The sequence below is a fragment of the Streptomyces sp. NPDC048506 genome (assembly GCF_040651315.1).
Classification (GTDB): Bacteria; Actinomycetota; Actinomycetes; order Streptomycetales; family Streptomycetaceae; genus Streptomyces.
In genome coordinates, this window is record NZ_JBEZIX010000002.1 from 1 (window position 1) to 211,575 (window position 211,575).

The following is a 211,575-nucleotide window of genomic DNA, read 5'->3' on the forward strand; positions in this document are numbered from 1 at the left end:
GGGGGGGGGCCGCCCCCCCGCGGGGGGGGGGGGGGGGGGGGCCCCCGGGGGGGGGGGGTTGGTGACCTCCAACCCTTTCCCCCCACCCCCCACCGCCCCCCGGTCGAGAGCTCCGCCGGTGCTTACTTCACCTGCGGCTTGCGGATGTTGAGGTGGAGCTCCTTGAGCCGGGCCTCTTCCAGCTCCGTGGGCGCACCCATCATCAGGTCCTGCGCATTGCCGTTCAGCGGGAAGGCGATGGTCTCGCGGATGTTGGGCTCGTCCGCGAGCAGCATGACGATGCGGTCGACGCCGGGGGCGATACCACCGTGCGGCGGGGCGCCGAAGCGGAAGGCGCGCAGCATGCCCGCGAACTGCTGCTCAACGGTCTCGCGGTCGTAGCCGGCGATCTCGAAGGCCTTGATCATGATGTCCGGCTCGTGGTTCCGGATCGCACCGGAGGACAGCTCGACGCCGTTGCAGACGATGTCGTACTGCCAGCCCAGGATGTCCAGCGGGTCCTTCTCCTCCAGGTCCTGCATACCGCCCTGCGGCATGGAGAAGGGGTTGTGGGAGAAGTCGATCTTGCCGGTCTCCTCGTCCCGCTCGTACATCGGGAAGTCGACGATCCAGCAGAAGCGGAAGACGTTCTCCTCGAAGTGGCCGGCCCGCTTGGCGGCCTCGACGCGCACCGCGCCCATGATCTTCGAGACCTCGTCGAACTCGCCCGCGCCGAAGAAGACGGCGTGGCCGGCCTCCAGGCCGAGGCGCTCGGTGAGGACCTTGACGTTCTCCTCGGTGAGGAACTTGGCGATCGGGCCGCTGAGCGAGCCGTCCTCGCCGACCCGCACCCAGGCCAGGCCCTTGGCGCCGTGCTGGACCGCGTAGTCGCCGAGCTGGTCGAAGAACTTGCGCGGCTGGTCCTGCACGGCCGGTACCGGCAGCGCACGGACGTGCTTGCCCGCGAAGGCCTTGAACTCCGAGCCCTCGAAGACATCGGTGATGTCGACCAGTTCCAGCTGGGCGCGCAGGTCCGGCTTGTCGGAGCCGTACTTCAGCATCGCCTCGCGGAACGGGATGCGCAGGAACGGCGAGGTGACGTGGCGACCGCCGCCGAACTCCTCGAAGAGCTCGGTCATCAGCTTCTCGACCGGCTGGAAGACGTCCTCCTGCTCGACGAAGGACATCTCGATGTCGAGCTGGTAGAACTCGCCCGGCGAGCGGTCCGCGCGGGCGTCCTCGTCACGGAAGCACGGGGCGATCTGGAAGTAGCGGTCGAAGCCCGAGATCATCAGCAGCTGCTTGAACTGCTGCGGGGCCTGCGGCAGCGCGTAGAACTTGCCCGGGTGGAGGCGGGACGGCACGACGAAGTCGCGGGCGCCCTCCGGGGACGTGGCGCTGAGGATCGGCGTCGCCATCTCGTTGAAGCCGAGCGCCGTCATCTTCTGCCGGATGGACGCGATGACCGCCGAGCGCAGCATGATGTTGCGGTGCATGCGCTCGCGGCGCAGGTCGAGGAAGCGGTACTCCAGGCGCTTCTCCTCGTTGACGCCGTCGTCGGCGTTGATCGTGAAGGGGATCTGCTGGGCCGCGCCCAGGACCTCGACCTCGGTGGCCTCGATCTCGATCTCGCCGGTGGGCAGCTCCGGGTTGACGTTCTCGGCGCCGCGCGAGACGACCTTGCCGTCGACACGGACGACGGTCTCCTTCGTCAGCTTGTCCAGCACCTCGGCGGCCGGGGTGCCGGGGCGGGCGACGAGCTGCGTGATGCCGTAGTGGTCGCGCAGATCGATGAAGAGGATGCCGCCCAGGTCACGTCGATTGTGCAGCCAGCCGCTGAGGCGGACGTCCGTGCCGACGTCCGCGGCTCGGAGCTCGCCGCAGTTATGGGACCGGTACCGGTGCATCGCTCATCCAAGTCGTCGCGAGTGTCGAGGTGAGGAGTTGTCGGGAAGCGGAGGGAAGGAATCGGAGCTCGGGCGCGGACGCCCGGTCGCTCCCCTCGTGGATCACCCGAAAGGCCACCCCAGGATTGACATAACCGCTCCAGGTTACCGTCCCGACCCCCACGACTTCGTTGACATATACGCATCAGTGCTTCCGCGGCCGGCAACAAGGGGCCCGACTGGGACGATGCTCACGCTCCGCTCGCTGGTCGGCCCCCGTCAAACACACCTAAAGTGATGCAATGCGCACCGAGGACCTCCTGGCCGCCATCGCGACCGGCCTGTGGCGCTGGGACAACGCATCAGGGCGGATCGCCCTCGACGCCGAGGCGGCCCGGCTGCTCGGGCTCCCGGCCGAGCCGGTGGAGCTGACCGAGGCGGCCGTACGCTCCCGTTTTCATCCCGTCGACTTCGCGGAGATCATCGGGATCGTGCAGCTCGCGGTCGCCGAGGAGACGCTGGCCGAGGCCCGGCTGCGCATCGTGGACGAGCGCGGGCGGGTGCAGCGCATCGTCCGCACCCGTTCCCGGCCCCGGATCGTCAACGGCGACTTCGAACTCATCGGCACCCTCCAGGAGGTCCCCGAGCCCCAGCCCGGCATCTCCGCCGCGCACACCCCGATAACGGGGGACTGGCGCCGCTCCCGCGAGGCGTTCCTGCTGGACGCGGGCCGGGCGCTGGCCGAGGCGCGGTCCACGGCCGAGGTGCTGCGGGTGGCGGCGGGGCTGTCCATGCCGGGCTTCATGCCGGACGGTCTGGCGGTCTTCGGGATCGAGGGCGACCGGATCTCGGTGATCGGCCACCACGGCCACCGCCCCGGCGACGAGAAGCCCTTCATCGACATGCCGCTGGAGACCGACTACCCGGCCGCAGAGGTCATCCGCACCGGCCGGGCGATCTACCTGCCCATGCCCGAGCACTACAGCCGCCGCTACCCCACCACCTGGCCGCTGGCCGCCCGCTTCGGCCGTACGTCCTGGGCGTTCCTGCCGCTGGTCAACGCGGGCCGGACGATCGGGGCCTGGATGGCGGGGTTCGCCCAGCCGGTCGCCTTCACCCCCGACGAACGCTCGGTGCTGACCACCGTCGCCCGGATGCTGGCCCAGGCGCTGGCCCGGGCCGGTGTGCAGGAGGAGCAGCAGGAGCTGGCGCTGGGGCTTCAGCGCAGCATGATGCCGACGGTGCAGCCGGACATCCTGGGGATGTCGGTCGCGGCACGCTACGTCCCGACCGGCGGGGGGCTGGAGGTCGGCGGTGACTGGTACGACATGATCCCGCTGCCGTCCGGCCGGATCGCGCTGGTCATCGGGGACGTCCAGGGCCATGACGTACGGGCCGCGGGCCTGATGGGACAGCTGCGGATCGCGTTGCGCGCCTACGCCTCCGAGGGGCACCACCCCGACGCGGTGCTCTCCCGCGCCTCCCGCTTCCTGGCCGGGATCAACGAGACCGAACTCCGCGGGCACGGCGAGGACCAGCGCTTCGCGACCTGCCTGTACATCGAGGTGGACCCGGCGACCGGGCTGCTGGACATCGCGCGGGCCGGCCATCCCGACCCGGCGATCCGGCTGACCGACGGCACGATGCTGGTCCGGCCCACCGCGGGCGGGCTGCCGCTCGGCATCGTCCCGGACACCGACTACCCCACCACCCGGATCGTCCTGGAACCCGGCGAGACGATGCTGGTGTGCACCGACGGGCTGATCGAGACCGGCGGCCACGACCTGGAGACCGGCTGGGCCCGACTGCGGGACATCATCGAGGCGCATGACGTCCGCGAGGGTGACGGGGACCTGGAGCGGCTCGCCGACGCCCTGGTCCAGGCGGTGCACGGGCCGCCCTCGCACCACACCACCGGGCCGCTGGTGGACCGCCGCGAGGACGACATCGCCGTCCTGCTGCTGAGCCGCGACGCCGCCGGCTGCGGGGTGGCCGGCGGCCTGCTGGCCCGGCAGGCCGTGCGGCGCACCGTGCTCGCCGTCGCACAGGCCGAACCGCAGCGGATAGCCGAGGCGCGCGGGCAGATCCGCGATGTGCTGCACGACTGGGCCGACCCGGACCAGGTCGACTCGGCGGTGCTGATGGTCTCCGAGATGGTCACCAATGTGCTGATGCACACCGACGGCGACGCCCTGCTCGTCGCCGAGATCTCCGGTGCGCACGGCGCCCGGCGGATCCGCGTCGACGTCTCGGACAGCAGCGACGAGCTCCCGCACCGCCGCAGCCCCGGCGAGCTGGCGTCCTCGGGGCGCGGCCTGGTGCTGCTGGAACTGCTCGCCGGGGCATGGGGGGTGGACCCGCAGGGGGACGGTAAGTCCACGTGGTTCGAGCTCTACGAGGACGCGGGGGAGGCACCCGCCCCGGTGTCGCCGGTATCCGGTCCGGAGGCGGAGTCCGAGCCCGCGGCGTAGTGCTTGCGCAGCTCGTGCAGTACACCGGTGGCGGCCGCGGTCAGCGGGACGGACAGCAGCATGCCGAGGATTCCGCCGACGCTGGCGCCCGCGGTGATCGCCAGCATCACGGTCGCCGGGTGCATCTGGACCGTGCGGCTCTGGATCATCGGCTGCAACACGTGGCCCTCCAGCACCTGCACCGCGACCACGACGCCGAGCGCCCAGAGCGCGATCACGAAGCCGCGGTCCGCGAACGCCACCAGGATGGCCACCGCGCCCGAGATGAACGCCCCGAGGTAGGGGATATAGGCCCCGACGAAGACCAGCGCGCCCAGCCCCACCGCGCCCGGGACCTGGAGGACCAGCAGTCCGACGGTGATGCAGAGGGCGTCGATCAGCGCGATGAAGGTGGTGCCGCGCATAAAGCCCTCGATGGACTGGAAGCCGCGACGGGCCATCCGTTCCAGCTGGGGTGCGGAGTTGCCGGGCGCCCAGTCGTGCAGGGCGCGTACGGCCTTGCCGGAGTCGCGCAGGAAGAAGAAGGTCAGCAGCAGGGCGAGCACCGAGGCGGCGATGAACTGGCCGACGATGCTGACCCCGGCCAGCACTCCGGAGGCCGCGGTACCGCCGAACTTGGAGACCAGGTTCTTGGCGTTGGACGCGAGGTCGTTCAGCGAGGTGCCGGCCGTGCCGAAGTGCTGGGAGAGGCCGTGGGCGGCCTCCTTGAGCGAGGCGATGATCTGGTCACCGGTGTCGACCAGAGCGCTGACGACGATGTATCCGGCGCCACCCACCACCAGCACGAGGACGGCACAGGTCAGCCCGGCGGCCAGCGAACGGTTGAGCTTCATCGCCACCAGCCGCCGGTAGAGCGGTCCGAGCAGGGCGCTGCCGAGCAGGGCCAGCAGCACGGGGGTGACCGCCGCTCCCAGGAAGACGCACAGCCACACCGCGACCGCCAGCACGGCCGTGACCAGCAGTATCACCACACACCAGGCCGCGGCCCGGCGGGCCTCGACCGGCAGCAACGGCTTGTCGGCCGGCGGCCGTTCACCACCGGCGCCGCGGTGGCCCTGATCGGAGTCGTTTCGCACCCCGACAGTCCACCACGGCGAGTGGTCGGGGTGCCCGGAAGGGGCCGGGGCGGTGTTTCACGTGAAACACCGCCCCTTTGCCTACGAGGAGCGCCGATCCGACGCGGCGTCAGCGCTCGTCGGCCGGGATCGTTCCGAGCCGTCCGGCCTGGAAGTCCTCGAAGGCCTGGGCCAGTTCGGCATGGGTGTTCATCACGAACGGGCCGTAGTGCATCATCGGCTCGCGGATCGGACGGCCGCCCAGCAGCACCACCTCGAAGTTCGGGCTGCGCGACTCCTGGGACTCGTCCGCCCGGATCGTGATCGAGTCTCCGGTCCCGAAGACGACCGCCTGCCCCATACGGAACGGGCGGCCCTCCGCGCCGGCCGAGCCGCGTCCGGCCAGAGCGTAGGCGAGGGCGTTGAAGTCCTGGCGCCAGGGCAGGGTCAGCTCGGCGCCCGGGTTCACGGTCACATGCATCATCGTGATCGGGGTGTGGGTGATGCCCGGTCCACGGTGGCCGTCGAGGTCACCGGCGATCAGGCGCACCAGCGCACCGCCGTCGCCCGAGGTCAGCAGCTTGACCTGGCCGCCGCCGATGTCCTGGTAGCGGGGGGCCATCATCTTGTCGCTCTTCGGCAGGTTCACCCACAGCTGGAGGCCGTGGAAGAGACCGCCGGACATCACCAGCGACTCCGGCGGCGCCTCGATGTGGAGCAGGCCGGAGCCGGCCGTCATCCACTGGGTGTCGCCGTCGTTGATGACACCGCCGCCCCCGTGCGAGTCGCGGTGCACGAACGTGCCGTCGATCAGGTACGTGACGGTCTCGAAGCCGCGGTGCGGGTGCCAGGGCGTGCCCTTGGGCTCGCCGGGCGCGTACTCCACCTCTCCCATCTGGTCCATCATGATGAAGGGGTCGAGGTGCTTGTAGTCGATGCCGGCGAACGCCCGGCGCACCGGGAAGCCCTCGCCCTCGAAACCGCTCGGAGCGGTGGCGACGGCCAGCACGGGACGGGCGTGCGCCGTGGCGGGAGCCGCCACACGTGGCAGGGTCAGCGGGTTCTCTACGGTCACAGCGGGCATCACGGCCTCCTCGGTCGTCGCGCATTCAACTTAGTTGAATGCTGAACAATCCACAAGGCGCTCGGCATTCCCTGACGCATTCCTCCCAGGCCAGGAGGCTCACATGGGTTGGGGTACACGCCGGCGCGGCGACTCCGCACCCGACCCGCCAAGGCTCCTGCGCCGGATCAAGCGGACCGCCGAGTCGACGCCCGCCCGAGCCCCCGGTCACCCCGCTGCGTTCGACGGCCGGAACCCGGGGTATCCAACGGGCGTGATCACACTCGCCACCAGGCGAAACACCGCCCACGTGCGCCACAGGCCGACCGCGCCCAGAGCGGGGTCGACCTGCCGTACGCGTCGGTCAGCCGTACATCCGGCGCATCGCGAAGTCCACCATCTGCTCCACGGCCTTGGCATCGAAGACCATCCGGTGGTCGCCCTCCATGTCGAGGACGAAGCCGTAGCCGGTCGGCAGCAGGTCGAGCACCTCGGCGCCGGTGATCACGAAGTACTTGGACTCCTTGCCCGCGTACCGCCGCAGCTCCTTGAGGGAGGTGAACATCGGGATCACCGGCTGCTGGGTGTTGTGCAGCGCCAGGAAGCCGGGGTTGTCACCGCGCGGGCAGTAGACCTTTGAGGTGGAGAAGATGCCCTGGAAGTCCTCGGCCGACATCGAGCCGGTGGTGAAGGCGCGCACCGCGTCGGCGAGCGAGGGCGGGGACGGCTCGGGATACAGCGGCTGCTCGCCGTAGCCGCCGGGGGCCGGTTGCTGCGGCGGGGGCGGCGGCGCGCCGTACTGCTGCTGCCCGGCACCCGCGTTCTGGTCGTAGCCGTACATGTGCCACAGCGTACTGAGTCGGCGATTCGCCGGGGGACGCTCGTCACAGATGGGCGGAAGGGGTTGATTCTTATTACCCGCGGGTAGCATCATTTAACTACTAGCCGGTATTGCGTCTGAGGTCCCTGCCTTGGGTCCTCTCCCGAACCCCTACGGAGCCGTACCCATGGGCCACTACAAGTCGAATCTCCGCGACATCGAGTTCAACCTCTTCGAGGTGCTGGGCCGCGACACCGTGTACGGCACCGGACCGTTCGCGGAGATGGACGTCGACACCGCCAAGAGCATCCTGTCCGAGATCACCCGGCTGTCCGAGAACGAGCTGGCGGAGTCCTTCGCGGACACCGACCGCAACCCTCCGGTCTTCGACCCGGACACCAACACCGCGCCGATTCCGGACAGCTTCAAGAAGAGCTACCAGGCCTACATGGACGCCGAGTGGTGGCGTCTGGGCATCCCGGAGGAGATCGGCGGCACCACGGCCCCGCGCTCCCTCCTGTGGGGCTTCGCCGAGACCATCCTGGGCGCCAACCCGGCGGTCTGGATGTACGCCTCCGGCCCCGCCTTCGCCGGCGTCCTCTTCGAGGAGGGCACCGAGGAGCAGCACCGCATAGCTCAGCTGATGGTGGACAAGCAGTGGGGCTCCACGATGGTGCTGACCGAGCCGGACGCCGGTTCGGACGTCGGCGCCGGTCGCACGAAGGCCACCCAGCAGGAGGACGGCTCCTGGCACATCGAGGGCGTGAAGCGCTTCATCACCTCCGGTGAGCACGACATGTCCGAGAACATCGTGCACTTCGTCCTCGCCCGCCCCGAGGGTGCCGGTCCGGGCACCAAGGGCCTGTCGCTGTTCGTCGTGCCGAAGTACGACTTCGACTGGGAGACCGGCGAGCTGGGCGAGCGCAACGGCGCCTACGCCACGAACGTCGAGCACAAGATGGGCCTGAAGGCCTCCAACACCTGCGAGATGACCTTCGGCGCCAACCACCCGGCCAAGGGCTGGCTGCTGGGCGAGAAGCACGACGGCATCCGCCAGATGTTCAAGATCATCGAGTTCGCCCGGATGATGGTCGGCACGAAGGCCATCGCCACCCTCTCCACGGGCTACCTCAACGCGCTGGAGTACGCCAAGGAGCGCGTGCAGGGCCCGGACCTGGCGGCCTTCACCGACAAGACCGCGCCGCGCGTCACCATCACCCACCACCCCGACGTGCGCCGCTCGCTGATGACGCAGAAGGCGTACGCCGAGGGCATGCGCGCCCTGGTGCTCTACACCGCCACGGTCCAGGACGAGATCCTCATCAAGGAGGCCGCGGGCGAGGACGCCGGCGCCGCGCACCGTCTGAACGACCTGCTGCTGCCGATCGTCAAGGGCTACGGCTCGGAGAAGTCCTACGAGCAGCTGGCGCAGTCGCTCCAGACCTTCGGCGGCTCCGGCTACCTCCAGGAGTACCCGATCGAGCAGTACATCCGGGACGCCAAGATCGACACCCTCTACGAGGGCACCACCGCGATCCAGGGCCAGGACTACTTCTTCCGGAAGATCGTCCGCGACCAGGGCCAGGCGCTCACCGTGCTGTCCGACGAGATCAAGAAGTTCCTCGCCGACAGCACCGGCGGCGAGGAGCTGGCGCAGGCCCGCGGCGAGCTGGCCAAGGCCGCCGCCGACCTGGAGGCGATCGTCGGCGCCATGCTGACCGACCTCGCGGCCACCGAGCAGGACGTGAAGTCCATCTACAAGGTGGGCCTGAACACCACCCGCCTGCTGCTGGCCTCCGGCGACGTCGTCATCGGCTACCTGCTGCTCAAGGGCGCGGCGGTGGCCGCCGAGAAGCTGGCCAACGCCTCGGCGAAGGACAAGGCGTTCTACACCGGCAAGATCGCCGCGGCGAAGTTCTTCGCGCACAACGTCCTGCCGGGCGTCGCCGTCCAGCGTGGACTGGCGGAGTCCGTCGACCAGTCGCTGATGGAGCTCGACGAGGCCGCGTTCTAAGACCACCGGACCGCGCGCCCGGGGCAGGGTCCGCTGCCCCGGACGCGCGGCGTTCTTAGAGGTCTCTCAGAATGACCGTCCACACTTGCGACGCCCGCCTCCCTTCCCCCGGGGAGGCGGGCTTCGTCATGCCCGATCGAGGCCCCGGTTCACGGCCCATACGGGAGGCGCCTGTTCGCCGACGACCGGAATCCTTCACTCCAGTTCAGTTTTCCGTCTGGAATGCAGAAATCGTGGCCGGAAGGGAGCGCAGTCACCGCGCACGCGCACGGGGAATGCGGGGTCCGGCTCCTTATGCTGAATCCATGACCAACTCCGCCCGCTTCGATCGCGGCCACACCGACGACCTGATGTCCTTCCTCGCCGCCAGTCCGTCGCCCTACCACGCGGTCGCCAATGCTGCGGAGCGGCTGGAGAAAGCCGGCTTCCGACAGGTCGCGGAGGTCGACGCCTGGGACGGCGAGAGCGGCGGCAAGTACGTGCTGCGCGGCGGCGCCATCATCGCCTGGTACGTGCCCGAGGGCGCGGGCGCCGCGACTCCGTTCCGAATTGTCGGGGCTCATACCGACTCTCCCAATCTGCGCGTCAAGCCGATCCCGGACACCGGCACCCGTGGTTGGCGGCAGATCGCCGTGGAGATCTACGGCGGCACCCTGCTCAACACCTGGCTCGACCGGGACCTGGGGCTGAGCGGCCGAGTGACGCTGCGGGGTTCGGCATCCGGAGACTCGGAGAAGAGCCGCGGCGGAGCGGAGCGAAGCAGTACCCACCGGCTGGTCAACGTGGACCGGGCGCTGCTGCGGGTGCCACAACTCGCCGTACACCTCGACCGCGCGGTGAACTCCGAAGGCCTCAAGCTCGACAAACAGCGCCATATGACGCCGATCTGGGGCCTGGGCGAGGTGGCCGAGGGCGATCTGATCGCGTTCGTCGCCGAGGAGATCGGCGTCCCGGCCGCGGACATCAAGGGCTGGGACCTGATGGTGCACAGCATCGAGCCGCCCTCCTACCTGGGCCGTGACCGCGAGCTGGTGGCCGGTCCACGGATGGACAACTTGCTGTCCGTGCACGCCGGTACGGCCGCGCTCACCGCCGCGGCGGCCGCCGGCAGCCGGCTGAACCACATCCCGGTGCTGGCCGCCTTCGACCACGAGGAGAACGGCAGCCAGTCCGACACCGGTGCGGACGGCCCGCTGCTCGGCACGGTGCTGGAGCGCTCGGTCTTCGCGCGCGGCGGCTCGTATGAGGACCGCGCCCGGGCCTTCGCCGGCACCATCTGTCTGTCGTCCGACACCGGGCACGCGGTGCACCCCAACTACAGCGAGCGGCACGACCCGGGGCACCACCCGATGCCCAACGGCGGGCCGATCCTCAAGGTGAACGTCAATCAGCGCTATGCCACGGACGGCAGCGGCCGAGCGGTCTTCGCGGAGGCCTGCGAACGCGCCGGGGTGCCGTGGCAGAGCTTCGTCTCCAACAACTCGATGCCGTGCGGCACCACGATCGGGCCGATCACCGCGGCCCGGCACGGCATCGCGACGGTCGACATCGGCGTGGCGATCCTGTCCATGCACTCGGCGCGCGAACTGTGCGGCGCCGAGGACCCCTACCTGCTGGCGAATGCCCTGACGGCCTTCCTGGAGGGCTGAGTTGGAATTCTCGCTGCTCGGCCCGATCGCCGTGACGACCGGCTCCGGAGAGCTGTCGCTCGGGCCCGCCAAACGGCGCAGTGTGCTGGCGCTGCTGTTGTTGCAGCCCAACACCACCGTTCCACTGGAGCAGTTGATCGACTCGCTGTGGGAGGACGAACCGCCCGAACACGCCCGCACGGTCGTCCAGGGGCATGTCTCACGGCTGCGCGCCACCCTCGCCGAGGGCGGCGCCCAGGCGTACGGCATCGAACTCACCACGCACGGATCGGCCTATCTGCTACGGCTCCCGGAGGAGCTGATCGACGCCCACCGGTTCGGTGAACTGGTGGCGCTGGCGCGCCCCGAGGCGGCGCCGGCCGATGCGGTGCCGCTGCTCCGGGAGGCGCTGGGGCTGTGGCGCGGGCCCGCGCTGACCGGCACGGTCACCAGTCCGCCGTTCGCCGCCGCGGCGCATGCGCTGGAGGAGCGCCGGCTGACGGCCGTGGAGGCGCTGGGACGGGCGCACGGCGCACTCGGCGAGCATGAGCATGCCGCCGCCGTCCTCTACTCCGCGGCCGTCAACCACCCGTTGCGGGAGGGGCTGATCGCCGGGCTGATGCGGGCGCTGTTCCGTACCGGGAGGCAGTCCGACGCGCTGGAGTGGTTCCACCGCACCCGGCGGCTGCTCAACGAGGAGCTGGGCGTCGATCCCGGTGAGCGGCTGCGCGGTGCGTACGAGGAGATCCTCCGGGCGGAGGCGGCCCACGGGGGCCGGCAGGCGGCCCGGCCCGCACGGGGCACGCAGGGGCTGCCGGCCGACGGTCCCGCAGGGGCACCGTCGTTTCACGTGAAACACGCCGGTGGGCAGCCGCCCGTCCAGGGCAGCACCGCCGCAGGCGCACCGGGTGGCACGTCCTCCGTGGCGCCTCCGTCCGCGGGTTCGCCGCACGATGCCCGGCACGGGTCGGGGTCAGGGGCCGGCTCCGGGACCGGTACCGGTCGGGCCGGTGCGGCGCCGCGGCTGTTGCCCAGACCGCCGGCGCGGTTCCTCGGCCGTGAGGACCAACTCGGTGCGCTGACCCGTGCCTTGACGGACCGAGCGTCCGGCGAGAGCCCGCTCGCGGTGGTCGTGGGACCCGCCGGCGTGGGCAAGACCGCCTGTGCCGTCCAGTGGGCGCATCTGCACGCCGGAGCCTTCCCGGACGGTCAGCTCTTCGCCGATCTGCGCGGCTTCGGCGAAGGGGACGAGGCACAGCCGGCCGAGATCCTGCGGGACTTCCTGCTGGCGCTCGGCACCCCGCCGGAGCGGGTGCCGGGCTCGGCGCAGGCCGCCTCGGCGCTGTTCCGTTCACTGGTCGCCGAGCGCCGCCTGCTGGTGGTCCTCGACAATGCCCGGAGTTCGGCGCAGGTACGGCCGCTGCTGCCGGGCGGTCCGCACTGCGCCACGGTCGTCACCAGCCGCAGCCGGCTGGACGGTCTGGTCGCCACCGACTGTGCCCGGCCGGTCGGCCTCCATGCGCTCGGCCACGAGGAGGGCGCGGCGCTGCTCGGCGCCATGCTCGGCCCCGAGCGGGTGGCCGAGGACCCGGCCGCGGCCCGCGAGTTGGTGGACCTCTGCGACGGGCTGCCGCTGGCGCTGCGGGCCGCCGCCGCCCAGCTGACCGCCCGGCCGCGCTGGCGGCTGGCCCGGCTGGCCGCGGCGCTGCGCGACGAACGGCGGCGGCTGGCACTGCTGTCGGCGGAGGACACCGGGATGGCGGCGGCGCTGCGGATGTCCGTCGCACGGCTGTCGGCGGACGACGCACGGCTCCTCAGCGCCCTGGCGAGAAGTGCGGACGGGCACCTCAACGCCTCGGTGGCGGCGGCGCTGGCCGGATACGACCCGGAGCGCACCCAGGACGGTCTGGACCGGCTGGCGGAGATGCACCTGGTGGACGAAGAGGCCACCGATGTCTACACGATCAGCACGCTGACCCAGCTCTTCGCGCGGGACGAGCGCGGGGAGAGCCGCGGCCGCGGCGGGGGCGGTGCACGCGGTGCGCAGGATCGGAGCGGTGCCGATGACGAACCGGAGGGGCGCGGCTGAGCAACGGAGGCACAGCGCAGGACGTTAGGCGCACGTTAGTGGGACGGCAGCGGCGGGCGGCAGTCTGAGGACATACGCAGGATCGACCACCGACCGGGGGAGACCGGAGATGCCGCGCAGCCAGGCCCACACCAGCACCGTACGTACGTCCCGGGGCCTCCGGCGCCGCACGGTGCGGATCGCCGCGGCCGGGCTGACCGCCGTGGCCGCGCTCACCCTCACCGCATGCGGCGGCCAGGACAACCCGCTGCGGACCAGCGCGGCCAAGCCGTACCACCCGGCGCCGCGGCCCGCCGAGGAGCCGGCCGCGGAGCCCGCCGCGGAGCCCGCCGACGGCGCCCCGGCCAGGGGCGGTGCCGCGGGGCTGGGTGGCCCCCGGCCCGACGGCGGCAGCGCGGAGCGGACGTCCGCCACGGACGGCGGCTCCGGCGCCCGGGCCGGCGCGGGTTCCGGAACGCAGCGTGCGGGCCAGAGTGACTCCGTCCGGCACCGCGCATGCGATGCCGCCAGGATCCGTATCGTCGCCCAGCCGCTGAAGGAGCCGGTCAACCATCTGCTGCTGGTGGCCACCAACACCTCCGGTGCCACCTGTGACCTCTACGACGCGCCGAATCTGCGGTTCGACGCGGCGCAGTCCCCGCTCGCGGTGCTGCCGGACAGCAGGCCGCAGGCGGTGGTCACCCTCGCGCCCGGGGAGTCCGGGTACGCCGGCGTGCTGACCTCGTCCGCGGACGGCTCCGGCCGCCATGGCCACCGGGCGACCTCCCTGTCCGTCAGCCTCCCGGGCCGCGACGGCAAGGGAAGCATCGGCGGTTCGGCGCGGGTACCGCTGCCCGGTGGCTCGGTGTACCTCGACGACAGCGCATGGGTGACGTACTGGCAGTCGGATGTGCGCGATGCGACGACGTGGTGAGCCGGCCGACTGAGCCGGAATCCCCCTGAAGCAGGGCGCCCGCACCCCCGCGCGGGCGCCCTTTCGCATGCCCGTTGTCCCGTCATGTCTCACGCAACGGCCCCGCATATCCCGTGCCGTTGATGTCTTCGCAGGTCACACCCGCGTTTCGGGCCGACGCGTCTCATGGGACGCGCTTCCTCCGAGGGGCCTGTGCACCCCGCTCCACGATGGTCCCGTCGCCGCGGCCAGACCACCCGGTGGCCATCCACCGGCCCGCGGCCACCTGGCCGACCGGCCGTCTACGGAGGGGAATCGGCATGTACGAGCACAGCAGCACGCACCCGGCGGACCCCACAACCCCCGCGGACCACCCGGCCGCCCCGGACGGCAACGCGCTGACCCGGCAGTCCCCGTTCCGCAGGACCGTGCTGCGCCGGGTGCTGCCCGCGGTGGCCGCGGCCGGGATCGGCGTCGCCGGGTTCGCCGGGTTCGCCCACGGCAGTGAGGGCGGCCGGGCTGCTGCCGCCACCGCGCTCTCCCGCGACACCGCACCCGGCTCCGCCCTCACCGCTCGTGCCGCCTCCGTACGGCAGGCGGCGGCCGCCGACTTCCCCACCTGGGGCACCCGTTGGGTGGTGCACGCCTCCGCGGACGTCAACTCGCCGGCCGTCGGCCTGATCAACAAGTCGGCGGCGGGACAGGACCGGATCACCGCCGACTACCAGGTCGACACCGGCCACCAGGTGTGCGAGGGCAGCGCCTGCTCGACGTTCATGGCGCACCTCACCGGCCCGGTCACCGGCTTCCTCACCGTGGTCGCGGTGGACATCCCGCAGGACCGGCTGCCGGGCGTACCGGTCCACGGCGGCGGACAGCCGCAGCCTGGCGGCTCCCGTCAGGAGATGCTCGACCGCGCCGCCACCTGGCTGACCGCCGACAACGGTTCCCAGGTCCCGTACAGCCAGGCCAAGGTCTGGAAGGACGGCTACCGCCAGGACTGCTCCGGGTATGCATCGATGGCGCTGGGGCTGCCGACGCCCGGCACCAACACCGTGGGCCTGGCCACCGACCGCAGCATCACCCGACCCGTCTCGCTGGGCGAACTCAAGCCCGGCGACCTGCTGATAGACGCGGCCGGCGACAACAACAACCGGCATGTCGTGATCTTCGAGAAGTGGAACAACGACGCGCACTCCTCGTACACCGCCTACGAGCAGCGCGGGGGCCACGGCACCGACCACCGGACACTGACCTACGGCCTGCCCGGCGGCGACGCCGAGTTCAAGCCCTACCGCCCCGTGAAGTTCGGGGACTGATCCGGTCCGGGACCGCTCCGGTCCGGGACCGCTCCGGTTCAGGGTCGCTCCGGTCCGAGCCTGCTCCGGCCCGGGGTCGGGCCTCCCCATCCGACCCGGCCGGGCGTGGGACCCACCGGAGGACATCGCGTCGTTTCACGTGAAACCTCTGTGGTTTTCCGTGAAACGTCACCAACCGATCCGAGTCCGATGCGGATCGTGTAACGAGGGGCACTTCCGTCACAGGGGAGCGGAAGTGCCCCTCGCGCGCGCATGCCCGCTGTGCTGGAATGCCAGACGTGCCTGGCAATCCGAACCACGCCACCAATCCCCGTCGCAAGCCACTGGCCCCTCTCCCCGTCGAACTCTCCGGTCCGGTACGGGACTTCGCCTCCGCCCTCCGTCGTATGCACGGCGAACTCGGCTACAGCCTCAAGGAGTTGGAGGGCCGACTGCCCGCCAGCCGCTCCTCCCTCTCGCGCTATCTCCGCGGCCAGGGCCTGCCCGATGAACGGCTGCTGGTGCAGTGGTGCAAGCTCTCGTTCACCGGCGAGGACCGGCTGCCCGCCCTCGTCGAGCTGCTGCACCGGGCCAACGAGGCGGCGGACGCCGGAGAGCGGGGCGGTGCGCCGCCGGAGGGCGATGGCGCCGCCGGCTCCGGAAGGCCGGCCGCCGACGGCGCGGACACCGAAGGGGACGCGTTACCGGCCGGCCGGCGCCGACTCCGCCTGGTGCTCGCAGCGCTGGCCACGGCCGCCGTGCTCGCCGGTGCCGCGCTGGCGGTTCCGGCGCTGACCAGCACGGACGGCGGGGCCGACGACGGCGCAGGGGCGACGGCCGTCGCCGGGGCCCAGGGCTCCCCGACCACGTCGCGGGGCACCGGATCCGCCCGGATCACCGTGCACAACGTCGAACGGGACTGCCAGCACCCGCGCACCCAGTACTGTGCGCTCTCGCTGGCCCGCGACCCGTACCGGCCGTACCGGCGCGCCAACGTCGTGGACCATGTCTGGCACGGCGATGTGCTGCACGCGGTGTGCCGGATCGCCGACGGGGTAACGGTCACCGACGAGGTGGGCGGGCACAGCAGCATCTGGTTCCGGATCGAGCAGGGCGGCAAGCAGATGTGGGTCCCTGGAATCCGCATCCGCCCGGAACAGGTTGAAAACACCGCATTGCCCAGTTGCCCCGATTGACCGAAGCCCGATCCGTCCGCCCCTACCGACCTGACCTGCAACGACTCACCGGCCACGGAAGGCCCGACGAACCCGCCCTGGCGCGTCGGACCGCAGTCGATATCGTGGCCGTGCCATGACAGACACACCTCGCTGATCGCAGCGACCCACTGGGGGAACCCATGACCGCACGCCGCTCCCGCCGCTCCGCCGTCTACGCCGCACTGGCTCTCGGCCTGGCCGGCTCGCTCGCGCTGACCGGCTGCAACAGCCACTCCTCGAAGTCGAAGAAGTCCTCCTCCTCGTCGTCCAAGACCAAGAAGCGCAGGATCATCGGTGGCGGTGCGGCCGCGGCGGGTGCGGGTGCGGGAGCGGCCTCGCGCAGGGTGACCGACTGCCGCCCCAGCAGCTACAAGGTCACGTTCTCCCAGCAGACCGGCCCCCAGAGCCATGTGACCGTGAAGTTCAAGAACACCACCAGCAGCGCCTGCCGGGTGTACAACGCCCCGCTGCTGCGCTTCAACAACGCCAAGGACCCGCTGCCGCTGTTCCAGGGCAAGCCCAGCGAGCTGGCCGGCACCCGCAACACCGTGCCCGCCAACGGCTACGTCTACGCGGTCATCCCGACCAACACCGCGGCCACCAAGGGCACCGAGCAGAAGTCGGTGACCGTCGACTTCATGGGCCTCTCGGCGAGCTCCCGCACCTACGGGCCGGCCGTCGTCGACTTCGCCGAGAAGCGGCTGCACATCTCCGTCGGCAAGAGCAAGGTCACCGACTGGTTCACCAGCGTCCACGGGGCCGAGGTGGCGGCCGGCGTCGGGAAGTAACCCACCGCCCCGCCGACCGCCGCCCATCCGGCTCGGCCCGGGCCCGGGCCCGGCATCGGGCCCGGGCGACCGTCGGCTACGCGGCGTCCAGCCCCGCCAGGACTAGCCCCAGCCGGGCCACCCCACCGTCGACGACCTGCACCGGAACGCCCCAGTCCTGCTGGTGGACATGGCAGGCGGGGTACTCGATGTCGGGGGCGTCGTCGCAGGACGCGGCCATCGCCGAGACGTGCAGCACGCCCTCCGTCACACCGTCCGCGAGCACCAGGTCACGTGCGAGGTCCGTACCCGCACCCGCGCCCTCGGCGAGCAGCTCCGGCGGCGTCGCGCTGACCAGCAGCCGCGTCGAAGGGCCGTAACGGGTGTCCAGCTTCTGGCCCGCGGGGGGCTGGAAGACCACGTCCAGCCGCAGCGCGCCCGGAGCCACCTCGGTGGCGGCGCGCTGGGTGCGGTGCGCCACCGACTCGACGCGGACCGCCTCCTCGGGGAGCCGCAGCCGGGTCAGCCGGTGCCGGGCCGACTCCACCACCACGATGTCGTCGTCGACGAGGACCGCGGCGGACGGCTCGCGCAGATCCGTCGCCAGCGTCGTGACCTGGCCGGTCGCGGGGTCGAAGCGGCGCAGCGCGTGGTTGTAGGTGTCCGTGATCGCGACCGAGCCGTCGGGCAGTGCGGTGACGCCCAGCGGGTGCTGAAGCAGCGCCTGGTCCGCGGTGCCGTCGCGGTGTCCGAAGTCGAAGAGACCGGTGCCGACGGCCGTCCGGACGACATATCCGTCCCCGTCTGCGGCGCGTTCCACCCAGCGGACCGCGCTGGTCTCCGAGTCCGCGATCCACAGCCGGTCGCCGGCCGCCGCCAGCCCGGAGGGCTGGGCGAACCAGGCCTCGGCGGCCGGGCCGTCCACCAGGCCCTCATTGGTCGTACCGGCCGCGACCTCGACCGTTCCGGTGGCCGGGTCGTACGTCCACAGCTGGTGCACCCCGGCCATCGCGATCCACAGCCGGTCCTGCCACCAGGCGACATCCCACGGCGAGGAGAGCGCCACCTCCCGGGCCGGTCCGGAGGTCGGTGAGCCCTGCCACCACTGCTTGCCGGTGCCGGCCACCGTCTCCAGCGCGCCGGTCTCCGGGTCGAGGACGCGGATGGTGTGGTTGACGGTGTCCGCGACGGCCACCGTGCCGTCGGGCAGCAGCGCCAGGCCCTGCGGCTCGTTGAACGAGTCCGGCGTCAGCGCGCGCTCGCCGCTGCCGATGCGGCGCAGCACCCGCTCACCGTCCGCCGCCAGCTCCACCAGCTGGTGCCGGGTGGTGTCCGAGACGAGGAAGCTGCCGCCGGGCAGCCGCACCGCCTTGCCGGGGAAGCGCAGATCGGTGGCGACCGGCTCCGGCGGTACGTAGGGACCGTCACCGCGCCGCAAGGTGCCCTTCGCGGTGTGCTCGGTCTCCAGCTCCTCGACGAGCGATGCGAGGGCGTGCGCATGGCCCTCGCCGGCGTGCTGGGCCACCACGTACCCCTCGGGGTCGATGACCACCAGCGTCGGCCAGGCCCGGACCGCGTACTGCTTCCACGTGGCGAGCTCCGGATCGTCCAGGACCGGGTGCTCGACGCCGTACCGCTCGACGGCGTCCACGACCGCTTGGTGGTCGGCCTCGTGCACGAACTTCGGGGAGTGCACGCCGATGATCACGAGGGTGTCGCGGTGCCGCTCCTCCAGCTCCCGCAGTTCGTCCAGGACGTGCAGACAGTTCACACAGCAGAACGTCCAGAAATCCAAGATCAATGTGCGACCTCGGAAGTCGGCGAGCTTCAGATCCTTCCCGCCGGCGTTGATCCATCCTCCCTTGCCGATCAGTTCGGGGGCACGGACACGAACACGGCGGGGCGCAGGCGCGGGGGTGGGCGCCGGGACGGCATCGTTCATGGTTCAAGGGTGCCATTGGCCCATGCACACCGGATCAAGGGCTTACGGCGCGAGTGACCTCCCTGGGGGGAACGAGCCACTCCCTACCTCCGCCCTCGGGAAAAAGGAACGCCATGGCCCGCTTTCGACGCTCGCCCGGCGAGTCGGCGGGATCCTCGTAGTCGCCGATAACATCGCGCAGGATGCCGACGCGGCCTGCCGCGTCCTCTACCCGGTGACCGTCACGGGACTTCGACCGTCATTCCATCACTTCGTCACCTGCTGACTCCGCGCAGCGCCGTCCCTCGTCGCCCAGACGATCCGGCAGCGCTCGTCACCATCGAACCTCACGCCCACCCTCCCTCGCCGGACTTCCACTCGATCGATCGCGAGGCAAAGGCGTTCGCGTCTTCCGGCCGCATCATCGGCTTCCCAAGCGTCACGTAGAAGTGCCGCATCCAGGAGCGGCGAGATGTCAACGGAAGGGGTCGGCATCCGCATGAGATCTGCGCGCAACCCTTCGATCCGGGTACGAAGTCGCCCGGCGAGCCGGTTGTACCGGTCGATAGCGTCCGAGCCGGCGAACTCCCCCCGGACGTACCGGGCCTCCTCCAGGTCCGCCAAGCGGGCCTCCTCGTCCGCGATCTCCGCCTCGATGGCATCCCGTTTCGCGAACACCTCCGGGTCCTCCCTCTGCACCCAGCGATCAGCAATCACGGCGAGCAGCGGGTCCTGAGGCTCCAGGGACGGCAGGCGTGACAGGAACGCCCAGGTCACGTAATCGTCGATGCTCTCCACCCGGGCCGAGACGCCGGAGCATCCTCGCCCCATCCGGTGGCTGGAGCACTGGTACGACGTGCCGGCCTTGCTCATCCGGGCGCCGCAGAGCCCACAGCGCGCTATGCCAGTGAGAAGCGACTTACCCTGCTTGTGGCCGTGCCGCTTCCCCGCCAGAGGGAACGTGCGCGCTTCGAGCTGGCGAAGGATGAGCTCGCGCTCCCCGACCGTGATGATCCCCTCGCCGATGCTCACGGTTTCGAGGGTCCCCGGGTCCCGGTAGGGAGAGACGCGGTTCATGTACTTGCGCGTCCCATCCGCCTGCTCCTCGTACTCGGTCTGCGGCATGAGACCAGCGAAGGCCGGTGAGCGAAGGAGTTGCATGACGCTCGACGAGTTCCATTCGCCTCCGCGGGCCGACTCCACCCCGTGCTCGTTCAGCAGCCGGGCAATGTGGACGAGCGCCTTCCCGGACAGCGCTTCGTCGGCGATCAGGCGGGCGTAGACGGCGGAATCGGGGTCGTGGACGAGCTTCTTCGTCTCCGGGTCCACGAGGAGTCCGTAAGGCGGCTGCCCGCCGATCCACTGCCCCCGCTGGCGCAGGTATCGCTTGGCGCTGCCGACGCGCATCCCGAGGTTGCGTGACTCGTTGCGCGCGAGTTCCGCCAGCATCGCGATGGTGACCCGGGCGCTGTCGTTCTTGGTGTCGAGGCCGTCCATGACGGAGACCAGCCGTCCGCCCACCCGGCCTATGTCGTCCAGTGCCTTGCCGACCTCGCCGATGCCCTTGCGGGACAGACGGTCGAGCTTCCAGACGATCAGAACGCCCACGACGCCGGCTGTGATGGCTGTGATCGCTGCGTCGAACCCCTTGCGGCTGACGTTCTTGTAGCCGGAACGTCCACGGTCGATGTGAACCTTGCGGACGGTCAGTCCGTTGCGCTCCGCCCACGCCCGGCAGTCGGCTTCCTGGCGGTCGATCGCGGTCTTGCCCTCCCGGTCCAGGGACAGACGTAAGTACAGGTCAGCGGTCGTGTGTTGGTGCACATCCCCACGCTAACGGGGAGTTCCCACATTGGTTTACGAAATCCAGAAATCCAGAACGACGATGCGTCCTCGCAGGTCGGAGAGGGTGAGGTCGTTGTCGCCGGTGTTCAGCCAACCGCCCTTGCCGATCAGCTCGGGGGCCCGGACGCGCGCACGTGAAGCCATGTGGACATTCAACGTCACTCCGGTGCCTGCGCATTCCGCAGGGGCACCGGGGAACAGGTCAGCCATGCGGCAATCCCCCGGGGCACGGCCCCCGCACTCCCGGAAGTTCCTCGTCCGCGACCGGATCTTCGGCATCGGTGACGACTACTGGATCGAGGACGAGTACGGACACCACGCCTTCCTGGTGGACGGGAAGGCGCTCCGGCTGCGGGAGACCTTCGAACTGAAGGACCCCGAGCGGCGGGTGCTGATCACCATTCGCAAGAAGATGCTGGCCCTGCGCGACACGATGACGATCGAGCGGGACGACGCACCGCTGGCCACCATCAAGCGCAAGCGGCTCTCGCTGCTGCGCAACCACTACCGGGTGGCGCTGGCCGACGGCTCGGAACTGGACGTCAGCGGCAAGATCCTGGACCGCGAGTTCGCCGTCGAGTACGAGGGCGAACTGCTCGCCGAGATCTCCCGGCGCTGGCTGACCGTGCGCGACACCTATGCGGTCAATGTCGTGCGGGACGACGCGGATCCGGCGCTGTTGATCGCCATCGCGGTGTGCGTCATCCGGCTGGCGGAGCGGGAGCACGGAGTGGGCTGAGCAGCGGGCCCCACGAGGTGGGTCGCAGCCCTCTACGGCCTTGCCATATCGGCCTACGATGGTGCCCCGAAAGCACTGCCGGGGTGCCCGTGCGCAGCGTAACTTAACTGCACAGACAGCAGCCCGCGTACGAACCGTCCGAGGGGTCCCGTGACCGTCCATCCCAGCCTTCAGTCCTCCATCGATGCCTGGACTCACTCCATAGAAGCGATAGCCGAGCTGGTGACTCCCCTCGTCGAAGGCGAGTGGAGCAGGGCGACGTGCCTCCCAGGATGGTCCGTTCGCGATGTGGTCTCCCATGTCATCGGCCTGGAATGCGAAATGCTGGGGGACCCACGGCCGATCCACACGCTGCCGCGCGACCTCTACCACGTACGCAGCGAGTCGGCGCGCCGAATGGAGGTGCAGGTCGACGTCCGGCGGCACCACACGGCCCCGGAGATGCTCAGCGAGCTCGAATACACCGTCATCCGTCGCTCCCGGCAGCTGCGCAACGAGTCCCGTCAGCCCGACGCCATCGTGCGCAGCCCGCTGGGCGAGGAGCGCTCGCTGGAATTCGTCCTCCAGCAGCGGGCGTTCGACGTCTGGGCGCATGAGCAGGACCTGCGTCGAGTGCTGGGCAAGCCCGGCAATCTGGACTCCCCCGGTGCCCATGTGGCCCGTGATCTGCTGGTGAAGGCGCTGCCCGCGGTCGTCGCCAAGCGGGCCCAGGCACCGACCGATTCGGCGGTGGTCTTCGACGTCAGCGGAGCGCTGGAGTTCCTGCGCACGGTCCGCATCGACGCCGAGGGCAATGCCACGATCGACGGCAGCGTCTCGCTCGGCCCGACCGTGACGCTCGCGCTGGACTGGGACGTCTTCCACCAGCTGGCCTGTGGCCGGGTGCGCCCGTCGGCCGTCGCCGAGCAGATCAAGATCGACGGTGACCGTGAGCTGGCCGAGGCGATCCTGGACAACTTCGCGGTCACGCCGTAGCGGAACACCACGGGAGACGGGGCGGGGGCGTCCCGGCAGTGTGTTTCACGTGAAACAGCCCCCGCCTCCTCCTACGCCGGGACGTGTACCGCCTCGACCCGGCTGACGACCAGCCGCTCGCGCTCCCGCTGTGCGGCGCTGCGGCGCAGTCGGAGGATCTGCCCGACTCCGAACGCCTCCAGAACGAAGATCGAGGCCAGCGCGATCCGGTAGTTGTCGCCGGTCTCGTCCAGCAGGACGCCCACGGCCAGCAGGGTCGTCATCGACGCGGTGAAGCCGCCCATGTTGACGATGCCGGAGGCGGTGCCCTGCCGCTCGGGCGGGTTGGCGGGCCGGGCGAAGTCGAAGCCGATCATCGAGGCGGGACCGCAGGCGCCCAGCACCACGCTCAGCACGATCAGCACCCCCATGGGCGCATGAGCGGCCGGCCAGGACAGCACGATCGCCCACATCAGCCCGGTGGCGCCGACGGTGCCCAGGGCCAGCGGCATTCGGGCCGCGTGGTGGCGGGCGATGATCTGGCCGAAGACCAGGCCCACCGCCATGTTGGAGAGCACCACCAGGGTCAGCAGCTCACCGGCCGTGCCGCGGGACAGGCCCTGCGCCTCGACGAGGAACGGCAGGCCCCAGAGCAGCAGGAACACCATCGCGGGGAACTGGGTGGTGAAGTGCACCCACATGCCCAGCCGGGTGCCGGGCTCGCGCCAGGCGTCCGCGATCTGCCGTCGTACGAAGCCGGCGCCGGTGTGCCCGGAGGCCGGGGGCGACGGCGCGAAGCCCTCGGGGTGGTCCTTGAGGAAGAGCAGCAGCACGATCAGCACGACGATGCCGCCGGCCGCACTGGCGGCGAAGGTCGGGGTCCAGCCGAAGGTGTGCAGGAACCGGGCGAGGACGAGGGTGGAGACCAGGTTGCCCGCCATCCCGACCAGCGCCGCGATCTGCGCGATCATGGGGCCGCGACGGGCCGGAAACCAACGGGAACCCAGCCGCAGCACGCTGATGAAGGTCATCGCGTCCCCGCAGCCGAGCAGGGCGCGCGAGCCGAGCGCCGTCGGGTACGACGCGGAGAGCGCGAACCCGAACTGGCCGGCGGTGTAGAGCACCACCCCGAGGGTCAGCACCTTCTTGGCGCCGAGCCGGTCGACCATCAGGCCCACGGGTATCTGCATCCCCGCGTACACCAGCAGTTGGAGGATGGAGAACGTCGACAGGGCCGAGGCGTTGATGTGGAAGCGCTCGGCGGCGTCCAGGCCGGCCACGCCGAGGCTCGTGCGATAGGTGATCGCGACGAAGTAGACCGCGACGCCGATGCCCCAGACCGCCATGGCCCGGCGACCGCCGGGCGGGTCCGGGGGCAGCGGACGGGCGGAGCCGCTGCCTATGCCGGAGCCGCTGGGGCTCTCCGATCCGCCGGTGCCGGCGCTCATCGCACCTCTCCCTGGGCGAGGTTGCGGACCCAGCTGACGTGCCGGTGCACGACGGCGGTCGCGGCGTCCGCGTCCCCCGCCCGCAGCGCGTCGAGGATCTCGGCGTGCTCGGTGATGTTCTTGGCGATCCGGTCCGGGTGGGCGTGCATCACCGCGACGCCCATCCGCAACTGACGGTCGCGCAGCTGCTCGTAGAGCCGGTCCAGGATCTGGTTGCCGGCGCTGCGCACGATGGCGGCGTGGAAGGCGCGGTCGGTCACCGAGACGGCGGCCAGATCGCCCGATGAGGCCTGTTCCCGCATCGTCTCCAGCAGCTCGGCCAGCTCGTCGATCAGCGCCTGACTCGCGGGCACCGCCTTGGCCGCGGCGTGCTTCTCCACCAGCAGCCGGGTCTCGACGACATCGGCGATCTCCTGTGCGGAGACCGGCAGCACCATGGCGCCCTTCTTCGGGTAGAGCTTGATCAGCCCCTCGACCTCCAGCCGCAGCAGCGCCTCGCGCACCGGGGTCCGCGACACCCCCACGGCGTCGGCCAGCTCCCCTTCGGTGAGCAGCATCCCGCCCTCGTAGCGGCGGTCCAGGACGGCGTCCTTGATATGCGCATAGACCCGCTCGGCGGCGGGCGGCTGCTTGGCGGCGGGCTCTCTGGCGGGGGCGGTGGGCGTGGACGCGGAGGGCATGCGCACAGGATAGATACAACAGGTATGCGTGCGTCACCTCATTCCGCGATGCGGACGATCGATGGGGCGTTTGTCCTGGTAGAGGGGCATTAGCGCCCTCGTGGAGACCGTCCGGAGCCCCTGCCTCGCGCGGCTTCGGGGCTCCGGAGCCCCTGCCTCGCGCGGCTTCGGGGCTCCGGGGCCGTGCCGGCAAGCCAGCGTCAGGCGGGCATACGGCCCTGCGCGACCAGTCGGGCCACGACCTGCGCATGGGCGGGGGCGCAGCGCTCGCGCGCCTCCCGGCCGTCGAACCAGGCGTACTCGGCGATCTCCCGGCCCGGGATCGGTGCGATGTCCTGGGGCCCGCCCGTGAAGCAGGTCATGTGGAGCCGGCGGCCGTTCTTGCCGTGGGCGACGGCATGGATGACGAACGCCTCCGACAGCTCCTCGGCCGGCACCGCCAGACCGAGCTCCTCGGAGAGCTCCCGCGACAGCGCCTCGCGCGCCGTCTCCCCGGGTTCGTACTTGCCACCCGGGAGGTAGAACGTGTCGTTCCCCCGCGTCCGCACGCTCAGCAACCGCCCCTCGCGCAGATGCAGCCAGCCCACCGACCGCAGCGGCGCGACCCGCTCCAGCGCGATCAGCGGATGGCCGGTCCGCTCGTCGATCCGGCGCACCCGCTCGGTGAAGCCGAGGTGGGCGTAGAAGCAGCGGGCCCGGTCGTTCGCCTCGAAGACCTCCAGGGTCAGCGCACCGTGCAGCGCGGCGGCGTGCTCCAGCAACTGCCGCCCGATTCCGCCCCCTTGGGCCTCCGGCGCCACGAAGAGCCCGCCCACCTCGGCGCCCGGCCCCTCGTCCGGACCGTCCCCGCTGTGCTCCCCGTGCTCGCCCGGCAGGAGTCCGAGCAGTCCGATGACGGTGCCGTCGCGCTCGGCGACCCAGTTGTCGGCCTGGACGAGGTACACCTCGCGGAGGATCCGGGCCCGCTCGCCCTCGCCCTCGCCCTCGATGAACGGATGCGCCCGGCGCACCGCCCGGGACCACAGATCGATGACAACGTCCTGGTCAGAGGCCCGATAAGGCCGAATGATCATGTCGCGGCTCATTTCGCCGACCGTAAACAGCACGGCCGACAGCGGCAAACCCTTTACGGGCCCGGGCCGGCCTCTGCCGCGAGGGGGGACCTAAGACTGACGTAAGGTCCACCTCAAGTCTGACGGGATTCCGTACCTGGCGCGTACGGATCGGGACCGCATCCCATGGGTGAATGGAGACAGGGGCCGGGAGGCTCCGACATCCAAGGGGAGTTGACCATGCAGTCCAGGACGAACGCCGGCCGCCGTACGCGGAACACCGTCGTACTGGCATTGATCGTCGCCGGCCTGTGGGCGGGCGTCGCACTGACCCGTGGCGCCGCGCACGACGACGAGTCCGGCCCGACCGGGCCGGTGGCGCACTTCAGCCGCGCGGTCGAGCTCATCCGGGGCTGACCTACGCCAGTACGGGCCCCGGACACCTCCGGCTGCCCGCCATGCACTCGGGGCAGGGGGTGTCCCTCCGATTCGGAGGGACACCCCCTCAAACCTTCCGCGGCCCGCCGCGATAGGTACCGAACGACCAGCTGTTGCCCTCCGGATCGCGGGCGCCGAAGCCGCGTGAACCGTAGTCGGTGTCGTTCGGCTCCTCGGTGATCTCCGCGCCGGCCGCCCGTGCCCGGGCGCACAGCGCATCGGGGTGCGCGGTGACGACGTAGCAGCCGAAGGTCCCCGGCCGCAGCGGGCAGTGGTCCCCGTCCTCCTCGGCCTCCTTGACGGAGCCGAGCATGATGCCGCCGCCCTCGGGCCAGCAGAGCTCGGCGTGCTCGACCCGCTCCGCGGTCCCGTAGACGGCGGTCTCCTCGAACCCGAACGCCTCGACGAGGAAGCGGATCAGACCGTGCGCGTCGCTGGCCCGCACCACCGGCCAGACCTGAGGTGCGGGGATCGTGTCGGAGGTGTCCGCGGGCGTGACGGTGTCCTCGGACGTGATGGTGTTCTTGGCCATGAGCGCCGGACCTCCTCGGTCGTACGCGGCCCCCGGTGGACCGCCGGCCTCAGCCTTCCGCCCCGCCCCCCTCGGGGGCTTGGACGTTTCGGAACTCCTCGGCGAGCCACCGACTGGGCGGGCAGCCGGCCAGCGCACGGAACTCCCGGGCGAGGTGCGCCTGGTCGAAGTAGCCGCAGTGGACGGCCAGGTCGGCGAGCAGCGGCGGGGTGCCGGTACCGGCCGCGGCGCCGAGCAGCCGTCGGGCACGGTCGAAACGGATGACGCGGGCGGCGGCCTTGGGCGTCAGACCGGTCTCCTGCCGGAAGCGGGCCGTCAGATGGCGCGCGCTCCAGCCGACGTCGTCCGCGAGCGCCGCCACGGGTACGGCGCCCCGCGACCGGGCCAGCAGCCGCCAGGCGCGGACGACCTCGAGCGCCGGGCCGGCACCACGGCCCGGACCAGTGCCACCCGCCGCCGGTGACAGCCGGCGCAGCAGCTGTGTGTCCAGCAACCGGAACCGCTCCGGCCAGTCGGCGGCCGCCCGCAGCCGCTCGCCGAGCTCGGTGGCCCACCGCCCGAGGACGGCCTCCGCAGGCAGGTCGATGCTCGCCAGCTCCCCGGCCGGCAGCCCCAGCAGAGCACGGGCGCCCAGCGGATGCAGGCCGAGCTGGACACCGGACTGACGGCCCTGGTGTGTGATCAGCGCGGGGCGGGTGTGCAGTCCGCCGATGAGGGTGTCGTAGGCGCCGGGGGCCTGGCCGGGATCGGGGTGACCGGCCAGCGTGAGCGGCTCGTCGAGGGTGAAGATCAGGGTCAGTCGGGGCGAGGGGAGCCCACGGTGTTGCCGCGGCGGGACCCCGGCCTGCCGATATCCGGCGTATGCGCTGACGTACGGACGGAGCGGAGGCGCGGGGGAGGCGAGGGGAGACTCGTCGATGAGCCCGGAAAGGTGGGCGGGACCGGCCATCGACGCTGTTTCACGTGAAACAGCGCCGGCCAGAGGGGTCGTTTCACGTGAAACGACGCACTGGCCCGGCCGGCCCCGCATCCCGGATCATCCCCAGGTGATCAGCCGCTTCGGCCGCTCCAGCACCGCCGCGATGTCCGCGAGCAGCTTGGAGCCCAGTTCGCCGTCGATCAGCCGGTGGTCGAAGGAGAGCGCGAGGGTGGTGACCTGACGCGCCTTCACCTTGCCCTTGTGGACCCACGGCTGGAGCTTGACCGCGCCGAAGGCGAGGATCGCCGACTCCCCCGGATTGAGGATCGGCGTACCGGTGTCGACGCCGAAGACGCCGACGTTGGTGATGGTGACCGTGCCGCCGGTCATCGCCGCGGGGGAGGTCTTGCCCTCCCGCGCGGTGCCGACCAGCTCGCCCAGCTCCGCGGCGAGTTGGGGAAGCGTCTTGGCGCCGGCGTCCTTGATGTTCGGGACAATCAACCCACGCGGAGTGGCCGCCGCGATCCCGAGGTTGATGTAGTCCTTGTAGACGATCTCCTGCTGCGCCTCGTCCCAGGACGCATTGACCTCCGGGTGGCGCTTGATGGCGACCAGGAAGGCCTTGGCGACGAGCAGCAGCGGGTTGACCCGCAGCCCGGCCAGGTCCGGGTCCTGCTTCAGCTCCTGGACGAGCTTCATCGTGCGGGTCACATCGACGGTGATGAACTCCGTGACGTGCGGCGCGGTGAAGGCGCTGGCGACCATCGCCTGGGCGGTGGCCTTCCGTACGCCCTTGACCGGCACCCGCCGCTCGCGGGCGGCGGTGTCGACGACGCCGGCCCCGGCGGGGGCGACCGCCATCGGCACGGGGGCCTCGACCGGTGCGGCCGACACGGGCGCGGCTGCCGGAGCGGCGGCCGCGTGCACGTCCTCCCGGGTGATGATGCCGTCCGGCCCGGTCGGGGCGATCGTCGCCAGGTCGACACCGAGGTCCTTGGCGAGCTTGCGCACCGGCGGCTTGGCCAGCGGCCGACCGGTGGTTCCGGCACGGACGGCGCTCACGGCCGGCGCGACGGGGGCGGCCGGGGCAACGGGCGTCGCCGCGGCCACCGGGGCGGCCAGCGGCGCCGGGGCGGCCCGTCCGTTGAGCTCCGCCTGGAGCGCGGCGCTCACGGGTTCCGGCTGGGCCGGCACGGCGGGCTGCGGCTTGCGGGCCCGGCGCTTGGTCGAGGACGGCGCGGCGCCGTAACCGACCAGCACCGCCTGGCGGCCCTGCGGCTCGGCTTCCTCCTCATCGGCGACGGCGGCCTCCTGCGGAGCGCCGACCGCCGCCGGCGCCTCGGCCGGCCCGGCTCCGGGATCGGTGTCCACGCTGATGATGACGGTGCCGACGTCGACGGTGACGCCCTCGCCGAACTTCAGCTCGTGCACCACCCCGTCGTAGGGGATGGGCAGTTCGACGGCTGCCTTGGCGGTCTCGACCTCACAGACGACCTGGCCGTCGGTGACGGTGTCGCCCGGCTGGACGTACCACTTGAGGATCTCGGCCTCGGTGAGCCCCTCGCCCACGTCGGGCATCTTGAACTCGCGGAAGCGCTGCGCGTTGGCGGTACTTGCAGTCATGGTCACGAACTCTCCTCAAACCCTCAGTACGCCAACGCACGGTCGACGGCGTCGAGCACCCGGTCCAGTCCCGGAAGGTACTCGTCCTCCAGCCGGGAGGGCGGGTACGGGGAGTGGTAGCCGCCGACCCGCAGGACCGGGGCCTCCAGGTGGTAGAAGCACCGTTCGGTGATCCGGGCGGCGATCTCCGCGCCCGCACCGAAGAAGACCGGCGCTTCGTGGACGACGACCAGCCGGCCGGTCTTCTGCACCGACGACTGCACGGTGTCGAAGTCGATCGGGGAGAGTGAGCGGAGGTCGACGACCTCGACCGACTTGCCCTCCTCGGCCGCGACCTTGGCCGCGTCGAGGCAGACCTTCACCATCGGGCCGTAGGCGGCCAGTGTCAGGTCGGAGCCGCTCTGGGTGATCCGGGCCTTGTGCAGCGGGTGCGGGATCGACTCGGTGTCCAGCCGCGACTTGTCGTGGTACCGCCGCTTGGGCTCGAAGTAGATGACCGGGTCGTCGCCGGCGATGGCCTGCTGGAGCATCCAGTAGGCGTCGGAGGAGTTCGAGGGGGTGATCACCTTCAGGCCCGCGACGTGCGTGAAGAGCGCCTCGGGGGACTCGGAGTGGTGCTCGACCGCGCCGATGCCACCGCCGTACGGGATGCGGATGACGACCGGCACCTTGACCTTGCCCAGCGCGCGGGCGTGCATCTTGGCGAGCTGGGTGACGATCTGGTCGTACGCGGGGAAGACGAAGCCGTCGAACTGGATCTCGACGACCGGGCGGTAGCCGCGCAGCGCCAGGCCGATGGCGGTACCGACGATGCCGGACTCGGCCAGCGGGGTGTCGATCACCCGGTCCTCGCCGAAGTCCTTCTGGAGCCCGTCGGTGACGCGGAAGACGCCGCCGAGCTTGCCCACGTCCTCGCCCATGACGAGGACCTTGGGGTCGGCCTCCATGGAGGCGCGGAGCGAGGCGTTGATCGCCTTGGCGATGGTGATCTTCTCGAAGACGGCCATGATCAGTTCCCCTCCGCGACGAGATCGGCGTCGGCGAACGACGCCTGGTACGCGGCGAACTGCACGCGCTCCTCATCGACGAGCGCGTGCCCGTCGGCATAGACATTCTCGAAGATCGCCATGTGGTCCGGGTCGGGCATGGCGCGTACGGCTTCGCGGACCCGCTTGCCCAGGGCCTCGCTCTCCTCGTCGATCGACGCCAGGTACGCGTCGTCGACCAGCCCCTCGGCCAGCAGATACGTCCGCAGCCGCCGGATCGGGTCCTTGGCCTCCCAGGCCACCCGCTCCTCGTCCGCCCGGTACCGCGTCGGGTCGTCGGAGGTGGTGTGCGCGCCCATCCGGTAGGTGAACGCCTCGATGAGCATCGGGCCCTGACCGGTGCGGGCCCGCTCCAGCGCCGCCCTGGTCACGGCCAGACAGGCCAGCACGTCATTGCCGTCGACCCGTACGCCGGGGAATCCGTAGCCGCGGGCGCGCTGGTAGAGCGGCACCCGGGTCTGCTTCTCGGTGGGCTCGGAAATCGCCCACTGGTTGTTCTGGCAGAAGAACACGACCGGAGCGTTGTAGACCGCGGAGAACGTGAAGGATTCCGCGACGTCGCCCTGGCTGGAGGCACCGTCTCCGAAATACGCGATGACCGCGGAATCCGCGCCGTCCTTCTGCACACCCATCGCATAGCCGGTCGCGTGCAGCGTCTGCGAACCGATGACGATGGTGTAGAGGTGGAAGTTGTTGCTGTTGGGGTCCCAACCGCCGTTGTTGACGCCGCGGAACATGCCCAGCAGGTTCGTCGGGTCGACGCCGCGGCACCAGGCCACACCGTGCTCCCGGTAGGTCGGGAAGACGTAGTCGTCATCGCGCAGCGCACGCCCGGAGCCGATCTGGGCCGCCTCCTGGCCCAGCAGCGAGGCCCACAGACCCAGTTCGCCCTGGCGCTGGAGGGTGGTCGCCTCGGCGTCGAACTTCCTCGTCAGCACCATGTCGCGGTAGAGGCCGCGCAGCTCTTCCGGGGACAGGTCGATCGTGTAATCCGGGTGCTCGACCCGCTGCCCCTCGGGGGTCAGCAGCTGTACGAGCTGATCCTGCTCCGCCTGGTCGGGCCGGTCGCCGGTGCGGGTCTTGGCCGGAGACGTCTTCTTCGCCGGCGCCGCCTTCTTGGCGGTGGTGCGCTTGCTGCTGCCGCGGGCGTTCTTCCGCTGCGCAGTGCCTTCCACGGTCACGTGCTGCTCCTCCGTCTGTCCGGCCCCCGGGGTCCGCCGGTGGCCGTATTGCGGCTCACCCGGTATCCGATACGGCGCACGGGGTGTGTGCGAACGCGGCCGGAACCGGGTGGAACAAAGCTCCCGGAACGTGGCCTGCTCATTGCACGTTACCCATTGTCAAAGCCGAAGTGGAAACGGCGCTGACCTGCGATTTTGCTTGGATTTCCAAGTAAATCGCGAAGGCTGGGAACAACTCCTGGTCACAGCGTTGCAGGCCGCCGGGACAACGGCACGTTATATCGGTGACCTGGAGCACGGGAAGAGTCGATGTGTGAGACTGGGGTGGTGCGCGAAGACGGAAAAATCACGGTATTCCTGCTCGACGACCATGAAGTCGTCCGGCGCGGCGTCCACGAAATGCTCACCGTCGAGGAGGACATCGAGGTGGTCGGCGAGGCCGGCACCGCCGCAGATGCCCTGGTCAGGATCCCGGCGACGCGTCCCGACGTGGCGGTGCTCGACGTCCGACTCCCGGATGGCAGCGGCGTCGAGGTCTGCCGGGAGATCCGTTCACAAAACGAGGACATCAAGTGTCTGATGCTCACCTCGTTCGCGGATGACGAGGCCCTTTTCGATGCGATCATGGCCGGTGCGGCCGGATATGTCCTCAAGGCCATTCGGGGCAATGAGCTGCTCTCCGCGGTACGCGATGTGGCGGCCGGCAAGTCACTGCTCGACCCCGTGGCCACCGCCCGCGTCCTGGAGCGGCTGCGCGACGGCAACGCCGCCAAGGGCGACGACCGGCTGGCGAGCCTCACCGACCAGGAGCGCAAGATCCTCGATCTGATCGGCGAGGGGCTGACCAATCGCGCGATCGGCGAGCGGCTCCACCTCGCGGAGAAGACGATCAAGAATTACGTCTCCAGCCTGCTGTCCAAGCTGGGCATGGAGCGGCGCTCCCAGGCCGCCGCATACGTCGCGCGGATGCAGGCCGAGCGGCACTGAGGCCGCGCGGGGCCGGACAGGACGCCGCGCCGGCGAGGGGGGTTCGGGACCATCGTCCCGTTTCCTCGGGCTGCTGGGCCCTACTGGGCACCGGGCAGCCGACGGCAAGGTGGTGCCATGCTCACCGACGACTTCCGTGCCATGGAGCTGCTCGGCCGCACCCCCTACGGGCGGGTCTCGGCCAGTCGGCGGGCGCTGCCCTTCACCACCGTCACCCGGCACCTCGTGCTGGACGACGGGCAGCTGATGCTGCGGCTGCACCGCGGCTACAACTACCACCAGGCCCTGGACGGCAGTGTGGTCGCGTACGAGGCCGACAACGTCAACTGCGGCACCTCCGACACCTGGTCCGTGCAGTTCATCGGCACCGCCCGGGTCGTCACCCCCACCCCCACCGAGCGGGCGCTCTTCGGGCCCACGCCCCGGCTGGCCGACGCAGCCCCCTTCGACCCGGTCTTCCTGCGCATCGAGCCGGAGTTCGTGACCCTGCACCACCTCACGGACGTGCCCGTCCACCACCATGCGCACTCTGCGTGAGGCTCTCCCTCGGACCCACTCCGACGGGTGCATTTGATCTAACATCTGGCGCGTGCTGCGCTCATCTGTAGTCCGGACGGCGGCAACGCCCGACAGAGACACCCTCGGATCCCTGCTCCGCCACTACACCGGCACCGGCACGCCGCTGTCCTGCGAGCCCGTCGCCGAAGGCCTGCTCAACCACGGCTACTTCCTCGCCACCACCCGCGGCCGCTACTTCCTCAAGCACCACCTCGACGGCGACCACGCCGCCATCACCCGCCAGCACCGCGCCACCCGCCGGCTCGCCGCGCTCGGCCTGCCGGTCGCCCCACCAGTCGCCGATGCGGACGGCCGCACCGTGACGGTCCTCGACGGCCGCTGCTACGCCCTGCACCCCTGGGTCGAGGGCCGGCACCTCGGCGGTGCCGCGCTGACCTGCGGCCAGTCCCGCCGGTTGGGCGCCCTGCTCGGGCTGGTGCACACCGCACTTGAGCAGGTCATGGCGGACGAACCACCCCCGCCCAGGCCCCCCTGCGCGGACGCCGGCGCCGACCCCGCGCGGACCTTCGAGATGATCGACGAGCTGCTGGCCCTGGCCCGCCGGGCCCGCCCGCGCACCAGCTTCGACGAGCTCGCCGAACACCGCCTGCTGGAGCGCCGGGCCCTCCTGGAGCGGCAGACCCACCGCCGCCCGGCGCCCGGCGCAGAGCCGGCCGCCGGCTGGGTGCACGGCGACTTCCACCCGCTGAACGTGCTCTACCGCGGCGCGGAACCGACCGCGATCGTCGACTGGGACCGGCTGGGCGTCCAGCCGCGCGCCGAGGAGGCGGTCCGCGCCGCCGCGATCTTCTTCGTGCGCCCCTGCGGCACGCTGGACCTGGCCAAGGTGGCCGCGTACGCGGGCGCCTACCGCAGCGCCTGTGGAGCCGACGCCGACGAGCTGGCCGCGGCCGTCCACCGGGTGTGGTGGGAACGGCTGAACGACTTCTGGATGCTCACCTGGCGCTACCAGCTCGGCGACCGCCGCACCGATCCGCAATTCCCGGCGGCGGCCGCACTGGCCGTGTGGTGGACCCGCGAATACCGCGCCGTACGGGACGCGTTCACCCGCTGAACGCGGGCGGCGGGGGACGGCTCCCTCAGCCGGTCGCACCGAGGGACGTGCCGCTGTCCGCGCCGGCGGTGGTGGTGCCGCCGTCCGTGCCGGCGGTGGCCCCGCCGTCGGTGGTGCCGCCGTCCGTGGTCCCACCGTCGGTCGTGCCACCGTCCGTGGTCCCGCCGTCGGTCGTCCCACCGGTGGTGTCGGTGGGCGGCTCGGTCGTCGGCTCCTCGGTCGTCGGCGGCTCGGTCGTCGGCTCCTGGGTCGTCGGCGACGTGGTCGGCTCCTGCGTCTCCGGCTGGGTGAACGTCCCGCCGTCGCCGCCGCTGCCACCCGGCTGGGTCTCGGGGGTGCTCGGCTCCTCCGACGGCGGCTCGCTCGTCTTGTCGTGCTGCGACGGCGTCGGCGACTGCGTGGCCGGGGTCTGCTGCTTCTTGTTCTGGTCGCCGGTGTTCTGGAGCGCGAAGGCCACCCCCACCGCGATGGCGATCACCGCGAGCGCGGCGATCAGCCAGACCTTGCCGCGGCCGCCCCTGGCGGGCCGCGGCCCACCGTCGAAACCGCCGTCGTCCTCCCGCATGCCGGGCGTCAGGATCGGCTGCGCCGTGGTCTGGCCGGCGTCGGGGTGCGGCAGCGCGGTGGTCGCGGCGGTGCCCATGGACGGGGTGAGACCGCCCTGGTGCACGGCGACCGGGCCGGTGTTCCAGGTACCGGTGTGCCCGCCCTGCTCGTGCAGCATCTGCAACGAGTACTGGACCAGGCCGCGCATCTCCTCCGCGGTCTGGAACCGGTCGTCGGGGTCCTTGGCCAGCGACCGCATGACCAGGCCGTCCAGCTCCGGCGGCACCGCCCCGGCGACGTCGGACGGCGGCACCGGCATGTCCTGAACATGCCGGTAGACGACCGAAAGCGGAGTCTCGCCGGTGAACGGCGGCCGCTGCGTGAGGAGTTCGTACAGCAGGCAGCCGGTGGCGTAGAGGTCGGAGCGGGTGTCGACGGTCTTGCCGAGCGCCTGCTCCGGGGAGAGGTACTGGGGCGTGCCCATGACCATGCCGGTCTGGGTCATGGTCGACTGGGCGCCGTGCAGGGCGCGGGCGATGCCGAAGTCCATGACCTTGACGGCGCCGCTGTTCGTGATGATCACGTTCGCGGGCTTGATGTCGCGGTGGACGATGCCGTGCTGGTGGCTGTAGGCCAGCGCCTCCAGCACTCCGGAGACGATGATCAGCGCCTGGTCCGGCGGCGGGGCGTCGGCGTTGTGCAGCAGGTCACGGATGGTGTGGCCCTCGACCAGCTCCATCACGATGTACGGCACGGTGCTGCCGCCGACCAGGTCCTCGCCCGAGTCGTAGACCGCCACCACCGCGTGGTGGTTCAGCCCGGCCACGGACTGTGCCTCGCGGGTGAAGCGGGCCTTGGACACCGGGTCCTCGGCGAGATCGGCACGCAGCAGCTTCACGGCGACGGTGCGGCCAAGACGCACGTCCTCGGCCGCGAACACCTCCGCCATACCGCCACGGCCCAGTCGTCGCGTGAGCCGGTACCGGCCGTCGCCGACCAACCCGCCATTGCCCCACATCTCCGGTGCATCGGGGATATTGGAGCCGGTGGCCTCAGGATCGGACGGGCCCTGGGGGCTCTGCGTCGGTGCCATCGGTCCTCGCCGTCGAATCGATCCGCTTGAGAGCGGTAAGGTCATCGGTCTTCGCTAGAGCACGCTACAGGTTCGGCGGCACCCGCCGGTCCGTCGTGGACCGGTCATCAAACCCGCCGAATGCCTGATATCGCAAGTTCACCGGGGGTAATCGAGACCGCGGAACGTCTCACCGCCGTGACGGGATCTTGCACATCTGGTCACGGAACGGGCACACAGCTTGACGTGTCCGAGGCCTGGGGCAGACTTGGCTGCGGAATTCCAGATTTTGATCGCTATACGTACGGGTAGTGCGCCGTGCGCTAGGGGGAAGCGGGACGATGAGCCAGGACGGCGCTCAGGGCCAATTCGAGGGCCGTTCGGTCGGCGGAGGACGTTACCAGCTTCGTGATCTTCTCGGCGCCGGTGGCATGGCGTCCGTACACCTCGCGCACGACACCGTGCTCGACCGTGACGTCGCGATCAAGACACTGCACACCGAACTCGGTCGTGAGCAGGCCTTCCGCGAGCGCTTCCGCCGCGAGGCCCAGTCCGTGGCGAAGCTCACGCACACCAATATCGTCTCGGTCTTCGACTCCGGCGAGGACGAGCTCGACGGCGGCATGGTGCCGTACATCGTCATGGAGTACGTCGCGGGCCAGCCGCTCCGCTCCGATCTGGACGCCGACATCGCCCAGCACGGCGCGATGCCGACGGAGAAGGCCCTGAAGATCACCGCCGATGTGCTGGCCGCGCTGGAGGTCAGCCACGAGATGGGCCTGGTCCACCGCGACATCAAGCCCGGCAACGTGATGCTGAACAAGCGCGGCGTCGTCAAGGTCATGGACTTCGGCATCGCCCGCGCCATGCAGTCCGGCGTGACGTCCATGACCCAGACCGGCATGGTCGTCGGCACCCCGCAGTACCTCTCCCCCGAGCAGGCGCTGGGCCGCGGCGTGGACGCCCGCTCGGACCTCTACTCGGTCGGCATCATGCTCTTCGAGCTGCTGACCGGTCAGCTGCCGTTCGACGCGGACTCCCCGCTCGCCATCGCCTACGCGCATGTGCAGGAAGAGCCGCCGGTCCCGTCGAGCATCAACCAGTCGCTGCCGCCCGCCGTGGACGCGCTGGTGGCCCGGGCGCTGAAGAAGAACCCCAACGAGCGCTTCCCCACCGCCGAGGCGATGCGGGACGAGTGCCTGCGGATCGCCGGGTCCGGACAGTCCGGCGCGACGCCGCTGATCATCGGTGAGGGCCCGCGGGCGCGCACCAGCGGCGCCTCGGTGTCCTCCGCGGTGTTCCCCACCGCGTCCGGCACCCCGCAGACCCCGGCCCCGCCGAACGTGCAGCAGCCGTACCAGCCGACGCAGGCCGCAGGGTTCGGGCCGCAGACGCCCCCGCCGCCGACCAACGCCTACCCGACGCCGGTCCCGGGCCCGATTCCCGGCCCGGCTCCGGTGCCGGGCCCGATCCCCGGCCCGACTCCAGTGCCGGGCCCGATCCCCGGCCCGGCGCCGTTCAACAGCGGTGGCTTCCAGGCGCCGCCGGCGTACACCCCGCCCCCGCCGCCGGTGACTGCCTCGATGCCGTCGGCCGGTGGCCCCGGCGGGCGGAAGAACAACACCCCGGTGATCGTGGTCTCGGCGATAGTCGGTGTGATCGTGGTCACCGCGATCGCGATCGGCATCGGGCTGAGCGCCGGCTCCGGCGACGACCCCGGCGGTAACGACACCCCGACGGCGTCGTCCTACTCCACCAGCTACTCCCCGTCGCCCAGCGTCCGGCCCGAGGACAAGACCGCGACCATCCTGAGCTCCGAGTGCACCAACCCGACCAGGAGCTACGCCGACAAGCGCAAGATCCTCATCCCGTCGTTCCGCTTCAAGAACCTGGACTCGGTGAAGAAGTGCATCGAGGCCGCCGGCTGGAAGTACAAGATCGTCGGCCAGGAGGACAGCTCGATCTGGGGCAAGAACACCGTCACTCAGCAGAAGCCGGACGCCATCAGCTGGTGGTACCCGAGCAAGGACGACACCATCGAGCTGACCATCTCGACCGGTCGCAGCGGCTGACGGGCCCGTAGCCCGAACGGAAGGGGCCGGCACGCGGAGTGCGTGCCGGCCCCTTCCACCTGTTCAGCGCGCGGTGCGCCTCCCCAGGGAGTCCTAGAGGTACGGGCCCGAGCGGGCGCCGTGATGGGACGTGCCCTCGTCGCCCTCCAACGGAGCGACACCGGGCGGCAGCGCACGACGCATCTGCTCCAGCTGGGCGCGGGCCGCCATCTGCTGGGCGAACAGCGCGGTCTGGATGCCGTGGAAGAGACCCTCCAGCCAGCCCACCAGCTGGGCCTGGGCGATCCGCAGCTCGGCCTCCGTCGGCACCGATTCATCGGTGAACGGCAGCGACAGCCGCTCCAGCTCCTCGACCAGCTCGGGTGCCAGCCCGTCCTCCAGCTCCTTGACCGAGCTGGCGTGGATCTCCTTGAGCCGGACCCGGCTCGCCTCGTCCAGAGGAGCGGCCTTCACCTCCTCCAGCAACTGCTTGATCATGCTGCCGATACGCATGACCTTGGCCGGCTGTTCGACCATGTCCGTCACGGGCACCTCGCGGGGCTCATCCCCTTCGTTCCCGCCACCGGAGCCGGCGTTGCCGAGCGCCATGCCGTCCGGGCCGACAACCAGGACGTGCGGGTTCTCCTGCGACCGTTCGTTCATCGGCATATCCATGCCGCCATTCTCTCGTACGAGGGGTTATGAACGTTGGTGCCCCCGGGAGAACGTGATCCACCTTTCCCCGGGGATCCGTCGGGCGATGTTTCACGTGAAACAACGGATTCCCGCCGTTTCACATCGAACGGTCGGAATCACCGCACTGTTTCACGTGAAACGGCGTGGGCCGGTGTCGTGTTTCACGTGAAACATCGGACAGGGTCAGTGCCGCCGCAGCCGCAGGCCGAGGAAGGCCAGTCCCAGGCCGGTCAGCGCAAGGCCGGCTCCCATCGGCAGCACCCGCTCGACCGGGGCCGGCGGAGCCTCCATGGCGTACGGGCCCGGCGTCGCGACCGCCTCATCGTCCGTGCTTCCCGGGGTGGGGGAACCCTTCTGCGCAGAGCTCGGCGTCGGAAGCGGCGGCAGCGCCTCGTCGTGGTGCCGGGCGTGCCGCTCCCCGGCAGCGGTGCGGCGCGCGGGAGAAGGGCGTGCCGCGGCGGAGGCAGGGGTCTTGGGACGTGCGGCGGCACGGCGCTTCGGTGACGCGCCGCGGCGGCCGGGCCGAGGGTGGACGCGGTTGACGTCACGCCGATCCGCCCTGGAGTCGCTGGCGTCCCGTAGGCCCGTTCCGCCGTCGCCGGGGTGGGAGGCTGCGTACGGCGGGGATCCGGGGCCGAACGGGTGATGAGGGCGGTGGTGCCAGCGTCCGTGCCCGGGGTGCAGATGCGGCCGGTGCGGGAACCCCGGCAGCCCGTACGGCAGGCCGGGAAACCGGTCCGGCAGCTCGCGGAAGCGCGTCGGGGCCCCGGGGTGACCGGCGTGACCCCGGAACAGTCCGGCCAGCCCCGCGGCCGGCGAGAGGTCGCTCAGGCGATCCTCGGCCCCGAAGTCGTCGGGAACGAAGCCCGCCGGCCCGAGGATTTCGGGCAGCACGATGTCGGGCGGATCGCCGGGGCGGATGAGGTCGGGGGACCGGTCGACCGGTGTGTCCTGCCAGTCCGAGGCCGCCGCGGGGGTGCTCCCCACAGGGACGGGCAGGACGACGGCGGCGACCAACAGACCGGTGGCAATGCGCGAACGGAATCCTGGAGCGACCACAGTGCCCCTCCCGTGCCGAGCCGTCGGGTGACCAGCCCAGCGTCACATGTGATCAGATTCACGGCATCTCGAAGCTGTCGGCCGGGGTATCCGCCGACATGCGGGAGGGGCGGTGCAGACGGCCGCGCAGGGGCCGGGTCAGACCGTCAGCACGACCTTGCCGACGTGCACGCTGGCGTCCACCACACGGTGCGCCTCGGCGGCCTCGGCCATCGGGAGCGTACGGTCCACGATCGGCCGGACCTGACCGTTGGCGATCAGCGGCCAGACGTGCTCCCGCACCGCGGCGACGATCGCCGCCTTCTCGTTCAGCGGGCGGGCCCGCAGCCCGGCCCCGGTGATCGCGGCACGTTTGGCCATCAGGGCGGCGAGGTTCAGCTCCGCCTTCACCCCGCCCTGAAGCCCGATGATCGCCAGCCGTCCGCTGATCGCCAGCGCCTTGACGTTCCGTTGCAGGTACTTCGCGCCGATGATGTCGAGGATGACGTCCGCGCCCGTGCCGTCGGTGGCCTTGCGGATCTCCTGGACGAAGTCCTGCTCGCGGTAGTCGATGAGGATGTCCGCGCCCAGCTCGGCGCAGCGGGCCAGCTTCTCCGAGCCGCCCGCGGTCACCGCGACCCGCGCGCCGACCGCCTTGGCGAGCTGGATCGCCATCGTGCCGATGCCGCTGGCGCCGCCGTGGACCAGCAGCGTCTCGCCGGGCCGCAGGTGCGCGATCATGAACACGTTCGACCAGACCGTGCAGGTCACCTCGGGCAGCGCGGCGGCCGTGACCAGGTCCAGGCCGACCGGCACCGGCAGCACCTGCCCGGCGGGCACCGCGACCTTCTCCGCGTAACCCCCGCCCGCCAACAGCGCGCACACCTCGTCGCCGACGGCCCAGCCGTGCACCCCGGGACCGACCGCGCTGATCCGCCCCGAGCACTCCAGACCGGGGTACGGGGAGGAGCCCGGCGGCGGGTCGTAGAAGCCCTGCCTCTGCAACAGATCGGCGCGGTTCACGGCGCTGGCCGCGACATCGATCAGGACCTCGCCCTCGGCGGGCTGCGGATCGGGGACTTCCGCCCAGACAAGTGCTTCGGGGCCACCGGGCTCCGGGATAGTGATCGCTCGCATGGGCGCGAGGCTACTCGTCGTCCGTGCGCGGAGCGACGGTGCGGGGGCCGCTGACTACGGTCGGGTCGGCCACCCGCCCTTGCATACCGTCGGGTTATTCATCCACTCGGCGCATCGGGGAGACGCTGGTGCCGGGCAGGGTCGACTTCACCGGCTGCCCGCCGGGGAGGTCCGACTCCTCCGCCGTGGTCGCGCGGACGATGGTGATCAGGCGGTCCGTGCTCTGTAGCGGGCTGGCCTCCGGATCGTCATATCCGAGCAGCCGATGGCCGCGCAGCACGGACACGACCAGGTCGTCGGTCTCCCGTACGGAACGGCCGACCTCCGCTTTGACGACCGGCCGCTCCACCAGGTCCAGGCCGCTGCCCTGCTGGATCAGGTCCTCCATCACGGTGCCCGCACTGGGGCTGTGGACGGAGAGGCCCAACAGCCGGCCGGCCGCGCTGGCGGAGGTGATGACGGCGTCGGCGCCGGACTGCCGCAGCAACGGGGCGTTCTCCTCTTCCCGCACCGCGGCGACGATGTTGGCCTTCTTGTTGAGCTGACGGGCGGTCAACGAGACCAGCACCGCGGTGTCATCGCGCTGGGTGGCGATGACGACCTGGCGGGCGCGCTGGATCTCCGCCCGCAGCAGCACATCGCTGCGGGTCGCGTCCCCGACCACACCGGCGAACCCCTCGGCCACCGCGGCGTCGACCACCTTGGAGCTGGGGTCGACGATGACGATGCGCTCGCGCCCCAGCCCGGTCGCCCGGAGGGTCTGGACGGCGGAACGACCCTTGGTCCCGAAGCCGACGATGACGGTGTGGTCGCGCAAGGCTTTTCTCCAGCGTTTCAGTTGAAACTGCTCACGGGTGCGCTCGGTCAGCACTTCCAGTGTGGTGCCGACCAGGATGATCAGGAAAACCACCCGGAGCGGCGTGATGAGCAGGATGTTCAGCAGCCGTGCGCTGTCGCCGTACGGGACGATGTCGCCGTAACCGGTGGTGGAGAGCGTGACCGTCGCGTAGTAGAAGCAGTCGAGGAGGTCGACCCTCCCGTCGGCGTTGTCGTGGTACTCCGCGCGGTCCATCCAGACGATGAAGACCGTCGCGAGCAGCACCAGCAGCGCCATCAACAGCCGCCGGCCGACCTGCCGTAGCGGTGCCTTGGGGGCGCGGCGCGGCAGCATCACCCGGTGGGAGCGGTCCTCGGGCACCTCGCGCGCCGCGGCGTCGTGGGACGGGAGCTTCACCCGGGCCCTCCGGTGGGGTCGTACGACGCCCCGGGAGGGTTCCAGCCCGTCGACGGGCCCGCTGGCCAGCCTGCCGCTCCACCTGCCGGCCAGGGGAGTTCCAGGATTTCGACGTCGGTGCCGGGCTCCGCGCCGCCGGGCGGGATGACCGCGAGTGCATCGGCGGCGGCGATCCCGCGCAGCATGGCGGGGCCGTGGAAGTGCAGCGGTGCCGCCCTCAGGCCGTACCGCTCGTCCTCGCGGTAGGCCACCGGAACGAGCCGGGTGTCCCGCGGATGCCCGTGGACGGCGGCGGCCAGCGGGGTACGGAACGGGGCGGCCGGGCGGCGGGCCGCGAGCGCACGGAGCAGCGGTTCGGCCAGCGTGCACAGGCCGGAGACCGCGGCGAGGGGGTTGCCGGGCAGACCGACGAGGTACCGGCGCGGGGCGAGCCGGGCCAGCAGCATGGGGTGCCCGGGGCGCACCGCCACCCCGTCCACCAGCACCTCCGCGCCCAGGCGGCGCAGGGTGGGGTGCACATGGTCGACCGGCCCCGACGCGGTGCCGCCGGTGGTGATCACCACATCGGCGGTGGACTCCGCGATGGCCGCGTACAACGTGTCGGCGTCGTCGGCGAGATGACGCGGTGCGGGCGCCTCGACGCCCAGCGCGTGCAGCCAGGGGCCGAGCATCGGGCCGAGCGCATCCCGGATCCGGCCCTCCCGGGGCAGCCCATGGTCGAGCAACTCGTCGCCCAGCACGAAGACTTCGGCCCGCGGTCGGGCGTGGACGGACAGCGCGTCGTAACCGGCCGCGGCGGCCAGGCCGAGGACGGCGGGGGTCACCAGGGCACCGGCCGGCAGGAGGTGGTCGCCGCGGCGGCACTCCTGGCCGCGCGGGCGGATGTCCTGGCCGGGCGGCGCCGGCCGCGGTGCGTACAGCTGGCGCCTGCCCTCGCTCCGGGCACGGACCTCCCCGTGCTCGGTACGGAGCACGGCGGTGGCGCCGGCCGGGATGCGCGCACCGGTCGCGATCGGGATCGCATGACCGTCCGGGAGCGCCTCGGTGGGGGCGTGCCCCGCGAGGATGCCGGGGTGCTGAGCGGACTCGGGAGCGTCGGCGGGGTGGTCGAGGTGCCACGGACCGGGGCCGGAGACCGCCCAGCCGTCCATCGCCGAGGTGTCGAACGACGGCAGGTCGGTGAGCGCGGTCAGCGGCGCGGCGAGCGTACGGCCGAGCGCCTCGCCGAGCGTCGCGGTCGCGGGTGGGGGCAGCGGGCCGGCCACGGCACGCTCGGCGATGCGGCGGGCGTGCCGCCAGGGGACGGCAGGGTGGTTGCCCCGGCCCGGGCGCCCCACGGGATCGGCGGGGTGGCAGGGCCCGTCGGCACCGGACGGGGCGCGGTCGGGCCGGGCGCGGTCGTCCGGGGTGGGCGCCCCGGCACCGCGGGCGGCGGGCGGACGGCCGTCGGCGCCTCCACCGGCGGACCGTGCGTGGGCCGTCGCGGCACCGCGGGGGTGGTTGGCCAGCGCGAGCGCATCGGCGAACGGATCGCCCGGATCGCCCGGCGGACCGGCCTCGCTCCGCGTCCCGCCGGACGGCTCCCCGGACGGCTCCCAGGACGGCTCGCGGAGTTCCCGGTCGGTCATTCGGTGGGCTTCGCTTCGCCGCCCGTGGCGCCGCCGGCCCCGGCCGCACCGGTGGACTCCGCGGCCTCCGCGGCCTCCGCGGCCCAGCGGTTGGCCAGCGCGGCGGCCCGGTCGGTCAACTCCTTGACGTCCCGGCCCTGTTGGCCCGCCGCGTAACCGATCAGGAAGGTCGTCAGCGGTGCGGCCGGGCGCGCGACGCCGTGCGCCGCGTCCCGCGCGAGATCGAGAAGCGCCGCCGTATCGACATCGAGCTCGATGCCCAGTTCGGCCTTGACCGCGGTGATCCATTCGTCCAACACGTGTCCATGCTCCCTGATGCGGGCGCGTGCCGCGTTGATGTCTTCCCAGGTGTCGCAGTCGAACGACGCCGTGGACGCGGCGTCCGGGACCCGTTCGAGCTGCAACACGGTCAGCACGGCGCGCAGTGGCAGACCGGTCAGGGTGCCCCGCTCGGCCCGTACTCGTGCCAGCTCGCGGCGCAGCGCGGCGGCCCGATAGGCGGCCACCAACGGCTGGTCCCGCCCCGAGGCGTCCTGGAGCAGCGCGCCGTCACGGGCTGCGGTGTGCGCCGCCGCCTCCAGGAGGCTGCGTACGGTCGCGACGGTCAGGAACGGCAGATCGGCGGAGAGGACGAGCACCGTCGGGGCGGTGGTGTGCCGCAGGCCGGCGTCGAGTGCGGCGAGCGGGCCACCGCCGGGCGGGTCCTCCAGGGCCTGCACGACGGTGCGGGCGGCCGGGCGCCCGGGTCCGACGACGACGGTCGTCGCCGCATCGGGGCAGGCGGCGAGCACCCGGTCCAGGAGGGGGCGGCCGCCGACGGAGAGGGCGGGTTTGTCCGCCCCGCCGAGCCGTCGGGCCGCGCCCCCGGCCAGGACGATGGCGTCGTAGTCGGTGTGCTCGCTCACCCCTTGAGTATCACCGGCGGCGCCGTGCTCACACCGATGCCGTCACCAGCACGGTCGCGCCCGGTGCCGCAGGCGCCGCCCCTTGCGCCGTACCCGCCGTCACAGCCCCCGCAGCAACAGCGCGGGCCGCTCCACACAGTCGGCCACGAACCGCAGGAAGCCGCCGGCGGTACCGCCGTCGCACACCCGGTGGTCGAAGGTGAGCGAGAGCTGGACGACCTGGCGGACGGCCAGTTCTCCTTCGTGTACCCAGGGTTTGGCCGCTATCCGGCCGATGCCGAGCATCGCCGCTTCCGGGTGGTTGATGATCGGCGTGGAGCCGTCGACGCCGAAGACGCCGTAGTTGTTGAGGGTGAAGGTGCCGTGCGTCAGCTCGGCCAGCGACAACCCGCCCGTCCTGGCGGTCGCCGTGAGCCGGGCGATCTCCGCGGACAGCCCCTCGACCGTACGGGCCTGCGCGTCCCGGACGACCGGCACCACCAGGCCGCGGTCGGTCTGCGCCGCGAAGCCCAGATGGACGGCGGGCAGCCGGACGATCTCCTGGGTCCTGGTGTCGACGGTCGCATTGAGCTGGGGGAACCGCGCCAGCGCGGCGGTGGTGATCCGGGCCAGCAGCGCGAGCAGCGACACCTTGGGAGCACCCGGCACATTCATCGCCCTACGGGCGGCGAGGAGTTCGGTGGCGTCGGCATCGACCCAGCAGGTCGCCTCGGGGATCTCCCGGCGGCTCCGGCTGAACTTCTCGGCCGCCGCACCGAGCATCCCCCGGAGCGGGATCCGCTCCTCGCCGGGCATGGCACCGGGCGCTTGGGGCGTGGTGGCACCGGCGGCGGGTCCGGTGAGGGGCGTGGCGCACACGGCCGGCCCGGTGACGGTCGCGGCCCCCACCGCGCCCGTCGCAGCGCCTGTCGCACCGGCACCGGCGGGCTGCCGCTCCCGGCGTGCCTCGATCGCGGCCTCGACGTCCGTGCGGAGGATCAGCCCGTCCCGCCCGGACCCCGTCACCTCCCGCAGGTCCACGCCGTGCTCCCGCGCCAGCCGGCGCACCAACGGCGAGATGACGGCCACCGTACGGTCGGCCGCAGCCGCCACGCGGGCTCCGGCGGACCTGTTCGCCCCGGTGCCTTCGGCCGCTCCCACGGCCGCCGGCCCGGCACCGGTCGGTGCGCCGCCGGCCTCCGGGGCCACCTCCTGCCCGGGCGCTCCCGCCGCGGGGACCGCTCCGCTCCCCGGCCGGATCCGGCGCCGCCGCGCCGCCGCCGCGCTCGTGCCGTACCCGACGAGGACGTTCCCGGACCCGGACTCCGCCGCGTCCGCCCCGTTCGCAGGGCCAGCCGGGGCCCCGGGCGCGGGTGCGCCGGCCGTCGTGTCCGCCCCGGAGCCCGGCCCCGACGTCGGTCCGGCCGCCGTCAGGTCGTCCGGCGCGGCGCCCACCGCGACCGTCACCAAAGGTGTGCCCACGGGGACCTCGGCCCCCTCGTCACCGAACCGGGCGGTCACCACGCCGCCGTACGGGCAGGGCACCTCCACCATCGCCTTGGCGGTCTCGACCTCGACCACCGGCTGGTCGACGGCCACCACCTCACCGACCTCGACCAGCCAGTGCACGATCGTCGCCTCGGTGAGGCCCTCCCCCAGGTCGGGCAGGGTGAACTCGCGGACCACGGCCATCACTCACCACGTCCCTCGGTCCATTCCGACTCCCACTGGAGGCGGGCGACGGTGTCCAGAATCCGGTCCACGCCGGGCAGGTGGTGCCGCTCCAGCATCGGCGGCGGATACGGGATGTCGAAGCCGGCGACGCGCAGCACCGGCGCCTCCAGGTGGTGGAAGCAGCGCTCGGTGATCCGTGCGGCGATCTCCCCTCCGGGACCGCCGAACCCGTTCGACTCGTGCACGATCACGGCCCGGCCGGTGCGCCGCACCGATGCACAGACCGTGTCGTCGTCGAACGGCATCAGGGAACGCAGATCGACCACCTCAAGATCCCAGCCCTCGGCCCGGGCGGCCTCGGCGGCCTCCATGCAGACCGGGAGCGACGGGCCGTAGGTGATCAGCGTGGCGCTGCTGCCGCGGCGCCGGACCTCGGCCCGTCCCAGGGGCGCGACCGCCGTGGGCGCGTCGGGCGACCAGTCGGACTTGGACCAGTAGAGCCGCTTGGGCTCGAGGAAGACGACCGGGTCGTCGGAGGCGATGGCGGCCCTCAGCAGCCCGTACGCGTCCTCGACGGTCGCCGGGGTGACGACCTGGAGTCCCGGGGTGGCGAGGTAGTACGCCTCGGAGGAGTCGCTGTGGTGCTCGACGCCGCCGATCCCGCCCCCGTAGGGGATGCGGATGGTGAGCGGCATCGGCATCGCACCCCGGGTGCGGTTGCGCATCCGGGCGACATGGCTGACCAGCTGCTCGAACGCCGGGTAGGCGAAGGCGTCGAACTGCATCTCGACGACCGGCCGCAGCCCGTACATCGCCATGCCGACGGCGGTGCCCAGGATGCCGGCCTCGGCCAGTGCGGTGTCCGTGCAGCGGTCCTCGCCGAACTCCTTGGCCAGACCGTCGGTGACCCGGAAGACGCCGCCGAGGGTGCCGACGTCCTCGCCCATGACGTGGACGGACGGGTCCTCGGCCATGGCGTCGTGCAGCGCGCGGGTCAGCGCCTGCGCCATCGTGGCGGGCTTGCGCGCGGTCGCCGGAGCGGTGGTCGTCATGGCCTGGCCTCCTCGGCGGGCGCGTCGGTGCCCGCTGCGTCCTCGGTGCCCGCGGTGGCCTCGGCGTCCAGCTCGGCGCGCAACTGCGCTGCCTGGGCCCGCAGTTGGCTGGTCTGCTGGGCGAATACGTGGTCGAACAGCTCCATCGGGTCCAGCTCCGGGTCGGCGTTGAGCCCGTCCCGCAAGTCGGCCGCCAGCCGCTCGGCGCTCTCCCGGGTGGCGGCGACGAATTCGTCGGTCAGCAGCTGTCGCGCCGCCAGCTCGTGCTCCAGCAGGGCTATCGGGTCGTGTGCCCGCCAGCTCTCGACCTCGGCGTCGCTGCGGTAGCGGGTGGCGTCGTCGGCGTTGGTGTGCGCCTCGATGCGATACGTGACGGCTTCGATCAGGGTGGGGCCGCCGCCCCTGCGGGCCCGCTGCACGGCGTCGGTGAGCACCTCGTGCATCGCGGGTGCGTCGTTGCCGTCCACCAGGCGGCCCGGCATGCCGTATCCGACCGCCTTGTGGGCGAGGGACGGCGCGGCGGTCTGCTTGGCCAGCGGAACGGAGATCGCAAAACCGTTGTTCTGGACGAGGAAGACGACCGGTGCCTGCCAGAGCGCCGCGAAGTTCAGCGCCTCGTGGAAGTCGCCCTCGCTGGTGCCGCCGTCGCCCACCATGGCCAGCGCGACCACGTCATCGCCCTTGAGGCGGGCGGCGTGCGCCAGGCCCACCGCGTGCGGCAGCTGGGTGGCGAGCGGCGTGCACAGCGGGGCGATGCGGTGCTCGTGCGGGTCATAGCCGTTGTGCCAGTCGCCGCGCAGCAGGGTCAGTGCCTGTACCGGGTCGAGGCCACGGGCCACGGCGGCCAGGGTGTCGCGGTAGCTGGGGAAGAGCCAGTCACGGTCTTCGAGCGCCATCCCGGCGGCGACCTCGCAGGCCTCCTGCCCGGTGGAGGAGGGGTAGACCGCCAGCCGTCCCTGCCGGGTCAGGGCCGTGGCCTGCGCGTTGTAGCGGCGGCCACGCACCAGCTGGGCGTAGAGCCGGGTCAGCAGTCCGGAGTCGAGCCGGGCCGCGGCGTCCGTCCCCAGGAGGCGGTACGGCGTCGCGTCGGGCAGGAGAGGCGCGGGGTCGACGCGCGGCCGCCATGCGGGCGGCGGGCCGGCCAGACTGCTCGTGTTCCTGCTGCTGCCGGGCTGCTCAAGGACCGTCATGTCGAGCACCTCCTCGGATCGAAGGGGTGGCGCGATGGCGCCTCATGTGGGTGGTGGGCGGACTGGGGGCACCTCCCAGCGGTAGCTGGGGGGAGGATGGGCAGGATCAAAACGGTCGGGGCGGGTGCACCCTTCCCTACCGATTGTTCGGTCGTCGATGCATTTTGGCTACAGGCGGGTCACGCCTGTGGACAAACGGTTCTCCACAGCTTGAGATGAAGACAGGGCGTCCACCAAGGGGAGGCGGGACCATATGCCGGACGAACAGATGGCCCACACCACCAGCGGACGGCCGTCTGCACCACCCGCCCCGACATCGCCGGCCGTACGCCCGCTGGACACCATCGACCGCTCGATCCTGCGGATGCTCCAGACCGACGGCCGGGCCTCGATACGCTCCGTCGCAGAGCGGGTCCACGTCTCGCGGGCCAACGCCTACGCCCGGATCAACCGCCTGATAGACGACGGGGTGATACGCGGCTTCAGCGCCCTCGTCGACCAGGAACGCGCAGGTCAGGGCGCCTCCGCCTACATCACACTGAAGATCGTCCAGAACTCCTGGCGCACCGTCCGCAAACAGCTCACCGCGCTGCCGGGGGCCACCCACATCGCCCTGGTCAGCGGCGACTTCGACGTGCTGCTCCTGGTCCACACCAAGGACAACCGGGAACTGCGGGAACTGGTCCTCACCCGCATCCAGTCGATACCGGAAGTCCTCAGCACCCGCACCCTGCTGGTCTTCGAGGAGACCGATCTGGGGCCCGAGGAGGAGTAGCCCGGGGCCGGGCGGACCTGCCCGCGGCTCGCCCGCCGGGCGACCCGGTCAGCCCTTCCGCAGCCCCGCGAAGGCCGTGCGGACCACGGCCTCGGCGACCTCGTCGCGACTCACCGCGCCACCCCGGCCCGGCCGGTACCACTCCACGATCGAGTTGATCATGCCGAAGAGCAGCCGGGTGGCGAGCCGGATGTCCACGTCGTCCCGGAGGTCGCCGTCGGCGGCGGCCTGCTTGAGCAGATCGGCGACCTCGTGGTCGAACTCCCGGCGGCGCTCCATCGCCCACCGCTCGGTGTCCGTGTTCCCGCGCACCCGCAACAGCAGCGTCACATAGGGGAGTTCGTCCATCAGGACCTCGGCCACACGCCGGGTGACGTGCTCCAGCCGCTCGATCGCCCGCCCCTGGAGGGCGCCGGGCTCCTCCAGTACGCCGAACAGCCCGTCCAGGGCCCGGCTTATGGCACGGTGCAGCAGCTCTTCCTTGCTGCGCACATGGTGGTAGATCGACGACTTGGAGATGCCGGCGGCCTTGGAGAGGTGCTCCATGGAGGTGCCGTCGTAGCCGCGCTCGTTGAACACCTCGACGGCGACCGCGAGCAGCGAATCGGGCGTATAGGTGTCGCGCTTGGCCATGGTCATGATTAGAGCACCAATTCCTCGATGTCCGCACGGCGCCGTAGCGCCCAGGACGGTTCGTAGCGTCCGCCGGCGTGGTGGCGGTGCATCGAATCCAGCAGATCCCGCACCCAGTGGGCACCGAGCCGCTCGATCCACTCCAGGGGGCCGCCGGGGTAGTTCACGCCCAGCCGCATGGCCGTGTCGATGTCCTCGGGGGTCGCCACCCCGCGGGCCGCGGCGTCCACGGCGAAGTCGATGATCATCGCGATCGTACGGGCGACGATCATGCCCGGTACGTCCTCCACCACGCTGACCTGCTTGCCCAGCGCCTGGAACAGCCCGACGGCCTCGGCGACGTCCGCTGCGGAGCAGGTCCGGGAGGCGGCGAGGGCGACGCGGGTGGCGGCCCGGTAGTCGAGCGAGAGGTCGAAGCGGATGCACCTCCCGTAGGCCCGGCCGGTCGCCGGATGGCCGTTGGTCAGCACCAGACACGCGCCACCGGGGAGCCCGATGAAGCCCTCCGACTCCCCTGGCGCGCGGTCACGTGTGACCTTGACGCCCGCCTCCTCCATCAGCTCCCGGAGCACCGCCGCGGGGCCCGGCAGCTGCGCGTGCAGGACGACCTCCTCCGGGGCGGGTCGCGGCTCCTCGGTCTGCGGCGCGGGTTTGCGGGCGCCCTCGGAGTAGTCGAACCATCCGCGCCCCGCCTTGCGGCCGTGCAGTCCGGACTCCACCAGCCGGCGCTGCGCCAGCGAGGGCGTGAACTTCGGGTCCTGGAAGAAGGCCCGCCACACGGATTGCGTGACCGCCTCGTTGACGTCCTGCCCGATGAGGTCGGTCAGTTCGAACGGTCCCATGCGGAAGCCGGTGCCCTCACGGAGCACGGCGTCGATGGTGGCCGGGTCGGCGACCCGCTCCTCGTAGGCGCGCAGCGCTTCGGCGTAGAACGGGCGGGCGATGCGGTTGACGAGGAAGCCGGGGGTGTCGGCGCAGCGCACCGGCTTCTTGCCCCAGGCCGCCGCGGTGTCGTACGCGGTGGTGGCGGCGGCCTCGTCGGTGGCGAAGCCGCTGACCACCTCGACCAGCGGGAGCAGCGGTGCGGGGTTGAAGAAGTGCAGGCCCACGCAGCGGCCGGGGCGGCGCAGCCGGCCGGCGACCGCGGTCACGGACAGCGAGGAGGTGTTGGTGGCCAGCAGGCAGCCGTCCGACACGACGTCCTCCAGGGCCGCGAACAGCTCCTGTTTGGCGGGCAGTTGCTCCAGGATCGCCTCGATGACGAGCGCGGTGTCGGCCAGCTCCGTGAGGGCGGCGGCGGGGGAGAGGCGCTCCCGGGCGGCGTCACGGTCGTCCGCCGAAATCCGGCCCTTTTCCACGAGCCGGTCGAGTCGCTGCACGATCGCCCCGGCCGCCCCTTCCGCGCGCCCGGGGGCGGTGTCGTAGAGCCGCACGCGGTGGCCGGCGACCAGCGCCACCTGCGCGATGCCCTGTCCCATGGTGCCGGTGCCCACCACTGCCACGGTGCTGCTGGTCCTGAGTGCCGTCATGCCAGCTGATCCTTCCCGACCGACTTTTCCACAGGCCGGCCGGGCGCTCTTGCCCCGACCGATCGTTCGGTTACTCTAACTCTGTTGACGTTTCCGCACCCAGCCTTATCCACTCTCCGCCCAGCTCGATGAGGAGTTGGTCATCGATGGCCGCCGAAATGACCGCAGCGCAATTGATCGAGAAGCACCGCCCGACCCTCGATCAGGCGCTGGAAGCGATCCGCACCCGCGCCTACTGGTCCCCGCACCCCGAGCACCCGAAGGCGTACGGCGAGAGCGCCCCAGCCGACGGCCTGGCCGCCTTCGAGGCGCTGCGCAGCAAGCGTTTCGAGCTCGACCAGCCCGGCACGGACCACTGGGTGGGCCAGGAAGTCTCGCCCTACGGACCGGAGTTGGGCATTACCTATCCGCATCCGGACGTCGAGGTGCTGCTGCCGGCGATGCGCGCCTCGATGCCCGTCTGGCGGGACGCCGGCCCCGAGGTGCGCGCGGCGGTGTGCCTGGAGATCCTCTCCCGGATCAGCGCCCGCACCCATGAGTTCGCCCAGGCCGTGATGCACACCAGCGGCCAGGCCTTCATGATGGCGTTCCAGGCGGGCGGGCCGCATGCCCAGGACCGCGGCCTGGAGGCGGTGGCGTACGCCTACGCCGAGCAGGTCCGCACCCCCGGGCAGGCGAGCTGGTCCAAGCCGCAGGGCAAGCGCGATCCCCTGGAGCTGGCCAAGAGCTTCACGGCCGTACCGCGCGGCGTCGCCCTGGTGATCGGCTGCAACACCTTCCCGACCTGGAACGGCTACCCGGGACTGTTCGCGTCCCTGGCCACCGGCAACCCGGTGCTGGTCAAGCCGCATCCGCGGGCCGTGCTGCCGCTGGCGCTCACCGTCAAGGTGGCCCGCGAGGTGCTCGACGACGCCGGCTTCCCCACCGACCTGGTGTGCCTGGCGGTGGACAGGCCGGACGAGGGCCTGGCCAAGACCCTCGCCGTGCGCCCCGAGGTCCGGATCATCGACTACACCGGCTCGACCGCCTTCGGCGACTGGCTGGAGACGCACGCCCGGCAGGCGCAGGTCTACACGGAGAAGGCCGGTGTCAACACCGTCGTCATCGATTCCACCGATGACTACAAGGGCATGCTCAGCAACCTCGCCTTCTCCTTGTCGCTCTACAGCGGCCAGATGTGCACCACCCCGCAGAACCTTCTGATCCCCCGCGAGGGCATCACCACGGACGCCGGACCGAAGTCGTACGACGAGGTCGTCAGCGATCTCGCCGGTGCGGTGAGCGGTCTGCTGGGCGATGACGCACGGGCCAACGCCCTCCTCGGCGCGATCGTCAATCCGCAGGTCAAGGAGCGGATCGAGGCCGCCGCCGGACTGGGCGAGGTGGCGCTGGCCTCCCGCGAAGTGGCCAACCCCGAGTTCCCCGGGGCGACGGTCCGTACGCCGGTGATCGTCAAGCTGGACGGCGCCAAGCCGGACTCCGAGGCGGCGTACCTGTCGGAGTGCTTCGGCCCGGTGTCGTTCGCGGTGGCCGTCGACTCCGCGCGGGACGCGGTGGACTTGCTGCGGCGCACCATCCGAGAGAAGGGCGCCATGACGGTCGGGGCGTACACCACCTCGCCGGAGGTGGAGCAGCTGGTGGAGCAGGCCTGTCTGGAGGAGTGCGCCCAGCTGTCGCTGAACCTGACCGGCGGCGTCTATGTGAACCAGACCGCCGCGTTCTCGGACTTCCACGGCTCCGGCGGCAACCCGGCGGCCAATGCGGTGCTGTGCGACAGCGCGTTCGTGGCGAACCGCTTCCGGACGGTGGAGGTGCGGCGACCGGCATGACGCACGGGCCAGTGGGACCGGGGGTTGCCCCGGTCCCACTGGCCCGAGGCCCCGTCACGGGCCGGACGGTCAGACGGTGCCCGGCCCCTCGATGCGGGCATGGCGGCCGATCCAGGCGTGCATCGCGATGGCGGCCGCGGCGCCCGCGTTGATGGAGCGGGTCGAGCCGAACTGGGCGATCGAGCAGACCATCGAGGCGTGCCGGCGCGCCTCCTCGGTCAGCCCCGGCCCTTCCTGGCCGAACAGCAGCACACAGCGGCGCGGCAGCTCGGTCGTCTCCAGCGGCACGGAGCCGGGGAGATTGTCGATCCCGATGATCGGCAGTGCCTCGGCCGTGGCCCAGGCAGTGAGGTCCGCGGTGTCCGGGTGGTGGCGGACGTGCTGGTAGCGGTCGGTCACCATCGCGCCGCGGCGGTTCCAGCGGCGCTGCCCGACGATGTGGACCTCCTTGGCCAGGAACGCGTTCGCGGTCCGCACGACCGAGCCGATGTTGAAGTCGTGGCCCCAGTTCTCGACGGCCACATGGAAGTCGTGGCGACGGGTGTCGAGGTCGGCGACGATCGCCTCCCGCGTCCAGTAGCGGTAGTGGTCGACGACGTTGCGGCGGTCACCGTGCGCGAGCAGCTCGGGGTCGTAGCGATCGTCCTGGGGCCAGGGCTCGGGATGCGGACCGACGCCGATCTGCGTCCCGTAGCCCTCGTCGTACTGGAGGGGCTCGGCGGGGGCGGTTCTCTCACTGCTCACCCCACGAGCGTATGGCCCCCGCCGCCATGCTCGGTACGGGCGTCCGGCTCGCCGCCCGTCTCCCGGTCCGCCGGGCCCGCGTTGCCGGCGCGCGGAGACAGCCGGGCGCACAGTCCGCAGAGGCGCCCGGAGAGCCAGGTGAGGAAGTTCGTCGGCAGGAAGACCGCGTCCGCGGCGATCATCGCGAGCGAGAAGAACGGCAGCCCCAGCAGGAACGCGATCGACAGGTGCTCGCAGATCATCACGACCAGCAGCACGTTCTTCAGACGCCGGTTGAAGAGCGTGAACGGGAACGCGACCTGGACGATCACCGTGCCGTAGGTGATCAGCATGACCATCACGCCGTTGCCGCCGAGCAGGTGGGACAGCGCGGGCCAGGGGGAGAAGTAGTCCAGGTGCATCGGGTAGAAGACCGCGGTGCCGTCCTGCCAGCGGGTGCCCTGGATCTTGTACCAGCCGGCGGTGGCGTAGATCAGGCACACCTCGACCATGATCACCAGCAGTGCGCCGTTGTGGGCGAGCTTGGCGAGGGTGTCCAGGACGGTGCGCGGCTCCCCGGGGGCGTACCGCTGCACCGCCCACCACAGGCCGTGCGTCAGCCACAGGCCCCACAGGGCGGTGCTCCAGCCGATGTGCGGGAACGGGCCGTTCTCGAACCAGTGGAGACCGTATGCGCCGCTCAGCTGGGCGACGGCCAGCCCGAGGCCGAGCACGGCCCACAGGACGATGCCGGGCAGATCGCGGGCGGCCGGGGCGCCCTCGGCGGACTCGGCGCGCTTGGCGCGGCGTGCGTCGAGCGACCACACCTGCCCGCACCGGGTCAGCACGAGGTACATCGACATCAGGTGGACGACGTTGTCGCCGCCGTCCCCTATGAAGATGCTGCGGTTCTGGAGCGAGATCACGCCGAGCATGAAGAGCACCGACATGGTGCGGGTGCGCCAGCCGACCAGCAGCGCCGCGCTGGCCACGATGGCCATGCCGTAGACGCACTCGAACCAGCCGGGCCCGTTGGACCAGAGCAGCGTGGAGAAGGCATGGTTGCCGTCCAGGAGGCGGCGCGCCATGTCCAGGCTCCAGGGGCCGTCGGGCCCGTAGAGGGTCCGGCGGTGCGGCCATTCGCGCAGCAGGAACAGCAGCCAAGTGGCCGCGAAACCGATCCGGATCACGGCGGTCTGGTAGGGGGCCAGCGCCCGGCCGGTGACGAGTCCGAAGCCGCGGCCCACGGCGCGCTCGATCCGGGTCTCCCGATAGGCATCGACGGGGGGCGTGGCGGGCGCCTGTGACTGCGGGGAGTCCTGGGGCACCTGCGCTTGCTGCGGCACGTCGGTCGGCTCCGTGGTGTGCGGGGGCTGTGATGCCCGCTGCGTCTGCTGTGGCTGCTGCGGCGTCGGTGACGTCACTGGTTCTTCGCCCCCTCAGACAGGTCGCCTGCGGTGACCTGCCACCACGGCATCACGCGGTACACGGGCTTGGTGTTGATCTTCTCGGAGCTCCACGGCGGCGGGCTGATCGCCGTGGTCTGCGAACGCGTCTGGATCTGCTCGACCCGACCGCCGCCCCTGGTCCACTCCTCACCCATGCGGAGCATCACGATCCGCCGGACGTAGCGCTCGGCCAGCTCGCCGCGCGGGCCGATCGACTGGTTCTGCGCATTGCGGGTGGCGAGGAAGAGCTCCCAGCCCCGGCGCAGCTGGTTCTGCTGGGTGTGGCTGGGCACCGGGTTGTGGCGTATGGCCTGGCCGTCGCGGGCGGTCAGATCGGTCCAGCCGGTGGTCCGCGTGGCGCCGTTCGCGGTGCGCACCTGGGCGCGGACCTGGACGGCGATGTTCTGCTGGAGCGGGTTGGGTGCGAACAGCTTCCAGTTCTGTTCGTACTCGGGGTAGACGTAGTCGCTGATCAGGGCGCCCTGCTGTTTGCTGAGCGTGTTCGACGGCGCGACGTGCAGGAACATCATCGCCAGATGGATCGCGACGATCACCGCGCCGGCGCAGGCCGCCACGCCTATGACGATCCGCGAGGGCAGCGAGAGCGCGGCCAGTGGTCGCGTTTCGTCCCCGTATGACTGCATTCCCGCCCCGTTCCCAGATTCCATGCGGTCCACTCCGCTTCGGAACCGTACCTATGCGGCCGCACCGGGCACACCCTCCCCCGCGTTATCCACAGGCTTGACACGCACGGCCCACCCACTCACCATTGAACCGAACGATCGGTCGGTCGGGAGCGAGGGGGCACCACATGACGACGATCGCGCCGGAGGAGACGGCTCAGGAGGCGGCGTTCGACGCCACCGTGGCGGCGGACGAACGCATCGAACCGCGGGACTGGATGCCGGACGCCTACCGCTCGACCCTCGTGCGGCAGATTGCGCAGCACGCCCACTCCGAGATCATCGGCATGCAGCCGGAGGCCAACTGGATCACCCGCGCCCCGTCGCTGCGCCGCAAGGCGATCCTGATGGCGAAGGTCCAGGACGAGGCCGGGCACGGCCTGTACCTCTACAGCGCCGCCGAGACCCTGGGCACCAGCCGCGACGAGCTGCTCGACAAACTGCACTCCGGCCGCCAGAAGTACTCCTCGATCTTCAACTACCCCACCCTGACCTGGGCCGACGTCGGAGCCATCGGCTGGCTGGTGGACGGCGCCGCGATCACGAACCAGGTTCCGCTGTGCCGCTGCTCGTACGGCCCCTACGCCCGCGCGATGGTCCGCATCTGCAAGGAGGAGTCCTTCCACCAGCGCCAGGGCTACGAACTCCTGCTGCACCTCAGCCGCGGTACGCAGGCGCAGCACGACATGGCGCAGGACGCGGTGAACCGCTGGTGGTGGCCGTCGCTGATGATGTTCGGCCCGCCGGACGACGAGTCCTCGCACTCCGCGCAGTCCATGGCCTGGAAGATCAAGCGGCACTCCAACGACGAGCTGCGCCAACGCTTCGTGGACATCTGCGTCCCCCAGGCAGAGGCCCTCGGCCTCACCCTCCCCGACCCGGACCTGGTGTGGAACGAGGACCGCGGCCACTGGGACTTCGGCCCCATCGACTGGGCCGAGTTCCGCGAGGTCCTCAAGGGCAACGGCCCCTGCAACGAACAACGGATCAACCGCCGCCGGACGGCACACGAGGAAGGCGCCTGGGTGCGCGAGGCAGCCGCCGCACACGCGGCCAAGCACGGGAAGGCCGGCCGATGACGACACCACGATCCGCCGAATCCTCCACCACCGAGGCCACGGCCGCCCGGCCCACCGACTGGCCCCTGTGGGAGGTCTTCGTCCGCAGCCGCCGCGGCCTCTCGCACAGCCATGCCGGCAGCCTCCACGCACCGGACGCCGAGATGGCCCTGCGCAACGCCCGCGACCTCTACACCCGCCGCTCGGAGGGCGTCTCCATCTGGGTGGTGCCCTCGGCCCAGATCACCGCCTCCTCACCGGACGAGAAGGACGCCTTCTTCGAACCGGCCGGGGACAAGCCCTACCGCCACCCGACCTTCTACGAGATCCCGGAGGGGGTGCATCACCTTTGATGAACCTCATGGCCACCCCGGCCCTGCCCCTCGGGGACGACGCCCTGGTCCTCTCCCACCGCCTGGGCGAGTGGGCCGGCAACGCCCCGGTCCTGGAGGAAGAGGTCGCACTGGCCAATATCGCGCTGGACCTGCTCGGCCAGGCCAGGGTGCTGCTCTCGCTGGTCGGCGACGAGGACGAGCTGGCGTTCCGGCGCGAGGAGCGGGAGTTCCGCAACCTCCAGCTCGTCGAGCAGCCCAACGGCGACTTCGCCCACACCATCGCCCGCCAGCTGTACTTCTCCACCTACCAGGAGCTGCTGTACGAGCAACTCGCCGCGGGCGAGAGCACATTGGCGCCGCTCGCCGGGAAGGCCGTCAAGGAAGTCGCCTACCACCGCGACCACGCCACGCAGTGGACGCTGCGGCTGGGCGACGGCACCGACGAGAGCCACACCCGGATGCAGCGCGCCCTGGACGCCCTGTGGCGCTTCACCGGCGAGCTGTTCGAGCCGGTGGAAGGGCTGGAGGCGGTGCCGTGGCCGACACTCCGCGACTCCTGGACCACCCGCATCACCAGCACTCTGGACCAAGCCACCCTCACCGTCCCCGAAGGCCCCCAGCACGGTGCCTGGACGGCCGGTGCGGGCCGCCAGGGCCTGCACACCGAACCGTTCGGACGGCTGCTCGCCGAGATGCAGCACCTCCACCGCAGCCACCCGGGAGCGACATGGTGACCACCACGGCCCTCGAAGAGGAACTGCGGGCGCTCGCCGGCTCCGTTCCCGACCCCGAGCTGCCCGTCCTCACCCTCGCCGAACTCGGCGTGCTGCGCGACGTCCGCCTGACGGCCCCCGACCGCGTCGAGGTCCGGCTCACCCCCACGTACACCGGCTGCCCGGCCATCGAGGCGATGGCCGCCGACATAGAGCGCGTACTGCACGACCACGGGATAGCCGAGGTCGAGGTCCACACCGTCCTCAGCCCACCGTGGACCACCGACGCGATCACCGCCGAGGGCCGCCGCAAGCTGGCCGCCTTCGGGATCGCCCCACCACGCCCCACAGGGCCGGCCGGCGGACCGGTCGCCGTCGACCTCACAATCCGCTGCCCGCACTGTGGATCGACCGACACCACCCTGCTCAGCCGGTTCTCCTCCACGGCGTGCAAGGCGCTGCGCCGCTGCGAGTCCTGCCGCGAACCCTTCGACCACTTCAAGGAGTTGTGATGTTCCACCCGCTCCAGGTCCGGGAGATCGAGCGGCTCACGGACGATGCGGTGGCCGTCACCTTCGCGGTCCCGCCCGAGCTGCGTACGACGTTCCGGCACACCCCCGGGCAGCACATCGCACTGCGCAGAACGGTCGACGGCCAGGAGATCCGCCGTACGTACTCCATCTGCACGCCCGCCACCGACGAGCCCGCACTGCGCGTGGGCATCCGCCTGGTCGAGGACGGCGCCTTCTCGACTTACGCGCTCAAGGAGTTGGCGGTCGGCGACACGGTGGAGGTGATGGCCCCGGCCGGCCGGTTCGCCCTCGCTCCGCGCCCCGGCCACTTCGTCGGAATCGTCGGGGGCAGCGGGATCACCCCCGTGCTCTCCATCGCCGGCACACTCCTGGCACAGCAGCCGGACGCCCGGTTCTGCCTCATCCGCAGTGACCGCACCGCGGCGTCGACGATGTTCCTGGAGGAGGTGGCCGACCTCAAGGACCGCTATCCCGAACGCTTCCAGCTCATCCACGCCCTCTCCCGCGAGGAACAGCAGGCCGGTCTGCCCTCCGGCCGCCTGGACGAACCCCGGCTCCGCTCCCTCCTGCCCGCCCTGCTGAAGATCGACGCCATCGACGGCTGGTACCTCTGCGGCCCCTACGGCCTGGTCCAGGGCGCCGAGCGCGCGCTGCGTGCCCTCGGCGTGCCCCGCAGCCATATCCACGAAGAGATCTTCCACGTAGACAACGGCGCCCCGACCACCCCTGCCACCGCCGCGCCCGCACACAGCACCGTCACCGCGACCCTCGACGGTCGCTCCGGCAGCTGGCCGGTCCACGACGGCGAATCCCTGCTGGAAGCGGTGCTCCGCAACCGCGCGGACGCCCCGTACGCCTGCAAGGGCGGCGTCTGCGGCACCTGCCGGGCCTTCCTGGTCTCCGGCGAGATCCGCATGGACCGCAACTTCGCCCTGGAAGCGGACGAGGTCGACGCCGGCTACGTCCTGGCCTGCCAGTCCCACCCGGTCACGGAAGAGGTGGAGCTGGACTTCGACCGCTGAACCAGCCGGCGGCCATCGCCCCGACCACGTCACCCCGACCACACCCCGAACCGCCCGAACCGCCGCGCCTTCCGCCACCGACGCCATTCCCAATTCCTGGAACCTGTTCTACCTTGACGCATCGTCAGATCCAGGCGCCGCGTGGAAGGACAGAGCAGTGGACTTCACCTTCACCGAGGAGCAGCAGGCCGCCGTCGAAGCGGCGAAGGCCGTCTTCTCGGGGGTCGCTCCGGACGGCGTGCCCAGCCCCGCACTCACCCCGGGCGCGGTCGCCGACGACTTCGACCGCGCCCTGTGGCACAAGCTCGCCGACGCCGACCTGCTCAGCCTGTCCATCACCCCCGAGCACGGCGGCGCGGGCCTCGACCCCATCGCGCTCTGCCTCGTCCTGCGCGAGTCGGCCAAGGTGCTGGCACGGGTACCGCTGCTGGAGTCCGGAGCCGCCGCACACACCCTCCAGCACCACGCAGCCGAGGAACTGCGCACGGAGGTGCTGCCCAGGATCGCCACCGGGGAGCTCGTCGTGACCGTCGCCGCCGCCGGCCGCACCGGGCACGAACCAGCCGAACTCGCCGTGGACGCCCACCAGGACGGCGCCCACTGGATCCTCGACGGCACCCAGACCGCCGTCCCCTGGGCCCCCACCGCGGACCGGATCCTGCTACCCGCCCACACTCCCGACGGCCACGCGGTACTCGCCCTCGTTCCCCGCACTCACCCCGGCGTCACCCTCGACGACCAGATCTCCACCAGCGGAGAGCGCCACGCCGAGGTCCGGCTGGACTCCGTACGCCTCAGCACCCGGGAAACGATCACCGACCCCGCCGCCTGGGAGTCGCTGCGCAACCTCCTGGCCACCGGCACCTGCGCGCTCGCCCTGGGCCTCGGCGAACGCGTACTGGCAATGACCAGCGACTACACCAGCAAACGCGAACAGTTCGGCTTCCCCGTGGCCACCTTCCAGGCCGTCGCAGTCCAGGCCGCCGACCGCTTCATCGACCTCCGCGCCATGGAGGCCACGCTCTGGCAGGCGGCCTGGCGGATCACCACCGGCGCGCCCGGCCCGCTGCCACCCGCGGGAGACGTCGCGGTCGCCAAGATCTGGGCCTCCGAGGGAGTGCGCCGCGTCGTCCAGACCGCCCAGCATCTGCACGGCGGCTTCGGCGCCGACACCGACTACTCCCTGCACCGCTACCACGCCTGGGCCAAACAGCTCGAACTCTCCCTCGGCCCCGCAGCCGCACACGAGGCGACACTGGGCGACCTGCTGGCGGCACATGCGCTGGCGTGAGGGAGAGGGGGAGGGGGAGGGTCAGGAGAGAAGTGAGGCGCGGAGGCGAGGCGAAGCGATGCGGGGCGGGGCCGGGCGGGACAGGGAGAGCGGGCGTCCCGCTGCGTGGCGCGTCAAAGGCCGCGATCCCTGGATGATCGCGGCCTTCGGATGTGCGGCGACGCCTGGAAAGGCGCCTGGAAAGGTGATCAGCGACGCCTAGATGATCGCGCCTGCGCCGCCCTTGTCGTCCGAGACCGGACGACCGGCGGCCTCCCAGGCCTGCATGCCACCCGCGACATTCACCGCCTCGATGCCCTGCTGAAGCAGATACTGCGCGACCTGCGCCGAGCGCCCACCGACCCGGCACAGGACATACACCTTGCCGCCCTCGGGCGCCGCCTCGGTCAGCTCCCCGTAGCGGGCGACGAACTCGCTCATCGGGATGTGCAGCGCGCCCTCGGCGTGCCCCGCCTCCCACTCGTCGTTCTCGCGCACGTCCAGGAGGAAGTCCTCGGACGTGAGCGCGTCCACACCGACCGTGGGTACAGAACCAAATTGCATGGCAACGACGCTACCCGACCAGCTGCGCAAGGTGGGCCTCGCGCTCTGCAACATCGGCGAGCAGCTTCTCGGCGATCTCGTCCAACAGCGCATCCGGGTCGTCCGGCGCCATCTTGATCATCGCGCCGATCGCGCTCTCCTCCAGCTCGGCGGCGACGACGGCCAGCAGTTCCTTGCGCGCCGCCAGCCACTCCAGCCGGGCGTACAGCTCCTCACTCTCGGTGAGCCACCGCTCGGCCGGCGCGGGACCAGCCTCCCACTCACTCGCCAGCTCCCGCAGCGCAGCCTCGTCACCCCGGCCGTACGCCGTGTTGACCCGGGCGATGAAGGCGTCCCGCCGCGCCCGCTCCGCGTCGTCCCTGGCCAGGTCCGGGTGGGCCTTGCGCACCAGGTCGCGGTAGACCTTGCGGGCCTCCTCGCTGGGCCGCACCTTCTGTGGAGGCCGCACCGGCTGCTCGGTGAGCATCGCCTGCGCCTCGTCGAACAGCCCGTCCGCGCCCATCCAGCCGTGGAACAGCTCCTCGACCCCCGGCATCGGCAGCACCGACGCGCGCGCTTCCTGCGCCTTGCGGACGTCCTCGGGATCGCCGGTACGCGCCGCCACGGCCTCGGCGATCTGCGCGTCCAGCTCATCCAGCCGCGCGTACATGGGGCCGAGCCGCTGGTGGTGCAGCCGCGAGAAGTTCTCCACCTCAACCCTGAAGGTCTCCACCGCGATCTCGAACTCGATCAGTGCCTGCTCAGCCGCCCGCACCGCCTTCGCCAGCCGCCGGGTCGCCTCGTCCTGAGCCGCCTGCTCCTCCGCCGCGCCATCCGTCTCACCCTCCGCCGCGGCCTGCTCACCGGGCGAACCAGCCGACGGCCCCGCGGCCTGAGCAGCGGACGGACCAGACGACGAGCCGGGCATCGATTCCGCCGCGGGCTCCGCAGAAGGATCAGCCTGCCGACTCTCCGGGCCCCCACCCGGGTGCCCCGAGCCCGCGCCCAGCTGCCCTGAGCCCGCATCCGGGTGCCCCGAGCCCGCGCCCTGGTCGCCCGGACCTGCATCCGGGTCACCCGGGTCCACGCCCCGACCTCCCGAGTTTCCGTCGGGCCCGGCGTCACCGCCGGCCCCGGCACCCTGGCTCCCACCACGGGCGTCATCCGAAGCCTGCGGATCGCCCTGGGCACCCGAAGCACCCGGTACGTCCGTTTCGTGCTGGCCATCCTGCGCGTTCTCTGCGTGCGAGTTCGTCACTCGGTCAGCGTACGGCCATGGGGAGCCTCAGCCTCGGCCACCATCAGGTCCCCCCTCCTGGGGGCTCCCCCCCGCCCCGCCCCACCCACCTCCGCCCACCGCCCCTCACCCACACCCAGCCCCCTCTGCCCGCACGCAGCCCCCCGGCCCCACGCGCCCGGAATGACGAGCTCGCCAGGCCCCAGACCGCAGACCCCTGAAGGCCACCCAGCAGAAGGCCACCCAGCCGTCCGACCGGCCTACCCACCCACCAGGCGACGTGGCGCCCCACGCACCCACCAGACGACCCGGACGATGAGACAACCCGCCGACCACCGACCATCGCCCCGCTGCCCCGCTGCCTCGCTGCCCCACCGAACGATCCGGACCACGGGACACAAGACAGCGGCACAGCGGGCGGCAGGACAGCAGGCGGCAGGGGGTGCCCCACCAAACGACCAGACACCTGTCGCGCCAATTCCCGTTCAGCACTCGTCCAGAGCCCGGACCCACAACTGGCAGCCAGCCAGCCGTCCACCACGCCACCCGGCCCCGCCCCACAACCGGCGCCCCCGGCCACCCGGCCCACAACCACCAGTCACCAACCACCAGGCACCAGGCACCAGGCACCAGGCACAAGCCGCAAGCTCGACCGGGTCGGCGCAGCCCGTCATACCCCCACTTCTGCTGCGATCCGTCCGTTCCTCACCGCGGCCGCCAGCTCCGCGTGGTCCGCCTCCGTGCGGTCCGCGTAGGAGACCGCGAATGTGGCTATGGCCTCGTCCAGTTCCTCGCTCTTGCCGCAGTAACCCGCCACCAGGCGTGGGTCGGCACTGTGGGCGTGGGCCCGGGCCAGGAGGGCTCCCGTCATACGGGCGTAGTCGTCCATCTGGTCTCCGGTCAGCTGCGCCGGGTCCACGCTGCCCTTGCGGTTTCTGAACTGGCGTACCTGGAAGGGGAGTCCGCCGTTTCCGGTGGGTGCACCCCCAACTCCGTCCAGTGCTATGTCCTGCACCGTCGTCCAGCCCAGCAGGATGTCGCTGACGACCTGCATGCGGCGCTGTCCGAGCACCACCCGGCGCCCCTCGTGTGCCACCGACGGCACCGGGAAGCCGGCCTTCTCCACATACGGCGCCAGTGCCGAGCCGCGCGCCTCCTTCACCTGTAGCACCAGCGGCTCGCCCCGGTGGTCCAACAGCAGCACCACATACGACCGCAGGCCCACACTGCCGGTGCCGACGACCCGGAAGGCCACATCGTGTACCGCGTAACGGGCCAGCAGGGGCAACCGATCCTCGGGCAGGGTCTCCAGATACGCGGTCAGGGAGGCGGCCACGGCCGCCGCTTCCGCACCCGATATCCGTCGCAGCACCGGCGGCGCATCCACGAACCGCCGGCCACCGTCCTCCGTCTGCTCCGTCGCCTTCGCCGCGAACCGCGCGCTGGTGTTCTTGCGCGCCTTCGCCGACACCCGCTCCAACGTCCCCAACAGATCCCGGGCATCGGTGTGCGAGACCAGTTCCTCGTCCGCGATGGCGTTCCACGCCTCGGTCACCGGCAGCTTCGCCAGCAGTCGCATCGTGCGCCGATACGCGCCGGCCGCGTCCTGTGCCGCTTTCCGGCAGTCGTCTTCGCTGACGCCCGCCTCTCGGCCGGCCAGCACCATCGAGGTCGCGAGCCGCTTCACGTCCCACTCCCACGGCCCGAAGAGGGTCTCGTCGAAGTCGTTGAGATCGATGACGAGGCCGCCCCGGGCGTCCCCGTAGAGACCGAAGTTGGCGGCGTGCGCGTCCCCGCAGATCTGTGCGCCGATGCCGGTGACCGGGTCGCCCGTCAGGTCGTACGCCATCAGGCCCGCGGATCCGCGGAGGAAGGCGAAGGGGCTCGCGACCATCCGGCCGACCCGTATCGGCGTCAGTTCGGGCAGCCGTCCGGCGTTGGACTCCTCCACCGCCGCGACCGCATCCGGTCGCCCGGCCGCGATCGACAGTGCGGCTTGCTCGGCACGCGGAAGACGCTCCCGCAGCGCCTTCCCCTCGGCCTTGGGCGAGGGCCCCGACGGCCCTTGCGCATCGGCCTTCGCGAACCCTGGTACGTACGGCACGCGCGACATGGCGGGCCACCTCCCCCTTCAGACCTGCATCTGTGGTGCGCCTGTGGTGTGTTCGTTCGTGGTGCCGCGCATCGCTGCGCGCTCACCGGCTGCCGGCCTGCCGAGCGCTTTCGGCCTGCCGACCGGCAATGACGTTACCGATACCTCGTCACAGCCCGCACGGCCTGTGGATAACTCTCCGAACGCGCAACTCCCAGCAACCCACAACGTCCCGTCGCCCCAGCCCCTGCCTGTCCTCTCCACCTCTCCACCTCTCCACCTCTCCAGATCAGATCCAGATTCATAGCCATATCCAGATCCGTAGCCCTGTCCTGGTCTCTGTCCCTGGTCTCTGTCCCTGATCTCTGTCCCTGGTCCTTCGCACTCACCACCCCGCGTCAGACCTGCCGCTACACCCCCACCGCCTCCTCCAACTCTTCCTCCAGCTCTCCTGCCAGCTCTTCCTTCCTCCCCTCAGTCGTCCCCTCAGCCGTCTCCTCATCCACAGATCCCGTCCGCCTCCGCCTCGGCGACGCCATCGCCCCCGCCCAGGACCCTGCCTCCGGCCTCGGCTCCGGCACGGTCGCCGCCACTGCGGCCGCTGCCACCGCAGCGGCGTTGGCTGCCGCCTCCGCCTCCACGATCCGTCGCCGCCGCTCCGCCAACGCCGCCACGCCGACCATCACCAGGCCGGCGACCAGCCACAACGCCAGCGTCCAGAGGTGTCCGGACAGGCCGTAGCCGTCGAAGTAGACGTGGCTACGAGTGCCCTCCACGAAGCCCGCACCGTTCCAGAAGGAGTGCAGGGCCGCGAAGAATCCGCTCTGGAGCTCGGGGCGGAAGATCCCGCCGGAGGACGTGAAGTTGAGCATCACGAAGAGGGCCATCACGCCGAGCGTCGTCCAACGCTTGAGGAAGGTGTGCAGGCCGGTGCCGATCAGCAGGATGCCGGCGGAGTAGAGCCAGGCCATCCCCCACAGGCCCGGCAGGCCGTGGTCGACGAGGTGGAAGACCGGACCGGCGAAGGCCGTGCCGATCAGGCTCACCACGAAAGAGGTGCCGATCGCCAGCGCCGCGCGCAGCCTGAGCGGTAGCACGGCCCCGGCCCCGCCGATCACCGCGACCGAGGCATACGAGCCGATGCTGATCGCGACCAGCAGGAAGAAGATGCCCTGGCCGGTCGGGTCGTCCTCGACCGTGGGTACCACGTCGGTGACCTTCAGCGGGGCGCCCTGCTGCAAGGCGATGGGGGTGAAGACCTTCTGCACGACGGACGCGCTGGTGTCGGAACCGGCCGTCGCCACCAACAGTTCGGGCGCCGGCCGCGCGGAACCGACCCCGGTGTCGCCAGCTCCCCCGGCTCCACCAGCTCGATCAACCCCACCGGCTCCCCCGGCTCCCCCGGCTCCACCAACCCCGGTCGTCTCGCCCGTCTCGGTGCCGGACGTGCCCCGCGCCGTCACTCCGTCCATCTTCGCTGCGTGCGCCTTCGCTGCGTCCGCCCTCGCTCCGTCCGCCCTCGCTGCGTGCGCCTTCGCGTTGATCACATACGCGCCGAAGATGTCCTGGTGCTTGAGCTGTTCGACCGCCGTCGCCCGGTCGCCGACCGTCCGTACCTCCAGGTCGCCGTGCGCCTTGTCGTTGAGGGACTGGGCGAGCAATTGGGCGCTCCGGGTGGATCCGACGACCGCGACGGGCAGGTGGTGCGGCGAGGGGTTCGCGAAAGCACCCAGGTAGGCCAGGCCCATACCGATGCACATCAGGAGCGGGGTGATGAGGTGCGTCAGGACGTGGCGCAGCCCTGCGGAGTGGACCGGACGCGGGGCCGCGTGTCCGGAGCGGTGGCCGCCCTGGCCGCCCTGCTGGCTGCGCTGGCTCGAACTCGTGGGACTCATAGGGCTTGTAGGGCTTGTAGGGCTTGTAGGGCTCACATGACTCATGGGGCAGGCCTTCTCAGCTCGTCGGCTCAGCTGTCGCCGCCCGCTGGCCGGAACCGCAGGGCGGTACTAGTTGGCAAATGCAACTCATGGAACTCAAAGATCTCGCAGATCGCAGATCGCAGAAGAGTTGCTAAATACAACTCTCATTCACGTTGTACTGTACAACTAACTTAACGAAAGGCAAGCCGTGGCCCACCGCGACGACTCCGTCGAGACCATTCAGCAGGAGATGACCGCTTTCGCCCGCCGGGCCCGTGCGACCGCCGCCCGGATGCACCCCGAGCTGTCACTGGTCTCCTACACCCTGCTCGCGCACCTCGACGACCAGCACGGATGCCGCGCCACCGACCTCGCCGCGCACTACCTCCTGGACAAGTCCACGGTCAGCCGACAGATCGCCGCCCTGGAGAAGCTCGGCTTCGTCGAGCGCCGCGTCGACCCGGACGACCACCGCGTCCAGGTGCTGCACCCCACCGAGAAGGGCGCCCAGGTACTCGCCAACGTCACCGCCAGCCGACGCCAGGCCTTCCGCGAACGGCTCGCCGACTGGGACGAGAGCGACCTCGAACGCTTCGCGACATACCTACGGCGCTACAACGCCGCCCAGGAACGACTGGGCTGACCGCCCGATCACTTCCGCCCGGCCACTTCCGCCCGATCACTTCCGCCCGGTCACTTCCGAAAGCGCTCCGGGCACTGCCCGCCATCGGCGAGGTACGTCTCCGCCCAGCGGCCCAGTTCCTTGAGGGCGGGCTCCATCGCCAGACCGGCCTCCGTCAGCCGGTACGCGACGCGCAGTGGTGGGCCCGCGTCCACCTCGCGCAGCAGCAGGCCGGTCGCCGCGAGCTCCATGAGGCGGTCGGAGAGCATGCGCTCGCTGATCCCGGGGATGGCCCGCCGCAGATCGGCGAAGTGCACCGGACCCGGCATCAGGGTGGCGACGATCAGCCCCGTCCAGCGTTTCCCGAACAGCTCGAAGACGCGCGTCATGCCGTCGTCGACCTTCCTGCACGTCGCCTCGCTGTGGTCCGCCATACACCCAGAGTACCGCCCTCCCGTTGGCTACTATAGAAAAGTAAGTCCCTGTGCTATGAATAGTGACGTACGAAATTCAACCATTGGTCGCGCACTGCCCGGCCGCTCAGCGAAGGACCGATCCCCATGGCCACGCTTCTGCTCATCGACTCCTCCCTCTTCCCCGAGGGCGGCTCCGCCTCCCGCTCGGTCACCGCGGCCTTCCGCAAGGCCTGGGAGGAGCAGCACCCCGACGGCACGGTCGTCCACCGCGACCTGGCCGCCGACCCGCTGCCGCACCTGGACGGCGTCGCCGCCTCCGCCGCCTTCTCCGACCCGGCCACCCACACCCCCGAGCAGCAGGCCGCCTTCGCGCTGCGCGTCCGGCTCGCCGAGGAGCTGGAGCAGGCCGACGCGGTCGTCATAGCCGCTCCGATGTACAACTTCACGATCCCCTCGACGCTCAAGGCGTGGCTGGACCAGGTGATCATCATGGGTCGTACGGCCGGTGAGGCACCGTCCGCCAAGGGCACCCCGGTCACGGTCGTCGCCAGCCGCGGCGGTTCCTACGCGCCGGGAACGCCCCGGGAGTCCTTCGAGTACGTCCAGAACTACCTGGAGGCCGTCCTCAACGGCGGTATGGGCCTCGACGTCGACTTCATCGTTCCCGAGCTGACCATGGCCCCCAGCAACCCGGCGATGGCCGAACTCGTCCCGCTGTACGAGACCTCCCGCGAGAAGGCCCACGCGGACGCGGCGGCCAAGGCCAAGGCCCTGGCCGAGCGCCTCTCCGCCTGAAGCGCGGCCGGCGGCCGACCCGCCCGCGGGCACCCACCCGTACGCCACCCGTCCGCCAGCGCCGGCCCGTACGCCATCCGCCCGCGGACTACGGCCGGTACGGCCCACCCGCCCGCAGCCGGGGGCACCGGACCAAACCGCCACCCCCAGCCACCCACGGCTCCACGCCCCGGACCGGCCCCACGCCCCATCACCTCGCGCCGGCCCGGGGCCACCCCCTCACCCGCATCAGCCACCTCCCGCATCACCCCGCTCCCCCCTCACCCGGCTCCCCCTCGCCCCTCACCCCTCACCCCTCCCCGCGCCCAGGCCCCCGCCCCACCGCGACCGTCACCCACGCCCCCACCGCGAGCGCGCCGCCCAGCCACATCACGCCCGCCGCGCCCCAGCCGTCCGCGGCCTGCCCGCCGAGCAGTGCGCCCAGGGCTATCGCCCCGTTGAACACCGCGACGAACAGCGCGGACGCCGCCTCCCGCGCACCGGGTGCGGCCGCCATCAGCCAGGTCTGGGTGCTGACCGACACGCCCCCGTAGGCCAGCCCCCACACGGCCACCAGGACCGCCGCCCCCGGCACCCCCGCACCGCGCCCCACCAGCGGCATCAGCAACACCGCCGCCGCCAGCACCCCGCAGATCACCAGCAGCGCCGTCCGCGGTGTGCGCGCCGCAGCGGCGCCGGCGGCGAAGTTCCCCGCCAGGCCCGCGAGGCCGAAGCCCAGCAACAGCGTGCCGATCTGGTCCGCCTGCGCGCCGGCCACCTGCTCCAGTACGGGCCGCACATACGTGTAGGCCGCGAAATGACCCGTCACCAGGAGCGCCACCAGGACGAGTCCGGTCCGTACCGGTGCGCCGCGCAGCACCCCCAGCACCCCGCCCAGCCGCACCGCGTCGGCGGCCGGCAACGGCGGCAGCAGGACGGCCAGGGCGACCGCCACCGCCCCGCAGACCCCGGTCATCGCCAGGAACGCCGTGCGCCAGCCGCCCAGTTCGCCCAGGAACGTGCCGGCCGGCACTCCCAGGACCGAGGCCGCCGCGACCCCGCTGAAGATCAGGGACGTCGCCGCCGCCACCCGCCTCCCGGGCACCAGGCGCACCGCGAGCCCCGCCGCGATCGCCCACACCCCGCCCATCCCCAGCCCCACCAGCACCCGTGCCGCCAGCAGCACCAGGACGGTGGGCGCACACGCCGCGAGCAGGTTCGCCGCCGCCAGCGTGCCCATCAAGGCGACCAGCACCGCCCGCCGGTCCGTTCGCCCCACCAGCAGCGTCAGCAGCGGTGCCGCCACCGCCGCCACCAGGCCCGTCACCGTCAGGGTCAGCCCGGCCGTACCGTCCGAGACCCGCAACTCCCGCCCGATCGGCGTCAGCAGCCCCACGGGCAGCATCTCGGACGTCACGACCGTGAAGGTCGCCGCGGCGAGCGCCCCCACAGCCGGCCAGCCACCGCCTCGCCTACGCCCCAACTCCCGTGCCGTGACGGCCGGTTCACCCATCATGGCGGTCATTCCGCCCTCGCTGTTCGCCATGCCCCCAGCCAACGCGCGCCCCCACCGGGGAACAACGGCCAACTCCTCAACCTTCCATGAGCAGGACTCATCGATCAGCGGCACCGGCGGCAGTGCGCCCACCGGAGCCCCCGCCCTCCCGAAGGACCCCATGAGCGGCCCGCACCCCACGCCCGCCGGCCCCACCACCACCCCGACCGCCGGCCGCACCACCCCGACCGCCGGCCTCGAAGTGCGCGAGCTGGAGTGCTTCCTGGTGCTGTCCGAGGAACTGCACTTCGGCCGCACCGGTGAGCGGTTGTACGTCTCGCAGAGCCGCGTCAGCCAGCTCCTGCGCTCCCTGGAGTCCCGGATCGGCGCCCGCCTCGTGGAGCGCACCAGCCGCCGCGTCCGCCTCACCCCGCTCGGCGAGGAGTTCCGTACCTCCCTGCGCCCCGCCTACGACGCGCTGCGCGCCACCGTGGAGCGCGCCCGCGACGCCGCCCGGGGCGTCGAGGGGAGGCTGACGATCGGCTTCCAGGGCACCGCCGACGACCGCGTCATGCAGGCCATCGACACCTTCCAGCGCCGTCACCCGGGCTGCGTCGCGAAGATCGTCGAGATCCCGCTCTGCGACCCCTTCGGCGCACTGCGCAGCGGTGCGGTGGACGTCGCGGTCACCCTGCTGCCGATGGCCGAGCCCGACCTCGCCCTCGGCCCGGTCTTCTCCGCCCAGCAGCAGACCCTCGCGCTGTCCGTACGACACCCCTTGGCGGACCGCGCCGCGATCACCGTCGAGGACCTCGCCGCCGTCACCCTGATCTCCCCCGACGGCCCGGCGCCCGCCTATTGGCGCGTGGCCCACGCCCCGCCCGTCACCCCTCAGGGCCGTCCGATAGCCGCTGGCCCCCGGGTCAGCACCCTGCAAGAGGGCCTCACCCTCGCCGCGGCCGACCGCGGCGGCATGCTGCTGTGCCGCCCCACCGCCGAGTACCACGGCCGCCGCGACCTCGTCTTCGTCCCGGTCACCGGGCTGCCGGACTCGGTCCTGGGACTCGTCCACCACACCGCACGGGAGACGGCCCGCGTCCGCGCCTTCCTGACGGCCGTGACGGAGGCCGGGGAGGCGGCCCGGACCACCGCGCCGGCGACCGGTCCCGCGGATGTGAGGTAGGCCTCACACCGCGGCGTACAAAAACCGGATGCACACCGCGAATCCGACATCCGTGACGTACGCAACACTGTGAGGAAGACAACGGGGAGAGAAGAAGAAAGACCCCCGGCTTCCGGATTTCTCCGGAGACCGGGGGTCTCATCTGTGCGCGAGGGGGGAGTTGAACCCCCACGCCCTTTCGGGCACTGGAACCTGAATCCAGCGCGTCTGCCTATTCCGCCACCCGCGCATGGGTGCTGCCGATTGATTCTCTCACGCGATCCGGGTTGTTCCGTCCGGGTCTTGTGCGAGCGCCTTTCGACATGCAGAACATTAGCACGCTGGCATGGGTGGGTTCACACGCCTTTCGCCTGGCCCCTGGCACCCTGGCGCGGTGGCCGCCGTTGCTCGGGCATTCGCCGAGCACCGCCCCGAGGGTCCACACTCGCGGTAGCCGCAACCGGAGCCGGGTCGTCCCGGGCCGGCCGGCAGGACCCGTACTGTGCGGTGTCCGACTCCGGCCCCCCGCACGGTCTGAGCGGTCGGCGGTTGCGGGACACTGTCCTGGGGGCACATCTACGATCGCAGTGCACGAGCAGTGGGCAAGGAGCAAGTAAGCACCGGGCAACCCTGTGAGGGGCGACACTCGTCCTCAAGGCGGGAAAGGGGAACCAGCCGATTTCCCGACGCGTGGATACGATCAGTAAGCAGTATCAGGACGACTCGATCAGGACGACCCCGACGAAGGCTGAGGAAGGAGGTGCCCCGTGGGAGTACTGAAGCGTTTCGAGCAGCGTCTCGAAGGTCTCGTCAACGGCACCTTCGCCAAGGTGTTCAAGTCAGAGGTGCAGCCCGTTGAGATCGCCGGCGCCCTACAGCGCGAGTGCGACAACAACGCCACCATCTGGAACCGCGACCGCACGGTCGTCCCCAACGACTTCATCGTCGAGCTGAGCACCCCGGACTACGACCGGCTGAGCCCGTACAGCGGGCAGCTCGGCGACGAGCTCTCGAGCATGGTCCGCGACTACGCCAAGCAGCAGCGCTACACCTTCATGGGGCCGATCAAGGTCCACCTGGAGAAGGCCGACGACCTCGACACCGGCCTGTACCGCGTCCGCAGCCGCACGCTCGCCTCCAGCAGCTCGCAGGACCACCCCGGCCAGGCCGCGGCCCACCGCGCCTCCGCGGCGCCGCACGGCGGCCGCTCCGGTGGCCACGTGAGCGCGCCCCCCATGCCTTCCTCCCCGCCCCCCGGCGGCGCACAGCCCGTACCCCGTACGGCAGCCCCCGGTGCAGGGCAGCAGCCCTACGCGCAGACCCGGCGCTGGATCGAGATCAACGGCACCCGCCACCAGATCTCGCGTCCCACGCTGGTGCTGGGCCGGAGCACCGACGCCGACGTACGGATCGACGACCCGGGAGTCTCCCGGCGTCACTGCGAGATCCGGGTCGGAACGCCCCCCACGATCCAGGATCTGGGTTCCACCAACGGCATCGTGGTGGACGGGCAGCACACCACTCGCGCTAGTCTCCGCGACGGCTCGCGCATCGTCGTGGGCAGTACCACCATCGTTTACCGGCAAGCCGAAGGGTGAAGCGGGGGCAATGTCAGAGCTGACCCTCACGGTCATGCGGTTGGGTTTCCTCGCCGTACTGTGGCTGTTCGTCATCGTGGCCGTCCAGGTCATCCGCAGCGATCTTTTCGGCACCCGCGTCACACAGCGCGGTGCCGCCCGGCGCGGTGGGCAGGAGGCGCGTTCCCCGCGCCAGGCCGCCGCGCCCCCGCCGCAGCAGCAGCGCCGCCAGGACGGCGGCCGCGGCAACAACCGCCAGCGTCGTGGCGCCCCCACGAAGCTGGTGGTCACCGAAGGCTCACTGACCGGCACCACCGTCGCCCTCCAGGGCCAGACGATCTCGCTGGGCCGTGCGCACGACTCCACGATCGTGCTGGACGACGACTACGCGTCGAGCAGGCATGCCAGGATCTACCCGGACCGTGACGGCCAGTGGATCGTCGAGGACCTCGGTTCCACCAACGGCACGTACCTGGACCGGACCCGACTGACGACCCCGACACCGATCCCGCTGGGAGCCCCGATCCGCATCGGCAAGACCGTCATCGAGCTGCGGAAGTAGTACGACAATGAGCGAGCGGAGCGAGCGAGCCGCGGCGGTCCACTCGGCGGACCCGGGCGTGCTCCCGACCGGAGGGTGGGCAGTGTGGCCAGGCGAGACCGGCTGTACCCCGAGCCGACGGGTGAGGTGCGCATGAGTCTGTCACTGCGCTTCGCCGCCGGATCGCACAAGGGCATGATCCGCGAGGGCAACGAGGACTCCGGCTACGCCGGTCCCCGGCTGCTCGCCATCGCCGACGGCATGGGCGGCCAGGCCGCCGGTGAGGTCGCCTCCTCCGAGGTGATCTCCACGCTCGTCCAGCTCGACGACGACGTTCCGGGCTCGGACATCCTGACGTCGCTCGGCAGCGCCGTGCAGCGCGCCAACGACCAGCTGCGGGTGATGGTCGAGGAGGACCCCCAGCTGGAGGGCATGGGCACGACCCTGACCGCCCTGCTGTGGACCGGGCAGCGGCTCGGCCTCGTCCACGTCGGTGACTCGCGCGCCTATCTGCTGCGCGACGGCGTGCTGACGCAGATCACCCAGGACCACACCTGGGTGCAGCGGCTGGTCGACGAGGGCCGGATCACCGAAGAGGAAGCCACCACCCACCCGCAGCGCTCGCTGCTGATGCGGGCGCTGGGCAGCGGCGACCACGTCGAGCCCGACCTGTCGATCCGCGAGGTGCGGGCCGGCGACCGGTACCTGATCTGCTCGGACGGCCTGTCCGGGGTGGTCAGCCACCAGACGCTGGAGGAGACCCTCGCCAGCTACCACGGGCCGCACGAGACGGTGCAGGAGCTGATCCAGCTCGCGCTGCGCGGCGGCGGGCCCGACAACATCACCTGCATCGTCGCCGACGTGCTGGACGTCGACGGCAACGAGTCGATGGCCGGGCAGCTCAACGACACCCCGGTGATCGTCGGTGCGGTCGCGGAGAACCAGCACCAGCTCAGCGACCCCAGCACGATGCAGACGCCGGCCGCCCGGGCCGCCGAGCTCGGCCGCCCCGGTGGGCAGCCGACCGCCCCCGGTGGCGCGTTCGGCCCGCCCGGAAGCGGTGGCCCGGACGTCGGTGGACCGCCGCAGGGCTCCTTCGGGGCGTTCATGGACGAGGACTTCGTCAAGCCGCAGCGGCGCGGGAAGTGGATCAAGCGATCGCTGTTCATCGCGCTGGCGCTCGGCGTGATCGGCGGTGGCCTGTACGGCGGGTACCGCTGGACGCAGACCCAGTACTTCGTCGGCGCCAACGACGACCACGTCGCGCTCTACCGGGGCATCAGCCAGGACCTCGCGTGGTTCAAGCTCAACGAGGTCGACGAGGACCACCCCGAGATCGAACTCAAGTACCTCCCGTCGTACCAGCAGAAGCAGATCAAGGCGACCATCGCGGCCGACAGCCGTACCGAGGCCGCCGAGCGGGTCACCGCGCTGGGCCAGCAGGCCAACGCCTGCCGCAGCAAGGCGCAGCGGGAGGCCGCCGAGCGCGAGGCGGCGCGTAACAAGGGCAAGGGCCAGGCGGGCACGCCGGCCAAGCCCGGTACGACGACCAAGCCCGGTACGCCCACCACCAAGCCCGGTGCCGCCGACAAGGCGGGTACCTCCGGCGGCGGCGTGGCAGGTACCCTCGCGGCGACCGTGACCCCGACTCCCACACCCACCCCCAGCCAGGCCCCCTCCGAGGAACAGCTGAAGCTGGAAAAGAATTGCAGCACCCAGCAGTGAGGGCGTAGGGGGCCGTACATCTCATGAGCAGTACCACCACCAACACCACCACCATCGGCACCATCGGAGCCCCGAGCCGCCGGAACACCGAGCTTGCGCTGCTCTGCTTCGCGGTGATCATCCCGGTGTTCGCGTACATCAACGTCGGGCTCGCCAAGGAGGAGACCGTCCCCGCCGGCGTGCTCGGCTACACGGCCGGGCTCGGCCTGCTGGCGGGCGTGGCGCACCTCATCGTGCGCAAGTGGGCGCCGTACGCGGATCCGCTGATGCTGCCGATCGCCACCCTGCTGAACGGCCTCGGCCTGGTGTTCATCTGGCGCCTGGACCAGGAGCCGCAGATCAGCACCCCGCAGCTGGGCGGTGCGATGGCACCGGGACAGCTGATGTGGTCGACGCTCGGCGTCGCGCTCTTCCTCGGCGTACTGATCTTCCTCAAGGACCACCGTGTCCTCCAGCGCTACACCTACATCTCGATGGTGGTCGCGCTGGTCCTGCTGATCGCGCCGATCTTCTTCCCGGCCCGTTTCGGCGCGCGCATCTGGATCACGATCCCCGGCGTGGGCTCGCTCCAGCCGGGAGAGTTTGCCAAGATCATCATCGCGATCTTCTTCGCGGGCTACCTGATGGTGAAGCGGGACGCGCTGGCGCTGGCCAGCCGCCGCTTCATGGGCCTGTACCTGCCGCGCGGCCGGGACCTCGGACCCATCCTGGTCATCTGGGCGCTGAGCCTGATGATCCTGGTCTTCGAGACCGACCTGGGTACCTCGCTGCTCTTCTTCGGCCTCTTCGTGATCATGCTGTACGTCGCCACCGAGCGCACCAGCTGGATCGTCTTCGGTCTGCTGCTGAGCGCGGGCGGCGCGGTCGCCGTGGCCACGTTCGAGTCCCATGTGCAGGTGCGTGTCCACAACTGGCTCAACCCGCTGGAGCTCCAGAACGGCGGTGTCACGGAGACCGCGCAGGCGATGTACTCCTTCGGGTCCGGCGGCATCCTCGGGTCCGGTCTGGGGCAGGGCTACTCCCGGCTCATCGGCGGTATCGCCCCCAAGAGCGACTACATCCTCGCCACCGTCGGCGAGGAGATCGGCCTGGCCGGTCTGATGGCGATCCTGATGCTGTACGGCCTGCTCATCGAGCGCGGTATCCGCACGGCGCTGGCCGCCCGCGACCCGTTCGGCAAGCTGCTGTCCGTCGGACTTTCCGGCGCCTTCGCCCTCCAGGTCTTCGTCGTCGCCGGCGGTGTGACGGGCCTGATCCCGCTGACCGGTATGACGATGCCGTTCCTCGCCCAGGGTGGTTCCTCCGTGATCGCCAACTGGGCGCTGGTGGCCATCCTGCTGCGCATCAGCGACACCGCGCGCCGCCCGGCGCCGGCGCCCGCCCCGTCCACCGACGCCGAGATGACCCAGGTGGTCCGCCCGTGAACAAGCCTCTGCGCCGGGTCGCGATCTTCTGCGGCCTGCTCGTCCTCGCCCTGCTCGTCCGCGTCAACTGGGTGCAGTTCGTCGACGGTGACAAGCTCAAGAACGACACGCACAACCGCCGGGTCGCGATCGCGCGCTACAGCACGCCGCGCGGCAACATCATCGTCGACGGCAAGGCGGTCACCGGCTCCACGACCACCGACAGCGGCGACTTCAAGTACAAGCGCACGTACAAGAACGGCAAGATGTGGGCGCCGGTCACCGGCTACGCCTCGCAGGCCTTCGACGCCAACCAGCTGGAGAAGCTCAACGACGGCATCCTCGCCGGCACCGACGACCGGCTCTTCTTCAGCCGCACGGTCGACATGTTCACCGGTGGCAAGCAGAAGGGCGGCAACGTCGTCACCACGCTGGACGCCAAGGCGCAGAAGGCCGCGTTCGACGGCCTGGGCAGCCAGAAGGGCGCGGTCGCCGCGATCAACCCGGAGACCGGTGCGATCCTGGCGCTGGCCAGCACCCCGTCGTACGACCCGTCCACCTTCGCCGGGATGAGCAACAAGGACGCCGAGGCGTACAACGCGCTGCAGAAGAAGAACAACCCCGACGAGCCGATGCTCAACCGGGCGCTGCGCCAGACCTACCCGCCGGGCTCCACGTTCAAGGTCGTCACGGCCTCGGCAGCGCTGGAGAACGGCCTCTACACCGACGTCAACGCCAAGACCAATTCGCCGCTGCCCTACACGCTGCCCGACACCGCGGGCATCGAGCTGAAGAACGAGGGCAACATCCCGTGCGAGAACGCCAGCCTGCGTGAGGCGCTGCGCTGGTCCTGCAACACGGTGTTCGGCAAGATCAGCGCCGACCTCGGCAACAAGAAGATGAAGGCCGAGGCGGAGAAGTTCGGCTTCAACAACGCGAAGATCGACACCCCCGTCCGGGCCGCGGAGAGCATCTTCCCCACGGACAACCGGCCGCAGAACGCGATGGCCGGCATCGGCCAGGCCTCCAACCGCGCCACCCCGCTCCAGATGGCCATGGTCGCCTCGGCGGTCGCCAACGGCGGCAAGCTGATGAAGCCGTACATGGTCGAGCAGCTGGTCGCGCCGAACCTCAACGTCGTCCAGCAGCACACGCCGCAGGAGATGAGCCGGCCGCTCTCGCCGGAGAACGCGCAGAAGATCCAGAGCATCATGGAGACCGTGGTCCAGGAGGGCACGGGAACCAACGCCCAGATCCCGAACGTCACAGTCGGCGGCAAGACCGGTACTGCGCAGCACGGCGAGAACAACAAGGACAACCCGTACGCCTGGTTCATCTCCTACGCGAAGACCGACAAGGGCACCCCCGTCGCGGTCGCCGTCGTCATTGAGGGATCCGACACCCTGCGCGACGACATCGCCGGCGGCAAGCTGGCCGCTCCGATCGCGAAGCGCGTCATGGAGGCGGTACTCGAAGGCGAGAAGTGACTCGGGTCATGCCAATACCGGTCACGTATCAGGTTGCGGCTCCGGCCCGGTCCACTGCGGCGTCCCGGGTACGGTAGGCCGGACAGCACACCGCCGGACCACACACCGGTGCGGTCGGGACTGACGGAGAGGGCTGGAGAAGCTTATGGAAGAGCCGCGTCGCCTCGGCGGCCGGTACGAGCTGGGCTCGGTGCTCGGCCGTGGTGGCATGGCCGAGGTGTACCTCGGCCATGACACCCGCCTGGGTCGCACCGTGGCTGTGAAGACGCTGCGGGTGGACCTCGCCCGTGACCCGTCCTTCCAGGCCCGGTTCCGCCGTGAGGCCCAGTCGGCCGCCTCGCTGAACCATCCGTCGATCGTCGCGGTCTACGACACCGGCGAGGACTACGTCGACGGGGTCTCGATCCCGTACATCGTCATGGAGTACGTGGACGGCTCGACGCTGCGCGAGCTGCTGCACTCCGGGCGGAAGCTGCTGCCCGAGCGCTCGCTGGAGATGACCATCGGCGTCCTCCAGGCACTGGAGTACTCGCACCGGGCCGGCATCGTCCACCGCGACATCAAGCCGGCGAACGTCATGCTGACCCGCACCGGCCAGGTCAAGGTCATGGACTTCGGCATCGCGCGCGCGATGGGCGACGCCGGTATGACCATGACGCAGACCGCCGCGGTCATCGGCACCGCACAGTACCTCTCCCCGGAGCAGGCCAAGGGCGAGCAGGTCGACGCCCGCTCCGACCTGTACTCCACCGGCTGTCTGCTCTACGAGCTGCTCACCGTCCGGCCGCCGTTCGTCGGTGACTCGCCGGTCGCGGTGGCCTACCAGCACGTCCGCGAGGAGCCGCAGAAGCCGAGCAACTTCGACTCCGAGATCACGCCGGAGATGGACGCGATCGTCCTGAAGGCGCTGGTCAAGGACCCGGACTACCGCTACCAGTCGGCCGACGAGATGCGTGCCGACATCGAGGCGGCGCTGGAGGGCCAGCCGGTCGCGGCGACCTCCGCCCTGGGCGCGGTCGGCTACGACCAGGACCAGCCGACCACGATGCTGCGCGCCCAGGACGGTGGCGGCCCGAAGACCTCGATGCTCCCGCCGATGAACGCCGACGACGGGGGCTACGGCTACGAGGAGCGCGCCGACCGGCGGCGGGGTGGCGCCCCGAAGAAGAGCCACACCTCGACGATCCTGCTGGCGCTGGCGGCGGTACTGGTCCTGGTCGGTGCGATCTTCATCGGCAAGGCGATCTCCAGCAACGGCAAGCAGGGCGGCAAGTCGCCGGTCCCCAACCTCACCGGGAAGGGCCTGGCGGAGGCCAAGCAGTTCGGCGTGAACGGCGGCTTCAAGGTCGCCCTGGGCGGCCGCAAGCCCTGTAGCAACGCCAAGAAGGGCCAGATCACCGATCAGGAACCGGCGCCCCCCGCCGAGATCGGCAAGGGCGAGACGGTCACCGTCACGCTCTGCTCGGGGGCGGTCAAGGTCACCGTGCCGGACGTGCAGGGCATCCCGTACGAGGACGCCAAGAAGGAGCTCAACGACAAGGGCTTCACCAACGTCCAGCAGAAGGTGGAGGTCTCCGACCGTACGCCCGGCGTCGTCACCAAGCAGAACCCCGACGCGCAGAGCAAGGCCACCAAGGACGCCCAGATCACGCTGACCGTGGCCCAGGCGGCCCAGAAGAAGACGGTCCCGGACGTCAAGGGCCAGGACGCCAACGCGGCGGAGAAGCAGCTGCGGGACCTGGGCTTCGACGTCGCCAGGACCGAGCAGGAGACGCCCGACCCGAACATGGTCGGCAAGGTCGTCGGGCAGAGCCCCGACGGCAACACCGAGGCCAAGATCGGCTCCACGGTGAACCTCACGGTCGGCAAGGCGGCTGCCCAGAAGCCGGTGCCGGGCGTGATCGGCCAGACGGTCAAGGATGCGAAGAAGGCGCTTCAGCAGGCCGGCTTCAACAACATCCAGTTCGCCGGCGGCAGTTCGCAGGACGACAACGCCCGGGTGGCCAACCAGGACCCGGTGCCGAACTCGCCGTCCGACCCGGCTACCACCACCGTGACGCTCACCACCGTCGGTGGCGGCGGCAACGGGAACGGCGGCGGCTTCATCGGCGGACCGTTCGGAAACTGACGACCGGCGTCCGTGCCTGACGCACAGCGGAGCCCCGGCAGCCCTGGGAGGGCGGCCGGGGCTCCGTCGTGTGCGGGTGTCCCTTGAGGAGCTGTGCGGCGGCTAGCGCAGTTCCTCGGGCGGGGTGCGGTCCGCGTCGACCTTCTCGGTGCGGACCAGTTCGCCCCAGACGATGTAGCGGTAGGTCGAGGTGTAGACCGGGGTGCAGGTCGTGAGGGTGATGTAGCGGCCCGCCTTGTGCTTGCCGGACTCCTTCGGGACCTTGTTCAGGACGTCCACGTTGAACTTCGAGGTCTGCGGCAGCGTCGCGAAGACCTTGTAGACGTACCAGGTGTCCTTGGTCTCGAAGACGATCGGGTCGCCGTCCTTGAGCTTGTCGATGTTGTGGAACTTCGCGCCGTGGCCGTCGCGGTGTGCGGCCAGGGTGAAGTTGCCCTTCTTGTCCTGCGGCAGGGCCGACTTGACCGGCTTGGTGTAGTAGCCGGCCACGCCCTCGTTGAGGACCTCGGTGCTGGTGCCCTTCTTGACCAGCACCTCGCCGTTGTTCATCGCCGGTACGTGCAGGAAGCCGATGCCGTCCTTGGTGTCCAGCTCCCCCGGCCCCTTGGGCCCGCTGCTCGCCCAGTGTTTGCGGACCTGGTCGCCCTGCTTGTGCGCCTCACGGTCGGCGAGGACGTTGGTCCACCACAGCGAGTAGGCGACGAACAGACCCAGGATCAGGCCGGCCGTGATCAGCAGTTCGCCGATGACGCTGACGATGGAGGCGATGGTCCTGCGTACCCGACGCGGCGTGGGTGGCGGCGCGGACCGGTCGCTTTCCTCGTCGGTTCCGGTTGCAGTCACCGCGTAGCACCCCTTTTGTATTCGCTCAGCCGCCGAGCGCTTCCGGTTTGCCCTTGCTCCGCGGCCGCTCGTCGACCATCTTGCCCCAGACGATCATCCGAAAGGTACTGGTGAACTCCGGCGTGCAGGTGGTCAGGGTGATGTAGCGGCCGGGTCCGGTGAACCCCGAGCCGGGCGGTACGGGTCCGATCACGCTGACGTTGCTGGGAGACGTCTGCGGGAGGATGCTCTCCATCTCGTACGTGTAGTACGCGCTCTTGGTCTCGACGACAATCTTGTCGCCCTTGGTCAGCTTGTTGATGTAGCGGAACGGCTCGCCGTGGGTGTTGCGGTGCGCCGCGACCGCGAAGTTGCCCTTCTTGTCCCAGGGCATCGCGGTCTTGACCCCGCTGCTCTTGTCGTAGTGGCCGATCATGCCGTGGTCCAGCACCGAGTGCTTGTCGATGCCTTCCGCGATCGGCGCCTTGACGTCCAGCTTCGGGATGTACATGATCCCGAAGCGCTCGCCGACCGCGAGGTTCTTCTTCTCCCCGCCGCCCTTGTCCCACTCGTGCTGGAGGGTGGTGGCGGCGCCGCCCGCCTCCTCCTCGGCCATCACATTCGTCCACCACAGCTGATAGGTGACGAACAGCAGCATCAGCACGCCGAGGGTGATGAACACCTCGCCCAGCGCACGGCTGGCGATCAGACTGGGGCTCTCCTTGGCGGCGCGTGCGGCCCTCCGAGCCTCCAGCCGGGTCATCGGGGCGGAGGCCGGCTGAGAGGCCGTATCTGCGGCCTCTGCGGCACCGGCCGCACCACCGCGGCGCCCGCGCCTCCCGCCACGCTTGGCGGCCTCCTGAGCGGCCTTACGACGAGCCGCACGGCCTCCGGCCGCCGGAGCTGATCCCGATGCCGCTGTTTCACGTGAAACGGTGACATCCGTTTCGTCGGTTTCACGTGAAACGGTCACCCCGGTTTCGCCGGTTTCACGTGAAACAGCGCCCGGGCCCTGCTTCTCGGCCTGCCGCAGCGCCATGGTCGAGGGGTCGTCAGTCCAGTGCCCGGCCGCGGCGGGACCGGGCGGCGGCTCGGCCGGCGCCACGGACGACGGGGTCGGCGAGGCGGCCGACGAGACCGCGGGCGGCACGGGATACGGGCCACGGGCCGTCGGCCGGGCCGGGGCGGGCCGTTCCGGCTCCTGGTGCGGGCGGAACCAGGGCGAGCCCTGGGACAGCCCTTCGTCGGCCGGCTTGCCCCGCCGCCGCCCGCGGCCCGGTTGGTCGAGCGGGCTGGCCGCCGACCCGTGGCCGGTCCCCGACCCGTCGGACGGACTCGGCGTCGACCGGTCGCGGTGGGCCGACGGCCCCGCCCGGCCCGGCAGGGGATCGTTCAGCGGGTCGCCGAGTTGTCCCACCGCCGCCTCGAACACGTCGGGTTGCCCGTAGGGATCCGGTTGGCCGTACGGCTCCGATGAGCCGTACGGATCCTGCGACCCGTGCGACTGTTGCGGCTCGTACGGGTCGTAGGATCTCCCTTCGCGTTCGGGGCGTAGGGCGGTCACGCGCCGGCCCTGCCGACCACCGGGGCAAGCCCCGTCGAGCGCTCCACAGCTCCCGCGTCGCCGCATTCGACGAGCCAGTTGGCCAGCATCCGGTGTCCCCATTCCGTCAGCACCGACTCGGGGTGGAACTGCACGCCCTCGACCGGCAGTTCACGGTGCCTCAGGCCCATGATGATCCGCCCGCCGGGAACGTCCTCGGCCTCCGTCCAGGAGGTCACGACCAGTTCGTCGGGGACGGTGTCCGGTTCGACGGCCAGGGAGTGGTAGCGGGTGGCCGTGAAGGGCGAGGGCAGGCCGGAGAAGACACCGGCGCCCTCGTGAATGACGGGCGAGGTCTTGCCGTGCAGCAGCTCGGGCGCACGGTCCACCACCCCGCCGTACGCCACCGCCATCGACTGCATGCCCAGGCACACGCCGAAGACCGGGACGCCGGTGTCCGCGCAGTGCCGGACCATGTCGACGCAGACGCCGGCCTGCTCGGGCGTACCGGGGCCGGGCGACAGGAGCACGCCGTCAAAGCCGTCCTGAGCGTGCCGTGGCGCGACCTCGTCGTTGCGCAGCACCTCGCACTCGGCACCCAGCTGGTACAGGTACTGGACGAGGTTGAAGACGAAGCTGTCGTAGTTGTCGACGACGAGAATGCGTGCGGTCATCGGTGGGCTGCCATCCCTTGGTCGACAGTGACGTCATTGAAGGGCAGCAGCGGCTCCGCCCACGGAAAGACGTACTGGAAGAGCACGAAGACGACCGCCAGCACGAGCACCACCGAAATCAGCGCCTTCACCCACGTGTTGCCCGGCAGTTGCCGCCAGATCCAGCTGTACATGCTGTCGCTGTCCCCTTGCCGATGCCGATGACGATGACGATTGCGACACCAGAGTACGGGGCGAGGAAGGGCGGAGGGGGGTCAGCCGGTCAAAGCCGATGGCCTTCCCTGCGCCACGGGTTGGGTGGCATCGAGGTGTGCCCAGGCGATCAACCGGTGGCTGTGGCCCCATTCCGGCTCGCAGGTGGTGAGGGTGAGGTAGCGCCCCGGGCCGTTGAACCCGGACTTCCGCGGTACCGGGTCGATCACGCCGATATCGCCGGGCAGTGTCGCATAGGGGCGGTTGTCGATGCGGTAGGTGAACCAGGTCGTACCGTCGGTCAGCACCACGGCGTCGCCGGGGCGCAGTTGCGGGAAGTCCTTGAACGGATCGCCGTAGGTGCGGCGGTGGCCGGCGACGGCGAAGTTGCCGATCTCGCCGAGGCGCGCGGTGCGGTCGTAGTGCCCGAGGCCGCGCTTGAGGACGTCGGTTCCGGTGCCTTCGAGGACGGGCTTGGACCAGTCCGCCCCGAGCCGCGGGATGTACATGACGGCGAAGGAGGCGCCGGGGGTGTAGCGGCGGGGTGGCGCGGGGGTTGTGGGGCGGTCGCCGGTGGCGGGTGTGGTGCCGGGCGCGGTGACCGGTCCGGTCGACCACTGGCGCTGGAGCTTACCGATCTCGCCGTCCATGGCGCTGTCGGCCTGCACACCGGTCCAGAAGAGGAGATAGCCGACGAAGAGGACGATCAGCGCGCCGATGGTGACGCAGATCTCACTGAGCGCCCGTACGATCCACCGCGCCGTCGTCCGGCCCCGCAGTGACATCGGCCCCGCCCCTCCCCGCGGCCCCGCGGGCTACGGCTTCACAGGCTCTGCGTAGTGGAGATCCACTGTGCCGGAGTAGCCGGGAAGAGTCACCGCCTCGTGCTGGTCGACTTTCCAGCCCAGGCCGTAGGCGTTCACGTACTGCAGATAGTTCTGGATCGCGGGGGAGGCGGTGAGCGCGTTGTTCAGGGCCTCGCGGTCGCCGACGGCGGTGACCTTGTACGGCGGGGAGTAGACCCGGCCCTGGAGGATCAGGGTGTTGCCGACGCAGCGCACCGCGCTGGTGGAGATCAGCCGCTGGTCCATGACCTTGATGCCCTTGGCGCCGCCGTGCCACAGCGCGTTCACCACGGCCTGGAGGTCCTGCTGGTGGATGACCAGGTCGTTGGGCTGCGGCTCGGGCACTCCGGGGATCTTGGCGGTGGCGTTCGGCGGGGCGTCCATCAACGTCACGGTCACGCCCTGACCGGACAGCGGCTTGGTGCCCGCGCTCGCCTCGAGCGCCCTGAGCTTGGCGTCCTCGGCCTGGGAACTGCCGTTGTCGCGCCGTGCGAGGGCGTCGACCTCCTCGCGCAGCGTGGCGTTCCGGTCGTCCTGGGCGCCGTTCTTGTGGCTGCGCTCCTGGATGAGGTCGGAGAGCCGGAGCATCGAGTCGTCCGAGCGCAGATTGGTGCCCCGTGCGGTGTCGAAGCTGAGCCAGAACAGCAGCCCGGCGAGCGCGAAGACCACCAGGGTGAGGAGCCGCGCGGGCCTCAGGCGGGCACGAGTGGGGCGGCCGGAGGAGTCAGCGGAATTGGTCAACGTACCCTTGCTCCTTACGACGCCGCGGAAGCACTACGCTAACGGACGCCCGGGAAAGGAATCCGCTCCCCTCCGCGTCCACAGCCGGCGCACACCTCGCGCCGCCCGGCGCGTGCCCCCGCCCGGCTGGGTCACTGGCCACGCGAGCGACGTCGGGGGTGGGGGAGCAGTACATCGACAGGAGAGTTCCTCGTGCCGAAGTCACGGATCCGCAAGAAGGACGACTTCACGCCGCCGCCGGCGAAGACCACCAACCTGAAGATGAACTCAGGTCGTGGCTGGGTGGCGCCGCTGATGCTGGCGATGTTCCTGATCGGGCTCGTGTGGATCGTGCTGTTCTACGTGTCCGAGGGTGAGCTGCCGATCGCGGCCATGGGCAACTGGAACATCGTCTGCGGCTTCGGCTTCATCGCGGTGGGCTTCGGCGTATCCACGCAGTGGAAGTAGCGCAAGCCCTGCCCAAGACCATCCACACAGTTATCCACAGCCGGGGAAAACTTCAGAAGATCTGTGGATAACCTTCGGGAGGTTGACGCCGGTGTGATGGGCGGCACCCGCTCACGGCGTCCGCCTCCCCCTGTTCTTCCTGGGGAAACGCTGTGCGGAGCGGCCCCGAAGGGCCGCTCCGCACAGCTTGCACAAGATCGGCCACGCACTGTGGACAACGTGACGGTACGGGCTCCTCAGCCCAGCAGCTGAAGGGTCCGTACCCACACCACCGCGCCGATCGCGAGCAGCGCCACCGCACAGGTGGCGATCTGCACCAACGTCCGGCGGTCGCGCGGCGCATGCACCATCCCGAAGGCCACCGCGGCGCCCACCACGAGCCCGCCGACGTGCGCCTGCCAGGCGATGTTCGGCCACAGGAACGTGAAGGCCAGGTTGAGGCCGAGCAGGATCAGCACCGGCTTCATGTCGTAGTTCAGCCGCCGCAGCAGCACCGCAGTGGCACCCAGCAGCCCGAAGATCGCTCCGGACGCGCCCAGCGAGGGCTGGTTCTGCGCGGCGAGAAGGTACGACAGGGCGCTGCCGCCCAGGCCGGAGATCAGGAAGAGCGCGGTGAACCGCAGCCGGCCGAGCGCCGCCTCCAGCGGCGGCCCGAGCCACCACAGCGAGAGCATGTTGAACGCGATGTGCGGAATCTGCTGGTGCAGGAACATCGCGGTCACCAGGCGGTACCACTCGCCCTCGGCGACGCCGACCAGCTGGTATCGGCTCGGGTCGAAGGCCAGACCCAGCAGATCGAGGCGGTCGACCAGCGGGCTGGTCCCGGCGCCGGTCGCCAGCACGGCGACGAATACGGCGGCGTTGATGCCCATCAGGATCTTGGTGACCAGCCGGGGATCGGCGGCGATGGTGCCCCCGGCGATCGTGCGCGGCACCGTCGCCTGCGGCGCGTGGCCGGTGCCGCTGCCGCCGCGTACACAGTCCGGGCACTGGAAGCCGACCGACGCGCTCACCATGCAGTCCGGGCAGATCGGCCGGTCGCAGCGAGTGCAGCGGACGCCGGTCGGGCGGTCGGGGTGGCGGTGGCAGCCGGGCAGGCCGTCCTCGCCCCGCGCGTTCTGCGGCTCCTGCGGGCTGCCTGGCACCTGGTCCATCGTCCCCTCGTCCTCATCCGTCTCCGGGGGTGTGTCACCCACACCGCCCCTGCCGCCCGTAGCCGGCCACCGCCCCTCAACGAGCTTCGCGCCCCTCCCACCCGTCACCCGGCCACCGCCCCACAACGAGCTTCGCGCCCCTCCCACCCGTCACCCGGCCACCGCCCCACAACGAGCTTCGCGCCCCGCCTATTGATGATTACGTCCAGGCGGGGCGCAATGTTCCCCGGGCCGTTCCGGGGCAGGGGAAGCCGCTCAGCGGGTCTCGATGACCACCGACTCGATGACGACGTCGTTCACCGGGCGGTCGGTGCGCGGGTTGGTCTTGGTGCCGGCGATGGTGTCGACGACCTTCTTGCCCGCGTCGGTGGTGACCTCACCGAAGATGGTGTGCTTGCCGGTCAGCCACGCGGTGGGCGAGACGGTGATGAAGAACTGCGAGCCGTTGGTGCCCGGACCGGCGTTGGCCATGGCCAGCAGGTACGGCTTGTTGAAGGCCAGGTCGGGGTGGAACTCGTCCCCGAACTCGTAGCCGGGGCCGCCGGTGCCGTTGCCCAGCGGGTCGCCGCCCTGGATCATGAAGCCGCTGATCACACGGTGGAAGACGGTGCCGTCGTAGAGCCGGTCCGTGGACTTCTTACCGGTCGCCGGGTGGGTCCACTCCCGCTCGCCCTTGGCGAGCTCGACGAAGTTCTTGACCGTCTTCGGTGCATGGTTCGGCAGAAGCCGAATCTCGATGTCGCCCTGGTTCGTCTTCAGGGTGGCGTAGAGCTGCTCAGCCACGATCAACCTTCCATAAGTCTTCACTGACGATCCCCGATCCTCGCATGGACTCCCGCGACCGTCGTCCGGCCACCACCGTCGCCCGGAGCCTTCGCACTGATTTCGGGCGCCCGGAGCGGCAAACCGTGGGATGGTCGTCAGGAAGGCTCCGGAAGTGTCCCCAATGACCCGGATGCCCGCTCGCACATGCCGTACGGACCGTCAGCGGGCATGATCTTCAAACGGGTGGACAGGCGACACAGCCAGACATGGGGGACCCATCCCCCAGACCCCGGACACGCCACCGAGGAGGAGGATCCCGTGACCCGCAAGGACAGCGTGCGCGCCGCGACCGATTCGGCCAAGGACAGCGTGCGGCACGCCGCGGAGGTGGTGGCTCCGTATGCCGGTACGGCCAGGGACACCGCCGTGCACTACGCACACGAGGCGCGTACCCGCATGGCACCGAAGGTGGCCGAGGCCGCCCATCAGGCCCGCGCACAGTACGACACACACCTACAGCCCCGCATCGAGCACGCCCGTGGCGCGCTCCCGCCCAAGGTGGACGCCGCGGCGACCCGCGCCGCGCGCCGTACCCGCCGGGCGGCCCGGCACGCGGCCGAGTACACCGCCCCGCGGCTGGAGCACGCCGTGACCAGCGCACGGGCCGCGGCCGAGCCGGTGGCCGAGGAGGCGCTCGTCCGTGGCGGCGCCGCGCTGGCCGCGCTCCGCGGCCAGGTGACGGCCGCCGAGATCACCAAGCTCCAGAAGAAGCACAGTTGCCGGGCCCGACGCCGCAAGGCCGTCAAGCGGCTCGCGGTGCTGGGCGTCCTGGTCGGCGCGGCGATCGCCGCCTGGAAGTGGTGGGACAAGCAGGCCAACCCGGACTGGCTGGTCGAGCCGCCGGCCCCCACCGAGGTCGGCGAACGCGGCCGGCTGAGCGCGGTGGACGGCAGCGAGGGCGCCGCGCTCGACCCCGATGCGCAGGCCAAGCAGGCCGAGGCGGAGGCCGACGAACGCGGCGGCGGCAGCAGCACGGCCTGACCCCGGGCCCGGACGCATGCGGACAGCCGGGTTGGACAGACAGCGGAGTGGGCCAGGGCCTGTCCGACGGGGCAGGGTCGGCGGACCCGGCCATGACCCGTCGGACAGGCCCTGGGACCGCTGTCCGGCTGTCTGTCCGGCTGTCTGTCCGGCTATCCGTCGCTCTTCGCGGTCAGCGCCGCGCGCTTCTCCTGCTCCGCGAAGACGTAGAGGAGCGCCGGGTGGGTGGCGCCGAAGGCCAGCACAAAGCGGTTGAGCCCCATGAACTGCCCGATTCCCAAGTGGAAGGCCGTCATCGAGCCGAGCCAGGCCTTCGCGGCGGGCTTCGGCAGCACGAAGACCAGCGGGAAGCCGACCTCCACGGCGACCGTCCCCCAGGTCACGAGCTTTCCGACCAGCGGGTACTTGTCCACGAGCTTGAAGATGCGGGGATCCCCGTAGTTCTGCGTACGGATGACTCCGCTGAACGCCTCGCCGCTGAGCCACACCGGGGACACCAGCTTGACCACGCCGGACGCGACGTACGAGATGGTCGTCTCCAGCGCCAGTGCGCGCATGGCCACGTCGCGGGCCTTCTCGCCGTCCTTGAAGGTGGCGGTCGAGGCGAGGACGACGTTGATCACCTGCTGGAGGTGGTCGGCACCGTCGCCGCCGAAGGGGGTGCGCAGCCGTGAGATCGCGCCCGTGGCCGCCAGCACGGCGCTGCCCGCCGCACGGACCCCGCGCTTGTGGCCCCAGACCAGCGTGGCGGCGGAGGCGCCCGCCTGGACTCCGTAGAGGGCGACCGCGGCCTTCTTGGAGCTCAGGGCGCGGGTCAGCTTGGGGAACTTCTTGACGAATGCGGGTCGTGTGCTCTCCAGCTGGGCACTCAGCAGTTCGCCGTCCTCGAACTTATGATGCTGGCTCAGCATTTCAAGTGCGGAGACCAACGTACCCAGCGAAGCCACTCGGCGTGCCGTGACCTCGGGCGGAGCGCTGAGGAACTTCATGGATGAGTGCCCCCTGTGAGTCGAATCCATATGCGTACGGTGGGTATGAGAAGGCGGGGGCACGGTACGCGTACCGGGCATACCGTGCCCCCGCCCTCTTTAGATCATCAGTGGTGCTTCAGATCTGTGATGGTGCTTCAGATCAGTGGTGGACGACGTGCTTGGTGGCAGCGTCCAGCGCCACGGCCGTCGCCGAGGTGGCCGCGAAGCCAATCGGGGTGGCCTCCGGGGTCGCCAGGGCGGCGAGCGGGGTGATCATGGTCGGGGTCGAGTCCGAACCGATGCGGCCCGGCTGCACGTCGACCAGCTCGGTGTTGGCGAATTCAGCCATCATCGACATTTCGCTCCTCATTTCTCTCGGAATTCTCACAGTGAGCTCTCCAGCCATTCGGCGGGAGGGCACGGACTCACGCGGCGCTGGGACTGCCGAGTGAGTTCGCGGCTTCCAGCCGAGAGGATCACTGAGCCCGTCAGGCTGCTATGCGGATCTCAGGGCTCGTCGCCGGACGGGCCGTGCCGTCGTTCTCCAGCGGGATTTCCCTGGAGACGAAGAACGGCTCGATACGCCGGTCCTCCGGGTCGACGAGGAACGAGTTCATCAGCAGGAACTGCGTGTGCGTGGCGCCTTCGGTGTGCGCCAGATGGAGCTGTATGTAACGCGACAACAGCCGGTAACCAGGCGAGACCACCACCGGATCCAGGGCCGATCCGTAGGCCGAGGTCATGCTGCGAATGCCCTGGGCCGCGTCGAACAGGGCCTTGGGGGACCGGTTGCGGGCGTTCCAGGCCAGGGCGTACCAGGGCCGGTCCCGGGTGATCGGGATCTCCTGCCACTCACCGGGCTCGCCGTCGACGAGGTCCCGGTAGAGCAGATGGCTGTCCTTGACACCGGGGTTCGGGCCGAAGAAGCGCCAGTTCGGGGTGGGGATCTGGAGCTTCCCGAACTTCAGGAGGTCGTCGAAGCGCGTCTCGGGCAGCTGTCCGGCGGCCGTCGCGACGAGCCAGGTGGCGAGTGACGCCGTGACGGCGACCGTCTTGACGCGTTCCGTATCCATTTTCACGATCACGCCAGCTCCTTTTCCCGGTTCTCGGCGCCCCCGGCGGCCGGACCGTCCTCGGCGGACTTCCGGCGGACCTTGGCGGACTGCCCCCGTTCCGAGCCGGACTGCTCGGTCGGCGGTTCGCCGGCGATGACCTCCGCCACCTGTGCGGCGTGCGCCTGGATGGAGAGCAGCGACTCGTGGTCGGAGCCGTCGACGATGTGGTGCCGGGACCTCTTCGACAGGGTGGCCAGCTTGGCCTGGACCGCGTGGTGCGCGGCGTTGTCCCCGTGGTTGCTCTCCGCGGTGACCACGGTCAGCGGGCAGTCCAGGACGGTCAGTTCGGGGTAGGTCATCGCGTCCCGGTACTCCTGGAACGCCGTGACCCAGCTGCGGGCGTGCGCCAGGAACGCCGCATGGCTCCGGTTGATCTCCGGGCGGTAGGTCTTGTGCCGGTTGTGTGCGGGCCGGAAGGCCGACAGGCCTGCCACCGCGTACACCCGCTCCATGAGCATCGACTGCGTGGACCAGCGGTCGAGCTCACTGCGGCGGGAGGCCCGCAGATGGGCCACATCGGTGGCGTCGATCATGTACACCGCGGTGACGCCCTCGGCCGCACCGGGATGGAGCGACGCGTAGGCGCCCACCAGGTACCCACCGAGGGAGTGCCCGGCCAGTACCAGCGGCAGATCGGCGGTGTAGGTCTCGCGCAGCTCCTGCAACAGCGCGAAGTGCCGCTCCAGACCGTACTGCCGCGTCGGTGTGCTGAGTCCGTAGCCGGGACGGTTGAACCGCACATATCCCATGTCCGCGGGAAGTGCGTCGCAGATCCAGTCCCAGTATTCGTGGGGCATGCCGAGCCCGTTGTCGAACAGGACGGCGCGCCGGGCGTTAGGGGGAATATGGACGTCGACCTCGATGAGAGTGCCATCGGGCCTCTCATGCATCATGTATCGACGCGCGCGGTCGCGTTTACCTGTGAATCGCATTGCCGCGCCGGCTACCACGCTCGCACCGGCCAAACCAGCGAGACCCACGGCAAACTGGCGTTCCAAAGACGCCATACTGCCCGCCATACTGCCTCCCCCCGTGATTTCAGTGGCTGTTGGCTGAAAACCTAACACCCGGCGCCCGTATAAAGTAATGAGTTAATTGACTCTTCGGGCCAGGCGGGTCTTCCCGTGAGGTTGCTGCGGTACTCGGCCGGTTGCACTCCGTCCATATTTCCGGAGTTCCATGTACAGCTCGCCAATTGTGGCCTTCAGCATGGCGTTTTCTTGGGTCAGTTCAGCAATCCGGGACGCCTCCTCGGAGTCCCTTCCGCTCTCGCCGGCCAGGCCGCTACGAGCCCCCTCAATAAATTGTCGACGCCAGTTCGATACGGATTGCTCGGAGACTCCGGCTTCCCGCGCGGCCTCGGCCGCGGTGAGTTGGCCACTCATCACTCTCACCAGGAGACCGAGTTTCTTGTCTGCCGGCAATATCGGCGGTCGTCCCACGTGCGACCCCCTTCTGTGATCCGCGTTCCTGTGTGCGCTCTCAGGCCTTGACGTAGCAACAGACGAACATGGGCGACTGTTCGTTATAGGGGGTGCCGTCCCAGCGCGACAGATGGGCATCGGGCTCCAGCCCGGCCGCGCGCGCGTAGTCGTCGATGTCTTCCGGGGTGGTCAGCCGGGTGAGTTCGCTCCCCACCCTGGTGGTGCCGTCGGCCTGGTACAGGATGTGCGAGGTGTGCCACAGGTCGCCGTCGAGCAGCGTGGAATGGGTCTGCACACCCGTGCCGGGCTCCGGGTAGGGGACGAAGTACGTGGTGCGCTTTTGCCCCTCGTGAAGTTCCAGGATCGGCGGCTTGTTGTGCGTCTCGATCACCAGCCGGCCGCCGGGGGCGAGCAGGTCGGCCGCGCGCTGGACGGCCTGCTGCTGGTCCTCGCGGGTGTGCAGGAGCGACAGGGTCGCGCAGACGCAGTACACCAGCCCGTAGCGGGAATCCGAGGTGTAGGTGCGGATGTCCCCGTGGACGGGGGTGACATCTCCGCGGTCCTTCAGTTTGACGCGCATCGCGTCCAGCATCTCCGGTGAGGAGTCCACACCGGTCACATGGCCGACACTCTCGGAAAGCGGGATAGCGATCCGCCCCGTGCCGACACCGAGCTCAATGGTTCCCGCCTCAGGAGCGGGATGGAGGGCGAGCAACCCCTTGACTGCGTCCTCGGTGATCCTGTCATCCGGTATCAGCCGGTCGTACCAGCCCTCGAACTGCCGCCCATAGCCGATGTCCTCAACCCCGTTAGTCACCGAACTCCCTCTCTTTGTTCCCCACAGTCGATCCCTAGGGGAACGTCGTGAAGCCGAAGAGCCGGAGCAAAGAAGGGCGTCGCACGCCAACAACTGCACCGTAGAACCGAGGTTCTGCGTGGTTGGTCAGACCAGCAGTTCCTGTCGATCCGGTGGTAACGCCTCAACGAAGTGTGGGGAACTTCAGGTTATGTCGTGTGAGTCCATCATATACACCGAGATGGACTCCAGTGAATATCTGCACCGCCACGAGGAAGCAAAGCTTCGGCGCGCCTGCTTGACGGTCCGACCCTAGCCCGGATTGGCGCGCCGCGTTCCCGCACTCGGCACCCAACGGCACAGTGCGGTACGGGCGTTGTGCACCCCGGGTTTCATCTTGCCTCGCCCGGTCCGCCGCGCACCACCCCGGGACATCCGAAGCGTTGGCCATTGGCCGACGACGGAACAGAAAGGCATGGCCGTCTTACCCGGAGTGTCCGCTCGCGAATGGTGCCGGCTTCGGACCCACGTCGGGTACGTCACATTTCCCGAAACAATGGCGCAGTGCGGAAACAGCGGCCAGATAACCGGACATGCCGTGCACACTGGGCCCCGGAGGGGTCGCCGAGGAGCACAGGAAGACTCCGGGCAGCGGGGTGCGGTAGGGATCGACGCGGGGGACGGGTCGCGCGATGCTCTGATACAGCGTCATCGCGCCGGAACCGATGTCCCCGCCCACGTAGTTGGGGTTGTACGTCTCGTAGGAGGCGGCCGGCACGGAGCGGTGGGCGATGATCGTGTCCCCGAACCCCGGGGCGTAGCGCTCGATGCGCGCGCGCACCAGGTCGTAGGGGTCGGTGGGATCGCCGTTCGGCACATGCGCGTACGCCCACACGGGGCGCTTCCCGGGCAGCGCACGTCCCGGATCGGTCACCGCGGGGTCCACGAGGAGGACGAACGGCTCCCTGGTCCGTATCCGACGTGCGTTCTTCGTCTCCTGGCGGACCATCTCGGCGTGTGTGCCGCCCAGATGCACCGTTCCGGCGCGGCCCACGGCGGGATCGGACCAGGGGATCGGCTCGGAGACCAGGAAGTCGACCTTGGCGGCGCCCGGACCGTAACGGAAGCGCTCCAGGCCGCGCGCGTAGGAGCGGGGCAGTCGGTCGCCCGCCAGGGCCAGGAAGCCCTTGGGGCTGGTGTCGAGCAACACCGCTCGCGCGCTGCGCAGTTGCTCCAGGTCGTCCACGGTGTGCCCGGTGTGGAAGACGCCGCCGTGCGCGGTGATGTCCTGGGCCATCGCCTCCGCGATACGGCCGCTGCCACCGCGCGGCAGCGGCCATCCCGTCCCGTGCGCAAGGTGGCCGAGCAGCATGGCCACCGCGCCGCCCGCGAAGCTCGGCAGCTTGCCGACCGCGTGCGCGGCGACACCGGTGAGCAGGGCCGCCGCCTCCTCGGTCTGGAAGCGTGCCGCCCCGAGCCCGGTGCCGTGGACCGCCACCCGACCGGCCAGCAGCAGGGCGGCGGCAGGGTCCCGCGGCAGACTGCGCTGCCCGGAGAGGATCAGCTCGACGACGGCCTCGCTGTGCTCCAGCAGCGGGCCCATCAGCCGCCGCCAGCGCGGACCGTCGGGGCCCAGGTGCTCGCAGGTGTCCGCCAGCGAGCGGTACGCCAGGGCGGCCCGGCCCCCGTCCAGCGGATGGGCGTAGCTGATCTCGGGGTGCAGCAGCTCGACCCCCCGGGCCTCCAGGTCGAACGCCCGGAAGAACGGGGAGGCGGCGGCCATGGGATGGACCGCGGAGCAGATGTCGTGCACGACGCCGGTGTCGAAGAGCGGCGCGGTGCGCAGCCCTCCGCCGATGGTCTCGGCCGCTTCGTAGAGCTCGACCCTCAGTCCGGCCCGGGCCAGGACCACGCCGGCCGCCAGGCCGTTGGGTCCGGTGCCGACGATGGCCACGTCGGTGGTGCTCACCACTGCTCCTCGATCCTGATGGGCCGAAGCCGCACCGTCTGCTCGTTGAGGCTGCCCCACTGGGGCCAGCCGAGCGCGGACGCCAGCGGACCCGCCTCCGGCTCCCCGCGCACCCAGTCGGTCGCCGTGGCGACCGCGACGGACCCGGCGTTCAGTTGGGAGCCCGCCAGCCGCCGGTACAGCTCGTCGTGCTCCATCAGGTCCCGGTGCACGCCGGTGGCCCGGACCCGGCCGTCCTCCAGCACCACGATCTTCTCGGCGTCGACCACCGTGGAGATGCGGTGGGCGATGGCGACGACCGCGCACTGCCGGGAGATCCGGTGCACCACGTCACGGAAGTCCCGCTCCGAGTCGGAGTCCAGGTTGGAGGTGGCCTCGTCCAGCAGCATCACCGCGGGCTTCTGGAGCAGCGTGCGGGCGATGCACAGGCGCTGGCGCTGTCCGCCGGACAACCCGCTGCCCTGGTCGCCGAGTTCGGTGTCGAGTCCGTGCGGGAGATTGGCGATCACCGAGGTGAGGCCGGCCATCTCCACCGCCTGCCAGATGTCGTCCTCGCTCGCGTGCGGATGGGCGTAGGTCAGGTTCTCCCGGACGGTGCCGCGCATGGTCGCGCTGTCCTGCTGGACGTAGCCGATCAGCCCGCGAACCGTGTCGAGCGGCAGCGTCTCGATGTTCTTCCCGCCGAGCAGGATGCGGCCGCCGTCCGCCGTGTAGAAGCGCTCGATCAGCTGGAACATGCTGGTCTTGCCCGCGCCCGAGGGCCCCACGACCGCCGTCAGCCCGCGCGCCGGCACGGTGAGCGAGACGCCGTGGAGCACCGGCGTCCGGTCCTCCTCCTCGCCCCGCCGGTACCCGAACCGCACGTCGTGGAACTCGACCGCCGGCAGGTGCGGGGCGATCGGCCCGAGAGGCATGGAACTCCGTGCGGGCTCCGCCCCGTTGCACTCCTGGGGCATACGGGCGAGTTCGTCGACCCGCTGGATGGCGGCCCGGCCCTGGATGAACTGGCCTATGCCCATGAAGAACGTCACCAGCGGCGACACCAGCTGGAACAGGTACATGATGAACGTGGTCAGGTCGGCCATCTTCATCTCGCCGCGGGCAACCCACGCCATTCCGGCCCCCACGACGACGGCCAGCGCGCCCTGCGTACCGACGTTCATGGACGGCATGAACAGGGCGTTGTAGCCGTTGACCCGGATACCCGAACGCCGCGCCCGCTCGGCCAACTTGCCGATGTGGACGGTCTCTCGGGACTCGGCGCGGGACGCCTTGACCGTGGGCAGCGCGGCGAGCACACGCTGTACGGCGGTGCCGAACTCGCCGGTGTCGTCCCGGTTCTGCACGGCCACCTGGCGCAGCTTGCGCGCGATGGAGAGCGAGATGAGGCTGGCGACTCCGAGGCAGCCGATGGTGATGAGCATCAGCCGCAGATCGATGAGGAACATCAGCACCACGCCGCCGATCACGGTGGCGCCGCTGACGATCAGCTGAGCGAGGCTCTGCGAGAGGGCGATCTTCACCAGGGAGGTGTCGGTGACCGTGCGGGTGAGGATGTCGCCCTGGGGCCGCTTCCCGAACGCGGTGAGGTCGGCGCGGAGCAGCCGCCCGGTCAGCAGCCGGCGGACGTCGTAGACGATGTTCTCCCCGGCCCGTCCGATGACGTATGCCTGGAGCGAGGAGAGGACCGCACCCGCGCAGAAGAGGCCGACGAGCCAGATGATGGGGGCGGTCAGCGCTTCGCCCTTGCCCGCCGCGTCGATCAGCTGTCCGATGGCCCATGGCTGGGTGAGTGAGGTACCCACCCCCAGCAGGCCCAGCAGCACGCCGGTGACCAGCAGCGAGGTGTGCTGCTTGGTGACGCTCGCGACCGACCCGGCGCCGTTTTGGATCCCCTCTCTCTGGCTCGCGCTGTGCGTGTGACGCGCCATGAGTGCTCCCCCCGTGGTGACGACGGTCACGACGAGTGCGCGCTCTCACGTGCGCAGTCCTGCCTTATGGGAACCGCCGTCAAGGTTGCGAAGCTAACACGCCGTCCGGCATAAAGTTACGAGTAAATTGATCCACCGCTCCGCCCTCTCGGGGCAATTGGCGGGCACACGCGGCCGGCATAAGTTAATTGATGCGGTCCTTACTTGCCGCATTCTCCGCGGGACGCCACGACCGTTCCCGGGACGCTCCCGTACGTGCCCGGACGCTCCCCGGACGTGCTCGGACGTGCCCGGGACGCGTCTCCACCGTGCCGGTGGGCGGCGGTGCCGGCGAGCGGCGTCATAACGGGCGAGAAATGCGCCGAACAATTGCCACAGACATTACTGCTCACTACCCACCGCGCATCTGCGATCACCGAAATGTAATGCAGTGCGATGTGGAGTGCCGTGTGCAATGCCGTGTGCAATGCCTCGACGGCAGCGGCTCTCCCCAGCGGCGGCGAGCGCGTGACGAGCGCGCCGGAATGCGACGCCGTGTGCCGTGTCTCTGCCCGACGGGCCGGCGGCGGTACGTGCGGACCGCAGCGCCGGGGCACCGGCTTCCCCGTCCGGCTTCTCCTGACGGGCGTCTCCCGACCGGCATCTCCCGACCGGCATCTCCCGACCGGCTTCTCCCGTGTCCCGTCTGCCGCCTCCCGGCAGGCGGTACGCCCCGGACCGTACGGTGGGACCCGGTTACCTCGGGACGGCCGCCGTAAACGCGAAAAGGCCCCCTGACCTGCGCATCCGCTGATCAGAGAGCCTTTTGAAGGGTGGAGCCTAGGGGAGTCGAACCCCTGACATCTGCCATGCAAAGACAGCGCTCTACCAACTGAGCTAAGGCCCCTTCGCGGACCAGGGTACCTGGTGTCCCACCGCTTTCCCGACCGGGTATCGCCGCATCCCGTCGCTCTCCGTAGGATGCTCCGCGTGATTCGCGGCAGCGAAGCGACCGGGGAGACTGGGGAGACGGCATGGACGCAGCACAGCAGGAAGCCACCGCGCGGGCCCGGGAGCTACAGCGCAGTTGGTACGGGGAGCCTCTGGGTGCGCTGTTCCGCCGTCTGATCGACGACCTCGGTCTCAACCAGGCCCGTCTCGCCGCCGTGCTCGGCCTGTCCGCCCCGATGCTCTCCCAGCTGATGAGCGGCCAGCGCGCGAAGATAGGCAACCCGGCCGTGGTGCAGCGGGTCCAGGCGCTGCAAGAGCTGGCCGGTCAGGTCTCGGACGGCAGCATCAGCGCCGCCGAGGCCACCGACCGCATGGAGGAGATCAAGAAGACGGCGGGCGGCTCGGTGCTCAACAACACCACGCAGCAGACCTCGTCGACGGGGGCGACCACGGTGCGGCGCGTGGTCCGTGAGATCCAGTCGCTGCTGCGATCGGTCTCCGACGCCGGGGACATCATCGATGCGGCGAACACCCTCGCCCCCACTCACCCCGAACTGGCAGAGTTCCTCCGGGTCTACGGCGCCGGCCGTACCGCGGACGCGGTCGCCCACTACGAGGCGCACCAGAACTAGCGCTACGGCCGGACCACTGGGGACGTTGCGAGTTCAGAAGGCGGACGAGGCGCAATGGGTGAGATCTTCGCCGGTCGTTACGAGCTGATCGACCCGATCGGGCGGGGCGGTGTGGGGGCCGTCTGGCGCGCCTGGGACCAGCGTCGCCGCCGCTATGTGGCGGCCAAGGTGTTGCAGCAGAGCGATGCGCACACTCTGCTGCGCTTCGTCCGCGAACAGGCCCTGCGGATCGACCACCCGCATGTGCTGGCCCCGGCGAGCTGGGCGGCCGACGACGACAAGGTGCTGTTCACCATGGATCTGGTGAACGGTGGCTCGCTGGCCCATCTGATAGGCGACTACGGCCCCCTGCCGCCCCGGTTCGTCTGCACGCTGCTGGACCAGCTGCTGGCGGGGCTGACCGCGGTGCACGCGGAGGGGGTGGTGCACCGCGACATCAAGCCGGCGAACATCCTGCTGGAGTCCACCGGCACCGGCCGGCCGCACCTGCGGCTGTCGGACTTCGGCATCGCGATGCGCAAGGGCGAGCCGCGGCTCACCGAGGCCAACTACGTGGTGGGGACGCCCGGTTACTTCGCTCCGGAGCAGATGCTCGGCGCCGAACCGGACTTTCCCGCGGACCTGTTCGCGGCCGGTCTGGTGGCGCTCTATCTGCTCACCGGCAACAAGCCGGACGGCGAGGCGTTGATCGGGCACTTCGCCGACCACGGCATCCCGAACGCGCCCGAGGGCGTGCCGGAGCCGCTGTGGCAGGTGTTGGCGTCCCTGGTGCACCCGAACCCGGACTGCCGGTTCAAGACGGCCACAGGGGCGCGCAAGGCGGTGCTGTCGGCGGTCGAGATGCTGCCCGACTCGACGATCGAAGAAGAGGTCGTCGAGGTCTTCGACCACATCGGCCCGCTGCCGGCCGGGTACGGACCGGACGGGCCGCTGACGGCCGTTGAGCCCGCCGAGCCTCCGACGTCCGGGACGGCGGCGGGCACCGGCCACGGCTCGATGTCGGACACCGGCAGCTTCCACCTCGCGCCTCCCGGACCGAACACCCCACCGACCCCGACGCCCACACCGACCCCCACGCCGACTCCCACGCCGACTCCCACGCCGCCCCCCGCACCGATGTCCGCACCGATGCCCGCACCGACGCCCCCGGTGACTCCCGCGCCGGTGCCGGGGCACACCCCGCCCCCTCCGCCGGTGCCCGCGTACGAGCCGACGGCCGCCGTCCGCCCCGAGACCTCCGCGACCCGCCCCTACACGGCGGGCCCGCACCCGGTCCCCGGACAGCCGCCGGTCGGTGTCCCGGCCCGGGCCGCCGCGCCGCCCGCCGCTTACCGGAAACCGGGACCGCCCCCGAAGGTCGCGGTCCCGGTGCTGATCGTGGCGCTGCTCTGTATCGCGGTCGGTGTCTGGGCGCTGCTCTGGGCCTGACGCTCCGCCGCTATCAGCCCCTAGGCGGTCCGAACTGCCGCTGCGGCGCGCCCTGTTGGCCCGATTGGGTCGGCTGGCCCGGTTGGGTCGGCTGGGTCGGTTGGGTCGGCTGGGTCGGCTGGGTCGGCAGCGCGGACGGGGTGCCCGGCCCGCTGGACGCGGCCGCCGCGGACCGCCGTGCCACCAGCGTCCACGCCCCCAGGCCGATCAGCAGCATCACGCCCGTGCCGATCCCGGCGTAGGCCACCGTCATCAGGGTGCCGCTCCGCTCCGCCTCCTGCGCGGTCTGGCCGTTGCGCGCCATCTCACGGTCCTCGGGCGTCACGGTGAAGGTGCCGGTCGGCTCGGCGTAGCCGGGGCCGGCCTTCGCCGCACCACGGACGTCGACCCGGAGGGTGAGTTCGGTGCCCTTGGGGAAGAACTGCGCCGCGTCGGGGTGCAGGCTGACCTCAAGGTAGTACCAGCCGGCGAACCGCATCGCGCCGACCGCGCCCGTCGGGTTGAAGCGGTTGCCGTAGTCGACGGGCGCGGTGAACTGCTGGGCGACGGCCTGCTTCCCGTCGTAGAAGACGAACCTGTCGTCGCCGACCGCGCCGCGGGCCGGGTTGTAGACGCCCAGCCCGAGCGCATCGGCGACGGCTCTCGACGAACCGGCCGCGCCCGAGGAGGAGTTCGGCAGCTCGGCGCTGAGGTTGAGTCGCTGGCCCCAGTCCACCGGGACGCGGTAGAAGCGGCTCTCGCCCGGCCTGATGCGGTCCTTCCACACGCCCGTGGCGACCGAACCCGCGTCATTGAAGCCGGTACCGCCCTTGGCGTTGCGCTTGGTGGTGTCCGTGGGCGGCGCGGGCGTTGCGGTGTTCCAGGTGCCCGCGCCCGGCTGGGCGGGGGTGTTGCCCTTGAGCGGGGGCTCGTCGAGGTAGTCCAGCTCGATCGGCCAGGTGTCGGGCCCGGACGTCACCGACCCTTCCCGTTCGACCACGACGTAGTACGGCCCGGCCTGCTGGCAGTCCGGACGGTCCGCGCCGATGCGCCGGGAGGCGTAGTCGGCGATCGGATACGCCATTCCGCCGCCGCTGAAGGTCGTCGTGGCGTCCGTGCTGCAGGTCCTGCCGTTGCTGTCCTGGACGCTGACGGTGAGCTTGTCCTTGTAGTCCTCGACCTTGGTGCCGGGCTGGGGCGCGGCGACGACCGAGAAGTACGCGCTGTGCCGGGCATCCAGGGTGACCGCATAGTGCTTCTGCTCACCGCGCTTGATGGCGTCGGTGTGCAACCCGGGCGAGAGCGGCGGCGCGTCCACCGTGCTGGGGCTGCCCTTGACCGGTGTGGCGCCGTTCGCCATCCGGTACCCGGGGACGCTGTCGGCCGAAGCCACGCCCACCGTCCCCGGCAGCACCGCCACCGCGGCGAGCACCGCCAGCACGGTGACCGCCCTGCGGCGGTGTTTCACGTGAAACACCGACCGAGGTTTCACGTGAAACACCGACCGAACCACCCTGCGCGTCACCACGAGCCACCCCTCATCGGATCCGCATTCCCTTCGGCAGCAGCCGGCTTCCGGCGGGCCCGTACGTAGGCCAGCCCCAGCCCGACCAGCAGCAGCACGCCCACACCGCCGACGGCCACCCCCGCCACACGTCCGGCGGACCATCCTCCCCCCTCGCCCTGCGCGCCGTCTGCCAAGGGCCCGGATGCGCCGTGCGGGGCGTCGGCCGTGACCGAGCTCGCCGCGGCCTCGGGGCCGGACCGCTCCTTGCCGAGCACCGCTACCCGCAGCACCACACCGATCCGCGGATTCTCCGCGATCTGGGCGGCCTTGGCGCCGAGCGTCACCGCGAGGTAGAAGTCGCCCTTCTCATGTACGGGAATGACGTTGGGGTGCGTCTCATAGCGGTTGGTCCAGGCGACCGGGACCGTTCCCATGCTGAGCGACGCCTGCCGCCCGTCGTAGGGGACCCGCGGGCTGAACAGCCCGGTGCCGTTGCCGACCGGCGTGCGGAACGGCGTATAGACCTGGGTGAGGCCGGAGGACACGGTGGCGCTGTGGCCCTTGACCGTCGGCTCGTTGGCGAACTCCACGTCGTAGCGCAGCTGCTGGCCCCAGCCGACCGGCACCTTGTACCAAAGGGTCTGCGCGGGCAGGATCTTGTCCCGCCAGACGCCCTGATGCAGCGTGCGGGCGTCGTTGAAGCCGGTGCCGCCGATGACGTCCTTGGGAGCGGTGGTGGGCAGGGAGGCGTCCTTGCCGCCCGCGCCGTACTCCGGCTGCGACTGCGCGGGGGTGACGCCCTTCTTCAGCGGCTGTTCCACGTGGAACGTGAGCTCCATCGGCCAGCGCGCGGCGTCCGAGCCACGGGCGGCCTTGCGCGTGACGACCAGCCAGTACCGGCCCGCCTTGTCGCAGGTGCCGGTGCCGCTCTGCGAGGGCACCCGACTGACACCCGAGGTGAGCGGTGTGGCGCCCTCCGACTGCCCGAACATCTCGGTGCTGGACTCGCAGGCGCTGTCCGTGCCGTAGGCGATCCGGGTGTTCAGCGTGTCGAGGAGTCCGACGGTCGCGCCGGACTGCGGCACCGCGGTCGCCGAGAAGTCGGCCGTCGAAGCCGCGTCCAGGTCGACGGCGTAGTAGCGCTCCTCGTTGGGCCCGATGGAGTCCAGGTACTGCCCGGGAGCGATGCCGGGCGCACCGCTCCTGGTGGCCGTGCCGCGGACCTGCTCGCCCTTGAACCGGTAGCCGTCCGCGGAGAGTTGGCCGGCCCGCTGGAGCTGGCGCGCGAGTGCCTTGGCGTCCGGTGCGTCGTAGTACCGGCCGTTGCCGGCCTTGGCGATGCACTCCAACTGGCTGCGCGCCTTGCCGGCCACCTGGAAGCCGACGGCGTCGATGTGCAGGCCGACGCCGGACGTGGCGAGTTGGGCGGCGACCTTGCACGGCGGCGGCGCCTGGCAGTTGTCCTCACCGTCGGAGATCAGCAGGATCGTGCGCTTGCCGATCGCTCCGCCGGTGGACCGGGGGAGGTCGTCGGCCGCCTTGCGCAGGGAGAGCCCGATGGGGGTGTCGCCCTTGGGCGTGACGCCGGCGACGGCGCGCTTGATGCCCGCCCGGTCGAGGGCGCCGACCGGCTGGGCGAGCCGGGTGTCGTCGCACCCCTTGCGCTTGTCGGCGCCGTAGACCCGCAGACCGGTCGGATAGCCGTCGGGCAGTGCATCGACGACCGTTCCCACGGCCTTGCGGGCGGACGCGATGCGCGTGCTGCCGGAGCCGTCGTCCCCGGCCATCGAACCGGAGGAGTCGAGGACCATCACCATGCCGGTGCCGCCGGCGGACGGAGCCCTGGTGGGTGTCGTCGCGGTGGCCTGAAACGGCGCGGCGGTCAGGGCCAGCAACAGCCCACCCAGCAACGCCACCGCCCCCCTGCGTCGTCGGTGTGCCATGCCTTCGATCCCCCTTGTGCCCAGCCGGTCACATCACAGACAGCAACTTTGCCACTGCAATCTATTGGTGTGCTATAGCAAACTCAAGGGGATCATCGTCACGGCCCCACAACGACAATCAGCCACCTCGGCCCGGCCATCGGCGCCTTCTCCGCCCGGCGCCCTGCCCGCCCCCAGACGCACGAAACCCCGACCGCCCAGGGGCAATCGGGGTCCGTACGAACCTGCTGTGCGTTTATGGGTCTCAGACACCCGAACCTGCGGGCACGGAGTCGGTCGCCTCCGTCCACAGATCCTGCTCGGCGCGATCCGCCTGGATCTGGCGGTACACGAGGAGCCCGCCGATGGCGGCCAGTGCGACCAGGAGAAGCTTCTTCACCGCGCGACCTCGTCTTTCGTTGACGTAGGGGACCTATGTCGGCCGATGATACACACCAGCCGATACCGATCAGTTACCTAGCCCGCGGTCGGCAACGCCTCGTCTGCCGCTCCCGCCACAAGCCAACTTCCGTGCCCGTACAACGAATCGGCCCGGCCGGGAAGTTCCCCGGCCGGGCCGATCGCGCGGTGCGGCTACCAGGACTTGAACCTGGGGCCTCTTCCTTATCAGGGAAGCGCTCTAACCGTCTGAGCTATAGCCGCTCGTTCGCTGCAACGAAAGATTAGCGCACTTCAGAGGCGTTCCCAAAATCGGTTCCCGGAGACCGGGGAACGCCCTCCCACCGGCGCCTCACTCGTCCTCGGCGAGAGTGAGTTCCACACCCCCGACGAGGCCCGACGACAGGTTGTAGATGAAGGCGCCGAGCGTGGCCAGCGCGGTCGCCAGCACCACGTCGATCACCGCGATGATCGACGTGAACAGCAGCACCCGCGGCAGCGACAGGAAGGACTGCAGGTCGAAGCCGCTGCCGTCACCGGAGCCGGTGGCCTCGCTGATCGTCCCGCCGACCGTGGAGAAGACGCCCATCGCGTTCATGACCATCCACAGCACCGCGACGGCCACGACCGTGCAGATGCCCAGCGCGATGGAGAGCAGGAAGCTGACCTTCATCACCGACCACGGATCGGCACGCGCCACCCGCAGTCGGGCCTTGCGCGTCCGCGGGGCCGTGCTGGCGCCCGTACGCGGCCTGCGGACCGCCTGTGCGCCGTTCTGCCCGGCGCCGGTGGAGTACGCCTGAGGCGGCTGGTAGGGCTGCTGCTGGGCGCCCTGCGGCGGCTGCTGCTCATCCTGCCCCCGGGGCTGCGGCTGCGGCTGTGGTTGACGGGTATCGGTCACGGGTCCCCCCTGGTGCGCGCCCTCGTCGTGGGGGCCGTTGTCGGAAATGGCAGAGCCACGGGCGCTGTCCGTCACGGTTGCGGGCCCGGACCGGGAGCCGTCACCGGCTCCTGGTCCACCCGCCGTAGCGCCCGTGGCTCCACTCACGACCTGCTCCTTGTGCTACTCCGCCGCGGGCTCGGTCCCCTCGGCCGCAGCGGTCTCGTCGGGCACATCGTCCCCGTCCACCTCTTCGGCCTCGCGACCCGCCTCGGCGTTCCGTGCGATGCCGACGACGGCGTCGCGCTTGCCCAGGTTGATCAGTTGGACGCCCATGGTGTCACGGCCGGTCTCCCGGACCTCATTGACCCGCGTACGGATCACGCCACCGCCGAGCGTGATGGCGAGGATCTCATCGTTCTCCTCGACGACCAAGGCGCCGACCAGCGAACCCCGGTCCTCGACGATCTTGGCGGCCTTGATGCCCAGGCCACCGCGGCCCTGGACACGGTACTCGTCGACCGCGGTGCGCTTGGCGTAGCCGCCGTCCGTGGCGGTGAAGACGTACGTGCCCGCGCGGACCACGTTCATCGAGAGCAGCTCGTCTCCCTCACGGAAGCTCATGCCCTTCACACCGGAGGTGGCCCGGCCCATCGGGCGCAGCGCCTCGTCCGACGCCGTGAAGCGGATCGACTGGGCCTTCCTGCTGATCAGCAGCAGGTCGTCGGTGTCCGACACCAGCTCGGCGCCGATCAGCTCGTCGTCCGTGCCGTCCTCCTGCTCACGCAGGTTGATCGCGATCACACCGCCGGAACGGGGCGAGTCGTAGTCCTTGAGCGGGGTCTTCTTCACCAGGCCGGCCTTGGTGGCGAGCACCAGGTACGGCGCCGCCTCGTAGTCGCGGATCGCCAGGATCTGGGCGATCTGCTCGTCCGGCTGGAAGGCGAGGAGGTTGGCCACGTGCTGGCCGCGCGCGTCGCGTCCCGCGTCGGGGAGTTCGTAGGCCTTGGCGCGGTAGACCCGGCCCTTGTTCGTGAAGAACAGCAGCCAGTGGTGGGTCGTGGAGACGAAGAAGTGGTCGACGATGTCGTCTTCCTTGAGCTTCGTGCCCCGTACGCCCTTGCCGCCGCGCTTCTGCGAGCGGTAGTCGTCGGTCTTGGTCCGCTTCACATAGCCGCCACGGGAGATCGTGACGACGATGTCCTCCTCGGCGATCAGGTCCTCGATGGACATGTCGCCCTCGAAGGGCACCAGCTTGGAGCGCCGGTCGTCGCCGAACTTCTCGACGATCGCGGCGAGTTCCTCGCTGATGATCTGGCGCTGCCGGTCCGGCGAGGCCAGGATCGCGTTGTACTCCTCGATCTTGCGCTGGAGCTCGTCGTGCTCGGCGGTGATCTTCTGGCGCTCCAGGGCGGCCAGCCGGCGCAGCTGCATCTCCAGGATCGCGTTCGCCTGGATCTCGTCGATCTCCAGCAGGCCCATCAGGCCCTCGCGCGCGATCTCGACCGTCTCACTGCGCCGGATCAGCGCGATGACCTCGTCGATGGCGTCCAGCGCCTTGAGCAGACCGCGCAGGATGTGCGCCCGCTCCTCGGCCTTGCGCAGCCGGAACTTCGTCCGGCGGACGATGACCTCGATCTGGTGCGTGACCCAGTTGCGGATGAACGCGTCCAGGGAGAGCGTGCGCGGCACGCCGTCCACCAGGGCGAGCATGTTCGCACCGAAGTTGGTCTGGAGATCGGTGTGCTTGTAGAGGTTGTTGAGGACGACCTTGGCGACCGCGTCCCGCTTGAGGACGATGACCAGGCGCTGGCCGGTGCGCGAGGAGGTCTCGTCGCGGACGTCCGCGATGCCGCCGATCTTGCCGTCCTTGACCAGGTCGGCGATCTTCTGCGCGAGGTTGTCCGGGTTGACCTGGTAGGGCAGCTCGGTGACCACCAGGCACTGGCGGTTCTGGATCTCCTCGACCTCGACCACCGCGCGCATCGTGATCGAGCCGCGGCCGGTGCGGTAGGCCTCCTCGATGCCCTTGCGGCCCACCACCAGCGCGCCGGTGGGGAAGTCCGGGCCCTTGATGCGCTCGATCAGCGCGTCCAGCAGCTCCTCGTGGGTGGCCTCCGGGTGATCCAGCGCCCACTGGGCACCGGCGGCGACCTCGCGCAGGTTGTGCGGCGGGATGTTGGTGGCCATACCGACCGCGATCCCGGCCGAGCCGTTGATCAGCAGGTTCGGGAAGCGCGACGGCAGCACCGTCGGCTCCTGGTTACGGCCGTCGTAGTTGTCCTGGAAGTCGACGGTCTCCTCGTCGATGTCCCGGAGCATCTCCATCGACAGCGGCGCCATCTTGCACTCGGTGTACCGCATGGCCGCGGCCGGGTCGTTGCCCGGGGAGCCGAAGTTGCCGTTGGAGTCGACCAGCGGCATCCGCATCGACCAGTGCTGCGCCAGTCGCACCAGCGCGTCGTAGATCGAGGAGTCGCCGTGCGGGTGGTACGTACCCATGACGTCGCCGACGACGCGGGCGCACTTGTAGAAGCCCTTCTCGGGGCGGTAGCCGCCGTCGTACATCGCGTACAGGACGCGGCGGTGGACGGGCTTGAGGCCGTCCCGGACATCCGGCAGCGCACGCGAGACGATGACGGACATCGCGTAGTCGAGGTAGGAGCGCTGCATCTCCGTTTCGAGCCCGACGGGCTCGACGCGCATCCCGACGCCTTCGATGGTGGCGGGCGCGCCCTCGGCGGTCACGCCGTCCGGGGTCACAGGGGGGTTCTCGTCGGCCATGGTGGTTCAAAGTCCTTTCGAGCTGCGGCGGTTGGAAGGGCCGACAGGGCTCAGATGTCGAGGAAGCGGACGTCCTTGGCGTTGCGCTGGATGAACGAGCGGCGTGCCTCGACGTCCTCACCCATCAGCACCGAGAACAGGTCGTCGGCGCGGGCCGCGTCGTCCAGCGAGACCTGGCCGAGGACGCGGTGGTCGATGTCCATGGTCGTCACCCGCAGCTCCTCGGCGTTCATCTCGCCGAGACCCTTGAACCGCTGGACCGAGTCGTCCTTGATCCGCTTGCCGTTCCGCTTGCCGAGCTCGATCAGCTGGTCCCGCTCCGGGTCGGAGTAGGCGTACTCGAAGTCGTCCCGACCCCACTTGATCTTGTACAGCGGCGGGCGGGAGAGGTAGACGTGGCCGGCCTCGACCAGCGGGCGCATGAAGCGGAAGAGGAACGTCAGCAGCAGGGTGTTGATGTGCTGCCCGTCGACATCGGCGTCCGCCATCAAGATGATCTTGTGGTACCGGAGCTTGGTGATGTCGAAGTCCTCGTGCACGCCCGTGCCGAACGCCGAGATCAGCGCCTGGACCTCGTTGTTCTGGAGGATCTTGTCGACCCGGGCCTTCTCGACGTTGAGGATCTTGCCTCGGATCGGCAGGATCGCCTGGTACTCCGGGTTCCGGCCGGACTTGGCCGAGCCACCGGCGGAGTCACCCTCGACGATGAAGATCTCGCACTTGGTCGGGTCGTTGGACTGGCAGTCGCTCAGCTTGCCCGGCAGCGACGCGGTCTCCAGCAGGCCCTTGCGGCGGGTCAGGTCGCGCGCCTTGCGAGCGGCCACGCGGGCGGTCGCCGCCTGGATGCCCTTGCGGATGATGTCCGCGGCCTCGTTGGGGTTGCGGTCCAGCCAGTCGTTGAGGTGCTCGTGGACCACCTTCTGGACGAAGGTCTTCACCTCGGTGTTGCCGAGCTTGGTCTTGGTCTGGCCCTCGAACTGCGGCTCGGCGAGCTTGACCGAGATGATCGCCGTCAGACCCTCGCGGATGTCCTCGCCCGTGAGGTTGTCGTCCTTCTCGCGGAGCAGCTTCTTGTCGCGCGCGTAGCGGTTGATCAGGCCGGTCAGCGCGGCGCGGAAGCCCTCTTCGTGGGTACCGCCCTCATGGGTGTGGATGATGTTCGCGAAGCTGTAGACACCCTCGCTGTACTGGGTGTTCCACTGCATCGCGAGGTCGACGGAGAGGTTCCGCTCCTTGTCCTCGGCCTCCACCGAGACCACCGTCGGATGCACCAGCTCGCCCTTGCGCGAGTTGAGGTACTTCACGAAGTCGACGATGCCGCCCTCGTAGTGGTACCGCACCGACAGCGGCTTGCCGTCCTCGTCCACGTGGTCCGGGCGCTCGTCCTTGAGCGAGATGGTCAGCCCCTTGTTGAGGAACGCCATCTCCTGGAAGCGCCGGGACAGCGTCTCGAAGCTGTAGGTCGTGGTCTCGAAGATCTCGCCGTCGGCCCAGAAGGTGACCGAGGTGCCGTGCTCGTCGGTCGCCTCGTGCTGGGCCAGCGGGGCGGTGGGCACGCCCTGCTTGTACTCCTGGGTCCAGCGGTAGCCGTCCGTGCAGATCTCGACCGCGACGCGGGTCGACAGGGCGTTCACCACGGACACGCCCACGCCGTGCAGACCACCGGAGACCGCGTAGCCGCCGCCGCCGAACTTGCCGCCGGCGTGCAGGACGGTCAGCACGACCTCGACGGCCGGCTTGTTCTCGGACGGCACGATGCCGACAGGGATGCCGCGGCCGTTGTCGTCGACCCGCACGCCGCCGTCGGGCAGGATCGTCACTTCGATGGTGTCGGCGTAGCCGGCCAGCGCCTCGTCGACCGAGTTGTCGACGACCTCCTGCACGAGGTGGTGCAGGCCGCGCTCGCCCGTCGAGCCGATGTACATGCCGGGCCGCTTGCGCACCGCGTCCAGGCCCTCAAGGACGGTGATCGCGCTGGCGTCGTACGACTTCTCCTCCGAGGAGTCGCCCATGGCGCCGGCCGCAACCCCCTCGTCTTCGATAGAAGCTGTGTTGTTCTCGTTGAGGTCGCCGGAGTCGGCCACGAAGCGCCCTTTCTGGCACAGCACGAGCCAATCCGCACCTGCTGCGATCTCCCCGCGAAGGACAGGTGGGAGCGGCTCGTCGTTCGACTTGTTCCGCGAGTGGGCGGGATTGCTACCAGTCTACCGGTAGCGCTGACACTCATGGGGGTTTGCAGGCGCCTGAGTCGTCATGTGCCGCCCTGAACCGGCATCCACCGACTCCCCATATCCGAGACGGGGCCCCAGGACGCTCACACCGGCACTCAGCGCTTCCGACTGTCAACCGCCGGCTACCGTGACCGGAGTCTCATGCGTCCCAGGCGTTCACCGGTGCCCTACGGGTCATCCGTAGGTGTCCCCGGGCCCCTTGCTGCCGGGCGCGCGGAGCGCTCCGTACCGGCGTGCGGGCCCGCCGGGACCCAGCACCTTGATCAGCTTCACGGTGCCGTGGCCCAGGTCCTCGTTGAGGCGGGCCACCAGGGTCGGGGCCAGCAGCCGCAGCTGCGTCGCCCACGCCGTGGAGTCGCACTGCACCGTGAGCACCCGGGCGTCCTCGTCGTACTTCTGCGGCTCGCAGTGCTGCGCCACCTCGGGCCCGACCAGCTGCGGCCAGCGCCCCATCACCCCGCCGACCGCCGCCGGGGTCTCCCAGCCGCGCTCCGTGATCAGCCGGTTGATCGCGGCGCCCAGCGGCAGCGGGTCGCGGCCGTCCGCCCGGGCGCCCGAGCGCAGTCCGCCGCGCCGGGCCTGCTTCTTCTGCTGGGCGGCCGCGCCCCGGGCGCGCGCCTGTTCCTTGGCCGCCACCAGCGCCTGCCGGGCCAGGTCCACACCGGACAGCTCCGGGGGCTTGGGCCGGTCGGGCCGCTCGTCGCTCACGGGGTCACCTTCTCCACGGTGCCGTCCGACACCGCGTAGCGCGCCCCGGCCAGCACCGCGGGCACGTCGTCGCCGACCGCCGCGGTCACCAGTACCTGCTCGGCCGGGGCCACCAGCTCCGCCAGCCGCTCCCGACGCCGCGCGTCCAGTTCGGCGAAGACGTCGTCGAGGACCAGCACCGGCTCGCCCGTCCGCCGCCCGCTGCCGCTCCCCGTGGCGGCCCCCTCCGGCCCCATCGGGCCCTCGGCGCGCAGCAGGTCGTACGAGGCCAGCCGCAGCGCCAGCGCGTACGACCAGGACTCGCCGTGGCTGGCGTACCCCTTGGCCGGCAGCTGGCCCAGCTTGAGCAGCAGCTCGTCGCGGTGCGGGCCGACCAGCGTGACCCCGCGCTCGATCTCCTGCTTGCGGGCCTCGCCAAGCGATGCCAGCAGCACGCCGTACAGCTCCTCGCGGGTGGTCGCGGCGGCCATCTCCGGGCCGGCCGAACCGCGGTACTCCAGCGTCAACGGGCCACCGCCCGGCGCCAGTTGCTGATACGCCTTGTCCGCGAGCGGCTGGAGCGCGGCGACCAGATCGAGGCGCTGCGCCAACAGCTCGGCGCCCGCGCGGGCCAGGTGCTGGTCCCACACGTCCAACGTCGACAGATCCATCTGGCGCCCGCCGTGCCGCCGCGCCAGCGCCGCGGTCTTCAACAGGGTGTTGCGCTGCTTGAGGACGCGGTCGTAGTCCGCGCGCACCCCGGCCATCCGCGGGGAGCGCGCGGTGATCAGCTCGTCCAGGAACCGCCGGCGCTCACCGGGATCGCCCTTGACCAGCGCCAGATCCTCCGGCGCGAACAGCACCGTCCGCACGATGCCGAGCACGTCACGCGGTCTGACCTGGGAGGACCTGTTGATGCGGGCGCGATTGGCCTTGCCCGGATTCAGCTCCAGCTCGACCAGCTGCTGACGGTCGCCCTCGACGACCGCGGCTCGGACGATCGCGCGCTCGGCGCCCATCCGCACCAGCGGGACGTCCGAGGAGACCCGGTGGCTGCCGAGCGTGGCGAGGTAGCCGACCGCCTCGACGAGGTTGGTCTTGCCCTGTCCGTTGGGGCCCACGAAAGCCGTGACGCCCGGGCCGAGCGGGACCTCGACCCGGGCGTACGAGCGGAAGTCGGCAAGCGACAGATGCGATACGTGCATGACGGTGCGCCGACCTCCCCCGGCTGCTTCCTTGCTGTTACTGCTGCTTACTTCTTGTTCTCGACCGCGTGGCCACCGAACTGGTTGCGCAGCGCGGCGATCATCTTCATCTGCGGGGAGTCGTCCTGGCGGGACGCGAAGCGGGCGAAGAGCGAGGCCGTGATCGCGGGCAGCGGCACGGCGTTGTCGATGGCGGCTTCCACAGTCCACCGGCCCTCGCCGCTGTCCTGTGCATAACCGCGCAGCTTGTCCAGGTGCTCGTCGTCGTCCAGCGCGTTGACCGCCAGGTCGAGCAGCCAGGAGCGGATGACCGTGCCCTCCTGCCAGGAGCGGAAGACCTCGCGCACGTCCGTGACGGAGTCGACCTTCTCCAGCAGCTCCCAGCCCTCGGCGAAGGCCTGCATCATCGCGTACTCGATGCCGTTGTGGACCATCTTCGCGAAGTGGCCGGCGCCGACCTTGCCGGCGTGCACCGAGCCGAACTCGCCCTCGGGCTTGAGGGCGTCGAAGATCGGCTGCACCTTGGCGACGTCGTCCGCCTCGCCGCCGTACATCAGCGCGTAGCCGTTCTCCAGGCCCCAGACGCCGCCGGAGACACCGCAGTCGACGAAGCCGATGCCCTTGGCCTTCAGCTCCTCGGCGTGCTTCTCGTCATCGGTCCAGCGGGAGTTGCCGCCGTCCACGACGATGTCGCCCGGCGAGAGCAGCTCGGCCAGCTCGTCGATCGTGGACTGGGTGGCGGCACCGGCCGGGACCATGACCCAGACCACCCGGGGCCCCTTGAGCTTGGCCACAAGCTCCTGGAGGCTGTCCACATCCGCCAGGTCCGGGTTGCGGTCGTATCCGACGACGGTGTGGCCGGCGCGGCGGATGCGCTCGCGCATGTTGCCGCCCATCTTGCCGAGACCGACGAGACCGAGCTCCATCAGAGACCCTCTTTGCACGTAGTCGTTGCTGGTGTACCCGCGTCCGAGCCTACGCCCGCAGGTCCGTGCACAGCTGTGGGCTCAGCCGCTCATCGGGGGGCCTGTCAGCCGGTCGCCGCAAGGGCTCCGATGAGCGGCCGAAGGCTCGCTCCGCCGCGTCAGCCGGACAGCCGGACGGGCATGATCAGGTACTTGTAGGCGTCGTCCGCCTCGGCGTCCTTGGCCGGCCGACCGCTGAGCAGCGCAGGCTTGGTGGACGTCGTGAAGGACAGCTGCGCCACCGGGGAGTCGATGGCGGACAGGCCCTCCAGGAGGAAGCCGGGGTTGAAGGCGATCGAGATGTCGTCGCCGTCCAGATCCGCGTCCACCCTCTCCACAGCCTGTGCATCGTCGCTGGAGCCGGCCTCCAGGATCAGCACACCCTGCTCGAAGCTCAGCCGGACCGGGGTGTTCCGCTCGGCCACCAGCGCCACACGCTTGACGGCCTCGACGAACGGGGCGGTCTCGATCACGGCGACCGAATTGAACTCGGTCGGGAAGAGCGTGCGGTACTTCGGCAGGTCGCCTTCCAGCAGACGCGTCGTCGTCCGCCGCCCGGCGCCCTCGAAACCGATCAGGCCCTCGCCCTGGCCGGAGCCGGACAGCGCCAGCGTGACGGTGTCACCGCTGCTCAGGGACTTGGCGGTGTCCAGCAGCGTCTTGGCGGGGACCAGCGCGACCGCGGAGGCGTCCGGGCTCTCCGGCTTCCACAGGAACTCACGCACCGCGAAGCGGTAGCGGTCGGTGGAGGCCAGGGTGACGGTGTCGCCCTCGATCTCGATCCGTACGCCGGTGAGCACCGGGAGGGTGTCGTCACGGCCGGCGGCGATGGCCACCTGGGAGACGGCCGAGGCGAAGACCTCGCCGGGGACGGTGCCGGTGGCGGTGGGCATCGTCGGCAGGGACGGGTACTCCTCCACAGGGAGGGTGTGGAGGGTGAAGCGCGAGGAGCCACAGACGACGGTCACCCGTACACCGTCGGTGGAAATCTCCACCGGGCGGTTCGGCAGTGCGCGGCAGATGTCGGCGAGCAGTCGGCCGGAGACGAGGACTGTGCCCTCCTCTTCCACCTCGGCGTCGACCGAGACCCGCGCGGAGACCTCGTAGTCGAAGCCGGAGAGGCTCAGTACGCCGTCCTCGGCCTTCAGGAGCAGGCCCGCGAGGACGGGCACCGGCGGACGGGCCGGGAGGCTCTTGGCCGCCCAGGCCACTGCCTCCGCGAGTACATCGCGCTCCACCCGGATCTTCACCGGAAACCGCCTCCTGCTGTTGCTGGCTCTCGCCCTGCTGGCGTTCTTCGTCGGCTGAGTTGCCGGAGACCAGTCTGACGTACGCCACCGACAGTCGGTGCGGCTCGGGGTCAAGTCGACTCGACCGGTCCCGGACGCTCGGCGGCCAACTTGTGCACAGGCCCCGTTTCCGAACGAGTTCCCCGGTAGATATCCGTGGTCGTAGTAGTAGGGCTTGTGGAAACCGTGGACAACTGCTTCTGCGCAGGTCAACGCGGATTTTTTGTCCACTGCCCCTGTGGGTGGCGGCCGTGGATAAGCCGGTGGTGCTGTGGACCGCCCAAAGTTCTGCACACCCGATGCACAGGGGACGGGTACTTCTCCCCAGTGCCATCCCCAGCTTTACCCACGTTCCCCACAGCCCAACCAACCAACTTGGTGTGACGGCTTTCACTCGGCGCGGTGAGCGCGGGTGTTGCGTTGCCGAACAGTGGACAGGGGTGTGGAGAAGCTGGGGATTGCTGGGGACAACGGCGGCTGGTCTGTGGGTGGCCGGTGGACAAGACATCCACCGCCCTGTGGACGGATCGACTGTCCACACCCTGTGGAAGAAGGTTGATCACAAATCCCCAAGCGGCTGACCTCCACCGATGCTCCGTCAACACACCGACCTGTGGATCCCACAGGGATAACTCTCCCCTCCCCAGGGTGTGGACGGAAGATTCTTGCCCAATCTGTGGAGAGAGGCCGTGACCAGGCACGGAATCGAACACAGCCGGTGCGGCCGGCACCCCTTTGACGTCCCCGCACATCCCCGTACGACGAAGGGCGCCCCGGGAGACGAGTCCCGAAGCGCCCTTCGTCGCCGGCTCGGCGGCCGGCCTCAGCCGTTCTTGATGCGGTTGGTCAGCTCGGTGACCTGGTTGTAGATCGAACGGCGCTCGGCCATCAGCGCGCGGATCTTGCGGTCCGCATGCATCACCGTCGTATGGTCCCGGCCGCCGAACTGTGCGCCGATCTTGGGCAGCGAGAGGTCGGTCAGCTCACGGCACAGGTACATGGCGATCTGCCGGGCGGTCACCAGCACCCTGCTGCGCGAGGAGCCGCAGAGGTCGTCGATGGTGAGCCCGAAGTAGTCGGCGGTGGACGCCATGATCGCGGTCGCGGTGATCTCCGGCGCCGCGTCCTCGCCCCCGGGGATCAGATCCTTCAGCACGATCTCGGTGAGCCCCAGGTCCACTGGCTGCCGATTGAGCGAGGCGAACGCGGTGACCCGGATCAGCGCGCCCTCCAGCTCGCGGATGTTGCGCGAGATCCGGGACGCGATGAACTCCAGCACCTCCGGCGGTGCGTTCAGCTGCTCCTGCACCGCCTTCTTGCGGAGGATCGCGATCCGGGTCTCCAGCTCGGGCGGCTGGACGTCGGTGATCAGACCCCACTCGAAGCGGTTGCGCAGCCGGTCCTCCAGGGTGACCAGCTGCTTGGGCGGCCGGTCCGAGGACAGCACGATCTGCTTGTTCGCGTTGTGCAGCGTATTGAAGGTGTGGAAGAACTCCTCCTGCGTCGACTCCTTGCTCGCCAGGAACTGGATGTCGTCGACCAGCAGGATGTCCATGTCGCGGTAGCGCTTGCGGAACGCGTCCGCCTTGCCGTCGCGGATGGAGTTGATGAACTCGTTGGTGAACTCCTCCGAGCTCACGTACCGCACCCGGGTCCCCGGGTACAGGCTCCGCGCGTAGTGCCCGATCGCATGCAGCAGGTGGGTCTTGCCGAGGCCGGACTCCCCGTAGATGAACAAGGGGTTGTACGCCTTGGCCGGGGCCTCGGCGACGGCCACCGCGGCGGCGTGCGCGAAGCGGTTCGAGGCACCGATGACGAAGGTGTCGAAGAGGTACTTCGGGTTCAGCCGCGCGGTCGGCTCGCCGGGGCCGGTCGCCGGAGCGGGCTGTGCGGCGAGCGGCCCCGGCGCACCGCTGGACGCGGGCAGTACGGCACCGGGACCGGAGCGGCCGTTGCGGCCACTGGGCTGGTGCTCGTGGGGGTCGTGGCGGTGCTGCTCGTACGCCGGGCGCGCACCGTCGGAGTGCTGCGGGGGCCCGCTGCGCTCGTGCGCCTGGGGGCGGTAGTCGCCCTGTGCCGGCTGGTGCTGCGGTCCGCGCGAGGACGGCGAGCCGTAGGGCTCACGCCACTGCTCCCCGGCCGGTTCGCGCTCCAGGAAGCCGCCGAGGTGCTGCTGCTGCCAGCCGTAGTCCTCCCGGGGGCCGGGGCCGCCGACCATCCCGGAGGGCTGCGGCCAGGCGCCGGGCTCGTGCCGGGGACGCTGGTAGTCGGGGTAGGCGGGCCGGACGCCGGGCAGGTCCTCGCCCTGGTGCCCGTAGCCCTGCCGGGTCTCGTGCCGGGGCTCGTAGTCGTAGGCGTCGTGCTGCGGCGACTGGCGCTGCTGATGGAGCGGGGGCTGCTGGGGGGACGGATGCTGCGGCGTGGGGGCTGACGGCGCCGGGGGCTCCTCGGAGGTGTCGTCCACGGTGATCGCGATCCGGATCGGGCGGCCGCACTCATGGCTGAGGGCCTCCCCGATCAACGGTGCCAGTCGGCCTTCGAGCACGCCCTTGGCGAATTCGTTGGGGACGGCGAGCAGCGCGGTGTCGGCGACCAGCGCCAGCGGCTGGGTGCGCTTGAGCCAGTCCTGGTCCTTGGGCTTGAGGCCGTCGGTCTCCGCACGGAGGAGATGGTCGAGCACGCGCGGCCACACTGCGGCAAGATCGGCAGGTACGTCAGCCACAGGGCACGCTCTCTCACAGTCCCACGAATGTGTGATTCTCGGGACGGGCGGGAAGGAAATGGAGTTCAGCCACGGTAGTCAGGGCGGGCCTGGGGATTCAAGTTGTTGTCCACAGGCTGTGCATAGAGTGTCCTGACAAGGCACCGCGGGCACTCCCAACGAGCCGGTTTGACCGGATGGCGTAGCCGCGCGTACCGTGACCAGGTCGAGTTGTCGATGGCTGCTGCCGCCTGCCTCCGATGGGCAAAGATCGCGCTCTGGGCGATCGTCAAGCGGTGCAATCGAGCGTTGCGAGCTACTCGTGGGCGCACGGTGACAGCCAACGACGCCCCACATCTGTCTCACCTTGAGACAACAAGCATTCCTGGAGCCCCCGAGTGAGCAAGCGCACCTTCCAGCCGAACAACCGCCGCCGCGCGAAGACCCACGGCTTCCGTCTGCGCATGCGGACCCGTGCCGGCCGCGCGATCCTCGCGACGCGCCGCAGCAAGGGTCGCGCCCGCCTGTCGGCCTGAGCAGCCTGACCTAGGTCCATGCCGTGCTGCCTACCGAAAATCGGCTGAGGCGGCGCGAGGACTTCGCGACCGCGGTACGCCGGGGACGCAGGGCCGGGCGCCCGCTCCTTGTCGTTCATTGTCGTAGCGGTGCAACGGACCCGCACGCGTCGGGGGAACGTGTTCCCCCGACGCGTGCGGGTTTCGTCGTGAGCAAGGCCATCGGCACCGCGGTTGTGCGCAACAAGGTCAAGCGGAGACTCCGCCACCTCGTGCGCGACCGGCTGGACCGGCTGCCCGCCGGTAGCCTGGTTGTCGTACGGGCCCTGCCCGGTGCGGGTGACGCGGATCACGACCAGCTGGCCCGAGACCTGGACGCCGCCCTGGAGCGGCTGCTGGGAGGGGTGCCGAGAGGCTGCAATCCCCCGGGGGCCACGTCCGTCGGCGGCTACGCCGCGGGCCCCCGGAACCCCGGACGGGACCCGGGAGGGAGCGCACAGTGAAGTACCCGCTGCTGCTTTTGATCAAGATCTACCAGTGGACCATCAGCCCTCTGCTGGGCCCGGTCTGCAAGTACTACCCGTCGTGCTCGCACTATGGCTATACGGCCATCGACAGGCACGGCGCGGTGAAAGGGACTGCGCTGACGGCTTGGCGCATCCTGCGCTGCAACCCGTGGTCGCTCGGTGGCGTCGACCACGTCCCTCCCCGGAAGCGTCCGGTCTGGCATCAGCGGCTGAGGAGCCGTCTGGGCGGGACTGTCGTCCATGAACCCGCCGCCCAGCCCGAGACTCAGCCCAACGCCCAAGGAGCCTGATTCGTGGACACGATCCTCGGTCCCCTCTATACCGCTGTTTCCTGGATCATCGTCCAGTTCCACTCGTTCTACAGCCTGATCTTTGACCCGAACAGTGGCGCGGCGTGGGGTCTGTCCATCGTCTCGCTGGTGGTACTGATCCGTATCTGCCTGATCCCGCTCTTCGTGAAGCAGATCAAGTCGACGCGGAACATGCAGGCGCTCCAGCCGAAGATGAAGGCGATCCAGGAGCGCTACAAGAGCGACAAGCAGCGCCAGTCCGAAGAGATGATGAAGCTCTACAAGGAGACGGGTACCAACCCGTTGTCGAGCTGTCTCCCGATTCTGGCGCAGTCGCCGTTCTTCATCTCCCTGTACCAGGTCCTCAGCCACATCGCGCAGAACAAGACCGTCGGCGTCATCGACCAGACGCTGCTGCAGAGCGCCCAGAAGGCACACATCTTCGGTGCGCCGCTGGCGGCGAAGTTCATGGACAGCGCGGCGAAGATCGAGAGCCTCGGCGCTTCGGTCACCAACGTGCGCGTGGTCACGATCATCATGATCGTCCTGATGTCGGCGTCGCAGTTCTACACGCAGCGCCAGCTGATGACCAAGAACGTCGACCTCACGGTGAAGACGCCGTTCATGCAGCAGCAGAAGATGCTGATGTACGTCTTCCCCATCATGTTCGCCGTCTTCGGCATCAACTTCCCCGTCGGTGTTCTCGTCTACTGGCTGACCACCAACGTGTGGACCATGGGCCAGCAGATGTTCGTCATCCGTCGTAACCCGACCCCGGGCAGCAAGGCCTTCGCGGAGCGCCAGGAGCGGCTGCGGGCCCAGGGCAAGCTCGTCGAGAGCCCGGCCGAGGTCGAGGCGAAGAGGGCCGCCGAGGAGGCGCGCCAGAACCGCCAGCAGCCCAAGCGCCAGACGAAGGCCAAGCGGCAGACCGGCGGCACTGCCCCGGCCGGCGGCGGGCAGCGCACCCGGGCGGGCTCCGGCCAGGGCGCCGCGAAGAAGCCGTCGCTGGAGAAGAAGGACGCGCAGGAGGACAAGGAGAAGGGCGGCGCCTCCGGGTCCCGTACCGCCAAGTCCGGACAGCGCAAGGGCCAGCAGCGCCCCAAGCACCCGTCCAAGAAGTAAGAAGGAGTCCTTTCGTGACGGACACGACCCCTGCCGCCGAGGGCACCGACACCCTGACCCGCTTGGAGCAGGAAGGCGAGATCGCAGCCGACTACCTCGAGGGTCTGCTGGACATCGCCGACCTCGACGGCGACATCGACATGGACGTGGAGGCCGACCGCGCGGCCGTGTCGATCATCAGCGATGCGACCAGCCGTGACCTCCAGAAGCTGGTGGGGCGCGACGGTGAGGTCCTGGAGGCGCTTCAGGAGCTGACCCGGCTGGCCGTGCACCGGGAGACCGGTGACCGCAGCCGTCTGATGCTGGACATCGCCGGTTTCCGGGCGCGTAAGCGTGAGCAGCTGACGAAGATCGGCGCGAAGGCGGCGGAGGAGGCCCGGGGCACCGGTCAGCCGGTGAAGCTGGACCCGATGACGCCGTTCGAGCGCAAGGTCGTCCATGACGCGGTGGCGGCGGCCGGTCTCCGGAGCGAGTCCGAGGGCGAGGAGCCGCAGCGCCGAGTGGTTGTCCTCCCGGCCTGACCGCTCAGCGCTTCCGTATTTTCTTTGGCCCCGTCTGCTCGCAGGCGGGGCCAAAAGTTGTCAGCGATCTGTGTTATTCCGGGTGCGTAGGCCCGGTTCCCGACAGGAAAAGCAGTCCAGAGGAAGGGCGGTTCCCGTGGCGGAGGCAGCAGCGGAGCTCCCTCCCGCGCCGAAGGCGGCGCAGGAGGTATTCGGTGAGCGCTTTCCGGAGGCCGTGCGGTACGGCGAACTGCTCGCCGACGCAGGTGTGAAGCGAGGGCTGATCGGCCCGCGGGAGGTGCCGCGACTGTGGGAGCGGCATCTGCTGAACTGCGCGGTGCTCTCCGAGGTGGTGCCCGAGGGCGTTTCGGTCTGCGATGTCGGGTCGGGGGCCGGGCTGCCCGGTATTCCGCTGGCCCTGGTGCGTCCAGATCTGAAGATCACGCTCCTGGAGCCGCTCCTGAGGAGGACGACCTTCCTGCAAGAGGTCGTCGAACTGCTCGGTCTCGACCACGTCACCGTCGTCCGGGGGCGGGCCGAGGAGGTCATGGGCAAGCTTCCGCAGGTGCATGTGGTGACCGCGCGCGCGGTTGCTCCGCTCGACCGGCTGGCCGGCTGGGGCGTTCCGCTGCTGCGTCCGTACGGCGAGATGCTGGCGCTCAAGGGCGATGCCGCGGAGGAGGAGCTCAAGGGAGCCCGGGCGGCGCTGAGCAAGCTGGGCGTGGTCGAGACCTCGGTGGTGCACGTCGGTGAGGGGATCGTGGATCCGCCGTCGACCGTGGTGCGGGTCGAGGTGGGCGAGAGCCCCGGCGGTGTGCGCTTCGCGGCCAAGCGGGCGAAGGCGGCGCGCGTCAGCCGTGTGTCGAGGGGGCGCCGGCGCTGATGCCCTCATGCCGGAGCAATGCGGACCGGCATGGATGCGAGGGCGTTCCGTTCCGCGAAATAGGGGAACGAGCGAATTCTATAAACCCCATCAAAACGGCACAAGACGGAGTGTCGCGGCTAATTCAGGCGCGGCACTGGCATCGTGTTTCACGTGAAACGTCGTTCTCTGCTGCAAGGGATCATCGGCCGCGGGCGTGCGGCCGCCGCGCCGCGCGACCGTAAGCCCGCAAGGGTCACGGAAGTATCCACAGATGTGGATTCGTCCACAGGAGAACGGACCTCACTGGTTCACGACACCGAAAGCATGGCAGGCTCTGAACATTGCGAGCCAGATGTCGAGGAGAGTGAATCCTTGCGGTCCGACGCCAACATCGCGGGACCGATGACCGATCCGGTCCCCGGTCCCCGTAGCGAGTCGTTCGGGGACGACGTTTCACGTGAAACGCCGCCCCCGATGGACGACACCCCGATCGGTCGTGCAGCTCAGCTGGCGGTAGAGGCACTTGGCCGCGCGGGTGAGGGGCTGCCCCGACCTGAACAGACTCGGGTCATGGTGGTTGCCAACCAGAAGGGCGGGGTCGGTAAGACCACGACCACCGTGAACCTGGCGGCCTCGTTGGCCCTGCATGGGGCCCGGGTGCTGGTGATCGACCTCGATCCCCAGGGCAACGCATCGACCGCGTTGGGGATCGATCACCACTCCGAAGTGCCGTCGATCTATGACGTGCTGGTGGACAGCAAGCCGCTCTCCGACGTCGTGCAGCCGGTCGTGGATGTGGAGGGGCTGTTCTGTGCGCCCGCCACGATCGATCTGGCCGGCGCCGAGATCGAGCTGGTCTCGCTGGTGGCACGTGAAAGCCGGTTGGATCGGGCCATTAAGGCGTACGAGCAGCCGCTGGACTACATCTTCATCGACTGCCCGCCCTCGCTCGGTCTGCTCACCGTCAACGCGCTGGTCGCCGGTGCCGAGGTGCTGATCCCGATTCAGTGCGAGTACTACGCGCTGGAGGGGCTCGGCCAGCTGCTGCGGAACGTCGATCTGGTGCGGGGCCATCTCAACCCCAAGCTCCATGTCTCGACGATCCTGCTCACCATGTACGACGGGCGTACCCGGCTGGCCTCGCAGGTTGCTGACGAGGTACGCAGCCACTTCGGCCACGAGGTGCTCCGTACGAGCATTCCGCGGTCGGTGCGTATCTCCGAGGCGCCCAGCTATGGGCAGACAGTGCTCACCTATGACCCGGGATCCAGTGGCTCGCTTTCCTATCTCGAAGCAGCCCGAGAGATCGCGTTGCGTGGGGTCCCGCAGACCGGGGGCCAGGGCCTCAGCGTCAACTATGAAGCACAGCACAGCATCTCGGAGGGGACTCAGTGAGCGAACGACGTAGAGGCCTGGGCCGTGGGCTCGGTGCGCTGATCCCCGCAGCACCGCAGAGCACGGACCACGTCGGACCCGCGATGGGACAGGGAGCGCCGTCACCGTCGGCCGTACCGGTCCTGACCCCGGAACGGGGAGTAGCGGCCGCCAAGGTGACATCGCTGCCGACGCACGGTGTTTCACGTGAAACAGAGGCGTCGGCCGGGGCCGAGGCAGCAGCGGGCCTGTCGGCGGTGGCGGGCGCGCACTTCGCCGAGGTGCCACTGGATGCGATCACGCCGAACCCGCGCCAGCCCCGTACAGTCTTCGACGAGGACGCTCTGGCGGAGCTGATCGTCTCCATCAAGGAGGTGGGTCTGCTCCAGCCGGTGGTGGTTCGCCAGACCGGACCGGAGACGTACGAACTCATCATGGGCGAGCGCCGCTGGCGGGCGTCCCGTGAGGCCGGACTGGAGAAGATTCCTGCCATCGTCCGGGAAACCGACGATGAGAAGCTGCTCCTCGACGCCCTCTTGGAGAACCTGCACCGGGCGCAGCTCAACCCGCTGGAAGAGGCCGCCGCCTACGACCAGTTGCTGAAGGACTTCAAGTGCACGCATGACGAGCTCGCCGACCGGATCGGTCGCTCGCGTCCGCAGGTCTCCAACACCCTGCGTCTGCTGAATCTCTCGCCGTCGGTGCAGAACCGTCTTGCCGCAGGTGTGCTTTCGGCAGGGCATGCCCGTGCCCTGCTGTCCGTGGAGGACTCGGAGGAGCAGGACCACCTGGCACGCCGCATCGTCGCGGAGGGGCTGTCGGTCCGCACGGTCGAGGAGATCGTGAAGCTGATGGGCTCGAATCCGAAGAGCGCGAGCAAGACGAAGGGGCCCCGTGCGGGGACTCGGGTGTCTCCCGCACTCACCGATCTGGCCACCCGGCTGTCCGACCGGTTCGAGACTCGGGTGAAGGTCGACCTGGGGCAGAAGAAGGGGAAGATCGTTGTCGAGTTCGCCTCGATAGACGATCTGGAGCGCATCCTCGGCACGCTCGCTCCCGGTGAGGGATGCGTCCTGGGCCAGACACTGGCCGAGGAGCAGAAGGACGACGAGTGAGCTGACGCCTTCGGCTCCTGGGCGGGCCGTGTTCCGGAGTCCATACCGGAACACGGCCCGCCCTTTGCTCTTGTGCGGTACCCGTGCCCGTAAAGGGTGGATACGATGCGTTCGGGTATGGCACACATCCACATGGAGACACCTCATAGCGAGGAGAGGGCCATGCGATCGGTGAGCCGCACCGGACTGCTGGCAGTGGGTTTCGGCCTCGCAGCTGTCGGAGGGTTCGTTGGTGGTCTGCTCAGGGAGCAGGCGGTGCTGACGACGCTTCGTGGTGCGGCAGGCGAGAGAAGTGAGGACCTGGCTTTATGGGCCGTCGGCTCGTACCGCTCACGCTGGACAACCTTCCGGATCTCCCCAAGCGCTGCCGCTCCTGCGTCTTCTGGGAGCTCGACCCCGTCAGCGGCGAGGCCGCGGTAAGGGCGGGACGTCCCGAGCTGGAGAAGGAAGCCTGGATCTCGGCGGTACTGCTCGAGTGGGGATCCTGTGGGCGAGTTGTCTATGTCGACGAGGTGCCCGTGGGGTTTGTGATGTACGCCCCGCCGGCCTATGTGCCGCGCTCCACCGCCTTCCCCACCAGTCCGGTGTCGCCGGATGCGGTACAGCTGCTGACGGCATGGCTCATCCCCGGCTATCAAGGACAGGGGCTGGGGCGGGTGATGGTCCAGACGGTGGCCAAGGACCTCATCCAGCGAGGCTTCAAGGCCATTGAGGCATTCGGCGATGCCCGCTGGACCGAGCCGGCATGTGTGTTGCCCGCCGATCATCTCCTCGCCGTGGGCTTCAAGACCGTACGCCCACACCCCCGCTTTCCGCGTCTGCGGCTTGAGCTACGGACCACGATCTCGTGGAAGGAAGACGTGGAGCTGGCGCTCGACCGTCTCTTGGGAGCCGTCCAGAAGGAACCTGCCCTGCGACCGCTGTGAGTCAGGCCGTCCCCCGGCAGCATGTTTCACGTGAAACAGCGAACGGGCCCGACCCTCGATGAGGGCGGGCCCGTTTCACGTGAAACAACGAGAGTGACTCAGGCGAGGAAGTCCGCCAGGTCGCGCTCGATGGCAGCCTTCGGCTTGGCGCCGACGATGGTCTTCACGACCTCGCCGCCCTTGTAGACGTTCATCGTCGGGATCGACATGACGCCGTACTTGGCGGTGGTCGCCGGGTTTTCGTCGGTGTTCAGCTTGGCGATGACGATCTCGTCGTGCTCGGCGGCAATGGCCTCCAGGGACGGGGCGACCTGGCGGCACGGGCCGCACCAGGTGGCCCAGAAGTCCACGAGGACGGGCTTGTCGCTCTTGAGGACGACCTCTTCGAAGTTGTCGTCCGTAACGGTCACCGTGGCGCCGGCCATGGCAATCTCCTTACTGGGTGGGTGGTGGGAAAGCTGGGTGCGGGGGTCAGGCGGAAGCGGTCTTCTCCGGCTCGGCGACCGCCTCACCGTCGGACAGCGCGGCGAGGAACCGCTCGGCGTCAAGGGCGGCGGAGCAGCCCGTGCCGGCCGCGGTGATCGCCTGGCGGTAGGTGTGGTCGACCACATCACCGGCGGCGAAGACACCCGTCAGGTTCGTACGGGTGCTGGGCGCGTCGACCTTGAGGTAGCCCTCGTCGTCGAGGTTCAGCTGGCCCTTGAACAGCTCGGTCCGCGGGTCGTGGCCGATTGCGATGAAGAGGCCGGTGACGGGGAGCTCCGAGGTCTCACCGGTCTTGACGTTGCGCAGCGTCAGACCCGCCAGCTTGTTCTCGCCGTGAATGTCGGCGACCTCGCTGTCCCAGACGAACTTGATCTTCGGGTCGGCGAAGGCGCGGTCCTGCATCGCCTTGCTGGCACGCAGGGCGTCGCGGCGGTGGACGACCGTGACCGACTTGGCGAAGCGGGAGAGGAAAGTGGCCTCCTCCATCGCGGTGTCGCCACCACCGATGACGGCGATGTCCTGGTCCTTGAAGAAGAACCCGTCACAGGTGGCGCACCAGGAGACGCCGCGGCCGGACAGCTCGTCCTCGCGGGGCAGGCCGAGCTTGCGGTGCTGGGAGCCGGTGCTGACGATGACCGCCTTCGCCCGGTGCACATTGCCTGCGGTGTCGGTGACCGTCTTGATCTCGTCGCTGAGGTCGACCGCGACGATGTCGTCCGGTACGAGCTCGGCGCCGAAGCGCTCGGCCTGGGCGCGCATGTTGTCCATCAGGTCCGGCCCCATGATGCCGTCGCGGAAACCGGGGAAGTTCTCCACGTCGGTGGTGTTCATCAGCGCGCCGCCGGCGGTGACGGCACCTTCGAAGACCAGCGGCTTCAGGGACGCGCGGGCGGTGTAGAGCGCTGCGGTGTAGCCCGCGGGCCCGGAGCCGATGATGATCACGTTGCGAACGTCGCTCACGGGTGTCTTCCTTGTCTCTGCCGACTGCTTGCTGGGGCTCTCGGAACTCTCACCCCACCCAACGGATCCTACGGGGCGAGCATTCCCGGAGTGTCACAGCGCACTTCTCGTCGCTCAGTCTCGCTGGTACGAGTGCGACAGCAGCACCTTTCCGGGAACCGGCGGAGTGGCGGAGACGCAGGAGGAAGAGACGACATACGCCGAGACGCGCGTGGCGTCGGCGGGGTCGGGCAGTACGACCAGATAGGCGTCCTTGCCCTGGTAGCGGGTGTGGCTGGACGCCAGCGGAGCCTCCGGGCGCCCTATGCCCTGGCGGACGCATGACGGAACTGTGTCGGCATTACCCCGCAGGGGGGTCTCGGGGGAGCTGCGGGCACCCATGTCCGGCGACCTGTGCGACTTCTTGGACGCAAGCAGGTCGCGGACATGTGATTCAAGGCTGGTAGTGGTGAGGCCGGCTGCACCACCCCGGCTCTTCCCGGTGGTGGAGGTGGCTCGGTCCTGGCTCGCCTGGGTGCCGTCCATGGCCGCGTTCTGGATGAGCAAGCCACCGAAGCTGAGGACCGCCGCTGCCGCTGCCGTGCCGAGCAGAACTCGGGGCCAGCGCCGTGAACGCGGCGAGCGGCCGCCAGGCGCCCCGCGGCCCGGTCCGGTGGCACCACGAGGCCGTCCGGCGGGCCGGCTGGAGGAGTTTCCACGCCCAGGGGGCTCATCATCCGTTTCACGTGAAACCTCGGCATCGGTTTCACGTGAAACAAGGACCGGGACGGTGGCTGTTTCACGTGAAACATCGCCTTCGGATCCAGGAGCGGTAGCGTCCAGCAGCGCCTCCGCCGCGAGGGCGGCATCAATACGCTCGGCCACATCGCTCGGCATCCGCGTCGGGCCGGGGAGCGTGCCCAGCAGCCCTCGGATCTCCTCCAGGGACGCATAGACGTCCTCGCACAGCGCGCAGCGCGCGAGGTGGCCCCGCAGATCCGCGGTGCGGGAGGGAGAGAGCAGCCCGTCGGAGAGCTCGGAGATCTCGGAGACCTCCGGGTGCTCACCCGTGTCGGTCGTCGACGTCACGCTCGCCCACCTCCGCCCTTCACGGCACCAGTGTCCGTCGGTCCTGCCGTCGGTGGGACGGATGTCCCCTGCGCCCGGTTCCTTCCCCCGCCCGTCGGCTTGCTACCCCCGTCGCCCGTGCGCAGATGGGTGACCAAGGGGAGGAGTCGAGCACGGCCGCGTGCGCAGCGGCTCTTCACCGTTCCGGTCGGTACGTCGAGGATCGCGGCGGCCTCCGCGACGGGGTACCCCTGCATATCGACGAGGACGAGTGCGGCTCGCTGTTCCTCGGGAAGAGTGCGCAGCGCGCGGAGGAGCTCACGGTGGAGGTCCTCGCGTTCGGCCGGGGCCGCGGCGGACTCTTCGGGTTCGAGGAGCTGCTCCAGCCGCTCGGTCTCGGCGACGGGCGAGGTGCGCCGGGAGGCGGCCTTACGGGCCCGGTCGAGACAGGCGTTGACCGTGATCCGGTGCAGCCAGGTCGTCACGGCGGACTGGCCGCGAAAGGTGTGGGCCGCGCGATAGGCGGAGACCAGGGCGTCCTGCACGGCGTCGGCGGCTTCCTCGCGATCACCGAGGGTCCGCAGGGCCACCGCCCAGAGCCGGTCGCGATGTCGCCGAACGATCTCCCCGAACGCATCGGGGTCACCTTTCACATGCAAGGCGAGGAGATCGGCGTCGGTTGCTGTCGAAGCCTCGTTGCTGTCGGTGGACACGGGCCCCCCGGCCGTAGCTGCCTGATCTCGGTCCCATTGAAGCCCGCCAGGTCAGGAAAGTAAATGCTGTCGAACGCCGGTGACCAGCGGGGCCCCGGCCAGATATCCGGCCGGGGCCCCGCTGGTCACTGCCTGCTCAGCTCGTGAACGACACCTCTGTGACGCCCTGTTTGTAGCCGGGGCCGCTGAACTCGTCCGTCGGCCCATAGGGCATCGCCGTGAACCATACGACCACGTAGCGCGCGTTGGCCGGCTGCTTCAGCTTGATCTTCGCCGTCGCTCCCGATGTCTGCCCCGAGCCCAGCTTGCGCATGGAGCTCAGCGGCTCGGACGTCGTGAGCGAATCCGCGGCATACAGCGTCACGGTGGTGTACTTGCCGATGTAGTGCAGCCCGATGGACGCGCTGCTTATCTGCTGCTTCGAGCCGAGGTCGTAGATCAGGCCGACGCCCTGCTTGAAGGCCGGATTGAGTTCCGGGCCCTCCTTGAAGCTGAGACTCCGCCAGTAGGTGCTTGGGTCGCCGTCGTGGGTGTTCCGTGCCTGGTCGGGGTGCTGGGGCTTGCCGTCCGGGTAGTACTCCTCGGCATTCACGATCTTGATCGGTTTGCCGCCCGGCTTCTTGGCAGGGCCGCCGGCCGGCTGCGAGTTCCCCGGGTCGTCCTGGTCGTTCTCCCGCTTCAGCAGGGTGTCTGCCAGCTGCCAGCTGCCCAGTCCCAGCGCCGCGATGAGCAGCGCGGAGACGGACCACTTCAGCGCCCGACCGGTGCGGCTCTGGAGCGGGGGCGGAGGCGTCGCAACCGGCTGAGTCCGGCCGGCCGAGCCGTTGTGGCCGGAGTTCTGCCGATAGCTGCCCTGCTGGTACCCCGTGCGCTGGTACGGCGGCGGCGTGGTGAACGCCGTCTCCGGCGGCCGGATGCGTGGCATGGCGGCAACCGCCTTGGCCAGCTCCTCCGGCGTGGTGCAGGGCTGCTCCTGGCGGGACGCCGTGGCGCCGTCGTTGATCAGAGCGCGCATGGCGAGCTCGGAGAGCCCGCGGTGAACACCGGCGCGTACCTGGTCGGGTGCGATCAGCCCGACGCCCTTCGGCAGACCGGTCAGGCCGTGGGCGTCGTTCTCGTACGGCCAGCGCTGGGTGAGTGCGGCGTACAGCAGGGCGCCGATCGCCTCGGTGTCCGTGCGCTGCGGGTGCTCGCAGGTGATGCCGCGCAGCGCCGCCATGACGGCCAGCCCGCGGATGCGGTACTGCCCGGACTCCGTACGCAGCACCGAGCCGGGGGTGATCCGCAGGTGCGACAGGCCCTCGCGGTGCGCGGCGGCCATGGCCTGGGAGACCTGGCTGACGAGCTGGTAGGCGTCGTGCGGCTCCAGAGGGCCGTTGGCGAGCACGGTGGTGAGCTCGGTGGCGTCCGGCAGCCACTCATGGACGACGTAGACGACATCGTTCTCCTCGACGGCGTCGAGGACCTGGACGAACCGGGGGTCGCCGAGCAGCGCCGAGGAACGGGCGGCCGAGAGCACCGGGCGGGCCCGTGGGTGGTCGGCGGGCAGGATATGCACACCGACAGCCCGGCGCAGCTTTTCGTCCACCGCACGCCAGCTGCTGAATCCGTCCAGACGGGTGACGCACTCTTCGAGGCGGTAACGTCTGGCGAGCTTGTGGCCGCTGTGCAGTTCCGGTGGCTGGGCCTCGGTCGCGTCGGCACGCCTCTCGTCAGTGCGTGCGGCGTCCGTTTCCCCGCCGGATACCTTCTCGGCCTTAGCACCGTCGTCCGTGGCCTTACCCGCCTTGGCGGGCAGCGGTTCCTCACCGCTCGTGTCGGCCACGTCGACGGCAGCCGTGCTCCGTTCCGCCACCGTCGTTCCTGCCTCCCCATCCGTTGCAGGCTCAATGAGCCAAGACAATTGTGCCCACAGTCCGCCACTATGCACGACACACGGTGGCAGTCGATGGTTGTGCTCAATCAACGCCCAAGCTTTGACCGGACCATGCCGACCAGGGCGTTCATTTCCTCGATGCGCATTTTGCGTGCCGCGACGTAGAACACGGTCAGCAGTGCGGCGGCGCCGGCGATCAGAGCGGTCAGCGAGCCGAGGAATCCGCTGCCGAGCGTCTGCATGAGGGCGTAGACCACGCCGCCCGAGATGATCGTGGCCGGGAGGCTGGCGCCGGCCAGCCGCGCGTAGGTTCGCACGACATGGGCGGTGTCCAGGTCGCCGTCCATCCGCTTGCCCAGCCGCCGCCAGGCCACGCCGACGCCGATGATGTACGCCAGGCCGTACGAGGCCGCCATGCCGACCACGGCCCAGCGGGCGGGCAGGATCAGGAAGCACAGGCCGGAGGCCGCGGCGTTGACGGCGGCGACGATCACCGTGTTGTAGAAGGGCGTCCGGGTGTCTTCGTACGCGTAGAAGGCGCGCAGGACGACGTACTGCACCGAGAACGGGATCAGGCCCACGCCGAAGGCCATCAGCATGTAGCCCATCGGGATACCGGCGCCGGACGAGCCGTAGACCAGTGTGCACAGCGGGATGCCGAGCGAGAGGAAGCCGAACGAGATCGGGACGATGGCGACCGCGGAGGTACGCAGGCCCTGCGACATGTCGTCCCGGACGGCTCCGGTGTCGCCGTCGTGCGCGGACCGTGCCAGCCGCGGTAGCAGCGCGGCCATCACGGAGACGGTGATGATCGCCTGTGGCATGTTCCAGATCAGCTGGGCGCTGGCGTACGAGATGAAGCCGGTGCCCGGGTGGCCCTGCCGGTCGGCGGTGTTGCCGGCCCAGGTGGAGAGCTGGGTGACGACCAGGACGCCCGCCTGGTTGGCGAGCACGAACAGCACCGTCCACTTGGCGAGCTTGGCGGCCTTGCCCAGGCCGTGGCCGCGCCAGTCGAAGCGCAGCCGGAGCTTGAAGTCGGCGTCGCGCAGGTACGGGATCATCGCCAGGGCCTGGACGACGAGCCCGAGGAGGGTGCCGATGCCCAGGAGGCGGATGCCCTCGTCGGGGATGGTGGTGACGCCGATGTGCGAGGTCTTCGCCGTGCCGTAGACCCAGATGAACAGGCCGAACGTGGCGATCATGACGATGTTGTTGAGGACCGGGGTCCACATCATCGCGCCGAAGCGGCCGCGGGCATTGAGGATCTGCCCCATCACCACGTGCAGACCCATGAAGAAGATCGTGGGCACGCAGTAGCGGGTGAAGGCGACGGCGACCTCGTTGGCCGCCGGGTCACGCGAAATGTCGAACGAGACCAGCTTCACCAGCAGTGGCGCCGCGACCACCGCGAGCACCGTCAGAACACCGAGGACCACGATGACCAGCGTCAGCAGCCGGTTGGCGTAGGCCTCGCCGCCGTCGTCGTCCTCCTTCATCGCGCGCACCAGCTGCGGAACGAAGACCGAGTTCAGACCGCCGCCGATGGTCAGGATGAAGATCATCGTCGGTAGCTGGTAGGCGACCTGCCAGGAGTCACCGAGCACCGCACCGCCGAGCGCGGCGACGATCAGCGCCGAGCGGACGAAGCCCGTGAGACGGGACACCATCGTGCCGGCAGCCATCACCGCACTGGACTTGAGCAGACCGGAGGCACGGCCGCCGGAGGGCTTGCCGGCCGCCGCCACGGGAGCCGGCTCCGGTGCCGGGGCGGCCTGCTGCGGAACAGCATCCGGGACCTGTACCGGCCCGGCCGTGGGCGGCCCGGCGTGCGGTCCGGGGGGCGGCCCGGCCGGGGCCGGCCGCTGGGGATCGTAGGGCTGCTGGTCCCGGTAGAGATGCGCAAAGGCATCGGGCTCCGGGCGGTCGCCGGATGACTCGCTGAACGGGGCGTCGACGCCCACGAACTGCGTCGTCGCCCCGGCATCGCCGGACGAGAGATCGCCGGCCGGCCCCTGCGGCCCCGCCGGTGGGGGTGCGCCCCACTGCTGTGTGGCGGGAGCGTGCGGGCCCGCAGCAGGGTGCTGGTAGAGCGGTTGCGTCGGCTGCCCCGGGGGCGGCGGAGGCGGCGCGGCGCGGTTGTAGGGCGCCTCGGTCACCGGGCCGTGGGCCGTGGGGTCCGGGGCGCGGTGCGGATCGCCGTGGTAGGCGTCCTGGACGAAGGGGTCCTGGTCCGCGGGGAACGGGGGCGTCGGAGGGACCGGCCGCGTGGGGTCGCCATTGGCGCCCCGGCCCCGGTCACCGTCGTACGGCGCATTCATCGCTGCCCCACCTCATCCGTCGCCGGCCATCCGGCCCCGCCATATATCAACGGTCCACTTTCTCACCTGAGCCGGACGGGTCGGAGCTTTCCGAACCGGTGTCCGGCGTGGGGTCACTCGGCTGCTCGGGCGCGTCTCCGTCCGTGCCGTCGCCGTCTCCGTCCGTGTCTGTCGGGCCCTCGGCGTCGTTGCCGTCCGACCCGTCCTCGGCGCGCTGGGCCGCCGCCCGCTTGCGCTGGAGGTAGATCCGCACGCCGGCGAGAACGAGCAACAGCACGCCGCCCGCGATGACGAGCATCACCGTCGCGGTGATCTCCGTGACGTTCACCTGGAACGTCATGGGCTCACCGTAGGGCCTTCCGTCCGCCGTGTAGAGCTGTGCGGTCACCCAAGCGCGACCGTTGGCGTTGGCCGTGGTGTCGAACTTGAACGACTGGCTGTGCCCGCCGTCCACCGTGATCTGCTGTGACTTCCCCACGTCCAGACGGTTGGGCTGGGAGGAGGTCAGCCGCAGCGTCATGTCCTTCACGCCCTGGACCAGGTTGTTCTGCACCGTCACCGGAATCGTGGCGCTGCGCCCGGAGAGCGTGGCCTCCGACTTCTGGATCAGATGGACCTTCTTCGTCAGCCCGTCGAGGTAGCTGCGCACGGAGTGCCGGAACGTCGCGGCACCGGAGGTATCGCCCCGCCACTCCGTCGACATCTCCCGCATCATGGCGTTGCCGAACGGCGTCACCACACGCTCCGGCTGGGCCAGGATCACCCGGAAGTCGTCCAGCGCGGACTGGGTGCCCTGGATCTGCCGGAAGGCGTCGGTGGGCAGTTCCTGCCTGCGCAGCGCGGACGGGTAGGCGGAGCTGCTCGGCACCTGGCGGCTGGCTGCGGGGTCGGGCTTGGCCTTGGCTGCGCCGCTGAGGCTCAGCGACTGGGTCCAGCGCCCGTCCTCCTCCAGCTCCCGCAGTGCGGTGGCCATGGCATGGGCCTGGCTCACCGACGGCATGCGCTGTGGCGCGACGACGACGCTGCGCTGCCGGTCCGGGTCCTGGAGACTGATCATCTGCGTCTGGGCGAGGAACTCCTGCACCGCGTGGGTGGCGTCCGATGCCTTCGACATATCGCCCTCGAAGGCCCGGGAGAGCGGGGCGTCCGCGACGATCGCGGTGTTGCCGCCGCCGATGGGGCGGGCCGCGGTCGGTGTGTAGGACAGCTTGCCGGTGTCCCGCAGGCTGTCGCTCCGGGTGATCACATTGTGCGCCCCGGCCGAGGTGGCGACGTCGACGATGGAGGAGTCGATCGCCCCGTTCACCGGCCATGCGAAGTCGGTACGCGGCTTGACGCCGAGGATGGTGTCGACGGTCTTGTCCGCGAGCTCGGTGGCCGGGCCGAGGTGGCTGAGGGCGCTGGGGACGCCCTTGCCGTGGTGCGCGAGCGAGGCCAGGTCGGGGTCGGCGAAGGGCAGCGCGACGACCTCGTGCGACTTGACGGCCTCTTCGAGTTCGTGCAGCCACTGCTTGGCGACGGCCTGGTTGTTGCCCATCGGGCCGTCCGGGCCGTTCACCCGGTACGACTTGGTCATCGCATCGACGGTGGCGAGCAGGTCGGGGTCGATGACGAAGGTCACCGGCAGGTTCTTGCCGAGCGCGACCATCTGCTGGAGCCGGCCCCCCGGCGCGAGCTCGGCGGCGAGGTCGTCGTTGCGGAAGACCGGTGTCTGCTGGGCGTCGGCGTCGGTCTCGGCGGTGAGATGCGTGGAGGAGATCAGCGGCCACAGGTACGTGAGCTGCGTCTTCTTTTTGGCGTCGGAGGCTTGCCAGGGCAGGAACGTCCGGTCCATGCCGAGGACCTGCTCGTACGACGAGGCCTGTGAGTGCCCTGACAGAGAGACGCCGATCTGATACACACCGTCATCGCCGAGGTCGAGGTCCTTGGCCGGCACGCTGAGGGTGAAGGGGCGGCTGACGCCGGGGTCCAGCTTGTCGATCTTCTCTTGGTGTCCCTCGACCTCAGGGCCGTCCGCCCCGGACAGATAGCCGGTGCGATGCGTCACAGACTCGATGGCGCTGCGGCTGTTGAGCGCATCGCCGCGGTGCATGTCGAGGTGTGCGTCGGTGATCGTGCTGCGGCTGTCGTTGGTCAGGGTGCCGGAGATGGTGACCGTGTCACCCTTGGCGGGAGCGGACGGGGACATGGAGTCGATGGTGACGTCGACTGTGTGGGAGCCGGTCGTGGCCGCCTGGGCGGAGGGGGCGTGCGGGGTCTGGAGCAGCCCCGCGAGCAGGGGGACTCCAGTGAGGAGTGTCACGGTCCTTCGCAGCCATCGACCACGCGGCCGTTCAGTCCCCTGGAACCCTGCCGCCTCGGCCACGCGCTCGTCCGTCCCTCGTCGTCGTCAGTGGTCGTCGGAATGTGCGTCCACGAATGGTAACGAGGCCCGGCGTGCCGGAGTGCCGGGGACTGCTCCACATGATCGCCGGGCGACCGGCCTGTCCCCTTTATTACGTGACGCCTCGCTCGGCGCGGCCACGTACCCTGTTCTGTTGTGCCGAACGCCAACAATGACCTCTCCACCCCGAACGCCGAGCGGACGCCGCAGTCGACGAACGCGCTGAACCATGTGCAGCGACGTGCCGTGAGCGAACTGCTGCGGGTGTCCCCCGTTGCGGATGACCTGGCCCGTCGATTCCAGGAGGCCGGGTTCACGCTTGCCCTGGTCGGCGGCTCGGTCCGGGATGCGCTGCTGGGCCGGCTCGGCAACGACCTGGACTTCACCACGGACGCTCGTCCCGAGGACGTCTTGAAGATCGTCCGGCCGTGGGCGGACGCGGTCTGGGAGGTCGGCATTGCCTTCGGCACGGTCGGCTGCAAGAAGGACTCGTTCGACATCGAGATCACGACCTACCGCTCCGAGGCGTACGACCGCACTTCCCGCAAGCCCGAGGTGTCGTACGGAGACTCCATCGAGGAAGATCTGATCCGTCGGGACTTCACGGTGAACGCCATGGCGGTCCTGCTGCCGCAGAAGGAGTTCGTCGACCCGCACGACGGCCTGGAGGACCTGGCTTCCCAGGTGCTGCGCACGCCCGGGACGCCGGAGGAGTCGTTCTCCGATGACCCGCTGCGGATGATGCGCGCGGCCCGCTTCGCCGCCCAGCTGGACTTCGAGGTCGCCCCCGAGGTCGTTGCCGCGATGAATGCGATGTCGGACCGGATCGAGATCGTCTCCGCCGAGCGCGTACGGGACGAGCTGAACAAGCTGATCCTGGCGCCGAACCCGCGCAAGGGACTGCGCCTGCTGGTCGGGTCCGGTATCGCCGGCCGGATCCTGCCCGAGCTGCCGGCCCTGCGGCTGGAGCGTGATGAGCATCACCGTCACAAGGACGTCTACGAGCACTCGCTGACGGTCCTGGAGCAGGCGATCGACCTCGAAGAGAACGGGCCCGATCTGGTCCTGCGGCTGGCGGCCCTGCTGCACGACATCGGTAAGCCCAAGACGCGGCGCTTCGAGTTGGATGGTCGGGTCTCCTTCCACCACCACGAAGTGGTGGGCGCGAAGATGACCAAGAAGCGGATGACCGCGCTGAAGTACTCCAACGACATGGTCAAGGACGTCTCGCGTCTGGTGGAGCTGCATCTGCGCTTCCACGGCTATGGGACGGGCGAGTGGACGGACTCCGCGGTCCGTCGCTATGTCCGGGACGCCGGCCCACAGCTGGAGCGGCTGCACAAGCTCACACGGTCGGACTGCACCACCCGCAACAAGCGCAAGGCCTCTGCCCTGTCGCGCGCATACGACGGGCTTGAGGAGCGCATCGCACGGCTCCAGGAGCAGGAAGAGCTGGATGCGATCCGTCCGGACCTGGACGGGAACGACATCATGCAGATCCTGGGCATCCGCCCGGGACCCGAGGTCGGCAAGGCATACAAGCAGATGCTGGAGCTCCGGCTGGAGCACGGCCCCATGGGGCGGGACGCGGCTATCGCCGCTCTGAAGGAGTGGTGGGCCTCTCAGGGCTGATGTTTCACGTGAAACGGCGCTCGATGGGCCGGCATGTTTCACGTGAAACGAGCACTCCGTGAGCTTCTCCGTTTCACGTGAAACGGCGTTCGGCGCGGGCGCGATGCCATGTTTCACATGAAACATCGAGTGAAGCCACGAGGGCATGAAGCGAGGGGCGGTGTTTCACGTGAAACACCGCCCCTCGGCATATCCGGAGTGCGTGTGGGTGCGCTACTTCGTGGGGGCGAGGCAGAGCACCATGGCGGTGTCGGCCCGGCGGCGCCGGTGCACCGTCTTGACGTAGGCGTCCTGCCCCGAGCGGCACACGGACGGGTCCGACGAGCCGTTGTGTACCTCGGTCACCTTGTACTGGGCCTCCGAGGTACCGCAATCGACCACGGCCAGGCCATCGTCCAGTGCACTGCTGGACTTCTTCACACAGTCCCCGGCCTCGGCGCTGTCTCCGTCGTCCAGGCTGGTGAGCCAGAAGAACGCGAAGGCGATCAGCGCGAGGACGACTCCCACAGCCCGCAGAATCGCCTTGGGTGAGCGGCTCTTGGCGGGACGCGGCGGAGGTACGGGAGCGCCGCCCTGCATATAGGGCTGCTGCGGCGGCGAGGGGTATCCCTGCTGCGGCTGGCCGTACGGAGCCTGTGGCTGCTGGGGGTAGGCGTACCCGCCCTGGGGCTGTCCGTAGGGCGCCTGCGGTGCCGGCGGCGCCTGCGGGTAGGGGTTCTGGCCGTACGGCGGTTGCCCGTAGGGCTGTTGACCGTACGGCGGCTGTCCGTAGGGATTCTGGCCCTGAGGCGGCGTGGTCATGGATCTCCCCCGATATTGATGTGTACAGGCTCGTGTAGGACGCCCGTAAGGTATCGGGTCCGGGCCTGCTGTGCTGCAAGGACCCGATCATCGCGAGGTGGAGGGCTAGCCGCCCCTAGCCGCGCCCCGCGCGGAACATCGCCGCCGAGACCAACGCATAGAGCGCGGTCACCACGAAGAGCAGCGCGGCGGACCGTCCGTCCGGCGGCAGCATCAGGGCGGCGACCGCGGCGGCACCGACGAAGGCGACGTTGAACAGGACGTCGTAGAGGGCGAAGATCCGGCCGCGGAAGGCATCGTCGACGGACGACTGGACGACGGTGTCGGTCGAGATCTTGGTTCCCTGGGTGCCGAGACCGAGGATGAAGGCGGCCGCGAGCATCGGTCCGGGTTCGAAGAACAGGCCGAGCGACGGCACCAGTACCGCGCCCAGAGCGGCACAGCAGGCGATCCAGCCGAACGGGGTGAGCCGGGCGACCGCCCAGGGCGTGACGACGGCGGCCATGAAGAAGCCCGCTCCTGACACCACGACGGCGATCCCCAGCAGGGCCAGGCCCTCGGACTCGGTGGCCGCCCAGGAGTAGCGGCACAGCATCAGCACCGTGACTGTCAGAGCCCCGTAACAGAAACGGACCACGGTCATCGCGGTCAGCGCCCGAGCCGGGATGCGCCGCTCGGCGAGGTGCCGCAGACCCTCGACGAGGCCGCGCGCAGTGCTCAACAGGGCTTCGCGCACGCGTGGTTGGAGCAGCGTCGGGTCGGGGCCGAGCAGCTGCGGTGCCATGCGCAGGGCGGTCAGTGCCGAGCAGAAGTAGAGGGCCGCGGCGAGCAGCACGACGAACGCATCCACATGCGAGCCGGCCAGCCGGACCGCGAAGGCGAGTGCGCCGCCGGCCGTCGCGGCGAGTGTTCCGGCTGTAGGCGCCAGGGAGTTGGCCATGACCAGCTGTTCTTCACCGTCGACCACGCGCGGGAGCGCGGCCGACAGCCCTGCGAGCACGAAGCGGTTCACTGCGGTCACCGAGAGGGCCGAAGCGTAGAAGAGCCAGTCGGGGACCTTCGACACGATCAGCGCCGCGGTCGCCATGGCCAACAGGGTCCGCAGCAGGTTGCCGTACAGCAGGACCTGACGGCGCCGCCAGCGGTCGAGCAGTACGCCGGCGAACGGGCCGAGGAGCGAGTACGGCAGCAGCAGCACCGCCATGGCGGAGGCGATGGCGGTGGGCGAGGCCTGCTTCTCGGGTGAGAAGACGACGTATGTGGCCAGCGCGACCTGGAACACCCCGTCGGCCGCCTGGGACAGGAGCCGTGCGGCAAGGAGCGAACGGAAGTCGCGTAGCCGGAGTAATACGCGGAGATCGCGCACAGCATGCATGGGGCACAGCCTCACACAGCCCGCAGGCCCCCGGGCGGAATACCCGGGGGCCTGCGGAGGGAGGTTGTGGCGGGCGCGTCAGCGCTCGACCTCGCCCTTGATGAACTTCTCGACGTTGTCCCGTGCCTCGTCGTCGAAGTACTGCACCGGCGGCGACTTCATGAAGTACGAGGAGGCGGAGAGGATCGGGCCACCGATGCCCCGGTCCTTGGCGATCTTCGCGGCGCGCAGCGCGTCGATGATGACGCCCGCAGAGTTCGGGGAGTCCCAGACCTCAAGCTTGTATTCAAGGTTCAGCGGGACGTCACCGAAGGCGCGGCCCTCAAGGCGGACGTATGCCCACTTGCGGTCGTCCAGCCAGGCCACGTAGTCCGAGGGGCCGATGTGGACGTTGTCCTCGCCCAGCTCACGGTCCCGGATCTGGGAGGTGACGGCCTGGGTCTTGGAGATCTTCTTGGACTCCAGGCGCTCCCGCTCCAGCATGTTCTTGAAGTCCATGTTGCCGCCGACGTTCAGCTGCATGGTGCGGTCCAGGATGACGCCCCGGTCCTCGAACAGCTTGGCCATCACGCGGTGCGTGATCGTGGCGCCGACCTGCGACTTGATGTCGTCACCGACGATCGGGACGCCGGCCTCGGTGAACTTGTCCGCCCACTCCTTGGTGCCGGCGATGAAGACCGGAAGGGCGTTGACGAACGCGACCTTGGCATCGATGGCGCACTGGGCGTAGTACTTCGCGGCGTCCTCGGAACCCACGGGGAGGTAGCAGACCAGGACGTCGACCTGCTTGTCCTTGAGGACCTGGACGACGTCGACCGGAGCCTCGGCGGACTCCTCGATGGTCTGTCGGTAGTACTTGCCCAGTCCGTCGAGGGTGTGACCGCGCTGGACCTGCACGCCGGCGTTCGGCACGTCGCAGATCTTGATGGTGTTGTTCTCGCTGGCGCCGATGGCGTCAGCCAGGTCGAGGCCGACCTTCTTGGCGTCGACGTCGAAAGCGGCCACGAACTCGATGTCACGCACGTGGTAGTCGCCGAACTGCACGTGCATGAGGCCGGGCACGCGGCTCTCCGGGTCGGCGTCCTTGTAGTACTCGACGCCTTGTACCAGCGAGGCGGCGCAGTTGCCCACGCCGACGATGGCTACGCGAACCGAACCCATTCCGGTTGCTCCCTGTGATCTCGATGGGGACCTGCGCAGCAGGGCCTCATGTGGTGGTGTCATCGGACGGATCCGGTCGGGTACCACCCCGGTGCCGGGGCAGGCCGCCCGTATCTCCTGACTGGTTCTTCTTGTCCTGCGCTGCGGGACCCGGTGCGCGCTGATCGCGCCCGGCGCGCTCACTCTCGATGAGCTCGTTCAACCAACGGACCTCGCGCTCCACGGACTCCATACCGTGACGCTGAAGTTCGAGGGTGTAGTCGTCCAGCCGCTCGCGGGACCTGGCCAAGGAGGTGCGCATCTTTTCGAGGCGCTCCTCCAGCCGGCTGCGGCGGCCTTCCAGCACGCGCATCCGTACGTCCCGCGACGTCTGGCCGAAGAATGCGAATCGGACGCCGAAGTGCTCGTCCTCCCAGGCATCCGGTCCGGAGTGGGCGAGCAGCTCCTCGAAGTGCTCTTTGCCCGCTGCGGTCAATCGGTAGACGATCTTGGCTCGGCGCCCGGTCAGGGTGGCGGCGGGAACGGGCTCCGAAGCACCGTCCGTTTCCTCGATGAGCCAGCCGTTCGCGACCAGCGCCTTGAGGCAGGGGTAGAGGGTGCCATAGCTGAACGCGCGAAACACCCCGAGCGAGGTGTTGAGCCGTTTCCGCAGCTCATACCCGTGCATCGGGGATTCGCGGAGGAGTCCGAGGACGGCGAATTCGAGGATGCCGGAGCGTCTGCTCATCCTCCGCCTCCTCGGTCCGGTGCGTTCTTTATGTCGTGCTGATGTATCGACTCGATACATCCAGACGATAGAACGGCCACCAGGGGTGGACAAGAGGGGGGGTAGTGAACGGCGTCACATCACCGATTCGTGCGATGCAACCTGACTGATTTGGAGTGAATTTCAACACTGGGCAGGTTTTGGCCGTGCGTAGTCTGTGCGGCATGCAGACTGCCGGGAACCGTGGGTCGATATCAGGCGTCCCCGTCCTCGGTGTAGTGCGGCCCGCGCAGTATGAGCGGCCCGTGCATCGGGGGGACCTGAAGACAACTGCCGCCTTCAGGCGACGAGATAGCGCGCCTGCCCGAGGAGTATCCGTTCCATGAGCGAGCACCGTCGCAAACCGCCACAGCCGCAGGGTGGCGGACGTGCCGCGGCCCGACGCGCCGCACAGCAGCCATCGGGGCGCCGAGCTGCCCCTTCACGTGGCTCCGCCGGCAGCCCCGTCCCCCATGGTGATCCGTCGGGTCAAGGGGCGCGGCCGGGCGGTCGCGCCGAAGCCCGTAGAGCTGCCCAGCGCGGCGGTCGCCAGCGGGGACCGGACACCATGGAACTGGGCTCCGGCTCCGGTGGTCGTGGTGGAGGTCGCCGTGGCGGTGGTGGCGGCGGTGGTGGCCCCGAGGGGGGCCGCGGGCGCGGACGCGGCGGTGGGAAGCCCGCCAAGCGGCGCCTGATCGACTATCCGCGCTCCCACCGCGTCGGATGGCGGCGCTTCGTGCCGTCCTGGAAGCAGGTGGCCAGCATCTGCATCGGATTCGCGGCACTGATCGTGGGCGGTGCGGGCGTGGCGTTGGCCGTGGTGAGCGTGCCCAATGAGAGCGACGCCGCCAAGATGCAGAACAACGTGTATCTCTGGTCCAACGGCAAGGTCATGGCGCGCGACGGTGAGACAAACCGTCAGAACATTGAAATAAACGAAGTGCCGAAGTCGATGCAGAACGCGGCGATCGCCGCGGAGAACGCGTCTTTCTGGAACGACTCGGGTGTGGACCCGATGGGTATCGCGCGTGCCCTGTTCAACATGGCCAAGGGCGGCGAGACGCAGGGTGGATCGACCATCACCCAGCAGTACGTCAAGAACGCGATGCTGAGCCAGCAGCAGACCTTCGATCGCAAGTTCAAGGAGCTCTTCATCGCGATCAAGGTCGGCTGGCAGATGAGCAAGCCGCAGATCCTCCAGGGCTACCTGAACACCAGCTACTACGGCCGTGGTGCTTACGGCATCCAGGCGGCCGCCCAGGCGTACTACGGCAAGGACGCCAAGAAGCTGACCCCGGACGAGGGCGCCTTCCTGGCGACCGTGCTCAAGGGTGCCGACCTGTACGACCCGGCGGGTGGCACCGGCCCGGGCGCGAGCCCTGCGGCGAACACCCAGCGCGCCGAGGCGCGGTGGAGCTGGATCCTCGACCGGGAGGTCGACAACCACCTGATGCCGAAGGCGGAACGGGCCAAGTACAGCAAGTTCCCCAAGCCCATCCGTCCGAAGCCGGTGGCCAGCAAGAGCGGTCAGATCGGCTATCTGATGGACACTGCCAAGAAGTACGTGCTCCGGCATGTGGACATCACCGAGGCCCGGTTCGACAAGGGCGGCTACACGATCCGCACGACCTTCGACGAGAAGAAGACCCGCGAGCTTGAGGCCGCGGTGCAGAAGGTCGACAAGCGGTACATCGATCCGAAGAGGCGCGAAAAGGACAAGTACGTCCAGTTCGGTGGCGCCTCCGTCGTTCCAGGGGACGGCAAGATCGTCGCCTTGTACGGCGGTGAGGGCTACGACAAGGGTCACTTCAGCAATAACGCGGACACCTTCGGTGTGCCGGTCGGCTCGACCTGGAAGCCGTTCGTGCTCGCGGCGGCGATGGACCACGGAACGAGCGCCAGCAACTACCAGCCCATCTCGCCGGACAGCCGGTACAACGGCAACCCCCACCTCAAGGTGAAGAACGCGGATGGCACCTATGTCATGAAGAAGGACAACTCGCCCTTCTATCAGGAGAATGAGAGCAACCGCCACTGGGGGTACATCTCCCTGACCAAGGCCATGGAGCAGTCGGTCAACACCCCGTTCGTGCAGCTCGGCATGGACGTCGGGATGGACAAGGTCCGCGACATGGCGGAGGCCGCGGGCATCTCAAGGGCCAGCTTCGACAAGAACCTCAATCCCTCCTTCGCGCTGGGTACCTCCACACCGAGCGCGATCCGGATGGCGGACGCCTATGCGACGTTCGCCGCCTCGGGGACGAAGGTCGAGCCGTACTCGGTCACCAAGGTGATGTCCGATGGCGTGGATCTGCCGGGCTTCGAGCGACCCAAGCAGGAGACGGCGATGGGATCCAACATCGCCAACAACGTGACCAAGGTGCTGAAGAACGTCATCCAGAACGGCACGGCCAAGGAAGCCAGGCGGCTGGGCATGCCGGCGGCGGGCAAGACCGGCACCACCGACGAGAACAAGTCGGCCTGGTTCGTCGGCTACACCAAGCAGCTCTCGACGGCCATCACGATGTTCCGCGAGGACGCGCAGAACCCGCGTCAGCTGTCCATGAACGGAGTCGGTGGCTTCGACTCGATCCACGGTGGTGCGCTGCCCACCGAGGTCTGGACCGAGTACATGCTCCAGGCGTTGAACGGCGTCACCCCGGTGGACTTCCCGGACGCCCTGCCCATCGGGGAGCGGGTGGACGAGGCCGGTATGCCGTCGCCGACGCCGACTCCCACCCCGTCGGACACCCCGTCGGCGACACCGTCGGAGACGCCCAGCGAGTCCGCCTCCCCGTCGGACACTCCGACGGCGACTCCGTCCAGTACCTGTTCTCCGTGGGACGTCAAGTGCCAGGACACCGGTGGGAACACCAATGGCGGACCGGGTGGTGGCACCACTGACGGCGGTACGACGACGTCTCCTGACCCGACCACCGGCGGGGGCAACAACGGGGGAGGCAACGGCGGCGGCTTCATCGGTGGCCCGAACGGCGGCTGACGACCGCACACTGTTTCACGTGAAACATGCCGCCTGTTTCACGTGAAACATGGAGATACGAAGCCCCTGCCCGGCTTGCCCGGACAGGGGCTTCGCCATGTTCTGTCCCTGGCCGTACGGCAGGATGGGGCCATGACGAGCGTGCGACAGGACGAGCCGGTACGGCCGACGAAGCGGGACGAGGTGGCAGCGGCCGGCAGCGAGCTGATCGGCGGGCCGATCGGCCGGCGCGCACTGCTCGGCACGAACTGGCTGACGCCGGTGCGGGTCGTGGCGCTGGTCGCCCTGGGGATGTTCGCGCTCGGCATGGTGCAGAAGCTGCCCTGCTACAACGGCGGCTGGTTCTTCGGCGCCACGAGCCAGTACACCCACGCCTGTTACTCCGACATCCCGCATCTCTACGCGGGGCGGGGCTTCGCCGACGGGCTGATCCCGTACTTCGACCGGCTGCCCGGCGATATGGAGTACCTGGAGTACCCCGTACTCACCGGTGTCTTCATGGAGGTCGCCTCCTGGATGACCCCGCACAGCGGAGCGATCCAGGACCGTGAGCAGATCTACTGGCTGGTCAATGCCGGCATGCTGATGATCTGCGCCGCCGTCATCGCGGTGTGTGTGACCCGCACCCATCGGCGCCGTCCCTGGGACGGTCTCCTGGTCGCCCTGGCGCCCGCCTTCGCCCTCACCGCCACCATCAACTGGGACCTGCTGGCGATCGCCCTCACCGCCGCGGGAATGCTGATGTGGTCCCGCAGCCGCCCGCTCGCGGCCGGCGCGCTGATCGGGCTGGCGACCGCGGCGAAGCTGTACCCGGTGCTGTTGCTGGGCCCCCTGCTGGTGCTGTGCTGGCGCGCGGGCACCTGGCGGGCGTACGGGAAGGCCGTGGCGGGTGCGGTGGTGTCCTGGCTGGTGGTGAACCTGCCGGTGATGATCACGCACGACGCCACCGGGTTCCACATCCGTGAGGGGTGGGCGAAGTTCTACACCTTCAGCCAGGAGCGGCCCATCGACTTCGGCTCGATCTGGTTGCTGATCTCGCAGCGCACCGGGAACCCCCTGGAGAACGCCAACACCTACGCCACCCTGCTGATGATCCTGGGCTGTGGCGCCATCGGCCTGCTGACCCTCTACGCCCCGCGACGGCCCCGCTTCGCGCAGCTCGCCTTCCTCGTCGTGGCGCTGTTCATCCTCACCAACAAGGTCTACTCACCGCAGTACGTGCTGTGGCTGACGCCGCTCGCCGCGCTGGCCCGGCCCCGTTGGCGGGACTTCCTGATCTGGCAGGCCTGCGAGGTCATGTACTTCCTGGGGATCTGGATGTACCTCGCCTACACCGGCAACGGCGACAAGCACCAGGGCCTGCCGACGGAGGGCTACCAGCTCGCCATCGCCCTGCACCTCCTGGGCACGCTCTACCTGTGCGCCGTGGTCGTACGCGACATCCTGATGCCGGAGCGCGATGTGGTGCGCAAGGACGGTGACGACGACCCGTCGGGTGGTGTCCTGGACCGCAGGCCCGATGTCTTCGTGCTCGGGCGGGCGTACCACCCTCCTCGGCACGCGGTGCAGTTCGAGGGGGCGCCACGGGTGCGCTGGGGCGCCGTACGGGACTGACCGGCAGCGGCGTACATACGCGGGGCCCGGTGCCGCAGCAGAGGTCTGCGGTACCGGGCCCTTGGCGTGTGTCCGAGTGGTGTCCCGGCCGGCTCAGCGGTCCACGAGGCGGTCGAACTGGGTGGTGGTGTGCCGCAGATGCGCCACCAGTTCCTCACCGACCTGTGGCTGCGGCGCGTCCGCCGGGACGAACAGGATCGAGACCTGCATATGCGGCGGCTCCGCGAACCAGCGCTGCTTCCCGGCCCAGACGTACGGCGCGAGGTTGCGGTTGACGGTCGCCAGGCCGGCTCGGGCCACGCCCTTGGCGCGCGGCATCACACCGTGCAGAGCCTTGGGCGACTCCAGGCCGACACCGTGCGAGGTGCCGCCGGCGACCACGACCAGGTACCCGTCGGAGGCCGCCTTCTGCTGGCGGTACCCGAAGCGCTCGCCCTTGGCCACCTGGGTCACGTCGAGCACCGAACCGCGGTACTCGGTGGCGTCGTGGTCGCCCAGCCACAGCCGCGTGCCGATCCGCGCCCGGAACCGGGTCTGCGGGAACTGCTGCTGGAGACGGGCGAGTTCGTCGGCCTTGAGGTGGCTGACGAACATGGTGTGCAGCGGCAGGCGGGCGTTGCGCAGCAGGTCCATCCAGCCGATGACTTCCTCGACCGAGTCGGACCCGTCGGTGCGGTCCAGCGGCAGGTGGATCGCGAAGCCCTCCAGCCGTACGTCCTCGATGGCCGCGGCCAGCTTCGGCAGGTCCTCCGGCTTGACGCCATGGCGCTTCATGCTGCTCATGACCTCGATGACGACCCGGGCGCCGACCAGGCCACCCACGCCCTCGACCGAGGAGACCGAGCGGATGGCCCGGTCGGGCAGCGGCACCGGCTCCTCGCCGTGCCGGAACGGGGTCAGGACGAGCAGGTCACCGCTGAAGAAGTCCTTGATGCGGGCCGCCTCGTAGGTCGTCCCGACCGCGAGGAGGTCGGCGCCGAGACGGGTTGCCTCTTCGGAGAGGCGCTCATGGCCGAAGCCGTAACCGTTTCCTTTGCAGACCGGGACCAGCCCGGGGAACTGCTGGAGAACGCTCTGCTGATGCGCCCGCCAGCGCACGGTGTCGACGTAGAGGGTGAGCGCCATGGCCGGGCCCGGAACCTTTCTCGTGGCTGGGTTTCTCAGGGTGACGAACGGTGCGGTGGAGCGGTCAGCGACGTGCCATGTAGAGGTCGAACGCCTTGTGCAGGAGCTTGTTGAGCGGGAAGTCCCACTCACCGAGGTACTCGGCTGCCTGCCCACCCGTGCCGACCTTGAACTGGATCAGGCCGAAGAGGTGGTCGTTCTCGTCGAGGGAGTCGCTGATGCCGCGGAGGTCGTAGACGCTGGCGCCGAGCGCGTAGGCGTCCTGGAGCATCCGCCACTGCATCGCGTTGGACGGCCGGACCTCGCGGCCGATGTTGTCCGAGGCGCCGTAGGAGTACCAGACGTGCCCACCGACGATCAGCATCGTGGCCGCAGAAAGGTTCACGCCGTTGTGGCGGGCGAAGTAGAGCCGCATGCGGTTGGGGTCCTCGGTGTTGAGGGCCGTCCACATGCGCTGGAAGTAGCTGAGGGGCCGCGGGCGGAAGCGGTCGCGCTCCGCGGTGATCTCGTAGAGGCGCTGCCATTCGGCCAGGTCGTCGTAGCCGCCCTGGACGACCTCGACACCGGCCTTCTCGGCCTTCTTGATGTTGCGGCGCCACAGCTGGTTGAAGCCCTTGTGGATCTCCTCCAGCGCGCGGTCGGCCAGCGGCACCTGGAAGACGTAGCGGGGCTGCACGTCGGCGAAGCCGGCGCCGCCGTCCTCGCCCTGCTGCCAGCCCATGCGGCGCAGCTTGTCCGCAACCTCGAAGGCGCGCGGCTCGATGTGGGTCGCCTCGATGTCCCGCAGGCGCTTGACGTCCGGGTTCTGGATGCCGGCCTTGATCGCCGGGGAGTCCCAGCGGCGGATGATGACCGGCGGGCCCATCTTCACGGTGAAGGCACCCTGCTGCTTCAGATGCGCGAGCATCGGCTGCAGCCAGTCCTCCAGATTTGGCGCGTACCAGTTGATGACCGGGCCCTCGGGAAGGTACGCGAGATAGCGCTTGACCTTGGGCACCTGGCGGTAGAGGACCAGGCCGGCGCCGACGAGCTCACCGCTCGCATCGAACCAGCCCAGGCTCTCCGAACGCCATTCGGCCTTGACGTCCGCCCAGGCCGGGACCTGCATGTGGCTCGCCGCGGGCAGGGTCTGGATGTATGCCAGATGCTGCTCTCGACTGATGGTCCTCAGGGTCAGGCTCATGCGGGGCGCTCCTCGGCAGGTGTGTCCCCATGGTCGGGGCTCCGGCTCTCGCGCCGAAGCCTACTGTGACCGGGGAGCGCCCCGTCTGGGCCATACGGACTGGGCCCCGTATGCCACAGTGCGTGAGCCGGGGTGGCTCAGCCGATGAGGCCGCCGAATGCCACACCGAGGTAGAAGCCGAGGGCCGAGGCCCCGAGGCCGATGATCAACAGGAAGCGTTCGCCTGTCGTCGACGAGATGAACTGGCCCCACAGGCCGGTCCCGATGCCGATCAGGCCGGCCCAGGAACTGAGCACGTGCAGACTGGGAGAGAGCGTGGAGACGACGGCGATCACGCCGAGCACCAAAGTCACCACGGCAAAGGTGTTCTCGACGGGATGGTCCTGGCCGTCGCTGTTGAGAAGCGAGAGCAGTGAGCGCTGGGTCCTAGCTGCCTGTGCCATACGGCACCTCCGATGACAGGGCGGCGCACTGTAACGCCGCTCACACCCGTTGTGTTCCAGATTGGGGGGTACCACGGGCGGATTTCAACCGGAAGGCCTCAGCCAGGTACTGTGTACGGTCTGCGCCCCCTGTCTGTCCGAGACCGGCGGGCCGGGCGCGGAACGCATATGACCCTCCTGCCACGGAACGACCGTGGCCGCTGAGTCCAAAGGAGGTGGGTTCCACATGCGTCACTACGAGGTGATGGTCATCCTCGACCCCGATCTGGAGGAGCGCGCTGTCTCCCCGCTGATCGAGAACTTCCTCTCCGTCGTCCGTGAGGGCAACGGAAAGGTCGAGAAGGTCGACACCTGGGGCCGTCGTCGTCTCTCGTACGAGATCAAGAAGAAGCCCGAGGGCATCTACTCGGTCATCGACCTGCAGGCCGAGCCTGCGGTCGTCAAGGAGCTCGACCGCCAGATGAACCTGAACGAGTCGGTCCTCCGGACCAAGGTCCTCCGTCCCGAGACCCACTGAGCGCGTAAGCGTCCAGCGGTAACCGGGTCCGAGTAGCAGCAACACCAGCAGCCAGCAGCACACCCGCCGAGAGGTTCCCCTAATGGCAGGCGAGACCGTCATCACGGTTGTCGGCAATCTTGTCGACGACCCCGAGCTGCGCTTCACCCCGTCCGGTGCGGCGGTCGCGAAGTTCCGCGTCGCGTCCACTCCCCGCACCTTCGACCGTCAGACCAATGAGTGGAAGGACGGCGAGAGCCTGTTCCTGACCTGCTCGGTGTGGCGTCAGGCGGCCGAGAACGTCGCCGAGTCCCTTACGCGGGGTACCCGCGTGGTCGTCCAGGGCCGCCTCAAGCAGCGGTCGTACGAGGACCGCGAGGGCGTGAAGCGCACGGTCTACGAGCTCGACGTCGAGGAAGTGGGCCCGAGCCTGAAGAACGCCACGGCCAAGATCACCAAGACCAGCGGTCGCGGTGGCCAGGGCGGCGGCTTCGGCGGCGGTCAGCAGGGCGGTGGCCAGGGTGGCGGCGGTTGGGGCGGCGGCCCCGGCGGCGGCCAGCAGGGCGGCGGCGCTCCTGCCGACGACCCGTGGGCGACCGGCGGCCCGGCCGGCGGTGGCCAGGGTGGCGGCGGTGGCTGGGGCGGCGGCTCCGGCGGTGGCTACTCGGACGAGCCGCCCTTCTAGGGCCGGACAGCCGGCTCGGTCCGGCGATGTTTCACGTGAAACATCGCCGTGAAACGGCCGGCGGCCTTGAGGGCGTCAGCACAAACTTCTTGAACTCATTGGAGAGAGACAATGGCGAAGCCGCCTGCTCGCAAGCCTAAGAAGAAGGTTTGCGTGTTCTGCAAGGAGAAGATCTCCTACGTTGACTACAAGGACACGAACCTGCTGCGGAAGTTCATCTCCGACCGCGGCAAGATCCGTGCCCGCCGAGTCACCGGCAACTGCACTCAGCACCAGCGTGACGTCGCCACGGCCGTGAAGAACAGCCGTGAGATGGCGCTGCTGCCCTACACGTCCACCGCGCGATAAGGGAAGGGTGACCGACACATGAAGATCATCCTCACCCACGAGGTCTCCGGCCTCGGCACCGCCGGCGACGTCGTTGACGTCAAGGACGGTTACGCCCGTAACTACCTGGTCCCGCGCGGTTTCGCGATCCGCTGGACCAAGGGTGGCGAGAAGGACGTCGCGCAGATCCGTCGCGGTCGCAAGATCCGCGAGATCGCCACGATCGAGCAGGCCAACGAGGTCAAGTCTCAGATCGAGGGCGTCAACGTGAAGCTGGCCGTCCGTGCCGGCGACGCGGGTCGTCTGTTCGGCTCCGTCACGCAGGCCGACATCGCCTCGGCGATCAAGGCCGCCGGTGGCCCGGACGTGGACAAGCGCCGCATCGAGGTTGCCTCGCCGATCAAGACCCTGGGCGCGCACCAGGTCTCCGTGCGTCTGCACGCCGAGGTCGTTGCGAAGCTGGGCGTCGAGGTCGTCGCCGCCTGATCGCAGGACAACGCCGAAGGGCCGCACTCCCGTCAACGGGGTGCGGCCCTTCGCCGTGTCCGGGTGCCGTGACGGCCCGGGGTCAGTCCTCGTCCTGGGCGTGCTTGTAGAGGTTGGCGACGTCGTCGTCGAAGTACGCGGCGTAGGAGACGTCGTCCTCGTCACCGCCGCCTTCATGGCCACCCAGGACGCCGATGACCGTGCCCGTGTGGCTCTTGGGGTCGTAGTCGGCCAGCCACGGGCTGCCGCTGGTGCCGCCCTCGAAGTCGGTGCACTGGACGCGCATCTGGGTGTCGCTGTACTTCGTGGTGCGGTTCTGGCAGGAGATCGGGGTGTCGCGGCTGGTGGGGTAGCCGGTGATCTTGACCTCGTTGTCGAAGCCACGATCTATCCCGAGGGTGTTGCCACCCAGCACGTCCTGGATGTCCTTGCCGTCCTTCTTGTCGAGGATGAGGAAGGCGACGTCCAGGTCCTCGTCCTGTGACTTGGCCCAGCGGTCGTCGACGATCACCTTCTTGACCTTCCACAGGCCGGTGGGCTCGTCGCCGTCGCGGTAGTCGGGCGCGAAGACGAGGTCGTTCACCGTGGAACCGGCCTCGGCGTCGTAGGCGCAGTGGGCCGCCGTGATCAGCATGTTGCGGCCCGGGCTCTGCACCACGCTCGCGGTGCAGAAGTGGTCGCCGTGGTCGTCCTTCTCGAAGACCGCACCGACCCGGGCGTTCTGCTCGGTCCGGCGCGGGGTGTAGGCATTGCCGTCGTCGGCCGGAGCCGTCGCGGAGGGGTCCTGGTCCTGCGGGGCCTGGCCCGGCTCGCCGGACTTGCCGAAGCTGCTGCGGCCGCTGCTGCCGAGATACGTATCGGAGTCCTCCGCGGCGTAGCCGACCACGGCAGCGGCCATCAGGACGACGAACGTCAGGGGCAGCACGGACTTCATGGCAAGCGGGCGCACACGGTCATTATCGACGTGCTACCTGTGTTGTGGGAGAGAGTTCAGCGGGAGGCTCCGGTCACAATCCACCGGTCCGAGCTGCTCCGCAGCCACAGGGTCAGCATCCGCACGGTCATCATCAGGGCCATGGCCCACCACAGGGCGACCAGCCCGCCGCCGAAGGCCGGGACGGCCAGCGCGGCCGGTACGAACAGGGCCAGCGTCACGACCATCGCCCAGGCGAGATACGGGCCGTCGCCGGCGCCCATGAGGACCCCGTCGAGGATGAACACGATGCCGGAGACCGGCTGGGTCAGGGCCACGACCAGGAGCGTGGTCAGCAACGGGGCCTTTACGGCGGGGTCGGAGGTGAAGAGCGGAATGAACAGCGGCCGGGCGAGCGCGACCAGCACACCGAGGACCAGGCCCGAGGCGATGCCCCACTGGACCATGCGACGGCAGGCGGCCCTGGCGCCGCCGGTGTCCCCCGCGCCGAGGTAGCGGCCTATGATGGCCTGCCCGGCGATGGCTATCGCATCCAGTGCGAAGGCCAGCAGGGACCACAGCGTCAGCACGATCTGGTGGGCGGCGACCTCGGCGTCGCCGAGCCGGGCGGCGATGGCGGTGGCGATCATCAGAACAGCGCGCAGCGAGAGCGTACGGACCAGCAGCGGGACGCCGGCCTGGGCACAGGCGCGGATCCCCGCCGCATCGGGGCGCAGCGAGGCGCCGTGCCGCCGTGCGCCGCGGATCACCACCGCGAGGTAGGCGGCGGCCATCCCGCACTGGGCGATGACCGTCCCCCAGGCGGAGCCCGCGATGCCCAGGCCGGCGCCGTAGACCAGGCTCGCGTTGAGCGCGGCGTTCACGGAGAAGCCGCCGATGGCGACGTAGAGCGGGGTCCGGGTGTCCTGGAGGCCGCGGAGGACGCCGGTGGCGGCCAGCACGACGAGCATCGCGGGGATACCGAGCGCGCTGATGCGCAGGTAGGTCGTGGCGTACGGGGCGGCGGTGGGGGAGGCGCCGAAGGCTTCGACCAGCCATGGGGCGGTGGGCAGCACGGCGGCGATGACCGCGGCGCCGAGCAGCAGGGCGAGCCAGATGCCGTCCATACCCTGGCGGATGGCGGCCGGGACGTCGCCGGCCCCGACCCTGCGGGCGACCGCTGCGGTGGTGGCGTAGGCGAGGAAGACGAAGACGGAGACGGCGGTGGTCAGCAGGCCGGCGGCGACGCCGAGGCCGGCGAGCTGGGAGGTGCCGAGGTGGCCGATGACGGCGCTGTCGACCATGACGAAGAGCGGTTCCGCGACCAGGGAGCCGAAGGCCGGCAGGGCGAGGGCGATGATCTCGCGGTCGTGGCGGCGGGCGGTACGCCGCAGGGTCGCGGGAGCCTGTGTCATGGCGCTCAATCTAATCTTCCACAGGTAAGAGATGCAATCCGTTTGCAGTCCTTACTTTCCGCTGTGTGGAGTCGCCTCCTCCGCGCTGTTTGTCGCGATCTTGGGTGGCGCGCAAAAGTTTTTCTCCCCCACAGGGTATGGATGAGAAAACCGCAGGTCAGGGCCTTAGGGGTGGGGTGATTGTGTGCTTGTCCACAGAAGTTTCCCCCGTGCCGTGCACAGGATCCGGGGACTTCTCCACAGCTGCGGGGCAGTCATCCACACGGCCTGTGGATAACCAGATTGGCGGACGGTGCCCACGGGCCTACCGTGGTCCGGCGCCCGCCGCCTGTTCCGGCCTCGGACACCGTCCGAACTCGACGCGCCGTAACCGGAGTCGGGCGTCTCGATTGTCAGAGCTGTGCCGTAAGAAAGAACAGCACAGCAAGGTCCGCGCCGCGGACGGGAGGAGGTGCCGGGGTGAGCATTCCCGAGCCCATGGAGGACCCCTGGGCGGACTCCGGTCCCAGCGACCTGCTGCCCGCCGCCCGCTCCCGACGAGGTGACGGAAAGGGCCGCGGCCGCGGAGACCGATCGGAGCGGGACGACGATGACGGCGGCTCCTGGGCCGGCGGCTTCGAGCGGGTTCCCCCGCAGGACCTGGACGCCGAGCAGTCCGTCCTCGGCGGCATGCTGCTGTCGAAGGACGCCATCGCGGACGTCGTCGAGGTCCTCAAGGGCGAGGACTTCTACCGCCCTGCCCATGAGCTGGTCTTCCAGGCGATCCTCGATCTGTACGCCAAGGGCGAGCCGGCCGACCCGATCACCGTTGCCGCAGAGCTGACCAAGCGCGGCGAGATCGGCCGGGTGGGCGGCGCCTCGTATCTGCACACCCTCGTCCAGTCCGTACCGACGGCCGCGAACGCCGAGTACTACGCCGAGATCGTCCATGAGCGCGCCGTGCTCCGCCGGCTGGTCGAGGCCGGCACCCGTATCACGCAGATGGGATACGCCGCGGACGGCGACGTCGACGAGATCGTCAACAAGGCCCAGGCCGAGATCTACGCCGTCACCGAACAGCGCACCAGCGAGGACTACCTCCCGCTCGGCGACATCATGGAGGGCGCCCTCGACGAGATCGAGGCCATCGGCTCGCGCCAGGGCCAGATGACGGGCGTGCCGACCGGCTTCACCGACCTGGATTCCCTGACGAACGGCCTGCACCCGGGCCAGATGATCGTCATCGCGGCCCGTCCCGCCATGGGTAAGTCGACCCTCGCACTGGACTTCGCGCGCGCCTGCTCGATCAAGAGCAATCTGCCCAGCGTGATCTTCTCCCTCGAAATGGGGCGCAACGAGATCGCGATGCGTCTGCTGTCCGCCGAGGCGCGGGTGGCGCTGCACCACATGCGCTCCGGCAGCATGACGGACGAGGACTGGACGCGGCTGGCCCGGCGGATGCCGGACGTCTCCGCCGCACCGCTCTACATCGACGACTCGCCCAACCTGTCGATGATGGAGATCCGCGCGAAGTGCCGCCGGCTCAAGCAGCGCAATGACCTGAAGCTCGTGGTCATCGACTACCTCCAGCTGATGCAGTCCGGCGGCTCCAAGCGCGCCGAGAGCCGTCAGCAGGAGGTGTCGGACATGTCCCGTAACCTCAAGCTGCTGGCGAAGGAGCTGGAGCTCCCGGTCATCGCGCTGTCGCAGCTGAACCGTGGCCCCGAGCAGCGCACGGACAAGAAGCCGATGGTCTCCGACCTGCGTGAATCCGGTTCGATCGAGCAGGACGCCGACATGGTCATCCTGCTGCACCGCGAGGACGCCTACGAGAAGGAGTCGCCGCGCGCCGGTGAGGCCGACCTGATCGTGGCCAAGCACCGTAACGGCCCCACGGCGACGATCACGGTGGCGTTCCAGGGCCACTATTCGCGGTTCGTGGACATGGCGCAGACGTGACCGGTCCGCGGCCCTTCAGTAGGGCCGCGGCCTGATGGGTGGAGACCGCCTTGGAGGCCATGATCGCGCCGGCTGGGCGGCCGGTTTCCTGGGCGTATGCGGCTACGTTCAGCCAGGTTGGAAGAATGCGAGCATTTTCTGGGCGGCGTCCGGCGACGTCAGCAATTCCTGCATGTCCGTGGACATCCGGGCGGCAGCGCTGGTGCGTTCGAACATCTCGCGTTCGTATTCTTTGACGGCGGCGGGAAAGTCGTCCGGGTGCGCGGCCAGCGCGAGACCGAGCAGGGCGCCGTCGAGCAGCGCCATGTTGGCGCCCTCTCCCACCGGCGGCATCAGGTGCGCGGCATCGCCGAGCAGTGTGACGCCTGGCGTCGACGGCCAGGTCAGGCCGACCGGGAGAGTGGTGATCGACCGCGGCACGACCGTGTCGTCGCAGGCCGCGATCAGCGCGGTGAACCGTGAGTCCCAGCCGGGGAGCAGGTCGATCAGCCGCGCCCGGGCGGCGGCCGAGTCGTCGAACGGGATCCCGGTGGTGGCGAACCAGTCCTCGGCGGTGTTGTAGAAGCTGAGGCCGATGCGAACGCGGCCGTCGCCGTTGCGCTGCGCCGCCAGGGATATTCCGTTGCCGAGCACCCAGTAGGTGCCGCGCCCGACCATCGCCGCGAGGTCGGGGTGCGTGCGGTCGATGTCGGGAATGCCGATCTCGACGACGTTCTGGCCGGTATGTACCGGGCGGGCGTCGGTGAGCAGCGCGCGGACCCGGGACTGGGCACCGTCCGCGCCGACCAGCAGGTCATACGTCGCACTGCTGCCGTCGGCGAAGTGCAGCAGGCCGTTGTCGGCGGATGTGAACGCGTGCCCCCAGCGCACCGCGTCTTCGGGGAGGGAGTCCAGCAGCAGGTTGCGCAGATCGGCGCGGTCGACCTCGGGTCGCTCGAGCGGGGCGTCGTCGGGCGTGTCCTCCTGGAGCAGCAGGGTGCCATCCGGCTCGAGAAGACGCATGTCCTGGCCTTCACCACGGGCAATTGCGTAGAACTCGTCGATCAGACCGGCCTCGCGCAGCGCCCGCTGGCCGGAGTGGATGTCGAGCATGCCGCCCTGACCACGCGCACCGCGTGACGATTCGCGTTCATACACGACGGTGTCGATGCCGTTCACGTGCAGCACACGGGCGAGAGCCAGGCCGCCGAGGCCGGCTCCGACGATGGCGATGGTCATGATTGTCTCCCCTTCGATACGCCGTACTGGCCGATACACTGTATCGCCCGATGCGATGTATTGTTAGCGGCATGTTGGTGTGGGAGAGGCCGGAGCCACCGAATCGACCCGTGCCGGCCCCGCTGAACCGAGGGCGGATCGTGCGAGCGGCGGTCCAGTTGGCCGACGCGGACGGCCTGGAGGCGGTGTCGCTGCGCAAGGTCGCCACCGCGCTGGGCGTCGGGCCGATGCGGCTGTACAGCTATATCGCCAGCAAGGAGGAGCTGCTCGACCTGATCGTCGACGCGGTCTACGCCGAGATCCGGCCGGTCGGAGACGGCTGGCGGGAGGTGCTGCGGTCTCTTGCCGAAACCACCCGGCAGGCCGTTCACGAGCACGAATGGCTCGCCGATCTGCTCGGTGGGCGACCGCAGCTCGGGCCGCACGCGCTGGCCAGGGGGGAGGCCGTGGTGGCCGCGCTGGACGGCGTTGATGTGGACGCCATCATGCCGGTGGTCACCGCGGTCGACGCGTATGTGATCGGCGCGGTGCGTCGGGAGATCGCCGAGCGGCGTGCCGAGCGGGCCACCGGGATGGACGAGAAGCGTTGGCAGGCCTCACTCGGGCCCTATCTGGAGCGGACCTTCGCCACCGGTCGATTCCCCGCGCTGGCCACGGTGGTGCGCGATGCCGCCCACCTGGACGCCGACCACACCTTCCGGATCGGTCTCGACTTCCTGCTCGACGGCATCGAAGCCCGCATCTCAAGGTGACGCGCGGCCGAAGGACCGGACGGGTACCGCCGGCTGAGATCAACATGCCACGCGATGACACGCGATGTGAGGCCCTGCACCGCTGAGCGAGCCGCGTCGCGCCGCGCTCTGAGCGGGGCCGTGTCACATTCCGAGGTGGCCGGGTCGTCGTACTGCTGAGACGAACACACCGTCCAGCGAGGAGGAGACCCGGTGGCGCTCGGCGATCGCGCCGTGCCGGCACCCGGGCCACGCTCGGCGGGACCGGCTGCACCACCGGCGTGGAGGCTCCGCTCATGGCGGACCGATGCCGTTCGTGCACCGGGTTCACGGTGACAAGGAGGAGACCGATGAGTGACTTTCAGGCCATCGCGGATCGCGTCGAGATCGAGGCGCTGCGCGGTGAGTTCACCGACGCGGTGATGATGCGCGACTACGACCGTATCGCTTTGCTGTTCACACCGGACGGTGCGCTGCGGATGCCCAACATCCCCGTCGAGCTCGAAGGCCGAGAGGCGATCCGCGCCTGGGGCAGGCGGGTGCCGGATGTGGTGGACTTCCTCGTGCAGAACACGCACCCGGGCATGATCCGGCTTGATGGCGACACCGCGTCCGGCCGTGCGTACATGTCGGAGCTGGGGCGCACCCGCGACGGCCGCGGAGGGCTGAACTACGCCATCTACCATGACCGTTACCAGCGCACCGGCGACGGTTGGAAGTTCGCCGAGCGCGTCTACGAGGTCCGATACGAAGACGCCTCGACGCCGGCCGGCTCGCCGCCCCGCCCGGCCGAGGAGTCGTGACCAGCTCACCGAGGCGGCCGAGTCGGGTGAGTGCACCGGTCATCGAGGACCGGCCGGACGGGGTGCGGCGTCCGGTGGGCCCGGTGGGATGCCGGACCGTGCCGGTCGTTGCGGCACTACAGGCGTAGGGCGCGCATCGGGTGGCACGGTCCCCTTCACTCCGGACTTCTGGGCACCGGGGTGACGCGCTCAGCCCAGCAGCTGCGTCGCCAGCGGTCGGAGCGCGTCCTGCACGGGGCGGAGGGTGGCGACCAGCGCGCCCTGGTCGTCCTGGTCGCGTTCCTGCTCCTTGAACTGACGGTGCGGTGCCTTGTTGGAGCAGCTGATGACCGATCCGATGTGCGTGTGGTCGTGGCGCTGATTGCTCAGCAGGCGGACCCTGGGGAACACCACGATGTTCCGCGAGTACGACGAGCAGTGCTGTCTCTGTCTGAGGGTGTGTCTGCCGTCCTTGCTGGCGTAGACGGTCTCGCTCTCGCGGATGCAGATGGTGCTGCTGCGGTCGTCGTGGCGGCAGCCGTGCGAGGCCGGTGCGGCGTATGCCTGGGGGGCGGCGAGGAAGGCCGCGGCGAGGCCGCCCAGCAGCGCCGAGACGGTTGTGATCTTCCTTCGACTGAACATGTGCTGCGTTCCTTTGTGATCGATGCCCGGGCGCCGGGCCCGGCGGGCCGGCCGGCGCTGAGAAAGCTGATGAAGCCCGAAAGGGGTCCCGGTGCCGAGCCCGTGGCGCGGCACCGGGACCTCTGCCAGTTACCAACCGCCGTTGCAGCCCATGCTCGAACCGACCCCGCCGATGTTGGCGCCGGGAGCCCCCTCGCCGTTGAGCGCGTTGCCCAGCAGGCCGTTGAGGACGCCGACCTGGCCGAGGACGTCGACGTTCAGGTCGTGCGACCGGCACCAGCCCCCGCCCCCACGGCCGGCGGCGGAGGCGGTGCCGGCGCCGAGGAAGCTGACGGTGCCGAGGACGGCGACCACGACGGCGGCCTTGCGAAGCTTGTGCATTTCTCCTCCAGGATGACGGGTGCGATCTGTAACAGATCAACTTCGTACAGTGACTCGGAGGCTAATATGAAAATATGCATCGTGCTCATCGGTGCTGCCATACGGGTAGTCTGCCGGCCGACGCGGACCGCACCGGACGGTGCACACAGCGTCGGTGACGTGCTCCGTTGCCTGCTCAGGCATCAGTTCTCCACTGGGGCAACGGAGTAGAGCCCCACTCGGCGCGGCCAGGCATCTTCTGAGGGTGCGTAAGGTCCCTCTCCCCCGTCCCCGCTCCCGGATGTGACGGGCCATTACGGTTGACGGCCCCTGAGGCGTAGGGGTTTCCTGCTGCGATGTCGACCCTGCGCATCGAACGACCGGATGACGACGCCAAGCTCACCGACTGGCAGTACGTCCACAACCACATCATCCCGACCGACCCGCTGTCGCTCGACGACGTGCGGGAGCGCGTGCAGCGCAACCACTTGGAGGTGGCGTACCTCGGTGAGGTCCTGGTGGGCTGCACGACCGTGCGTCCGCCCACCGACGACACCGCCACCGCGACGGTGATCGCCCGAGTGCTCCCCGCCCACCGACGGCGGGGGTTCGGCGAGGAGCTCTATGGGCGGGGTCTGGACACGGCGTGGGAGCTGGGTGCCAAGGTGATCGAGACGATCGTCCTGGCGTCCAACGTGGACGGGCTGCGGTTCGCGGAGAAGCACGGGTTCGTCGAGTTCGAGCGCTATGTGCTGCCGGGGTCGAGCATCCCCTGGATCACACTGCGACGCTCCTGAGTCGGGACGGCGCGGGCGGGCCGCCGGCCGTCAGGGCGCGACCGTGAGGACGATCTTGCCCGTGGTGCGGTCGGTCTCGCCGAGGGCGTGCGCCTTCGCCGCCTCGTCGAGCGGCAGCACGGTATCGACGGCGACCCGCAGCTTTCCCTCGTCCACCAGCTCGGAGACCGCCCGCAGCCCGGAGTGGTCGGGCTCCACCAGCACGAACACCGCACGGACCTGTGCCTCGCGCGCCTGGGCCGACGGGAATTCGTCGTCGGGAGGCACGATGGAGACCAGCGTGCCTCCCGGGCGCAGCGTGCACAGTGAACGCGCCCAGTAGTCGCCGCCGATGGTGTCGAGGACGACATCGACCTCGCGCACCGCCTCCGCGAAGTCCTGCTGGGTGTAGTCGACGAGTTCATCGGCACCGAGGCCGCGCAGGAACTCGTGCTTGGCCTCCCGAGCGGTGCCGATGACGTACGCGCCGCGGGCCTTGGCGATCTGTACGGCTAGATGGCCGACCCCGCCGGCCGCTGCATGGACCAGCACGCGGGCGCCGGGCTGGATGTCCGCGGTGTCGACCAGCGCCTGCCAGGCGGTCAGCGCCGCCAGCGGTAGCGCGGCGCCCTGGACGTGGTCCAGGCCCGCCGGAAGCGGCGCGAAGTGGCGCGTCGGAGCGGTGACGTACTCGGCGTAGGCGCCGGCGGGGTGCGGGAAGCGCGGCATGCCGAAGACCCGGTCGCCCGGCTCGAAGAGCGTCACCCCGGCGCCGACCGCCTCCACCACACCGGACACGTCGAAGCCCGGGGTGAACGGCGGAGTGGCGCCGTTGACGAGCGTGCCTCGGGCGCGCGTCTTCCAGTCGACGGGATTGACGCCCGCCGCATGCACCCGGACCAGGATCTCGGTCGGGCCGGGCACGGGCCGGTCGGTCGTGATCATTTTCAGGACCTCGGGGCCTCCCGCGGTGTCCTGGCTGATGGCACGCATCTGCGGGACCGGGGTCTGGGACATGGCGACTCCTTCGTACGGAAAGCGGTGGCCGGGCGCCGCACGACCTGCCGGACGGGTGCGTTTCCCGGAATGCCGCCAGCTTTCACTGGCGGGGGAGCGTCTGGCGGTGTCCTGATGGCCAACGTTTGAAAGAATCGGGTCATGCATCACGTCGGTGTCCTCGCGTTGGACGGTGTCATCCCCTTTGAGCTGGGGATCCCCGCCCGGATCTTCGGTGCCGCGCGCAGTGTCGCGGGGGAGCCGCTCTACTCCGTCGTGACGTGCAGTGTGGACGGGCGCCCGGTACGCGCCGAAGCCGACTACGAGATCGCTGTCGCCGAGGACGCCTCCGTGCTCGCCGGCATGGACACCGTCGTCATCCCCCCGTCGCATGCGCTACAGGCGATCCGCGAGGACGGCCACCTCTCCGACGACCTGCGGACGGCGCTGGGCCACGTGCAGCCCGGGACGCGGATGGTGGCCATCTGTACCGGCGCCTTCGCCCTGGCCGCCGCCGGGCTGCTCGATCACCGTCCGGCCACCACGCACTGGCAGGAGGCCGCCCGGTTGCAGCAGCTGTTCACCACCGTCCGGGTCGACCCCAACGTGCTGTTCGTCGACGACGGAGACGTCCTCACCTCCGCCGGAGCTGCCGCCGGAGTGGATCTGTGCGTGCACATCGTGCGCCGGGACCACGGGAGCGCGATCGCCAACGAGGTGGCCCGCTCGTGTGTGGTGCCGCCCTGGCGGGACGGTGGTCAGGCGCAGTTCATCCGGCAGCCCGTTCCCGAGCCGTCGACGGGCGGTACCGCGGCCACCCGGGCCTGGGCGCTGGAGCGCCTCGACGAGCCCCTCAGTCTGGCTTCGCTGGCCACGCACGCTCGTGTCAGCGTGCGGACCCTCACCCGGCGGTTCCGCGACGAGGTCGGTATGAGCCCCGGCCAGTGGCTCGCCGGCCAGCGCATCGAACGCGCCCGCCACCTGCTGGAAACGACGGACTGGTCGATCGACCTCGTCGCCCATCACGCGGGCTTCGGAACCGGGACCTCGCTGCGCCAGCATCTGCACAGCGCGGTGGGGGTGTCACCACAGACCTATCGACGCACCTTCCGCAGCGCGGCAACGGCGCTGACCGCCTGAGGCGGTGCCGCCCGCCGGGTCCGGTCCTGCCGGCGCTGCCCGGCCCGGGCGGCTTTGACCTTCAGCCTGGTTGAAACTCCACAATCGCAGCCATGGACGACAGCGAAGACCTGTTGGGCATCGGTGCGTTCGCGCGGCGGGTGGGCCTGACACCGAGCGCCCTGCGGTTCTACGACGACTGCGGGGTGCTGCGGCCGGCTCGGGTGGACGCCGTGACGGGGTACCGGCGATACGGGGCGGGGCAGACGGCGCGGGCGGTGCGGCTGCGGCGGCTGCGGGAGGCGGGGCTGCCGCTGGTGGATGTCGCGGTCGTGCTGGACGGACCGGCAGATGCGGCGCGCCGCACGCTACAGGCGCATCTGGAGCGGACGCGGCGCGCGGCGGACGAGGCGCGGGCGGTGGTCGCGGGGCTCCTGGGCGAGGTGGCCGGCGACGCGGAGCACCCCGGCAACGGGGCGCGGGCGCGAGTGGGCGGGGCCGAACTCGCCAGTGCGGTACGCCAGGTGGCCCCTGCGGCCGCGACCGGAGCGGCACAGGAGGAGTTTCCGGTGCTGGGCTGCGTCCTGCTCGAACTCGGCGAGGGAGAGGTGCGCTGGGTGGCCACGGATCGCTATCGGTTGGCGGTGCGCGTACTGCGGCCGTCGGAGTTCGACGGTGGGCCACGGCAGGTGCTGATCGCCGCGGATACGGCGCGGAGCCTGGCGGAGTGGGCCGTACGGCAGGACACGGTCGAGGTGGAGTGCCGAGGGGGCGTCGAGGGGGTTCGGCTGCGGAGCGAGGGGGACTGCCGCGAGGCGGTGGGCGGCCTCGCCGACGGTTCCGGGCCGGAGGCGTTTCCGGACTACCGGCTGGTGCTGGAGGGCTTGGAGACCGTTCGCCACCGGATCATCGTCGACCGGGTGGGGCTGCGGGATGCCGTGACCGGGCGGGCGGGGGCGGTGTTGTTGTCGGTCGCTGCGGGCGGCGGGGTGGGTGCTGGCGCCGGTAGTCGGAGCGAGGACGTGGTTTCACGTGAAACAGCGGTCGACGTTTCACGTGAAACAGCGCGTGGTGTTTCACGTGAAACCAGGCTGAGGCCCGCGGCCGACCAGGTGGTGGAGGTGTCGGGGGGAGGGCGAGAACCCGTCCGCCTCCCGGTGATTCGCACGGGGCCGGGGCTGCGCATCAGCTTCGATCCGGCGGTACTTGTGCCCGTGCTGGAGGCCGGAGTGGGGCCCGATGTGTTGCTGGAGATCGCCTCGGTGGACCGGCCCGTGGTGGTCCGCTCCGCCGACCAAGGAAGTTTTACGACGCTGGTGATGCCGGTGCAGAGGGGCGAGGACTGACGACGGATGGCTGACGAGGGGAGCGCACCGGTGGATCCGGAATTGCCTGTGGTGCAGTTGTGCGTGTGGGGCATGCAGGCCGAGGCGGAGGGGCGGGCAGAGCTGGCGCTCGGGCTCTTCCAACAGGCGTGGGACAGGGCGGTCGACGACTACGAGGCATGTATCGCCGCGCACTATCTCGCGCGGCATCAGAACTCGCCCAAGGAGACGCTGCGTTGGAACCAGGAGTGCCTGGACCGGGCCGACCGGGTGGGGGACGAGCGGGTGCAGACCTTCTATCCGTCGCTGTACCTGAACATGGCCCACGCCCACCGCAGTCTCGGCCGGTCCGCCCTGGCGCATGACTACTTCCTGCGCGCCGCGCAGCGGGTGGGCGACGTGCCCGACGGCCCGTACGGCGACTGGAACCGCTTCGCGATTGCGGAGGGCCTGAGGGGCACGGCTCCTGCGGCCGGTGGGACCGTGCCGGATCAAGGGGCAGCGACGACGTGGGCTCTCGACGAGACGGTCGAGGGACGGGTGCGAGAGCTGCTGTCGCGGTGGTGCGCCCGGTCCGAGCTCAAGGCGCTGGGGCTGACCCTCCCGGCCTACCTCGGCTACCTGGGGACGGACGAGGATCGGATGCGGCTGCGGGCCGCGCTGCACATGGTGCATGCGGCCCGCTGGCTTCCTGAGGACGAACAGGCCGAGCTGGGGGCGCTGATCGAGGCGGTGGTGCCGCGCTGACGCGGCGAGGCGCCGGACGGGCGGCCGGGCTGGAACGGCGGGGCAGGAAGGGCGAAGCTGGTCGCCGTCCCTGGACCGGCTGGAGCGGCTGGTTCGGATCTGTCGTTGAGGAGCGCCATGACCATCACCGAGTCCGCGGAGTCGTACGAGGCCGAGGGGAGTGGGACCGGCACGGACGGCCGTGCCCGGGTGCCGCTCGACACCTGCGAGGCGTTCGCGGAGCTGCTGCCCCAGACACGGCGGGCGCTGCTGCGCAGGTTGGCCGTCGGACAGGCCGAGGGGCGGGCGCCCTCGATGGTGGGTGCGGTGGTCCGCGGTGGGCGGGCCGTGTGGACCGGGGCGCGAAGTTCGGTCGAAGGGGAAGTGCCGCACGCCGATGTGCAGTACCGGATCGGGTCGATCACCAAGACCTTCATCGCCGTGATGGTGCTGAGACTCCGGGACGAGGGGTTGCTGCAACTGGCGGACCCGGTCGGCAGACATCTGGAGGACACACCGGTGCCGCATGCGACGGTCGCCCAACTGCTCTCCCACAGCTCAGGGTTGGCGGCGGAGACCCGGGGCCCGTGGTGGGAGCGGACCTCGGGGGAACTGCGGCCGGAGCCCGCCGATCTCTTCGACGCCCGGCCGCAGCGGCTCCCCGCCGGGCGGCGGCACCACTACTCCAACCCCGGCTATGCGCTGCTCGGTGCGCTGGTCGAACGCCTGCGGGGCGGTACGCCGTGGTACGAGGCGCTACGGCGCGAGGTGCTGGCACCGCTGGGCATGGGCCGTACGACGCTGCATCCGCAGATGCCGCACGCGGGTGGCTGGGCGGTGCATCCCTGGGCCGATGCGATGCTGCCCGAACCCGCCCAGGACACCGGGCTGATGGGTCCGGCGGGGCAGTTGTGGTCGACGCTGGAGGACCTGTGCCGGTGGGCGGGGTTCCTGCTGCGGGGCGATGAGCGGGTGTTGAGCGCGACGAGCCTGGCCGAGATGCGGACGCCGGCCGTACCGCCGGAAGCGGGCGGGTGGGATGCGGGGTTCGGGCTGGGGCTTCAGCTGGCACGTCGTGCGGGGCGCACGCTGGTCGGGCACACCGGGTCGATGCCCGGGTTCCTGGCGGCGCTGTGGACCGACACCGAGGAGGACGTGGCCGGCATCGTCCTCGCCAACTGCACGTCGGGGCCGGACGTCCCGGCCGTTGCGGCCGATCTCGCCGGGATCGTGGCCGAGCACGAGCCCCGGATCCCGGAGCCCTGGCGCCCGCTGCCCGGACCGTTGGATCCGGAGCTGCTGGCGCTGACCGGCCCCTGGTACTGGGGCGCGAAACCCCATGTGCTGCGGTTGCGGGCCGAGCGCGGGCTGGAGCTCGCACCCCTGTCACGGTCGGGGCGGGCCTCCCGCTTCCGGGCCGAGGAGGACGGCACCTGGACGGGGTTGGACGGCTATTACGCGGGCGAGACGCTGCGGGTGGTGCGGGACCGGGACGGTGCGGTCAGCCATCTGGACCTCGGCACCTTCGTGTTCACCCGCGGGCCGTACGAGCCGTCGGACCCGGTGCCCGGCGGGGTGGATCCGGAAGGCTGGCGGGTGTGAGACTGCCCGCACCGAGGGGCGCCGGGGCCGTACGGTGCGGGCGAGGTCGACGCACGTACAGTCGGAGCCAGACGTCAGGAGCCGCGTCGAGGCGGCTCGCTACCGCTGGAAGGCCCTGTGACTGCTGTGTCTGACCCGACCGCGAAATCCACCGCCCCGAACCTGCTCGACCTGGCGCCGCTCACCGCGGCCCAGTTCGCGCGGATCGAGGACAAGGTTGCCGCGCTGATGCGCACCCGTTGCGATGTCGTGGCGATGCAGGGCGAGGCGCTGCTGCCGCTGGAGGCCTGCATCCGCTCCGCCGTGCGGCCGGGCAGCACCGCGCTCAACATCATCACCGGCCCGTACGGCGAGACCTTCGGCGGCTGGCTGCGGTCCTGCGGTGCGGAGGTGGTCACCATCAGCGCGCCGTTCACCGGTGCGGTGGACCCGCAGCAGGTGGCGGAGGCGCTGCGGGAGCACCCGCAGATCGACTTCGTCAGCCTGGTGCACGCCGAAGCCGCCACCGGCAACACCAACCCCGTCGCCGAGATCGGCGCCGTGGTGCGCGAGCACGGCGCGCTGCTGATGCTGGACGCGGTCGCTTCGGTGGGCGCCGAGCCGCTGCTCACCGATGAGTGGGGCGTGGACCTGTGCGTCATCGGCGGGCAGAAGGCGATGGCGGGGCCGGCCGGCGTGTCCGTGGCCTCGGTCAGCGCTCGGGCGTGGGAGCGGATCGCCGTCAATGAGCAGGCTCCGCGCCGCTCGTACCTCTCGCTGCTGGACTGGAAGGAGCGCTGGATCGACGGTGGTCGCACCGCGCTGCCGCATGCCCCGGCGCAGCTGGAGATGCTCGCCCTGGAGCAGGCGGTGGACCGTATCGACGCCGAGGGGCTGGACGCGGTCATCACCCGGCACCGGGCGGCGGCCGCGGCGACCCGGGCCGGTGTGCGGGCACTGGGTGGGCTCGCCCCGTACGTTGCGCGTGATCAGGACGCGGCGCCGGCCGCGACGACGCTCCGGGCCCCCGAGGGAGTCGACGCCCGGGAGATCGTGACCGCCGCGCTCACGGTGGACGCAACGGTTCCGGTGCAGGCCGCGGCCGGCACGCTGGCCAAGGAGATGATCCGGGTGAACCACTACGGCCGTGCCGCCGACCGGGCCGTGGTCACGGCGTCGCTGGATGCCCTGGCGGGCGGGCTGCGCGCGTTGGGTGTGGCCGTCGACGCCGAGGGCGCGGCGGTGGCGGCGGGCGCGGCATGGGATGCGGTCGTCGCGCGCTAAGGCGTTCCTGCTGCTTCTGGGGCCGTGTTTCACGTGAAACACGGCCCCAGAACTCTGTGTGCATGAACCGGAGTTGAGGGACCTGCGCGGTGCTGGGCGTCGCAGGCCTACGGAGATCGGGAAGACACCTCCCACGCGCAGTGGCGCGGCCGGCCGCGATCCGGTGCCGCCAGGGAAGTGGTCCGGTGGCGCATCGGGAGCCCCGGAGGCAGGCTGGACGCTGAAGACGCCGTACGTACGCCGAGCGCGGGCTTCAGCGTCGCGGGGCTGGTCACGTCGACGGTTTGTACGTCAGCGCCGGCCGTGTCCAGGGCGCGGGCCCCGGTTCTCGGCCCTCGGTCCTCGGTCCTCGGTCCTCGAGCCTCGTGGCATCGCGGGTGCGCGCGCATACGGTCCGGTGGCCGCCGGCAGCCGGTGGCCACCGCATCGCCCTGTTCGCCCGTTGCGCCGCTCGTAGCCACTCACAAGCCCTCAACGATCATGTTCGGACCCTCCCATAGAATCGGAATGAGCGACCCGGTTGATATTTCCGGAGCGCGCGATCCGGATGTCCATGTGTTTCAGGAGGCCCGACGGTGATGGAGGGCGGTGGTGCGCCCGCGCGTGCGGATGCGCGGCGCAACAGGGCTCTGGTGCTCCAAGCGGCCCGATCCGCTTTCGAGGAACAGGGGTTGGGCGTTCCCCTCGGGGAGATCGCACGCCGTGCCGGGGTCGGGGCGGGGACCGTCTACCGCCATTTCCCTTCCAAGGAAGCCCTGTTCAGGGCCGCGATCGTGGAGCGGATCGAGCTGTTCACCGATACCGCAAGGGACTTGGTCGATGTCGAGGACCCCGGCGGGGTGTTCTTCCGCTTCCTGTCCTCCGTGGTGCGGCTCGCGTCACGGAACAAGGCGTTGTGTGACGCGTTGGAAGCGGCCGGAGCAGGGCGTTTCGAGCCGTCGCCGGGCGTGGGGAAGGACTTCGACGATGCCCTGGAGGCCCTGCTCATCAGGGCCCAACAGGCCGGCGAGGTGCGGAAGGACGTCGGGATAACGGACCTCAGGGCGCTGCTGGTGGGCTGTCTGGCGATGGAACGGGCCGGAAGGGGGCCGGAGTCCGAGGGGGGCGCGGAAGGGCGGATGACGGCGCTGGTGTGCGATGCGCTGCGGACGCGATCGGCCGTAACGAAACTCCCGACCGGTGGCGTAAAGAGTAACGAAACTCGATGTGAGGTGTGCGGCGCGGCGGTCGCGGCGGCGCGCACCGGGCGGCCCGCGCGGTACTGCGGCGGTGCCTGTCGGCAGAAGGCCCACCGGGCGCGCGGGCGCGCACGGCGGGCGGACGCCGGACCCGTCAGAGCATGAGCTTGAAGCCCAGGTGGGAGGCCTCGAACCCGAGGCGCTCGTAGAAGCGGTGGGCATCGACCCGGGTCGCGTCGGAGGTGAGCTGCACCATCTGGCAGCCGAGGGCGCGGGACTCCGCGACCGCCCACTCGACGAGCTGGCTGCCCAGGCCGCTGCCGCGCTCATCGCGGTGGATCCGTACGCCCTCGATGATCGAGCGGACGGCGCCGCGCCGGGACAGACCGGGGATGACCGTGAGCTGGAGGGTGCCGATCGTCCGCCCCTCGCGTACGGCCACGATCAGGTGTTGCTGCGGATCGGCGGCCAGTGCCTCGTACGCGGTCCGATACGGAGCCAGGTCGTCCGGCGTCTCGCGGGCGGCGCCCAACGGGTCGTCGGCCAGCATGGCGACGATGGCGGGCAGGTCGGCTTCGGTGGCGTGGCGTATCTCGATGTCGCTCATGGGCGCGACCCTATGCCGCGCTCTTGGGGAGACGGCGGGCAGACGGCCGGTTTGGACCTACCGCGGCCTGCCCGCCGGCCTCTCCCCCGCCGGTCAGCGTTCTGTCGGTGCGAGCGCTTCGACGGCGGTGACCAGCGGGGCCAGCTCGGGGCGCTGTGCGGCGTCCTGGAGGGCCTCGCACAGCGCACCGTCGTGCGTGGGCCGGGCCTCCACCAGGAGCGCGATTCCCTCGGCCGTGACGTCCGTGTAAATGCCGCGGCGGTCGTCGGGGCACAGGTAGCGCGAGAGCAGTCCGCGGTCTTCGAGCCGGGTGACCAGGCGCGTGGTGGCGCTCTGGCTGAGGACGACGGCGTCCGCGACCTGGTGCATCCGCAGGTGGCCACCCGGGCCGTCGTGCTGCTCGCTGAGCACGTTGAGGACCGAGAACTCACGGACGCTGAGGTCGTGCTGCGCCTGGAGCGCGCGTTCGATGTGCGACTCGATGCGGCCGTGCAGGGCGGAGAGCGCGCACCAGCCCTGGGCGAGCCCGGGCGCGGGTGCCGGCGGGCAGCTGGGCCCGGCCGAGGCCGCCGGCTGTGCGGCCGCGGACCGCTTCTGCGGTTCCCGCTTCTCGCGCGTCTGCTGCGTCATCGAAGACCTCCTCAAGGGGCGCACCAACCAGGATAGGACACCATCGAAATATCCCGCGCTTGCATTTAGTCGGCGTCTGCAATTATTGTGGACGCTCGTAAGCGACGGACGCAATTATCGAAGGGATCCGTCATGCCTCTCGCACTCCTGGCGCTTGCCATCGGTGCCTTCGGGATCGGAACGACCGAGTTCGCGGTCATGGGCCTGCTGCCCGACATGGCAGCCGGCTTCGGCATCTCCATCCCGCTCGCGGGGTACGCGACGACCATCTACGCCCTCGGCGTGGTCGTCGGCGCCCCGCTGATGACGGCCCTCGGTACGCGTTTCACGCGCAAGCAGATGCTGATGCTGCTGATGGGCCTGTTCATCGTGGGCAACCTGCTCACAGGCGTGGCGCCCAACTTCTGGATCATGCTGGCCGGCCGCGTGGTCGCCGCCTTCACGCACGGTGCGTTCTTCGGCATCGGAGCCCTCGTGGCTGCCGATCTGGTCGCGCCACAGAAGCGGGCCACCGCCATCTCGCTGATGTTCAGCGGTCTGACCATCGCCAATGTCGTGGGCGTACCGGCCGGCACGATGCTCAGCCAGCAGTTCGGCTGGCGCACCACGTTCTACGCCATCACCGCGCTCGGTCTGATCGGCCTGCTCGGCATCGTCAAACTGGTCCCGGCGCAGCGGGCGAGGGCGGCGGCCCCGATGGGCAGCGAGCTCGCGGTCTTCCGCAACCCGCAGGTCGGCCTGGCGATGCTGATGACGATCCTCGGCTTCGGCGGTGTCTTCGCCGCCGTCACCTACCTCGCCTCGATGATGACCGAGGTCACCGGCTTCGCGTCGTCCTCCGTCATCTGGCTGACGGCCGTCTTCGGACTCGGCATGGTCATCGGGAACCTGGTCTCCGGCCGTTTCACCGACCGCGCCATGATGCCGATGCTCTATGTGTCGCTGACCGGTCTGGCACTCTCGCTGGCCGCCTTCACCTTCACCGCCCACGACAAGCTCGGCGCGACCATCACCATCGCGCTGATCGGCACCTTCGGATTTGCGACCGTGCCGCCGCTACAGAAGCGGGTGATGGACCAGGCAGCGTCGGCGCCCACCCTCGCCTCGGCCGGGAACATCGCGGCCTTCAACTTCGGCAATGCGCTGGCCGCTTGGCTCGGCGGGATCGTCATCGCCTCCGGCCTCGGCTACACGGCGCCCAACTGGGTCGGTGCGCTGATGACGGTAGCGGCGCTCGCCGTGGCGATATTCGCCTCCGCCCTGGAGCGGCGTCAGAAGGAGCGCGGCTCTGTGGTGGCCGCGGGTGGACCCGTCACCGCCGTCGACGAGCCCGTACCGGCAGTCCAGAACTGACGGATCAGGACTGAAGGACTGACGGACCAGGGCTCAAGGCTGATGGACCAGAGGTCCATGACCTGCACGACACCTGAGTTCCCCTGAGTTCCCTCGCGCCGCTGGCGCGAACAGCACCACAACCCCTGAAGGACACCCCTCATGACCACCACCACCTCCACCCCGACGCCCGCTGCGACCTCCACCGTCACCCCGACTGTCCGCCCCCTCACCACCCGCGACGCCGACGGCCTCATCCAGGGCACCGTGCGGGCCGCCGAAGCCCTCGGTGTGCGCGGCAGCGTCACCGTTCTGGATGCGGGCGGGCAGCTGATCGGCTTCCGGCGGGACGACGAGGCCGTGCTGATCTCGGGGGAGACCAGCACCCGCAAGGCGTACACCGCACTCCAGTTGGACGCGCCGACCGCCGACCTCGTCGACCTCGTACGGCCTGACGGGCTCTTCCACACGCTGCCCACGGCGCTGGACCGGCCGCTGCTGTTCCTCGCGGGCGGTGTGCCGCTCCACCGGGACGGTCGACTGATCGGTGCGGTCGGCTTCGGCGGCGGTGCTCCCGAACAGGACCACCAGATCGTCGCCGCGGCGATAGCGGAGGCGGGGCTCGCCTGACGAAGGCCCGCTGCCGGTTGCGTTCCGTACGCGCTGGCCGAGGTGCTCCCCCGCCCTCTTGGCGAGGTCTTCCTAGCGGACGCCCGCGCCAGGGTCCCGGACGCCCGCGCCAGGGTCCCGGGCGCCCGCGCCGTCGTTCCGGGCGCCCGCGCCGTCCTGGCCGCTCTTTTGCGTCCGGTGTGCGCGGGCCTCGGCCGATTGTGCCTCGCGCAGTCGGCGGCCGCGCCTGGTCAGCCCCCAGGGCTTGAGGACGGAGATCGCGGTGAGGAAGAGGTACGTGGCCGTGGCGACGGAGGGTGCGACGAGGAGATTGATGTCGGGGGCCGGAGCGCCGGTCGCCGCCTCGGCCGCCAGGTCGTCGATGCCCGGACGAAGCGCAAGGACCGACAGGAGCACGGTGACGACCGTCAGCCAGAACTTGGTGTAGACCCAGCGGTGCCTGGCCAGGCCCCATGGGGTCCCGAGCGACAGCACCAGCCCGCTGACCAACGTGACCAGGGCGAGCGGGAGGACCAGCCAGTCGCTGAAGATCTTCATTGCGCGATAGGCGACCGCTGCCATGCCGGGGGAGCCGGTCGTATAGCCGGTGATGCTGAGTGTCAGCAGCCCGAGGGTCAGGCCGAGCCAGCTGACGGAGACGGCGACATGGACGACGAGGAGGGCCCGGCGGACGGGACGGTTGAGCTGCTGCATGGATCCACGGTCGCGGCCGGCGCCGCACCGTACATCTGCCGGCGGGAGTATCCGCGGATACGCGCCCTTGAGTACGGCCCGAACGCCGCGTCTTCCCAGCCATGAGCGCCCCTCTCCCCCTCCCCTCCCTCTCCCCCTCTCCCTCTTCGCCTCCACTCCCGTGTCCCTCTTCGCCCCCCTACCGCCGAGTCCCCTATCGCTGAGTCCCTCTGCCGAGTCCCCTCCCCACCGTGGTCATTTCGGCCTTGATCCGGCGGACGCCCACGGGACGTTGCGAGCACCCCATAGGCTCCGCTTCATGGGCACGCTGCATCTGTTCGACATGGACGGGACCCTGCTCCACGGGTCCGCTGCCGCAGTGGAGATCTCCCGACAGCTCGGGTTGGAGCGGGAGATCGCCGAGCTGGAGCGCGGGTTCGTGGCGGAGGAGCTGACGCCGCTGCAATACGCACAGCGGGCGTGCGACCTGTGGGCCGCCGAGCTGACTGAGTGCCATGTGGCGGCGGCCTTCGACGGTGCGCCCTGGCTGGCAGGAATTCGTGAGGTATGGGCGGATATCCGGGCGCGTGGTGAACGGTGCGCCGTGATATCCCTGTCGCCCTGTTTCTTCGTCGAGCGGCTGCTGGACTGGGGAGCCGACGCCGCGCACGGTTCGCGCTGGCCCGCGGTGCCGATCCGGCGGCCGGTCGAGGCGGCCGGCATCCTCACGTCGGCCGCCAAGCTGCGGGTCGCGGATGAACTCTGTGTGCAGTACGGACTTACCCGGGCCGACTGTGTGGCGTACGGCGACTCCCGGTCGGACACCGAGCTGTTCGCAGCGGTCCCCCGGTCCGTGGCCGTGAATGCTGATCACCACGTCAGTGACCTGGCCTCATATGCGTACTTGGGACGTGATCTGCGCGAGGCATATGAACTGGTCCGTACCGGCCGGTAATTCCGAGCATTCTGCGAGGGAATCACCCGCTGTATCCAGTGAAATTGCCCTCTGTGGGCAGGATCACCGAAATCGGAAGGGTCGCGCGGAGTGTTCCAAGATCAGGTCTTGTGGTTTCAACTACTGCCGGTATGGTCGAGTCCGGCTTGGCGGATGTGAGAGGTTGCGCGGGTCGCGAAGTAGCGGGCAAAGCTCGTCAGCCTAGCGGCGAAGCGGTCCGTGACACCCGGACTTCCGACTGTTTGTCCGTTGTGATGGGCTGGGGTGGCATGCTGCTGACGCGGCATCTGCTCCGCATTGTTGCGGCGGAGTGAGATTTGTCCGCTTTGGGGTATGTTGCCGGGATCGCTTGAGTTGATTAAGAATTCCGGGGCAGGGCGGGGGAATTCCGGGCAGTTCCGATCCACGGAAGTGCGAAGACAACCGTAAGACGTTCGAGGCGAGGCAGACCATGGACGCTCCGACCACCACGTCGGCCGACGGCGGCTCTTCTGGCGGCAGCAGCGGCGATTGGGGTTGGTTCACTCCGCCGGCAAAGAAGTCCTCCGAGGAACAGCAGGAGCGACATGACGTTCAGGGCCGCCAGGATCCGGACGGTCGGACCGAGTCGAGCGACCGGAGTGCGCGCAACGAGCACAGCGAGCGAAGAGGCACCGGCGAGCCGAATGACCAGTACGGACGACGCGAAGCGTATGAACAGGGTGAACGGGGCGAACGGGTCGAATGGCCAGGCCGGGAGCGGATACCCAGCCGGCCGGTCAACCCGATTCGGCCAGTAGGCACCGCGGCTGAGCGTGAGCGCGAGGCGGAGCCGCAGGTTCCGCAGCCCCACCGCGAGACGGACCGCCGGCCCACGGCATCGGCCGAGCAGCCCGCAGCGCCCTCCGGCTATGCCGATCCCTTCTCTCCCTACGTACCGCCGAGCCGTGAGCCCGAGCCCGTACACGAATCGGCACACCCCCTCGGCGCCCCCACCGGCGCATCGCCGACGGCCCCGAACGTGGCTCCGGCCCCGAACATGGGCCCGGCCCCGGCTCCGAACGCGTTCCAGCCCCAGCATCAAGCCCAAGCTCAGCCCCAGCCCCGAGCCCAAGCTCAACCCCAAACCCAAGCTCAGCCCCAAGCTCAGACCCCGCCCCAGGCCCCGACCGCGGCTGCCCCCGCGCCCGCCCCGGCCTCCTCCGTCTTCGCCCCCAAGCCGCCCCCGGCCGCTCCCGCGCCGGAGCCCTCGCTCGAAGCCGTGAAGGCTTCGGCCGCCTCCGCGGCCCCCGCCTCGCCCGACGCGATCCTCATCCGTCGCACGATGGCGGACATCGAGCCGGTGGCCGACAAGGTCACCTCGTACTTCTACGCGCTGCTGTTCGTCCAGCACCCCGATCTGCGGGCGCTCTTCCCCGCCTCGATGGACACCCAGCGTGACCGGCTGTTCAAGGCGCTGCTCACCGCCGCCCAGCACGTCGACGACGCCGACATCCTCACCGCGTACCTCGCGAACCTCGGTCGTGGCCACCGCAAGTACGGCACCCTGCCCGACCATTACCCGGCCGTCGGCGAATGCCTGCTCAACGCGCTCGCACGCTATGCGACGTCGAGTTGGGAGCCGGAGACCGAGGCCGCATGGGTGCGCGCCTACACCGCGATCTCCCAGATCATGATCGACGCGGCGGCCGAGAACGAGGCCGTGGCGCCGGCCTGGTGGCAGGCCGAGGTCGTCTCGCACGAGCTACGGACGCCCGACATCGCCGTGGTCACGGTCCGCCCCGACCAGCCCTACCCGTTCCTCGCCGGGCAGTACACCAGCATCGAGACGCCCTGGTGGCCGCGGGTCTGGCGGCACTACTCCTTCGCCGCCGCGCCGCGTTCGGACGGTCTGCTGTCGTTCCACGTCAAGGCGGTCCCGGCCGGCTGGGTCTCCAACGCCATGGTCCACCGCGCCCGTCCCGGTGACGTCATCAGGCTCGGTGCGCCGGCCGGCTCGATGACCGTCGACCACTCCACCCGCAACGGCCTGCTGTGCGTCGGCGGCGGTACCGGCATCGCGCCCATCAAGGCCCTCGTCGAGGACGTCGCGGAACACGGCGTCCGGCGCCCGGTCGACGTCTTCTACGGCGCCCGCAGCGGCCATGACCTCTACGACCTCGACACCATGCTGCGCCTGGAGCAGTCCCACCCCTGGCTCTCCGTGCGCCCGGTCGTCGCCACCGGACCCACGGCCCGCGGCACGACCACCCTCGAAACCGGGCAACTTCCGGACGCAGTACGGCAACACGGACCGTTCCGCGAGTACGACGCCTATCTTTCCGGGCCGCCCGGGTTGATCCGCAGCGGTGTGGACGCTTTGGTAGGGGTCGGCATCCCGACCGACCGCATACGGCATGACTCCATCGAAGAGCTGGTCGCGGCAGGAGATTGAGGTCTTGGCAGCACAGGGCGAACACGGGCCGACAGGGGAGGGGCAGGACATGCCTCGGCAGGAGCGTCCTGGAAGCGACGGCGAGCACTTGGTGCAGCAGCGCCTCGGCACCACGCAGCGTGCCGACCGGTTCTACGCGGATCAGGTGCTGGACCACCTCAACGCCCGCATGCAGGAGTTCGTGGCCCGTCAGGAGATGTTCTTCCTGGCCACCGCCGACCGGCACGGTGAGTGCGACTCGACGTTCCGGGCCGGCCCGCCCGGGTTCCTCCAGGTGCTCGGGGAACGGACCCTGGCGTACCCGGAGTACCGCGGCAACGGTGTCATGGCGTCCGTCGGCAACATCTCGGAGAACCCGCGCCTGGGCCTCCTGATGATCGACTTCACTCGCGACCGGATCGGTCTGCACGTCAACGGACGGGCGCGGGTCGTGATGGACGAGGAGATGCGGGCCGAACACCCCTACCTGCCGGTCGACCCGATACCGGGCCGGAGGGCCCAGCTGTGGGTCACGGTCGAGGTCGAGGAGGCGTACATCCACTGCGCCAAGCACATTCCGCATCTACAGAAGGTCCCCGCGCAGCAGCGCGGCGCCCGGGCCTGGGGCACGGACGACTTTAAGCGCAAGGGCGGCGACTACTTCGGTGCCGCGGCCGAGGCGGGTGAGCGGCAGCCCTTCCGGCGCACCGAGCGCAAGGACGAGCTCCTGCGGGGCGGGCCGCACGAGCACTCGGAGGACCTGCCGCACCGGACGCCGGCACCGGCCGCCGCCTCCCGGGACCCGCGGTCCGGAGCGGCGTACCGCGCCCGGCCGCGCGACCGGGGTCGGGGGGACGTGGTCGAGGGGCTGAATGCGGAGTTCCTCGACCGGGTGGAGCGGGTGTTGGCGCGCGCCCAGCCGCGCCGGCCCGCAGAGGACGAGCCGGAATTCCGCGGGTGGTTCGACCGGCGCGACGACTGACGCGGACCGTCGTGCGCCGCCGCGATCCGTCTCGCGCTTGCGAGCGCCGTTTCGCGCTGACACGGCGCCCGTCCCGCGCTGACACGGCGCCCGTCCCGCGCTGACACGGCGCCCGTCCCGCGCTGTCGCGCTGCGGTCCGTCCGGCCGCTCGGCCCAGACCGGGGGCCTCAGCCCAGATCGGGGGCGTGCATCGCCCGTACGCCCTCGATGTTGCCGTCCAGGTAGTGCCGCAGGGACAGCGGTACGACCTCGACGGAGGCGATGCCGACGCGGGTAAAGGGCACCCGCACGATCTCGTAGTCCCCGCAGGGCTCGTCGACCTCGGGTCCGTGGCGGCGTGCGGGGTCCATCGAGTCGAGTCGGCAGACGAAGAAGTGCTGCACCTTCACGCCGTCCACCCCGCCGTCGCTGAAGTGCTCGACGGTGTCGACGAAGACCGGTACCACGTCCTTGATCTTCGCGCCCAGCTCTTCGTCCAGCTCACGGTGGAGGGCGTCGATGACGGTGGCGTCCTCGGGCTCGACCCCGCCGCCGGGAGTGATCCAGTACGGGGCTCGGCCCGGTTTGGTGCGCTTGATCAGAACGAGATCCGCGCCGTCGAGCAGGATCGCGCGGGCGGTGCGTTTGACGACTGGCCGTACGGTCATAGTCGACAGATGCCGCACCCAGGCCCTGGTGAAACCCCTGCCCCGTCGTCACCAGTCGACGGCGGAGCGCAGCAGCCACTCGTGCGCCCGGGCGATATGCGGCAGACCGAGCGTGCCGGTCCGTACGGCGAGGAAGTACGTGCGCAGCGGGGGTACCGGCGGGTCGAGCAGGGCGACGACCTCACCGCAGGCCAGCGCGTCGGCGCACAGATAGCGGGGCAGTACGGCGAGCCCCGCACCGGCCGCGACGCAGGTCAGCACCGCCCGCAGGTCGGCCGCGATGATGGCGGCGGAGGCCGCGGGCTTGGCGTCGAAGACCGTGGACCAGTAGCGGGCGATCAGCGGCAGGCTCTCGTGCACCTCGACGAGCGGTACCGGGTCCAGTACGCGGACGCCTCCGGCCTGCACCATCGCCGGGCCGCCCAACTGGGCCGCCCAGCGCGGCGTGGCGATCAGCACGTGTTCCTCGTCGCACAGCGGGGTGGCGGTGAGCAGCCCGCCGCGTGGCCGGGTGGTGGTGACGGTCAGGTCGTGGTGACCGGCGGCCAGGCCGGTCAGGAGGTCGTCCGCGGAGCCGAACGCGGTGCGGAGGGACAGGCCCTGGGCGATCAGCGGGGTCAGCGCGGGGAGTGCGCGCTCGGACAGGAACTCGGGGGGCCCGGCGAGGTGGACGGTGCGGGTGACCGAATCGCGGTCCAGGCCGGCCTCGGTGATCTCGGTGAGCGCGTCCAGGTGGGGCGCCACTTTGTGGGCGAGTTCATCGCCGATCGTGGTGGGGGTGACGCCACGGGCGTAGCGGAGGAAGAGCGGGCGGCCCAACTGCCGTTCCAGCGCCCGGATCTGGCTGGTCACCGCGGGTTGGGAGAGACCGAGTAACGCCGCGGCGCGGGTGAAGGAGCCGGCCCGGTGCACTGTGACGAAGGTGCGCAGCAGAGCCAGATCCATTGCGTACCTCCTGCGCCGCTGGGAAGCCTGGTCGCGGGCCAACTATAAATTTGTCGATAGGGCTGTGTTGCTAGCGTGATTGGACACTGACGCTCAGTCAACTAGCCTTGTTCGAGCGGTTCGTTTCACGTGGAACACATGGTTTCACGTGAAACATGTGGACGAGTGCCACGCGGAACCGCGGCCGGCAGGGTGACGAGGGGGGATACCCTGCCGGCCAGCCGCGCTCAGGAAGTTGCGGCCACGTCCAGTGCGCGGATCACATCCGCGATCAGGTCCTCCGGCTCCTCGACGCCGACCGAGAAGCGGACGAAGCCCTCGGGCACGGCGTCACCGCCCCAGCGGGCGCGCCGCTCGGCGCTGGACCGGACGCCCCCGAAGCTCGTGGCGTCGTCGACGAGGGTGAGAGCGGAGAGGAATCGCTCCGCGAACGCCTTGTCCGGCAGCGTGAAGGACACCACGGAGCCGAAGCGGCCGGGGCGCATCTGCCGGGCGGCGAGTTGGTGGGACGGGTCGGACGGCAGTCCGGGGTGGCGCAGATCCGAGACCTCGGGGCGGTCTGCCAGCGCCGTCGCCAGCGCGAGCGCACCGGCCGACTGCTGGCGGACGCGGAGCGCGAGGGTCGCGAGCGAGCGGTGCGCCAGCCAGCTCTCCATCGGCCCGGGGATCGCGCCCACGGTCTTGCGCCACAGTCGTACGGAGTCGGCCAGCGCGGGATCGCGGGTGGTCGCGTATCCCAGCAGGACATCGCCGTGGCCGGTCAGTGCCTTGGTGCCGCTGGCGACCGAGAAGTCCGCGCCCAGGTCGAGAGGGCGTTGGCCGAGTGGGGTGGCGAGGGTGTTGTCGACGGCGACCAGCGCGCCGCGGCGGTGCGCCGCATCGGCCAGCCGCCGGATGTCGCAGACGTCGAGTCCGGGGTTGGAGGGCGTCTCGATCCACAGCAGCCGGGCGCCGTCCAGCAAGTCGAGCTGTGCATCGCCGGCGGTGGGCGCCGTACGCACCTCGATGCCGTAGCTCTCCAACCGGCTGCGGACGGCCGGCAGGAGCTGGTAGCCGTCGCTGGGCAGGACCACCGCGTCGCCGGAGCGCAGCTGGGAGAAGAGGACGGCGCTGATCGCCGCCATACCGGAGGCGAAGGCGATGGTGTGGGCGCTGTCGTCCGGTGACTCCAGTTCGCCGATGGCCCGTTCCAGAAGGGTCCAGGTGGGGTTGGCGTCCCGGCCGTAGGTGTAGGGGCCGACGGCGTCGCCGGGGAGGTGGAAGTGGGCCGCGAACACCGGCCCGGGGAGGGGCGGCTGGTAGGCGTCGGGCTCCGGAAGCCCGGCTCGTACGACGCGGGTGCCGTCGCCCGTCATGCGCCCTCCTTGCCCTGCGGGTGGTGCGCGGCCCGGGTGCCGTGCCGGTCGTGATCGTGCTCGGGGGCGCGGGCCGGGACCACGGTACGGGCCGTGATCGCGGCGCGGACCGCCGTCAGCAGACCGTCGCAGGCCTCCTCGATCTGCTCCAGGCACTCCTCGAAGTCCTCGAAACCGCCGTAGTACGGATCGGGTACGTCGAGGTCGTCCGCCACGGAGTCGGCCGCGTACGAGCGCAGCAGCCGGACCTTGGCGGCGTCCTGTGCGGTGCGGGCCAGCCGGCGCAGCTCGCGCAGATGACCGGAGTCGAGCGCGATGACCAGGTCGAGGCGGTCGAACCAGGAGGTGCGGAACTGCCGGGCGGTGTGGGCGGAGGGGTAGCCGCCCGCGCGCAGCACGGCGACCGTGCGCGGGTCGGCTCCGTCGCCCTCGTGCCAGCCACCGGTTCCTGCGCTGTCCACGTCGACCAGGCCGTCGAGTCCGTCCTCCGTCAGGCGGGCGCGGAAGACGGACTCCGCCATCGGCGACCGACAGATGTTGCCGGTGCAGACGAAGCAGATGCGGAACGGGTCGGTCAAGGCTCAGTCCTCGTCGGGAAGGATCACATGCATCGCCCACGAGACGATGGAGATGATCACGCCGCCGAGCAGCGCCGTCCAGAAGCCGTTCACATGGAAGGCGAGGTCGGCCCTGCCGGCGAGCCAGGAAGTCAGCAGCAGCATCAGCGCGTTCACGACCAGTGTGATCAGGCCGAGCGTGAGGATGAAGAGGGGGAACGACAGTAGCTTCACCACGGGCTTGACCAGGAAGTTGACCAACCCGAAGATCAGCGCGACGAGAACCAGCGTCAGTACCTTCCGGCCGGTGTTCTCACCGGTCAGCGTGATGTCCTTGAGCAGCCAGATGGCCACGGCAAGCGCCGCGGCGTTGGCGATCGTCTTGACCAGAAAATGCTTCATGGTGAGATCGTCGCAGACGAGTCTGAAACTTCTAGGGGTGCGAACGGCATGAAGGCTTTCCGACTGGATGAACTGGAAGCGGAGCGGGTGGCGAACGAGGGCGCGTACCTCCAGTTCATCAGGGAGCGCAACATGTCGGTCGGGCTGTACGCACTGGACGCCGGCAGCGTCGATCCGCAGCAGCCGCACCGCCAGGACGAGGTGTACTTCGTGGTCAGCGGCCGGGGGGCGATCACGGTGGGGACGGAGACGGAGGCGGTGGCCCGCGGCAGCGTGGTCTATGTGCCGGCCGGGGTGCCGCACAAGTTCCATCACATCAGCGAGGACCTCAGGGTCATGGTGGTCTTCTCTCCTCCTGAGAGCTAAGGGAAGGGCCTGGAACCCGTAGGGGACGGGTCAGGGAATCACCGGGGCTGTGAAGCCCCCACGGCCGTGTTCCGGGCCCTAGCATCGTTGGTGATGGGACAGCCGGAGGCGGCGGGGCGCCAGCGTCGTCCGTGGCCGGTGCCATCGGTGTGACAGAGAGCGCAATGGACAGATAGCGCGGTACAGACACCGACACAGACATCGCGACAGAAAGAAAGCAGGGCAGAGCAGTGGCTGGTAAGGGGATACTCGCAGGGCTTCCGTGGTGGGTCACCTGGGTCGTCGTGCCGATCGTCCTGATCGTGGTCTTCGGAGGAATGATCGCCACCGCGTTCGGCATCCTGATCGGCCTGCTGTTCAAGATCCTGATCGCAGCGGCCCTGATCGCCGGGGTCGTCTACCTCGTCCGCAGGATCAGCGGTTCGTCGTCGTCCTCGTCGAAGAGCGACTGGTAGGCCGAACGCCTGCCCCGACGGTTCCGTCCACTCTCGCGGCCGGGTGCACCTGGCGGGTTAACTCCTCCCGCTTTCGGCCTGCTGCCCGGATCGCCGGAGCTAGAGTGCGGACCGCAGACGTCTTCCGGATGGTGGCGTTTCCGGAAAATCCCGAGCATGCCCTGGGCGGGGTCGGGCGTCATCGCGGGGGCCTGGGAGACGCGCGGTCGCGGGAGTGGGTCCCGCGACCGGGGCCCCGTGCCCCACGGCGAGCGGACCTGGGGATTGGCGTTGGCAATGGCGAATGGCGAATCCGCCTCTCATCCCACCTTGATCGGGTCGGTGCAGCGGGCACTGCGACTGTTGGAGGCGGTGGCCGCGCACGCCGATGGCGCGCCGGCCAAGCAACTCGCCAGAGAAACCGGACTGCCGCTGCCGACGACCTACCACCTGCTGCGGACCCTGACGCACGAGGGCTATCTACAGCGCGAGAACGGTGTCTTCGTCTTCGGTGAGGCGGCCGAGGCCATCGGCCGGGCCGGGGACCGACGCCGGCAGCGGGCCCATGCCTCCGAAGCGCTGGCGGTGGCCGGTCGGAAGCTGGATGCCGCCGTCTACTTCGCCGTCTACCGCGAGGGCGAGGTGGAGATGGTGGCGGTCACCGACGACCCGGAGCGGCCGCCGGTGGAGGAATGGGCCGACTTTCGTACCACCGCGCATGCTCATGCGATCGGGCAGTGTCTGCTCGCGCAGCTTGACGAGGCATCAAGGAAGGAACACCTGTCGCGGTACCCCGTCCAGTCGATAACGCCCTTCTCCATGCGGACCGAGGGCGATCTGCTGCACCGCCTGGACACGGTGCGTCGCGGTCAGGTGGCCGTTGAACGCCAGGAATATGCCCTCGGCACGGTGTGTTCGGCCATTCCCATCCAGGTCGGGGCGGCCGCTGCGACGCTGGGAGTGTCACTTCCCTCCCATGAACTGCATCGATTGCGATCCGTTACGGAACGACTACGGAAAATGGCGGAGACGGCACTAACGACACTCGCCTTCTCTATCAGTATCTGAAAACTCACTCCTTGTGATCTGTCGGCCGGTGGCACACGATGGCGTCCACAGGGCTATGGGGGATGCACCCGGCCATCTCTGATCAAGTGCGGGGCAGTGGTTGATGACCGACACAGTTCAGGCAGAAGTGATCATGAGCTTCGTCGTCTCGGAGGAGCTCGCGTTCCGGATCCCGGTGGAGCTGAACTTCGCCAGCACCGATCCGTACGCCGTCCGGCTCACCTTCGATCTGCCCGGCGATGCGCCCGTTACCTGGGCGTTCGGCCGGGAGTTGCTGCTGGACGGGCTGAGCCGGCCGTCCGGTGAGGGCGATGTGCGGATCGAGCCGGTCTCCTCCGAGCACCTCAGTGATGTCTTCATCAGCCTTCAAGTGGGCGCCGAACGTGCCCTGTTCCGGGTGAGCGCGGCGCCGCTGGTCGCGTTCCTGGACCGTACGGACCGCCTGGTGCCGCTCGGTGAGGAAGAGGTCTGCGACATGCTGGAGGCCGTCCTGGACCAGATCCTCACGGAGGCGCCCGCGGGCTGACCCCGCCGCCCGCCAGGCCGTTGGGTGCGGCGCCGCAACGGGTACGCCGGTCCGTGCCGCGTACCCGTGTGCATCCCGCGCCGTGCGCGGGCCCGTATGCCTCAGCGCTTGCGGCGTCTGCCGTGCCCACCCCGCCGATGCGTCCGGCCGCCCGCCGCGTCCACCAGCGCGCCCGCGCCCGGCTCTGTCTCCGTACCCGTCCCCGTCTCCACGGACGTCCCGGGCGCGCCGTGACTCCTGCGGTCGGCTGAGACGACCAGAGCGGCCAGCAGCGTCGTCAGCGGGACGGAGGCGACCAGGCCGATGCTGCCCACCAAGGTGCGGACGATCTCCTCCGCGACCACCTCGCTCGTGGCGACCGTACCGACGCTGCTCTGTGCGATCGAGAACAGCAACAGCAAAGGCAGTGCGGCGCCCGCATAGGCCAGTACCAGGGTGTTGACCACGGACGCGATGTGATCCCGGCCGATCCGCATTGCCGCGCCGTACAGCGCACGCCAGCCGGCTGAGGGATCGGCCTCCTTCAGCTCCCAGATCGCGGCGGTCTGGGTCACCGTCACATCGTCGAGCACACCCAGCGACCCGATGATGATCCCCGCCAGCAGCAGACCGTGGATCTCGATGTTCGGATAGAGGCTGTGCACCAGGCCGGTGGTGTCGTCCGTATTGCCGGTCAGCAGCGCCCAGTTGATGAACACCGAGCCGAGCAGCCCGATCAGCAGCAGTGACACGAGGGTGCCGAGCACCGCCACCGAGGTACGAGCCGTCAGCCCATGGCACATGTAGAGCGCGATCAGCATGATCGCGCTGCCCCCGACGATCGCCACCACCAGTGGATCGGAGCCTTGCAGGATCGCCGGGAGGATGAACAGCGTCAGCACGACGAAGCTGGCCGCCAGCGCCACCAGCGCGAGGACGCCGCGCAACCGGCCGACGAGCACGACCGCCCCGGCGAAGATCGCCGCCAGTACCCACATCGGGAGGGACCGGTCGACATCGCTGACCGCGTATTGCAGGTCCTTCGGCGCCTTGGGGGAGTACGCCACCACCACGTCCTGCCCGGTCGTATAGCGCCGCAGGGCGTCTGGTGTCACCACGGTTTGGAAGGTGCGCCCGGCGTTCTCCCCCGTGGTGACCTTGATCGTCGCCTGCTGGCAGGGCTTGCCCTTGGCCGCTCCCCCGGCCGGTGGCTGTCCCGTCGGCGACGGTGGCTGGGACTGCTGCTCGGCGTGGACGTCGGCGCAGTTCACCTCGACCACCTTGATGACCCTGGCCTTCTCCGTGGGCTGGTCGAAGCCGACACCGGAGGGCTTGTGGGGCGGCGCGCCGCCCGGCCAGAGCACGACCAGACCGACCGCCACTGCCGCCGCGAACGGGATCAGCACGGCCGCGATCACCTTCCGCAGATGCCGGGAGACCGGCGCGGCCGGGCCGTGGCCGTGCGTATGCGAGTGCGGGGCGGCATGGTGGTGCGACGCGTGGGAGCTCACCGCCAGATCATCCCAAGAACTCATGGGGCCCCCTGTTCACCCCGCTGCATCGGCCGCTACCGTGGTGGCACCTTTGCAATCGCGGGAGCTCGGAGCACCGGGCTGAGAGGGCGCTGACCTCCGTCCCAGCGACGTTTCACGTGAAACGTCGACGGATGGAAGCCGCTGCGTCGACCGCCGAACCTGTTACCGGGTAATGCCGGCGTAGGGAGTTGGGGTCTCCATGACTCTGCAGGATGCACGCACGCCCAAAAACGACGACGATGCCAGCGGCGGCAACGAGCCGCAGATCGGCTGGCACAAGGGCTATGTCTCCGGATCGCGGCCGGATCTTCGGGTCCCGGTCCGGCGGGTGCACCTCACCAACGGCAAGGACGTGACGCTCTACGACACGTCCGGGCCGTACACCGACCCGAATATCGACACCGATGTCCGCCGTGGTCTGGCGCCGCTGCGGGAGAACTGGATCATCGCCCGCGGCGACACCGAGGAGTACGCGGGTCGCCCCATGCGGCCGGAGGACGACGGCCTCAAGCACACCTCCCCGCGCGGCGGGCTGAAGAACCTCGACGCGGTCTTCCCCGGTCGCCCCCGCCAGCCGCGCCGCGGCCGGGACGGCGCCGTCGTCACCCAGCTCGCCTACGCGCGGCGGGGTGAGATCACCGCGGAGATGGAGTACGTCGCGCTCCGCGAGAACGTCACGCCCGAGTTCGTGCGCGAGGAGATCGCCGCCGGACGCGCGGTGCTGCCGGCCAACGTCAACCACCCGGAGATCGAGCCGATGATCATCGGCAAGAACTTCCTGGTGAAGGTGAACGCCAACATCGGTAACTCGGCGGTCACTTCCTCCATCGAGGAGGAGGTGGAGAAGATGACCTGGGCGACCCGCTGGGGCGCCGACACGGTCATGGACCTCTCCACCGGCCGCAACATCCACACCACCCGTGAGTGGGTGCTGCGCAACTCCCCCGTCCCGATCGGCACCGTCCCGCTCTACCAGGCGCTGGAGAAGGTCGACGGCAAGGCCGAGGAGCTGACCTGGGAGATCTACAAGGACACCGTCATCGAGCAGGCCGAACAGGGCGTCGACTACATGACGGTGCACGCCGGTGTGCTCTTGCGGTACGTGCCGCTGACCGCCCGTCGCAAGACCGGCATCGTCTCCCGTGGTGGTTCGATCATGGCCGCCTGGTGCCTTGCGCACCACAAGGAGTCGTTCCTCTACACCCACTTCGAGGAGCTCTGCGAGATCCTCGCCTCCTACGACGTCACCTACTCGCTCGGTGACGGCCTGCGCCCCGGCTCCATCGCGGACGCCAACGACGAGGCACAGTTCGCGGAGCTGAAGACCCTCGGCGAGCTGAACACCATCGCCAAGCGGCACGGCGTACAGACCATGATCGAGGGCCCGGGCCACGTCCCGATGCACAAGATCAAGGAGAACATCGACCTCCAGCAGGAGATCTGCGAAGAGGCCCCGTTCTACACGCTCGGCCCGCTGACCACCGACATCGCACCCGCCTACGACCACATCACCTCCGGTATCGGCGCGGCGATGATCGCCTGGTGGGGCACCGCGATGCTCTGCTACGTGACGCCCAAGGAGCACCTGGGCCTCCCGGACCGCGACGACGTCAAGACCGGTGTCATCACCTACAAGATCGCGGCCCATGCGGCAGACCTGGCAAAGGGCCACCCGGGCGCCCAGGAATGGGACGACGCGCTCTCCGACGCCCGCTTCGAGTTCCGCTGGGAGGACCAGTTCAACCTGGCCCTCGACCCGGACACGGCCCGCGCCTTCCACGACGCGACGCTGCCCGCCGAGCCGGCGAAGACGGCCCACTTCTGCTCGATGTGCGGCCCGAAGTTCTGCTCGATGAAGATCAGCCGAAGCATCACCGAGCAGTTCGGCGGCGATGCGGACGCGACCCCCGAGGAGATCGAGGCGGGGATGCTGGAGAAGTCCAAGGAGTTCGCGGCGGCAGGGAACCGGGTGTACCTGCCGTTGGCGGACTGATCGGTCGACCGCGTGTGTGGTGGGGGCTGATGGTGTCTCCACCACACACTGGTGCCTCCACCACACACTGCCGCGTACAACGGTCCCCTGGGGTGCGCGTGTGCTGAATCCGGCTACTCCGCCGGGTGGTCCGGCCCGCCGTAGTCCGGGCTGGTGAAGTCCGGGCTGGAGTAACGGGGGCGGGTGCGTGCGGAGCCGGTGTCGGGGCTGGTGAATTCGGGGCGGGTGTAGCCGAGGGTGGGGATGCGGCTCTCGGGGGCCGTGGTGCGGCGCGGGACGTAGCGGACCGGGTCGTCGTCCGGGCTGGCGGCCGGGTCGGCCAGCGCCTCGCGGAGGAAGGGCAGCAGCCCGCGTTCCAGGAGGGCGTGCCGCCAGGCCTCGTGCGCGAGGTCCAGTGCCGCGCCCAGCTCCTCGGCTCTGGTGTTCTGCGCGGACGAGCCGTTGCGCAGCGCCGTGACCACCAGGCCGCCCATCGCGACGAGGGCGCCGGCGGCGGTGAGCGCGGCGAAGATCCAGCCCACGCTGATCAGCGGCTCGGCGAGGGACTTGTCGGGGCTGATCGCGCGCAGGGCGTAGCCGATGAGGAGGAAGAGCACGGCGGCGATGCCCGCGAGGACCGGGGCGAGGACGGTGACCATCGCGGCCAGTCCGGCACCGGTGTTTTTGGACTCGCCCGCGGTGGCCGATCCCGGTCCTTCGCCAGTGGTCTCGTCCTCTGTCGGTCCGTTCGCGCCGGTGCCGGACAGCGTGGACGCCGGCGCGCGCAGTTCGGCACGCAACTGCACGAAACGTTGGTATTCGGCCGTGGCGCAGGCGGCGATCGCGGTGGTCGCATTGAGCGCCATCGTGCGCAACTGCTCGGTATTGAGGTGCTTCTCCGCTCCGGCGCTGGGGTCGTCCGAGCGGTATGCGGCGGTACGCAGCGCTTCATCAAGGAGCCGCGCGAATTCCGCGCGGTCCTCGTTCAGCAGGTGCGGAGCGCTGTTCATGTGCATCCCCCGATGCTCCGTAGGGCCGTACGGCCGGCGTTGGCCGGGCGGTGGGCGGAAACGGAGGAGAGCCTGCTACGGATAGACCGATGGTAGAGCGACTCCGGCGCGGGGTGACAGAGAGTTTACGGAAATTGAGTAATGCCACGACCGGATTCCGCCCGTGCCGCCTCCTGTTTCCGACCCGACCGACCACCCGCCGGTCCGCGGTACATCTGCCCAGCGAACGCTCAGTCAGTCAGCGGAAGTTGAACGACCAGCAGCTTTCCGGCCATGGTGATGCCGCCGTCCATGGCGATGGCCAGACCGTCGGCGTAGACGTGCGGACCGTCGACCGTGATGCCGTCGCTCTCGCTGTCCTCCGTGCCCACCTCGCCCAGCAGGTACGGGATCGGGCTGTGCCCGTGGACGACGCGGTCGCCGCCGTACGCGTCCAGGAGCTCGCGCACGGCCTGCGAGCCGGACTCGTCGCGGAAGGCGAACCGCTTGGTGAACTTGCGGAACAGGTCCCAGACTTCGTCGGCGTCGCTGCGGGTGAGGACGTCGTGGACGGTGTCGTTGACGGCCTCGATCGAGTCGCCGTACTCGAGGTAGGCGGTGGTGTCGGAGTGCACGAGCAGGTGCCCGTCCTCCTCCATCACGGCGTCCAGCCGGGCCATCCACTGGAGGTGGTGGTCCTCAAGGCGGTCCATGTCGCTCTTCTGGCCGCCGTTGAGGAGCCAGGCGGCCTGGAAGGACGCGGTGCCGGCGCCGGACTGGACCGGGGTGTCACCGAACCGCTTGGCGCCCAGCAGCAGCAGCTCGTGGTTGCCCATCAGGGCCTTGCAGTAGCCGCCGGCCGCCGCGGCCTGCGCGGAGAGCTGCATGACCAGGTCGATCACGCCGATGCCGTCCGGGCCGCGGTCGGTGAAGTCGCCGAGGAACCAGAGCCGGGCGTTGCCCGCCGCCCAGTCGCCGTCGGCGTCGATCAGGCCCTCGGCGGCCAGCGCCTCGCGCAGCTCGTCGTAGTAGCCGTGCACATCGCCGACGACGAACAGGGGGCCCAGGCCCTCCGGCGCGTGGGAGTCGCTCGCGGCTTCGGGCGCCGGGACGACGGCCGGGTGATCGATGAGGGTGTCCGTACGGACCGGGGTGATGACCGGGAGGTCACGGGCGGTCGGGGTGTAGTCCTCGGCCGGCGGGGCGGCGGGCGGAACCACGGGGGGTGCCACGGGCGGCGGACCGACGGGCAGATGCAGCGGCGGACCGGCAGGCGGGAAGGGGGAACCCGCGGACGTGCCGGAGGGAGTTCCGGGCAACGGAGCGGACTCCGGAGTTTGCCCCGCCATGGTCCACACCATGGGTCCCTCACTGGCCCCCTGAGTCATCGACCCCTCCACCATCGCGCCGCCGTGCACCTATCGGACCCGTGCCTGGTCGACGGCGGTCCGCGGTGTCGTGCGCCCATCATAGGAATGCCGATCGCGGCTTGTGACGCACCCGGGGGTGGTCAATCCGACGGAGCCTGACATTCGCGGCTGATTTCTCCCGAGATCGCCCTGTTTTTTCCTGGCATGCGGGGGCGCCCGGCACCGGCCGGTACGCCCGCTCGTTCGTGTGCGGCTGCACACTCAGTCTCCGGCGGGTCCCCGCGGCGGGCTGACGGTCGTTCTGGGGGACCGTCGCTGAGAAGAGGTCCGCACGATCAGATCGGTCGGTATCACCTGTTCGATGGGCCTCCCGTTGTCGAGTCCCTCGATGGCGTCGATGAGGATCTGGACGACGGCGGTGCCGATGCGGCGGGGCTTGAGCGACAGGGTGGTGATGGGCGGCTCGGTGGTCGCGTAGACGGTGGACTCGCTACAGCAGACCAGCAGCAGGTCCTCCGGCACCCGCAGGCCGTAGCGCCGGGCGGCGGCGAGCAGGTCCGTGCCGTTGGGGTCGAAGAGTCCGTAGACGGCGTCCGGCCGGTCCGGGCGGGCCAGCAGCCGGTCGGCGGCGACGGCGCCCGCGCACGGGTCGTGCGCCGGGTAGGACTCGTACACCGGGTCCTGGCCGACCCGCTCGCACCAGCGCAGATAGGCGGTGGTCGAGAGTCGGGTGTAGGTGTCGGTGGTGGTGCCGGTGAGCAGGCCGATGCGGCGGGCGCCGGCGTCGGCGAGGTGGTCGAGCAGGCTGAGGACGGCGGCCTCGTGGTCGTTGTCGACCCAGCCGGTGACCGGCAGAGCGCCGCCGGGTCGGCCGTCGGAGACGACGGGGATGCCGTGCCGTACGAGTTCGGTGACGACGGGGTCGCCGTCGGCGGGGTCGATGACGACGGTGCCGTCCAGTGCGACGTTGGACCACACGTCGTGGCGCGACGTCGCGGGGAGGATGACGAGCGCGTACCCCCGGGCGAGCGCGGCGGAGGTGGCGGCTCTGGCCATCTCGGCGAAATACGCGAATTCGGTGAAGGTGAAAGGTTCATCCCCGTACGTGGTCACGGTCAGGCCGAGGAGCCCTGACTTGCCGGTACGGAGCGTGCGGGCGGCTGCGGACGGGCGGTAGCCCAGCCGGTCGGCCACCTCGCGGACATGGCTACGGGTGGCATCCGGAAGCCGGCCCTTGCCGTTGAGCGCGTCGGAGACGGTCGTGATCGACACACCGGCTGCGGCGGCCACGTCCCGGATGCCCGCCCGCCCCAGCCGGCGACCGGTCGACCGGCTCACCTGGTGCTTCCCTGCTGCTGTCATGGCGAGCCGATAGTAGGGCTCGGTAGGTCCATTCGCGGGGCTCGACGGACGGCTATGGAAAGGCACGTTTCTGCATGGTGATCAGCCGTCAATTACCTATGAAATAAAGGGCGTTGGCATCTATATTGACCATTCGGAGGGTGATCTACGGCCCTTACCTGTCGATCGCTTCAGGTCTCGAAGAGGTCTCAAGTCACCTTGACGAGGGATGCGCGCCACGGCGCAAGCCACCGGCGCGCGAGTTTTCGGGGAGCGCGCCCCTGTGGGTTGCGCGCGGTGCTCTCCGAGTGGCAGGAGACGGGGGTGCGCGGGGTGCGGCGTCCGTGCTGTGTGCGGCCGGGGCTGCCGCCGAACAGGTCAATCCTCATAAGGTGTGCAGTATTGGAGATGAGCGGGATGGTTCGAGGAGGACCTGCGGTGAGCGAGAAGACCCCGAAACTGCGTGCTGCGCTGGACGGCATCCCCACCTACAAGCCGGGCCGGCCGGCGCCCACCGGTGATGTCGTCACCTACAAATTGTCCTCCAACGAGAACCCCTACCCACCACTGCCCGGCGTCTTGGAGAGCGCGGTGACCGCCGCCGGTTCCTTCAACCGTTACCCGGATCTGGCCTGTACCGGCCTGGTGGCGGAGCTGTCCGAGCGCTTCTCGGTGCCGCTGGAGCACCTGGCGACCGGGACCGGTTCGGTGGGCGTGGCCCAGCAGCTGGTCCAGGCGACGGCCGGGCCGGGCGACGAAGTGATCTACGCGTGGCGGTCGTTCGAGGCGTACCCGATCGTCACCCAGGTCTCCGGTGCCACCTCCGTGCAGGTCCCGTTGACCTCCGGTGAGGTGCACGACCTGGAGGCGATGCTCGCCGCGGTCACCGACCGGACCCGGCTGATCTTCGTCTGCAACCCCAACAACCCCACGGGCACCGTCGTGCACCGTGCGGAGCTGGAGTCCTTCCTCGACCGGGTGCCGGGCGACGTCCTGGTGGTGCTGGACGAGGCGTACCGCGAGTTCATTCGCGACCCCGAGGTGCCGGACGGTATCGACCTGTACCGCGACCGCCCCAATGTCTGCGTGCTGCGCACCTTCTCCAAGGCGTACGGCCTGGCCGGGCTGCGGGTCGGCTTCGCGGTGGCGCACGAGCCGGTGGCCGCGGCGCTGCGCAAGACGGCGGTGCCGTTCGGGGTGAGCCAGCTCGCGCAGGAGGCGGCGGTGGCGTCGCTGCGCAGCGAGGCGGCGCTGCTGGAGCGGGTCGATGCGCTGGTGGCCGAGCGTGCGCGGGTGGTCGAGGGGCTGCTCGGGCAGGGCTGGACGGTCCCCGAGACGCAGGCGAACTTCGTCTGGCTGCGGCTGGGGGACCGGACGACGGACTTTGCGGCGGCCTGCGAGCGGGCCGGGGTGGTCGTGCGGCCGTTCCCCGGCGAGGGGGTACGGGTGACGATCGGCGAGAGCGCGGCGATGGACCTGTTCCTCCAGGCCGCGGAGGAGTTCCGCAAGGCGCTGTAAGCCGTTGCAGGCGCCGTGCGGCGCCTGGAGCCGTGTACTGAGGCCGTGGGTCCACCGACCCGCGGCCTCAGGCCTTTTGTACGTGGATGGGGTCGCCGCTGCGGACGGTGGCCAGTGCGCGCGGGTCGCCGTCGATGCGGCCCAGCACGTTGCAGGGGGAGGCGAGGCGGGGCTCGTCCCCCTCGGACATCGGGGTGGGGCCGTAGGGCAGGGCGAGGGCGTTGCCCGGTGGCCAGAAGGCGACCGTGCCGGGTGCGACGACCTGGCGGGCGTCGGCCTCCAGTGCGGGGGTGAGCCCGGTGTCGAAGTAGACCTCGTCGCCCCAGGTGTGGGCGGTGGAGTCGACCGGCAGTGCGGCGATGAGGGCCGCGGCGGTCGGGGTGTCGTCGAGCGTGGCGGTCAATTGCCCTGCGGGCCATGTGATGCGGATCTTCATGGCGGTAAATTCAACAATATGTTGAAGTTCGGGGGAAGGGGTCGTGCGGAACGGCCATAGGGAGTGAACCCAGGAAACGGGCACCCTGAAGGCCCTGGCGGGCCCGGCGGAATCGTTCACATGCCGTGGATTCGCGCGTGACCGCGGTCACGTACCCCCCAATGCCAAGGTTGCGAAGGCGTAGGAGATAATTGCTTGTGAATGTGAACGCGTTCACAAGCCCGTCCCGGTATGTACCGCTTTATGTGACGCAAAAGGGACATTGCCCTAGGGCAATGGCGACGTAAGGAGAGAAAGGCGTGGAGCTGGCGTTGGCGCCAGAGACACTGGCGCGATGGCAATTCGGCATCACGACCGTCTACCACTTCCTGTTCGTCCCCCTGACGATCTCCCTTGCCGCTCTGGTGGCCGGACTTGAGACCGCATGGGTGCGAACGGGCAAGGAGAAGTACCTCCAGGCCACCAAGTTCTGGGGCAAGCTCTTCCTGATCAACATTGCGATGGGTGTCGTCACCGGCATCGTCCAGGAGTTCCAGTTCGGCATGAACTGGTCCGACTACTCGCGGTTCGTCGGCGACGTCTTCGGCGCCCCGCTGGCCTTCGAAGCGCTCATCGCCTTCTTCTTCGAGTCCACCTTCATCGGTCTGTGGATCTTCGGCTGGGACAAGCTGCCCAAGAAGATCCACTGCTTCTGCATGTGGATGGTCTCGATCGGCACCATGCTCTCGGCGTACTTCATCCTCGCCGCGAACTCCTGGATGCAGCACCCGGTCGGCTACAAGTACAACGCCGCGAACGGGCGGGCCGAGCTCACCGACTTCTGGAAGGTGCTGACCCAGGACACCACCCTGGTGGTGGTGTTCCACACGCTGACCGCGGCTTTCCTGACCGGTGCCGCGTTCATGGTCGGCATCTCCGCGTACCACTTGATGCGCAAGAAGCACATCAAGGTCATGCGGACCTCGCTCCGGCTCGGACTGGTCACCCTCGTCATAGCCGGCATCCTCACCGCGGTCAGCGGTGACACGCTCGGCAAGGTCATGTTCAAGCAGCAGCCGATGAAGATGGCCGCAGCCGAGGCGCTCTGGGACAAGGAGCAGCCGGCGCCGTTCTCGGTCTTCGCCTACGGAGACGTCGACAAGGGCCACAACAAGGTCGCCATCGAGGTGCCCGGCCTGCTCTCCTTCCTCGCCCACAACGACTTCACCTCGCCGGTCCCCGGCATCAACGACGTCAACAAGTCCGAGCAGCAGAAGTTCGGGCCGGGCGACTACCGGCCCAACATCCCGGTCGCCTACTGGGGCTTCCGCTGGATGATCGGCTTCGGCATGTCGTCGTTCGCCATCGGACTCGCCGGACTCTGGCTCACCCGGAAGAAGTTCTGGTTGGCGCCGGGGCTGCGGACGGGGGACGAGGAGCCACCGCACCTCGCGCTCACCAAGAACAAGGTGCTCGGCGCCCGGCTGAGCAAGTGGTACTGGTCCCTGGCCTTCATCACGCTGGGCTTCCCGCTCATCGCGAACTCATGGGGCTGGATCTTCACCGAGATGGGCCGCCAGCCCTGGGTCGTCTACGGCGTGCTGCGCACCTCGGACGCGGTCTCCCCGGGCGTCTCGCAGGGCGAGGTGCTCACCTCGATGATCGTCTTCACCACGCTCTACGCGATCCTCGCCGTGATCGAGGTCAAGCTGCTGGTGAAGTACGTCAAGGCCGGCCCCCAGGAGCTCACCGACTCCGACCTCAACCCGCCCACCAAGATCGGCGGCGACAGTGCCGACGCCGACCGGCCGATGGCCTTCTCGTACTAGGAGGCGACTGTGCAACTCCACGACGTCTGGTTCGTCCTCATCGCCTTCCTCTGGACCGGGTACTTCTTCCTCGAAGGGTTCGACTTCGGGATCGGCGTGCTCACCAAGCTGCTCGCCCGCGACCGGCATGAGAAGCGCGTACTGATCAACACCATCGGCCCGGTCTGGGACGGCAACGAGGTCTGGCTGCTCAGCGCGGGCGGTGCCACCTTCGCGGCCTTCCCCGACTGGTACGCCACCCTGTTCTCCGGCTTCTACCTGCCGCTGCTGCTCGTCCTCGTCTGTCTGATCGTGCGCGGTGTGGCCTTCGAGTACCGCGCCAAGCGGAACGAGGAGAGCTGGCAGCGCAACTGGGAAACGGCGATCTTCTGGACCTCGCTGCTGCCCGCGGTGCTGTGGGGTGTGGCGTTCGGCAACATTGTGCGCGGTGTGCGGATCGATGCGCACAAGGAGTACGTCGGCAGCCTGCTCGACCTGCTCAACCCGTACGCACTCCTCGGCGGGCTGGTCACGCTGGTGCTGTTCACCTTCCACGGTGCGGTGTTCGCCTCGCTCAAGACCGTGGGCGACATCCGGGAACGGGCGCGCAAGACGGCGACCGTCCTCGGGCTGATCACCGCCGTGCTGGTGGTCGGTTTCCTGGGCTGGACGCAGGCCGACAAGGGCGACGGCAGCAGCCTGATCGCCATGATCGTCGCGGTGGTGGGGCTGGTCGCGGCGCTCGGTGCCAACCGGCTCGGGCGCGAGGGCTGGGCGTTCGCCTGCTCGGGGATCGCCATCGCGGCCACGGTCGCGATGCTGTTCCTGACGCTCTTCCCGAACGTCATGCCGTCCACGCTCAACGAGAGCTGGAGCCTCACGGTCAGCAATGCCTCGTCCAGCCCGTACACCCTGAAGATCATGACCTGGTGTGCCGGGATCGCCGCGCCCCTCGTGATGCTCTACCAGGGGTGGACGTACTGGGTGTTCCGCAAGCGCATCGGTACGCAGCACATCGCCGAATCCCACTAGCTGAACCGCCGCCCCTCGGGGCGGCCTCAGCAGGATGGAATGTTTCACGTGAAACCCGTCGACCCGCGTCTGCTCCGTTACGCCCACGCCACCCGCGGCTTCCTGGTCGTGGTGGTGTTGCTCGGGCTGGCCGGAGCGGGCCTGGTCGTCGGCCAGGCGATGCTGATCGCCGAGATCGTGGTCGGTGCCTTCCAGCACGGTCTCGGTCTCGGCGGTCTGGCCACACCGCTGGCGCTGCTCGCCGCGGTCTCCGTGGGGCGCGGTCTGGTCTCCTGGCTCAGCGAACTGGCCGCGCACCGCGCCAGCGCGGCGGTGAAGTCCGAGCTGCGGATGCGGTTGGTCGAACGGGCGGCGCAGCTGGGGCCGGACGTCGGAGCCGCGGCCGACGACCGCGGCCGGGAGTTGCGTACCGGTGAGCTCACCACCCTCGCCACCCGTGGTGTCGACGCCCTGGACGACTACTTCTCCCGCTATCTGCCGCAGTTGGGGCTGGCGGTCGTCGTCCCCGTCGCGGTGCTCGCCCGGATCGTCACCGGCGACTGGATCTCGGCGCTGACGATCGTCCTCACCCTTCCGCTGATCCCGCTCTTCATGGTCCTGATCGGGTGGGCCACCCAGTCGCGGATGGACCGCCAGTGGCGGCTGCTCGCCCGGCTGTCGGGACACTTCCTCGACGTCGTCGAGGGGCTGCCCACCCTCAAGGTCTTCGGTCGGGCCAAGGCCCAGGCCGCCGCCATCCGCACCATCACCAGCGAGTACCGCCGCGCGACCCTGCGCACCCTGCGGATCGCCTTCCTCTCCTCCTTCGCGCTGGAGCTGCTCGCCACCATCTCCGTCGCGCTGGTCGCGGTCGGCATCGGGATGCGGCTGGTGCACGGCGAGCTGGACCTCTACACCGGCCTGATGGTGCTGGTCCTGGCGCCCGAGGCGTATCTGCCGCTGCGGCAGGTGGGCGCGCAGTACCACGCCGCGGCCGAGGGGCTGGCGGCCGCGGAGGAGATCTTCGCGGTGCTGGAGAGGCCGCTCGCCGCGCCCGGCACCGCACCCGCGCCGCAAGGCACCGGGCTGGCCGTCGAGAACCTCGTGGTCCGCCACCCCGGGCGGACCGCGGACTCGCTCCCCGCCACCTCGTTCGAGGTCCGGCCCGGCGAGACGGTGGCGCTGGTCGGGCCCTCCGGCGCCGGGAAGTCCACCCTGCTGAGCGTGCTGCTCGGCTTCACGGCACCGTACGAGGGCAGGGCCCTCGTCGACGGCCGGGACATCGCCTCCCTCGCCCCCGACAGCTGGCGGCGGCGCATCGCCTGGGTCCCGCAGCAGCCGCAGTTGTTCGCCGGCTCCATCGCCGAGAACGTACGGCTGGCGCGGCCCGACGCGGACGACGCCGCGGTGCGCTCCGCGCTGGCCGACGCCGGTGCACTGGACTTCATCGACGCCCTCCCCGACGGTACGGCGACCCCACTCGGCGAATCCGGCGCCGGGCTCTCGGCCGGCCAGCGGCAGCGTTTGGCGCTGGCCCGTGCCTTCCTCGCCGACCGCCCGATCCTGCTGTTGGACGAGCCCACCGCGAACCTGGACGGCGAGACCGAGGAGGCGATCGTCGCCGCGGTCCGCCGGCTCGCGGTCGGTCGTACGGTGCTGCTCGTCGTCCACCGGCCGGCGCTGCTGGCGGTGGCGGACCGGGTGGTGCGGCTGCCGGAGCCGACCGGGGTTCCGGGCCCGGCGACGGTGGCGGATACCGGTGCGGTGGCGGTTTCACGTGAAACCGCCACCGGGGCCTCCGTGCCGCCCATGACGGTCGACGGCGACACCGCTGCGGCTCCCGCCGCCACCGGTGGTTCGGCGCTCGCCCGACTGCGGCGGACGGCTCGGGCCCGTCGCGCGCGGTTCGCGCTGGCGCTGCTGCTCGGGAGCCTTGCGCTGGGCAGCGCGGTGGGTCTGATGGCGACCTCCGGCTGGCTGATCTCGCGGGCCGCGCAGCAGCCGCCGGTGCTGTATCTGATGGTGGCGGTCACCGCGACCAGGGCGTTCGGCATCGGGCGCGCGGTCTTCCGGTACGCCGAGCGGCTGGTCGCCCATGACGCGGTCTTCCGGATGCTCGCCGATGTGCGGGTTGCGGTCTTCCGCCGCCTGGAGCGACTGGCGCCGGCCGGGCTCGTGCAGCGCCGACGCGGCGATCTGCTGTCGCGGCTGGTCGCCGATGTCGATGCGGTGCAGGACTACTTCCTGCGCTGGCTGCTGCCCGTCGGGGCGGCGGTGTTGGTCGGTGCGGGCGCCGTCGGTTTCACCGGCTGGCTGCTGCCGGAGGCCGGTGTGATCCTCGCCGTGGGGCTGCTGCTCGCGGGCGCGGCGGTGCCGGTGCTCTCGGGTGCGCTGGCCCGACGGACGGAGCGTCAACTCGCCCCCGCCCGTGGCCGCCTCGCCACCCGCGTGGTCGATGTGCTCACCGGTACCGCCGAGTTGACGGTGGCCGGTGCCCTGCCCGCCCGTACGGAGTCGGTGCGGCGCGCGGACCGCGAGCTGACCCGGATCGCGGGCCGCTCGGCCGCCGTGGCGGGGACCGGCGCCGGACTCTCGGCGCTGTTGTCCGGGTTGACCGTCGCCGCGGCTGCGCTGGTCGGTGTCCAGGCGGTGCAGGCGGGGCGCCTGGACGGGGTGGCGCTGGCGGTCGTGGTGCTCACCCCGCTCGCCGCGTTCGAGGCGGTGACCGGGCTGCCGCTGGCCGTGCAGTACCGGCAGCGCACCCGGCGCGCCGCCGAGCGGGTCTTCGAGGTGCTCGACGCGCCCGCGCCGGTGCAGGAGCCGACCACGCCCGTGGAACCGCCCGAGGAGCCGTTCCCGCTGGTCGTACGGGATATGACCGCGCGCCACACCGGCCAGGACCGGCCGGCGCTGGACGGCATCGGCTTCACCTTGACGGCCGGCCACCGCCTCGCCGTCGTCGGCTCGTCCGGGGCCGGCAAGTCCACGCTGGCGCAGGTGCTGCTGCGCTTCCTGGACCGGGAGTCGGGGGCGTACACGCTGGGCGGAACGGACGCCCAGGCGATGGACGGCGACGCGGTGCGGCGGCTGGTGGGGCTGTGCGCGCAGGACGCGCACATCTTCGACAGCTCGCTGCGGGAGAACCTCCGGCTCGCCCGCCGGGACCGGTCCGCCGGCCGGGACGGCGCCGATGACCAGGACCTGTGGGAGGCGCTCGGCCGGGCGCGGCTCGCGGACTGGGTGCGGGGGCTGCCCGACGGCCTGGACACCATGGTCGGGGAGCACGGTGCCCGGCTGTCCGGCGGTCAGCGGCAGCGGCTGGCCCTGGCCCGTGCGCTGCTGGCGGACTTCCCGGTGCTCGTCCTGGACGAGCCGGCCGAGCACCTCGACCTGGCCACCGCCGATGCGCTGACCGCCGACCTGCTGGCCGCGACCGAGGGCCGAACCACGGTCCTGATCACGCATCGGCTCAGCGGTCTGGAGGCGGTCGACGAGGTGTTGGTGCTGGAGCGCGGCCGGGCCGTGCAGCGCGGCGGATACGCCGAGCTGGCCGCCGCCGACGGCCCGTTCCGGCGGATGCTGGAGCGGGAGCGGGCGGTGGACGCGGCGTACGGCGAGGCCGGGAGCGTACGGGCCGGGGCCTAGCTAGGGTCTGTCTTCCCGTGCCAGAGCGAAGGGCCGGTCCGTGCCTCGACGGCCCCATAACTGAACTTTCCCTGCAAATGCCCCCTTATTAGGCTCATGGGCATGGACCCCGCCCCCGACCCCATGGACGCCGCCACCGAGGCCACCCGCAGCCTTCAGGGCCTGTCCTCCGAGCTGACCGCCCGGGTGCCGCAGCTGCTGGAGGCGATGCGTACCGTCGGGGCGGGCCTCGATCTGCACATCACCCTCGACCGGATCGTGGAGACCGCCGCCGAGCTCGCGGACGCCCGCTACGCCGCCATCGGGATCATCGACGACGCCCGTGAGGGGCTGTCGGACTTCGTCACGTACGGCGTGACCGCGCAGGAGCACCGGCGGATCGGCGCCCTGCCCGACGGCCACAAGGGCCTGCTCGGTGCACTGATCCACGACCCCCAGCCGATGCGCCTGGCCGACCTCACCCAGGACCCCCGCTCGGCCGGATTCCCGCCGGGGCACCCGCCGATGCGGACGTTCCTGGGGGTGCCGGTCCGCGTCCAGGGGGAGATCTTCGGCAACCTCTACCTGACCGAGAAGCGCGGCGGCGGGGAGTTCAGCGAGGAGGACCTGCACATGGTGCGGGTGCTCGCGACGGAGGCCGGTATCGCCATCGGCAACGCCCGGCTGCACGCCGCGACCCGCCAGCGGGAGCGGTGGATCGACGGTTCGGTGGCGGTGACCACCGAACTCCTCGCCGGCAGCGATGTCGACGAGGCGCTCGCGGTGGTCGCCGAGCAGGCCCGCAAGCTGGCCGATTCGGCGGCCGGCATCGTCCTGCTGCCCGATGACGAGGGCGGGCTGGAGATCGTCGCGGTGTCGGCGGACGACCCCACCGGGATCATGGGGACCCAGATCCCGCCCGACAGCCCGGTGGCCGAACAACTCCTCGCCGGGGAGCCGGTGTTCGTGGACGACTCGGCAACCGACCCGCGGATGGTGACGGCCATCGCGCCCCGCTTCGGGCCGAGCATGATGCTGCCGCTCAAGAGCGGCGGCCGGGTGCTCGGCACGCTGGCCACCCCGCGGTCCCGGGGCGCCCGCCCGTTCACGGCCGCCGAACGGACGCTGGCCACCCAGTTCGCCGCGCAGGCCGCGCTGGCGCTGGTGCTGGCCGACGCCCAGCGCGACCGGGAACGGCTCGCGGTCTACGAGGACCGCGACCGGATCGCCCGTGACCTGCACGATCTCGTCATCCAACGGCTGTTCGCGACCGGCATGATGCTGGAGAGCGCACAGCGCAGGTCGGTCGTCCCTGAGGTGGCGCAGGGCGTCGGCAAGGCCGTCGATGAGCTGGACGTCACCATCCAGGAGATCAGGACGGCGATCTTCGCCCTCCAGCAGGGCCCGGCCGAGGCGCCGTCCGGGCTGCGGACCCGGGTCCTGCGCGAGATCGGCACCGCCGCGGTACCGCTGGGGTTCCAGCCGTCGGCCGGCTTCGTCGGCCCGGTCGACGCCCGGGTCGGTGAGCTGACCGGAAAGAACCTGATCGCCGCGCTGCGCGAGGCGCTGTCGAACGCCTTCCGGCACTCCCGGGCCTCCCGGATCGAGGTCGTGGTCGATGCCACGATCCGCCTGCCGGACGGCACCGACGGCGTCCGGCTGACCGTCGCCGACGACGGCATCGGCATTCCGGACGGCGGCCGCCGCAGCGGTCTGCGCAACCTCGCCAAGCGTGCGGAGTCGCTGGGCGGCTCCAGCACCTACGGCCCGGGGCTGGGCGAGGACGGCGCGGGGACGACGGTGACCTGGGAGGCGCCGCTGTAGGGCCTCGCCGTCCCCGACCCCTCGGGGACGGACCCGTGCGCCCGCCGGCCGGTCAGCGCTGCCGGTCGTCCCGTTCGCCGCCGTACCGCTGGAGGATCTCCTCGATGACGACCGCGACGCCGTCGTCGTTGTTGGAGGCGGTCCGACCCGTGGTGACCGCCAGCACCTCGGGGTGCGCGTTGGCCATGGCGTACGAGGTGCCCGCCCAGGTCAGCATCTCGATGTCGTTGGGCATGTCCCCGAACGCGACGACCTCTTCCGGTGAGATGCCGCGCTCCGCGCAGCAGTGGGCGAGGGTGCCGGCCTTGCTGACCCCGAGGCCGCTGATCTCCAACAACGCGGTGGGACTGGACCGGGTGAAGGACGCGAGGTCGCCGGCGGCCTCCCGGGCCAGCGCCAGGAACGCATCGGGCTCCAGGTCGGGGTGGTGCGCCAGCAGCTTGATGACGGGCTGGTCGGGAAAGGCCGGATCGTCGTCCCCGGTGGGGCCGAGCGGCGGTACGAAGTCCTCGGCCAGCAGCTTCTCCGCCGGTGCGACGACCGCGGCCGGGTCCAGGAGGAGGGGCGGGTACTGCGGCTCGTAATGGATGCCGCTGGTCCGCTCGACGGCGAACGACGTGTCGGGCACGGCGCTGCGCAGGGCCTCCACGACGTCCAGCGCGACGGTCCGGTCCAGGGGGCTGACCTCGACGATCCGGCCGCCGCGGTGCAGGTCGACGACGGCCGCGCCGTTCGCGCAGATCGCCAGGCCGTGACCGTGCACATGGTCGCTGACCACGCCCATCCAGCGGGCCGGGCGCCCGGTGACGAAGAACACCTCGATGCCGGCTCGCTCGGCGGCGGCGAGCGCGGCGATCGTCCGGTCGGAGACCGTCTTGTCGTCGTGCAGCAGCGTGCCGTCGAGGTCGGTGGCGATCAGCCGGGGGGCAACGGCCGCTGCGGGTACCCGGGGTGGCGTGGCGGAGGCATCAGTCACGGGCCCATCTTCCCGTACCGCTGCGCACAGGCGTGCGGCAGGTTGCGCGTATGAGCCGAATCTGTGGGCCGTCCGTGAGGGGACGGGCGCACCGTTCGCGCCATCCGGGCGGCCGTACGCTCGGAGGTATGCGACTGAGCACCGTGATACTCCCTGTCCGCCGCTGGTCCGAAGGAGGGCGGCAGGTGTGGCAGCGCGCCGAGGAGCTGGGTTTCCACGCCGCGTACACCTACGACCACCTCTTGTGGCGGAGCTTCCGCGAGCAGACCTGGTTCGGCGCCCTGCCGACGCTGACCGCGGCCGCGGCGGCGACCTCCCGGATGCGCCTGGGCACCCTCGTCACCTCGCCGAACTTCCGGCACCCGGTCACCCTCGCCAAGGAACTGATCTCGCTCGACGACATCAGCGACGGCCGCGTCACCCTGGGGGTCGGCGCCGGCGGGAACGGCTTCGACGCCACCGCGCTCGGCCAGGAGCCCTGGTCGCCGCGGGAGCGGGCGGACCGCTTCGCCGAGTTCGTGGCGCTGCTGGACCGGCTGCTGACCGAGGACGCCGTCTCGTACCAGGGCACCCACTACTCCGCCGACGAGGCGCGCAACATCCCCGGCTGTGTGCAGCGGCCGCGACTGCCGTTCGCGGTGGCGGCCACCGGGCCGCGCGGGATGAAGCTGGCCGCCCGGTACGGCCAGGCCTGGGTGACCACCGGCGATCCCAAGGTCTCGAACGGGGGCGGCACACCGGACGAGTCGCTGGAGGCGGTCCGCGGGCAGCTCGAGCGGCTCGCCAAGGCCTGCGTCGACCAGGGGCGGGACGCCGCCGACCTACAGAAGATCATGCTGACCGGCTTCACCCCGGACCGCCCGCTGGACTCCGTGGACGCCTTCGTCGACTTCGCCGGACGCCATGGCGAGCTGGGCATCGACGAGCTGGTCATCCACTGGCCGATCGCCGATTCGGTCTTCGAGGCCGATGTCGCGGTCTTCGAGCGGATCGCCACGGAGGGGCTGGCGCAGCTGGGCACCCCGTAGGGCGGCCGCTCGCCGTCGGTGTCCTATGCGGCGGCCCGCCCCGGTCCGACGCACCCGCCGTCCTGGCCTCGGCTTTACCCCGTGTATAGCCACGAAGAGGGAGAATCGGGACAGCGGCGCAGTGTGGCGGGCGCGGCGCGCGGGCGAGACCGGCGCGCGAGCGGGCCGGCGCACTGCGCGAAGTGCGGCGTTTGTGGAGGAGTCATGGCACAGACCCGATTCGCCCCGGACCGCGGGCTGACCTCGCGCATGGTCACGACGATGTTCTTCATCGGATTGCTGTACGTCGTGGTCGTCGGCGTGCTGGTGGTGCTGCTCAAGGGCGCCTGGGTGGTGGTGCTGCTGATCGCCGGGACGCTGTTCGTCGCGCAGTTCTGGTACAGCGACCGGATCGCGGCGTTCAGCATGGGCGCGCGCGAGGTCACGCCGGAGCAGGCGCCCGAACTGCACGGCGCCGTCGACCGGCTCTGTGCGCTGGCCGATATGCCCAAGCCGCGGGTCGCGATCGCCGAGTCGGACGTGCCGAACGCCTTCGCCACCGGGCGTAACCAGAAGAACTCGATGGTGTGCGCGACGACCGGGCTGCTGCGGCGGCTCCAGCCGGAGGAGCTGGAGGGCGTGCTGGCCCACGAGCTCTCGCACGTCGCGCACCGCGATGTGGCGGTGATGACCATCGCGTCGTTCCTCGGCGTCCTGGCCGGGATCATCACCCGGGCCGCCCTGTGGAGCGGCGTCGGGCGCAACAACCGGGACCAGAACGCGGCCATCGCCGTGCTCGTCGTCACCGCCGTCAGCGTGGTCGTCTACGCGATCAGCTTCCTGTTGACCCGGCTGCTGTCCCGCTACCGCGAGCTGTCCGCCGACCGGGCCGCCGCGCTGCTGACCGGCCGTCCCTCGGCGTTGGCCTCGGCGCTGACGAAGGTCACCGGCCAGATCGCGCGGATCCCGACCGAGGACCTGCGCAAGGCTCAGCCGTTCAACGCCTTCTACTTCGCGCCGGCGTTCAACAAGGAGAGCTTCAACCGGCTGCTGTCCTCGCACCCGACGCTGGAGCAGCGGCTGGACCAGCTGGGGCGGATAGCGGCCGAGCTGGGACGGCCGTGAGGAGCGGCCGGTGGCAGGGACGCAGTCCGCAGCGATGACCAAGGAGTAAGCCGCGCATGGGATTTCTGGACGCCATCCTCGGCCGCAGCAAACCGGTCCGCCCCGATCTCGACCAGCTCTTCGCGCTGCCGTCCGCCGCGGTGACGCTCCAGGCCGCGGCCGGGTTCACCCCCACCGGCGTCGGGTCGGTGTGCTTCGCGAGCGTCGAGGGCGGGGCGTTCTCGCGCATCCAGGAGGAGGCGCGGTCCCTGCTGGACGGCTCGGTGGAGTTCACCCAGGACGGGTACGGCTATACGTGGCTGCTCGTCCGGCACGCGCCGGACGACGTGGCGGGCCTGGTCAACGACCTGCACGCGGTCAACACATCCCTGGAGGAGGCGGGGTTCGGCCCGCAGCTGCTGTGCTCGCTGCTCGGTTTCCGCGATGACCGGCAGCGGCCGCTGGCGCTCGTCTACCTCTACAAGCGCGGCACGTTCTACCCCTTCGCGCCGAAGCCGGACGGTGGCGAGCAGCGTGACAACCCGCTCGAACTACAGGTACGGGCGATGCTCGGGGACGATCTGACGGTCGAGCAGGATCTGGCGCGGTGGTTCCCGGTGTGGGGTGCGCCGGGGTTGTGAGCCGGCTGCGGCCCGGCGGCGATCGGCCGAACGGTGTCGGACTCAGCCCGGGAAGCGGAGGAACGCCGCCGGTACCCGGCTGGTGAGCCAGACGCCGTTGGCGCTGACCTGGAAGACGTGGCCGGCCCGGTGCATCGCCGCCGCGTCCACGGTCAGCACCACCGGCTTGCCGCGCCGCGCGCCCACCCGGGTCGCGGTGTCGCGGTCGGGCGAGAGGTGGACGGCGTGCCGCGACATCGGTCGCAGCCCCTCCTCTCGTATGGCGGCCAGGTTGCGGACCACCGTGCCGTGGAAGAGGTGCGGGGGCGGTACGGACGGTGGCAGGTCGAGGTCCACCTGCACGGAGTGGCCCTGGTTGGCGCGGATCCGGCCGCCCTCGATGGCGTAGCGCTGCTTGTCGTTGTCGGCGACCACCGCCGCCAGCTCCGCCCGGGAGAACCGGAAGCCATGGCGCGCGGCGGCCGCGAGGAGCTCTTCGACGGGCACCCAGCCCTGGGCGTCGAGCGAGAGGCCGATTCGCTCCGGGGAATGGCGCAAATGCTTCGCCAGATACTTCGAGATGCGCACGGAGCGCGGGTCGTCCATGCCTCCAGGGTGCCGCGTGGAGGTGCGCGGAGGCACCTGAATTCACGGCCGGGGCGGGCCGGTGTGCGCCGCGCGGGGGTCCGCCCCGACCGGTGCGGTCGCCGGGGGCGTCACTCTCCGTCGCCGCTCCTCTTCTCCCCGGCTTCCGCCTTCTTCTCCGCTTCCGCCGCGCGGTCGGCCTCTTCGCGGTGCTCCACTTCGCGGTCTCCCGCTCCGCGGCCTCCCTCTACGTGGTCGTTCTCCTCGTGGTCACCCTTTTCCTGGTCGTCCCCCGCGCCGCGTCCGGTGTGCTGTCGCCGTGCGAGCTCGCCCGCCTTCTGCGCCTTCGCGCTGGTCACCTCCTCGGCCGCCCAGCGGGCCCACTCCTCGTGGGCCGCCGACATCCGCAGGCCGTACTCCAGTGCGATCCGCCCGTAGACCGAAATCATCTCCTCGTCCCAGTGGGCGGTCTGCTCGATGTGCTCGTACGAGGCGCGGGCCCGGGCGGCGCCCTCGGCCTGCTGGAGCAGGTACGTCTGCGCTTCGAGCGGGGTGATGACGCCGAGGAAGAAGACGCGCAACAGGCCGTCATGGCGGGCGGGGCCGCTCGGGGTGACCTCGGTGAGCCAGTGGCGCAGCTCGGTCAGCCCGTCCTCGGTGATCGCGTACTCCTTGCGGCCGCGGGGGCCGTGGGCGGCGACCTCGACCAGGCCGGCGGTCGTGAGCTTGTTGAGCTCGCCGTACACCTGGCTCTGGGTAGCCGGCCACACGTTCGTGAGCGTCGCATTGAACAGCTTCATCAAGTCGTAGCCACTGGCCGGAGATTCGGCCAGCAGGCCCAGTACAGCGTGTCTCAGGCTCATGGTCACACCCTACCTTCACCTTCCACTATTGACATGTCAGGAGTGGAGCTTCTACATTCGACATGTCGAACTTGGAATGTGCGGGTGCGAGAAGCGCGGCCGCTGGCGATGAGGGGGATTCATGAACTACCTGCGGAGTTTCGTTCCGTGGCTGGTCTTCGCGGGGGTCTCGTCGGTCGGTTGGCAGTGGGGTGCGCTCGCCGCGCTGGTGGTGTCCATCGGGCTGCTCGTCTCCGACCGCGCAGCGGGCCTCTCGGTCGACTACCGCCTGCTGGAGTACGGCACGATCGTGTTCTTTGCGGCCATGAGCGCGCTGGCCTTCGCCCGCCCCGACAGCGGCCTCAAGCTGTACGGCAGCGCCCTTTCGATGGGCTGGCTGGCGCTGATCGCCTGGGTGTCGATCGCCGTGCAGCGGCCCTTCACGATGGGCATCGCCCGGCGGATGGCCCCGCCGGAGGTCTGGAACACCCCCCTCTTCCGTCGCATCAACGTGGTGCTCACGGCGGCCTGGGCGCTGTCCTTCACCCTCACCGCGATAGCGCAGGCGGTCGTCTCGGCCTATGCGCTGAGTGTGACCTACTCGATCCTCATCCAGATCGCCGGCTTCGTTCTTCCCGTCCGCTTCACCTCCTCCTACCCGGAGCGGGCCAGGGCCCGCTTCATGGAGCAGTCCGGTGCGCGGGCCGACATCCAGGAGGCCTGACCTCATGAGCACCACATCCCCGAGCACCGCCACCGAATCCACCGCGCCCGTACCGCACATGGCCGGCAACTTCGCACCGGTCAAGGACGAGCTCACCGCCTACGACCTCCCGGTCACGGGCACGATCCCGCCGGAGCTCACCGGCTGGTTCCTGCGCAACGGCCCCAACCCGCGGGACGCCGCCACTCCGCACTGGTTCTTCGGGGACGGCATGGTGCACGGCCTGCGTCTGGAGGGCGGCAAGGCGGTCTCCTACCGCAACCGCTGGGTCCGTACCGCCACCTTCACCGACGGTGTGCCGGTCCGGGATGCGCAGGGTCGCGTCAATCTCGCCGCGGGCGTGGCCAACACCCATATCGTCCGGCACGCCGGGCGCACCCTCGCACTGGTCGAGTCGTCGTTCCCGTACGAGATCGACTGCCGTCCCGGCCATGAGCTGGAGACCATCGGAGCCCATGACTTCGGCGGCCGGCTGACCACGGCCATGACCGCCCACCCCAAGACCTGTCCCACGACCGGTGAGCTGCACTTCTTCGGCTACGGCGGCGACACCCCGCCGTACCTCACCTATCACCGCGCGGACGCTGCGGGGGAGTTGGTGATCAGCCGCCCCATCGACGTCCCGGCGCACACGATGATGCACGACTTCCATCTGACCGCAGGTCATGTCGTCTTCATGGACCTCCCGCTCGTCTTCGACCGCAGCCACCCCGGTATGCCGTACCGCTGGGATCGGGAGTACGGCGCCCGACTGGGCGTCCTGCGCCGCGACGACCCCTACGGCGAGGTCCGCTGGTTGCCCATAGACCCCTGCTACGTCTTCCATGCGCTCAACGCCTATGACGACGGCGACCAGCGCATCGTCCTGCACGTCTCCCGCTACGCCGACTTCGGCGGCACGACCCCGCCCTGCCTCTGGCGCTGGACGATCGATCTCGCCTCCGGCACGGTCGTCGAAGAGCAACTCGACGACCAGCTCTGTGAGTTCCCGCGGGTGGACGACCGCCTCACCGGCCTTCCGGCCCGCTACGGCCACGGCATGGCCGGCGAACTCCCCGGGACCGGCCACATACCCGGCGCCCTGCTCCGCTACGACCTTCAGACCGGAGCCGTGGTCCGGCACGACTTCGGTCCGGGGCGCACTCCCGGGGAGGCGGTGTTCGCCCCGGCGGACGACCGTCCCGGCGGGCCGGGCTGGCTGATCACCTACGTCTACAACGCCACCACCGACACCAGCGATCTGGTCGTCCTCGACGCCGAGGACATATCCGCCGACCCGGTCGCCACGGTCCGTCTTCCGCAGCGCGTGCCATACGGCTTCCACGGCAACTGGCTTCCGGACCCGACGAGTTGATCAACCTAGGAGTGCCTCCGGGGGTATCGGAGCCGTCGGCCAACTAAGCCCCCGGGGCGTCGGGCGCCGAGCCGTCGGCGCCGGGCCCGCGCGATGCCAGAGCGTCCATCGTGCGGGCCTGCACCTCCCGCTGGGCGGCGGCGGTGATGAACGCCGCCGTGTTCTCGGCGCCCACCAGGGCCTGCACGGCCCGTACCGCCTCGGTCGGGAGCACCACCGCTGCCGAGGGGCCAGTCGCCGAGCCGGTCGCGGTACGAGGGGCCGCGATCGTCTCGGCGGCGGTCGGGAGGACCGGCACGGCCGGGGGGCCGGCGGCGGTCTGCGGCCGGGGGACGCGGCCCACCTCGTCGGCCTGGACACCTGCCCCGGCGGAGGCCCTCCGCTCCTCTACCGGGAGGGCCTCGCTGAGGTGGTGCCGGAGGTAGCGGGTGGCCAAGGTGCGCATGGCGCGTGCCAGTTCCGCGTCGACGGTCTGCTGGGCCAGCGGACGCAGCCGGCGGACGAGCGCGGCGGCCTCCGCTGCCTCGACCTCGCTGGGCGGGTGGTCCAGGAACGGCTGGAAGACGTACTCGGTGGTGAAGTCCAGGAAACGGGCGGCGATGTGCTCCACCTGGCCGCGCAGCTCCCGCAGATGGCTGGAGATCGCCAACAGCGGGACGCCGGCGGAGTGGAGCTCGACGGCGACGGCGAGCTCCTGCGGGCTGGGCACGAGGAACTCGTCGTCCCGGCCGGCGACGCGTTCCAGGACGCCCAGCTCGATGGCCTCGGCGACCGCCGCCTCGTCGGAGGTGCCACCGAAGGCGGCGTCCAGTTCGGCGCGGCTGATCCGGGACGCCTGCTCGTCGCTCCAGGGCCCGTCGATCTCGGCGACCAGGCCGAGGACCCCGCCGAGGTCGCGGCCGGCGTCCCAGGCCTCCAGGAGTTCCTTGATGCTGACCAGGGTGTAACCGCGGTCGAGCAGATCGGCGATCTGGCGCAGCCGGGCCAGATGGGCGTCACCGTAGACGTTGGACCGGCCGCGGCGCTCCGGGCGGGGGAGCAGCCCGCGGTCCTGGTAGGCGCGGATCGTACGGACCGTGGCGCCGCTGAGGTGGGCCAGGTCCTCGATGCGGTATTCGAGGGCGTGGTGTGCGGCCGTGCGGTGTTCGGCGGTCGGCGGCTGCTCGGTCACTGTGGTGCTCCTCACGAGATGGCCGCCGTGCTACGAGACGGCCGCGCGGCCCACCGCACCCGCCGCGGCCCGCGCGGCCGGGGAGGACGCCAGATAGGCGACGGCCGTGCGCAGCGACCCTTCCTGCGAGGGATGGTACGACCGCCGCAGATAGCGCGGTATCGCCGCTCCCAGCTCGCGCCAGGAGGGCAGCAGCCCCTTGCGGACGGCGCGGTTGTGCTCGCGCAACGAGTAGCGGGACGGGGCGGCGAGCTGCGGGTCGTGGCGCAGGAGGTAGATCGCGCCGCAGACCCAGAGATAGGTCAGGACGGGGGCTGTTACGGCCATGCCCAGGAGCCGGCGGGCATAGCGGGCGGGGTCCTCGCCGCTGGTGTGCTGCTCGATGGCGGCGATCAGGGAGAGCCGGAAGCGCAGCCACTCCCGCTGGGGGACCGGGAACCCCATGGGCGGCTTCTCGCCCAGCAGGTACTCGAAGAGGAAGTCGACGTGCCGGGTGTAGCGACTGGTGTCCAGGCCCTTGGTGGGCCAAGTGGTCGAGCACAGAGGCGTGCTGGACGCTGTGGGTGGCCTCCTGGCCCATGAAGCCCTTCACGTCCTTGCGGAGCTGTTCGTCCCGGACGAGCGGGAGGGCCTCCTTGAATACCTTGACGAACCAGCGTTCGCCGGCCGGCAGCAGCAGGTGCAGGACGTTGATGACGTGAGTGGCGGTGGGCTCTTCGGGTATCCAGAGCAGCGGTGTCTCACGCCAGTCGAACGAGACCCGGCGCGGCGCGATCGGGTAGTGCTGCCCGCTCTCGTACTGCCCCTTCTCGTCCGAGGGTTGCTGCTCCTGGGGGTGTGAGGTACTCATGCGCGGCTCCTGACGTGCGCAGTTGTCCTGGTTTCGGAGGGAGGCCCAAACGGCTGGGCCTCCCAGGGCCAGGGCCAATGCCAAGGCCCGTGGCCCGAGGCCAGGCCCCTGGGCTTGCGGCTACAGCTTCGGTTCGATGCGGGCGAGGGCACGCAGGGCGCGCGGGGCGAAGCGGGACAGCAGATGCGCGCCACGGGCCTCGGGTGTGACCGGGACCACCGCCTGGTTGCGCACCACCGCACGCAGGACGGCGTCGGCGACCTTCTCCGGCGGGTAGTTGCGCAGCCCGTACATCCGCGCGGCCTTGGCCTGGCGGCGCTTCTCCTCCTCGGCCGAGACACCGGTGAAACGGGCGGTGGCGGTGATGTTGGTGTTGACCAGCCCGGGACAGATGGCCGAGACGCCGATGCCCCGGCCGGCCAGCTCGGCTCGCAAGCACTCGCTGAGCATCAGGACCGCCGCCTTGGAGGTGCTGTAGGCGGGCAGCATCTTCGACGGCTGAAAGGCGGCGGCCGAGGCGGTGTTGACGATGTGGCCGCCCTGTCCGCGGTCCGCCATCCGCCGGCCGAAGATCCGGCAGCCGTGGATGACGCCCCACAGATTGACGTCCAGGACCTTCTTCCAGTCCTCGGTGCTGGTCTCCAGGAAGGAGCCGGACAGGCCGATGCCCGCGTTGTTCACCAGTACGTCGACGGTGCCGTACTCGGCGTCGACCTTGTCGGCGAGCTTCTCCATCGCCGCCTCGTCCGTGACGTCCACGGCCTCCGCCCAGGCCTGCGGTGCACCGATCAGCCGGGACATGTCGGCGGTCCGTGCCGCGCCCTCGACGTCCCGGTCGACGGCGATGATCCGCGCACCGGCCTCGGCGAAGGCGAATGCCGTCGCCCGGCCGATGCCGCTGGCAGCCCCGGTGACCAGCACCAGTTGTCCGCCGAACCGGTCGGCGTACTGACCGGACGCCGCGACCCGCCTGGCCGGGTCCCCCTCCTCCTTGGCGGTGACGAACTCGGTGATCCAGGAGATGAGTTGGTCGGGGCGGGTGCGGGGCACCCAGTGCTTGGCCGGGAGGGTGCGGCGGACCAGCTGGGGTGCCCACTGCTCCAGGTCGTCGTAGAGCCGCTGGGAGAGGAAGGCGTCACCGGTGGGCGTGATGAGCTGGACCGGGCAGTGCGCATAGGCGTCGGTGCGGGGGCGGCGGAGTCGAGGGAGCACGTTGTCGCGGTAGAGCCAGGCGCCGTGGGCGGCGTCGGTCGGCAGCGAGGCGGTCGGGTAGTCGCCGGCCGGCACCTGCTCCACCCGTTGCAGGATCTTCGGCCACCGCTTGCCGAGCGGGCCCTTCCACGCCAGCTCGGGCAGTGCGGGGGTGTGCAGCAGGTAGACGTACCAGGACTTGGCGCTCTGGCCCAGGAGTTGGGCGGCGCGCCGCGGGGTGGGGCGCACCATCCGCTGCTTGATCCAGTGGCCGAAGTGGTCCAGGGACGGGCCGGACATGGAGGTGAAGGAGGCGATCCGGCCTTCCGTCCGCGGCACGGTGGCGAACTCCCAGGACTGCACCGAGCCCCAGTCGTGGCCCACGAGGTGCACCGGGCGGTCGGGGCTGACGGCATCGGCGACGGCCAGGAAGTCGTCCGTCAGCTTCTCCAGGGTGAAGCCGCCGCGCAGCGGCTGCGGGGCGGTGGAGCGGCCGCAGCCACGGACGTCGTAGAGCACGACGTGGAAGCGTTCGGCCAGACCGCGGGCGACCTCGGACCACACCTCCTTGCTGTCCGGGTAGCCGTGCACCAGCATCACGGTGGGGCGGGTCGGGTCACCGAGTTCCGCGACGCACAGCTCGACGCCACCGGTGCGCACCCAGCGCTCCGTCGCCCCCACCAGGCCCGTACCCAGCCCGGAGCCCTGACCCCGGCCCTGACTCCGCCCCTGACCTCGACCCTGACCTCGACCCTGCCCCCGGTCCGGAACGCGGGCCCCGCTCGCGCTTCGGTCTCCGGCCTTGCCCACGCCCTGCTCCCCGCCCTTGCCCACGCCCTGCTCCTCGCCCCTGCGCACGCCCTGCTCCCGGCCCTCGTCCCGTCCGCCGTCCCGTCCGCGTCCCGTGTTCATGCGGCCTTCTCCTCCTGCCAGCGCCGCACGTGCGGCAGATCGTCGTCCAGCCAAAAGGCGCTCTCCTGCGGGTCCTTGGAGTCCGTGACGACGAGGATCTCCTCGAACTTGGCGCCGGTGCCCCGGAATCCGAGGTGCGGCTCGACCGCCCACAGCCCCGGCTGCGGCGGATGGTCGGAGAAGGTGTACGGGCTCCACAGCGGGGACCAGCCCTCGCGATGGCCGTGCAGCACATCGGAGGCGAGGCCCTTGAGGGCCTGGGTGCCGAACCCGAAGAGGGTCGGGGACCAGCGGCGCTGCCGGACCCGGTCGACCTTGTGCGCGATGACGCCGAAGGGGTAGGCGCGGTGGCGGTTGGCGTACCCCTGCCGCACCATCAGCCGGTCGACGTCCTCGTAGATCTCCCGCAGCGGGCGCCGCTCGCGCACCTCGCGCAGGATCAGCTCGCGGTGCGCTTCGAGGTCGGTGAGCAGTCGGTCGTGCACGGGGTTGAGGCCCAGGCAGCCGGAGTAGCCGATATCGGCGGTGAACCCGTTGTGGACCGGCGCCATGTCGAGGATGAAGGACATCCCCGGTTCCAGCTCGCGGTCGGTGGGGAAGAACTGGAGCGGTATGCGGAAGTCGACGAAGGCGGTGCGGTCGCCGAACCAGGCGAACGGCAGGTGGAACCAGTCCCGCACGCCGCGCTCGCGCAGCCACTCGCGCTGCATCCGCGCCGCCGCGCGCTCGGTGATCCCGGGCTTGAGCTGGGCGGCCACCGCCTCCGCGCAGGCGTAGGCGAGCCGCTGGACCTCCCTGAACCCCCTTAGCTCGGCACTGAGTGCTCCGGCTGCTGCTGAGGTCGCTGAGGTGACTGAGGCCATCGCCAACCGTCCGTCCGTGAGCAGTTCATCGCGGTACGTGCCCGTAACTTGACACTGATGAATGTGACAATGACCGGCGGCTACGTCAAGGGGTGTGCACGCAGCCGAGGGTGTGCAGGCCGCCAAGGGGTGCACGCCGCCAAGGGTGTGCACGTCGGCCGCCCGACCCTGATGCCGGGGCAGCTCGAAGCAGGAGAACCCCTACGGGCCGTAATACCGCAGGGGGAGGCACATCCCATCGTCTGGTCTGACGACCGGTGTGGCGGGCGCCACTACCGTCGATGACGTGACTGTGATCGTGACCGAAAGCCTGAGCAAGCGGTTCCCGCGGGTGACCGCCTTGGACCGGCTCTCCGTTGACATCGCCCCCGGCGTAACGGGCCTGGTGGGTGCGAACGGCGCCGGCAAGTCCACTCTGATCAAGATCCTGCTCGGACTGGCCCCGGCCACCGAGGGGACCGCGCACGTCCTCGGCCTGGACGTGACGAAGGACGGCGGCACCATCCGTGAACGGGTCGGCTACATGCCCGAGCACGACTGCCTGCCGCCCGACGTCTCGGCCACCGAATTCGTCGTGCACATGGCCCGGATGTCCGGCCTGCCGCCGACCGCCGCCCGCGAGCGCACCGCCGACACCCTGCGCCACGTCGGCCTCTACGAGGAGCGCTACCGCCCGATCGGCGGCTACTCGACGGGGATGAAGCAGCGGGTGAAGCTCGCCCAGGCGCTGGTCCACGACCCGCAGCTGGTCTTCCTCGACGAGCCCACCAACGGCCTCGACCCGGCCGGCCGGGACGAGATGCTCGGCCTCATCCGGCGCGTGCACACCGACTTCGGCATCTCGGTCCTGGTCACCTCCCACCTCCTCGGAGAGCTGGAACGCACCTGCGACCACGTCGTCGTCATCGACGGCGGCAAGCTGCTGCGCTCCTCCTCCACGGATGAGTTCACGCAGGTCACGACCTCGTTGGCGGTAGAGGTCACGGACACCGACGCACACCCGGACGGCGCCGAAGCGCTCCGCAGGGCCCTGACCGGTGCCGGTGTCGCGGTGAGCACCGGCACCGCCGGCTCCGAGGGTCTCGCCTCGCCCGGCCATCTGCTCTTCGTCGAGGCGGCCGGTGAGGAGACGTACGACCTGGTGCGGGACACCGTCGCCGGGCTCGGGCTCGGGCTGGTCCGGATGGAACAGCGTCGTCACCGGATCGCCGAGGTCTTCCACGACGAGGACGAGACGCACACCACGCCCGTCACCCCCGCCACCACAGGCGCCCCCGGCGCCGCGTACGCCACCCAGGACGGAGGCGCCCACGATGCCGTCTGAACCCACGACCTCCGTAGCGGCCGCGCCACGCGGCGCCCAAGCCGGGGCGTACATCCACAACATCGGCTACCGCCACTACGACGGCCCCCGCCTGGGCCGCGGCTACGCCCGCCGGTCGCTGTTCTCGCAGAGCCTGCGCGGCGCCTACGGCCTGGGTCGCTCGGCCAAGAGCAAGGTGCTGCCGATGCTGCTCTTCGCGGTGATGTGCCTGCCCGCCGCGATCATGGTCGCGGTGACGGTGTTCACCAAGGCCGGCAGCCTCCCGGTCGGCTACACCCGCTACGCGATCTTCCTCCAGGCCGTCATCGGCCTCTATCTGGCCGCGCAGGCGCCGCAGTCGGTCTCCCGGGACCTGCGCTTCAAGTCCATACCGCTCTACTTCTCCCGCCCCATCGAGCGCGGTGACTACGTGGCGGCGAAGTTCGCGGCCATGGCCAGCGCCCTGTTCATCCTGACCGCGACCCCGCTGCTGATCCTCTACGTCGGGGCGCTGCTGGCGAAGCTGGACTTCCTCGACCAGACCAAGGGCCTGGCGCAGGGCCTGGTCTCCGTGGTGTTGCTGTCGCTGCTGTTCGCCGGGGTGGGCCTGGTCATCTCCGCCCTCACCCCGCGCCGCGGCTTCGGCGTCGCCGCGGTGATCGCCGTACTGACCATTCCCTACGGCGCGGTGAGCGCGGTCCAGGGGATCGCCTTCGTCCAGGGCAGCGAATCCGCCGTCGGCTGGCTGGGGTTGTTCTCCCCCATCACGCTCATCGACGGGGTCCAGTCGACCTTCCTCGGCGGCACCAGCTCCTTCCCGAACGGCCTGGTGCCGTCGACCGGTGCCGGATTCGTCTACCTCCTCGTCACGCTGACGGTCATCGCGGGCAGCTACGCCCTGCTGATGCGGCGGTACCGGAAGGCCGGACTGTGAGCGCCCGCCCGTCGCCCGCCACCACCCCGGCAGGAACCGCTGCGCGCTGCCCCTTCTTGTCGCCGTCGCCCGCCACCACCCCGGCAGGAACCGCTGCGCGCTGCCCCTTCTTGTCGCCGTCGCCCGCCACCACCCCGGCAGGAACCGCTGCGCGCTG

Annotated in this window: 187 protein-coding genes, 3 tRNA genes, 1 pseudogene and 1 riboswitch; of the genes and pseudogenes, 85 read left to right on the forward strand and 106 right to left on the reverse strand. The window is 70.1% G+C overall.

The features are described 5' to 3' along the window. Positions 1 to 122: 122 nt before the first annotated feature. Entirely contained in the window at positions 123 to 1,886 is a 1,764-nt protein-coding gene (gene aspS, locus AB0C96_RS01410; RefSeq protein ID WP_362912458.1) for an aspartate--tRNA ligase, read from the reverse strand. A 281-nt stretch (positions 1,887 to 2,167) separates the two neighbouring features. Here aspS and AB0C96_RS01415 point away from each other — a divergent pair, with 281 nt between their 5' ends. Further along, a complete protein-coding gene (locus AB0C96_RS01415; protein ID WP_362912460.1) occupies positions 2,168 to 4,336 on the forward strand; it encodes a SpoIIE family protein phosphatase in 2,169 nt (722 codons plus the stop codon). On the opposite strand, the gene AB0C96_RS01420 is transcribed toward AB0C96_RS01415, so the two are convergent. The 3 genes from AB0C96_RS01420 to AB0C96_RS01430 form a co-directional block, all read right to left on the reverse strand. Beyond that, positions 4,258 to 5,412: an AI-2E family transporter gene (locus tag AB0C96_RS01420; protein ID WP_362912462.1), complete on the reverse strand. Its 1,155-nt coding sequence runs from the start codon at positions 5,410 to 5,412 to the stop codon at positions 4,258 to 4,260. The two genes, AB0C96_RS01415 and AB0C96_RS01420, sit on opposite strands and share 79 nt — an antisense overlap. A 109-nt stretch (positions 5,413 to 5,521) precedes the next feature. Continuing rightward, on the reverse strand, positions 5,522 to 6,475 hold the full coding sequence (locus tag AB0C96_RS01425) for a pirin family protein (protein ID WP_362912464.1): 954 nt from the start codon (positions 6,473 to 6,475) through the stop codon (positions 5,522 to 5,524). 343 nt (positions 6,476 to 6,818) lie between these two features. Beyond that, positions 6,819 to 7,295 carry an SseB family protein gene (locus AB0C96_RS01430; protein ID WP_043265151.1) on the reverse strand — a complete coding sequence of 159 codons (477 nt, stop codon included), beginning with the start codon at positions 7,293 to 7,295 and terminating at the stop codon, positions 6,819 to 6,821. A 166-nt stretch (positions 7,296 to 7,461) separates the two neighbouring features. Between AB0C96_RS01430 and AB0C96_RS01435 the strand changes: the two genes are divergently transcribed. The 7 genes from AB0C96_RS01435 to AB0C96_RS01465 all read left to right on the forward strand — a co-directional run bounded on the left by AB0C96_RS01435 (position 7,462) and on the right by AB0C96_RS01465 (position 17,200). Beyond that, positions 7,462 to 9,288 (forward strand): acyl-CoA dehydrogenase, encoded by a 1,827-nt coding sequence (locus AB0C96_RS01435; protein ID WP_362912466.1) that lies wholly within the window; start codon positions 7,462 to 7,464, stop codon positions 9,286 to 9,288. Between the two features lie 305 nt (positions 9,289 to 9,593). Further along, on the forward strand, positions 9,594 to 10,937 hold the full coding sequence (locus tag AB0C96_RS01440; RefSeq protein ID WP_362912467.1) for a M18 family aminopeptidase: 1,344 nt from the start codon (positions 9,594 to 9,596) through the stop codon (positions 10,935 to 10,937). Position 10,938: 1 nt separating this feature from the next. After that, on the forward strand, positions 10,939 to 13,005 hold the full coding sequence (locus AB0C96_RS01445) for a BTAD domain-containing putative transcriptional regulator (protein ID WP_362912469.1): 2,067 nt from the start codon (positions 10,939 to 10,941) through the stop codon (positions 13,003 to 13,005). A 109-nt stretch (positions 13,006 to 13,114) separates the two neighbouring features. Continuing rightward, complete coding sequence (locus tag AB0C96_RS01450; RefSeq protein ID WP_362912471.1) at positions 13,115 to 13,918, forward strand: DUF4232 domain-containing protein; 804 nt, start codon at positions 13,115 to 13,117, stop codon at positions 13,916 to 13,918. Positions 13,919 to 14,217: 299 nt separating this feature from the next. Beyond that, entirely contained in the window at positions 14,218 to 15,216 is a 999-nt protein-coding gene (locus AB0C96_RS01455; RefSeq protein WP_362912473.1) for a hypothetical protein, read from the forward strand. 269 nt (positions 15,217 to 15,485) lie between these two features. Further along, on the forward strand, positions 15,486 to 16,391 hold the full coding sequence (locus tag AB0C96_RS01460) for a helix-turn-helix transcriptional regulator (protein WP_362912475.1): 906 nt from the start codon (positions 15,486 to 15,488) through the stop codon (positions 16,389 to 16,391). A 161-nt stretch (positions 16,392 to 16,552) separates the two neighbouring features. Then, positions 16,553 to 17,200 carry a DUF4232 domain-containing protein gene (locus tag AB0C96_RS01465; protein ID WP_362912476.1) on the forward strand — a complete coding sequence of 216 codons (648 nt, stop codon included), beginning with the start codon at positions 16,553 to 16,555 and terminating at the stop codon, positions 17,198 to 17,200. Between the two features lie 76 nt (positions 17,201 to 17,276). Here the strand turns inward: AB0C96_RS01465 and AB0C96_RS01470 are convergent, their stop codons facing one another. From AB0C96_RS01470 to AB0C96_RS01480, 3 genes are all read right to left on the reverse strand, one after another. After that, entirely contained in the window at positions 17,277 to 19,121 is a 1,845-nt protein-coding gene (locus tag AB0C96_RS01470; protein ID WP_362912478.1) for an NHL domain-containing thioredoxin family protein, read from the reverse strand. A gap of 246 nt (positions 19,122 to 19,367) precedes the next feature. Continuing rightward, positions 19,368 to 20,924: a recombinase family protein gene (locus AB0C96_RS01475; RefSeq protein WP_362912480.1), complete on the reverse strand. Its 1,557-nt coding sequence runs from the start codon at positions 20,922 to 20,924 to the stop codon at positions 19,368 to 19,370. Between the two features lie 33 nt (positions 20,925 to 20,957). Then, positions 20,958 to 21,155, reverse strand: a complete 198-nt coding sequence (locus tag AB0C96_RS01480; RefSeq protein WP_362912924.1) for a hypothetical protein — start codon at positions 21,153 to 21,155, stop codon at positions 20,958 to 20,960. Here AB0C96_RS01480 and AB0C96_RS01485 point away from each other — a divergent pair. Together AB0C96_RS01485 and AB0C96_RS01490 are read left to right on the forward strand one after the other, a co-directional pair. After that, on the forward strand, positions 21,154 to 21,684 hold the full coding sequence (locus AB0C96_RS01485) for an LURP-one-related family protein (protein WP_362912482.1): 531 nt from the start codon (positions 21,154 to 21,156) through the stop codon (positions 21,682 to 21,684). The genes AB0C96_RS01480 and AB0C96_RS01485 overlap by 2 nt on opposite strands. 150 nt (positions 21,685 to 21,834) lie before the next feature. After that, on the forward strand, positions 21,835 to 22,659 hold the full coding sequence (locus AB0C96_RS01490; RefSeq protein ID WP_362912484.1) for a maleylpyruvate isomerase family mycothiol-dependent enzyme: 825 nt from the start codon (positions 21,835 to 21,837) through the stop codon (positions 22,657 to 22,659). Positions 22,660 to 22,730: 71 nt separating this feature from the next. Here AB0C96_RS01490 and AB0C96_RS01495 read toward each other — a convergent pair whose 3' ends face one another. From AB0C96_RS01495 to AB0C96_RS01505, 3 genes are all read right to left on the reverse strand, one after another. Continuing rightward, positions 22,731 to 23,984 (reverse strand): MFS transporter, encoded by a 1,254-nt coding sequence (locus tag AB0C96_RS01495; RefSeq protein ID WP_362912907.1) that lies wholly within the window; start codon positions 23,982 to 23,984, stop codon positions 22,731 to 22,733. Positions 23,985 to 24,082: 98 nt separating this feature from the next. Further along, positions 24,083 to 24,766: a GntR family transcriptional regulator gene (locus AB0C96_RS01500; RefSeq protein WP_362912486.1), complete on the reverse strand. Its 684-nt coding sequence runs from the start codon at positions 24,764 to 24,766 to the stop codon at positions 24,083 to 24,085. A gap of 200 nt (positions 24,767 to 24,966) precedes the next feature. Then, positions 24,967 to 25,839, reverse strand: a complete 873-nt coding sequence (locus tag AB0C96_RS01505) for a GNAT family N-acetyltransferase (RefSeq protein WP_362912488.1) — start codon at positions 25,837 to 25,839, stop codon at positions 24,967 to 24,969. Between the two features lie 219 nt (positions 25,840 to 26,058). Between AB0C96_RS01505 and AB0C96_RS01510 the strand changes: the two genes are divergently transcribed. After that, positions 26,059 to 26,235 carry a hypothetical protein gene (locus AB0C96_RS01510; RefSeq protein ID WP_362912490.1) on the forward strand — a complete coding sequence of 59 codons (177 nt, stop codon included), beginning with the start codon at positions 26,059 to 26,061 and terminating at the stop codon, positions 26,233 to 26,235. An 88-nt stretch (positions 26,236 to 26,323) separates the two neighbouring features. On the opposite strand, the gene AB0C96_RS01515 is transcribed toward AB0C96_RS01510, so the two are convergent. The 5 genes from AB0C96_RS01515 to pdhA (AB0C96_RS01535) all read right to left on the reverse strand — a co-directional run bounded on the left by AB0C96_RS01515 (position 26,324) and on the right by pdhA (AB0C96_RS01535) (position 31,557). Further along, positions 26,324 to 26,788 carry a VOC family protein gene (locus tag AB0C96_RS01515; protein ID WP_362912491.1) on the reverse strand — a complete coding sequence of 155 codons (465 nt, stop codon included), beginning with the start codon at positions 26,786 to 26,788 and terminating at the stop codon, positions 26,324 to 26,326. Positions 26,789 to 26,837: 49 nt separating this feature from the next. Then, positions 26,838 to 27,737 (reverse strand): helix-turn-helix domain-containing protein, encoded by a 900-nt coding sequence (locus tag AB0C96_RS01520; protein ID WP_362912493.1) that lies wholly within the window; start codon positions 27,735 to 27,737, stop codon positions 26,838 to 26,840. 87 nt (positions 27,738 to 27,824) lie between these two features. Next, positions 27,825 to 29,330, reverse strand: a complete 1,506-nt coding sequence (locus AB0C96_RS01525; RefSeq protein WP_362912494.1) for a dihydrolipoamide acetyltransferase family protein — start codon at positions 29,328 to 29,330, stop codon at positions 27,825 to 27,827. 23 nt (positions 29,331 to 29,353) lie between these two features. After that, complete coding sequence (locus AB0C96_RS01530; RefSeq protein WP_362912496.1) at positions 29,354 to 30,337, reverse strand: alpha-ketoacid dehydrogenase subunit beta; 984 nt, start codon at positions 30,335 to 30,337, stop codon at positions 29,354 to 29,356. Between the two features lie 2 nt (positions 30,338 to 30,339). After that, positions 30,340 to 31,557 (reverse strand): pyruvate dehydrogenase (acetyl-transferring) E1 component subunit alpha, encoded by a 1,218-nt coding sequence (gene pdhA / locus AB0C96_RS01535; RefSeq protein ID WP_362912498.1) that lies wholly within the window; start codon positions 31,555 to 31,557, stop codon positions 30,340 to 30,342. 327 nt (positions 31,558 to 31,884) lie between these two features. Between pdhA (AB0C96_RS01535) and AB0C96_RS01540 the strand changes: the two genes are divergently transcribed. The 3 genes from AB0C96_RS01540 (at position 31,885) to AB0C96_RS01550 (ending at position 34,177) form a co-directional block, all read left to right on the forward strand. Beyond that, positions 31,885 to 32,544, forward strand: a complete 660-nt coding sequence (locus AB0C96_RS01540; protein WP_362912500.1) for a response regulator transcription factor — start codon at positions 31,885 to 31,887, stop codon at positions 32,542 to 32,544. Positions 32,545 to 32,661: 117 nt separating this feature from the next. Next, positions 32,662 to 33,081, forward strand: coding sequence for a pyridoxamine 5'-phosphate oxidase family protein (locus AB0C96_RS01545; protein ID WP_362912501.1), 420 nt, complete (start codon positions 32,662 to 32,664; stop codon positions 33,079 to 33,081). A gap of 52 nt (positions 33,082 to 33,133) precedes the next feature. Beyond that, positions 33,134 to 34,177 carry a phosphotransferase gene (locus AB0C96_RS01550; protein WP_362912503.1) on the forward strand — a complete coding sequence of 348 codons (1,044 nt, stop codon included), beginning with the start codon at positions 33,134 to 33,136 and terminating at the stop codon, positions 34,175 to 34,177. A gap of 25 nt (positions 34,178 to 34,202) precedes the next feature. On the opposite strand, the gene AB0C96_RS01555 is transcribed toward AB0C96_RS01550, so the two are convergent. After that, positions 34,203 to 35,816 carry a protein kinase gene (locus AB0C96_RS01555; protein ID WP_362912505.1) on the reverse strand — a complete coding sequence of 538 codons (1,614 nt, stop codon included), beginning with the start codon at positions 35,814 to 35,816 and terminating at the stop codon, positions 34,203 to 34,205. Between the two features lie 320 nt (positions 35,817 to 36,136). On the opposite strand from AB0C96_RS01555, the gene AB0C96_RS01560 reads away from it, so the two are divergent. After that, positions 36,137 to 37,867 carry a protein kinase gene (locus tag AB0C96_RS01560; protein WP_362912507.1) on the forward strand — a complete coding sequence of 577 codons (1,731 nt, stop codon included), beginning with the start codon at positions 36,137 to 36,139 and terminating at the stop codon, positions 37,865 to 37,867. A 93-nt stretch (positions 37,868 to 37,960) separates the two neighbouring features. Here AB0C96_RS01560 and AB0C96_RS01565 read toward each other — a convergent pair whose 3' ends face one another. The 9 genes from AB0C96_RS01565 to pdhA (AB0C96_RS01605) all read right to left on the reverse strand — a co-directional run bounded on the left by AB0C96_RS01565 (position 37,961) and on the right by pdhA (AB0C96_RS01605) (position 48,379). Continuing rightward, positions 37,961 to 38,521, reverse strand: coding sequence for a bacterial proteasome activator family protein (locus AB0C96_RS01565; protein ID WP_362912509.1), 561 nt, complete (start codon positions 38,519 to 38,521; stop codon positions 37,961 to 37,963). 204 nt (positions 38,522 to 38,725) lie between these two features. After that, positions 38,726 to 39,601, reverse strand: a complete 876-nt coding sequence (locus AB0C96_RS01570) for a hypothetical protein (protein ID WP_362912511.1) — start codon at positions 39,599 to 39,601, stop codon at positions 38,726 to 38,728. A 138-nt stretch (positions 39,602 to 39,739) separates the two neighbouring features. After that, positions 39,740 to 40,717: an NAD(P)H-quinone oxidoreductase gene (locus AB0C96_RS01575; protein ID WP_362912513.1), complete on the reverse strand. Its 978-nt coding sequence runs from the start codon at positions 40,715 to 40,717 to the stop codon at positions 39,740 to 39,742. A 94-nt stretch (positions 40,718 to 40,811) separates the two neighbouring features. Then, positions 40,812 to 41,951 carry a potassium channel family protein gene (locus AB0C96_RS01580; RefSeq protein ID WP_362912515.1) on the reverse strand — a complete coding sequence of 380 codons (1,140 nt, stop codon included), beginning with the start codon at positions 41,949 to 41,951 and terminating at the stop codon, positions 40,812 to 40,814. Further along, positions 41,948 to 43,579 (reverse strand): molybdopterin-binding protein, encoded by a 1,632-nt coding sequence (locus AB0C96_RS01585; protein ID WP_362912517.1) that lies wholly within the window; start codon positions 43,577 to 43,579, stop codon positions 41,948 to 41,950. The genes AB0C96_RS01580 and AB0C96_RS01585 overlap by 4 nt, the downstream gene beginning before the upstream one ends. Beyond that, positions 43,576 to 44,484 (reverse strand): NTP transferase domain-containing protein, encoded by a 909-nt coding sequence (locus AB0C96_RS01590; RefSeq protein WP_362912519.1) that lies wholly within the window; start codon positions 44,482 to 44,484, stop codon positions 43,576 to 43,578. Before AB0C96_RS01590 ends, AB0C96_RS01585 begins: the two co-directional genes overlap by 4 nt. A gap of 99 nt (positions 44,485 to 44,583) precedes the next feature. Beyond that, complete coding sequence (locus AB0C96_RS01595) at positions 44,584 to 46,155, reverse strand: dihydrolipoamide acetyltransferase family protein (protein ID WP_362912521.1); 1,572 nt, start codon at positions 46,153 to 46,155, stop codon at positions 44,584 to 44,586. Next, positions 46,155 to 47,189, reverse strand: coding sequence for an alpha-ketoacid dehydrogenase subunit beta (locus AB0C96_RS01600; protein ID WP_362912523.1), 1,035 nt, complete (start codon positions 47,187 to 47,189; stop codon positions 46,155 to 46,157). Before AB0C96_RS01600 ends, AB0C96_RS01595 begins: the two co-directional genes overlap by 1 nt. Further along, positions 47,186 to 48,379 (reverse strand): pyruvate dehydrogenase (acetyl-transferring) E1 component subunit alpha, encoded by a 1,194-nt coding sequence (pdhA, locus tag AB0C96_RS01605; RefSeq protein ID WP_362912525.1) that lies wholly within the window; start codon positions 48,377 to 48,379, stop codon positions 47,186 to 47,188. Before pdhA (AB0C96_RS01605) ends, AB0C96_RS01600 begins: the two co-directional genes overlap by 4 nt. Positions 48,380 to 48,632: 253 nt before the next feature. On the opposite strand from pdhA (AB0C96_RS01605), the gene AB0C96_RS01610 reads away from it, so the two are divergent. Further along, positions 48,633 to 49,154: an Lrp/AsnC family transcriptional regulator gene (locus tag AB0C96_RS01610; RefSeq protein ID WP_362912527.1), complete on the forward strand. Its 522-nt coding sequence runs from the start codon at positions 48,633 to 48,635 to the stop codon at positions 49,152 to 49,154. Positions 49,155 to 49,202: 48 nt separating this feature from the next. Here AB0C96_RS01610 and AB0C96_RS01615 read toward each other — a convergent pair whose 3' ends face one another. Further along, on the reverse strand, positions 49,203 to 49,793 hold the full coding sequence (locus AB0C96_RS01615; protein ID WP_362912529.1) for a TetR/AcrR family transcriptional regulator: 591 nt from the start codon (positions 49,791 to 49,793) through the stop codon (positions 49,203 to 49,205). A gap of 2 nt (positions 49,794 to 49,795) precedes the next feature. Continuing rightward, positions 49,796 to 51,316: a 3-hydroxyacyl-CoA dehydrogenase gene (locus tag AB0C96_RS01620; protein WP_362912531.1), complete on the reverse strand. Its 1,521-nt coding sequence runs from the start codon at positions 51,314 to 51,316 to the stop codon at positions 49,796 to 49,798. A gap of 146 nt (positions 51,317 to 51,462) precedes the next feature. On the opposite strand from AB0C96_RS01620, the gene paaN reads away from it, so the two are divergent. Continuing rightward, positions 51,463 to 53,145 carry a phenylacetic acid degradation protein PaaN gene (gene paaN, locus AB0C96_RS01625; RefSeq protein WP_362912533.1) on the forward strand — a complete coding sequence of 561 codons (1,683 nt, stop codon included), beginning with the start codon at positions 51,463 to 51,465 and terminating at the stop codon, positions 53,143 to 53,145. Positions 53,146 to 53,214: 69 nt separating this feature from the next. Here paaN and AB0C96_RS01630 read toward each other — a convergent pair whose 3' ends face one another. From AB0C96_RS01630 to AB0C96_RS01640, 3 genes are all read right to left on the reverse strand, one after another. Beyond that, positions 53,215 to 53,889 carry a TrmH family RNA methyltransferase gene (locus AB0C96_RS01630; protein ID WP_362912535.1) on the reverse strand — a complete coding sequence of 225 codons (675 nt, stop codon included), beginning with the start codon at positions 53,887 to 53,889 and terminating at the stop codon, positions 53,215 to 53,217. Continuing rightward, positions 53,886 to 55,127 carry an HTTM domain-containing protein gene (locus tag AB0C96_RS01635; RefSeq protein WP_362912908.1) on the reverse strand — a complete coding sequence of 414 codons (1,242 nt, stop codon included), beginning with the start codon at positions 55,125 to 55,127 and terminating at the stop codon, positions 53,886 to 53,888. The genes AB0C96_RS01630 and AB0C96_RS01635 overlap by 4 nt, the downstream gene beginning before the upstream one ends. 161 nt (positions 55,128 to 55,288) lie before the next feature. After that, positions 55,289 to 55,960: a DUF5819 family protein gene (locus AB0C96_RS01640; RefSeq protein ID WP_362912537.1), complete on the reverse strand. Its 672-nt coding sequence runs from the start codon at positions 55,958 to 55,960 to the stop codon at positions 55,289 to 55,291. Between the two features lie 167 nt (positions 55,961 to 56,127). On the opposite strand from AB0C96_RS01640, the gene paaA reads away from it, so the two are divergent. The 6 genes from paaA to AB0C96_RS01670 all read left to right on the forward strand — a co-directional run bounded on the left by paaA (position 56,128) and on the right by AB0C96_RS01670 (position 60,951). Next, positions 56,128 to 57,078, forward strand: coding sequence for a 1,2-phenylacetyl-CoA epoxidase subunit PaaA (gene paaA / locus AB0C96_RS01645; RefSeq protein ID WP_362912539.1), 951 nt, complete (start codon positions 56,128 to 56,130; stop codon positions 57,076 to 57,078). Then, a complete protein-coding gene (gene paaB / locus AB0C96_RS01650; protein WP_362912541.1) occupies positions 57,075 to 57,410 on the forward strand; it encodes a 1,2-phenylacetyl-CoA epoxidase subunit PaaB in 336 nt (111 codons plus the stop codon). The genes paaA and paaB overlap by 4 nt, the downstream gene beginning before the upstream one ends. Then, the gene (paaC, locus tag AB0C96_RS01655) at positions 57,410 to 58,126 is read left to right on the forward strand and encodes a 1,2-phenylacetyl-CoA epoxidase subunit PaaC (protein ID WP_362912543.1); all 717 of its coding nucleotides are present in this window, start codon (positions 57,410 to 57,412) and stop codon (positions 58,124 to 58,126) included. The genes paaB and paaC overlap by 1 nt, the downstream gene beginning before the upstream one ends. Further along, positions 58,120 to 58,617 (forward strand): 1,2-phenylacetyl-CoA epoxidase subunit PaaD, encoded by a 498-nt coding sequence (gene paaD, locus AB0C96_RS01660; protein ID WP_362912545.1) that lies wholly within the window; start codon positions 58,120 to 58,122, stop codon positions 58,615 to 58,617. The genes paaC and paaD overlap by 7 nt, the downstream gene beginning before the upstream one ends. Next, positions 58,617 to 59,660 carry a 1,2-phenylacetyl-CoA epoxidase subunit PaaE gene (paaE, locus tag AB0C96_RS01665; protein WP_362912547.1) on the forward strand — a complete coding sequence of 348 codons (1,044 nt, stop codon included), beginning with the start codon at positions 58,617 to 58,619 and terminating at the stop codon, positions 59,658 to 59,660. Before paaD ends, paaE begins: the two co-directional genes overlap by 1 nt. Positions 59,661 to 59,817: 157 nt before the next feature. Further along, positions 59,818 to 60,951: an acyl-CoA dehydrogenase family protein gene (locus AB0C96_RS01670; RefSeq protein ID WP_362912549.1), complete on the forward strand. Its 1,134-nt coding sequence runs from the start codon at positions 59,818 to 59,820 to the stop codon at positions 60,949 to 60,951. Positions 60,952 to 61,149: 198 nt separating this feature from the next. On the opposite strand, the gene AB0C96_RS01675 is transcribed toward AB0C96_RS01670, so the two are convergent. From AB0C96_RS01675 to AB0C96_RS01690, 4 genes are all read right to left on the reverse strand, one after another. Continuing rightward, positions 61,150 to 61,494, reverse strand: a complete 345-nt coding sequence (locus tag AB0C96_RS01675; protein WP_362912551.1) for a rhodanese-like domain-containing protein — start codon at positions 61,492 to 61,494, stop codon at positions 61,150 to 61,152. 10 nt (positions 61,495 to 61,504) lie between these two features. Next, positions 61,505 to 62,401: a hypothetical protein gene (locus tag AB0C96_RS01680; protein ID WP_362912553.1), complete on the reverse strand. Its 897-nt coding sequence runs from the start codon at positions 62,399 to 62,401 to the stop codon at positions 61,505 to 61,507. 979 nt (positions 62,402 to 63,380) lie between these two features. Continuing rightward, the gene (locus AB0C96_RS01685) at positions 63,381 to 64,823 is read right to left on the reverse strand and encodes a DUF2252 domain-containing protein (protein WP_362912555.1); all 1,443 of its coding nucleotides are present in this window, start codon (positions 64,821 to 64,823) and stop codon (positions 63,381 to 63,383) included. 389 nt (positions 64,824 to 65,212) lie between these two features. Then, positions 65,213 to 66,697 (reverse strand): ABC transporter permease, encoded by a 1,485-nt coding sequence (locus AB0C96_RS01690; RefSeq protein ID WP_362912557.1) that lies wholly within the window; start codon positions 66,695 to 66,697, stop codon positions 65,213 to 65,215. Between the two features lie 232 nt (positions 66,698 to 66,929). Here AB0C96_RS01690 and AB0C96_RS01695 point away from each other — a divergent pair, with 232 nt between their 5' ends. Beyond that, complete coding sequence (locus tag AB0C96_RS01695; protein ID WP_362912559.1) at positions 66,930 to 67,364, forward strand: MarR family winged helix-turn-helix transcriptional regulator; 435 nt, start codon at positions 66,930 to 66,932, stop codon at positions 67,362 to 67,364. 50 nt (positions 67,365 to 67,414) lie between these two features. Here AB0C96_RS01695 and AB0C96_RS01700 read toward each other — a convergent pair whose 3' ends face one another. Continuing rightward, entirely contained in the window at positions 67,415 to 67,777 is a 363-nt protein-coding gene (locus AB0C96_RS01700; RefSeq protein ID WP_362912561.1) for a helix-turn-helix domain-containing protein, read from the reverse strand. Between the two features lie 126 nt (positions 67,778 to 67,903). Here AB0C96_RS01700 and AB0C96_RS01705 point away from each other — a divergent pair, with 126 nt between their 5' ends. Further along, positions 67,904 to 68,554, forward strand: a complete 651-nt coding sequence (locus AB0C96_RS01705) for an NAD(P)H-dependent oxidoreductase (RefSeq protein ID WP_362912563.1) — start codon at positions 67,904 to 67,906, stop codon at positions 68,552 to 68,554. A gap of 289 nt (positions 68,555 to 68,843) precedes the next feature. Here the strand turns inward: AB0C96_RS01705 and AB0C96_RS01710 are convergent, their stop codons facing one another. Continuing rightward, entirely contained in the window at positions 68,844 to 70,079 is a 1,236-nt protein-coding gene (locus tag AB0C96_RS01710) for an MFS transporter (protein ID WP_362912565.1), read from the reverse strand. Between the two features lie 130 nt (positions 70,080 to 70,209). Here AB0C96_RS01710 and AB0C96_RS01715 point away from each other — a divergent pair, with 130 nt between their 5' ends. Next, complete coding sequence (locus tag AB0C96_RS01715) at positions 70,210 to 71,211, forward strand: LysR family transcriptional regulator (protein ID WP_362912567.1); 1,002 nt, start codon at positions 70,210 to 70,212, stop codon at positions 71,209 to 71,211. Positions 71,212 to 71,356: 145 nt separating this feature from the next. Here AB0C96_RS01715 and AB0C96_RS01720 read toward each other — a convergent pair. Next, positions 71,357 to 71,440: transfer RNA gene (locus tag AB0C96_RS01720), tRNA-Leu, on the reverse strand. 517 nt (positions 71,441 to 71,957) lie between these two features. On the opposite strand from AB0C96_RS01720, the gene AB0C96_RS01725 reads away from it, so the two are divergent. The 6 genes from AB0C96_RS01725 (at position 71,958) to pknB (ending at position 80,051) form a co-directional block, all read left to right on the forward strand. After that, complete coding sequence (locus AB0C96_RS01725; RefSeq protein WP_362912569.1) at positions 71,958 to 72,788, forward strand: DUF3662 and FHA domain-containing protein; 831 nt, start codon at positions 71,958 to 71,960, stop codon at positions 72,786 to 72,788. Between the two features lie 10 nt (positions 72,789 to 72,798). After that, on the forward strand, positions 72,799 to 73,329 hold the full coding sequence (locus AB0C96_RS01730) for an FHA domain-containing protein (protein WP_362912571.1): 531 nt from the start codon (positions 72,799 to 72,801) through the stop codon (positions 73,327 to 73,329). A 132-nt stretch (positions 73,330 to 73,461) separates the two neighbouring features. Then, positions 73,462 to 75,033, forward strand: coding sequence for a PP2C family serine/threonine-protein phosphatase (locus AB0C96_RS01735; RefSeq protein WP_362912573.1), 1,572 nt, complete (start codon positions 73,462 to 73,464; stop codon positions 75,031 to 75,033). 23 nt (positions 75,034 to 75,056) lie between these two features. Continuing rightward, complete coding sequence (locus AB0C96_RS01740) at positions 75,057 to 76,457, forward strand: FtsW/RodA/SpoVE family cell cycle protein (RefSeq protein ID WP_362912575.1); 1,401 nt, start codon at positions 75,057 to 75,059, stop codon at positions 76,455 to 76,457. Next, a complete protein-coding gene (locus AB0C96_RS01745) occupies positions 76,454 to 77,923 on the forward strand; it encodes a penicillin-binding transpeptidase domain-containing protein (RefSeq protein WP_362912577.1) in 1,470 nt (489 codons plus the stop codon). The genes AB0C96_RS01740 and AB0C96_RS01745 overlap by 4 nt, the downstream gene beginning before the upstream one ends. Positions 77,924 to 78,068: 145 nt before the next feature. Next, entirely contained in the window at positions 78,069 to 80,051 is a 1,983-nt protein-coding gene (gene pknB, locus AB0C96_RS01750) for a Stk1 family PASTA domain-containing Ser/Thr kinase (protein ID WP_362912579.1), read from the forward strand. Positions 80,052 to 80,153: 102 nt separating this feature from the next. Here the strand turns inward: pknB and AB0C96_RS01755 are convergent, their stop codons facing one another. From AB0C96_RS01755 to AB0C96_RS01780, 6 genes are all read right to left on the reverse strand, one after another. Next, complete coding sequence (locus tag AB0C96_RS01755; protein WP_362912581.1) at positions 80,154 to 80,894, reverse strand: class E sortase; 741 nt, start codon at positions 80,892 to 80,894, stop codon at positions 80,154 to 80,156. A gap of 25 nt (positions 80,895 to 80,919) precedes the next feature. Next, positions 80,920 to 81,636, reverse strand: a complete 717-nt coding sequence (locus tag AB0C96_RS01760; RefSeq protein WP_362912583.1) for a class E sortase — start codon at positions 81,634 to 81,636, stop codon at positions 80,920 to 80,922. Positions 81,637 to 82,433: 797 nt separating this feature from the next. After that, positions 82,434 to 83,090 (reverse strand): aminodeoxychorismate/anthranilate synthase component II, encoded by a 657-nt coding sequence (locus AB0C96_RS01765; protein ID WP_362912585.1) that lies wholly within the window; start codon positions 83,088 to 83,090, stop codon positions 82,434 to 82,436. Further along, positions 83,087 to 83,263: a hypothetical protein gene (locus AB0C96_RS01770; RefSeq protein WP_362912587.1), complete on the reverse strand. Its 177-nt coding sequence runs from the start codon at positions 83,261 to 83,263 to the stop codon at positions 83,087 to 83,089. The genes AB0C96_RS01765 and AB0C96_RS01770 overlap by 4 nt, the downstream gene beginning before the upstream one ends. 81 nt (positions 83,264 to 83,344) lie before the next feature. Next, complete coding sequence (locus tag AB0C96_RS01775; protein ID WP_362912589.1) at positions 83,345 to 84,067, reverse strand: class E sortase; 723 nt, start codon at positions 84,065 to 84,067, stop codon at positions 83,345 to 83,347. Between the two features lie 30 nt (positions 84,068 to 84,097). Continuing rightward, positions 84,098 to 84,868 (reverse strand): DUF881 domain-containing protein, encoded by a 771-nt coding sequence (locus AB0C96_RS01780; protein WP_362912591.1) that lies wholly within the window; start codon positions 84,866 to 84,868, stop codon positions 84,098 to 84,100. 192 nt (positions 84,869 to 85,060) lie between these two features. Here AB0C96_RS01780 and crgA point away from each other — a divergent pair, with 192 nt between their 5' ends. Beyond that, entirely contained in the window at positions 85,061 to 85,315 is a 255-nt protein-coding gene (gene crgA, locus AB0C96_RS01785; protein ID WP_362912593.1) for a cell division protein CrgA, read from the forward strand. Between the two features lie 236 nt (positions 85,316 to 85,551). Here the strand turns inward: crgA and AB0C96_RS01790 are convergent, their stop codons facing one another. Beyond that, the gene (locus AB0C96_RS01790; protein WP_362912595.1) at positions 85,552 to 86,469 is read right to left on the reverse strand and encodes a rhomboid family intramembrane serine protease; all 918 of its coding nucleotides are present in this window, start codon (positions 86,467 to 86,469) and stop codon (positions 85,552 to 85,554) included. 255 nt (positions 86,470 to 86,724) lie between these two features. Next, positions 86,725 to 87,252, reverse strand: coding sequence for a peptidylprolyl isomerase (locus tag AB0C96_RS01795; RefSeq protein ID WP_362912597.1), 528 nt, complete (start codon positions 87,250 to 87,252; stop codon positions 86,725 to 86,727). 300 nt (positions 87,253 to 87,552) lie between these two features. On the opposite strand from AB0C96_RS01795, the gene AB0C96_RS01800 reads away from it, so the two are divergent. After that, positions 87,553 to 88,275 carry a DUF5324 family protein gene (locus AB0C96_RS01800; protein WP_362912599.1) on the forward strand — a complete coding sequence of 241 codons (723 nt, stop codon included), beginning with the start codon at positions 87,553 to 87,555 and terminating at the stop codon, positions 88,273 to 88,275. 152 nt (positions 88,276 to 88,427) lie between these two features. Here AB0C96_RS01800 and AB0C96_RS01805 read toward each other — a convergent pair whose 3' ends face one another. The 9 genes from AB0C96_RS01805 to AB0C96_RS01845 all read right to left on the reverse strand — a co-directional run bounded on the left by AB0C96_RS01805 (position 88,428) and on the right by AB0C96_RS01845 (position 97,367). Further along, on the reverse strand, positions 88,428 to 89,186 hold the full coding sequence (locus AB0C96_RS01805) for a hypothetical protein (protein WP_362912601.1): 759 nt from the start codon (positions 89,184 to 89,186) through the stop codon (positions 88,428 to 88,430). Between the two features lie 220 nt (positions 89,187 to 89,406). Then, entirely contained in the window at positions 89,407 to 89,598 is a 192-nt protein-coding gene (locus tag AB0C96_RS01810; protein ID WP_362912603.1) for a linaridin family RiPP, read from the reverse strand. A 136-nt stretch (positions 89,599 to 89,734) separates the two neighbouring features. Continuing rightward, positions 89,735 to 90,331: a hypothetical protein gene (locus AB0C96_RS01815; protein WP_362912605.1), complete on the reverse strand. Its 597-nt coding sequence runs from the start codon at positions 90,329 to 90,331 to the stop codon at positions 89,735 to 89,737. Beyond that, positions 90,328 to 91,254, reverse strand: a complete 927-nt coding sequence (locus tag AB0C96_RS01820) for an alpha/beta hydrolase (protein ID WP_362912607.1) — start codon at positions 91,252 to 91,254, stop codon at positions 90,328 to 90,330. Before AB0C96_RS01820 ends, AB0C96_RS01815 begins: the two co-directional genes overlap by 4 nt. A gap of 198 nt (positions 91,255 to 91,452) precedes the next feature. Continuing rightward, positions 91,453 to 91,923, reverse strand: coding sequence for a transposase (locus AB0C96_RS01825; RefSeq protein ID WP_362912609.1), 471 nt, complete (start codon positions 91,921 to 91,923; stop codon positions 91,453 to 91,455). Beyond that, positions 91,844 to 92,602 (reverse strand): methyltransferase domain-containing protein, encoded by a 759-nt coding sequence (locus tag AB0C96_RS01830; RefSeq protein WP_362912611.1) that lies wholly within the window; start codon positions 92,600 to 92,602, stop codon positions 91,844 to 91,846. The genes AB0C96_RS01825 and AB0C96_RS01830 overlap by 80 nt, the downstream gene beginning before the upstream one ends. Before the next feature lie 463 nt (positions 92,603 to 93,065). Next, entirely contained in the window at positions 93,066 to 94,550 is a 1,485-nt protein-coding gene (locus AB0C96_RS01835; RefSeq protein WP_362912613.1) for an NAD(P)/FAD-dependent oxidoreductase, read from the reverse strand. Further along, the gene (locus tag AB0C96_RS01840; RefSeq protein WP_362912614.1) at positions 94,547 to 96,481 is read right to left on the reverse strand and encodes an ABC transporter ATP-binding protein; all 1,935 of its coding nucleotides are present in this window, start codon (positions 96,479 to 96,481) and stop codon (positions 94,547 to 94,549) included. Before AB0C96_RS01840 ends, AB0C96_RS01835 begins: the two co-directional genes overlap by 4 nt. A gap of 813 nt (positions 96,482 to 97,294) precedes the next feature. Then, positions 97,295 to 97,367: transfer RNA gene (locus AB0C96_RS01845), tRNA-Ala, on the reverse strand. Between the two features lie 127 nt (positions 97,368 to 97,494). Between AB0C96_RS01845 and AB0C96_RS01850 the strand changes: the two genes are divergently transcribed. Together AB0C96_RS01850 and AB0C96_RS01855 are read left to right on the forward strand one after the other, a co-directional pair. Continuing rightward, positions 97,495 to 98,043 carry a DNA-binding protein gene (locus tag AB0C96_RS01850; RefSeq protein WP_362912616.1) on the forward strand — a complete coding sequence of 183 codons (549 nt, stop codon included), beginning with the start codon at positions 97,495 to 97,497 and terminating at the stop codon, positions 98,041 to 98,043. Between the two features lie 54 nt (positions 98,044 to 98,097). Beyond that, a complete protein-coding gene (locus AB0C96_RS01855) occupies positions 98,098 to 99,471 on the forward strand; it encodes a serine/threonine-protein kinase (protein WP_362912618.1) in 1,374 nt (457 codons plus the stop codon). Between the two features lie 13 nt (positions 99,472 to 99,484). On the opposite strand, the gene AB0C96_RS01860 is transcribed toward AB0C96_RS01855, so the two are convergent. The 12 genes from AB0C96_RS01860 to dnaA form a co-directional block, all read right to left on the reverse strand. Next, positions 99,485 to 100,918, reverse strand: coding sequence for a hypothetical protein (locus tag AB0C96_RS01860; RefSeq protein WP_362912620.1), 1,434 nt, complete (start codon positions 100,916 to 100,918; stop codon positions 99,485 to 99,487). A 53-nt stretch (positions 100,919 to 100,971) separates the two neighbouring features. Further along, positions 100,972 to 102,900 (reverse strand): VWA domain-containing protein, encoded by a 1,929-nt coding sequence (locus tag AB0C96_RS01865; RefSeq protein WP_362912622.1) that lies wholly within the window; start codon positions 102,898 to 102,900, stop codon positions 100,972 to 100,974. Positions 102,901 to 103,144: 244 nt separating this feature from the next. Beyond that, a complete protein-coding gene (locus AB0C96_RS01870) occupies positions 103,145 to 103,279 on the reverse strand; it encodes a DLW-39 family protein (protein ID WP_003958712.1) in 135 nt (44 codons plus the stop codon). A 189-nt stretch (positions 103,280 to 103,468) separates the two neighbouring features. Then, positions 103,469 to 103,542: transfer RNA gene (locus AB0C96_RS01875), tRNA-Ile, on the reverse strand. An 88-nt stretch (positions 103,543 to 103,630) separates the two neighbouring features. Beyond that, on the reverse strand, positions 103,631 to 104,326 hold the full coding sequence (locus AB0C96_RS01880; RefSeq protein WP_362912624.1) for a DUF3566 domain-containing protein: 696 nt from the start codon (positions 104,324 to 104,326) through the stop codon (positions 103,631 to 103,633). A 15-nt stretch (positions 104,327 to 104,341) separates the two neighbouring features. Next, entirely contained in the window at positions 104,342 to 106,942 is a 2,601-nt protein-coding gene (gene gyrA / locus AB0C96_RS01885) for a DNA gyrase subunit A (protein ID WP_362912626.1), read from the reverse strand. Positions 106,943 to 106,992: 50 nt separating this feature from the next. Continuing rightward, a complete protein-coding gene (gyrB, locus tag AB0C96_RS01890; protein WP_362912628.1) occupies positions 106,993 to 109,050 on the reverse strand; it encodes a DNA topoisomerase (ATP-hydrolyzing) subunit B in 2,058 nt (685 codons plus the stop codon). A 297-nt stretch (positions 109,051 to 109,347) separates the two neighbouring features. Further along, positions 109,348 to 109,881, reverse strand: a complete 534-nt coding sequence (locus tag AB0C96_RS01895) for a DciA family protein (RefSeq protein WP_362912630.1) — start codon at positions 109,879 to 109,881, stop codon at positions 109,348 to 109,350. Next, positions 109,878 to 111,065, reverse strand: a complete 1,188-nt coding sequence (gene recF / locus AB0C96_RS01900; RefSeq protein WP_362912632.1) for a DNA replication/repair protein RecF — start codon at positions 111,063 to 111,065, stop codon at positions 109,878 to 109,880. The genes AB0C96_RS01895 and recF overlap by 4 nt, the downstream gene beginning before the upstream one ends. A 47-nt stretch (positions 111,066 to 111,112) precedes the next feature. Continuing rightward, positions 111,113 to 111,991 carry a phosphogluconate dehydrogenase (NAD(+)-dependent, decarboxylating) gene (gene gnd / locus AB0C96_RS01905; protein WP_362912634.1) on the reverse strand — a complete coding sequence of 293 codons (879 nt, stop codon included), beginning with the start codon at positions 111,989 to 111,991 and terminating at the stop codon, positions 111,113 to 111,115. 158 nt (positions 111,992 to 112,149) lie between these two features. Continuing rightward, on the reverse strand, positions 112,150 to 113,280 hold the full coding sequence (gene dnaN / locus AB0C96_RS01910) for a DNA polymerase III subunit beta (RefSeq protein WP_362912636.1): 1,131 nt from the start codon (positions 113,278 to 113,280) through the stop codon (positions 112,150 to 112,152). 862 nt (positions 113,281 to 114,142) lie between these two features. Next, the gene (dnaA, locus tag AB0C96_RS01915) at positions 114,143 to 116,041 is read right to left on the reverse strand and encodes a chromosomal replication initiator protein DnaA (protein ID WP_362912638.1); all 1,899 of its coding nucleotides are present in this window, start codon (positions 116,039 to 116,041) and stop codon (positions 114,143 to 114,145) included. Positions 116,042 to 116,418: 377 nt separating this feature from the next. Here dnaA and rpmH point away from each other — a divergent pair, with 377 nt between their 5' ends. The 9 genes from rpmH to AB0C96_RS01960 all read left to right on the forward strand — a co-directional run bounded on the left by rpmH (position 116,419) and on the right by AB0C96_RS01960 (position 123,254). Then, the gene (rpmH, locus tag AB0C96_RS01920; protein ID WP_003975051.1) at positions 116,419 to 116,556 is read left to right on the forward strand and encodes a 50S ribosomal protein L34; all 138 of its coding nucleotides are present in this window, start codon (positions 116,419 to 116,421) and stop codon (positions 116,554 to 116,556) included. Positions 116,557 to 116,579: 23 nt separating this feature from the next. Then, on the forward strand, positions 116,580 to 117,038 hold the full coding sequence (gene rnpA, locus AB0C96_RS01925) for a ribonuclease P protein component (protein ID WP_362912640.1): 459 nt from the start codon (positions 116,580 to 116,582) through the stop codon (positions 117,036 to 117,038). Further along, a complete protein-coding gene (gene yidD / locus AB0C96_RS01930) occupies positions 117,035 to 117,352 on the forward strand; it encodes a membrane protein insertion efficiency factor YidD (RefSeq protein ID WP_362912642.1) in 318 nt (105 codons plus the stop codon). The genes rnpA and yidD overlap by 4 nt, the downstream gene beginning before the upstream one ends. A gap of 3 nt (positions 117,353 to 117,355) precedes the next feature. Then, positions 117,356 to 118,474: a membrane protein insertase YidC gene (gene yidC / locus AB0C96_RS01935; protein ID WP_362912644.1), complete on the forward strand. Its 1,119-nt coding sequence runs from the start codon at positions 117,356 to 117,358 to the stop codon at positions 118,472 to 118,474. Positions 118,475 to 118,488: 14 nt separating this feature from the next. Further along, positions 118,489 to 118,995: a R3H domain-containing nucleic acid-binding protein gene (locus AB0C96_RS01940; protein ID WP_362912646.1), complete on the forward strand. Its 507-nt coding sequence runs from the start codon at positions 118,489 to 118,491 to the stop codon at positions 118,993 to 118,995. A gap of 136 nt (positions 118,996 to 119,131) precedes the next feature. Further along, a complete protein-coding gene (gene rsmG, locus AB0C96_RS01945) occupies positions 119,132 to 119,857 on the forward strand; it encodes a 16S rRNA (guanine(527)-N(7))-methyltransferase RsmG (protein ID WP_362912648.1) in 726 nt (241 codons plus the stop codon). Between the two features lie 306 nt (positions 119,858 to 120,163). Continuing rightward, positions 120,164 to 121,234, forward strand: a complete 1,071-nt coding sequence (locus AB0C96_RS01950; protein WP_078518757.1) for an AAA family ATPase — start codon at positions 120,164 to 120,166, stop codon at positions 121,232 to 121,234. Further along, positions 121,231 to 122,328, forward strand: coding sequence for a ParB/RepB/Spo0J family partition protein (locus tag AB0C96_RS01955; RefSeq protein ID WP_362912650.1), 1,098 nt, complete (start codon positions 121,231 to 121,233; stop codon positions 122,326 to 122,328). The genes AB0C96_RS01950 and AB0C96_RS01955 overlap by 4 nt, the downstream gene beginning before the upstream one ends. A 308-nt stretch (positions 122,329 to 122,636) precedes the next feature. After that, a complete protein-coding gene (locus AB0C96_RS01960) occupies positions 122,637 to 123,254 on the forward strand; it encodes a GNAT family N-acetyltransferase (RefSeq protein ID WP_362912652.1) in 618 nt (205 codons plus the stop codon). 98 nt (positions 123,255 to 123,352) lie between these two features. Here the strand turns inward: AB0C96_RS01960 and trxA are convergent, their stop codons facing one another. The 7 genes from trxA to AB0C96_RS01995 all read right to left on the reverse strand — a co-directional run bounded on the left by trxA (position 123,353) and on the right by AB0C96_RS01995 (position 132,956). Next, positions 123,353 to 123,679 (reverse strand): thioredoxin, encoded by a 327-nt coding sequence (trxA, locus tag AB0C96_RS01965; protein WP_136742013.1) that lies wholly within the window; start codon positions 123,677 to 123,679, stop codon positions 123,353 to 123,355. Between the two features lie 46 nt (positions 123,680 to 123,725). Beyond that, positions 123,726 to 124,700, reverse strand: a complete 975-nt coding sequence (trxB, locus tag AB0C96_RS01970) for a thioredoxin-disulfide reductase (RefSeq protein WP_362912654.1) — start codon at positions 124,698 to 124,700, stop codon at positions 123,726 to 123,728. A 114-nt stretch (positions 124,701 to 124,814) separates the two neighbouring features. Next, the gene (locus AB0C96_RS01975; RefSeq protein WP_362912656.1) at positions 124,815 to 125,768 is read right to left on the reverse strand and encodes a hypothetical protein; all 954 of its coding nucleotides are present in this window, start codon (positions 125,766 to 125,768) and stop codon (positions 124,815 to 124,817) included. Beyond that, positions 125,765 to 126,460, reverse strand: coding sequence for an RNA polymerase sigma factor SigM (gene sigM, locus AB0C96_RS01980; RefSeq protein ID WP_362912658.1), 696 nt, complete (start codon positions 126,458 to 126,460; stop codon positions 125,765 to 125,767). The genes AB0C96_RS01975 and sigM overlap by 4 nt, the downstream gene beginning before the upstream one ends. A 136-nt stretch (positions 126,461 to 126,596) precedes the next feature. Continuing rightward, positions 126,597 to 128,315 carry a serine/threonine protein kinase gene (locus AB0C96_RS01985; protein WP_362912660.1) on the reverse strand — a complete coding sequence of 573 codons (1,719 nt, stop codon included), beginning with the start codon at positions 128,313 to 128,315 and terminating at the stop codon, positions 126,597 to 126,599. A 107-nt stretch (positions 128,316 to 128,422) separates the two neighbouring features. Then, on the reverse strand, positions 128,423 to 130,654 hold the full coding sequence (gene murJ / locus AB0C96_RS01990; RefSeq protein ID WP_362912662.1) for a murein biosynthesis integral membrane protein MurJ: 2,232 nt from the start codon (positions 130,652 to 130,654) through the stop codon (positions 128,423 to 128,425). A 46-nt stretch (positions 130,655 to 130,700) separates the two neighbouring features. Further along, entirely contained in the window at positions 130,701 to 132,956 is a 2,256-nt protein-coding gene (locus tag AB0C96_RS01995; protein WP_362912664.1) for a DUF6049 family protein, read from the reverse strand. Positions 132,957 to 133,193: 237 nt separating this feature from the next. On the opposite strand from AB0C96_RS01995, the gene AB0C96_RS02000 reads away from it, so the two are divergent. Continuing rightward, positions 133,194 to 134,669, forward strand: a complete 1,476-nt coding sequence (locus AB0C96_RS02000) for a CCA tRNA nucleotidyltransferase (protein ID WP_362912666.1) — start codon at positions 133,194 to 133,196, stop codon at positions 134,667 to 134,669. A 213-nt stretch (positions 134,670 to 134,882) separates the two neighbouring features. Here the strand turns inward: AB0C96_RS02000 and AB0C96_RS02005 are convergent, their stop codons facing one another. The 4 genes from AB0C96_RS02005 to AB0C96_RS02020 form a co-directional block, all read right to left on the reverse strand. Beyond that, entirely contained in the window at positions 134,883 to 135,470 is a 588-nt protein-coding gene (locus AB0C96_RS02005; protein WP_362912668.1) for a hypothetical protein, read from the reverse strand. Between the two features lie 115 nt (positions 135,471 to 135,585). Continuing rightward, positions 135,586 to 136,845 carry an MFS transporter gene (locus AB0C96_RS02010; RefSeq protein WP_362912670.1) on the reverse strand — a complete coding sequence of 420 codons (1,260 nt, stop codon included), beginning with the start codon at positions 136,843 to 136,845 and terminating at the stop codon, positions 135,586 to 135,588. 78 nt (positions 136,846 to 136,923) lie between these two features. Continuing rightward, positions 136,924 to 138,006 (reverse strand): inositol-3-phosphate synthase, encoded by a 1,083-nt coding sequence (locus tag AB0C96_RS02015; protein ID WP_362912672.1) that lies wholly within the window; start codon positions 138,004 to 138,006, stop codon positions 136,924 to 136,926. Positions 138,007 to 138,052: 46 nt separating this feature from the next. Beyond that, entirely contained in the window at positions 138,053 to 138,733 is a 681-nt protein-coding gene (locus tag AB0C96_RS02020; RefSeq protein WP_362912674.1) for a PadR family transcriptional regulator, read from the reverse strand. Positions 138,734 to 139,224: 491 nt separating this feature from the next. On the opposite strand from AB0C96_RS02020, the gene AB0C96_RS02025 reads away from it, so the two are divergent. From AB0C96_RS02025 to AB0C96_RS02035, 3 genes are all read left to right on the forward strand, one after another. Further along, entirely contained in the window at positions 139,225 to 139,446 is a 222-nt protein-coding gene (locus AB0C96_RS02025; RefSeq protein ID WP_362912676.1) for a hypothetical protein, read from the forward strand. Between the two features lie 41 nt (positions 139,447 to 139,487). After that, positions 139,488 to 141,752: a transglycosylase domain-containing protein gene (locus tag AB0C96_RS02030; protein WP_362912678.1), complete on the forward strand. Its 2,265-nt coding sequence runs from the start codon at positions 139,488 to 139,490 to the stop codon at positions 141,750 to 141,752. A 132-nt stretch (positions 141,753 to 141,884) separates the two neighbouring features. Continuing rightward, positions 141,885 to 143,366 (forward strand): glycosyltransferase 87 family protein, encoded by a 1,482-nt coding sequence (locus AB0C96_RS02035; protein ID WP_362912679.1) that lies wholly within the window; start codon positions 141,885 to 141,887, stop codon positions 143,364 to 143,366. 93 nt (positions 143,367 to 143,459) lie between these two features. Here the strand turns inward: AB0C96_RS02035 and AB0C96_RS02040 are convergent, their stop codons facing one another. The 3 genes from AB0C96_RS02040 to AB0C96_RS02050 form a co-directional block, all read right to left on the reverse strand. After that, positions 143,460 to 144,491, reverse strand: a complete 1,032-nt coding sequence (locus tag AB0C96_RS02040; RefSeq protein ID WP_362912681.1) for an alanine racemase — start codon at positions 144,489 to 144,491, stop codon at positions 143,460 to 143,462. Between the two features lie 64 nt (positions 144,492 to 144,555). Continuing rightward, entirely contained in the window at positions 144,556 to 145,674 is a 1,119-nt protein-coding gene (locus AB0C96_RS02045) for a peptidoglycan bridge formation glycyltransferase FemA/FemB family protein (RefSeq protein WP_362912683.1), read from the reverse strand. A gap of 137 nt (positions 145,675 to 145,811) precedes the next feature. Beyond that, positions 145,812 to 146,117, reverse strand: a complete 306-nt coding sequence (locus AB0C96_RS02050) for a hypothetical protein (protein ID WP_362912685.1) — start codon at positions 146,115 to 146,117, stop codon at positions 145,812 to 145,814. Between the two features lie 226 nt (positions 146,118 to 146,343). On the opposite strand from AB0C96_RS02050, the gene rpsF reads away from it, so the two are divergent. The 4 genes from rpsF to rplI all read left to right on the forward strand — a co-directional run bounded on the left by rpsF (position 146,344) and on the right by rplI (position 148,111). Next, the gene (gene rpsF, locus AB0C96_RS02055) at positions 146,344 to 146,634 is read left to right on the forward strand and encodes a 30S ribosomal protein S6 (RefSeq protein WP_006604399.1); all 291 of its coding nucleotides are present in this window, start codon (positions 146,344 to 146,346) and stop codon (positions 146,632 to 146,634) included. Positions 146,635 to 146,716: 82 nt separating this feature from the next. Continuing rightward, a complete protein-coding gene (locus tag AB0C96_RS02060; RefSeq protein ID WP_362912687.1) occupies positions 146,717 to 147,298 on the forward strand; it encodes a single-stranded DNA-binding protein in 582 nt (193 codons plus the stop codon). Between the two features lie 111 nt (positions 147,299 to 147,409). Next, the gene (rpsR, locus tag AB0C96_RS02065; protein ID WP_003978893.1) at positions 147,410 to 147,646 is read left to right on the forward strand and encodes a 30S ribosomal protein S18; all 237 of its coding nucleotides are present in this window, start codon (positions 147,410 to 147,412) and stop codon (positions 147,644 to 147,646) included. A gap of 18 nt (positions 147,647 to 147,664) precedes the next feature. Continuing rightward, positions 147,665 to 148,111 (forward strand): 50S ribosomal protein L9, encoded by a 447-nt coding sequence (gene rplI / locus AB0C96_RS02070; protein ID WP_362912689.1) that lies wholly within the window; start codon positions 147,665 to 147,667, stop codon positions 148,109 to 148,111. An 82-nt stretch (positions 148,112 to 148,193) separates the two neighbouring features. Here the strand turns inward: rplI and AB0C96_RS02075 are convergent, their stop codons facing one another. Both AB0C96_RS02075 and AB0C96_RS02080 read right to left on the reverse strand, forming a co-directional pair. Next, positions 148,194 to 149,060 carry a trypsin-like serine protease gene (locus tag AB0C96_RS02075; RefSeq protein WP_362912691.1) on the reverse strand — a complete coding sequence of 289 codons (867 nt, stop codon included), beginning with the start codon at positions 149,058 to 149,060 and terminating at the stop codon, positions 148,194 to 148,196. 41 nt (positions 149,061 to 149,101) lie between these two features. Then, positions 149,102 to 150,439: an MATE family efflux transporter gene (locus AB0C96_RS02080; protein ID WP_362912693.1), complete on the reverse strand. Its 1,338-nt coding sequence runs from the start codon at positions 150,437 to 150,439 to the stop codon at positions 149,102 to 149,104. Positions 150,440 to 150,898: 459 nt separating this feature from the next. On the opposite strand from AB0C96_RS02080, the gene dnaB reads away from it, so the two are divergent. Then, positions 150,899 to 152,377: a replicative DNA helicase gene (gene dnaB / locus AB0C96_RS02085; RefSeq protein ID WP_362912695.1), complete on the forward strand. Its 1,479-nt coding sequence runs from the start codon at positions 150,899 to 150,901 to the stop codon at positions 152,375 to 152,377. A gap of 108 nt (positions 152,378 to 152,485) precedes the next feature. Here the strand turns inward: dnaB and AB0C96_RS02090 are convergent, their stop codons facing one another. Further along, complete coding sequence (locus AB0C96_RS02090) at positions 152,486 to 153,595, reverse strand: FAD-dependent monooxygenase (RefSeq protein WP_362912697.1); 1,110 nt, start codon at positions 153,593 to 153,595, stop codon at positions 152,486 to 152,488. Between the two features lie 71 nt (positions 153,596 to 153,666). Between AB0C96_RS02090 and AB0C96_RS02095 the strand changes: the two genes are divergently transcribed. Next, complete coding sequence (locus AB0C96_RS02095; protein WP_362912699.1) at positions 153,667 to 154,347, forward strand: TetR/AcrR family transcriptional regulator; 681 nt, start codon at positions 153,667 to 153,669, stop codon at positions 154,345 to 154,347. Positions 154,348 to 154,676: 329 nt separating this feature from the next. Continuing rightward, positions 154,677 to 155,129 carry a nuclear transport factor 2 family protein gene (locus AB0C96_RS02100; RefSeq protein ID WP_362912701.1) on the forward strand — a complete coding sequence of 151 codons (453 nt, stop codon included), beginning with the start codon at positions 154,677 to 154,679 and terminating at the stop codon, positions 155,127 to 155,129. Positions 155,130 to 155,318: 189 nt separating this feature from the next. Here the strand turns inward: AB0C96_RS02100 and AB0C96_RS02105 are convergent, their stop codons facing one another. Both AB0C96_RS02105 and AB0C96_RS02110 read right to left on the reverse strand, forming a co-directional pair. Further along, positions 155,319 to 155,750, reverse strand: a complete 432-nt coding sequence (locus tag AB0C96_RS02105; RefSeq protein ID WP_362912703.1) for a hypothetical protein — start codon at positions 155,748 to 155,750, stop codon at positions 155,319 to 155,321. Positions 155,751 to 155,879: 129 nt separating this feature from the next. Further along, entirely contained in the window at positions 155,880 to 156,131 is a 252-nt protein-coding gene (locus tag AB0C96_RS02110) for a hypothetical protein (RefSeq protein ID WP_362912705.1), read from the reverse strand. Between the two features lie 335 nt (positions 156,132 to 156,466). On the opposite strand from AB0C96_RS02110, the gene AB0C96_RS02115 reads away from it, so the two are divergent. Then, positions 156,467 to 156,907 (forward strand): GNAT family N-acetyltransferase, encoded by a 441-nt coding sequence (locus AB0C96_RS02115; protein WP_362912706.1) that lies wholly within the window; start codon positions 156,467 to 156,469, stop codon positions 156,905 to 156,907. Positions 156,908 to 156,937: 30 nt separating this feature from the next. On the opposite strand, the gene AB0C96_RS02120 is transcribed toward AB0C96_RS02115, so the two are convergent. After that, on the reverse strand, positions 156,938 to 157,903 hold the full coding sequence (locus tag AB0C96_RS02120; protein ID WP_362912708.1) for an NADP-dependent oxidoreductase: 966 nt from the start codon (positions 157,901 to 157,903) through the stop codon (positions 156,938 to 156,940). A gap of 141 nt (positions 157,904 to 158,044) precedes the next feature. Between AB0C96_RS02120 and AB0C96_RS02125 the strand changes: the two genes are divergently transcribed. From AB0C96_RS02125 to AB0C96_RS02150, 6 genes are all read left to right on the forward strand, one after another. Further along, positions 158,045 to 159,022 carry a helix-turn-helix domain-containing protein gene (locus tag AB0C96_RS02125; protein ID WP_362912710.1) on the forward strand — a complete coding sequence of 326 codons (978 nt, stop codon included), beginning with the start codon at positions 158,045 to 158,047 and terminating at the stop codon, positions 159,020 to 159,022. Positions 159,023 to 159,114: 92 nt separating this feature from the next. Then, positions 159,115 to 160,347, forward strand: coding sequence for a MerR family transcriptional regulator (locus AB0C96_RS02130; protein ID WP_362912712.1), 1,233 nt, complete (start codon positions 159,115 to 159,117; stop codon positions 160,345 to 160,347). A 6-nt stretch (positions 160,348 to 160,353) separates the two neighbouring features. Next, the gene (locus AB0C96_RS02135; RefSeq protein WP_362912714.1) at positions 160,354 to 161,073 is read left to right on the forward strand and encodes a hypothetical protein; all 720 of its coding nucleotides are present in this window, start codon (positions 160,354 to 160,356) and stop codon (positions 161,071 to 161,073) included. A 117-nt stretch (positions 161,074 to 161,190) separates the two neighbouring features. Beyond that, positions 161,191 to 162,654, forward strand: coding sequence for a serine hydrolase domain-containing protein (locus AB0C96_RS02140; protein ID WP_362912716.1), 1,464 nt, complete (start codon positions 161,191 to 161,193; stop codon positions 162,652 to 162,654). Positions 162,655 to 162,771: 117 nt separating this feature from the next. Next, positions 162,772 to 163,917 carry an aminotransferase class V-fold PLP-dependent enzyme gene (locus AB0C96_RS02145; RefSeq protein ID WP_362912717.1) on the forward strand — a complete coding sequence of 382 codons (1,146 nt, stop codon included), beginning with the start codon at positions 162,772 to 162,774 and terminating at the stop codon, positions 163,915 to 163,917. 578 nt (positions 163,918 to 164,495) lie between these two features. After that, positions 164,496 to 165,260 carry a helix-turn-helix domain-containing protein gene (locus AB0C96_RS02150; RefSeq protein WP_362912910.1) on the forward strand — a complete coding sequence of 255 codons (765 nt, stop codon included), beginning with the start codon at positions 164,496 to 164,498 and terminating at the stop codon, positions 165,258 to 165,260. On the opposite strand, the gene AB0C96_RS02155 is transcribed toward AB0C96_RS02150, so the two are convergent. Together AB0C96_RS02155 and AB0C96_RS02160 are read right to left on the reverse strand one after the other, a co-directional pair. Further along, positions 165,250 to 165,702: a GNAT family N-acetyltransferase gene (locus tag AB0C96_RS02155; RefSeq protein ID WP_362912719.1), complete on the reverse strand. Its 453-nt coding sequence runs from the start codon at positions 165,700 to 165,702 to the stop codon at positions 165,250 to 165,252. The genes AB0C96_RS02150 and AB0C96_RS02155 overlap by 11 nt on opposite strands. A 93-nt stretch (positions 165,703 to 165,795) precedes the next feature. After that, on the reverse strand, positions 165,796 to 166,332 hold the full coding sequence (locus AB0C96_RS02160; RefSeq protein WP_362912721.1) for a MarR family transcriptional regulator: 537 nt from the start codon (positions 166,330 to 166,332) through the stop codon (positions 165,796 to 165,798). 132 nt (positions 166,333 to 166,464) lie between these two features. On the opposite strand from AB0C96_RS02160, the gene AB0C96_RS02165 reads away from it, so the two are divergent. Beyond that, positions 166,465 to 167,685, forward strand: a complete 1,221-nt coding sequence (locus tag AB0C96_RS02165; RefSeq protein WP_362912723.1) for an MFS transporter — start codon at positions 166,465 to 166,467, stop codon at positions 167,683 to 167,685. A 141-nt stretch (positions 167,686 to 167,826) separates the two neighbouring features. Beyond that, a complete protein-coding gene (locus tag AB0C96_RS02170) occupies positions 167,827 to 168,294 on the forward strand; it encodes a heme-binding protein (protein ID WP_362912725.1) in 468 nt (155 codons plus the stop codon). A 72-nt stretch (positions 168,295 to 168,366) separates the two neighbouring features. On the opposite strand, the gene AB0C96_RS02175 is transcribed toward AB0C96_RS02170, so the two are convergent. Beyond that, positions 168,367 to 168,987, reverse strand: a complete 621-nt coding sequence (locus AB0C96_RS02175; protein WP_362912727.1) for a DUF2269 domain-containing protein — start codon at positions 168,985 to 168,987, stop codon at positions 168,367 to 168,369. A gap of 298 nt (positions 168,988 to 169,285) precedes the next feature. Here AB0C96_RS02175 and AB0C96_RS02180 point away from each other — a divergent pair, with 298 nt between their 5' ends. The 3 genes from AB0C96_RS02180 to AB0C96_RS02190 all read left to right on the forward strand — a co-directional run bounded on the left by AB0C96_RS02180 (position 169,286) and on the right by AB0C96_RS02190 (position 173,295). Then, positions 169,286 to 169,921, forward strand: a complete 636-nt coding sequence (locus AB0C96_RS02180) for an HAD-IB family phosphatase (protein WP_362912729.1) — start codon at positions 169,286 to 169,288, stop codon at positions 169,919 to 169,921. 451 nt (positions 169,922 to 170,372) lie between these two features. Further along, complete coding sequence (locus AB0C96_RS02185; RefSeq protein WP_362912731.1) at positions 170,373 to 172,334, forward strand: globin domain-containing protein; 1,962 nt, start codon at positions 170,373 to 170,375, stop codon at positions 172,332 to 172,334. A gap of 49 nt (positions 172,335 to 172,383) precedes the next feature. Then, a complete protein-coding gene (locus tag AB0C96_RS02190) occupies positions 172,384 to 173,295 on the forward strand; it encodes a pyridoxamine 5'-phosphate oxidase family protein (RefSeq protein ID WP_362912733.1) in 912 nt (303 codons plus the stop codon). Positions 173,296 to 173,463: 168 nt separating this feature from the next. On the opposite strand, the gene AB0C96_RS02195 is transcribed toward AB0C96_RS02190, so the two are convergent. The 5 genes from AB0C96_RS02195 to AB0C96_RS02215 form a co-directional block, all read right to left on the reverse strand. Beyond that, positions 173,464 to 173,943, reverse strand: a complete 480-nt coding sequence (locus AB0C96_RS02195) for an NUDIX hydrolase (protein WP_362912734.1) — start codon at positions 173,941 to 173,943, stop codon at positions 173,464 to 173,466. Between the two features lie 48 nt (positions 173,944 to 173,991). Further along, positions 173,992 to 174,888, reverse strand: a complete 897-nt coding sequence (locus AB0C96_RS02200) for a LysR family transcriptional regulator (protein ID WP_362912736.1) — start codon at positions 174,886 to 174,888, stop codon at positions 173,992 to 173,994. A 227-nt stretch (positions 174,889 to 175,115) separates the two neighbouring features. Beyond that, positions 175,116 to 176,243, reverse strand: coding sequence for a cystathionine gamma-lyase (locus AB0C96_RS02205; protein ID WP_362912738.1), 1,128 nt, complete (start codon positions 176,241 to 176,243; stop codon positions 175,116 to 175,118). Then, on the reverse strand, positions 176,240 to 176,821 hold the full coding sequence (locus tag AB0C96_RS02210) for a low molecular weight protein-tyrosine-phosphatase (RefSeq protein ID WP_362912740.1): 582 nt from the start codon (positions 176,819 to 176,821) through the stop codon (positions 176,240 to 176,242). The genes AB0C96_RS02205 and AB0C96_RS02210 overlap by 4 nt, the downstream gene beginning before the upstream one ends. A gap of 3 nt (positions 176,822 to 176,824) precedes the next feature. Then, on the reverse strand, positions 176,825 to 177,202 hold the full coding sequence (locus AB0C96_RS02215; RefSeq protein ID WP_362912742.1) for a phage holin family protein: 378 nt from the start codon (positions 177,200 to 177,202) through the stop codon (positions 176,825 to 176,827). Positions 177,203 to 177,250: 48 nt separating this feature from the next. Here AB0C96_RS02215 and AB0C96_RS02220 point away from each other — a divergent pair, with 48 nt between their 5' ends. From AB0C96_RS02220 to AB0C96_RS02235, 4 genes are all read left to right on the forward strand, one after another. Further along, a complete protein-coding gene (locus AB0C96_RS02220; RefSeq protein ID WP_362912744.1) occupies positions 177,251 to 177,568 on the forward strand; it encodes a cupin domain-containing protein in 318 nt (105 codons plus the stop codon). A 230-nt stretch (positions 177,569 to 177,798) separates the two neighbouring features. Further along, entirely contained in the window at positions 177,799 to 178,023 is a 225-nt protein-coding gene (locus tag AB0C96_RS02225) for a DUF5326 family protein (protein ID WP_362912746.1), read from the forward strand. Between the two features lie 276 nt (positions 178,024 to 178,299). After that, positions 178,300 to 179,070, forward strand: coding sequence for a helix-turn-helix domain-containing protein (locus AB0C96_RS02230; RefSeq protein ID WP_362912748.1), 771 nt, complete (start codon positions 178,300 to 178,302; stop codon positions 179,068 to 179,070). Positions 179,071 to 179,173: 103 nt separating this feature from the next. Then, positions 179,174 to 179,596, forward strand: coding sequence for an SsgA family sporulation/cell division regulator (locus tag AB0C96_RS02235; protein WP_362912750.1), 423 nt, complete (start codon positions 179,174 to 179,176; stop codon positions 179,594 to 179,596). A 101-nt stretch (positions 179,597 to 179,697) separates the two neighbouring features. Here AB0C96_RS02235 and AB0C96_RS02240 read toward each other — a convergent pair whose 3' ends face one another. Then, positions 179,698 to 181,086, reverse strand: coding sequence for a YibE/F family protein (locus AB0C96_RS02240; RefSeq protein ID WP_362912752.1), 1,389 nt, complete (start codon positions 181,084 to 181,086; stop codon positions 179,698 to 179,700). A 71-nt stretch (positions 181,087 to 181,157) separates the two neighbouring features. Further along, a riboswitch (TPP riboswitch) is annotated at positions 181,158 to 181,314 on the forward strand. On the opposite strand from AB0C96_RS02240, the gene thiC reads away from it, so the two are divergent. Beyond that, positions 181,310 to 183,103: a phosphomethylpyrimidine synthase ThiC gene (thiC, locus tag AB0C96_RS02245; protein WP_362912754.1), complete on the forward strand. Its 1,794-nt coding sequence runs from the start codon at positions 181,310 to 181,312 to the stop codon at positions 183,101 to 183,103. (Overlaps the previous riboswitch by 5 nt.) A gap of 113 nt (positions 183,104 to 183,216) precedes the next feature. Here thiC and AB0C96_RS02250 read toward each other — a convergent pair whose 3' ends face one another. The 3 genes from AB0C96_RS02250 to AB0C96_RS02260 form a co-directional block, all read right to left on the reverse strand. Next, positions 183,217 to 184,098 (reverse strand): hypothetical protein, encoded by an 882-nt coding sequence (locus tag AB0C96_RS02250; protein WP_362912756.1) that lies wholly within the window; start codon positions 184,096 to 184,098, stop codon positions 183,217 to 183,219. A gap of 224 nt (positions 184,099 to 184,322) precedes the next feature. Then, positions 184,323 to 185,474 carry a metallophosphoesterase gene (locus AB0C96_RS02255; protein ID WP_362912758.1) on the reverse strand — a complete coding sequence of 384 codons (1,152 nt, stop codon included), beginning with the start codon at positions 185,472 to 185,474 and terminating at the stop codon, positions 184,323 to 184,325. A gap of 228 nt (positions 185,475 to 185,702) precedes the next feature. Continuing rightward, the gene (locus AB0C96_RS02260) at positions 185,703 to 186,803 is read right to left on the reverse strand and encodes a LacI family DNA-binding transcriptional regulator (protein WP_362912760.1); all 1,101 of its coding nucleotides are present in this window, start codon (positions 186,801 to 186,803) and stop codon (positions 185,703 to 185,705) included. 417 nt (positions 186,804 to 187,220) lie between these two features. Between AB0C96_RS02260 and hisC the strand changes: the two genes are divergently transcribed. After that, positions 187,221 to 188,300, forward strand: coding sequence for a histidinol-phosphate transaminase (gene hisC / locus AB0C96_RS02265; RefSeq protein WP_362912762.1), 1,080 nt, complete (start codon positions 187,221 to 187,223; stop codon positions 188,298 to 188,300). 67 nt (positions 188,301 to 188,367) lie between these two features. Here the strand turns inward: hisC and AB0C96_RS02270 are convergent, their stop codons facing one another. Continuing rightward, positions 188,368 to 188,736 carry a cyclophilin-like fold protein gene (locus tag AB0C96_RS02270; protein ID WP_362912764.1) on the reverse strand — a complete coding sequence of 123 codons (369 nt, stop codon included), beginning with the start codon at positions 188,734 to 188,736 and terminating at the stop codon, positions 188,368 to 188,370. Between the two features lie 299 nt (positions 188,737 to 189,035). Between AB0C96_RS02270 and AB0C96_RS02275 the strand changes: the two genes are divergently transcribed. The 4 genes from AB0C96_RS02275 (at position 189,036) to AB0C96_RS02290 (ending at position 196,982) form a co-directional block, all read left to right on the forward strand. Then, on the forward strand, positions 189,036 to 190,544 hold the full coding sequence (locus AB0C96_RS02275; RefSeq protein ID WP_362912766.1) for a cytochrome ubiquinol oxidase subunit I: 1,509 nt from the start codon (positions 189,036 to 189,038) through the stop codon (positions 190,542 to 190,544). A gap of 9 nt (positions 190,545 to 190,553) precedes the next feature. After that, the gene (gene cydB, locus AB0C96_RS02280; RefSeq protein WP_362912768.1) at positions 190,554 to 191,555 is read left to right on the forward strand and encodes a cytochrome d ubiquinol oxidase subunit II; all 1,002 of its coding nucleotides are present in this window, start codon (positions 190,554 to 190,556) and stop codon (positions 191,553 to 191,555) included. 48 nt (positions 191,556 to 191,603) lie between these two features. Then, a complete protein-coding gene (gene cydD, locus AB0C96_RS02285; RefSeq protein WP_362912770.1) occupies positions 191,604 to 195,179 on the forward strand; it encodes a thiol reductant ABC exporter subunit CydD in 3,576 nt (1,191 codons plus the stop codon). Between the two features lie 123 nt (positions 195,180 to 195,302). After that, on the forward strand, positions 195,303 to 196,982 hold the full coding sequence (locus tag AB0C96_RS02290; protein ID WP_362912912.1) for a GAF domain-containing protein: 1,680 nt from the start codon (positions 195,303 to 195,305) through the stop codon (positions 196,980 to 196,982). Between the two features lie 52 nt (positions 196,983 to 197,034). Here the strand turns inward: AB0C96_RS02290 and AB0C96_RS02295 are convergent, their stop codons facing one another. Next, the gene (locus AB0C96_RS02295) at positions 197,035 to 197,958 is read right to left on the reverse strand and encodes a Cof-type HAD-IIB family hydrolase (RefSeq protein WP_362912772.1); all 924 of its coding nucleotides are present in this window, start codon (positions 197,956 to 197,958) and stop codon (positions 197,035 to 197,037) included. Between the two features lie 128 nt (positions 197,959 to 198,086). On the opposite strand from AB0C96_RS02295, the gene AB0C96_RS02300 reads away from it, so the two are divergent. From AB0C96_RS02300 to AB0C96_RS02310, 3 genes are all read left to right on the forward strand, one after another. Next, entirely contained in the window at positions 198,087 to 198,986 is a 900-nt protein-coding gene (locus tag AB0C96_RS02300; RefSeq protein ID WP_362912774.1) for an LLM class flavin-dependent oxidoreductase, read from the forward strand. A gap of 204 nt (positions 198,987 to 199,190) precedes the next feature. Continuing rightward, positions 199,191 to 200,090 carry a zinc metalloprotease HtpX gene (htpX, locus tag AB0C96_RS02305; RefSeq protein ID WP_362912775.1) on the forward strand — a complete coding sequence of 300 codons (900 nt, stop codon included), beginning with the start codon at positions 199,191 to 199,193 and terminating at the stop codon, positions 200,088 to 200,090. Between the two features lie 56 nt (positions 200,091 to 200,146). Further along, a complete protein-coding gene (locus AB0C96_RS02310) occupies positions 200,147 to 200,710 on the forward strand; it encodes a hypothetical protein (protein WP_362912776.1) in 564 nt (187 codons plus the stop codon). Positions 200,711 to 200,752: 42 nt separating this feature from the next. Here AB0C96_RS02310 and AB0C96_RS02315 read toward each other — a convergent pair whose 3' ends face one another. Next, positions 200,753 to 201,295 (reverse strand): RNA 2'-phosphotransferase, encoded by a 543-nt coding sequence (locus tag AB0C96_RS02315; RefSeq protein WP_362912777.1) that lies wholly within the window; start codon positions 201,293 to 201,295, stop codon positions 200,753 to 200,755. Between the two features lie 110 nt (positions 201,296 to 201,405). Then, the gene (locus AB0C96_RS02320) at positions 201,406 to 202,137 is read right to left on the reverse strand and encodes a PadR family transcriptional regulator (protein WP_362912778.1); all 732 of its coding nucleotides are present in this window, start codon (positions 202,135 to 202,137) and stop codon (positions 201,406 to 201,408) included. Between the two features lie 121 nt (positions 202,138 to 202,258). Here AB0C96_RS02320 and AB0C96_RS02325 point away from each other — a divergent pair, with 121 nt between their 5' ends. Both AB0C96_RS02325 and AB0C96_RS02330 read left to right on the forward strand, forming a co-directional pair. After that, positions 202,259 to 202,840 (forward strand): hypothetical protein, encoded by a 582-nt coding sequence (locus tag AB0C96_RS02325; protein ID WP_362912779.1) that lies wholly within the window; start codon positions 202,259 to 202,261, stop codon positions 202,838 to 202,840. Positions 202,841 to 202,844: 4 nt separating this feature from the next. Beyond that, entirely contained in the window at positions 202,845 to 204,194 is a 1,350-nt protein-coding gene (locus AB0C96_RS02330) for a carotenoid oxygenase family protein (protein ID WP_362912780.1), read from the forward strand. A gap of 43 nt (positions 204,195 to 204,237) precedes the next feature. Here AB0C96_RS02330 and AB0C96_RS02335 read toward each other — a convergent pair whose 3' ends face one another. From AB0C96_RS02335 to AB0C96_RS02350, 4 genes and pseudogenes are all read right to left on the reverse strand, one after another. Next, positions 204,238 to 205,365, reverse strand: coding sequence for a MerR family transcriptional regulator (locus AB0C96_RS02335; protein ID WP_362912781.1), 1,128 nt, complete (start codon positions 205,363 to 205,365; stop codon positions 204,238 to 204,240). Positions 205,366 to 205,395: 30 nt separating this feature from the next. After that, a pseudogene (locus AB0C96_RS02340) lies at positions 205,396 to 206,215 on the reverse strand (metal-dependent hydrolase). Positions 206,216 to 206,335: 120 nt separating this feature from the next. Further along, on the reverse strand, positions 206,336 to 208,318 hold the full coding sequence (locus AB0C96_RS02345) for an SDR family oxidoreductase (protein WP_362912782.1): 1,983 nt from the start codon (positions 208,316 to 208,318) through the stop codon (positions 206,336 to 206,338). Next, on the reverse strand, positions 208,315 to 209,181 hold the full coding sequence (locus AB0C96_RS02350) for a M24 family metallopeptidase (protein ID WP_362912784.1): 867 nt from the start codon (positions 209,179 to 209,181) through the stop codon (positions 208,315 to 208,317). The genes AB0C96_RS02345 and AB0C96_RS02350 overlap by 4 nt, the downstream gene beginning before the upstream one ends. Before the next feature lie 259 nt (positions 209,182 to 209,440). On the opposite strand from AB0C96_RS02350, the gene AB0C96_RS02355 reads away from it, so the two are divergent. Continuing rightward, a complete protein-coding gene (locus AB0C96_RS02355; RefSeq protein ID WP_362912786.1) occupies positions 209,441 to 210,505 on the forward strand; it encodes an ABC transporter ATP-binding protein in 1,065 nt (354 codons plus the stop codon). Continuing rightward, the gene (locus tag AB0C96_RS02360; RefSeq protein WP_362912788.1) at positions 210,495 to 211,418 is read left to right on the forward strand and encodes an ABC transporter permease subunit; all 924 of its coding nucleotides are present in this window, start codon (positions 210,495 to 210,497) and stop codon (positions 211,416 to 211,418) included. The genes AB0C96_RS02355 and AB0C96_RS02360 overlap by 11 nt, the downstream gene beginning before the upstream one ends. The last annotated feature ends 157 nt before the right edge of the window (positions 211,419 to 211,575 follow it).

Excerpts from the sequence above, each read along its gene's own strand:
- AB0C96_RS02185 (WP_362912731.1), top strand. The coding sequence starts at position 170,373 with ATGGACGCTCCGACCACCACGTCGGCCGACGGCGGCTCTTCTGGCGGC.
- AB0C96_RS01565 (WP_362912509.1), bottom strand. The coding sequence starts at position 38,521 with ATGGATATGCCGATGAACGAACGGTCGCAGGAGAACCCGCACGTCCTG.
- AB0C96_RS02150 (WP_362912910.1), top strand. The coding sequence starts at position 164,496 with ATGGAGGGCGGTGGTGCGCCCGCGCGTGCGGATGCGCGGCGCAACAGG.
- AB0C96_RS02200 (WP_362912736.1), bottom strand. The coding sequence starts at position 174,888 with ATGGATCTGGCTCTGCTGCGCACCTTCGTCACAGTGCACCGGGCCGGC.
- AB0C96_RS01435 (WP_362912466.1), top strand. The coding sequence starts at position 7,462 with ATGGGCCACTACAAGTCGAATCTCCGCGACATCGAGTTCAACCTCTTC.
- AB0C96_RS02360 (WP_362912788.1), top strand. The coding sequence starts at position 210,495 with ATGCCGTCTGAACCCACGACCTCCGTAGCGGCCGCGCCACGCGGCGCC.
- AB0C96_RS02010 (WP_362912670.1), bottom strand. The coding sequence starts at position 136,845 with ATGCATGCTGTGCGCGATCTCCGCGTATTACTCCGGCTACGCGACTTC.
- AB0C96_RS02090 (WP_362912697.1), bottom strand. The coding sequence starts at position 153,595 with ATGACCATCGCCATCGTCGGAGCCGGCCTCGGCGGCCTGGCTCTCGCC.
- AB0C96_RS02155 (WP_362912719.1), bottom strand. The coding sequence starts at position 165,702 with ATGAGCGACATCGAGATACGCCACGCCACCGAAGCCGACCTGCCCGCC.
- AB0C96_RS01805 (WP_362912601.1), bottom strand. The coding sequence starts at position 89,186 with ATGCTGAGCCAGCATCATAAGTTCGAGGACGGCGAACTGCTGAGTGCC.
- AB0C96_RS02105 (WP_362912703.1), bottom strand. The coding sequence starts at position 155,750 with ATGTTCAGTCGAAGGAAGATCACAACCGTCTCGGCGCTGCTGGGCGGC.
- AB0C96_RS01600 (WP_362912523.1), bottom strand. The coding sequence starts at position 47,189 with ATGACGACCACCGCTCCGGCGACCGCGCGCAAGCCCGCCACGATGGCG.
- AB0C96_RS01470 (WP_362912478.1), bottom strand. The coding sequence starts at position 19,121 with ATGAACGATGCCGTCCCGGCGCCCACCCCCGCGCCTGCGCCCCGCCGT.
- AB0C96_RS01790 (WP_362912595.1), bottom strand. The coding sequence starts at position 86,469 with ATGGACCAGGTGCCAGGCAGCCCGCAGGAGCCGCAGAACGCGCGGGGC.
- AB0C96_RS02310 (WP_362912776.1), top strand. The coding sequence starts at position 200,147 with ATGGGATTTCTGGACGCCATCCTCGGCCGCAGCAAACCGGTCCGCCCC.
- AB0C96_RS02190 (WP_362912733.1), top strand. The coding sequence starts at position 172,384 with ATGCCTCGGCAGGAGCGTCCTGGAAGCGACGGCGAGCACTTGGTGCAG.
- AB0C96_RS02290 (WP_362912912.1), top strand. The coding sequence starts at position 195,303 with ATGGACGCCGCCACCGAGGCCACCCGCAGCCTTCAGGGCCTGTCCTCC.
- AB0C96_RS01710 (WP_362912565.1), bottom strand. The coding sequence starts at position 70,079 with ATGGCGAACAGCGAGGGCGGAATGACCGCCATGATGGGTGAACCGGCC.
- AB0C96_RS01455 (WP_362912473.1), top strand. The coding sequence starts at position 14,218 with ATGTACGAGCACAGCAGCACGCACCCGGCGGACCCCACAACCCCCGCG.
- AB0C96_RS02170 (WP_362912725.1), top strand. The coding sequence starts at position 167,827 with ATGACCACCACCACCTCCACCCCGACGCCCGCTGCGACCTCCACCGTC.
- AB0C96_RS01855 (WP_362912618.1), top strand. The coding sequence starts at position 98,098 with ATGGGTGAGATCTTCGCCGGTCGTTACGAGCTGATCGACCCGATCGGG.
- paaB (WP_362912541.1), top strand. The coding sequence starts at position 57,075 with ATGACGACACCACGATCCGCCGAATCCTCCACCACCGAGGCCACGGCC.
- AB0C96_RS01640 (WP_362912537.1), bottom strand. The coding sequence starts at position 55,960 with ATGCAGTCATACGGGGACGAAACGCGACCACTGGCCGCGCTCTCGCTG.
- AB0C96_RS02020 (WP_362912674.1), bottom strand. The coding sequence starts at position 138,733 with ATGAGCAGACGCTCCGGCATCCTCGAATTCGCCGTCCTCGGACTCCTC.
- AB0C96_RS01505 (WP_362912488.1), bottom strand. The coding sequence starts at position 25,839 with ATGATCATTCGGCCTTATCGGGCCTCTGACCAGGACGTTGTCATCGAT.
- AB0C96_RS02135 (WP_362912714.1), top strand. The coding sequence starts at position 160,354 with ATGGCTGACGAGGGGAGCGCACCGGTGGATCCGGAATTGCCTGTGGTG.
- AB0C96_RS01425 (WP_362912464.1), bottom strand. The coding sequence starts at position 6,475 with ATGCCCGCTGTGACCGTAGAGAACCCGCTGACCCTGCCACGTGTGGCG.
- AB0C96_RS01520 (WP_362912493.1), bottom strand. The coding sequence starts at position 27,737 with ATGGCCGGTCCCGCCCACCTTTCCGGGCTCATCGACGAGTCTCCCCTC.
- AB0C96_RS01715 (WP_362912567.1), top strand. The coding sequence starts at position 70,210 with ATGAGCGGCCCGCACCCCACGCCCGCCGGCCCCACCACCACCCCGACC.
- thiC (WP_362912754.1), top strand. The coding sequence starts at position 181,310 with ATGACTCTGCAGGATGCACGCACGCCCAAAAACGACGACGATGCCAGC.
- htpX (WP_362912775.1), top strand. The coding sequence starts at position 199,191 with ATGGCACAGACCCGATTCGCCCCGGACCGCGGGCTGACCTCGCGCATG.
- AB0C96_RS02350 (WP_362912784.1), bottom strand. The coding sequence starts at position 209,181 with ATGGCCTCAGTCACCTCAGCGACCTCAGCAGCAGCCGGAGCACTCAGT.
- AB0C96_RS02300 (WP_362912774.1), top strand. The coding sequence starts at position 198,087 with ATGCGACTGAGCACCGTGATACTCCCTGTCCGCCGCTGGTCCGAAGGA.
- AB0C96_RS02260 (WP_362912760.1), bottom strand. The coding sequence starts at position 186,803 with ATGACAGCAGCAGGGAAGCACCAGGTGAGCCGGTCGACCGGTCGCCGG.
- AB0C96_RS02110 (WP_362912705.1), bottom strand. The coding sequence starts at position 156,131 with ATGCACAAGCTTCGCAAGGCCGCCGTCGTGGTCGCCGTCCTCGGCACC.
- AB0C96_RS01450 (WP_362912471.1), top strand. The coding sequence starts at position 13,115 with ATGCCGCGCAGCCAGGCCCACACCAGCACCGTACGTACGTCCCGGGGC.
- AB0C96_RS02315 (WP_362912777.1), bottom strand. The coding sequence starts at position 201,295 with ATGGACGACCCGCGCTCCGTGCGCATCTCGAAGTATCTGGCGAAGCAT.
- AB0C96_RS02095 (WP_362912699.1), top strand. The coding sequence starts at position 153,667 with ATGTTGGTGTGGGAGAGGCCGGAGCCACCGAATCGACCCGTGCCGGCC.
- AB0C96_RS01950 (WP_078518757.1), top strand. The coding sequence starts at position 120,164 with ATGGCAGGCTCTGAACATTGCGAGCCAGATGTCGAGGAGAGTGAATCC.
- AB0C96_RS02180 (WP_362912729.1), top strand. The coding sequence starts at position 169,286 with ATGGGCACGCTGCATCTGTTCGACATGGACGGGACCCTGCTCCACGGG.
- AB0C96_RS02230 (WP_362912748.1), top strand. The coding sequence starts at position 178,300 with ATGGCGAATGGCGAATCCGCCTCTCATCCCACCTTGATCGGGTCGGTG.
- AB0C96_RS01525 (WP_362912494.1), bottom strand. The coding sequence starts at position 29,330 with ATGACTGCAAGTACCGCCAACGCGCAGCGCTTCCGCGAGTTCAAGATG.
- recF (WP_362912632.1), bottom strand. The coding sequence starts at position 111,065 with ATGCACGTATCGCATCTGTCGCTTGCCGACTTCCGCTCGTACGCCCGG.
- AB0C96_RS01730 (WP_362912571.1), top strand. The coding sequence starts at position 72,799 with ATGTCAGAGCTGACCCTCACGGTCATGCGGTTGGGTTTCCTCGCCGTA.
- AB0C96_RS01460 (WP_362912475.1), top strand. The coding sequence starts at position 15,486 with ATGCCAGACGTGCCTGGCAATCCGAACCACGCCACCAATCCCCGTCGC.
- AB0C96_RS02320 (WP_362912778.1), bottom strand. The coding sequence starts at position 202,137 with ATGAGCCTGAGACACGCTGTACTGGGCCTGCTGGCCGAATCTCCGGCC.
- AB0C96_RS01500 (WP_362912486.1), bottom strand. The coding sequence starts at position 24,766 with ATGCCCTCCGCGTCCACGCCCACCGCCCCCGCCAGAGAGCCCGCCGCC.
- AB0C96_RS01530 (WP_362912496.1), bottom strand. The coding sequence starts at position 30,337 with ATGGCCGTCTTCGAGAAGATCACCATCGCCAAGGCGATCAACGCCTCG.
- AB0C96_RS02325 (WP_362912779.1), top strand. The coding sequence starts at position 202,259 with ATGAACTACCTGCGGAGTTTCGTTCCGTGGCTGGTCTTCGCGGGGGTC.
- AB0C96_RS01700 (WP_362912561.1), bottom strand. The coding sequence starts at position 67,777 with ATGGCGGACCACAGCGAGGCGACGTGCAGGAAGGTCGACGACGGCATG.
- AB0C96_RS01690 (WP_362912557.1), bottom strand. The coding sequence starts at position 66,697 with ATGAGTCCCACGAGTTCGAGCCAGCGCAGCCAGCAGGGCGGCCAGGGC.
- AB0C96_RS01515 (WP_362912491.1), bottom strand. The coding sequence starts at position 26,788 with ATGGCCAAGAACACCATCACGTCCGAGGACACCGTCACGCCCGCGGAC.
- AB0C96_RS02050 (WP_362912685.1), bottom strand. The coding sequence starts at position 146,117 with ATGGCACAGGCAGCTAGGACCCAGCGCTCACTGCTCTCGCTTCTCAAC.
- AB0C96_RS01585 (WP_362912517.1), bottom strand. The coding sequence starts at position 43,579 with ATGACCGACCGGGAACTCCGCGAGCCGTCCTGGGAGCCGTCCGGGGAG.
- AB0C96_RS02125 (WP_362912710.1), top strand. The coding sequence starts at position 158,045 with ATGCATCACGTCGGTGTCCTCGCGTTGGACGGTGTCATCCCCTTTGAG.
- AB0C96_RS02160 (WP_362912721.1), bottom strand. The coding sequence starts at position 166,332 with ATGACGCAGCAGACGCGCGAGAAGCGGGAACCGCAGAAGCGGTCCGCG.
- paaD (WP_362912545.1), top strand. The coding sequence starts at position 58,120 with ATGGTGACCACCACGGCCCTCGAAGAGGAACTGCGGGCGCTCGCCGGC.
- AB0C96_RS01480 (WP_362912924.1), bottom strand. The coding sequence starts at position 21,155 with ATGGCTGACCTGTTCCCCGGTGCCCCTGCGGAATGCGCAGGCACCGGA.
- AB0C96_RS01825 (WP_362912609.1), bottom strand. The coding sequence starts at position 91,923 with ATGCCCATCTGTCGCGCTGGGACGGCACCCCCTATAACGAACAGTCGC.
- AB0C96_RS02345 (WP_362912782.1), bottom strand. The coding sequence starts at position 208,318 with ATGAACACGGGACGCGGACGGGACGGCGGACGGGACGAGGGCCGGGAG.
- AB0C96_RS01495 (WP_362912907.1), bottom strand. The coding sequence starts at position 23,984 with ATGGCGGTCTGGGGCATCGGCGTCGCGGTCTACTTCGTCGCGATCACC.
- AB0C96_RS01760 (WP_362912583.1), bottom strand. The coding sequence starts at position 81,636 with ATGACCCGGCTGGAGGCTCGGAGGGCCGCACGCGCCGCCAAGGAGAGC.
- AB0C96_RS02115 (WP_362912706.1), top strand. The coding sequence starts at position 156,467 with ATGTCGACCCTGCGCATCGAACGACCGGATGACGACGCCAAGCTCACC.
- AB0C96_RS01485 (WP_362912482.1), top strand. The coding sequence starts at position 21,154 with ATGCGGCAATCCCCCGGGGCACGGCCCCCGCACTCCCGGAAGTTCCTC.
- gnd (WP_362912634.1), bottom strand. The coding sequence starts at position 111,991 with ATGGAGCTCGGTCTCGTCGGTCTCGGCAAGATGGGCGGCAACATGCGC.
- AB0C96_RS02255 (WP_362912758.1), bottom strand. The coding sequence starts at position 185,474 with ATGGTGGAGGGGTCGATGACTCAGGGGGCCAGTGAGGGACCCATGGTG.
- AB0C96_RS01440 (WP_362912467.1), top strand. The coding sequence starts at position 9,594 with ATGACCAACTCCGCCCGCTTCGATCGCGGCCACACCGACGACCTGATG.
- AB0C96_RS02330 (WP_362912780.1), top strand. The coding sequence starts at position 202,845 with ATGAGCACCACATCCCCGAGCACCGCCACCGAATCCACCGCGCCCGTA.
- AB0C96_RS01610 (WP_362912527.1), top strand. The coding sequence starts at position 48,633 with ATGCCGGACGAACAGATGGCCCACACCACCAGCGGACGGCCGTCTGCA.
- AB0C96_RS02220 (WP_362912744.1), top strand. The coding sequence starts at position 177,251 with ATGAAGGCTTTCCGACTGGATGAACTGGAAGCGGAGCGGGTGGCGAAC.
- AB0C96_RS01615 (WP_362912529.1), bottom strand. The coding sequence starts at position 49,793 with ATGACCATGGCCAAGCGCGACACCTATACGCCCGATTCGCTGCTCGCG.
- AB0C96_RS02080 (WP_362912693.1), bottom strand. The coding sequence starts at position 150,439 with ATGACACAGGCTCCCGCGACCCTGCGGCGTACCGCCCGCCGCCACGAC.
- AB0C96_RS01595 (WP_362912521.1), bottom strand. The coding sequence starts at position 46,155 with ATGGCCGTGGTCCGCGAGTTCACCCTGCCCGACCTGGGGGAGGGCCTC.
- AB0C96_RS01510 (WP_362912490.1), top strand. The coding sequence starts at position 26,059 with ATGCAGTCCAGGACGAACGCCGGCCGCCGTACGCGGAACACCGTCGTA.
- AB0C96_RS01735 (WP_362912573.1), top strand. The coding sequence starts at position 73,462 with ATGAGTCTGTCACTGCGCTTCGCCGCCGGATCGCACAAGGGCATGATC.
- AB0C96_RS02045 (WP_362912683.1), bottom strand. The coding sequence starts at position 145,674 with ATGAGCCTGACCCTGAGGACCATCAGTCGAGAGCAGCATCTGGCATAC.
- aspS (WP_362912458.1), bottom strand. The coding sequence starts at position 1,886 with ATGCACCGGTACCGGTCCCATAACTGCGGCGAGCTCCGAGCCGCGGAC.
- pdhA (WP_362912525.1), bottom strand. The coding sequence starts at position 48,379 with ATGACGGTCCTTGAGCAGCCCGGCAGCAGCAGGAACACGAGCAGTCTG.
- murJ (WP_362912662.1), bottom strand. The coding sequence starts at position 130,654 with ATGAATGCGCCGTACGACGGTGACCGGGGCCGGGGCGCCAATGGCGAC.
- AB0C96_RS02195 (WP_362912734.1), bottom strand. The coding sequence starts at position 173,943 with ATGACCGTACGGCCAGTCGTCAAACGCACCGCCCGCGCGATCCTGCTC.
- AB0C96_RS02130 (WP_362912712.1), top strand. The coding sequence starts at position 159,115 with ATGGACGACAGCGAAGACCTGTTGGGCATCGGTGCGTTCGCGCGGCGG.
- AB0C96_RS01740 (WP_362912575.1), top strand. The coding sequence starts at position 75,057 with ATGAGCAGTACCACCACCAACACCACCACCATCGGCACCATCGGAGCC.
- AB0C96_RS01430 (WP_043265151.1), bottom strand. The coding sequence starts at position 7,295 with ATGTACGGCTACGACCAGAACGCGGGTGCCGGGCAGCAGCAGTACGGC.
- rpsR (WP_003978893.1), top strand. The coding sequence starts at position 147,410 with ATGGCGAAGCCGCCTGCTCGCAAGCCTAAGAAGAAGGTTTGCGTGTTC.
- AB0C96_RS01705 (WP_362912563.1), top strand. The coding sequence starts at position 67,904 with ATGGCCACGCTTCTGCTCATCGACTCCTCCCTCTTCCCCGAGGGCGGC.
- AB0C96_RS01545 (WP_362912501.1), top strand. The coding sequence starts at position 32,662 with ATGCTCACCGACGACTTCCGTGCCATGGAGCTGCTCGGCCGCACCCCC.
- AB0C96_RS02005 (WP_362912668.1), bottom strand. The coding sequence starts at position 135,470 with ATGACCACGCCGCCTCAGGGCCAGAATCCCTACGGACAGCCGCCGTAC.
- AB0C96_RS01840 (WP_362912614.1), bottom strand. The coding sequence starts at position 96,481 with ATGGCGCGTCACACGCACAGCGCGAGCCAGAGAGAGGGGATCCAAAAC.
- paaA (WP_362912539.1), top strand. The coding sequence starts at position 56,128 with ATGACGACGATCGCGCCGGAGGAGACGGCTCAGGAGGCGGCGTTCGAC.
- AB0C96_RS01865 (WP_362912622.1), bottom strand. The coding sequence starts at position 102,900 with ATGGCACACCGACGACGCAGGGGGGCGGTGGCGTTGCTGGGTGGGCTG.
- AB0C96_RS01820 (WP_362912607.1), bottom strand. The coding sequence starts at position 91,254 with ATGATGCATGAGAGGCCCGATGGCACTCTCATCGAGGTCGACGTCCAT.
- AB0C96_RS01575 (WP_362912513.1), bottom strand. The coding sequence starts at position 40,717 with ATGCGAGCGATCACTATCCCGGAGCCCGGTGGCCCCGAAGCACTTGTC.
- AB0C96_RS02235 (WP_362912750.1), top strand. The coding sequence starts at position 179,174 with ATGACCGACACAGTTCAGGCAGAAGTGATCATGAGCTTCGTCGTCTCG.
- AB0C96_RS01850 (WP_362912616.1), top strand. The coding sequence starts at position 97,495 with ATGGACGCAGCACAGCAGGAAGCCACCGCGCGGGCCCGGGAGCTACAG.
- AB0C96_RS02035 (WP_362912679.1), top strand. The coding sequence starts at position 141,885 with ATGACGAGCGTGCGACAGGACGAGCCGGTACGGCCGACGAAGCGGGAC.
- AB0C96_RS01960 (WP_362912652.1), top strand. The coding sequence starts at position 122,637 with ATGGGCCGTCGGCTCGTACCGCTCACGCTGGACAACCTTCCGGATCTC.
- AB0C96_RS02015 (WP_362912672.1), bottom strand. The coding sequence starts at position 138,006 with ATGGGTTCGGTTCGCGTAGCCATCGTCGGCGTGGGCAACTGCGCCGCC.
- gyrA (WP_362912626.1), bottom strand. The coding sequence starts at position 106,942 with ATGGCCGACGAGAACCCCCCTGTGACCCCGGACGGCGTGACCGCCGAG.
- AB0C96_RS02175 (WP_362912727.1), bottom strand. The coding sequence starts at position 168,987 with ATGCAGCAGCTCAACCGTCCCGTCCGCCGGGCCCTCCTCGTCGTCCAT.
- AB0C96_RS02025 (WP_362912676.1), top strand. The coding sequence starts at position 139,225 with ATGGTGATCCGTCGGGTCAAGGGGCGCGGCCGGGCGGTCGCGCCGAAG.
- AB0C96_RS01685 (WP_362912555.1), bottom strand. The coding sequence starts at position 64,823 with ATGTCGCGCGTGCCGTACGTACCAGGGTTCGCGAAGGCCGATGCGCAA.
- AB0C96_RS01465 (WP_362912476.1), top strand. The coding sequence starts at position 16,553 with ATGACCGCACGCCGCTCCCGCCGCTCCGCCGTCTACGCCGCACTGGCT.
- AB0C96_RS02165 (WP_362912723.1), top strand. The coding sequence starts at position 166,465 with ATGCCTCTCGCACTCCTGGCGCTTGCCATCGGTGCCTTCGGGATCGGA.
- AB0C96_RS02060 (WP_362912687.1), top strand. The coding sequence starts at position 146,717 with ATGGCAGGCGAGACCGTCATCACGGTTGTCGGCAATCTTGTCGACGAC.
- AB0C96_RS01560 (WP_362912507.1), top strand. The coding sequence starts at position 36,137 with ATGAGCCAGGACGGCGCTCAGGGCCAATTCGAGGGCCGTTCGGTCGGC.
- AB0C96_RS02120 (WP_362912708.1), bottom strand. The coding sequence starts at position 157,903 with ATGTCCCAGACCCCGGTCCCGCAGATGCGTGCCATCAGCCAGGACACC.
- pknB (WP_362912579.1), top strand. The coding sequence starts at position 78,069 with ATGGAAGAGCCGCGTCGCCTCGGCGGCCGGTACGAGCTGGGCTCGGTG.
- AB0C96_RS01765 (WP_362912585.1), bottom strand. The coding sequence starts at position 83,090 with ATGACCGCACGCATTCTCGTCGTCGACAACTACGACAGCTTCGTCTTC.
- AB0C96_RS01680 (WP_362912553.1), bottom strand. The coding sequence starts at position 62,401 with ATGCCCGGCTCGTCGTCTGGTCCGTCCGCTGCTCAGGCCGCGGGGCCG.
- AB0C96_RS02270 (WP_362912764.1), bottom strand. The coding sequence starts at position 188,736 with ATGAAGATCCGCATCACATGGCCCGCAGGGCAATTGACCGCCACGCTC.
- AB0C96_RS02250 (WP_362912756.1), bottom strand. The coding sequence starts at position 184,098 with ATGCACATGAACAGCGCTCCGCACCTGCTGAACGAGGACCGCGCGGAA.
- AB0C96_RS02205 (WP_362912738.1), bottom strand. The coding sequence starts at position 176,243 with ATGACGGGCGACGGCACCCGCGTCGTACGAGCCGGGCTTCCGGAGCCC.
- paaE (WP_362912547.1), top strand. The coding sequence starts at position 58,617 with ATGTTCCACCCGCTCCAGGTCCGGGAGATCGAGCGGCTCACGGACGAT.
- AB0C96_RS02215 (WP_362912742.1), bottom strand. The coding sequence starts at position 177,202 with ATGAAGCATTTTCTGGTCAAGACGATCGCCAACGCCGCGGCGCTTGCC.
- AB0C96_RS01775 (WP_362912589.1), bottom strand. The coding sequence starts at position 84,067 with ATGTCACTGCGGGGCCGGACGACGGCGCGGTGGATCGTACGGGCGCTC.
- AB0C96_RS01810 (WP_362912603.1), bottom strand. The coding sequence starts at position 89,598 with ATGATGGCTGAATTCGCCAACACCGAGCTGGTCGACGTGCAGCCGGGC.
- AB0C96_RS01770 (WP_362912587.1), bottom strand. The coding sequence starts at position 83,263 with ATGTACAGCTGGATCTGGCGGCAACTGCCGGGCAACACGTGGGTGAAG.
- AB0C96_RS02040 (WP_362912681.1), bottom strand. The coding sequence starts at position 144,491 with ATGGCGCTCACCCTCTACGTCGACACCGTGCGCTGGCGGGCGCATCAG.
- AB0C96_RS02140 (WP_362912716.1), top strand. The coding sequence starts at position 161,191 with ATGACCATCACCGAGTCCGCGGAGTCGTACGAGGCCGAGGGGAGTGGG.
- rplI (WP_362912689.1), top strand. The coding sequence starts at position 147,665 with ATGAAGATCATCCTCACCCACGAGGTCTCCGGCCTCGGCACCGCCGGC.
- rpsF (WP_006604399.1), top strand. The coding sequence starts at position 146,344 with ATGCGTCACTACGAGGTGATGGTCATCCTCGACCCCGATCTGGAGGAG.
- AB0C96_RS02100 (WP_362912701.1), top strand. The coding sequence starts at position 154,677 with ATGAGTGACTTTCAGGCCATCGCGGATCGCGTCGAGATCGAGGCGCTG.
- paaN (WP_362912533.1), top strand. The coding sequence starts at position 51,463 with ATGGCCGCCGAAATGACCGCAGCGCAATTGATCGAGAAGCACCGCCCG.
- AB0C96_RS01555 (WP_362912505.1), bottom strand. The coding sequence starts at position 35,816 with ATGGCACCGACGCAGAGCCCCCAGGGCCCGTCCGATCCTGAGGCCACC.
- AB0C96_RS01675 (WP_362912551.1), bottom strand. The coding sequence starts at position 61,494 with ATGCAATTTGGTTCTGTACCCACGGTCGGTGTGGACGCGCTCACGTCC.
- AB0C96_RS01620 (WP_362912531.1), bottom strand. The coding sequence starts at position 51,316 with ATGACGGCACTCAGGACCAGCAGCACCGTGGCAGTGGTGGGCACCGGC.
- trxA (WP_136742013.1), bottom strand. The coding sequence starts at position 123,679 with ATGGCCGGCGCCACGGTGACCGTTACGGACGACAACTTCGAAGAGGTC.
- AB0C96_RS01415 (WP_362912460.1), top strand. The coding sequence starts at position 2,168 with ATGCGCACCGAGGACCTCCTGGCCGCCATCGCGACCGGCCTGTGGCGC.
- paaC (WP_362912543.1), top strand. The coding sequence starts at position 57,410 with ATGAACCTCATGGCCACCCCGGCCCTGCCCCTCGGGGACGACGCCCTG.